Source organism: Mucilaginibacter sp. GW822-FHT03E02, assembly GCF_058801545.1.
In genome coordinates this window covers 4,208,554-4,439,239 of record NZ_JBXANJ010000001.1, presented here as the reverse complement: position 1 = coordinate 4,439,239, position 230,686 = coordinate 4,208,554, and the positions used below count along the sequence as shown (strand labels likewise).

The window sequence follows — 230,686 nt, the reverse complement described above, 5'->3', positions numbered from 1 at the left end:
ATTTTTATCGCCTGGCTGTACGTTAAATGCTTTGTAAAACGGGGCGAAATTCATTAGCGGACCGTTTACACGCCACATGGCGGGCGAGTGGGGGTTGGTGTTTACGTAGGTGCGCAGGAACTCGTCGCGGGTTTTTACACGCCAGATGCGGGCTATGGACAGGAAGAAGCGCTGGTCGGGCGTGAAGCCGTCAATTTTGGTGTTGCCTTTGCCTTGGTCTGTCATTTTAAAGGCGTCGTAGGCTATGGCTATACCGCCATTGTCGGCCGTGTTTTCGCCCAGGGTGAGCGCGCCTTTTATATGTACGGTATCTAAAACGGTGAACGAGCCATATAAATTGGCCAGTTGTTTTGTTTTGGCCCTGAATTTTTCGTAATCCTCTTTTGTCCACCAGTTTTTTACGTTGCCGTCTTTATCAAACTGCGCGCCCTGGTCGTCAAAGGCGTGCGTCATTTCGTGGCCAATTACCATGCCGATGCCGCCGTAATTGATAGCGTCGTCTGCCGCAAAATCGAAATACGGAAACTGCAGGATGCCCGCCGGGAAAACAACCTCGTTAAACGAGGGATTGTAATAAGCGGTAACCGTAGATGGCGTTGTACCCCATTCTGTTTTATCAACCGGCTTGTTCAGCTTGGCCAATTGATATTGATAGTCGTTTTGTTTCAGCCACAGGATGTTTTCAAAGTATTTGGTGCGGTTAATTTGTACCTTATCGTAATTGCGCCATTTATCGGGGTAGCCTAATTTTTTGGTGATGGCGTACAATTTTTCTTTTGCTTTTTGTTTGGTGCTGTCGCTCATCCAGTCGAGGTGATTGATCCTGTTTTCGAAGGATTTTTGCAGGTTGTTTACCAGTACCAGCACGCGTTTTTTGGCATCTTCGTTAAAATATCGTTTCACATACAACTGCCCCAAAGCCTGCCCCAAATAACTGTCGACGTTTTCGGTCATGATTTGCCTGCGGGTTTTTTGTACGGCCTGCCCGTTCAATACTTTATCAAATTCAAACGTGGCATCTACAAATGGTTTGCTCAATGTTTCGGCGTAGTTTTGGAGGGTGGCGGCTTTTAAATAAATTTTCCAGTCGGTTATGGGTACCGATTTCAACAGTCCGTTCAACTTATCGTAATAAGCGGGCTGGCCCATATCAACCGAGTCGGTTGTTGCACCCAGTTCGGCCAACAATGTTGGCCAGCCTATATTAGGTTGTGTTTTGCTGATGGCGGCAACCGCTACCTTATGGTAATTGGCGTTAACATCCCTTAATTGAATATTGGTTTTATGCGATGCCGCGTTTTGCTGCTCGATGCCGTAGGCGATAGCCGCGTTTTTTGTGGCAGCGGCAGGGCTGCTCCCGGTTAACTGGAACAGGGTGCCTAAGTATTTTTTATACGCCTGCTGAATGCCAAGCGTAGATGAATCTGTTTTAAAATAATAATCCCTCTCTGGCAAACCAATGCCGGTTTGCGATGCATGGGCAATATTGATGCTGCTGTTTTTGTTATCGGGATAAATACCAAAGTCGATTATCAGGCCGTTCCCGGTTTTTAGTTGCGCAGCTACAAATTTGATGAGTGAAGGTACATTGGCAATAGCATCAATTTGTGCCAGTACCGGTTTAATGGGCTGGTACCCGCGTTGGTTAATGGTTGCGGTATCCATACCCGAGGCGTAAAAATCGCCTACCTTTTGGTCGATACTGCCCATGGGGTTCCGGGCTTTTGAAACACTATCCAGGATGTTTTGCAGCAGCAGCTTTTGCGGAATGTTCATGAAGCTGTACGAACCCACGCCCGATTGATCGGCTGCAATTTTGGCGGTATCGTACCAGCGTCCGTTAACAAAGCGAAAGAAATTATCGCCGGGTTTTGTGAGGGAGTCGATCCCGGCAACATCAACAAAACCTTTTTTGTGATCGTCCTGGTATTTCCAGGCACCCAAAACAACTAACGCGACACACAGGTAAAATACTTTATTCATAAACAGTCAATTTAGTTAAAGGTAATAATTTAGGAATATGTCGGGGAATGGAATATAAAAAGGGTGGCGTCATTCTACGTCCACTCTCAAAAGGGAATTGCATGGGGGGCTTTTGTCTTTTTAAAACCCCTTACTTTTTGTTCCCCTCTCGAGAGGGGGCGCGATGGGAAGCGCGTTAGCAGGGGTGTGTTTTTCAGCGTTCAGTCGCGCGCATATAACACACCCCTCCGCCCCTCTCGAGAGGGGAATCGCACAGGGGCCAGTACTCAGAGCTTCAGGAGACGTTTGCACAGTTGGCGATTGCTTCGTTTCTTATAATGACATATTTATAAGTTACTGACTGTCAGTATCGGATATCCGTCATTGCGACACACGAAGCAATCCCCTACATGCTAAGTCCCACATAGTTCGGGATTGCTTCGTGCCTCGCAATGACGATAGTTTGGAACATCAGTTTAACTATAGTTGAGAGACCCTGACGGTACAGCAGGGCTTTCGTCAATCTGCGCGGTGCCATCGTTTGATTTTAAGCACCGGCCACGGCACTGGTATAACTTGCCGGGTACACCTCCCTGAACATGATATAGGTTACGGTTACGATGCTGAAGGCCACCAGGGCATCGATAGTGGCGGATGGACCGATGACGATGAGCTTGGAGAAGAAGGCAAAAATGATATCGAAAAATACGCCTGCAAATACCCACTCTTTTAACCGGAGCAGTTTGTTGGGGATTAACAGAACGGTAATGCCCGATACCTTGGCTACGCCCAGTACATAAATAAAGTAGGCCGGGTAGCCCAATTTGAGGGTGATATCCCATACTATTTTATTGGTGGTAAGTTCGCAAATGCCGCTGGTGCCAAACCATATTGAGGTTAATGCTGTACCGATCCAAAAAATTGTTTTTGCTGTTTTTGTTGTCATGATTTCTGTGTGTTTTTTGTTTGATTTGAGTCAAAAATGGGGCATCTGCCTTAAAACCCACAGTGGTTTTATAGCCAATTAGGCATTATTGATGGTGGCTTAGGCATTTTGAGGCATGGGCCGGCACGCGGGTTGGGATTATCGCTATGGGGGCGCGATGTAAAAGAGCGGTGTTGTGCTGAGTGGTAATTTTTGTGGATTATAAAGGGGGGATGACATCATAAAAGGGTTGTCATGGTGAGCTTGTCGAACCATAGTGGGCAAAGGCCTCTCCGCGCACCCCTTCGACAGGCTCAGGGTGACAAGCCTACGCACCTCGAAAAGAAAACTTGTCATGGGTAGGCACGAAGAATCTGTTCTCCACCTTGCATTGCGGCCCTGTAAAGTTCGCGAATAGATGCTTCGTTCCTCAGCATGACAGGGAAAAGTGAGGGGAATTGCGCTGGGGCCTTCACATGAATTCAGAAGTTAAAATTCCAACCCTCATCTGCACATCTGAAACGGCGAAGCCCTCAACGAAGTTAATCTGCACATCTGCACATCTACTTCAACCCCTCTATCTCCTTCAAACTCTTAGGCAAGTATTTACCCAGCAAATGGCTGCCGGTATCGGTTATCAAAAAGTTATCCTCAATCCGTATCCCGCCGAAATCGCGGTAGGTGTTCAGTACATCGTAGTTGATGAAATCGGCATATTTCTTTTCGGCCTGCCAGCGGTCGATGAGTTCGGGAATGATGTAGATGCCGGGCTCGATGGTGAGTACGTAGCCGGCTTCCAGTTCGCGGCCCAGACGCAGGGATTTGAGGCCGAAAACGGTGGTTTCCTTTTTAAGGGTATCGGTGTAGCCTACGTAGGGTTCGCCAAGGTCTTCCATATCGTGGGTATCCATACCCAGCATGTGGCCCAATCCGCATTGAAAAAACATGGTATGCGCGCCGGCGGTAACGGCTTCGGCAGGGTCGCCTTTCATGATGCCTGCCTGGCTTAGCCCTTCTACCAGTTTCTGGCAGGCGGCCAGGTGAATGTCTTTATAACGCACGCCCGGTTTCAGCATGCTGATGGCGTGGTCCATAGAGTTAAGCACCACCTCGTATAGTTCGGCCTGGCGGGTGGTAAACTTCTGGCCCACGGGAACGGTGCGGGTAAGATCGCCGCCGTAGTGCATGGCATTTTCGGCGCCGATGTCGCATAGCAGCATCTGGCCGTCCTGCAGGGTATGGCCGTAGTAATGGGTGTGCAGGGTTTCGCCGCGGGGCGTAATAATGGCCGGGTAACCAAGGCGCGAGTCGGCCGCAATGGCAACCTCGTTGGCTTTGGCAACCAGCTCGTATCCCTTAATGCCGGGGCGGGTGTTTTTGATAACGGCCAGCTGCATATCCACACTTATAGATACCGCTTTTTCCATTTCGGCAATCTCCAACGGGGTTTTAATCACCCGCTGGGCAATCACGGCTTTGATGAGTTTTACCGAAACATGATCGGCCACATCCTGCAGGCTCACATTGAGCCAGGCGGCCAGTTTAATTTTATTTTCGGGGCGGTAAGGCGGCAGTATGTGCAGCTTGCGCCCGGTGGTTTGTGCTTTGTGGATGTAGTGGATAATATCGTTGTACGGGCGGGTTTGGGTAACGCCAACCAGGGCGGCCATTTCGCTCACGGTAGGTAGTACGCCTGTCCAGATGATATCGTCGATGCTCAGCTCCTTGCCGAAGATTACTTCTTCGCCGGTGTCGGTATCAATAACCGCGGCCAGCCCGGCAACATCCAGCCCGAAGTAATACAGGAAACTGCTATCCTGGCGGTAGCTGAAATGGTTATCCTTATAGTTCATGCTGCTTTCCTCGTTGCCCAGCAGCACAATAAGGCCATCGTTGGCCATGTTTTGGGTTAACACCTGCCGCCGGTCGGCATAAACCTGCTTATCGAATAGTTGAAGATCCATGCCGCAAATATAAGCCCCCTAACCCTATGTAGTTAATTAAAGGAAAGTAAAAATAATATCGAATAATGAATTTCCAACACTGAAGTTTTCCCTTCATTATTCGACATTGGGAATTCGGTGTTCGATATTGAAAACAAGTCCGGATTTTATGACTTATGAAAGCAGACGATGTTTGAAAGCGGAGTTTTTATTGGAAATTTTTTAACAAAAGTTAAGGGTACTTTTTAAAGTTGAAAAAGTTTGAAATTTTTTATGTTTTTTTTGAAATAAACAGCGGTTTTTTTTACCTGTTTTCTGTCGTTTTTAGCTATAAAACTGAAGTTTTTTTGGCAAAAACGTGCTTTAAGAAGTTTGAGGGAAATCATTGGCAATCCAGCCGCTTACAATTTTTGCCGACAGTAAACAAAGCGGTATCCCCCCGCCCGGATGGACACTCCCCCCGCAAAAATACAGGTTTTTAATTTTGGCCGATTTATTGGCATGCCGCAAAAATGCCGCGAACCGGCTGTTGCTGCTGGTGCCATACAACGAACCCTGGTAGGATGAGGTTTTGCTCTCAATCTGCCGCGGGTCGAGGACGGTTTCGGATAGGATGAGGCTTTCGATATCGTCGCCCAAAATGCGGGTGAGTTTTTTGAGGATGTTTTCGCGGGCGGTAGCAACAAGGGTATCCCATTCCTGCCCTACGTTGGCCGGCACGTTGATCATGGTAAACCAGTTTTCGCAGCGGTCGGGGGCATCATCCTGCTTGTATTTACAGCTGATATTGAGATAGATAGTTGGATCGTGAAAGATATCTTTATCCTTCCAGATGTGGTCAAACTCGGCCTTGTAATCGGTACTGAAAAAAATGTTATGCAAATCAAGTTCAGGGAACCGCCTGCTGATACCCCAGTAAAATATCAGCGCCGAGCTGCTGCGCTCCTGGCCCAATATCTTCCTGGGGAACAATTTCGGGCTGCTGCTCAGTAACTTATGATAGGTAAACCAAACATCCATGTTGGATATGATGACATCGCCGTTGACGGTGTTATCCCCCACCTTTAGGCCGGTGGCTTTGCGGGCATCTAAAACTATCTCATCTACCTTTGAGTTGTAATGAAATATAACCCCTAAAGATTCTGCCAGTTTAACTAAACTGCCCGTGATGCTATACATACCCCCCAAGGGGAAATAAGCCCCGTAATGCTGCTCTAAATGCGGTATCACGTTCAGCGTCGCCGGGGCAGCATATGGGTTTGATCCGTTGTAGGTGGCATACCTGTCATAAAACTGCACCAGGCGGTCGTCTTTAAAATAGCCCGCGTTGGCCTTGTGCATCGTCCGGAAGGCGTCTATCCCCGGCAAACCCAAAACCGACTTAGCTGTATCCCGGCTCAAAAATGTTTTAAGCCGGTGCAGCGATTGTTCCAGGAAAACGTGATTGGTTATATTGTAGATGGTTGCGCTGTTGGCCAGGTATTTTTTTATTGATGCAACAGGTTCGCCGGTAACATTATTCACTTCGGCAGCAAATTGCTCAGTATCGGCGTAGGCGTTTAATTGGGTGCCGTCTTCATAAAAGTACCGGCAAACTTTATCCAGCTTTTGGTAGTTAAAAAAATCTTTGGGGTTTTTACCGGCAAGGGTAAACAATTCATCCACATACTGCGGCATCGTAAACAGGCTTGGCCCGGCATCAAAGCGGAAGCCGTCCTGCTCAAATTCAGATAGTTTACCGCCGGGATAGCTGTTCGCCTCAAAAACTTCAACCTGGTAGCCCTGCACCGCAAGCCTTATCGCCGTCGCGATGCCTGCTATACCGGAGCCAATGATTAAAGCTTTCATTTCACACGAATGTCAATAATTTATTTTGACACGAATTTCACCAATTGAATCGAATTTCACGAATCTTAAATAGACGCTGATTATAAGGCACTAATTTCACCAATGTGACTAATAAACACGAACCCTGTGCGCCGGGCAAATCATTTGAATTTATGAAACAGATTAGTGATAATTAGCCTTCATCCGTGAAATTCGTGTTTATAAATTCGCATTTATTGTAATCCCAGTCCGGGGTCGTTATTTAAAATATACTTACCATCGGCAAAACCGGGCATCTGGTATGGGTTGTTGCTTACCAGGAAGGGGCCGTCAAGGTCAACCCAATCGCATTGGGGGGCGAGGGCTAAACCGGCCAATGCGGCGCAGCTGGTTTCGGTCATACAGCCAATCATGATTTGCAGGCCCAGTTCGCGTGCTTTGTTTATCATTCGTTTAGCTTCATACATCCCGGCCGATTTCATGAGTTTGATATTGATGCCCGTGTATACGCCTTTGGCTTTCTCTACATCCTCAAAGCGCTGTACGGCCTCGTCGCCAATAATGGGAATAGGGCTGCGCTCTGTGAGCCAGGCATTGCTATCCGGGTCGGTTTTAAGCATGGGTTGCTCTATCAGCTGCACGCCCTGCTCCTGCAGCCAATAGGTCATATCCAGGCTTTGCTGCAAATCTGTCCAGCCCTGGTTGGCATCTACATATAATGGCACATCTGTAACCGAACGAATGGTGCTAATCAGTTCTTTATCCGCATCGCGGCCAAGCTTTACCTTAATCACTTTAAAACCTTCGGCTTCCTTTACTTTTTTGATGATCATCTCGGGTGTATCAATACCGATGGTAAAGCTGGTTACAGGCATCAGGTCGGGGTTACTACCCAAAAGCTGCCAGCAAGGCTGGCCTTTAATTTTGCCATCCAGGTCATGCAGGGCAATGTCAATAGCCGCTTTTACCGCAGGGTTACCGGGCGCTATGCTATCTAAGTGACCGATTACCGACCCAAAATTAAATGGATAACTAAACCGGCCAATATCAACTTTACTTAAAAACTCAGTAGCGCTTTGGTGGCTTTCGCCCATGTAAGGCACCATTGATGCTTCGCCGTAGCCGGTAAAGCCCTCATGTTTTACCTGCACCAGCATAACAGGCGTGGTAGTGCGCGAAAACTTAGCTATGGTAAAAGCGTGTTTAAGTTGTAATTCGAAGGGTTGATATGTCAGTTCCATGTTAAAAACCAAAGCTAAAAGTTTAGAATGAATTTCGTGCTTATCTTTGCGGCCATGCCGGCACAAATTTATTCACCGTTTCAGCGTTTTAATTTCAGTAATAGCAAATGTTTCCTTACGGGCGAGGCTTTAAATTCTGAAGAAGAAAAGATACAGGTTTTTCCGCAATGGCTCATGAGCCGTTATAACCTGGAAGACCAGCCCTTTAAATTGCTCGACGAAAGTATGGCCACGTATAAGGACCTGAGACTACCTTGCAGCGCCGCCATAAACGAACAATATTTGGAGCCGCTCGAGGCCGAAATAGCCGCCGCGTTTGAAACGGGCTATGAAGCTGTAAAAGAACTTGATGAGTTGAAGCTTTTTCAGTGGGCCGGCAAATTATTATACGGGATAATTTTTAACGAGATTCAGGCAGGCATCCGCCAGCAGCATGCGCAGGGCGAGGAGTTTAATATTTCGCAGGCTATTATTCACCGGTTTAGCAACCTGCACCTGATGCTGCAAACGCTTAACCTGCCTATCGAGCTGGATGGCTTTAAACCCTACAGCATTGCTTTATTTAAGGTTGACAACGCCGATAATGTTTTTGGCTATCGCGATGAAATCAACACGCTCACCTTCTCGTTGCGGATAAATGATTTTGGTTTGGTTATATGCCTGCAGGATAATGGCTCAAACGGCCGCTATCATAAGGAGATGCTGGATAAAATAGCCGATCAACCTTTACACCCCATCCAGTTTGAGGAAGTGAACGCACGGTTCTTTTACTCGGCCTACCTGTTTAACCGCCTGCCCGAGTACGAGGTAATGCCCGTGGGCGATACCATTTACATAGAAGCCGCCCCCTTACGCGGCACCAGCAGCAAACCCCTGTTTGATGACTGGATGAACAAAATTTACGGCCAGGTGCTGGAAAACTTTTGGAAAAACTGGGGCTTCCTGCTGTTAGAGATCATCAAAAACCCCAACGCGCCCATGAGCTTCCTGTTTAATGCCAATGGCGATTTTGTTAGTGCAGCAACGATTGAATTGCTCCGCTAATCTGGCTAAAAAAGTTTGATAGCACAGGTGGGTTAAGCAGAAAACAAATCAGCAAACCAGTTAAAGCGCCATATAAATGTGCATCGTGGTTAATGTTATCGCGGCTATATTTGGATGCGTAACTACAATAAATCAGGTATAAGATGCCGAATACGAATGCTGGTGCTAATATGGGTAAAATAAGCAATCCCATTTTGGCTAAGGGGTAATGAAGAATAAACCCGAATATTACCGCACTTATTGCACCCGACGCGCCTAAACTATAATAGCTATAATTTTCTTTGTGTTTTAAAACCGAAGGCATATCACTTATTATCAGGCTTAAAAAATAAAGCATACCAAATTGCCAATGCCCAATAGTTTGCTCCAAAACTGGAGCAAAAAAGTAAAATGACATCATGTTAAAAAGCAGGTGCATCCAATCTTTATGAATAAACCCACTGGTAATGATGGTATAAACATAATGCCCGCGCGATACATTGTACGGGTGTAGTATAAGCTTACCGTACAGGTTTTGGTTAGAGAAGGCTATTAAAGAAACAAGAATAGTTAGTGCAAATATTACCGAGGCTACGGGGGCCAGTATAAGGTTTTCCATTTATTTAAGGTCGAGTTTAGTATCGTTTAAAATGCGGCCCACCGGGTAGCGCATGTATGTTTTTTCAAAGTAAGGCGAATTTTTATATACAAAAAACAGCTGTGCCTGCGCGCTGTTGGCCAGTTGCGAATCTTTTGCTTTGGCATCATCCAGCTTTTGTTTCAGGGCGGGGTCTTTCTTTAGCAGGTCGGCGGCTTTATCTTCAAAAACATAGTCAGAAAAGTATTCCTTTTCGCCCAGCACCGAGTCAAAAAAGTTCCAGGCAAAAAAAGAATCTATACCCTGTGGTTCCAATGTTTCTACAATATACCGGTTAATGGCCTGGTTGGTATATACAACGTAATCGCCTGCATAAAATTTTACGGGCATATCAACCGGGTTTAATTGTACACTGCTATGCAGGTAGTGGCCTTCAAAGGGGCGTGTTGGTGTTTTAATATCGCCAAAATAATACATCTGCAGGTTTAACGTGGTATCGTGCGCCAGTTGCTGCATTTTTACACCGTTCAGCTTAAACAAATCTATCACTTTGCCCCATGCCTGTGGTATTACATAGGCCAGCGGCTTATCGGCAGTTGCGGTTGCTTTATAGGTGTTGTAAAATTTGATGACTTTGGTGTACGGCTTATTTCTGTCGTAATACAAGCGTTTTAGCCCGCTTACATCGCTGGTTTTGTAGCCGGCCTCGTAACCTTTAAAGGTGATGGTATCCACTGTTTTCATATCCACCTCCCATTTTAAGGGGAATATTTTTTGGCCGATAACGGCAGCATCGGCTTTTTTCTTCAGATCGCCTATAAGTTTAGCGTCGCGCTGGTTTATATCAATCAAATGCTGCATAAAATCGTATGTTGCATAAACCCGTTTATCAAAGGCTTTTAACATGTGGGTTTCGGTAATATAGCTGATGATGTTATGCTGGACAGTAAAGCCGGTTGCAAAACGGGGAGTTTCTAAAAAACTCACGATGCCCGAATCTGGTAAGCCTTCCTCCCCGGCTCCATAAGGGATCATCTCATAGCCGCTTTTTTTCATGTGGCTATAAAGGTACGGTGTCAGTGTTTTTGAGGTGTAATCGGCCAGTATCGGGTTTTGCTTGTCTTTCTGGGTTTCTATAAGCGTCATCACGTATTGATAGTCGGCGCCGTCGCTGGTATGGTTATCTAAAAACACCTCGGGTTTCCAGGTGGTTAATATCTGTGTAAAAGCAAGCGCGTTGCGGCTATCGGCCTTAATAAAGTCACGGTTCAAATCAAGGTTGCGGTAGTTGCCACGGAAGCCATAGGCTACAGGGCCGTTTTGGCTTACCCGGCTTTGGCCACGGTTAAGGTTACCATCAATATTGTACAACGCTATCAGGCAAATCACTACATCTTTCGGCAATTGGTTCTTTTTCAACAAGTCACGCACCAGCATCATGCTCGCGTCAATACCCTCCGGCTCGCCTGGGTGGATGCCGTTGTTTATAAGTAATACGCGTTTATCCTGTTTTTTTATCAGCGCGAGATCAAAAACACCATTTTTTGAAAGCACCACCAGCGTTAGCGGCTTGCCTACATCCGTAGTGCCATAGTTAATCAATTTCATTTGCCGGGGATAGAGCTTTTGAAGCTTCTGATAATAGCTGATAACCTCGGCATAGGTAGCTGTGTAATTTTTATCCTTGCTTAATTCAAAAGGGGTTAACTGAGCTTTTGCACTTATCCCAATAAAAAAAAGAAGTATGGCTGATAAAAATGATTTCATGAAATTGCTTTTGTCCAAAGATAGAATCAAGCGTGAAGATTCAAGGGGTTAAGATGTGGAATAATTCCGTTACAAACGGAGGGGGATCAAGAGTTAAAACAGCTGCAAAAAAACTTGTTTACTGCTATGTTAAATCCGAGAGTTCTGCCTGAACTTTTTTAGGCAGGCTTTTTACCACCTGGTCATAGGAATGATCAATCATTTCGCAAAGCTGCTTGCGGGTTAATGAGCCATCCATATAAACGGTATTCCATAGTTTTTTATTCATGTGATAGCCGGGAATAACCTCCGGGTATCGCTCACGCAGTTCAATGGCAAGTTCGGGGTCGCATTTTACATTAAAGCGGTTGCCTTCTGTAAGGCCAATTAACAGGAATATCTTTTCGGCAACTTTAAACACAAGCGTTTCCTCGCCAAAGGGCAGGCCTTCGGTTGTACCTGTTTTTTGCAGGCAATAATCGCGCAATTCTTCTACGTTCAATACTGGAATTTTCTGATGAGTTTAACGTATGAAGTTGTATTACCAAAGTTATATTTAAACCCAATGGTTACAAAGGTATACTGATCTGTAGCATTATTTTTATATTTTGATGTGGGGTCGTTATAACCGTCAAGACCTTCACCCGGAGCAAAATAGTGTTGAACACCAATATCTATACCATACCTGGGCTGATCATAGTCATCAAAAATTTTAAACTCATAACCAAGCCTTAAAGGAATAATAAGGTTCAAGCTGTTGTTTTTTCCCTGGAACCCTTCAGCCGAATTGGGGTCGGGATACACCACTCCGTTTTCCGGAAACCTGTTAAAACGCTCAATACGCGTCATGTTGTTGGATATAAACCCAATACCTGTGCCAATGTATAAACCTTTAATCCGGTCTAAAACCCAACTATCGCTATAATCAAGTATTTCACCTGCCTGTAAATCGCCATGAATATTAAACGATAAATATGAATTGGTAAAATACCGGCCCGAAAAATCCTGGCTTTTTAAAGCACCACCACCAGAGAAGGTACCCTTTTGCAATTCGGCAGTAATGGGCAAAAACGGGCTATAATTGTAAACAAAATTCAAGCTAACTGCCGGATGGTAATCCTGCTTTTTTAAATCTGCTTCGGCTTTGCCGTAGCTTGCGCTAAAACCTGCACCAAACTCGTAATAGTTAAACCCACTTTGCGCCTTAGCTGTTGCAATCGTAAAGCCTAAAACAAAAAACAGAATATATTTTTTCAATGTTAATTTTTATCAATATTTACAAAAGCACATGCCGGTTTACAAACGGCCCGAAAATTTCACTAATATAGCTTATGAGTTTTAATTCCCCGCTAAATTTTACAGTGACCGACCGCTTTTTAAGGTACGTTGCCATTGATACGCAATCAGACCCCACTTCGGTTACGTTTCCATCAACAGAAAAGCAAAAAAATTTAAGCTGCTTATTGGTTGATGAGTTGCTGGCCATGGGTGTACATGATGCCCACCTGGACGAATTTGGCTATGTGTACGCAACCATTCCGTCAAATACAAATAAACAGGTGCCTGTAATTTGCTTTTGCTCGCATGTAGATACCGCCCCTGATTGCAGCGGTGCCAATGTAAAACCCATTGTACATAAAAACTATCAGGGACAGGATATTATACTTCCCGATGATAACACGCAGGTTATTAAACTGGCCGATCATCCCGACCTTAAAAATCAATTGGCCCACGATGTAATAACGGCCAGCGGCACAACCCTGCTGGGCGCTGATAACAAAGCCGGTGTTGCCGAAATTATGGATGCCTGTTACCAGCTGATCAACCATCCCGAAATAACGCATGGCGATATCAGGATCTTATTTACCCCCGACGAAGAAGTTGGACATGGGGTAGAACATGTTGACATTGCCAAACTTGGCGCTTATGCGGCCTATACCATTGACGGCGAAAGCGCCGGCAACATGGAAAATGAAACCTTTAGTGCCGATGGTGCCCGGTTGATTATACAGGGTGTAAGCGCCCACCCCGGCTTTGCGAAGGGCAAAATGGAAAGCGCCATAAAAATAGCAGGTGAAATTATAGCGGCTTTGCCGGATGAATTATCGCCAGAGCACACGGAGGCAATGCAGGGTTTTGTGCACCCCGTGAGTATAGATGGCCATGTAGAAACAGCAGGCATTGATTTTATTATCCGCGATTTTGACGAAGATAATTTGAAAAGCCATGCCGATGTGATTAGGAAAACGGCCGACGAGGTTTTAAAGTGGTACCCAAATTCGTCATACACCTTAACTACCAGCCAGCAGTACCGCAATATGAAAAATGTACTGGAGCAGCACCCTGAAATTGTTGCCAACGCAATGGAAGCCATAAACCGCACTGGCTTAACCGCCAAATTGTGCAGCATAAGAGGTGGTACCGATGGCTCCAGGCTATCATTCATGGGCCTGCCCTGTCCCAACATTTTCGCCGGCGAACACGCGTTTCACAGCAAGCAGGAATGGGTATCGGTACAGGATATGCAAAAGGCGGTAGAAACCATTTTGCACCTTTGTATGATATGGGAAGAAAAAGCTTAATAAAGCTTAAGGCGTAAAGCGATTTTGAAGAATAACAGAAATATAAAAATGTATACTATAAGGACAGCAACACTTAACGATGTTGATACCATACTGCAAATAGCCGATACCACCTGGTGGGCAACCTACTCGGCTATATTGGAGCGCGAACAGATTGAATTTATGCTGGCCGAGATTTATTCGGCAGAGAAAATAGAAAAACAGGTAAGCGATAACCTGCAAACCTACTTGTTACTGGAAGAAGAAGGCACTCCCGTTGCTTTTGCTGCATACTCGCCGCGCGATGAAAACCCCGACATCTATAAACTGCATAAATTATATTGCCTGCCCCAAACGCAGGGTAAAGGCTACGGCAAAATATTGATAAACGAAGTAGCGGAAAAAACCAGGGAGGCAGGAAAAAAAATTCTCGAGCTCAACGTAAACCGGTATAACCAGGCCAAATCATTTTATGAAAAAATGGGCTTTGTTGTTGCTTACGAAGAAGATATTACCATTGGCCCTTACTGGATGAATGATTATGTGATGCGAAAGGAGTTATAATGCCCCCGATTGAGCCCCTGCCCTTTGTCTATCGGGATGGCCAGATAGACAAGACGCCGGGAAAAATAAGCAAATCACTTTGCGCCTCTGCGTCTTTGCGCGAAAAGCCCCTTAACTCAATGACATCGAAAGCGAATACTGTCGCAAATCGCCCTTAAAATGTCCATATTGCCCCGGCCGAATAATATTGCGCCTGCCGATATTTGAGTATCAATCAACAGCACTATGGAGAAGCAGACTATAAACGCACCCAGCAACAATTTACCAAAGCCCTTAACTATTTCGCTTGATTCGACTATTAATGAATTGATGCAAGTTATCGCATCATTTAAACCTGCCGATTTCAATCGTGTACCACAGCCGGGATCATGGACACCGGCGCAGCATCTGGAGCATCTGAGGCTTTCGTTGCAGGGCGCAGTTTCAACTTTAAACGGCCCGGTAAAAGTTACCTTGCGCAGTCCCGATCAATATGTTGATGCCATAAAAGGTATATTTTTAGATTTTGATGCCAAATACCCTGCGGCCCCTACATTAATACCCGATGATAAGGAATATGATAAAGCCCCGCTGGCAGATGAGCTTTCGTTGGTTTCTGAGAAGCTTAAAGAGATTGTGAGCAATCAAGATTTGACAGGCACCTGCCTTGCGCCCGAATTTACCGGAATAGGCTTACTTACACGGCTGGAATGGGCTACTGTTGCTGTTTACCATGCTTACAGGCATGTACATAAATTGATTGCCCTTGCACAGGGCTTTACCGCGTCAGCTGGAAGCTGACACCATGGTTACCATCCCGCAGGAGCGGGACTGTACGCGGATACAAAAAAAGAGCGATGAAGTATAACCCCCATCGCTCTCTATATTTAAATCCGAAATCGAAATTCCGAAATCCGAAATCAAAATTATATCAGCAATCTAACCGGTTCTTCCAATAACGATTTTAACGTTTGCAGGAATGCTGCGGCAGTAGCGCCATCAACCACGCGGTGATCTGCGCTCAGGGTTACCTTCATTACGTTACCTGGCACCACAGCACCATTTTTAACAACCGGAACTGCCTGGATACCACTTACTGCAAGTATACAAGCATTTGGTGTGTTAATAATAGCGGTAAACTCATCTACACCAAACATACCAAGGTTTGATATGGTGAAGGTTGAGCCTTCCATTTCGGCAGGTTGTAATTTTTTAGATTTTGCTTTGCCTGCAAAGTCTTTTACCTCAACCGAGATATGGCTTAACGATTTACCATCGGCAAATTTAATTACCGGTACCAGCAGGCCTTCATCAACAGCAACGGCAACACCAATGTGAATATGCTCGTTGGTACGAATTTTATCGCCCAGGAATGATGAATTAATAGCAGGATGTTGTTTTAGGGCAACAGCACAGGCTTTTAACACAAAATCATTAAACGATATTTTAACCGGGGCCACATCATTAATGCGGGTACGAGCTGCAATAGCCTGATCCATATCAATGCTCATGGTTACGTAGAAATGCGGAGCAGTAAATAAGCTTTCGCTTAAGCGGCGGCTAATAGCCTTACGCATTTGTGTAACAGCCCTTTCGGTAAATTTCTCTTCGCCGGTATAAGTTGGCAATACAATAGGGGCTTTTGCAGGAGCGGCAGGTGCAGCAGCTGGTGTTGGCTCAGCAGCCGGTTTGGCAGCAGGTGTATATTCTTCAACATCTTTTTTTATAATGCGGCCGCCTTCTGCGCTGCCTTTTACATCATTAAGGTTGATGCCTTTATCTTTTGCTATTTTACGTGCAAGTGGCGATGCCTTAACGCGGCTGTCATCTGCAGATGTTGCTGAAGCTGCAGGCGCGGCATCAGCAGTTTCGATTTTGGCTTCAGGAGCCGCTTCAGCAACAGGTGCAGGTGCATCACTGCCAGCCTGTAATAAAGGCGTAATATCGGTTCCCTCTTTACCCACAATAGCAATAATGCCATTAACAGCAACTGCTTCACCTTCTTTTACACCAATGTACAATAAAGTGCCGGCTTCATAACCCACAACTTCCATAGTAGCCTTATCGGTTGCCACATCGGCCAATGAATCATCCGCTTTTACTTTATCACCTACTTTAAAGTTCCATTTTTCAATGGTACCCTCTGTCATGGTATCGCTTAAAAGCGGCATGCGTATAACCGCAGCCGGGATGCTTGATAAATCAACCTTTGGCGCCGCGGTGGCTGTTGTTTTTTTATCGGCAATAGGCGCCAGCTCGGCGGCCTTCTCTTCTTTCTTCGCGGCAGACTCGCTACCACTATCAGCCAGCGCGGTTTTGTAATCTTCACCTTCCTTACCAATTACTGCAATAACCGCATCAACCGGAACGGCTGCACCTTCCTGAACACCTATAAATAACAAGGTGCCATCCTGGTACGATTCAAAATCCATGGTAGCTTTATCAGTTTCAACCTCGGCCAATACATCGCCAGATTTTACTTTATCGCCAACTTTTTTATGCCATTTAGCCAATACCCCTTCGGTCATGGTATCGCTCATTTTAGGCATCTTAACTACTTCGGCCATATACTTTTTATATGTGTTATAATTTTAGCAATAACTTTTTAAGTCCTAAGTCTGGAGTCTTAAGTTCTAAGTCAAAAAAACTTAAGACTTATGGCTAAAGACTTGCTATTTATTCAAAACCTTTTAAATCTTAATTCCTAAGTCAAAAAACTTAAGACTTAGAGCTTAAGACTTTCGACTTAATTAATCTCTAATGTATGGATAATCTTCCTGAACGTATACGTCGGTATATAGTTCAGATGCTTCAGGCCATGGCGATTCTTCGGCAAACTGAACCGCTTCATCAACAATAGCTTTAATTTTGGCATCAATCTCTTCAAACCATTTATCGTCGGCATATTGCTTTTCAACAATAGTCTGTTTGGTCATTTCAATCGGATCTTTTGCTTTATAGCTTTCCAATTCTTCTTTGGTGCGATATTTCTGCGGATCGGACATGGAGTGACCTTTAAAGCGATAGGTACGCATCTCTAAAAAGGTTGGGCCTTCACCTGCACGGGCACGTGATATAGCTTCGTCCATAGCAACGTGTACAGCGGCAGGGTCCATGCCATCAACTGCAGATGAAGGGATACCGTAAGGCAAGCCTAATTTATAAATATCAGTTTGAATGGTTGTACGCTCAACAGATGTACCCATGGCGTAACCATTATTTTCGCAAATAAAAATTACAGGTAGTTTCCAAAGTGCGGCCATGTTAAAGGTTTCGGTAAGTGCGCCCTGGCGTACAGCACCGTCTCCCATGTATGTGATGTTCACAAACTCAGTACCTTTATATTTCTCGGCAAACGCAGCACCCGCACCAAGCGGTACCTGGCCACCTACTATACCATGACCGCCGTAAAAGTGTTTGCTTTTATCAAACATGTGCATAGAGCCTCCTTTGCCTTTTGAGCATCCGGTTGCTTTACCATACATTTCGGCCATGATAGCTTTAGGCTCTACACCTTTAGCCAAAGCATGTGCGTGATCGCGGTAAGCGGTTATCATGCTGTCTTCCTGTTTCATTACAGACATGGCACCGGCTAATACAGCCTCCTGCCCAATGTACAGGTGACAAAAGCCCCTGATTTTTTGTTGCCCGTATAGTTGTCCTGTCTTTTCTTCGAACTTACGCATCAACAGCATTTGTTCGTACCACATCAGGTAAGTGTCCTTAGTTATTTCGATTGAACTCATGTATTTAAACAGTCAATTTCTTGGAGTAAAGCGCAAATCTAATTATATCCTTTAAATTATCGAAACCAGAGCCAAATGTTATGCAGTTTTATTTTTTATTTCTTACACCGTGCGTTTTGTAAGCAATATCGGCAGCATTTTGTTTGATTTGCCAAACTTTATAAGGCCGATTTTAATTTTCACCAAAGCATTTTTGCTAACTTTCTGTGTTTGAACCGCTAAAAAACGGCAATCGTCCTGTTTTTCAGATTCTTTTTTACTCAATTTTGAAATAAATTCTGATTCATGCACAAAAAGGGTAACCATAAATATTGATCCTTCGTAATAGGATTAGCTTTATATTAATAACATTTTTAGTAAGGCCCTTATATTTATATTTTTTGAAAAAAAAGCACGTTTTATTTGCAAATTTAAAAAATATGGATAGTTTTGTATTCAACGATAGACAAAGTGTCTAATTTAATAAACAATTTGTTGGCCCTAACAACAACTTTAACGGATTAAATGAAGAAATTTGCCCTGGCTATTGCCCTAATGTTCATTGTTTTAGCTTCGCAAGCTCAAACAAAAACCACCCCAGCTGTTACCGAGGATAAAACCGACGAACAAGAGGGTTTAGCAAAAACATACCTATCTCAAATTATGGGTGTTGCTTTATCAGCCACCTCAAACATGAAACTTTTTCACTTTGTTTATGACTGGATAGGCACCCCTTACCATTTTGGCGGAGAGTCAAGAAAAGGTATCGATTGCTCGGCATTTACCAAAGAGTTATACAGCGAGGTTTTTAACCTGGATATTAAAAGAAGTTCGCGCGATATTTTCAGCATGGTTAACCCTGTTGGTAAAGACGATTTAAAAGAGGGCGACCTTGTTTTCTTTAAAATTCACAGCCGCCGTATTTCGCATGTAGGCATTTACCTGGGCGATGGAAAGTTTGCCCATGCATCATCAAGAGGCGTGGCCATCAGCAGTCTCGACGATAATTATTACAGCCGTTACTTTTATAAAGGTGGCCGTTTGTTAGCCTCATTTAAAGACCAGCTAACCAACAGCAACGTTGCAACAAATACCGACGACGATAATAGCAACTAAAGAAATTCAATAAAATACTTAATTTAGTCCCGTCATAAATATGAAGGGACTTTTTTTTTATACCAAACCTTGTTCACTGCCTGTTATAACCTGCCTGGTTATACTTTTGCAGGCTTGCCAAACACCGCCACCAAAACTTGTTGCTGTAAAGCCACAAAAGGCTGTAGCCCCCAAACCGGCATCTCCAAAACCCCAAGCCGTTTTACCCGATTCGCTTTGTATTGCAGCCGTGGGCGATATTATGCTGGGCACGTCGTACCCTAATAATGCCACACTGCCGCCGGATAGCGCCATAAACAGTTTTAATGCGGTAAAGCCCGAGCTGAAAGGCGCAAACGTGATATTTGGTAACCTTGAAGGATCGCTATTAGATTCTGGCGATCCTGCACATTACAAATTGCATCAAAAAAGTAAGGCCTTCCTGTTCAGGATGCCTACAAAATACGCCTCGGTTTTAAAAAATGCAGGTTTTAACCTGCTTAGCCTGGCCAATAACCATATCAGTGATTTTGATATTAAAGGCCGCAACAGCACCACACAAACGTTGGATAGCCTTGGTATTAATTATGCGGGGCTGCTGATAAAGCCATCAACAGTTTTTGAAGTAAACGGCATAAAATACGGCTTTTGTTCATTTGCGCCCAATGCCAACACGGTTCCTATCCTCGATTTAAAAGGGGCGGCCAGCATCATCCGCGAATTAAAACAACAGTGTGATGTGGTCATCGTATCTTTTCATGGTGGTGGCGAAGGTGTTAATTATGAGCATGTGCCCCGTAAAATGGAAAGCTTTATTAACGAAAAACGTGGCGACGTATACGCATTTGCCCATAATGCTATTAATGCAGGCGCCGACCTTATTTTTGGCAATGGCCCGCATGTTAACCGCGCTATGGAAATGTACAAAAACAGGCTAATTGCCTATAGCCTGGGCAATTTTTGCACATACCGCTGCGTTAGCGTTGCCGGCGTTTGCGGGCTTGCGCCAATGTTAAAAGTTTACGTTAATAAAAAGGGAGAATTTTTAAGCGGGCAGATCCTATCGTTCAGGCAGGCGCATGATAAAGGCCTGGAAAGGGATACCCTAAACCGTGCCGCTACCAGAATAAGGGAACTTACTGAAACCGATTTTCCTGAAGGCATACTCAATATATCTGACGAAGGCCAGATAACCGCCAATGTGTCGGAAAACTAAACTTATTATTTCTTTAAAATAAGGTTGCCGCCGGTATACTTAAACTTTTGAGGCCGATCTGCCAAATACCTTACCTGGTATCCGGCAAAAGCAATACCGTTGATATTTATTATCAGCCTGATGGTATCGGGCAGGTTGCTGGTACTTATCCTGAATGTTTTGCCTGTTAAGGCATACAGCTTTGAAAAATCGAGGCTATCCTTTTCGGATTTTAATAACCTTATTGTACCGGTGCTATCCGTACTCATGTTATCCTGAAAATAAGATAGTTTATAGCTTTTATCGCCCATCATTACCCCCTTGTTGGTAAATGTAAATGCCGGCTTGTTGTTAAATGGAAGTATAACGAAACCCTTTACCGGAGCGCCTGTTTTGTCGGCTATCATAATAACAACCCGCGAATCATGAATAGATTTGCTAAACGAAACCCGGTACGAGACATTATCGGCTTTTTGGGGATAGGGCGTTAACCGCACGCTATCGCCGGTTACCTCCCATTTCCCTACACTTGAAGATGATTGTCCTTCGCAGGCATGCACCCAGGTAAATGTAGAATCGCTGTTGAGATAGATATTTTGTCCGCAAAATCCCTCACTGAAACCGTACTTTTTAGTGGATACCGGTTTATTATTAGCTAAAGCCGGCCTAAAAACATTTATAATTTTCTGTGGCGCATCGTCATGGCAGGATGCAAAAAGCACGGCAGTAAGCAGGCAGCCAGTTATTCCCTTCATCGGTTTATCTTAAATAAACCGCGTCTTCTTCACCCTCTTCATCCATCACTACATCTACGTGTTCTTTTATAACGGTTGATAATGCCATGCCTGCAAAATCAGTAGTTATCGGGAAGCTTTTGTGATTACGATCTATCAAAACAGCCGTGCGTAATTTTTTTAACGGCACATCCAGAAAAACGCCAAAGCCATAAGCCAGGGTTTTGCCGCTATTTAATACATCGTCAACCAGTATCACTACTTTATTACTGCAGGCATTTACGTCAAAATCTATTTTGGCCTGCAGGCTGCTGCTTTGTTTATCCAGTTCGATAGATAATAGCTTGCTGCTAAATGGAGCGATGTTATCCAAAATGGCTTTCAGGCGCCCAGCTATGTGGTTGCCACGGGGCAGTATGCCGGCTATCAGTATCTCTTCCTCGTCAAAATTATCTTCCAGTATCTGGTAAGCCATACGGTCCAGCTTTTGCTGTATCTGCTGCCGGTTTAATATCAGGAGTTTCTTTTCGGGCATGGGAAGAAAGCTTTGTAAGTTTTAACGATGAACCGTTACAAATGTTGGTTTTATGCGTGGTAAATATACAAGTCCGTTTTAACGTTTCAAGTTTAAACGCCGCACAATCTATTTTTTATAGGGCACATAAACAAAGTTTGCGCCCTCGGGCACTACTACAAACACGCACATATATTCATTAGGATTTTTGTAACTGTTGATAAAGCGCTCTTTCAATTCCGGTTTAACCACACCGCGTTCGGTAAATTCTTCAAGGGTTGATGCGTGAATGCTCCAATCTGAATTCAAATCGTGCCTGTCCAGTATCAATTCGCCTAATTTTAGCTCGTGCTGATGGGCTATAAAAATTGGATATGATGATAACCCCTCCACCATAATTTCGATGGCGACCTCGTGTATCGAATCTTTAAAAAATTTAAGATCGCGCTCCAGACTCAGCAGCGGACTATTTTTGGCCGGCTGAGGCTGGTTTTCATTATCCGGGTTTAACAGATCTTCCGGTTGCATATATTCTGACTTGCTGTTTTTATTTCGTTAATTTCAATAGTGTTTCGTTGTTCTGCCATGAACCATGATCCATCAACTATGAACTTTTTAACACCAATAATACTACATTCTCCACGTGCTGTGTATGCGGAAACATATCTACGGGTTGTATTTTTACAGTATCGTATTTTTCTTTTAATACCAGCAAGTCGCGGGCCTGGGTAGCGGCATTACAGCTTACATAAACAATTTTAGACGCCTCAATTTCCATCAGGCGGGCAACCACATCGGAGTGCATACCTGCACGCGGCGGGTCGGTGATGATCACATCCGGCTTGCCGTGCTCAGCCACGAATTCGGCAACCAATACATCTTTCATATCACCCGCGTAAAATTTAGTGTTGGTGATATCATTAATTGCTGAATTTACTTTGGCATCCTCGATGGCAGTGGGCACATACTCTACCCCTACCACTTCTTTTACGCTGCCTGCTATAAAATTTGCAATGGTGCCGGCACCGGTGTACAGGTCATATACCCGCTCGTTACCTGTAAAGCCTGCAAATTCGCGGGTTATTTCGTAAAGTCGCAGGGCCTGGATGCTATTGGTTTGGTAAAATGATTTTGGGCCGATACGAAATTTAATCCCGTTCATTTCCTCATGAATGTATTCGGGGCCTTTAAAGGCTATTACATCCTGGTCGAAAATGGTATCGTTCTTCTTTTGGTTGATGATGTATAATAATGATGTTATTTCCGGGAAACCGGCATCAATAAAGTTCATCAGCTTATCCACCTCTTCCTGTTCTACGTAAGCGAATACCACGATAACCATTATCTCGCCGGTTGACGATGTACGTACAATCAGGTTTCGCAGTGCTCCCTCGTGGTTACGCAGGTTATAAAATGAATAGCCCTGCTCCATCACAAAGTCGCGGATACTGTTACGCAGGCTATTTGATGGTTCGGCCTGCAGGTAGCAGTGCTTAACATCTAATATTTTATCAAAACGGCCGGGGATATGAAAACCCAGGGCATTCATGTTTAAGGCTTCGTCTTCCTTGTTTTCGCCATCGTACAGCCAGCGTTTATCGCTAAAAGTATATTCCAGCTTGTTACGGTAATAGCGGTCGGCAGGCGACGGGATAATATCCATAATGCCATCCACATCAATTTTGGCTATCCTGCCAAGGGCATCGGCAACAGATTTTTGTTTGAATTTAAGCTGCGCCTCATAGGTCATGTGCTGCCATTTGCAGCCACCGCAGGTACCAAAGTGCTCACAGAATGGAGTGGTACGGTACTCCGAAGCTTGTTTCAGGCTAAAAATTTTGCCTTCGCCAAAATTCTTTTTGCTTTTGTAAACTTGTACATCTACAACATCGCCGGGGATGGCTTTATCAACAAAAAGCACAAAGTCGTCGGTTTTGCCCACGCCTTTACCTTCTTCGGCAATATCAATTATCCGAACGTCTTCAAAAAACTTCTGTTTTGCAACTTTATTCATCAGGCTGCAAAGGTAACAATCAGAATCAAGAAGTTAGAATCAAGAATTAAGATGAAAAAGCAGCAACATTAAAGAAATAAACCCATTAAATAACTTACAATATCTGTTAATGGATTAAACTCAATATCGAACTGCTCATCTACCTGTTTTGAAAAATCTGTTAGTTCACGGCTCATAACATTTAAATTTGCTATGCAAACATAATAAATATTATACCATATACCAAAACGGTATATGGTATATAAATATAAGGTTTAGGTTTTTATGAAAAAAAATATTTAGCTATGTGCCGCATCAACTGTTATTGCTTCTTGCTTATCCCAATTAATCTTCCGCGAAAAATACATCAGGACGCCTACAATAATGAACAGAGCTATACTCCCTACCATCAGCGCCAGGTCTTCCAGCTGGATGATCACGAAAATAAACGTGTAAAATACCGATAGGATAAAAGCAAATAACACCGCCGCCATCCTGTTTTTTAATATCGAGGCTATGAATGTTGCCACGAGGCCGATGGTCGCAACCGATGCCACAAGGTAAGCGAAGTTAAAACCAATTTGCTCAGAGAAGGATAGCAGTAGCAGGTAGTAAATGATCATGGCCGCGGCTATCAAAACATAATTGAAAATGTGAATGCTTTTCTTGCGGATAACCTCGGTTAAAAACAGGGAGATAAAAGTAAGCAGCACAATTAAAATGGCATACTTGCTGGTACGGGTTGTTTTTTGATACTGATCAACCGGTAAGCGAAGTTTAATCCCGAAAGTAGCATCGGCTTGCTTTTTCTCGTTGTTTAGCAGACCGTTATCATCAACCCATTGCTGCGGGAAGGGCCGGTTATAATACAACATTTTCCAGTGCGATTTAAACCCTCCGCTATCTACCGTACGTTCGTCGGGCAGGTAACGGCCATCAAAACTTGGGCTGGCCCAACTGCCGCTGGCTTGCACATCGGTAGTTTTGCCCAGGTGTAAAAAGCTAAGTTCCTGGCTTCCCTTCATATCAAGACTATAATCAAAGGTAAATTCGCCATCTTTTATTCCCGATAGATTTATGGCAGCCTGCAGGCCCTCTCCTGGTAACACGGCGTTGTTAAATACAGGCTCGGCAGTCAGGGTTTCGCCGCCCGCTTTAACAACCGGGTTGTTTTTTAAACCTTTTAAATCGGTAATACTAAAAACCAGGCGCGCCTTATCCAGCATAAGCTGATCGGCTGTTAAAGAAAGACCGGCCAGGCTGGCCTTGGAAAAGTTTCCGGATACTTTAACCAGCGAGTTATAAACCGCTACATCAAAAATACCTCTATGCAGTATCTGTGTATTAAGGCCTGCTTTGATGTTCAAATTATCGGGCAGGATATAAAGGTTTTCCGTAATATCCTGCGTCGTTACCTTGTTAGCTGTATCCATTTTTTGGATATGCTTTCTGTAAGGAATAACCAATACCGGCCCTGTTACCAACTGCTCGCCCGACCATTTGTCTGATACATCATTTATCATCTCGTCCTGTCGCTGCGCGCGCTCGCTTATCAGGTTATTAATCAGCGATGAAGGAATGAGCAATACAATAATCAGCACCCCAATAAAAAGTAATTTAACGGTAACCGACTCCTTGAGCCAGTCTAATATTCCGCGTGATTTTGGTTCTTGTTGTATCATTTTATTTAATTAAGGCACTTTGTATTTCAAAGTATAAGTGTAAAAAGATAGGCCTTTTCCACGACCCCTGTTTCTGCAAGCAAATTAAATAAAAGAACTTTGTATTTCAAAGCATATTATTAAAATACTTCAATTATTTTTAAGTCCGTATCTTTAAGCGATGACCACCCAGGAACAAATATATAATTGGCTAATAACCGGTCTGCAGCAATCACCGGTAAAATTCTCAGAAGTGTTTTATTACGATAAACGCGACAAGCAATTCTTTTCGATTTTAATGACAGACTACTTTCTTTTTGACGGGAATGGTGAGTTAACCAAGGATGCGTCGTCCACCTATTCAGCAGTTACCTTACTGCTGCTTGCAGACCGGATCCGCAGGGTTAACATTGATCCTCAAATAATAGCAATACCCAGGCTTGGCAACAGCGAGGATGATTATTTACAGCAGGCAGATAGCTTTTTAAATTTAAATTCGATTAACATTGATGACTCAACCATCTGGGAAGTTGAAGAAAGCGGCCGATAAAGTTAAATTTTAAATAGTTTAACCTAAACCGTAATAGCTGCCTTTACCAAATAAGGCAATATCTCTTTTTGAAAAGAAACAAAGTTTTTGCGCACGTCCGAGTCGCTTACCGAGGTAAACGCGAAGCTGAACACAATGCTTTTGCTGCACTTGATAAGGAAGCGCAAACGCTGATGATAAGTTTCGTGTTTGCGAATGCCGGGCAGCTGAATAAATGATGCCATCAGCATTTCTTCCAGTTCGTTGCTCAGATTTTTTAAAAAGTCCTGGGAATTGGTTGATTCACGGATAAAATCCCAGCCAATAAATTCATTGCAAACGGTGTATGATAAGCGGCAGGTTTTCATGATAAGATTGTTGAGGTGGGCCTCTTCGTCCATATCGGGTGTGTTGCTCTGCACCAGGTCATCAACACTGGCTTTAATATAGTCCATCAGCAAAATGTGCAATACCGCCTCCTTACTATCAAAATACTTATAAATAGTGGCTTTTGCGATTCTTGCTTTTTTGGCTATTTCGTTAACACTGGTTTTATGGTAACCGAATTTGCGGAATAAATCTTGCGCTGCCCGCTTTATACTGTCTTTAATTTTATCGGCTTCCATGTATCAATTGGATACAAATATCTGAAAATTATAGACACTCACACTATATGCTCTTAATGATTTGGTGGCAGGCGCTTTTACAGGCGTACCATCAGCCAAAGAAAACTTGGAGCCACTGCAGGGGTCGGTTACCGAAAAGCCCGAAGCATCCAAAGTAACCGCGCATTTTTTTTCGGGTTGATAGCTGCTACACCGGTCGTAAGCTACATACTGGCCAGATCCGGTACGGTAAATAATTAGCCCGGCAACACCATAGCCACTTATAAAAACTACACCGCCGCCACTGGTAAGCGGCGCCAGGCGCGGGTCGTTTATGGGTGCCGAAAAGTTTACCGGTACACTGGGTATATTGTCTGTTGCTTTGCCACATGAAAAACAGCACAAACTAATAAGCACTATCGCCAGTAGTTTCCTCATAGCATCTCTGTAGTGAACTGTTTCAGAAAGCGCGCATCATTTTCAGAAAATAAACGCAGGTCGCGGATAACATATTTGAGGTTGGCAATTCGTTCCATACCCATACCAAACGCAAAACCGGTAAATTTCTTACTATCGATACCGCAATTTTCCAAAACGTTAGGGTCAACCATACCGCAGCCCAAAATCTCGACCCAGCCACTGTATTTACACATATTGCAGCCCGAACCTTTACAAATGGTACAAGATATATCCATCTCGGCAGATGGTTCGGTAAACGGGAAGTATGATGGCCTGAACCTTACCTGGGTACCCTCGCCATAAAGTTCCTGTACAAAGTGATACAGCGTTTGTTTTAAATCGGCAAAGGATACGTTTTCGTCAACATATAACCCCTCTACCTGGTGAAAAAAGCAATGGGCACGGGCAGATATTGCTTCGTTGCGGTAAACACGGCCCGGCATTATGGCGCGGAAAGGCGGCTTGCCGTGCTCCATCATCCTTACCTGTACCGATGAAGTATGGGTGCGTAAAGCGATATCATCTTTGCCATTGTTCTTTTTAATAAAGAAGGTGTCCTGCATATCGCGGGCCGGGTGTTCTTCCGGGAAATTTAACGCCGAAAAGTTATGCCAGTCGTCTTCAATCTCCGGCCCCTCGGCAACTACGAATCCAAGGCGTTTAAAAATATCAATGATCTCGTTTCGCACTAACGACAATGGATGACGTGACCCAACTGTAAAACCATCGCCAGGCAAAGTTAAATCGATATCTGAGTTGTGGGTTGTGAGTTGTGAGTTATGAGTTTCTTTTAATTCGTTGTATTTAGCTTCCGCCAGCTGTTTAAACTCATTAAGCACTTTACCAAAAGTACGTTTCTCTTCGGGGCCTACGGTCTTAAATTCTTCAAACAAATCTTTGATAATTCCCTTGGTGCCTAAAAATTTTATGCGGAACGCCTCCAGTTCATCGGCCTTGGCAGAAGCAAAGGCTTTGATTTCGGCGGCGTATTGGTCTATTTTATTTTGCATTATAGTGTATTTAAAAATTGTTCGGCTGTTAAAACCGGGATCAGGGAGTTCTTATAGTCTTTTATATTACGGGTGATAATTAAATCACAGTTACTCTTCTTAGCAATAAAACATTGAATCGCGTCTTCAAAATCGACAATGTTACTTGCTAAAGCAAAATCTATAGCATCTTTTTCAAATGGCAATATATCGATTGATTCGGCTAATTTCTTTATGCTTTCTTTAGTTGTAGATATGCCTATCTGCTTTCTTAATATATAATTTATGTTTGCAATTACCAACGACGATGTTTTTAAGTCGAGTTTTCTTTTTTCACTCTCAATTAACAAAATTTGAGTGTAAAAGAAAAACGACTCCCTTTTTAAAAACATATCCAATAAAACATCACTATCTAAGAATAGGCGTTTATAGATCATATTTTTCTTTAAAATATTCGTACTTCATATCCTTGTAATCCATGTCCTCGGGATATTTCCCTTTTAAAATACCCGTTAAACTTTGAATCCATTCAGGGATTTCTGTGTTTTTGTATTTTTCTATTAAAGGGTCTTCTTTTTTTTCCTGTTCCTCTATTTTATCAAAATACTCCTGCACCAACTTAGAAACACTTGTATGCTTACGTTTCGCATATTCTTTCATGCGAGGCACAGAATCGGATTTAACACTTAGGGTTAATTTTGTACTTTCCATAACAAAGCCTTTATACGTACAAATATAAAAAATCTGCACGTATTATTTAATCACTCCCAACTCCTTGCCCACCTTGGTAAATGCAGCAATAGCCTTATCTAAATGGAACACATCATGCGCGGCCGAGATTTGCACTCGGATACGAGCCTTGCCTTGCGGAACTACCGGGTAATAAAAACCAATCACATAAATGCCCTCTTCCAGCATTTTGGCGGCAAACTCCTGTGCCAGTTTAGCTTCGTAAAGCATAACAGGCACTATGGGGTGTACACCGGGTTTAATGTCAAAACCGGCTTCGGTCATTTTTTGGCGGAAGTACTGGGTATTGTTTTCCAGCTTGTCGCGCAGTTGGGTAGTTTCGCTCAACATATCCAAAACTGCTATTGAAGCGCCGGTAATAGCAGGCGCCAATGTGTTTGAAAACAGGTACGGGCGCGAGCGCTGGCGCAACATATCAATAATCTCTTTACGCCCTGATGTAAAACCGCCGGATGCACCACCCAAAGCTTTACCCAAAGTACCTGTAATAATATCAATTTTACCCATTACATGGTGATACTCATGTGTACCGCGACCGGTTTTTCCCATGAAGCCGCTGCAATGGCTCTCGTCAATCATAACCAAAGCGTCGTATTGTTCGGCCAGGGCGCAAATTTTATCAAGCTGTGCTATTGTACCATCCATGCTGAATGCACCATCGGTTACAATAATACGATGGCGGCAGCTTTCGGTGGCTTTCAGCTTTTCTTCCAGATCGGCCATGTCATCATGTTTATAACGCTGGCGCTGGGCCTTGCAAAGGCGAACGCCATCGATAATCGAAGCATGGTTCAACTCGTCGGATATTATAGCATCCTGCTCATTAAACAATGGCTCAAAAACACCGCCGTTTGCGTCAAACGCCGCGGCATATAAGATGGTATCTTCCGTGCCTAAAAATTCGGCTATCTTTTTTTCAAGTTCTTTATGAATATCCTGCGTGCCGCAAATAAAACGCACAGACGATAAACCATAACCATGCGTATCCATTGCATCCTTAGCTGCCTGGATAACTTTAGCGTTACCGGATAAACCAAGATAATTGTTGGCACAAAAGTTTATTACTTCCTGCCCGCCCTTTACGGTAATATCCGCACCCTGCGGCGATGTAATAATCCGTTCTTTTTTATATAAGCCTGCATTTTCAATAGCTTCCAGTTCCTGTTGTAAAACCGGTTGTAATGTATTGTACATAGTAGTTGATGGTTAAAGGCTGCAAAATTAAGCAATAACAGTCATTTGACGGGGCCAACATCGGTTTTAATTATTTATTAAGTGTAAAACAAAACATTTCAACGGTTAACGGTATTTGATTGTTGATAGACTATGAGAATACACTTACTATTGATTTTTACTGTTTTATGTGCCGTTACAGCGTCGGCACAGCAATATGTTTTGTCGGGAAGAATCACCAATTCCAAAAGCGAAGTAATTCCTTTTACATCGGTGTATATTCGCAACTCTACTTATGGCACCACAGCCAATGAAAACGGATTATATGAGTTTAAGCTTGCTCCCGGCATCTATAATTTAACTTATCGCTTTGTTGGATTTAACGAAAAGACGATTAGCGTAACCATAGCCAATCATGACGAAACCCTAAACGTACAATTAGACGATGAGGTTTTCGGTACCGAACGGGTAGCTGCCATATACCGCAAAAATCACGATGCTGCCGATACCATCATGAAACAGGTTATCAAAAAACGAAAATATTATTTGGAAGAAGCTACCTCATATTCCTGCGCAGTTTATATAAAAGGCGTACAAAAACTATTAAGCGCACCAAAGGCTTTATTATCAAAAGAGGTAATCCGCGCGCTCGACCTTGATTCGATGGGCCGGGGTATACTTTACCAGCAGGAATCGCTATCTGATTATAACTTTCAATCGCCTGATAAAATCAGGGAAGTTACCATCGCCAACCGCATATCGGGTATCAACACTGCTTTTAGCTACAACAAGGCATCCGATTTGCAGGTGAATTTTTATAAAAACGTATTCAGCATCAATGGCTTAAGCACCCGTGGTTTTGTATCGCCACTGGCATCAAATGCCTTAACTTTTTACAGGTATAAGTTGCTTGGTGTATCTAACGAAAATGGCAGGGTAATAGATAAGATACAGGTTATCCCACGACGCGCCCACGGCCAGTATTTCCAGGGGGACATTTATATAGTTGATGGCGAATGGCGATTGTATAGCGCCGATTTATACCTGGAAAAAGGATTAAATAGCCTTAACCTGATAGATACATTAAAAATTACCCAGCAGTACGTAGCCATAACCGATAGCGTTTGGATGCCGGCAGCGGTACAATACAATTTTAAGGGCAAAGTACTGGGTTTTACATTTGGCGGATATTACGAAGCTATTTATAATAACTACAAAATTAATCCCACCTTTCCTGAGCGTTTTTTTACTGGCGAAGTGCTAAAAGTTGATACCGTTGCAAACGCTAAAAATGCAGATTACTGGACATCGGTACGACCTGTGCCGTTAACGCCGAAAGAAGCCCGCGATTACCAGAAAAAGGATAGCATAGCCGCCTATAAACAAACCAAAGCCTACCTGGATACATTACAACACACCAAAAACCATATTAATTATCCCGGCTATTTGATATTTGGCTATTATGCAAGCAGCCGCAACAATAAAGATTCGTTATGGGTACACCCGTTTATACAAACATTTTATTACAATACCGTTGAAGGCTTCGGCATAAACGCCAAGATCAGGTACAGCAAAAAAATCGACGATTTTCAGTCCTTTAGTATAACGCCAGTCGTGCGCTATGGCTTTTCAAACAAAATTTTTAGCGCCAATATTTATTCCGACTATAAAAATGATCCTTTTCACAATGCCAAATTTTTTACGGGGTTTGGCAGCGACGTGCTGGATTTGAACAACGTAGGTACCCGATCACTGTATTTTAATACATTGAGTACTCTGCTGAGCGAGAACAACTATGTAAAATACTACCGCACCCATTATGGTTTGTTTGGATACCAGCGCGAAGTAACCAATGGCGTATTATTATCGGGTAGCTTATCATACGCAAGTCGTAGCCAGCTTTACAATACATCGTACTCGCATATCAAAGATGTTAAAAACAGGGAGTTTACATCAAATAACCCATTGGCCCCGCCAGGTACACCGGCCGATGATCATTCCTTTTTGTTTCCCGAAAATCAGGCATTAACATTTACAACATCAGCTACCTTTACCTTCGATCAGGAATATGTAACCCGGCCAACCGGCAAATTTAACCTGCCGTCAAAATATCCAACCTTAACCTTAAACTACAGGAAAGGCATTAATAGTGTGTTAGGCTCTGATGTAAATTACGATTTTACATCTGTTGATGTATCACAAAACAAAATCAGAATTGGGTTAACCGGTTTTTCATCTTTTAAATTAACTGCCGGAGGTTTCTTTAACGATAAAAATCTGTATTATATGGATTACAATCACTTTTTAGGTAACCAGGGTACTACCTTCGATCCTACCTATGTGGGTAGTTTTCACTTTTTACCTTTTTATACTTACAGTACCAATGGCGCTTTCCTCGAAGCCCATTTTCAACATAATTTTGCAGGCTCAATCTTTAACAAAATTCCGCTATTGCGTAAGGCCAAGCTTGAAGAAGTTATTGGCGCCAATTACCTTACTACCAAAGCCAACCGCGATTACACAGAGTTTTATGTTGGCGTGCAGCGCCTGATTTTCAGGGTTGACTATGGCGTATCCTACATGGGCAACCAAAAATACATCCAGGGCTTCAGGATCTTTTATGGAATCAGATAAAGTGGTGAGTGGTTGATTGGGTTGATTAGGTAAGTGGTTAAAAATTATTTATAACCCACCAATCAACTTATTCTAACTCAATCAACATATTCCAACCCAATCAACTTATTCTAACTCAATCAACCTACTCACCCAATCAACTATTCACCAAAAACCTTATCTTTGCACCTCATTTAACACTGTTTACAGCAGTATCAATGGATTATGGCAATATATAATACACTACTTTACTATTGTTATTCAACAATAGCCGATGCGGAGCAATTTGCTGCCGATCATTTAAAATTTTGCAAAAGCTTAGGGTTAACCGGCCGCATTATTGTGGCCGAAGAGGGACTTAACGGCACGGTATCGGGCACAGCCGAAGCTTGTAAAACCTATATGGATACGGTACATGCCGATGAGCGTTTTGCCGGTATCGATTTTAAGGTTGATGAAGTTACCGAGCCTTCATTTGTAAAAATGCACTGTCGTTACAAAGCCGAGATAGTTTACTCAGGCCTGCGCGATCCTAACATCATCAACCCGCAGCAACAAACAGGCAAACACCTGGAGCCAAAAGAATTTATGGCGATGAAAGACCGCGATGACGTGGTTGTTTTGGATGTACGGTCAAACTATGAACATTCATTAGGCAAATTCAAAAACGCGGTAACGCTTGATATCGAAAACTTCAGGGATTTCCCGGCCATGATTAACGAACTGGCCAAATACAAGGATAAAAAGATCCTGACTTATTGCACCGGTGGCATTAAATGCGAAAAAGCATCGGCCCTGTTGCTGCGCGAAGGTTTTCCCGAAGTATACCAGCTACATGGCGGTATCATTAAATATGGCAAAGAAGCCGGCGGCCAGGATTTTGAGGGCAAATGTTATGTATTTGACAACCGCCTGTCTGTTGATGTAAACAGTGTGAACCCGGTAGTGATATCAACCTGCCGCAATTGTGGTACCACCACCCCTAAAATGATCAACTGTGCTAATCCCGAGTGCAACGAACATTTTACCCAATGCGATGAATGTGGCACCAAAATGGAAGGCTGCTGCAGCGAAGCCTGCCAAAGTCACCCGCGCAAAAGGGTTTATGATGGCACCGGCTATTATGTAAAAGTACCCCAGCCGGTAAATACCAATAAAAGGAATAACCTGCAACTGGCAGATTGATAACAAAAAAAGCTTACCTATGGTAAGCTTTTTTTGTTATCATTTATGTAAACAGTTTATGTCTTTAACCCATTCCGGATAGATTTGACAAAATTTACAGATACCTTAATCGCACCGGCAATCTGCTCATCAGTCAGGCCTAACTCAATAATAAGATTAGTTATTACCTCAACCTGTTCTTTCTCACGACCTTTTTCAATACCTTGTTCAATGCCTTTTGCAATGCCCTGTTTTTCGGCCCTATCCAATAAAAATTCTTCAATACCCATCGTGATACTTTTTTGCGTTAACACAGCTATCTCTTGTTCAAATTTAACAAACATTTCGTGGTTTTCAAAGCGCAGGTAATAGCGTAAAAAACTCATTACCTTACGAATCTTTTCTTTAGGCATCTTTTTGCCTAACAATCGTTTAGCCAGGTCATATGCCAGGTCAAAAAGCTGCTGATCGCTAACCGAGTTTCGGGATAATGCCAATTTAGCAGATAATACAGCCATAGCAAAAGGGTTATTGCTGGCATCGAGTTGGGCATCATCCTGGTCGATGATTTTAAACGTATTGTAACCGTAAAATACGTTGGTGCCTAAAAACTTCCGTTCATAAAACCGGGGATGGAAATTTTTGCCGGTATCGGCAAAAATGGCAAAAGCCGTAATAGGTTTGTCGTACTGATCAAGTATCCGGTAATAGTACTGAAACATGCGTTTTGCAAAATCATGATCTGTATAACCCTGTACCTCCACATGAATAAGTACCCATTCCTCCACTCCGTTTTTGGTAAATACTTTAACCAGCTTATCTACATAACGTGGCGCATAATTACCGGCATCGGGAGGAAATAACTGTTCAAGTTCCTTATCAAGATATTGAAAACCTTTCTCAAAATCAAATAACTCATCGGCATCGGCATAAAAGAAGCGTAGGAAGTCATCAAAAAGGTCTTCCAATGCAGCCTTCCAAAGTATATCGTCGTTTCATTTAAATGGGTATGTAAGAAACTAAAGTAATAACTTTAAAATCATATTTCACTTTTCTTAATCTATATCCTGGCAATAAGCCCCATCCGCTTTCCGCTCATTTTTTATATCCAAACTCAAACCTTAATTTCGTAAAATTGGTTTGCTTTGCAGGCTGATGCCATTTCATAACCCATGCGTAAATCGTTACTGATTATTTTCCTGTTGTTTTATACTGTCCCCCTACTTGCGCGCGCGGTGGATATCAAAAGCGTAGGTGTACCTTATGTACAAAATTACACCAAGGCCATGTACCAATCGGGCAATCAAAACTGGAGCATTACGCGCGATGAGCATGGCATTATGTACTTTGGCAATGCTCAGGGGCTTTTAGCTTTTGATGGTAAATACTGGCAGCAGCATCACATGCCCAATGGCTTAATTGTTCGCTCGGTATCGGCCGACGGCAAAGGCAAAATTTATGTTGGTGCCTATGGCGAATTTGGTTATTGGGCCGATGATAACAAGGGAGTTTTAAAATATAATTCGCTGGTAAACCTGGTTCCCGCAAAGTATAGGCCGATTAATGAAGAGATCTGGAAGATATATATTGATGGCCCGCGTATTATCTTCCAGTCTTTCGGGTCGATATACATTTATTCCAAAGGAAAAATCAACGTCATAAAAACGCCAAGCCCTTACCTGTTTATGTTTAAAGCCGGTAATCGCTTTTTTATCGAACAGGTTTCGGTTGGGCTATTTGAGCTTAAAGATAACAAGCTGGCTTTTGTACCCGGCAGCAATATTTTAGGGCCGAGTGGCGTGTTATCTATGCTGCCATTCCAAAAAAACAAATTCATTATTGGCACAGCCCAAAATGGCTTGTTCATTTATGATGGCCAAACCATAACACCGTGGGCAAACCAGGCCAACGACTTTTTAAAAACTTACCAGCTTAATAACGGCGCGCTGATAGCCGGTAAATATGTGGCCTATGGTACCATATTAAATGGTGTGGTGGTTATTGATACCGCAGGCAACCTTATTCAGCATATTAACAAGGCAAGCGGATTGCAAAACAACACCGTTTTAAGTTTATATACCGATGCCGAGCAAAACCTTTGGGCAGGCCTTGACAACGGTATCGACCGCATCGAGGTTAACTCGCCATTATACTTTTACTTTGATAAAACAGGCAAATTTGGCACAGTTTACTCCAGTATCATTTTTGATAACAAGATTTACCTGGGTACAAACCAGGGGCTTTTTTACAGCGACTGGGTTCCCGAAAACAACAACAAGCTTTTCCAGTCATTTGATTTTAAACTTATCCCCGGCTCGCAAGGCCAGGTTTGGGAGCTCACCCTGCAGGATGGGCGCTTGCTTTGCGGCCATAACGACGGCACCTACCAGGTAAACGGCAGCACCATAACCAAAATATCCGCTATTACAGGCGGTTGGACAACCAAAAAATTTGGAACTGATAAACTTATCCAGGGAAACTACACCGGCCTGGCAATCTTTAGGAAAGATGTATTGGGCAACTGGATATTTGACCATAAAGTGCAGGGCTTTGGCGAGCCATCGCGGTATGTTGAACAGGATAGTAAAGGGCAAATTTGGGTAAGCCATGCATATAAGGGCATTTACAAACTAACCTTAAGCGCCGACCTGAAAAAGGTAACTTCAAAGGTATATTACGATAGCCGGTATGGCTTGCCCGGCAGCTACAATGTAAATGTATTTGACCTTGATAACCGGGTGGTGTTTACTTCCGATTCGGGCTTTTATGTTTACGATGATATTACCGACCGCTTTTTCAAATATACACAGCTTAATAAAAAGCTGGGCACATTTGCCACCTCAAGCAAAATTATTAAAGCCATAGGCAAAAAGTACTGGTTTATAAACCAGGGCCGCGTAGCCCTGGCCGACTTTTCGGCGCCGGGCAAGCTGAGTATTGATACCAACCGGTTCAGCATTCTTAACGGGCAAATGGTGCAGCATTACGAAACTATCAACCGCATCAATGCCGCCACTTACCTTATCAGCATTGATGATGGCTTTGTAATTCTAAATGATGAGGATGCTTTACTCCCCAACAAAATCAGCATTCCGCAGGTGCTCATCCGTCAGGTTGAGAATATTACCGATAAAGTTTATGTGATAAGCGAAGATGGTAGCGGCACTAATGATATTGAAATACCTTATGCCCAAAACAACATTCGCATCTCCTATTCGCTGCCCTATTATAAACAGGCCAAAATAAAATATCAATATTACCTGGAAGGCTACTCGCGCCAATGGAGCGATTGGACACAACAGAGCCAAAAAGAGTTTACCAACCTTGACCAGGGCACCTACCATTTTAAAGTACGCGCTAAAATAAACGATCAAAATGTATCGGCAATCACTTCATTAACCTTCATTATTCTGCCGCCCTGGTATGGCGGCAAACCTGCTATGCTGTTTTATGCCTTGTTGCTGGTATTGTTTTATTACCTGATGAGATACTATTACCGCCTGAAATTAAAACGCCACCAGTTGCACATTCACGAAAAGCTGCAACGCGAAAAGGAGGAGTTTTTAAAACAGGAAGCTATTGCTAACGAGCAGCATATCATCAGCATAAAAAATGAGCAGTTACAGGCAGACCTGGCCGGTAAAAGCCGCGAGTTGGCCAATTCGGCCATGAACCTGGTTTACAAAAATGAATTGCTGCAAAAAATCAGCGAAGAAATACTGCATCTTAAAGATAGTTCGGGCAAAAAACTGGCCGACGACCAGCTGCGTCGCATTCAAAAAGTTATAGACGAAGGCATGAATGATGAGCGCGACTGGAACATTTTTGAAAAAAGTTTTAACGAAGCGCACGAAAACTTTTTTAAAAAATTAAAATCAGACCACCCCGATCTGGTACCAAACGACCTTAAACTTTGCGCCTACCTGCGCATGAATATGAGCAGTAAGGAAATGGCTTCCCTTTTAAATATCTCGCTACGTGGCGTCGAAATAAGGCGCTATCGCCTGCGTAAAAAGCTCAACCTGGAGCATGATAAAAACCTGGTGGAGTTTCTCATCGAGCTATAATACTACATCATTACCTCTCATAAGCATTTATAAAACCGATTTACTGCACCCCTCCGTTGTAGTATATATGCCATACTGCACCCCAACTTAATAATCTGATTATCAAATAAATAAAATAATACCACACAAACTTTGTGAAAGTATGTTAAGGTTGATGTATTAATGTTGAGTTAATTTTTTTGACTAACTGGCATTATCTATACAGCTTTGTAAACTAATAAACCAATTATTTCTAATCCGTTTTTATTTATTAACCACTATGAAAAGAATTTTTACTATTTCAGGGTTGATGCTATTGTTTCTTTTTTCCATTGACGCCGCGTTTGCACAAAACGTTACAGTTAAAGGAAAAGTTACCGATGCTACCACCGGCGAAAGCCTGATAGGTGTATCGGTGCAGGTAAAGGGAACAACTTCAGGCACCCAAACCGACGTTAATGGCACTTACACTATTAGCGCGGCCTCAACTGCTGCTTTAACATTCACTTATATAGGATATGCAACAGCAGCTGTCACCATAGGCACCCAAACCACCATAGATGTCCGCTTACAGGCCAAGGCCAATGATTTACAACAGGTAGTTGTAATTGGTTATGGTACCCAGCGCAAACTGGATGTAACAGGGTCTGTTGCCACTGTTAAAGGATCAGAAATTGCCAAGCAGGCATCAACCAACGCCCTTAGCGGCCTGCAAGGTAAAGTTGCCGGTGTACAGGTTACAAACGGCGGCTCACCGGGAGCTTCGCCATCTATTACCATCCGTGGTTTAGGTACGGTGTATGGCAATGTAAGCCCGTTATTTGTTGTTGATGGAGTTTGGTACAGCGATATCAGTTTTTTAAACCCGCAGGATATTGAAAGCTTTAGCATACTCAAGGATGCATCAAGTACTTCAATTTTTGGTGTGCGTGCTGCCAACGGTGTAGTATTGATAAGTACCAAAAGAGGCGCAAAAGGTAAACCGGTTATCAATTACAATGGTTATGCAGGCTGGCAATCTGTTACCAACCAGGTAAAAATGGCCAACGCTACCGAATATGCTACTGCTATTAATGAGCTTTATACATCCAACAATATCACACCGCTCATCTTCAGCAATCCGGCAAGCTATGGAAAGGGCACCGATTGGTATGGCCAGGTATTGCGCGACGCTTTTGTAACTAACCATGAAGTTTCTTTAAGCGGCGGTACAGACAAGTATACTTACAACTACTCATTTGGCTACCTTGACCAGGATGGTATTGCTAAGACCAACAACTACCAGCGTATAACCGTGCATTTATCAAATGATTTTAAGCTTACCAAAGCCCTCAAAATAGGCTTTACCGCAAATGGCTTGGTTGGCAAATCAAAAGATGTTAACGGCGGTATTTTTCATCAGCTATTTGGGGCTGCGCCTACTTTGCCTGTTCGATACAGCGATGGTAATTATGGCGACCCTAACGATTACCATACCGGTGATGGCAATAATTATAACCCGCAAGTTACGCTTGATTACTTTAATCAGCGGTCAAAAAACCTGCGCTTTACCTACAACGCGTACGGCGAGGCTTCAATACTGAAAAATCTTAAATTCAAAACAAGCTTTGGCGGCGATATTGGCCAGGCCGAGGTAAGAGGGTACACCCCCATTTACCAGGCTACTTTTGCGCAAAAAAGTACGGTATCAAACCTTGATGTAAACCATACTGAAACCCGCAACTGGATCTGGGAAAACACATTGACTTACGATGTTAAAATAAAAGATCATAAGTTAACCGCGTTATTGGGTTATAGCGCTCAAAACAACCGCCAAAGGCAAATGGATGCACATGCTCAAAATGTGCCGTATGCAAGCAGCGGTAACCTGCATACATCATTTCCTGATACTGCAGCGGTAACTTATTTCCCTACACCAGGTTCACAGATACACAACCGCACGCTTTCGCAGTTTGCGCGTATCAATTACTCGTTTAAAGATAAGTACTTATTGAACGCATCAATTCGTCGTGACGGTGCTTCTCAGTTTTATGGCGATCATACCTATGGATATTATCCTTCTGTAGGTGCTGGCTGGGTAATCACCAACGAAGAATTCATGAAAGACCAAAAGGTATTCAGTAATTTGAAGTTGCGCGGCAGCTGGGGCCGTAACGGCAACTCAGGCGTTCCAAGCAATCCGTCTCAACTGGTTGTTTCATCCGACCCATATTTAACCGCTCTCTTTGGTAATCCACAGGTGGCATATCCTGGCGCAAGTATCAATACCCTGGTGCCGCCAACTATACGATGGGAAGTATCAGAATCAACTGATTTTGGCATAGAAGGTGGTTTCCTGGATAACAAACTATCATTTGAGGCCGACTATTATAACCGCAATACCCTGGATGCCATATTTGCCATACCAATTGCCGGTTCTTTAGGCACAAACAACAGCAGTCTTATTGGCAACCAGGCAACTATCCGCAACCGCGGTGTCGAAGTGATCCTGACCTGGAAAGATCAGGCTTCTAAAGATTTCTCCTACAGTGTAAGTGCCAACGTAGGCATCAACAACAATAATGTAACAAAAGTCCTAAGCGGCGCCAATCCAATTTATGATGGTGGCGCAGGCATTGCCAACGGCGCTTTGGCAACCCGTACAGTAGTAGGCCAGCCTATTGGCGAGTTTTACGGATACCAGGTGACTGGAATTTTCCAGACACCTGCCCAGGTAGCTTCATCAAAGCAAACCGGCGCCCAGCCAGGCGACTTTATTTACCAGGACACCAATAAAGACGGCATACTTGACACCCGCGACCGCGTAGTATTAGGAAGCCCGCTGCCTAAATACAATTACGGTATTAATACCTCATTCACCTACAAAAGTTTCGACCTGGCTTTAGATTTCCAGGGCGTGGCCGATGTAAGTGTGTACAATGCCAACATTGCATACCGTTTTGGTAACGAAAACTTCACCAAAGATTTTTATGACCATCGCTGGCATGGGCCGGGTACTTCAAATACCTATCCATCAGTAAACGTTGGTTCAACCGCCAACGCGGCACCAAACTCATTTTTTGTTGAAAGTGGCGCATATTTCAGGATGAGAAACGCACAGCTGGGCTATACTTTGCCATCCGTATTGTCAAAAAAATGGGGGCTCTCCAAAATACGGCTTTATGCCAACGCGCAAAACGCGCTCAACTTTTTTGGCTATAAAGGCTTCACGCCCGAAGTTGGTGGCGGCGTAGGCAGCATGGGTATCGACGCCAGCGTATATCCTTTATATGCGACTTATAACTTTGGTGTTAACGTTACTTTTTAATCAATATAAAGATGAAGAACAGTAAAAAAACTTTATTGCAAAAAGCCTTTATATTAGGTTTTATTGCACTTGCTATAGCATTTCAAAGCTGTAAAAAAAGCTTTCTGAATGTCGATCCTGCCCAAAATACTGCGGCAACACAATTTTTCAAAACACAGGATGATGCTACAAAGGCGGTGAGTGCCATGTATGCCAACATGCATGAATATAATAACATCGCTTTCCCATCTATTGCTATCGAGAGCATGGGCTCTGATGATGCCGAGAAAGGTAGCAGCGCTACCGATGCTACCTATATGAACACCTATCATAACTTTACCGTTACTGCCGGCGAAGGTCAGTTACAGGGATTTTATAAAGGCCAATATCAAACCATCAATCTTGCCAACCAGATACTGACCAATGTACCTGGTATCACCATGGACGATGCCTTAAAGACAAGGTACCTTGCCGAAGCAAAATTCATCAGGGCGTATTGCTATTTCAGGCTGGTAAGGGCATACGGCGACGTACCATTGCGTTTAACCCTACCAAAAAACGCTACCGAGTATAACCTGCCGCGCACGCCAAAAGCACAGGTTTGGGCAGCTATTGAAACTGATTTAACCGATGCTGCGGCGGCTTTACCGCAAACTTACGGCTCAGCAGATGTTGGCCGTATTACTAAAGGCGCGGCATTATCCTTACATGCCAAAGTAGCCATGTACCTTAAAAAATGGACCGACGTGGTAACCTATACCACACAGGTAATGGGCATGGGTTATTCTTTATATCCTGACTACGAACAAATGTTCAGGACTACGCACAAAAACAACCAGGAGTCTATCTTCGAAATTCAATGTAACCTTATCCCGAATAACCCGGATGCATCAAACTCGCAGTACTCACAGGTGCAGGGTGTACGCGGTTCAACCGGGGGCGGCTGGGGCTTTAATGTGCCAACTGCCGACCTGGCAGCAGCTTATGAAACAGGCGACCCGCGACGCGATGCAACTATCATCTTTAGGGGCGAAACAACGCCCGAAGGCGATGTGATACCTGCCGATGGCGATAACCCAAGGTACAATCAAAAATCATATGTCCCTTTTAGCCTATATGTATCTGGTTTTAACGAGGGTTGCCAGCAAAATAAAATTGTAATACGCTATGCCGATGTGTTGCTGATGAACGCCGAAGCTAATAATGAACTTGGGAATGCGGACGCTGCATTAGTTCAACTGGAGAAGGTGCGTGCCCGTGCAAGAGGCAGCAATGCTACCATATTGCCAGCGGTTACTACTAAAGTTCAGGCGGACTTACGCACCGCAATTTATAACGAACGCAGGGTTGAATTTGCCATGGAATTTGATCGTTATTTTGATGTTATCCGCCAGGGGCGTGGTGCCGCTGTATTTGGTTCGCGCGGCTGGAAAGCAGGCAAAAACGAGGTTTGGCCTATACCGCAAAACGAGATCGATATAAGCGGTGGTGCTTTAACACAAAATCCAGGTTATTAATTTATCAATTCAGCAACGATGAAAACATTTAAAAACACACTTAAAGCTGCGCTGCTAATGGGCGTAGCTGTAAGCTTAACCATAACAGCCTGCCATAAAGGCTTTGATCCAAAATCATACGCGCCATCTAAACCGCTGCCATCATTCGGTGGCTACAGCAGCAGTAAAGATATTGAACCGGCCAACCTGGTTGCCTATTTCCCGTTCACCAGCGGCCTGGCCGATAGTGTATCCGGAGCAACTGGTGTAGCAACTGGCACAAGCTTTGCCACCGGCTTAAACGGCAAAGGCCTGCAGGGCGCCGATAAATCATACGTACTGTATGATACACCTGCCGGCATTAAAGCGTTAACCAGTTTTACTACCAGCATTTGGGTAAAAATGCCTCTAAATACCTCCGCGGTAGGTTTAATGGATATCCAGAACAACCAAACAGGCGGCGCGGGTTTCTGGGGCAGCCTGGCCATATTTTTTGATAATGGTGGTTCTGCATCATCGGGTGTACTTAAAGTACACGCGTTTAATAAAGCAGGCATGTCTACAGGGGTAGATGGTTGGGAAGGCGGCTATGCCGTTGCCAACCCATGGAACACCTGGATAAACGTTACAGTTACTTTTGATGAAACAGTATCAACCATTTACGTTTATTATAACGGAACACAGGTAGGCAAAAACGCAGCTGCCGGTTTTGCACCTATGGATTGGAGCAAAGCCAGTAAAATGGTATTTGGTACACTGCAGTTTCAAACCACTCCGTCGCTTACGGCCAATACCGGCGCGCAGGATTGGGCCGGCTATGTTACAGGAACCATGGATAACATCAGGTTTTATAGTAAAGCACTTAACGCCACGCAGGTATTGGCTTTGTACAACCTTGAAAAAGCTAAAAGATAATAATTGGGTTTGATTGATTTGGGGGTTGCCTTGCCGTTTAAGGCGGGCAACCTTTTTAAAAAAGGCGGGCATGAGGAATATCAAAGATTATTGTTTGGGGCTGGGATTTGTAGTACTGCTTTTTTCATGCGGTAAAAGTTCAAATAATACGTCTACACCTGTTACCCCCACTCCTTCGTCGTTTACTTTTAGTGCGCTTAAGGTTAATGGTAAATCCGGCGGTTTTAGCTATAGCAATATTAATAGCAAACCGGCTATCGCTATTACGTTTTCAACCCCGCTTAGCCGTACCTCCATAGCAACAAGCATCAGCCTGAACAGCAAATCCGGAACCGCAGCAGCTTTTAATACCGCCTATCAAAATGGCGATAGTACTGTAGTGATTACCCCAACGGGCTTATTGCCCATTACCCAATATACGCTTAACGTTACAACCGGACTAAAATCTGCAAAGGACGGCGGTTTGCAATCGCCTTTATCCATACAACTGATCACGGCGATTGACAGTACCCAAAAGTTCAGCACCATATCTGACGACCAACTACTTGACCTTGTTGAGCGGCAAACCTTAAAATATTTTTATGATTTTGGCCACCCAACCAGCGGGCTGGCACGCGAGCGTAATACATCCGGCGACGTGGTGACCACCGGCGGCTCGGGTTTTGGCATTATGGCCATTATAGCCGGTGTTAGCCGCGGTTTCATAAGCCATGCCGATGGATTGGCCCGGATGCAAAAAATAGTGGGCTTTTTAAATACCAAAGCTCAAAAGTTCCACGGCGCTTTTCCTCATTGGATGAATGGCGCTACCGGCGCTGTTGTACCCTTCAGCGCACAGGATAACGGGGCCGATCTGGTAGAAACATCGTACCTGATGCAGGGTCTCATTACCGCCCGCCAATATTTCAATGCATCCAATACCAGCGAAATCCAATTGCGCGCCGATATCAATACCTTATGGAATGGCGTAGAATGGGACTGGTTCAGGCAGGGCGATCAAAACGTGTTGTACTGGCACTGGAGCCCCGATTTGGGCTGGGCCATCAACATGAAAATTACCGGCTGGGATGAGGCTTTGATAGTTTACGTTTTAGGCGCATCTTCAACAACGCATAGTATCCCCAAAACTGTTTATGACCAGGGCTGGGCAAAAAACGGTGCCATTAAAAATGGCAATACCTTTTACGGTGTTACCTTGCCGCTGGGTCCCGACAGGGGCGGTCCGTTATTTTTTGCGCAATACTCTTTCATGGGCATCAACCCCAAAGGCCTAAGCGATGCCTATGCCAATTACCAAACGCAAAATGAAGCGCATGCCACCATCAATTACAAATATTGCGTGGCAAACCCGTTGGGCAACAACGGCTACAGCGCCAATTGCTGGGGACTGACCGCAAGCGATATTGAAAACGGCTACACGGCAAGTTCGCCCACTAATGATGTTGGTGTTATAGCGCCCACCGCGGCCATTGCATCGCTGCCTTATACACCAACCCAATCTATGGCGGCATTACGTTTTTTTTATTATACCCTGGGCGATAAATTATGGGGCCAATATGGCTTCTACGATGCTTTTAATTTAACCCAACCGTGGTTTGCCAGCTCGTACCTGGCTATTGACCAAGGGCCTATTGTGGTAATGACCGAAAATTACCGCACCGGCCTGCTCTGGAACTTGTTTATGAGTGCGCCCGAAGTAAAAACGGGCATGAAAAACTTAGGGTTCAGCAGCCCTAACCTTTAACCCTGATTAATACCATTTTACATGAATAAATTTATATTAACCCCTTTATTGTTACTGCTAACCCTGTGCTCCTTCGCTCAAAAACAGGCTAAAAATACCGGCGAAGATGGCATTAAACCTGTAGGCATCATCAAAAATTTAAGTGATAGTGCTTTGCTTGATGTGGTGCAGCGCCAAACATTCCGTTACTTTTGGGATTTTGGCCACCCGGTAAGCGGCCTTGCCCGCGAGCGCAGCAACAAATCATTTGATTATGGCGACGAAGTGGTAACAACCGGCGGCTCGGGTTTTGGTGTTATGGCGCTTATTGTGGCAGATAGCCGCAAATGGATAAGCCATGAACAAGCTGTTGACCGGATGGTGAGAATTGTGAATTTCCTGTTTAAAGCCAACTCTTTCCACGGCGCGTTTCCGCATTGGATGAATGGCGAAACAGGCAAGGTGATCCCCTTTGGCCGCAAAGATGACGGCGGCGACATTGTGGAATCGGCTTACCTTTTCCAGGGACTGATTTGCGCCAAACAATACTTTACTGCCAATACCCCAAAAGAGCAGCGCATCCGCGATGTGATTAGCTGGATGTGGGGCGAAATGGAATGGGACTGGTATACCCGCGATGGCCGTGATGCCCTTTACTGGCACTGGAGCCCCAATAATGGCTGGGCCATGAACTTTGCCATCCACGGCTTTAATGAGTGCCTTATAACGTACGTATTGGCGGCATCGGCACAACGCTACCCTGTTGGCGCAAACGTATACACCCAGGGCTGGGCGCAAAGCGACTTTTTTAAAAACGGAAAAACTTTTTATGGTTATAAGCTACCTTTGGGTTTTGATTATGGCGGCCCGCTTTTCTTTTCGCAATACTCCTTCATGGGTTTAAATCCTAAAGGCTTAAAAGACCAATACGCCGATTATTGGGAACAAAATAAAAATCATACGCTGATAAATTATGCCTACTGCGTAGATAACCCAAAAAAATTCAAAGGCTACGGCCCAGACTGCTGGGGGCTTACCGCCAGCGACAATTTTGAAGGCTATAACGCCCACTCGCCAACAAACGATTTGGGGGTGATAACACCGACAGCTGCCTTATCGGCATTCCCGTACACACCGGAGCAATCCATGAAGGCCCTGCGCCATTTTTATTATGACCTGGGCGATAAGATCTGGGGCGAATACGGCTTTACCGATGCCTTCAGCGAACAGCATAACTGGTACGGCAAATCATACCTGGCTATTGACCAGGGCCCTATTGTGGTAATGATTGAAAACTATCGTTCCGGCCTGCTCTGGAAATTATTTATGAGCAATCCCGATGTACAGCACGGCTTAACTAAGCTTGGTTTTGAAAGCCCGGCAATAAAACACGATTGAGGGATTTTACAGGATTGACAGGATTTTTTGAAAAAAATAAAGTAAAGAAACAGGGCCACAAAATTTCTTTTGCAGCCCCGTTTCTTTCGTTTAATCTTAAAAACCTGGATAGGCTATTCTACCAACCTCTCCGGATTTCTTGATATATATAAAACGGCAAATAGTCGCTTTTGTTTTCTTTGTGTTATAAATAATTAAAAAAATTAACTTGCAGAAGATAAATTACATCGCAGTTCCATCAAATCAAACACCCGTTGTAGCCTCTTAACCAGGCAAGTCATTTCCGGTGCGAAGTCATGCTGCACTCTTTCGCCAAACTATCTGAACCGGAAATCTAATTTTTAAATTTTACCTGCACCGAACTTACTTACAAAGAATTGCCTTTATAGAGATGGGGGGCAGGTTAAAAAAGAAGCCAAAAAAAGTGCAGACGTTTTATCAACATCTGCACATCTGTAATCTGAAATTTGCACATCAAATGCGCATCTATAATTTGATCTCTTCGTCTTTTGAGGAGAAGAAGTGAAACTCGGTGATCTGGTAAGCAGGATTGCTTTTAACCTTAATCCACTGTCCGTATTTCAGGAGCCATTTCATTTGGCGGGTATAAATACCCTGTTTAATGTAAGCTTCAATATATGGGTGCACACATAGGGTAATACCCTTTTCGTTTTGCTCATCCAATATATAATTGAAGTTATTTTCAATGTCGTCCATCAGCAAAATGGTTGGCCTAATGGTACCTGTACCATTACATGTAGGGCACACTTCGCTGGTTACAATATTCATTTCGGGCCGTACGCGCTGGCGGGTAATTTGCACCAACCCAAATTTACTCGGCGGTAAAATGGTGTGCTTTGCCCTGTCAAGCAGCATTTCGGCACGCAGGTGGTCAAACAGTTCTTTGCGGTTTTGCGGCTTGTGCATATCAATAAAATCGATAACAACAATACCGCCCATATCGCGCAAACGTAACTGGCGGGCAATTTCTTTAGCCGCTTCCTTGTTCACCTGGTAGGCGTTCTCTTCCTGGTTTTCTTTACTGGCTGTGCGGTTACCGCTGTTTACGTCAATAACGTGCAACGCTTCGGTATGCTCAATTACCAGGTAAGCTCCACCGGCAAGGTTTACGGTTTTACCAAAGGCTCCTTTAATCTGTTTATCAACGCCAAAATGTTCAAATATAGGCTCCTTATGCTTATGCATACGCACTATACTTTCCATATCAGGCGAAATCTCGTGGATGTATGACCGAATTTCTTCGAACATACTGTTATCATTTACGTAGATGTGCTGAAAATCGGGGTTCAATATATCCCTCAGGATAGTTGATGTACGCCCAATTTCGCCCAAAACCTTTTTTGATGGTTCGATAGACGGCAACCTTGTAATAAATGCTTCCCACTTTGATATCAGATCAAGCAAGTCTTTCTGTAATTCCTCAACGCCTTTGCTTTCAGATACCGTACGGATGATTACGCCAAAATGTTTTGGCTTAATACTTTCAACAACCTTGCGCAAGCGGTTACGCTCTGTATTACTTTTTATTTTTTTGGAGATAGAGATGGCTTCCGAAAACGGAACCAGTACTACATATCGCCCTGCGATAGAAAGATCAGAACTTAAGCGCGGCCCTTTGGTTGATATAGGTTCTTTGGCTATTTGAACCGGAATGAGCTGGCCCTTAGTCAATATATCAGAGATTTTGCCTCCTTTATTGATATCGGCTTCCAGCTTAAAGCCGTCCAACAGCTTTGACTGATATCCCCCGCTACGTACTTGCTTGGTTAGCTTAAGCAGGCTTTGCACCTGCGGCCCCAAATCAAGATAATGCAAAAAGGCATCCTTCTCGTAGCCTACATCCACAAAAGCAGCATTTAAGCTGGGCATTATCTTTTTGATACGCCCAAGATAAATATCACCAACAGTATAATTGTTGCTGATTTGCTCTTTATGAAGCTCTACAAGTTGTTTGTCCTGTAATAATGCAATGGTAGCCCCATTGGGGGATGAATCGATAATTAATTCTTTTATCAACTGCTACTCCATTTCTTAAAACGGTAAACACCGTATGTAAATAAGAGGGTAAAAAACACTCATAATAAAAAGTACCCACCTTTAGTAAAGGCGGGTAAAATCTGCTTTGGTTATCGCAGCTTATTTCTTTTTATGTCTGTTTTTTCTCAAACGTTTTTTGCGTTTGTGGGTAGCCATTTTGTGTCTTTTACGTTTTTTACCGCTGGGCATAATAATAATTTTTAAATGTTGATTACTTCTTTAATTCGTTTATATCGTCATCAATACGCTGCACAAATGCTTGATCTGGCACCATGTTTTTGCACTTTTGGTAAGCCTCAATGGCTTCCTTTTTCATGCCCAGCTGCTTATAGCTTTCGGCCAGGTAAAACTCCGGCTCAAGCTCTGCTTTTTGGGCAAGTAATGTTTTAAACCTCGCAACTGCTTTTTCAAACTGGCCCGATTTCATGGCGAACATTCCTAAATTGAGGTTTGCGCTCCAGTTGTTCGGATCCTTTTTTACTACTTCAAGCAGCAAGGCTATTCCCTGCATAGGTGCGCCTGCGCCATTTACGTACGCTACGCCTAATCCTGTTTTGCCTGCAAGGCTTTCAGGTTGTAACTTTAAGGCATTTTGAAAAGCCTCGGCAGCGTTGCTTACAAAAGCGGGCTGCAATAAAGTATCCTGGGTAAGTTTGTATGCATCGTTAAAACGGCCACCCGCATTTAACCAATCGTCGGCTTTGTTAGTTTTCCGGGCCAGGGCCTGGTAGTAAAACGCTGCAGGTGCGGGTTGGTTATCATCGTCCCACTGTTTGGCCAGCTGCTGTTGCAGCTTTTCGGCATCAGCGCCCGATGCAGTTTTCAATTGCCCTTCAAGGTCATTTATCTTTGCTGTCAACGCCGCCCCAATTGCTGCTTTGGCAGGCTCGGATACCATATCAACCGTTACTGTTGTTGCAGCCTTGCTGCTGTTAAGTACCGTTGTTTTATCGCTTTTGGCCTCTTTAGGTTTTATTAAACCTTTAACAGGTAAATAGTACAAATAGCCCATTACAGCAACTATTGCTACACTAACGGCTATTTGTTTCTTATACATATCTTAAAATTATTTGCTGGTTTTGTTACCTGTTTTTACTTTTTCAACAAAAGTTTTTGCTGGTTTAAAGCTTGGCACAAAATGCTCGGGGATAATGATGGCAGTATTTTTTGAAATGTTACGTGCTGTCTTTTTTGCTCTTTTCTTTACTACAAAACTACCGAATCCTCTGACGTAAACATTCTCGCCACCTACCATTGAGCTTTTAACAACTTTAAAAAACGCCTCAACAGTTTCCTGCACGTCTACTTTCTCGATACCTGTCTTAGATGAGATTTCAGTTATAATTTCTGCCTTAGTCATGTCTAATTTTTCTTATTTAATTATATAAATACTTAACTGTTTTGGGGTTGCAAAAGTATCGCTTTAATATTTAAGTGCGAAATATTTAACAGTTTTTTTTTACCCAGTACCTAAAACGTACATTTTCGTTACAAAGTATAGACAATCGGGCTTATTTACTCCCTTTGGGAGTGGGGAGTACCAGAGGCATATAAGTGAATCAGCCGGCCTTTGCCGGCTGATTCAGAAAAGAGGTTTCTTGCGATCTAAAACAACGATTATTATTAAGGCTAAGCGTGTTACCGATCCTGGTAAACCATCACATCTCAGGGCCAAGCATCCTGCTACAAATAGCCGCCGACAGATGCATTATTTCCTTTTTTACAATTCTATCACAACTTTTCCAACTGCCCTGCCGCTTTCCAGCAAGGTATGCGCCTCGCCCACCTGCTCCAGCTGGAAAACTTTGGATACATGTGATTTGACGATGCCTTTTTCTAAAAGACCTGCAATGGTTTTCATATCATCTCCGCTTGGATAAACCAACACGTTGTGACCATGTACACCTAAGTCCTGTGCTTTTTGAAGCAATTCATCGTTAAAAGCGTGCAAAATACAAATTACCGCACCACCTTTATTTACAATATGGAGCGACTGTTCTGTATTTGCGCCGCCAATGGGATCAAATATAAAATCAATATCACTCACTACGTCTTCAACCTTTTGTGCTTTATAATCTATATGCTCATCTGCACCTAATGATAAAACAAAATCTTTATTGGCTGCCGATGATGTACCAATAACATAGGCTCCCAGATGTTTGGCCATTTGTACCACATAGTGGCCAACGCCGCCCGCTGCAGCATGAACCAGTACCCTATCCCCCTTTTTAACATTTACCTTGGTGGTTAAAACCTGCCATGCTGTAAGCGCGGCAAGCGTGGCTGCAGCGGCCTCATTATGGGTTATGTTTGCAGGTTTTATAGCCAGCTCAGATGGCCTGGCAACAACATATTCCGCATAGGTTTTACCTAATACCGGAAAATTGATCATCGCAAACACTTCGTCGCCGGGTTTAAAACCGCTAACCTCACTGCCGGCTTCGGTTATTACGCCCGATATATCCCAGCCTAAAATTATAGGCAACTCCATTTTGGTTCGGCCGGCAGCACCTTTGCCCTGGCGTGTTTTGGCATCAACCGGGTTTATGCTGATGGATTTTAACTTTATTAATACTTCATCAGCATTGATGGGCGGTACTGGTATGTTAACGGCTTCAAAATTTTCTATACCGCCAAATTCTTTTAAAATTATTGCTTTCATTTTTTTACTTTTTTAACAGGGCAAATATCTACCAATAAAAATAATTAAATTGGTATATATTTACTATAATTTGGTATTTTTGCTTTATGGTAAAGGAAAATCTGTACGAACCGTTTTCAATTGCTTATCTAACATTAGATAAATGCCCAAAGTTTGAGCATCAGCATAGCTTTTTTGAATTAATTTATGTGATATCGGGCACAGGCAGGCAATGCATCAACAAAAACCATTTCGATTACCGGGCCAGTCATATGTTTTTGATAACGCCCGAGGACTGCCATTCGCTGCATATTGACAGTACTACCGAATTTTTCTTTTTACGCTTTAACGATATCTACCTCAAAAATAGCGGCTTGCTACATGAAAACATCCAGCGGTTGGAATACATATTGCACAACGCCAACCACCAACCAGGCTGCATTCTTAAAAACCTGCCTGATAAACGCCTGGTTGGGCCAATAGTAGAAGCCATCATCCGTGAATATGAGAATAAGGACATTTATAATAAAGAGCTTATTCAGCAACTGGTAAATACGCTGATCATCGTAGTAGCCCGAAATATTGCCCGCTACCTGCCAGAGCAGTTAAACATGGGCACCGAAGAAAAAGCGATGGATATTTTACAATACGTGCAAAGTAATATCTATTACCCCGAAAAACTAAAAGCCGATGTAATCAGCAATACCTTCAGCATCTCTGAAGCTTATATGGGCCGTTATTTTAAAAAGCACGCCAGCGAAACTTTGCAGCAATACATTATCAATTATAAAACCAAGCTGATTGAGCACCGCCTGCAGTTTAGCGATAAGCGCCTGAATGAAATTGCCAATGAGTTTGGCTTTACCGATGAAAGCCATTTTAACAAGTTTTTCAGAAAGCAAAAGGGCAATAGCCCTAAAGAATACCGGAAAATGATACAATTGCCACGTGCATCGTAACCAGGTGTAACACTTTGGATTCATGGGCGTCTTACTGCTGAATTCTGATTACATTAGCTGATATGACCCTTAAAACCCGGTGCCTGCTTGTCCTGCTTTTTTTATCATCAATCGCCTTTGCACAATCTTCCGGGGCCGCGAAGCCTGATTTTACCCTTGTTATACTAACTGAAACAGGGCAACCCGCCGAAGGCGCTACCATAAAATTAATAAAAGATAATAAGCTCATAAAATCGGCCATTGCAGATGCACGGGGAGCGGCCCGGTTTGATGTTATCCCTGCAGGCTCTTATCTATTTTCCGCTACTTATACAGGCTACAAACCGCAACTCAGCCGTGCCTATAAATTTCCGGGCCATAACTATTCGGATACCATTAAGCTACAACCCTTAAATACGGCCTTGCAAGAGGTAAACATTGTGGCCCATGCTCCCCTGGTACAGCAAAAAGATGGTAAAACCATATTAAATGTTGATGCCTCGGTTACTAATACGGGCTCTACCGTGTTAGAAGTGCTGGAGAAATCGCCGGGTGTTAGTGTTGACAGGAATGGAGGCATTTCTTTACAGGGCAAGGCGGGTGTTATGGTGATGATAGACGACAAGCAAACCTATTTATCGGGTGCCGATTTAAATAATTTATTGAGCAGCATGAGCTCAAGCCAGGTTTCGCAGATAGAACTGATTACCAACCCAACGGCTAAATATGACGCCAGCGGCAATGCCGGTATCATCAACATAAAAACCAAAAAGAATAAGCAAAAGGGATTTAACGGTACGTTTACGTCGTCGGTTGGGCAGGGTGTTTATCCTAAAAACAATAATAGCCTGGTACTTAATTTCCGTACCGGCAAAATCAACACTTTTTTTAGTTACAGCATGAACCTGGTGCAGTACCTTACCAATATTTATGCCCTAAGAAAGTATTACGATGCCAGCAACAACATAACAGCCAAGCTCGATCAGCCCTCCTATTTTTCGGGCACATCGTTCAACAACACCATCAAAACCGGGTTAGATTATTCCGTAACCGATAAAACTACCATTGGCGTAGTATTAGGCGGTACGCTGGTTAACCGCAACGGCAACAACCGCGCAGTGGCAACCTGGTTAAATACCAGCGATGTGGTTGACTCGGCGATATCAACCACCAACCACAACAAAAACCGGTTTAAAAACGGCTCGGGCAACTTAAACTTACGGCATACGCTCTCCCCGTCGCAAACGCTTGGGGCCGATTTTGATTACCTGCATTACAATATCCAAAGCAAACAAAATTTTAATAACTCGCTGCTTGCACCCGGCGGTTACCAGGAACTGTCAAGAAGTGATATTCCTACAACCATCAGTATTTTATCCGGCAAGGTTGATTATAGCATCAAAACAGATCAGCACGGTACTTTTCAATCAGGTTATAAATCATCTTACAGCAGCACCGATAACGCTGCTTTATATGAAAACCTGAATAACGGGTTATGGACCGAAGACTACAGTAAAAGCAACCAGTTTTTATATAAGGAAAACATTAACGCGGTGTATGGCACTTTCGAGAAAAAGTATACTAAGATAACCGCGCAGGCCGGCTTGCGGTACGAGTACACCAGTTACAAAGCCCACCAGTTAGGCAATGTGCTGCAACAGGACTCGGCTTTTAAAAGAAATTATGGCGGGTTTTTCCCCAGTGGTTTTATCAGCTACCAGGCCGATTCATCCCATAGTTTCACATTAACCGCCGGCCGCCGTATTGACCGCCCTATTTTTCAAAACCTGAACCCTTTTTACTTTATCATTAATAAATACACCTACCAAACCGGCAACCCCTACCTGCTGCCCCAATACAGCTGGAATTTTGAGCTAAGCCACCAATACAAAAACCTGCTTACCACTACGCTGCTATACAGCAATATAAAGAATTATTTTTCGCAGCTGTTTTTAAACGATGCCGCCAAGGGCATCCTGTTGTATTCGCAGGGAAACGTGGGCAGCACGCACAATTATGGCGTTTCATCAACGCTATCGGTATCGCCGGTTAACTGGTGGAGTCTTACCTTTCAGGCGCTTTACAACCACAAACAGCTGAAAGGCTTTAACGGCAATACCTACACCAGCCAGGCAGACCAGTTGAACATAAATACCAATAACCAGTTCACCATTGCTAAAATTTATACTGCCGAGCTATCTGGTTTTTATACCACCAGGGCCCGTACCGATATACAGGAGCAATTGTACCCAACCGGGCAGCTATCATTAGGTATATCAAGGCCAATGCTAAAAAAGAGGGCTACTCTAAAATTCAGCGCGCGTGATATTTTCTATACCAACGCCATGGAAGGGCTTACCCAATTCCCCAATGCTACCGAGTATTTTAAACTGACGCGTGATACCCGTGTATTTACGCTGGCGTTTACATATCGCTTTGGTAAATCATACAAAGTGGCCGGCCGGTCGGATGGTAGCGCTGGAGACGAGAAAGACCGGGTTGGGAATGGTTAACAGGAGCTAAAAGCGGAAGGGATAAAGCTTAAGGCAATCAGCAAATATGCAGGGAAGTATTTAAAGTTGATAAGATTTATTTTGCGCTAAGACGCAGAGGCGCAAAGTAATTTGCTTATTTTTTTTTGCGGCTTAGCAATCTTTGCGCGAAAAATCCAATAACCCGAACTTGTATAGCACAACATAGTTGATCATGAAATGTTAAATGCCATTCACTGGGGTGCTATGTGCTGGTTAGGCTGTTATTACTTTTTTACCTTCATTTCGCGCTTTTTTGGCGATATCATTTTGGTGATGGTTTTGCCCTGAACAATATCTTTAGGATTTTTGACTTTGGCCAATGAATTTTCCCAGGCCTGCTCAATTAAAGCGGTTATGTACTCCCTGGGAAAATCATCAAGTTTATTAACAAGTATATACCTGTATTGGCTGCCGTTACCTAATAAAAGCTTTTTGGGGTCGGCAATTTCTGATCCCCAGTAAAATCCGAAATGTACGTTTTGATTGGTGGTGCGGTAGGCTGCAACCGAACAAAAGGTTTGCCCCAACTTTTCTGTAGGCGACCAGCCGAAGGCCAACGCGTTGTAGTTATCATAAATAAGCTCATTAGCCTGCGGGTATAAATCCCACACAAATTCGCGCAGCCAGATTGCTTTTTCACGCACCTCGGGCGAAAACTCACATAGGAACCTGAGCAAATCGGTTACTTCATCTTTTGGCATGGCTTGCTGGTTTGGTATGTTAAATATATCAAGATAAACCTTGCAAAGCAACACGCGGGGCGGCATGGCGAAATAAAAAAAACATAAAGAAGAGCAAAATCAACCTGCGATTGGCATAAGCGTGACAGGCGAAGTAACGCAGGTTTACGGCATCTTCTTTATAGTTTTTTTGCAATAAGCAACAACCAATGGCAAGGGCAACTGGCAACAAATGACGTGCCTGCTCTACCACTGAGCTACAATAGCGGGCTTTTTAAAGCTGACGCTAAAGGCCGGGCTCGAACCGGCGACCTGGGATTTTGGAGATCGAAGTAACACTTGTTTAACGACACCTTAACCACCGGTTATTGCTATTTACATTTTTATTAAACCACCCTTGATGGCCGGGATACTAACAAAGGGCAACAGGCAATAAGTATTTCTGCATCATGCTCTAACCAAACTGAGCTACTGCGGTTGCCCGCAGGCTGGACTTAAACCAGCGACCCTGACGTCCCAAATCGAAGTATTACTTATTTACGACACCTTTATTAGTTTCCCAGCCTTAAAAAGGCTGAGTATTCATTAAAAAGCCTGTAGACCACGTATAACATCAAGAAGGGTAACTGACAACAAGTGACTTGCACCTTGCGGTGCCCCTGCTCTATCATCTGAGCTACTGCAACCTAAGCTACAGGCCGGACTTGAACCAGCGACCCGGGGGTTATCAATCGAAGTAACACTCGTTTACGACACCTTCTTTTTATTTTTAATAACATAAGAAGCAACAAACGACCAGGAAACGGGGACTCGCGTTAGGGACTCGAACCCTCATCACAGCTTGCGCCACAATGCCCTCCCCTTATTGGCGAAGTAATCCTGATCTACGGCATTCTTAAGCCCCCCAGCCCCCTAAAGGGGGAGCCGGAAGTTTTCTTATTCCCCCTTTAGGGGGTTAGGGGGCTCAGATTTCCACCTTATTGATTTCGCTTAAAGCTGAATTTCCTTTCTCAAGGGCTTCCAGCACTTCAAACACTTTATCGCTCCAGCCGGCTACCAGGTAAACATCGTTTTGCATTACCTGCAATGGCACCTTGCTGTAGCCTTTTAAATCAAACAGGTATAGTTTTGCCTTTGGCGCAACTGCTGTTTTATAACGCGACCACAATGCGTGGATATAATCGCCGCTTGCTGGTATGCTGTTGTATAGCTGGCAGTCGGTAAATAACATTACTTTATCCATTTGCACATTACGGTCAAGCAGGTCTTTGATTACCAGGTAACCGTTTGTTGAGTAACCAACTTCGCCTTCGCGTTTGTAAAATTCCTGCACATTGTTCAATATGTTGTGGCGTGGTACCATAATGGTTTTCCATGTATCGCCAAACATACCCACTTCTACATTTTTACAGCGCGATTGCAGCAACATGGCCAGCATCAGGCCCACATCGTACAGCAAAATTTTTGATTTTGCCGATACCGCTGTTTGCATCGAGCCGGATACATCGCAGGCCAGCAATACCCTGGTATCGTGATCAAAGCCTTTGATGTTTGCCGCGCTTGCCTGTACTGCTTTTTCCAACGCATCCAGTAACTCGCCGGTATAGCCTTTGTTGCCTGTTAACAACGCTTTAAGCTTTTGGCCCAAACCTTGTACAGGGGTTACGCTTCCGGCACTTAACAGTTCGCGGTATGCAGCCAGGTAACGGAATGGAAACTGCTTTGCCTTTGCCACTTTATCAGCATCGGCAAGTGTTGCGCATACCTTTTGGATATGGGCATAGCTTACACCGGCTTCCTGTATATTGCGCAGGTTACGCAGCAAGGCCATATAACCCAACTTTCCGCTATCTATCAATTCCTCCCATTTGTTGCGAAAAGCTGCCGCTTTTGCCTCCTGGCTATCGTAATTAAGCTGCCCTAATGCCGATAGCTCGGTTTCCCAGGTGTAAGGGGTTTGCAATGTGCCGCTTACTATTTTGTTAAACACCAGTTGCTGTGCATCATCCTTTGCCTTTGGGTGCACCAGGAACAACGCATCGCGCATTTTTATAGCGGTATCGCGGTTGTACTTGGCAAACTGGTACTCGTCAAAGTTATTAAATGCGGCTTGCAGGCCTTTTTGCATTTGCTTTGATAAGCGGTTCAGTTTTTTTGGGCCGGTGCGCTGGTTCAGCATTTCGTAACAGGCCAGCAATTCGGTTATTTCGTCGGCGCGGTTAACAACCCCGGCTGTAACCCGGGCAACCAAATCGTCGCCCGAGTGCAGCTTAGCCAATTCAGTAGCCAAAACCAATGGCACCGAACGCATGTACATTTTGGTACGGGCATATACTGCCAGCCTGCCCACAAATTCGGGCTTGCACTTATGTATAATGTTGCGCAGGCGCTCCATCCGATCATCGTTCTTTTCGTAAAAGGAATCGCTCAGGCTCCAGGTTACTACCATGGTATACAGTTCCATCTCTGGCGATAGTGCAAACGCTTTTGCACCCTCGTGATTAGTGAACTGATTTTTTACTTTGCTTAACAGGTTAAATTTCATTGTTACCTCCTTTTATTTGTTTTGATGATACAAAGGTTAAGAGGCACTACGCAGCCTATTTGCGCAGTGAAAATTATTTTTATTTTTTTTTGAAAAAAGATTAGAAGGAGTGGTAACTATACATAACCTTACGAAGCATTTATGAAATTCTTTCCCTACGAAAACTGTTATATTACCAGCGCCCTATCATATGAAGATGCACAACTGAAATTAGAAGAAATTTTATCACCGGGTAAGGGCTTGTTTTCACCAATACCATATTTTAAAGGCTACATGGCAAATGGCGTGTTCCAAATCTCGCCCGATATAACTTACTGGAACTCATTTCTGCCTCAAATAAAAGGGGCGATACAAGCAAATTCAAAAGGATGCAGCATACATTTGACAATGAGAATGTATACCGCAGTCGAGATATTTGCAACGTTGATCGCAATTGGGTTCGGTATTGCAGGATTAATAAATGTAATTTACGGTAGCATCGCCAGTAATCTCAAACCGGTCGACTTCAGTCTGTTTTTAGGGGCGTTATTCGTGTATATGTTAGCGACCGCGGCCTTTAAGGCAGAAAGCATCAAGGCAAGGGAGAAGTTACTCGAAATATGGGATGGTGAGTTGATTTAAAAAATAATTTAATATTTTTCTTGTTTAATAAAATATTTATGTATCATTGCATCATGAAAAATACAATATGTATACAAAACCAATACCCCCAACTGATTTATCAGAGGAGATAGCTATGTATTCATAAAAACGATATAAACTAATGCAATCCTCTTAGATAAACCTAAGGGGATTTTTTGTTTTACAGGGTAGTATATCAATGGTCAGATTACTCCGTTTGGAACGGAGAGGCTCCCGGTTCGAGTCCGGGTTACCCTACTATGGAAATGTAGCTCAATGGTCAGAGCAGCACCCTTATACGGTGTCGGTTAAAGGTTCAAGTCCTTTTATTTCCACTATAAAACAGTTGTTTATATAAATAGAGTTAAAAACTAAAACGATGCGATGAGCGGATAAAGATAATTTTATAATGCCTTGGCCGGTTGCCCGAGTGGTTTAAGGGAGTCCTCTGCAAAAGGAATGTTCACAGGTTCGAACCCTGTACCAGCCTCTGTTTATTTTCCTGTGGTGCAATTGGCAGCACAACTGATTTTGGTTCAGTTGATCGTGGTTCGAATCCATGCAGGAAAACCCATGCCTTTGTTTATTAAAATACGTATATTAAATTATAATTTATGTATTATGCGTCATTTATTGACGTATTTAACAAATTATACTGCCTGTGCTATTTTTAATATCAGGATTTTATTTTTTGCCTGTGGTTTAACCCCCACTGCACTAATGTTTCTGTAACGGGAAAAACACTTAGCCCATAATCGGTGATTGAATAATTTACGGTAACAGGCCTGGTATCCATCACCGTTCTGGAAACAAGCAGGTTCATTTCCAGGTCCTGCAATTCTTTAGACAGCATCTTGGCCGAAATTCCTTCAATTTCCCGCTGCAACTTCTTAAACGTATTTTTCTCGGCAACATGGTTATTCAGGTGCCGCATAATCCGCAGTTTCCATTTTCCGCCCAATATTTCCAGGCTGTCTTTAATGGCCGCCAATTCCTGGTCGCAGCTTGCTTCCTGTATGTTCCCGTTGATATTGATAGTGGCCATAATTATTGATAGTTAACCAAAGGTAACCGGTTACCTTTGGTTAACCCATAACAAAAATAAACTACCAGGCTTTACTTTTGGCATCATGTTAATTAAATAAAAATGAAAAAACTTAATTATTACGTGCTGGATGTATTTACCGATCAGAAATATAAAGGCAATCAGCTCTCGGTAGTTTATACCGACGATGAACTTGAGCTGAGTCAGTATCATGCCATTTCCCGGGAATTTGGCTACTCCGAAACTTCATTCGTAAATTATTCAACAACCGAAAACGCGCTGAAGGTACGCTCGTTTACCCCGGCTGAATTTGAGGTTGTAGGCGCCGGCCACAACCTGTTGGGCGCGGTGTGCCTGGCTTTGATAAAAGGGTGGGACATTTTTAAACACCAGGATGGGCCCCACTCTGTAATAATCGCGAATACAAGAATCCCGCTGCAGGTTACCCAACATGGCGGGCTTCCGTACGTGGCCATGAAACAGCAGCCGGCCAGGATAATAACAGAATTGCCTGCTGGTTTGGTTGCAAAGGTTATTGGATTGAATTTAAAAGATTTAGAATTAAATAACTGGAAAATCAACGTTGTTGAAACAGAAGTTGCCCACCTGATGGTGCCCGTAAAAGATTTGGACACATTACAACGTGCGGTGCCCGATAAGGCACTTTTAAAACAACTCTCGGCAAAATTCCAATTTGAGGGCTTTTACCTGTTTACCACAAATGGCCAGGATGATTGTTATGTTGCCGAAGCGCGTTTTTTTAATCCCGGTATCGGGATTGATGAAGACCCTGCAACAGGAACAGCAGCTGGCCCCCTGGCCGGTTACCTGGAAAAATTAGGCCATATTAAGGCCGGGCAGGATTACAGGATAATACAGGGCACTGCGGTAAAGCATCCGTCGTCAATCCATATCAAAGTTGCCGGCGATGGCATTTGGGTAAGCGGCTCTTCAGTTATCGTTATGGAGGGCACCATATACCTGTAAAAGAGGCAACAAGCTGCGTTTATTCCTTTTCATAATAGTCTACCGGCGCATCGGCCGCACTGCCTATAGCGCCGCCCAGGCTAAATTTGTTCCCGGTAAGGCCTATATATTTTGCCTCGCTGTTGTAATCGTTATCAAAAACAATACGGTTACGCTCGGTGCCGTTTACGTTTTCTTTAAACAGCTTATAAGTACCACTTTTTTTCAATACGTGTTTAAGATAGTATTTGTAACTGGTGGCCGAAAAGTTGTAAACGGTACCATTGCCCGGTTTATAGGCACTGCTGTCGGTTGGTGGTGGGCAATAACAGGTTGTACCCCGGTATTCCCAGTTACCATTAAGGCTAATGCCAGCGCTATTATCTTTTTTACAAGCAAATAAAAACAAAACGATGGCGGTTACGAGTAATATTTTTTTCATTGATACTCAGGTTTATTAAGCTTATTACGGCTACAATAACGAAAATGCTACAGTAAATTATTGGTCAATAATTAAATTTTCAGTATTATCGTGACAGGAACCTTTTACAATTAAAATGAATAATATTAAACATCTTACAAAGATAACCGTCTTTTTACTTTTCATAACCGTATTGCAAAGCTGCGGCGGCCCTAACGGTCCGGGCATCTATAAAAACGAAAAAATAAGCTCAAGTGATCAAAGCCGCTTTCACGATTTGAACAACAAACTGTTTGCCGCGCTAAAAACCGATGACGAACCTCAGCTGGAGTATATCATGTCGCAGGATTTTATAGCTGTTACCAACAGGAAAAGAGTTGTTGAGCTGGTAAGCAATCGTTTTAAGGAAGATGATTACAAAATACTTGACGAGTACTATGTGGTTAACCGCTACATTCATGGCGATACCATTAAATCGGCCTTAACTGGTGGCAAATACACCGTTTACTGCCCCGGCGGCGTAAAGGAAATGTACATAGCCTTTTTTGTACCCAAACATATTGCCAACCAGTATATGATAACGGTACTTTATTGCAAATACGATTATGGCTGGAAGCTTAGCCAGCTGGAAACCAACGCCTTTGCCAAAAACGGAAAAAGCATGACAGCGCTTTTAGAAGATGCTAAGGCCGCATACACAAAAGGCTTCCTGGTAAACGCGCTGAATGACGGGGCGTCGGCTATCAATTGTTCACGCCCAAGCAGCCTCTGGAAATATGATAATGAAGCCGAAACCGGCGAGTTTTACAGCAACGTTTTAAACCAGGTATCTGCGAAGTATCGGGTTCCGTTGCCCATTAAAGGCGCGCCAACCCACCTTGAAATTATACGCATTTTTACCCAGGAAGATAGAGAAGGCACATTCCCGATGATATACTACCTAACCAATATCAAGCTAAGCGATACTACCGCTATCAAAAAAGAGAACGAAGTGATCAGGAAAGTGATAGATAAAACCATTCCCGGCATTGATAAGGATAATAAATATGTGCTGTATTCCGCGTTTAACGAATGGCCAACGGGCGTTAAAACCGTTGAGCATTTTGATATGAAGCAAAAAATGTAATTAAGCTTAAGGCTAAAAGCCAGATTGCAAAAAGAGGAGCTATTGAATATATAGTTCCTCTTTTTATTTTCATTCGCTATCCTCGTTCTTCATCCCTTTTAGCAAAGCATAAATCGCCATAGCATGGCCGTGACCAAGCTCAAAGTCTGCCTTTAGCCAGGCTACAATATCGCCTGCATTTGCTTTTAATTCGCCGTTTTGTGTGAAACCTTTTTCTTCGGCTATCACCCTGAAATCCGCGGGCCCTTTGCCCGTTTTGGTTTTGATGGTTTTTAAATATCCCTGGAATGACATGGTTATTTAGTATTGGTTTATCGGGATAAATATAAAAAAAGCTATTGATGGGGCCGCATTAAGAAGCTTTGTTGGTAACCTCAACCAAATACGTCAATCCGGTTTCATCAACCTGTAGTTTCACTGCATGGTTTTCCAGGCCGCTATCAGCCAGCAGGCGGTAAATATCCTGTTCGGTGCGTTCAATCAGGATCCAGTCTGATAGGTATTCCATGTAAATGCGATAGGGGTTATGGTGCTTCATGTTGGTGAAAAATATCTTTCCACCTGCGGTCAGGTTTTGTTTTAAGGAAGATAAAATCCTTACTATTGCTTTATCGCTCAAGTAATCAAATACGCCACCAATAATAATCAGATCATACTCCTGCTTAAGTGTACGGGCAATTTTATAGATGTTTCCATGAATGGCGCTTACATTATACTTAATTGCTTCGAGGTTTTGCATCGAACAGACCAGCGCGTCCTTATCTGCATCAACAATAGTAACATCAATTTGTGTGCCTTTTATCAGATCGACGTTTAAGCGGATATCTTCAGACGTGCCACAACCTATAGATATAATACTTGCCAACGGATTGCCCGCTACAACTTTTTTTATCAATTCCGATTGGTATTGCACTTTGTGAATATGCTGTTTGCAGATATCGGATGTTAAAAAGAAATCTTCCAGCAGGTGGCCTGTGGTGCCCGGAACGGCTTTATTTTCACCGGAGATAAGGTGCCCGATGGCCTCAAAATCGCCCTGGTACCCCCTGCGCCATTGCTGTGCCTTATTTACAAACGGCGAAGTAGCGGCAACGTTCCGGATGTTGGGGATCAGGTTGATAATATCTTCACGCTGTGTGCTTATTTCCAGGTCGTTCACCAGCTCTTTAAAATATTGGAAAAACAATTTAAGCGATTTGCAATCAATAGTGGCCGCGGCGGCTACATTAGTATCCAGTTTTTTTAATTGCGCTACAGACATATGGGGTGTTTAATTATAGTGCAAGGTAGGCTGGGCGGGGTTAATTATGATAGTGGGTTTTACGTGATTTGGCGACCAAACATATCGTATTTGTACGGAATTTTCGCCGTCATACATCATTGACCATTGTTGCTGGTAAATACTTATTGAATTGATTAAAACCCAGGTAAAGTTTAACTTTGCTTCAGCATAACTCTACCACGCCATATGTCGAAAAATAAAAAAGGGAAAGTAGTTCCATTAAAGCCGGTTCAGCTAAGTGCCGAAAAATATATAAAAACACAGGCGCGCCTGTTACCCATTGCCGAATGCATTATAAACGAAGATTGGGAAACCGCCGGGATAGCCAATATCCTTGTTGCCAGAAAGCACAAAAACGGCAATTTAACTGTCGGGCTATTTTTGGTTGATATGTATTGCCTTGGCCCTAAGGATGTGCTATATGAGTTTAACCTGAATCCCGAAGAATATGATACCTGGAAAGGTAAATTAGTTGGCGGCGTAATGTGCGATTATGTTTTAGCGCACAATATTATTTATGGCGCCGTTGCCTATGCCGAAGACTATGGCTTTAAACCGCATAAGGACTTTGAAATTGCCCAATATATTTTAGAAGAGGACAGCGAGGATATAGAACTGGTAGAAATAAAGTTTGGTATGAATGGCATGCCCTGTTTTGTGCCCGGCCCTTATGACTCCGACCACAAGATTCAAACCATCATCAATACACTTAACCGCACCGCGGGCTACGGCAACTATACATTTTTGGGCGATGGCGATGATTGGGACAATTTTGACGACGAGGATTGGGATGATGACGACGAAGATGATGATGGTGACGACGATTTTGACGAAATACAGGCAGGCATAAATGAACTGTTGCTGGATGGTTATGAAAAAATAAGTGCGGTATACGACGAAGTTTTACGAACAGACAACGCCAGGGAAGCGCTTAAACAACCTTTTATTGGCTTAAAATATCGCCTTAGTGACGATCCCAAAGAAACAGCCTATATGAAATTTGACAGTGCAGCGGAAGAAAACGAATACTTCCGCCTGCTAAACCTGGCATCGGTTGATCATGAATATGACCGGGTAATAACGGGCGTACGAAAAGCCATTGCTAAATATTCCGGTTCGGCGCCATGGTATATGCTATGGCATTCAACGCTCCAAGCCGACAGACAGCATGATGAGAGCTATAGGATAGCCGAAGTGATGTATACTGCGTTTCCCGATTATTTGCCCGCCAAAGTGAGCTATGCCAATATGCTTATTGATACCGAAGAACCGGAAGGCGTACTTGCTGTGTTTAACGGCCAGCCAGACCTGGGATATATTTATCCCGAACGAAAGGTATTTAACCTCACCGAAGCTGCAAATTACTATGCCTGCATGTGCCGCTATTTTATAGCGGTTGATAATATCGACTCGGCCGATATGTATATGGAAGCCATCATCAAAAATGACCTGACCGATCAATTCGGTATCCAGGTGGCTATACGCGAGCTTTGCAAAGCAAAAATGGAAAAGCTTGGCATCTTAACAGATAACGAAACCGCCGACGATGAATAGGCGGCGTTAAATGATTTCAGGCCCGGTTATTTGAAGGTAAAAGCATTATATTGCCGTTACCAATTAACAACCCTAAAAATCATGATCAAACGTGTTATCCTCGCCTGCATGGTGCTTGCTTTTATTATTCCATGTGTTGCTATCGCGCAGGCAACAGCAGCTAATAAGCCGGTTTCGCCACGGATACGGGTGATAATGGATAACGATTTTAGCGGCGACCCGGATGGCTTATTTGCGCTTACGCATTTAATGTTGTCGCAATCAGTAGATATTAGGGGCATTATAGGTTCGCATCTAAAAGTCGGTGATGGTTTTGATCCGTCAAAAACCCAGGCTGACAATGCCGCCAAAAAAGCGGCAGAGCTACTAACCATCCTGAAAATGAGCGGACGGGTACCTGTGGTTGCCGGCTCAAACACCGGGATGCTGAGCGATGCCACCCCGGTTAAAAGCGCCGCGGTTGATATGATTATTAAAGAAGCTTTGCGTACCGATACGCAATTGCCGCTATATGTAGTCTGTGGCGCCGGGCTTACCGAAATAGCATCTGCGGTTTTAACCAACCCTGCAATTGCCGGCAAGCTCACCCTAATATGGATAGGCGGCCCTGAATATGCCGACCTTGCCTTACCGCCGCCAGGCTATTCCAATCCCGAATACAACTTAAATATTGATATTGCCGCAGCCCGTGCAGTTTTCAACCATTCCCAATTGAAGTTGTGGCAGGTGCCACGCAATGCATACCGTCAGGCCTTGCTGCCGTACTCGCAATTGCAGCTAAAAATTAAGCCGTATGGCGAGGCCGGTAAATATCTGGCCAACGTGATAGAAAGCCTGATGGCACGCATTCAGCAATGGCACCTGAATATTGGCGAAACATATGTTTTAGGCGATAGCCCGCTGGTGTTGCTTACCGCCTTACAATCATCGTTTGAGGCCGATCCATCAAGCAGCGAATATGTGTTGAAGAACTGCCCGGTGATAAACGCGCAGGGCGGCTATGATTACAACGCAGGCGGCCGCAACATCAGGGTGTATACCCGCCTGGATATCAACCTGATGTTTAATGATTTTTTTGCCAAACTGGAGTTGAATGCTAAATGATCTCTTTGGAATATTAAGTGCCTATAGGCTAATAAATTACAAATAAACCTTCAGCGTAAAATGCCCATTTCGTATTAATTAACACCGTGAATTGTATAGAATAATAAGCTATTTACCTTGTTTTAAGTACAGAAAACAGCAGCTGAAAGCGTTGTTTCAAGTGCTTTTAAGGTAGAAAATATAATTGGTATTTAAATTGTAAATGATTTAATACATCATTTGAAAAACAATTTTTATAAACAATTAAAAAAAACTATCATGAATTCATTACTGTATATTATTGCTGTTATCCTGATCATAGGATGGGCAATTGGAGCGTTTGTTTACTCTGTAGGTAGTTTAATCCACATCCTGTTGGTTATTGCTATTATAGCCTTAATACTCGGCTTTTTACGCAGGGACACAGCAATATAATCTGCTGTTCTAAATAAAATTCAACCCCGGCCTGTTTTGCATACCGGGGTTATTTTTTTAACTCCTTAGGTACGATGCGCCGTTAATGTCAATAATACTGCCGCTACTAAACTCCATGCCTTCAGATGCGCAAATGGCTGCCAGCCGGGCTACCTCTTCTGCTCTGGCCACGCGGCCAAAAGGGCTTTGGTTTTTTATTGCCCGGCCGGGCGGGCCGTTCAAAATTTCGGCAGTCATATCTGTTTCAGTAAACCCCGGCGCTATAACATGTATGCTTACACCCTTTGGCGCCAATGCAATAGCCAATGATTGGCTCAGCGAGTTTAACCCTGCCTTACTTGCACCATAGGCAGGGCAATCGGGCTCGCCACGGAAGGCCCCGCGCGAGGAAATGTTCACTATTTTACCGCCACCCTGCTCCGCCATCTGCCGGCCGGCAAAGTAACACAGGTTGGCAACGCCCACCAGGTTAACATCAATGGTTTGTTTCCACATGGCCAGCCAGTGGGTATAGTCGGCATCCATGATCTTGTGCTCCAGGAAAACGCCTGCGTTATTCACTAACACATCAATACCGTTATGCTTTGCTATAAAAGCCTTCATAAAGGTTTCAACCGCTGTGGCATCCTGTATTTCCAGTTGCCAGGCGCTGTGCCCGGTTCCTGGCAACTTGGCAAGTGTTTCTTCGGCCGCCTGTTGGTTGTTTAAGTAGGTAATAGTAACCTGCGCACCCGAAGCCGCGAATAACTGCGCGCATGCCCGCCCTATACCGCGCGAGCCGCCGGTGATTAAAACCCTTTTGTTTGTAAAATCAAATGTCATCATACTCCTGTTGGTGGTGGATAAAACAAATAACGGAAAGCTTGGCCATAAAATCCGTCAAAATTTCATTTTACAACGCGGTTCTGCCCAAAACACGTTATCCCTGTCAGTTTTTCACATTCCCGGTACATAATTTATTCCGGCATTCATATCTCCCAAAAAAAATTCTACTTTTAACTATCACAGCCACATTATGAAATACGTAAGCTTTAAAATACCATTGGCCCTTGGCCTGTTTGCTTGCACCGCCACCTACGCACAGCAGGAAACTATTGACACCGCAGCCTTCCGTAAAATCAGGAATGCCGAGCTTAACAGTTCGCAAATTCCGCAAATTGCCCATTACCTTACCGATGTATCCGGGCCGAGGCTCACCAATTCGCCGGGTTACAAGCGGGCTGCTACCTGGGCTGTTGAAACCATGAAAAAATGGGGCTTAACCAATGCCAAAATGGAGCCCTGGGGCGAATTTGGCAAGCAGTGGGAAGTGCAGGATTTCAGCATATCAATGCGTGCGCCTTATGTGCAATCTGTGCGGGCATATCCAGGCCCGTGGAGCGCTAATACCAAAGGACTACAGCAGGGGCAGGTTATACTGCTTACACCTGCAAACGCCATGGATACCGTTTACCTGGCCAGCCATGCGGCCGATTTTAAGGACAAATTTGTACTGGTAACCGGCGGTGCCGCAACCAGTGCCGAAAGATTTGAACCATCGGCAACACGATTGGCAGATACGGCCCTGGCCAATCTTAAAGATGCCTACATGATTGATAAACCGACGATAGCGACGTATAAAGGCTACTTCAAAATTTTTGCGAAGGTTGATGAATTGCTTAAATCATCAGGTGCGCTGGCCTATATTACTACGGGCAGCAATAACCATAACGGCACCGTGGTTGTGCAGGCCTATGGAGGCTATAAAACAACAGTGGCCGAAACCGTACCCAAAGTAACCATGTCAGCCGAAGACGGGCAAAAAATAAAAAGGCTCATCCTATCCGGTCACAAAGTAGAATTGGCCTTAAATATCAGCGGCAACCTCACAACCGACGACACCAAAGGCTACAATGTGGTTGCCGAAATTCCCGGCACCGACGCCAAACTGAAACCGCAGCTGGTAATGCTTGGCGGCCATCTTGATTCATGGCAGGCGGCCACCGGAGCTACTGATAATGCCGCCGGCTGCATCGTGATGATGGAAGCCGTACGCTTGCTGGATTCATTGGGCCTAAAGCCTAAACGTACCATCCGTATAGCGCTTTGGAGCGGCGAAGAGCAGGGCCTGTTAGGGTCTTTCAATTATGTAAAAAAACATTTTATAGATGGGACAACATTCGCCCTAAAACCCGAACAGGCAAAAGTATCAGCCTATTTTAACCTCGATAACGGCACCGGTAAAATAAGGGGCATCTACGCCCAAAACAACCAGGCTGTAAAACCCATATTTGCCGAATGGTTTAAACCCTTTGCAGACCTGGGCGCCCAAACCGTAACCATGAGTAATACCGGCTCAACAGACCACCTCAGTTTCGATTGGGCAGGCATCCCCGGCTTTCAGTTTGTGCAGGACCCCATTGATTACGAAACCCGCACCCACCACAGCAACCTGGACGATTACGACCACCTGATAATTGACGACCTTAAACAGGCCGCCATTATTGTAGCCTCGTTTGTATACCAAACTGCCACCCGCCCCGATATGCTGCCCCGCAAACCGCTGGTAAAGGAAAAGTTTGTGTTTGATGGTTTTTAGGAATGACAAAACCATCGCAGCGCGATGATTTCTCATAGGAGTTTTCGAATATTGAGCGCTGTGCAGCAAACCCCTTATACAACAACACAGCCTTTAATCAATCAAAGGCTGTGTTGTGTTGGTAAATATCCTGTAACGCTTATCAATTATAGGAAACAGAATAGCTGTTACAGGTAAAGTTTAAACCGCCCCCGTTGGTTCCGTAAGATGAGGTGATCTCGAAACCAAACTGCACGTTGCCCAGTGTAATATTGCCAAACCAACCCTTGTTTTTTATCCATGTTTGAATAGCCTTAACATCAACAGTTGCAGACGAAATGTTGCTTGTACGTAAAAACGAGTAAACGTTGTTTGATCCATTGTTTCCCCTGAATACATTCCAGGTATGGCCACCTACGCTAACGTTGGTATATACGGGTACTGCCGCGCCGCTGGCATTGTAATTATACGATATAGGTTTAACATTGCCGCTGCCATTGGGGCTACCGGTGTAGTTTAACCAAAGCATGGTTTCGTTTTGGTTGCTGCTATCCCATATATCATAGGTGGCTTCCCAGGCGCCGCTTGATGGAACAGTAAAGTTGGCACTGCTTGTACATGAGTTTAAACTGCTTAAAGCTATACCCACATATTTTGTGGAGTTGGGGTATGATTTTATTCCACCAGTATTAGGGTGGTTGGCCCAAACGCCCCAATTGCTATAGGAGTTTGCCCAAATATTTTGCGCGCCCGCCCCCGAACCCCAAACATCGTTATACACGGTGTAGCCCCCGTTTGACCATGACCCATAGGCTGCACTTGACGACCAGTTTGCTTTTACCTGTGCATCAGTAGTAGCAGGCAAATTAGCATTGTCTTTTTTACAGCCCAGGGCCATACCCGAAACAGCCAGTAACAGCATTACTTGTTTTTTGGTTTTCATAATTTTTGGTTTTTGTGGTTTATATTGATTTTGTTGATACGCGTAATAGCAAGGAGCTTTTTAATAGGCCCCGGCAAAAAAATCGCTAAAGCCCGGCAGGTTATCGCTTAGCAGTTGTTTAACAATTGGTTAAGCCAAAACTATAAAACAAAGCAATTGCCGTTGTGGATACTTAGGGGTATAAATGTCAACCATAGCTATTTTCGCTACAGTTAAAAAATATTTGTTATACTTTTATTGCTGTTCTGCAGATTAAAACATCGGCAGCGCTATCAGAAAACCAGAAAAATCAGGAAATAAAATGGCAAAGCGTGTTTTTTATAGTTGGCAGTTTTTATTCGGGTACCTGCTTTTTGCCGGTGTTGCAGCCTGTAAAAAGGAAAACGCGATAATAGTAGGGCGCGTGGAATTATCGATGCTCGATTCTGTAAATAAATTACGTGCTACCGGCTGTACCTGCGGCACCGATTTTATGCCCCCGGCAAAAAAACTAACGTGGAATAACATCCTGGCTACCGCCGCGCAAGGCCATGCGCTTGATATGAATAACAATAACTACTTCGATCATATTTCGCCCTCAGGTACCTCGCCCATACAACGGGCAATAGCTGCGGGATACACAGGCCAGTACGTTGGCGAAAACATTGCCAAAGGATACACTACCATTGGCCAGGTAATGCAGGCCTGGAAAAAGAGCGACGACCACTGCAAAGCCATAATGGATACGCTTTATGTAGAAATGGGAGCTTACAGTTATAACGGCTACTGGGTACAGGAATTTGGCCGGTGATTATCAATAACCTCAGGCCGAAATATGGTTATCCCTCACCATTTTTTCCAGCGCCGAAATCCACGTTGGCGAATCGTTCAGGCTTTCAACAAGCTGTACCCGTTCGCCGCCAAGGGCTTTAAATTCGTCGCCATACTCGGTGGTTACTTCGTAAACGGTTTCCAGGCAGTCGGCCACAAAGGCAGGGCAAAATACCAGCAGGCTTTTTTTGCCGGCTTTGGCCATGTTGGCTACAATTTCGCTGGTGTAAGGCTGTACCCACGGATCGTTACCCAAGCGGGATTGAAAGCAAACTGTATACTTCTCTTTGGGAATGTTCAATTTATCAGCAATCAGCTTAGCTGTATTATAGGATTGTGCCGAATAACAAAATTTGTTGGCATCGGTAATGGTTTCGCAGCATTTATCAACCTTTAAACAGTGCTTGTGGGTATGGTCGGCTTTAATCAATTGCCTTTGCGGCAGGCCATGAAAACTGAAAAGCACATGATCAAATTTTTCGGGATCGTATTTGGCACCGTTTTCGGCAAATGTAGCAATCATCAGTTCGTTATCATGAAACGAGTTCACAAACGATATGGTTGGTTTGGTGGGCCATTGCATCAGCAACTCCATCACCTTATCATAAACGGAGCCGGTACTGGCCGATGCATATTGCGGAAAAAGGGCTATCACCTGTATATCATCAACCAACGCATCCTTCAACCTGTTCAAAGCCGATTCGATAGTCGGGTTTTGGTAGCGCATGGCCAGTTCAACAATATACTCATCGCCCAGACGCTGTTTTAAAGCCTCCTGTTGTAAAATGCTATAGTGCATTAGTGGCGACCCGGTAGTGTCGCTCCAGATAGCACGGTATAGTTTGGCAGATTTTGGTGCACGGAACGGAACAATTAACCCGCGCACCAATAAGGTACGCAGCACAGGGTTAATATCAATAACCCGCGGATCCATCAAAAACTCATTGAGGTAGGTACGCACATCGGCTGTCGACGCGCTGTTTGGGGTACCTAAATTGATTAATAAAACACCTTTTTTGCCCATAATTTTCAGTGTGCGAAATTAATAATTTTTGGCCCCCTAACCCCCTAAAGGGGGAACTTTTTGATGTGCAGATGACAAATTTCAGATGTGCAGATTACTGATTGATAAAGTATTGATTAACAATATTTTATTCATCTGCATATTTACACATCTAAAATCTGCACATCTGCGCTCCCCCTTCAGGGGGCCGGGGGGCTTCGCCACATCATCCACCACGGTGTTCCCGGCGAATGGTGGTGCTCATAATGATATCCAAAAAAGTAGCAGCTAAAAAATGCCAGTACGTGGTTTTTCTTTTGGCTTCGGGCAAAGTATATATTATCATGCTCGCCTTTGTGGGGTTGGTAAGTGCCGAAATAAAACAACTGTAAAGTACTAAGCAGCGATGGCGCTACCCAAAACAACAGCAGGTTTTGCTGGAGGACCCAGATTTTTAATACGTTGAATAAAGCCGCCATTATTACAATTTGCCATATAGAAAGGTAATTGCGGATAAACCTTACATACCAGCTCCAGAAACCGCCGTTGTGGTAATCAGGGTCGTGAGCGGTATGAACATGGCTGTGGTGTAAATGATGTTTGGTGTATAACTGCGGATACCAGAATGACGCATATAAAAAAGTGCACAGGTATCCAACGAAGTTATTGACACTACGGTTGGGCGATATGGTGCCGTGCATAGCATCATGTGCGGTGATAAACAAGCCGGTATATAAATGCATTTGTACCAGAACCAGGAGATAAACCAGCGGATTGGCAAAACTAAAATGCCATTGCATTAATAAAATAATGGAAGTTACCCAGCAACCTATTACCACCAGGGCAACCAGAAAACCAATATTGGAGGGGCTTTTTTGCATGTGGGTTATACAACAGCAAAAAGCGTGCAGTTAAATACTTTCAATGGCTTCCTTTACCTGCTGCATCAGCCACATGGGGGTTGATGTGGCGCCGGCAATGCCCACGGTATCATTTGGCGAAAACATAGATGGCTCCAATTCGGCCGTCGACGAAATGAAATAGGTATTAGCGTTATGCTTGCGGCAAACCTCAAACAGCACCTTGCCGTTTGATGATTTTCTTCCGGATACAAACACAATTTTATCAAAACGGGTAGCAAATTTAGGCAAATCCTTATCCCGGTTTGATACCTGGCGGCAAATGGTATCATTGGCTTTCAGGTTATACCCGCGGGCTATCAACTCATCCTTTACGTTGTAAAACTTCTCCATGCTTTTGGTGGTCTGGCTGTACAGCGTAATGTTTTGCGGCAGCTCCATATTGTCCAGTTCGGCAATATCCTGGAAAACCAGGGCTTCGTTATTAGTTTGCCCCTGCAGGCCAACAACCTCGGCATGCCCATGCTTGCCAAATATCAGGATCTTCTCGTTTGAATCGTACGATGTTTTAATCCGGTTTTGCAGCTTTAGCACTACCGGGCATGAGGCATCTATCAGGGTTATGTTATTCTCTAACGCGGTGCGGTAGGTGTCGGGCGCTTCACCATGGGCCCGGATAAGTACTTTCTCGTTATGCAGGTTTTTCAGTTCGGCGTGCTCAATAATGCGCAGGCCTTGTGCTTTCAGGCGTTCAACTTCCTCGTCGTTGTGCACAATGTCGCCCAGGCAGTACAGGTAGCCATCTTCGGCCAGTATCTCTTCGGCCATATCAATGGCATAAACCACCCCAAAGCAAAAGCCCGAATCCTGATCAATAGTAACCTTTAAATTGTACGCTCCCATGGTGTTGCAAATATACCTATGATTTTGTTGATTATTTAACAGGATTGTAAAGATTAGGTTTGATGGTGTTATGACGAATTTTATGGTTAACCGTTTTTACCTATTTTATTGGTATGGTTTAGATTTACCCCTCAACCATAAGGAGGGTTCGGAGCCGAACCCAGCAGTTTAAAAAGGGAAGATTCCCGATTTTTCAAATTGCTTTTTCCGAGTTTTTTGTGAAAAAAATATTCTTTTGGCTTTTGTGTTAATAAATGTACTTTTTGTTACAATAAATAGCGTATTTATTGCTGAAAAATTTAAGTTAATTACATTATTTTTACCCTATTTATGCATAAATAAAGGGTGGTTTTTTAATATAAAAGGAAGCGTGTAAATTTGTACTGCTTACCTCAAATAAAAATGGTTTCTACGTTGTTTTTGAAAGCATCGCATTTGTAAAATCCGCGTTAATTTGTGTGAATTATTATCTGTCCATTTCGACGCCCCACACTACACATCATAGGTCCGGTTTGATTGACAGGATTGCGTTTCAAATTAAATTGCATAATACACGTTCGGATAAAACTGTAGCTAATAATAAAATTAGCTGCACATTTAAAATTTGAAATTCGTACATCAATAAATTATTTCCCCGTTCCGTGCAACGTTGTAAAATAGCTTGCGTCTATTAATCTGAAGCTTAATGCAATTGGAAGCAATATTTATAGATAAACATTATAGCCTGGTGCTGGAGTGCAAACAGGGGAGCAAAAAAGCTTCTTATGAGCTATACCGCCTGTATGCCAAAGCGATGTTGAACGTTGCCTTTAGGATAGTGGGCAATATTGGCGAGGCCGAGGATGTTTTGCAGGAAGCGTTCCTTGATGCTTTTAACAAGCTGAAGGATTTTAGACAGGAAACCACCTTTGGGCTTTGGCTCAAACAAATAGTGGTAAACCGGTCTATAAATTTGCTCCGTAAACGAAAGCTGGAGCTTATTGAAATAGAAGGTGATCATCTGGAAAACATTCCGGATGAGGAACCTGAAGATGAGGACGACGTGCAATACCAGGTAGCCTTGGTTAAAGAGACTATGAAACAATTACCGGATGGTTACCGGCTTGTATTATCCCTTTACCTGCTGGAAGGTTATGACCACGAAGAAATTGGACAAATATTGAATATATCAGAAAACACCTCAAGAACGCAGTTTTTGAGAGCTAAAAGAAAACTAATGGAAATTTTAAAAGGAAGAGGAAAAGTGTAATGAGCAAGCGATTTGAAGATTTCATGAAAAATAATCACGACGAATTTGACGAGATTGAGCCATCGGCAGATCTGTGGAGTAAAATAGAGGCGCGTTTAGATACGCTGGATGCGCCAAAAAAGCGCGAAGCCAAAACCTTTTCGCTCACATTCGTGCTAAAAATGGCCGCATCCATCATCGTGGTGATGGGTATCGGTTTCGGGGCATATATCCAAAGCCAGAAAGGCGCAAAAGGCGTTGATCTTGCTGCCATTAACCCCGAGTATGCCAAACAACAGGTGCATTATGCATCATTGGTAAAAACACAGCTTAACCAGCTTAAAACAGCATCAAAAGGCGACCCGCAGTTGTTTAAAGAGTTTACTGCCGAGATTGCCAAAATGGATTCGACCTATAAAAAACTAAATAGCGACTTGGCCACAAGCCCTAACCAGGAACGTGTTTTACGTGCAATGATCCGGAACTTGCAAATACAAACCGATGTGCTTAGTCAGCAATTAAATGTAATAGAGCAGTATAACGAGACTAATAAAGATCAAAAAGATGAAATCAAAAATATTTAAACCTTTCCTGTTTACGCTGATGGTTTTATTAACCATAGGCAACATTGGCTTTGCACAACAAAAGCTCGCAAAACCGGCTAAGCCTGCAAAACCGGCCGTGGTGCCCAAGGCAGCCCAAACGGCTGATGATGACGATGACGATTCGGACATGGATTCGAAGGATTACCAGCAAAAAATGAAAGATCTGCAGGCCAAAATGCATGATCTGCAGGTAAAAATGAACTCGCTTAGCAGGCAAAAGTTCAACAAAACCATGAAGCAGAATATGAAGCATTTTAGCAAAAGCTTTAAGGGGTATGATAAAACTTTCAAGTTTGATAGCTTAAAAGGTTTTGCCTATAAGTTTAACGACAGCATGTTAAACTTCGCTTATAAATTTGATACCCATATAGCCCCGATGATCGCATTTGGCTTTAAAGATTTTGATAAAAACTTCAACTTTAACTACAGTGTAGATGGCGATGATGATACCAAAGTACAAACCGGAGATGAAGTTGTAAAAACCAAAAGCTACAGTAAAAGCTACAGTGTAGATGGCAACGACGTAATTAACATTGATAACAAATTTGGCAAGGTGACGGTAAACACCTGGGCTAAAAACGAGGTAAAGGTAGATGTGCAGATAAAGGTAACCACCAACGATGCCGATAAAGCGCAAAAAATGCTGGATAACGTAAACATCCAGGATAGTAAGGATGGAAACGGGGTTTATTTTAAAACCTCGATAAACTCCAATAACGACAACAATGGCTCATGGGGCGGCTTATTCAGGAGTGGTAACTCGGTACGGTCAATGGAAATAAACTATACGGTTTACATGCCTGCCAAAAACCCCCTCACCATCAGCAATAAGTACGGTGCTACCGATCTGCCCGATCTTGGCGGCAAACTCATCATCAGTAACTCATACGGCAGTCTGGTAGCTAAAGCACTAAGCAACAATGGCAACCAGATAAGGGTAAAATACGGCAACGCCACCATTGGAAACTTAACCGGCAGCGATCTTGATGTAGCTTACGGCAGCTTAAGCCTGGGCGATTGCGATAAGCTGAATGCCAACCTAAGCTACAGTTCGGCAAAAATTGGCCGTATTAAAACATCGGGTACCATCAATGTTAAGTTTGGCGGCGGTATCAGTATTGAAGATGTAGACAAAAACCTGAAAGACCTTTCGGTACGTTCGTCATATTCCAGTATAAAACTGGGCCTGGGCGATAACCAAAGCGCCGATTTTGATGTAACGGTGCGTTACGGCAGCTTTAATTATGGCAACCACGATGTAAGCCTTACCAGCAAAAGCCCCGCCGATGGCGAGCGCGGCTTTAACCCTACCAAAAACTATAAAGGTCATTTTGGCAAAGGGGGGACCGATAAAACCATCACCATCAATTCAACCTTCGGAAGTGTAAACTTTGATTAAGCGATAAATTCATTCTTTTACGCAAGCCCTTGCCCTAAAAAGCAGGGGTTTTGTTATTTTTGGGCTTAACCACATCGCGCACCAATGGATTTATCAATATTTGCCCAGGCCGAAACCTGGATCTCCCTGTTTACACTTACCGTTTTAGAGATTGTTTTGGGTATAGATAACATCGTGTTCATCTCGATATTATCAGATAAACTGCCCGCAAAACAACAAAGCAAAGGCCGCCGGGTTGGTTTAGGTATGGCCATGATTACGAGGATATTGTTGTTACTATCCATTAGCTGGGTGATGACGCTTACCGCACCCTTGTTTAACCTGAGCCATTTGTTTAACGTTACCGATCCTGATTGGGCCGAAAAACTTGCTATATCCGGCCGCGATCTGATCCTGATCATCGGCGGCCTGTTCCTGATCTATAAAAGTACCGCCGAAATTCACCATAAAATTGAAGGCGAAGAAGAAAACAGCGAGAAAGTAAAGCCGCAGGGTTTTATAGCCACCATTATCCAGATCATGCTGCTGGACATTGTGTTCTCATTAGATTCGGTGATTACTGCCGTAGGTATGGCCAGCCATGTCGAAATCATGATACTTGCTGTTATCATAGCCGTTGGCATCATGATGTGGGCATCAAACAGTGTATCGGGCTTTGTAAACAACCACCCTACGGTTAAAATGCTGGCGCTATCTTTTTTACTGCTGATAGGCGTATCGCTGTTAGCCGAGGCTTTTGAACAGCATATCCCCAAAGGTTACATTTACTTCGCGATGGCGTTCTCAGTTTTGGTGGAGTTATTGAATTTAAAAATGAAGGGGAACAGGACAAAAGACAAAAAGACAAAAGAGTAAGGACGGATTTGACAAAGACTGCGCATATGTTTCCTTCTTTGACTTCCTGTGATCCAGAATGGCGGACTTTATATCGAGCTTTTAAGTTCTTCCGAAGGAGACGCAGAAGCATATACAAACCAGCATTGCAATAAAACTGGTTCTTGTCCTTTTCACTCCCCTTTTTGATCCATCGCCTCAATAAAACGAGATGTTAATTGATAACTATATTTGTAAATTTATAATCGTCGGGCAGGTCTTTAAAATTGTTTTTCTTTAATAGCAAAGGCTTTTTCTTGTCGATGATGGTAACCGTAAAAATACTAAAAATAGATTTGTATCTTAAAGTACCATCAAAGGCAGCACCTTTTGTTTCGCTGGTTTTACTACTGCTTTCAATTTTGGCATTGTCAATATCTTCGGTCACCATATCAACTTCTTTTTCATCGCTGTTAGCCTTGGTTTCCATTTTTATTGAATTCTCAGAATGGCTGACATACATCAGGGCCGGAATCCGTTGATCAATCAGAATATAACATGACGAATCATCTTTGGGTACTTTTCTAATCCATAACCCTTTGTTCACGGCAGGCAACGAGTCCACAATATCAAACTTAATTTTGTCGGTTATCAATTCCTTCCCGTTCAAATTAAACTTAAGCGGGCCGATTTCATTACTCCCTTTTTTTGTGGCCTCGATATTGGCAAATAAATGCTGGTGCCCCTGATAAACGGGGTCATTATACGAAGTAATATTCAACTTGGATGATATCGGCTTAAAAACTGTAGCGCTCAGAGAGTCGGCATCCATAGAAATTGTAAAACTCTCGCCAACGCGCGGTTGCGGCGTTGAAATTTGAAGCTTAATATTTTGCGAAAAACAAAAGGCAGGTAATAAAAAGGCCATTATAGCTAAAGTAGTTTTCAGCTGTTTTCTTCCGTTAGGTTGGTGCCTTGTTAAGTGAGGGTTAGGTTGATTATTTATCATACCCAAATATAAGAGGAATAAATAAATATTGCCGATATATACAATGCCCGATCCATCGCTAATACCCTGCTATTTGATATTGAAAACGTCTTAAATCCTGGCTCTCAATTCTTGCTTCTTCTTTAAAAAACCCTGCACAACAGCCCCTTCAAATACTCCCCCTCAGGGAATGAAGCCCTTACCGGGTGGTCTTCCGGCTGATGAAACTGGTATATGAATTGCACCTGTTTGCCGGCATCTAAAGCAGCCCAGGCTATTACCTGCTTAAAGGTTTCCATATCCATAGCGCCCGAGCAGGAGTAAGTGGCCAACAGGCCGCCTTCGTTCAGCAACAGCATACCCAACCGGTTCAGGTCTTTGTAAGCACGTGAAGCCCTTGTTAAAGCTGAGCGCGATGGTGCGTATTTAGGCGGATCGAGCACAATAACATCAAACTTTTCGCCATCGTCCCTGAATTTACGGAGCTGGGTATTTACATCGGATTTGATGGCGGTATGTTTATCAGCATCCAATTTATTAAGCAGGATGTTTTCCTTTAACGTTTCAATGGCCAGGGCCGAGCTATCTACACTGGTTACGGATGAAGCGCCGTTTTTAAGGCTGTTTAGGGTAAAGCCGCCGGTATAGCAAAAGCAATCCAGTACTTTTTTGTTTTTGGCATAAGTGGCAACCACGTGGCGGTTATCACGCTGATCGCAATAAAAACCGGATTTTTGGCCTTCGGTGATATTGATGCCGTAAACCACATTATTTTCCAGCACCTCTACTATTTCGGGTGGCGGGTTGCCGGCTAATACTTTATTCTCGGTTTCGCCCATGCCCTCATGCGCCCGGGATGCTGCATCGCTTTTATCCGAGATACTTTCGGGGTTCAGCAGCTTTTGCAATTCGTCAATAATTACCGGCATCATCCGTTCCATACCCGATGTAAGTACCTGCACCGCCAAATGCCCGGCGTACTTATCAACTATAAGCCCCGGCAGGTAATCCGATTCGCTAAAAACCAGGCGGCAGGTATTGGTACCGTTTTCCAGTACATTGGCGCGGCTTTTAACTGCCGTTGCCAATTTGCTGCGAAACCAGTCGTCGTTAATTTCAGCGGCCTCATCCCATTCCAACAAACGTAAAGCAACCCTCGATTGATCGTTATAAAAACCATAGGCCATAAATTCGCCTTTGGCATTAAGCAGGCGTACCACATCGCCATTGGCGGGCTTACCCTTTACTTTATCAATAGCCCCCGAAAATACCCAGGGATGCCTTTGTACAACAGCTTTCTCTTTGCCTTTACTTAAAACAACGTCAATCATGGGTGCAAAGGTAATAAATTAGTGAGTTGTTGATTGAGTTTGATTAGGTTGGATTAAGTTGAGTAAGAGCAGTAGTTGCCTGGTCTATCGGTTCTCCAAAAATAAACCTCCTGCCTATCTATCCAACCCAATCAATTCAAGCTAACCTAATCAACTCAATCCAACCCATCCAACCCAATCAACTTAATCCAACCTAATCAACCACTCATCCCATTAAACCATTCCCTTTTTTATTACTCCAATACAATATTTTCCAATTAAAAACATTTGGTATCTTAGTATCCGAAACATAAACATGAGAAAAATTTACCTATTGGTAGCTACCGTGCTATTGGCATGTTGTAGCTATAAAAGCTATGCCCAGGTGCCCCGCATTCCTGAGGCCAGTTCTACGCAAACCATTATCCAGGATTTTGGCCTGGGTAAAGTAACGGTTACTTACTCGCGCCCAAATGTTAAAGACCGTAAAATTTTTGGCGGCATCATTCCCTGGGGCGAAGTTTGGCGCACTGGTGCCAATGCAGCCACTGTAATTACCTTTTCTGAAAAAGTTTTAATTGAAGGCAATAGTGTACCCGCAGGCAGTTATTCGCTTTTCAGCATCCCCGAAAAAAATGAGTGGACTATTATATTAAACAAAGTAGTTAAACAATGGGGCGCCTACAGCTATAAACAATCAGAAGATTTTTTACGCTTTACCGTGAAACCTATGCGCGTAAGCGAAAAACGCGAAACCTTTACTATGGCTTTTGCCAACTCAACCACCAAGTTTTCTGACCTGTACCTGGTTTGGGACCATACTTCGGTTATGATTCATTTACAAACAGACGATGATGCCAAAATAACTGCCAATATTGATGAGCTGATGAAAGGCGACCGGAAGCCGTACTATTTCAACGCTATCCAATATTACTACGAAAACAACAAAGATGTTGATAAAGCTTTAGGCTGGGTTTACGAGGCCGAAAAAATTGAGCCTAAAGGCCCCTGGTATAAACTATGGGAATCGCGTTTGCTATTACGCAAAGGCGATAAAGCAGGCGCGATTGCTGCCGCCGAAGCGGGTATAGCGCTATCTAAAGCCAGTAAAGACGATGAATACGAACGTTTAAATAAAGAAGCGCTGGATCACGCGAAGGATTAAGAGCCTCACCCAACCCTCTCCAAAGGAGAGGGCTTTAAATAGCACGTTAAAGGCCTGGTTTTATAACCGGGCTTTTTTGTGACACCAACCTGTTCAACACCAGCCCCAAAATCATTACCAGGAAACAACCTATCGGGTTAAGCCACAGGTAGGCTACCGTTTTAGTTAAGCCTAAATATATAATGGTAGCTTCGCTTATAATAGCGGCAATAAATACAGCATTGCCGTTTATGCGTTTCATATAAAAGGCTACCACAAATACGCCCAGCACGGTACCATATATGTATGAACCCAACTGGTTTACCGCCTCGAGCAGGTTGCCCAGCTTGCTGGCATATAAGGCCATAATTACACACACTACACCCCAAAATACCGTTGCCAGGCGCGAAGCATTCAGGTAATTTTGGTCGGATGCATCCTTGTTTATGGTGCGTTTATAAATATCAACCACCGTTGTAGATGCCAGCGAATTTAACGCACTGGCTGTTGAACCCATGGACGCCAGGAATATGATGGCTATCAATAGCCCCACCAATCCGCGCGGCAGGTATTGCTTTACAAAGGTGAGAAACACATAGTTGGTATCGTTATCATCGGCGCCTGCGTTGCTTTTCTTCATCACATCAATGGCTTGCTTCCTGATGTCTTTGGCTTGCTTATCGGCATTTTTAAGAGCGGCCTGGGCTTGGCTTACCTGGCTGGCATCTTTACTGTCAAAAGCCTTAATCAGATCGTTGGTTTTGGCTTTTCGCTGTTCAAAGGCCAGGGTATATTGCTGGTCAAGCTGGTTGTATGCCGCGGCGTAGCTGCCTTTACGCACATTATCCACCTCGTAATTATTAAAAAACATGGGCGGCCGGTTAAACTGGTAAAAGGCAAATACCAACACGCCAATCAGCAGGATCAAAAACTGCATCGGGATTTTGATCAGCCCGTTCATAATCAACCCCAGGCGGCTTTGCCCAATAGAGCTACCAGTTAAGTAGCGGCCAACCTGGCTTTGGTCGGTACCAAAGTACGATAGTTGTAAAAAGAAGCCCCCTATAAGCCCGCTCCATACATTGTAGCGGTTGTCCCAGTCAAACTTCCAGTCAATAACGTTCATGCGGCCAAGTTTGCCCGCCATTTTTAGGGCATGCGTAAAACCAACACCTTTGGGCAGCAGGCTAACTACTAAAACCCCGGCCAAAAACATCCCCGCGAAAATGATGCTCATTTGCAGCAGCTGCGTGTATGATACTGCTTTACTGCCACCATAAACGGTATAAAATATCACCAGGCCGCCAATAAAAAGGGTGGTATAAACTGTATTGATGTTTAATATGGTTGATAATATAATAGCTGGCGCATAAATAGCCACCCCGGTTGATAAACTCCTCAATACCAGGAACAAGAATGATGTAAGCGCCCTTGTCTTCAAATCAAAACGCTGTTCCAGGAATTCGTATGCTGTATAAACCTTCAGCCGGCTAAACATGGGTACAAACGTAACGCACAGCACAATCATGGCCAGCGGAAGCCCAAAGTAGAACTGCACAAAACGCATCCCATCAGCATAGGCCTGGCCCGGTGCCGATAGAAAGGTAATTGCGCTGGCCTGCGTAGCCATAACCGAAAAACCAACATGATACCAGGGCAACGAGCGGTTGCCCATTAAAAACTGGTCGATATTTTTATTGGTGCCGCTTTTCCAGATGCCGTAGGCAACTATACCAAAAAGGGTGAGGGCTAAAACAATCCAGTCGGGTAAGCTCATTCAAAATATTTTGTAATGAGCCAAAATACAAAAACTAAAAAAACCAGCCATGCGGCTACTATGCCGTAAAACTGGTTCCAATTACTTATAAATGATGGTAAATCCGGATCAGATTTTTTCGCCACGACCCCTAACCAAAACATTCAGGAAGAAAGCGGCAGTTAATAAGCCCAATACACCACCAACAACAATCCAGGTTAAACCTTTATCAATTATTGCACCTACAAATGCACCCGATACAAGCGCTACCAGGTAGTATATATAATCTAAATTTTCTTTTACTTCTTCTTGGTGTTTCATATTTGTTGTTTTGTAACCCCGCAAAAATAGGTGATTAATTGAATTTTAGCAACAGTTTATTTTGATAGACATTAACATATCAAAGCAAAATAAAAAAAGTTGAAGAACCTACCAATATTTGCCTCTATTCCGTATTCAAAAAGTCTTACTACCTGATACTTATTACTTACTACTAAAGTGGGCGTTGCCTGCGGCCCGGGTCATCCGCTCATACTGCACAGGCCTTAAGCTCTTGGCCGGTATCCGCTACTCCCCCTAACGCAAATCGTGGAAAGTTATTTGATAACAGTGTCCCTTCAGGCATTTCCGGCTTCTATCTGCAACACACACATCGTATTCGAAAAGGCGATCTGTGAAGACACAGATCACGGAAAAAAACTGTTGCGTTGCGCAACAGGTGAAACAGTAAAAAACACCATATACCTAACAATCAGCAAATTACAAATTGTCATAAAATATAAACCGCAACAAAACCGAAACAGCAGGCAAAAAGATGCATGCCGGCTTCTATCTACCCTGCTAATCAAAAGCTCCCCCTTCAGGGGGCTGGGGGGCTTACCAGATCTTCACCCTCTTAGCCGGATCTAACCACATCTTATCCCCCTTTTTAATATGAAACGCCTCATAAAACTCGGGCACATCACTAAAGGGACCATTTACCCGCAAAAAGCCGGGAGCGTGCACATCCGTTAGTATCTGGTTGGCTAATGCTTCGTCGCGTTCCTGGCCAAGCCAGCCAAGGGCGTAGCCTAAAAAGAAACGCTGCATGGGTGTAAGGCCGTTTATCAGTTTACCCTCTTTATATTGTTTGGTCTTTTTAAAAGCATCAATACCTAATACTATCCCGCCCAAATCGGCAATATTTTCGCCTAAACTGGCTTTGCCGTTTACGTGCAAACTATCAAGCACCATATAACTGCTAAACTGGTCGGCCAGCATATTGGCCCGCTTGGCAAACCTTACCGAGTCGGTTGGTGTCCACCAGGTTTTCAGATTGCCTTTGGCATCAAACTGGCGGCCTTCATCGTCAAACCCATGGGTAATTTCATGGCCAATAGTTGATGCGGCAACGTAGCCATACGCTACAGCATCGTCAACCTCGCTGTCTTTTACACCGGGAATGGTAAACTGCGCGGCGGGCAGTGTTATCTCGTTGTTCGACGGACTGTAGCTGGCATTGTAGGTTTGCGGTGTCATGCCCCATTCTGTGTGGTCAACCGGTTTACCCAGCTTGTTAATATTAACCAGGTAAGCCCAATGCCTGGCACGCATTACGTTGCCCGCGTATGATTCCCTATCCATTACCAGGGTCGAGAAATCCTTCCACTTATCGGGATAACCCACTTTGGGGTGAATGGCGTTCAATTTTACCAGCGCCTTTTGCTTGGTCTCGGGTGTCATCCAATCCAGTTTGGCAATATGCTCACGATAAGCCTGCCGGATAGCCTCAACCATATCTGTATAACGCTGCTTGGCTGTAACCGGGAAGTATTCCTTTACAAACAAAAAGCCCAGGGCTTCGCCCATTAAACCATTTTCGGTATCCAATACCCGCTTCCAGCGGGGCAGCTGTTCTTTACGGCCCGATATTACCTTGCCGCCAAAACGGAAACTTTCATCGTCGGCCGCCTTATTAAGATACGGCGAGTAGGATGAAATTAGTTTCCAACGCAGGTAAGCTTTCCAATCCCCAGCCGGAAATGTTTTCAACGCCGTATTCAACGCCTTGTAATACTCCGGCTGCCCAACAATTACCGAATCTACAGGCTTCAGTTCCATGGTTTTAAAAACCGTGTTCCAGTTAATATCCGGTGTAAGCGCGTTCAACTGTGCCAGCGTCATTTTGTGGTAATTGGCATAGGGGTCGCGCAGTTTCTCCAGCTTGCGGCTGCTATCGGCCAAAAACTTTTCTATCTTAAAAATACTTTCGGCACCGGCTTTAGCCTGCTGCTCATCATAGCCGGTAAGCCTGAGCATAGTTGGCAGGTGGTTAGTTGTATAGTCGGTGCGGATTTTAACCGTGCGGGCGTCTGTTTTTAAATAATAATCGCGGTTGGGTAGGCCTAAACCTGCCTGCCCCAGCTGCAACATCATTTTAGCGCTGTTTTTGGCATCCTGCCCAACCCGCGCACCAAATACGTTGCGGGTGCCTGTAGTACTTAATACAGCCGCGGCATTTAAAATGGAAGGCACATCATTGGCCCGGTCTATCAAGGCTAATTGTGCTTTTAAAGGTTCGATGCCTCGTTTTTCAATATTTACGGTATCTAAACCGGTAAAATAAAAATCGCCTATTTTTTGGATGGTGGTTCCTTTAGGAGCGTTGGCGGCCAAAGCATCCTCATTAATTTTTTTCAGCCTGTCGCGCAATTCTTCTGATACCACGTTGCCAATACCCCAGCTGGAGTAGGCTGCCGGGATAGGGTTGCGCTTAAGCCAGCCGCCATTGGCGTATTTAAAAAAATCAGTACCGGGACTAACCGACTGATCCAGGTTATCAAAAACAGGGTCGTTTGGTTTTACTATATATGCGCTTAGTGCCATTGTAGTTAACACAGCACCGCCTAAAATAATTTTCTTGTAAGTTTTTGTCATGCAGAAAACGTTTGCATCAAATTTATCAAAAAAACAAACGCCTTATTAAAAGGCGTTTGTAACAGTGTTGTGTAAAAGATGATGTACCTATGTCATTGCGAGCGCAGCGCGGCAACCTCGTAGCAAGTGCATATTCGCCTTGCGTGTTGGTTATGGGTTGGCTACGAGGTTGCTTCGTACCTTATAATGGCTTGCTTGTAAGTCATTGATTATCAATATTAAACTACCGTCATTGCGAGACACGAAGCAATCCCCTACATGCTAAGTCCCACATAGTTTGGGATTGCTTCGTGCCTCGCAATGACGGTAGTTTTGGACATTGGTTTAACTATATTTCCTTGCACGTCATCCCCATTTTTTTCAGGATCATCCTGATGGATACTCGCAATGACATAAAATTGGCCCTACCAAATCTTCACCCTCTTATCCGGATCCAACCACATTTTATCTCCCTTTTTTATACCAAACGCCTCATAAAACTCGGGCACATCGGTAAAGGGGCCGTTTACGCGCATAAAGCCGGGGGCATGTTCGTTGGTTAATATCTGGCTTTGCAAGGCTTCCTGCCTGTCTTGCCCCAACCATCCCAGGGCGTAGCCTAAAAAGTAGCGTTGCAGCGGGGTAAACCCGTTGATGGTTTTACCTTCTTTATACTGGTCGGTTTTTTTGAAGGCATCAAGGCCTATTACTATACCACCCAAATCGGCAATATTCTCGCCTTGCGTAGCCTTGCCGTTTATGTGCAGGCCATAAATAGTATAGCCGTTAAACTGGTTGATGAGCATTTGAGCCCGTTGAGTAAACTTAACCGAGTCCTGGGGCAGCCACCAGGCTTTCAGGTTTCCTTTAGCATCAAACTGGCGACCCTGGTCGTCAAAGCCATGCGTCATTTCGTGACCAATGGTAGATGCAGCGGCGTAGCCGTAAATGATGGCATCGTCAATATTCTCGTCTTTAAAGCCAGGTATCGCAAAAATACCGGCAGGCAGTACAATTTCATTATTGGATGGATTGTAGTAGGCGTTATAAGTTTGCGGCGTCATCCCCCATTCGGTACGGTCAACCGGTTTACCCAATTTTGATGCGTTAAACTTGTGCTGCCAGTTGTTGGCACGCATCATGTTTAGCGCAAGCGGGCCGCGGTCAATCTCCAGTGTCGAGAAATCTTTCCATTTATCAGGGTAACCAACCTTTGGCATTACTTTGCTCAGTTTATAGTATGCTTTTTCTTTGGTTTGCGGGCTCATCCAGTCAAGCTTTTCAATATGCTCCTTAAAGGTTTCGCGCATGGCTTCAACCAGCTTTACATAGCGGTCTTTTGTTTTTTCGGGAAAGTACTCTTTTACAAATATTTGTCCCAGTACTTCGCCCATTACACCATTTTCCAGATCAAGTATCCTTTTCCAGCGTGGCAATTGTTCCTTGCTGCCGTAAAGCACCATCTCATAAAAACGGAACAATTCCTGGTCAAATGGCTTGCTCAGGTACGATCCGAAAGAGGTAACCAGGTTTTTACGCAGGTAGTTTTTCCAATCTGCAATGCTGTAATCATGCAATGCCTTATTTAGGGCGCGGTAATATTCGGGCTGGCCAACAATCACAGTATCCACATCCTTATAATCCATTTTTTTGAACGTGGCTTTCCAGTCGATATCGGGCGCCAGTTTGCTTAAACCGGCCAATGTCATTTTGTTATAGTTACGGTAAGGGTCGCGCAGGTCTTCCAGTTTGCGGCTGCTATCGGCAAGCGCTGTTTCCAGGGCATAGGTTTGTTTGGCGGCAGCACCGGCGGCGTCAATTGGCAAACCACTTAACCTGAATATCGTTGGCAAATGCGTTAACTTATAATCGGTGCGGATGGCAACACTATGCGCGTCGGTATTAAAGTAATAATCGCGATTTGGCAAACCGATACCCGACTGGCCTAACTGCAGCATTATTTTATCGCTGTTTTTACTATCCTGCCCGGCATAGGTGCCCAAAGGCGTAGTAACACCTATACCATCCAGGTGGGCAAATTCCTCAATAAGGCCTTTAACATCTTTAATATCCTCAATCTTTTTCAGTTCATCATTAAGCGGCGTAATGCCCCGCTTTTCAATATCAACGGTATCCATACCGCTGTAATAAAAATCGCCTATTTTTTGGGTATTACTGCCTTTGGGAGCATTGGCCTTAAGCGCGTCTTCATTAATTTTTCTCATCCGGTCGCGCAGTTCCTCCTGTACCACGTTGCCTATCCCCCAGGCCGCGTATGCTCCGGGAATGGGGTTCTTTTTTAACCAGGTGCCATTGGCGTATTTAAAAAAGTCGTCGCCGGGTTTCACACTGGTATCCATGTTTTTAATCACCGGGTCGTTATCAGCATAAACTTTTGTCTTGTCTTTACAAGCCGGAAGCAGCGCAATTGTTATGAGCCCGGTTAACAACAGGCCTGGCGTAGTCTTTTTGATCATAAATTTGTTTGGGTGTATGTAAAAAAATACAGCGATTGTATTGAATAATAGAATTTAGGACAGCGATTTTATTAAAACAGACAGCTTTTAATATATGCCTTGAAAAAAACCGGCCAATGAAACATCAAAATAATAACAAACTTTTCGGAGGGTATCCAGCCTAATATCGATTTTTCCAGACTCCAGCCGGGCAATATTAATATTGGTTTCGGTAAAAAACTTCTCCTGGGTAACCTGGTTTTGTCGCCTCAGGTTCTTAATCTGGAGTGCTATTTTCTTTTTAAAAGCTTCATCGGAATTGCTAAGGTATTCAAAATCAGTAAGTAACATAAAATAAGATTAATTTAAAAATTGATCTTTGGCAGGGGGGCTCAAAAAATAATTTAGCGTTTGATTCTTAAAGTTCGTAAAAAATATCGGATTAAATAATTGTACCACAACTATTATTTATAACCAATAATTATAAAAATAATAAATACTGGCAATATATTTGTTTAAAACAACTCGCCCTGCATATGATCTGTGAAAAAAAATTAAATCACCTACCTGTGAAAAACTTTTTTTGAATTCTCAGACGCCCAAGTATGAGATTTTTTGTTCTTTGTTTTGGGTTTAATCAATAGTTTAAATTAATTAGGGGAAAGGGAGCTTCCAAAAAGGCTCTCTTTTTTTTATTTATATTTTTTACTATGCATGCATAGTAAATTGCTATATTTAGCTTTTTATCGTACCATGCAATTTAAATTTACAGAAGAGCAGCTGATGATTAAGCAGGCTGCCCGTGATTTTGCCCAAACCGAATTAAAACCCGGCGTTATTGAGCGCGATGAACATCAGCAATTCCCAGCTGAGCAAATTAAAAAGCTGGGCGAGCTTGGTTTTTTAGGTATGATGGTTACCCCCCAGTATGGCGGCAGCGGTATGGATGCCATATCGTACGTGCTGGCTATGGAAGAGATCTCAAAAGTTGATGCTTCTACGGCAGTAATCCTTTCGGTAAACAACTCATTGGTTTGCAATGGGCTCGAAAAATTTGGCAACGAATTTCAAAAAGGAAAATATTTGATCCCCCTGGCCAAAGGCGAAAAGATAGGCGCGTTTTGCCTGTCGGAACCGGAGGCAGGCTCCGATGCAACCTCGCAGCAAACCACTGCTGTTGATATGGGCGATCATTACCTGCTTAATGGCACCAAAAACTGGATCACCAATGGAGGCACTGCATCTACTTACATTGTAATAGCCCAAACCGATGCTGAAAAAATGCATAACGGAATTAACGCCCTGATTGTTGAACGCGGTACGGAAGGGATTTCTATCGGCCCCAAAGAAAATAAGATGGGTGTGCGCGGCTCAGACACGCATTCTGTTATGTTTACAGATGTTAAAGTACCTAAGGAAAACCGTATAAACGAGGAAGGCTTTGGGTTTAAATTCGCGATGAAACTGCTTGATGGCGGGCGCATAGGTATTGCCGCCCAGGCACTGGGAATAGCCTCTGGCGCTTACGAACTGGCTTTACAATATTCAAAAGAGCGCAAGGCATTTGGTAAGCCCCTGGCCGATTTGCAGGCCATTCAATTTAAACTTGCCGATATGGCTACCGAAATTGAAGCAGCGCGCCTGCTTTGCCTTAGGGCTGCCTGGTTAAAAGACCATAACCAGCCGTATGCGCAGGCCAGTTCAATGGCCAAACTTTTTGCATCAGATGTGGCCATGCGTACCACCGTTGAGGCCGTTCAAATTCATGGCGGATATGGCTTTGTAAAAGAGTACCATGTGGAGCGCATGATGCGCGATGCCAAAATAACCCAGATTTACGAAGGCACATCAGAAATTCAGCGGATTGTAATTTCGCGCGAGATATTGAAATAATTGCCTAAATTTCATACTTTTGATAGTCTATTAATTTGGTAGACATTTTTATTGCGATATGAAATTAAAACCCATCATAGCAACGTTATCATGCGCACTGTTTATACAGGCGACATCGGCACAAACCAAACTTAAAACGGGTGTATGGCGCGGAGCGCTTACTACCAAATCGGGAAACGAAATTCCGTTTAACTTTGATGTTAAGGATACCGCGGGTAAACAGCAATTGGCTATTATTAACGGTGCCGAAAGGTTTAAGGTTACCGATGTTGCTACAGTGGGCGATTCTGTATTTATACACATGCCGCTCTTTAACTCGGAATTTAAACTAAAGCTGGATGGCGATAAGTTAACGGGCAACTGGATAAAGCACCTGGCAAGCCAGGATGTTTTAACCCCATTTGCAGCTACGCCTAATACTACCTGGCGTTTTTTGAAAGCACCCGAAAAACCGGCCTATAACATAGGCGGGCGGTGGTCGGCCATTATTGGCGAGGGCGACGGTGCCGATACTACGGTGGGTGAGTTTAAACAGGTTGGCGCCAAACTAACCGGCACGTTTTTAACCACCACCGGCGATTACCGATACCTGGAAGGTATTGTGGCCGGTGATAAGCTGTTCCTGTCCTGTTTTGATGGTGGGCATGCCTACACCTTTACAGCTACCATTAAGGATGATAAAACGCTTACCAGCGGTAAGTTTTACGCAGGCTACTCGGGTGTGCAAAGCTGGGCCGCTGTAAAAGATGCTAATGCAAAATTACCCGACGCCTACTCATTAACCGCGCTTAAACCCGGCTTTAAAAAAATAGATTTTACTTTTAAAGACCTTGAAGGCAAAACAGTTTCCCTGCAGGATAGCCGGTACAAAAACAAGGTAGTTATTGTGCAAATATTAGGTTCATGGTGCCCCAATTGTATGGATGAAACAGCATACATGGTTAACTACTACAAAAAATACCGGCGCAAGGGGGTTGAGGTGGTAGGTTTGGCGTATGAACGCAGCAACGATTTTGCCAAATCGCAAAAGGCATTACAACAGGTAAAAACCCGCTTTAATGTACCTTATGAGTTATTGATAACCGGCTACACCAGCGATAAAGCCGAAACATCTAAAAGCCTGCCCATGCTATCAAAAGTAGTTGGCTTCCCTACTACCATCATCATTGATAAAAGCGGTGATGTTCGCAAAATACACACCGGCTTCAGCGGGCCTGGTACAGGCGAATACTACAAAGAGTTTATCAATGAATTTGAGAAGCTAACCGATGATTTACTGTCCGAGACCCCGCAAGCTACTAAAGGGGGAGCTTTTTGATTTGCAGCTTCGCCACATATTATTGATGATCTGTATATATAGAATGCCCGGCTAAAAAACCGGGCATTTCTATTAATTGTGAGTTTTTCAAGTATTCCCCTGCAGTGCAAACAGCATCTTTTAAGCTGAAGTTTTGAAGGCACTACTTTGACTAAAACCTGAATTGTGAATAAGCTTTTGCATAATTATTTATGGACCGGTTTTTTATTTGATACCCCCAGGTAATCGCTTTTAAGATTTCGGTGGCGGTTTCTATGTCACAATTGCATTGAGTGATATCGGATTTGATTAAGTCGGTCATTTTTTTAGCGCAAAGACGCCAGGGAGCTAAGAAAAATAAGCAAATCTCTTTGCGCCTTTTCTTCTTACCACCTTTGCGTGAAATAAGCCATCCATTTTACGCCCATTTTTTATTTGCAGTTTTTAAAAGCGATTGCCGCTTGATACCTCTTAAATATTCAACTTATCTCTTACCTTACTTAAGTCACGAAAAATCGTTCTGAAATAAAAAGAGGCTGCCCTTTTAAAGCAGCCTCTTGGGTGTTATTATAAGATCAGTCAGTTTCTAATTAATTCAGGTTTAATGCCGATGCAACGTCATTGTAATTTTTAAAGTTAAGGCCCGGGTGGGTAACCTGTAAAGTGGTTACACTACCGCCAGGGATTACTACAACTTTAAAATCGTAGCCCGGTGAGTTGAAATTGGCTATAATGTTTACAAATCCCAGGCCCACATCTGATTGGTATATGGCATTGGTAATTCTGATGAAAGGCAAGGAGTAAAAGCTTGAGGTTCCTGTTACCCTTAAATATACCAATACCAACCCGCTGTTAACAATTGATTGTGTAATTGCCGGTACATTAAGTTTAGTTGCTGCAGCCGAGCTCACACTCTGGTTGGTAATTATATAACTTTTTATGCTAACAGACCCATCGGCTCCTGCCGGGCCTTGCGGTCCTGCCGGGCCTTGCGCACCCGTAGCACCAGTTGCCCCTGTGGCACCTGTCGCTCCTGTGGCACCATTGGTTCCATTACTGCCATTAGCACCAGCAGCACCTGTTGCGCCTGTCGGTCCGGCCGGGCCTCTGGGGCCAACCGCACCTGTTGCGCCGGTGGCTCCTGTAGCACCAGTGGCTCCTGTGGCACCAGTAGCTCCTGTTTGACCTGCCGGGCCTTGCGGACCAATTGGGCCGGTTGCTCCCGTTGCACCAGTAGCGCCGGTGGCTCCAGCCGGGCCGGTTGGGCCTTGCGGTCCTATAGCCCCTGTTGCACCCGTTGCACCAGTAGCGCCGGTGGCTCCTGTTGGGCCCGCCGGGCCAATAGGGCCTGTTGCTCCCGTTGCACCTGTTGCTCCTGTTGCGCCGGTGGCTCCTGTTGGGCCTGGTATGCCCGTTGTTGCTCCTTGTGGTCCTTGTGCTCCTGTTGCACCTGTATCTCCTTTTGGCCCCTGTGCCCCATCAGCACCTGTTGCCCCGGTTGGGCCGGGTGTTTTATCCTTTTTGCATGAGTTTACACTGATCATGCAAAGCAATAAAACGGGTAATAAAAGTCGTAGTCTTCCCATAAAATATTTTTTTAGTAGTATATAGTAGCTTTAGTACGGATATGTGGATAATTAGTTTCAAAAAATAGCGACACAAAGCACTCTTTTTATTATTAATTAATTTTTTAGCCAAAAAGATTGTCAACGCGTTTATTAAACAATTGTCGAAAAGACAGTGCAACAAAAACCTTAACGATTTCGTTATACTTAAAAAACATTTAACCTATGAACAAACTCAGCAATAATTTACACGCACGGGTCCATAATTGGATGGATGCGATTGGCTTTAGGCTCAATGCCTCGCAAACCAATGGTAAAAATAATGTTACAATCAATCATTATTTTTTTGAAACTTTCAACTTTTTTGAAAAAGCCACCAGAAATCATCCTGAAAGTACCAAATTTCTTTGCTTTGATGCCTATGGCGAAAAAATAAATGTAAAATCGCTGCTTGATATACAGGTTGCATTTTTTGAAAACATAAGTCAGCTTAAGTAAAGCTGCTTTATTGCCGCTATTTGTTCAATAGTAAAATACATTTCGATTAGCATCAACGTATGCCAAAATCATAAAAAAAGCCTGCTTAACTAAAATATTAAGCAGGCTTTTTTGTACGACTATTTTTATTGGGAAGATAAATTAGTTATCCACATTTGTTCTTGGCCAGCAATTAAGGTATCCTTTACCTGTATTTTCTTTCGGTATTTCTTCACCATTAATGCCGCGTATAACGCCGCCGCCAGGCAGGTTAACTATTGGCCTTGTTGGGTTCAATGCCTCTTTTATGCGTAGCTTTAAATCAGCATAATGTGCAGCTGTTAATGCGTCGCCTCCTTTTGGTAAGCCGGCGTCAATTTTCTTTAACTCGGCACGTACCATCGGCCTTATATCTGATAATGCCATATTAATTGGTGTCAATCCAAATGAAGCCAATACCTGGGGTGGGAAGCCCGGGAAACCCCTGAAATCATCGGTCAATAAACTCCTTAGGTTTTCCACATAGCCACGCTGCAGGTTACGTTTAAACGCATCTGGCTTGCCGGCTGCAAAAATAGCCGGGCGCAGGTCATTCAGTAAGTCGGCTACGGTATAAGCGGCAGTACCATTTTTGGCTTCGTTATCATACATGCGGGCCAGCCTTGATTGGCTGAGTACATTGCCAAGCACCGCTACCTGCACTCCTTTAATGCGGTTATACATTACACCATTATCAAACTTACCCAGCTCGGCTTTATCAATGAGCCAGTAAGGTGTGGTAAATATTTGTTTATTTAAAAATTCCACGGCATCATGTTGCAGGCCTTTACCAACAAAATCATATACCGGGCCTTTTTGATCATACGTTTTAAAGTTTTCGTTCATGCCGCCAATGTTGGTGGTTACGTGGCCCATATAACGGTAATACTGACCCAAAACCTCGTTGTAAAGTTCGCTTACATCACCATAGTCTTCATTTTTTTGATAGGTCCATTTTTCAAGATTTGGCAAAATGCGTTTCAGGTTGGCAATGCCATAAGTACTTGCCTTCATCGCGTTATCGCCCAAATCTTCATTTTGCAGGCGCGGATCAATTGATGTGCCCTGGCGGCCAAAATAGTACAGGGGGTTACCTGCTTTTTTGTTTGTCCAGTCGGCCAGTATATCTTTCTCCTCATCGGCAGTTTTATTGCCGGGGAACCAGCTATAACCCCATTTTACAGCCCAAAGGTCGTACTCGCCAATTTGCGGATAAAGGTGCGTTACGTTATCGCCGGGTTGGGCGATATAGTTAAAACGGGCATAATCCATAATTGATGGCGCGGTACCGTGCTTATCCGTAAACGATTTTGAACGTAACGAATCCACAGCATAAGCATAGCTTGAACCAAAATTGTGGGGCAAACCAAGCGTATGGCCAATTTCATGCGATGATACAAAACGAATCAGCTCGCCCATTTGCTCGTCGGTAAACTGGGCTTTGCGTGCGGCCGGGTTAACAGCTGCAGTTTGTATCAGGTACCAATCGCGCAGCAGGTTCATTACATTATGGTACCAGCCAACATGGCTTTCTAATATTTCGCCGCTTCGTGGGTCGGATACGTGCGGACCGTAAGCATTTTCAACATCTGACGCAAAGTAGCGGATAACGCTGTAGCGGGCATCTTCGGTACTAAATTCAGGATCCTGCTTTTTTGTAGGCGCTTCTTTACCGATAATGGCATTTTTAAAACCCGCGGCTTCAAATGCCTTATTCCAGTCGTTTATACCGGCAATTAAATATGGAACCCATTTTTTGGGTGTGGCAGGGTCAATGTAATAAACAATTTGTTTTTTAGGTTCAACCAGTTGTCCTTTGGCATAAGCTGCCGGGTCTTTTGGTTCCAGTTTCCAGCGGTGAATATAGGCTGTAACCTCCGATTTTTGCTTATCGGTACCATAATCAGTTTGGCGCTGGCCAAAAAAACCAACCCTTGCATCGCTGATGCGTGGTTTCATCGGTGTTTTTGGCAGTAATACCATTGATGTATTCAACTCGAACGTTACCGCGCCGTTTGAATTATCGGTTGGCGATTCGCCGGAACGGTAAGTTTTTAACGTGCGTGCTTCCAGGTTAATCGGGAAGCTTTTGATGGTATCTATGTAAGACCGCGCGCCATCAACCCCCGAAATTTTATAGGCCTTTTTCACATCGTCAGATAAGCCTATCGCGGCAATATCCCCGTTGTAAAAATCTGTTACATCAACTAAAACCCCGGTAGTATCTTTATTAAAAGCCTTGATATCAAAAGAAGCCAAAACTGCATCAAGGTTTGAGTTTTTAACCGATTGATACATATCAGATGTACTATCGGCCCTTACGCTATAGCTGGGTACACGAATAAAAACCTGCTTATCATGGCGCTCCCATTTCCAAACCTGTTCGTTAAGCTGTTCGCCGCCGTATTGCTGACCAAATGTTCTTAAACCGGCCGGAGTTTTTACATAGCGGGTTACAACAAGCATTTCGCGGCTTAGTAACGAATCCGGAATTTCATAGTAATACTTGCCATCAACCTTATAGGTATTAAACAATCCGCTATCAGCTTTTATCTTACCCGTAATCAGGTCGCTGAATTTCTTGATGCCCTCTTTTTTAGGGGCGCCAACGGTAGCGGTAGCTGTTGTACCACCGGGGCCTGCTGTTGTTTTAAGGGTTAAAGTTTGATTTGCCGTTTGTTTTTTTGTGGCGCAGGAGGCAGCCAAAACGGATAAAATTAACGCAGTGCCGCGCATAAACTGGCCTGCCACAGGGTTTTTCTTCATTAATTAGTCTACTTAAACCGTAAACTTATGCAAAGTTTACGGTTTTTTTATAAAATCGGGGCCTAATTAAATAAAAACGAGACCATCAAATCCTGCGTTTTAAAGTAAGCACTACTTTATCCAGTTTTTTATCATGAAAAACATCCAGCAAAAGGCTTCTGTCGTTCCTTGAGCGGAATAATGCATCAATTTCTTCCAGGCTCATTTTAGACACCGGCTTAAAGTTAATGGCCACTATCTCGTCATCCCGCTCCAGTCCTATTTCATCACCAGCCGACCCAGGCTCCACGCGGTTAATAATTATCCTATCCAGATTAACTCCCGCAGCATAGTATTCAATGCCGCTCATATCGTGCTCAAAAGGTTCTTTAAAATTCATATTAGGTTTCAAATACATTGAATTGCCCGTATAATCAAATATAACCGAAAACCGCTTAAGCACACCAATGCCCAGGTTACCATCCCTGGGTATTGATAGCCTGGTTTGGTTATTTCCATCGTCGGGAAAGGATGATATGATACCTTTTATTTTAAATTTACCTATTTCCAGTGATTCCAGGCGGGCGATAAAGCCGTTAATGGGCCCGTTTAACCCAATACCGAGATTAGCCGACGCGATAAATTTTTGCGGCAGCCCATAAATGGGTATAATTTTTTCGAGCGATACCGGGTGCCCGGCCCCCAGATCAATAATCAGTTTGCTTTTTACAGCCCTGCCGCCCTGCAGTATCACATTGCTTACAACATAGGGCTTTCTGTCTTCAATGGTTATGGGTATCTGCGTGCCTTTCCTGAAAACTTTAAGGTCTTTGGGGCGGCTAACAGTTACCGTGCTGTCCTGAAAATCTATTTTAACAGCCAGGTTATTAAAAAACTCGTAACCAATAAGCCCGTGAATAGGCATGCCTGCATAACCCGACAAGCTAAAAAGATCTTTTTTTAATATTGCCGCTGCCACATCATAACTTACCAGCCCCGGAATATCTATATTTAAGGCCGAGGTTACATAAGCTTCGGCATCGGCGCCTTCGCCAAGCCCCGGTATTTTTAACGTGCGCTTATTGGGGATGTTTATAGAATCGGCTAACTTGGGGTCGGTGATAATCATGAGGCCAACGCCGGTATCTAAAATAAAATTAAATGGCCCCCTGTTATTGATGCTTAATTTAATAACCATAAGGTTACGCACCAGCTTAAAAGGTATGGTTACTTTTTTTTTGCGGGCATCTAAATCAAAGTACTGCGCATGGACTGTTGTGAAACAGAATGCCAGCAGGCACAAGAGCCACAACGACCGGAAATGCTTTAGTTTATGAAATAGCTTAAGTAACAATTTGGTATAATTGGTAATATTAAATTTACAACATTAATTGGTTAAATAAATAAATATTTATGCGGGGCACAACATTTACGTTTCTGATAACCATTTGCGGTTTATTATTGGGGAGTTGCAGTATTCAAAGCCATTCCATCAATAAACGGAATATTAAAAAGCAGTTTGAACAATCGCAGGTTTCCAATGATCATTTTACCGGTTTTGCTTTATACGATATGGATCAAAAAAAGATGGTATTTGAGTTGAATTCTGATAAATATTTTACCCCGGCATCAAACACCAAACTATTTACTTTTTATACCTGCCTTAAAATGCTGGGCGATTCGATCCCGGCATTAAAGTACGAAGTGCACCATGATTCATTGTTGTTTTGGGGCACCGGCGATCCATCCTTTTTACACAGCGATCTGAAGGGAATTAATGGTTTAACTTTTTTAAAAAACAGTAGCAAAAACCTGTATTGGTCGGCCACTGGTTATACCGGTAAAATTTTTGGACCGGGCTGGGGATGGGATGATTATAATGACGATTACCAGCAGGAATTAAGTGCTTTCCCGATAGAAGATAACGAAGTGTTTTTATATGGCGATGCCGATGGCAACCTACAGGTAAAACCGCAATACTTTAAAAGATTTTTAACCCGCGACCCTGAATTTAAACCTACCGGGTTTAGAGTACAGCGCGACCTGTTAACTAACCGGTTTGCTTATCCGCAAACAGACATTCCTAAAAAATTCAACCAACTGGTACCATGGAAAACAAGCGACATGCTTACAAAGGCACTGCTGGAGGATACCTTAAAAAAAACTGTTTACCTAACATACTTACCCATCAGCGACTCGGCTAAAACCATTTATAATACCAACGCCGATTCCGTTTACCGACGGATGCTGCAGCCCAGCGATAATTTTATAGCCGAACAATTGCTGCTGGTTTGCTCGTCGGTAAAGTTTAATACGCTAAACACCGATTCGGTGATCAATTATTCGAAGAAAAACTTTTTAAATGATTTGCCCGATGAGCCGCAATGGGTGGATGGATCGGGCCTTTCGCGCTACAATCTGTTTACTCCGCGCAGCGTGGTAAAATTACTATGCAAAATTGCCGACGAAGTTAAAAATGATACCCTGCTACACAGCCTGATGCCTGCGGGAGGGCTAAGCGGCACGCTTAAAAACGCTTATAAAACAGATAACGGGAAGGCCTTTGTTTGGGCCAAAACCGGGTCGTTATCCAATAATCACAATCAAAGCGGTTACCTGGTAACCCGCAAAGGCAGGCGCCTGGCTTTCGCTTTCATGAACAACAATTTTACCCGGCCAAGTAAAGATATCAGAGGCGAAATGGTGAGGGTGATGACATGGATACATGAAACGTATTAAAGCAAGAACGATATAAAATATCAGTCCATAATATGTTTCTAAAATAGTGCTAAGGTGGGTTAGCACTATTTTTAAACTCTCCTTTTGTTTCGGTTTTGTTGCGTTTTGTAAAATATGACAATTAGTAACACATTGATTATTAAACAGATAATACTTTTTACTGTTTCACCTGTTGCGCAACGCAACAAAAAAGTCTTAATTCTTGATTCTTGTCTCTTGATTCTATTTTACCTTTGTCCCCATGGAAACCATCACCTGGCATAATTTTGAGCAAGTAGAACTGCGGGTAGGTACTATATTAGAAGCTATCGATTTCCCCGAGGCACGTAAACCGGCTTTTAAAGTAAGGGTTGATTTTGGCGAATTTGGCATCAAATGGTCAAGTGCGCAAATTACCAAACACTATACAAAGGAAAACCTTGCAGGCAGGCAAATTTTGGGGGTAATAAATTTCCCTAAAAAACAGATAGGCAAATTCATGTCGGAATTCCTGGTAACCGGCCTTGCCGACGAAAATGGCGACATTATACTGGCAGCAGTTGATAAACCTGTGCCCAACGGCAGTAAACTAATTTAAATGAGGTATATAAATTTCGAAGACGAGCCCGCCATATCCCCCGACGATTTTTTTATGGGCGAAGCCTTAAAAGAGGCCCGGTATGCCCTGGAGGAAGATGAAATTCCCATCGGGGCTATAGTAACCTACGGGGGCAAAATCATTGGCCGTGGCCATAACCTTACCGAACGCCTTAACGATGTATCGGCCCATGCAGAAATGCAGGCACTTACAGCGGCGGCAAACTCCATGGGCGGTAAATACCTGCAGGGCTGTACTTTATACGTAACTATGGAGCCATGCGTGATGTGTGCCGGTGCATCCTACTGGTTCCAGGTAGCGCGGATAGTTTTTGGCGCTTATGATGTAAAGCTGGGCTTTGGCAGGCTTAACCAAAAAATAACCCACCCCAAAACCGTTATTACCGGCGGTATTCGTGAAAATGAATGCTCTGAACTGGTTAAGAACTTTTTCAGGAGCAAGAGGAAGTGACTTTGTTCATGGTTCATAGTTAATGGCAGCTTTTCTATCTACAAATTGCTACAGGCCATGAACTATGATCGATGAACCATGAACTTTCTGGTGACTTTATTCACGGATGATGGTTCATAGTTAATGGCAGCTTTTCTATCTACAAATTGCCACAGGCCATGAACTATGATCGATGAACCATGGACTTCTTGCCTGTGAACTTTCTTACGACACAACCTTGACAATATTTTTAGAACAAAAAGTAAAATCTACTCTTATATTTGTTACATAACAATCATTAAACTTTAAAATTGTAATTATGGCATTTACACTACCGGCGTTATCCTACGCTACCGATGCATTGGAACCGCACATTGATAAACTAACCATGGAAATTCACCATGGCAAGCACCACCAGGCTTACGTTACTAACTTAAATAAAGCCCTTGAAGGTAAGCCAGAAGCTGATAGCAGCATTGAGGACATCATCAAAAATATTTCAAAATTCGCGCCTGCTGTACGTAATAATGGTGGTGGCCATTACAACCACTCCCTGTTCTGGACTTTGCTTTCACCAAATGGTGGCGGCGAACCTACAGGCGCTTTGGCTGCTGCAATTACCAGCACTTTTGGTTCAATTGCCGATTTAAAAACCAAAGTTAACGAAGCCGGTGCAACCCGTTTTGGATCAGGTTGGGCTTGGTTGGTTGTTACTGCCGATAAAAAACTGGTAGTATCATCTACACCAAACCAGGATAACCCATTGATGGACATTGCCGAAGTAAAAGGCACCCCAATTTTAGGTATCGATGTTTGGGAACATGCATATTACCTTAAATATCAAAACCGCCGCCCTGATTACTTAACAGGCATCTGGAGCGTGATTAACTGGGCACATGTTGCCGAACTTTATGCAAAAGCGATAGCTTAATTTAAGCTACCCATTAAAATATAAACGGCCCCGTACTATGTAACGGGGCCGTTTTTGTACCGTATGACCACTGATATACTGAAGCTTAAAGTTGAACAAATAAAATGGGAAGCCCCAGATACGGCTACCTTTTACCTGTCCAATACATCGGGCAAGCCTGTGCCGTACAAAGCCGGGCAGTTTTTGACATTGATATTTAATCACCGTAACGAGGAAATCCGCCGGTCATACTCTTTGAGTTCGTCGCCAGACGAACCTTTGCTTGCCATCACCATAAAGCGTATCAGCAACGGCGAAATCTCGCGCTTTATGCTTACCAAAATAAAGGCCGGCGATGTGCTCAATGCCCTGGCACCGGCAGGCAGGTTTACCGTAAATAGCTATGAACAAGATAAATCCATACTCTTTTTTGCAGGCGGTAGCGGTATTACCCCCATATTCTCGCAGCTAAAATATATCCTGAACCGGCCGGGCAAAAGCAGGTTAACGCTTATTTACAGTAACCAGGATGGCGGCTCCATACTATTTAGAAGCGAACTTGACCAGCTGGCAGCCCTTCACCCCGATAGATTTAACATCATCCACCTCCTGAGCAGTGAAGCCAACCGCCTGAATCCCGATAGAGTGGAAAGCTTAACCCGGCAATTAGTGCCCTCAGACCTCGAAAAGGCCGAATTTTACCTCTGCGGGCCATTTCCATACATGCGGATGATCCGCTTTGCGCTGGTATATATGGGGATTGACCCTAACCAGATCCGCAGGGAAAACTTTGTTTTAGAGACTGTTGCAGTATCTGCTACAGCCACCAATTTTGCCCCCCGTAACATCAGGATCAAATTTAACGGCGAAGTTCATGACCTGCCCGTGGGCGAAAACCAGTCCATATTGCAGGCCGCCCTCCAAAACAATCTGCCCCTACCCTACAGTTGCCGCAATGGGGTATGCTCCACCTGTACGGCCAGGTGCATTACCGGAAAAGTAGAGATGGTAAAAAACGACGTGCTCACCGATGCCGACCAGGCCGCCCACCTCATCCTTACCTGCACCGGCCACCCGGTTACTGATGATGTGGAAATATCATTTGATGAGTAGGTGTTCGCTTTAGCGTGGGAATACAAGTGTTCGGGGAGCAATAAACCACAACTATCTGAATATCAATTAAATAATCGTTCGGTACTTACGCGCCCTTATTTTAATTAGCATTGATAATCAACCAGTTAAGTGTTCGGAGTATTCGGGTGCCGGGGAGGGCCGAACACCACCTGCGGATACCTTTGTATACCCTCCGCGTACCTTTTTATGCACCTCCCGGTACGCTCTCGGCATCCTTTCATCTACCTGCTAATTCCTGACAAAATTTATCACTAATCGTTAAAATAGTGGGCACTATTAACAACATTTTCGTCAAAAAAATTCCACTTTTTTCAAATTTTATCACACAAACTTTATTCCCAAAATCTCTTGCCTGTAGCGTTTGCAAAAAAACATCCGTAATGGTTTTTATATAGACTTACTAACCATTACTATGAAGCAAATTTTTACACAAAGGGCAGGCATGATCGGGATGATATGTTTGCTTGCGGTTTCTTTAACCTCTTGTCTTAAAGACGACGATAACCACCAATACATAGCGCCTAAAATAGCTTTGGTTTCGGCAATCAATGCCTCGCCCGACGCGCAGCCGGTCGATTTTTTCCTTGACCAGAACCGGGCCAATAATTTTTTCATCCCAAGCGGCGAAAGTTTGGATTACATTAATGCCTATACCGGCAAACGTACCATCACATTTTACGTAGGCGCCAGCAACCAAAAAATCATCAGCGATACGGCTACTTTTGCCGCCAATAGGCTTTACTCGGTATTTTTGGCCAACGTGGTAAGCACACCCAGCATGCTCATTATCCCCGATTCGGTAGGCGTACCTGCCGAAGGCAAGGCCGGCATCCGCTTTGTGAACCTGAGCTCCGATAACCAGGCGCTCGACCTGGTTGTTAAAGGCGGCGCTACCCTGGCATCGGCAAAAACCTACAAACAATACACCCCGTTTGTAACCGTTACCGGCGGCAGCACCTACACCTTCGAAATTCATAAGGCCGGCACAGCTACCGTATTGTATACCCTTACCGATGTGCGCATCAAAAACAAAACCCTAAACACCATCTGGGTGCAGGGCCTCTCGGCAGCTACCGATTCAAAAAAGCTGACCGCTCATGCGCAGGAGAATGTGTATTATTATTAGTGAGTGGTTGATTAGGTGAGTGGTTGATTGGGTTAAAAAGACGTTCATAACCGGTTGATTGAGTGAATGGTTGACTGGGTTAACAGGCGTTAAAGAATAAGCCTCGCTTTTCAACTTAATCAACCAGTCAACCTAATCAACCACTCACCAAATACTGCCTTTCAACTTAGTCAACCCAGTCAACCACTTACCAAACAAGGGCGTTGCCCCATTGGTAGAAATGGGGCCGGGCTAACCGCTCATACGCGCACATGGCCTTAGGCTCGGGCCGGTATCCGCTAATATCCCTAACGCGAACTGCGGGTAGTGAAAATAAAAATCGTTTTAGCATAACATTTACCTGTCAGCGGGGGTATCGTGAGGCCTTCGTTACATTTTGCTAATCCGTTTTAGCATAGCGTCTACCTATCAGCGGGTTACACGCGACACGCGTGCACCAGCGGAGGAGAATTTTGCTACTATAGTTCATTTAGTGCAAATTTATACATGAAATTTGCGCTAGTATAACAGGCATACCGTTGATATTCGTCATTCTTTGCCGTGTCTGCAAAGTCGCTAATTGATTTGATTGATAGTGGAATAGGCTTTGGATTGGCGCAATTATTGGCAGCATAAAAGACCCCATATGTTTCCATTTCCAAACCTAGTAATTTCCGATCATGCGCTTTCAACTGTTTGATTATTGCACCGTTCTCTATAACTCCGGCGACAGACGCGGTCGGACCTATATGCAACTCCAATACAGCTTTCTGTCTTGGCAGGAATTTTTCACGAATTTCATTGAATAAGGCAGTTTTTTCCTGATAAGCTCGTATCATTTCTTTGATATCCGTGTCCAGAGTTAGATGTTTCGCGCCTGCCTGAAAAACATTATGACCATTTTCGTCTTCGGTCATTTTTCCGGCACCTCCATCCCAACACTCGTCTGACACAATGATATCACCGAAACCAAATTCGCCAGCGGCCTTATCTTTTATCGAGGCCATGATGCCGGTCATGATGATGTACTTGGGCTTAAAGTTTTGGATTAGTTTCATTGCAAGCACGGCAGCGGCATTCATGCCCATTTGTGGGCAAGAGGCGGCAACCACACGGAGGCATTTCTTTTCGTTTTGAAAGGTAGTTTCGATGTAGTTCGTTTTATCATGTTCGATGCCTTCTACCTTTTTCCAACTAACTGGTAATTGTTTTATTGCTTCAAGTTCTTTGTCGAGCGCGGTGATCAACGCGATATCGTAGCCGTGTTCCAAACCGCTAGGTTTTTTTTTCGATATCTCCTCCAAATGTCGCCAGATGAAGTTTCTCATTTGATCTTTCCAGTTGAACGATTCCTCTTGATAATCTATCAAATGGTTTTTATGCTTGTGAAACTTCTCCTCAAATTGCGGTTTTAGCTCCTTGACCGCTGTTAAACCGATCACATGGGATGGTTCATTGATAAGCGGATTATCATAAATGTCATCCAAGAACCCAAGGCCATTAGAGGCCTTAGGCAAATTATCTTCTTCGTCTTCAGGAAGCACAAGATCTAGAATGACCACATCGTAAGCGTTATCATACATCATCCCCTTAGCGTCCTTGATATTGCGCGCTATGGTCAATCGGCAAGAGCCCTGTTTGGTATTCTCTTGGATTACTTGACTTACTTTGTCGGACTTTGTGGAATTGTCCTCAACAATTAGGATCTCAATCATTCAATGTGAAATTTGTAGTAATCAATTTCTTTATATCTTCTTTCCATTTGCCGTCGGTTGCGTTGAAGAAAACACAACCCAAATAATTGTCGGGGAAATCGGCGTAAAGCCGGCTATTAAGATCGTTCAGGTTATAGTTTTCATGCCCAAAATTTGCATACATTGTCACAACAATCACTTTGTTTTGGATGTCTTTGAAATACATGTGGTCGAGAATATGTAACCCCACTTCGTTGATAGGGTCGCCACCTGATTCGTCTTTCGAGGTGTCATAGTTCTGCATACTCATGTCGAGCAGGATGAGGTCATAATCCTCGTGATTATCCACGATCTCTTCCAGCCCGCTTTGGTAAGACTTTCTGACCGTTAATTTGACATCTCGTATAAGTGACGCCAGGTAATTACTCAATTCCTCGATCTTGACTTCAAGATCTTCTACTATTAGGATGTTCATGATACTACGAGATCTTCAATGTTTATGTAACAGTCGACAACATACTTGTCATCGTTACGATCGGAAAATTCTAAATGATTATCGTCATAATTGTCGCCCAAATAAGACTTGAGTATCCTTTTGACCTTGGGGAAACCCGATTTTCCTTCTGTTTGGGATCGACCTTCATCCACTTTTGCGTAGTGCATGGTCGCACATTCGTTCCCTGTCTCGCTGATCTCGTTACTTATAGATATTTTGAGTATGGGCCATTGCTCAGTGATGGTTAGTTCCGCCGGTATCAGTCCATTGATGGCGTCATTGTGTTCCAAAATATTGACAAAGAATACGCGGATCAAATCGATAAAATAAGGATAAAATTCGCCTTTGAACCACCGATCACAGCCGTTGTGGCGGGTCAGTGAGATTTCTTTTTTTGCATAGCCACGGTTGGTATGGCGGAGGCTCATTTCGATAATCTTGTCGATCACAAAGTCTCTTGTTACACTACCGCTCCTGTTGAACCAAGTCGCTACTTTATTCAGGTCATTCTGAACAATGGCCTTGATGTCGTTGATCTTGGTCAACAATTCATGGATGTGGCTTTCGTTGACTAGTTCCCGCAAAGATATCTCAAATTCGGAAATAACTGTCTCGAATTTTTCGCTATACTCACCCGTGATTTTCTGCCGAATATCCGCTAGGTTAGCGTCCGTCTTGACATACAGAAACGCGAAACATTTATCTACGAACTGATCGAATGGTATTTTTTGTTGAATGGATGCATAAATAACAGCAAGTTCGAAGTCAGGATACTCATAATCGAACCATCCATCGATATTTTTCTTTTCTACCTTTATCTGAAGATATTTTTTCAAAGCGTCATCCTCAATCAAGTCGTCTATTTTCTTAGAAAAAGCTGTTTGGAGTGTAAGTATAATACCCAGCATGTTTGGGGGTAAGTGGTCGAGCTTGGCTTTCCAGTATTCGCTTTGTTTGTAAACGCCGGTGTTTGCATCACGTTCTGTGATCAACTCTAATTTTTCGAATTTAGGACGTATCTCACTTTTAAATACACCATGACGGATGCGGCCGCTGAGGAATTCCATTAGGCCGTACTGGCTGAATAGAAATTTGTCCCGCAGTTCGAGGAACATTTGTTTGAACTGGTCATACAACGGATCCTCCGAAAACACGGCGCTATCCAAGGGGCGTTTTCTATCTGCATCGATATCGAATAGGGCGGTATTGATCAAGACTTTGATACGCGGGTATTGCTTAAAAAGGCTGCCGTATTTTCGATAACGATTATAATCTGCCTCCAGTTCTTTGAGCAGGTTTTCTTTGATCATTTTGTCATTGATGAATATCTTACTTTCATCGTATTCTTGAAGCCCCTCCTGTATTAGCAACTCGCGTTCGATGTCGTCAATCTCATCGATATATGCGTCGGCATCTACCATCTCGTTATTCAACAAATAAATACAGACATTTAACCGCTCTTGCAACTTGTTTTTCGAGCCCTTAATCTTGACCATGTGCGTGAATAACGACATAGTGCAAACGTTCTGCAAGAAATAAAAAACCTTAATCGTGTCTGTTTCCGTCACCGTACCCTCGTTCAGCCCTTCCGTATACTGGCTAGGCGTTACGACACCACATTTCTTAAAGTATAGTTCAACCGCGTTGCTGAGAACGGTCTTCTTAGAATTGGCTATGGCGAAAAACAGCGGCAGGTTGATTGTCTTTTCAACCGAACGCATCTTTGACTTCCGAAGTTCTTCTTCCAAAGCTTCGGTCCGCAATCGAATGATGCAATAAGGATTGGTAAAAAATGCATCGACATAGATTATCAGCGCGTCTTCAAAATGTTTCGTCTTTAAGTAGCAGAAGAAAAGATGTTCAACAGTTGCTTTGAAAATATGTGATATTTCCGAATAACAATTTTTCAGGTGCGTCCATACCGCTATCGCATCTTCAAATTGTTCTTGACTCTCATAAACCAACGCTTCGTAGAACAACTTCCTGTAATCCGGGACAGCTAATGCCTTGATTTTATTGAGGTCTTTTTCTGCAACGGCTTGTAAAAAATTGATCGTCAAATCGTTTTGGTTGCCGAGCAGGAATTTATAGTGGTCAAAATATTTTATTGCAAAGGTCTTCTCATTGGTGTATCGCCCCATCGAAGGTAGAAACAACGGAGAGCGCAGCATACTTTGCTTGAAATATTGTCCATCGTTGTCCGTTTCCAAATATAGAAAATTCATGATTTGGTCGCCTATGCTGAAGGATGATAGCTGTAAAGCTATTTTATTCAATACACGGACATATAGTTCTGGGTCATCTTCATTTTTTATCAGTCCATATACATTCCTTAATATCTCGTTAATAAAAGTCTCATTTCCGGGCAGAGGCGAAAAAATCTTTCCTGAATTGACAAGAGCTTTGCAATAGACGTGGTATACGTCAAAGTTCTGCCAATGGTCTTTAAGAAAGTCTTGGCATTCTTCGATAACCCGGTCATAGTTGCCAGCGGTATAATAATTGATAATTTGGTGAGCCCATTTTTCATCAGCTGACAGGGTTTCTGGGAAAAAGTCGATGAGAACTGACTGCAGTTTGATTAGCTGCGGGTCTCTTAATTTCCTAAATAAATAATAAATACGCCCAGACAGTTCGCGTTTATTGCTTTCCGAAAGGGTATCGTTTGCAATGTGTTGGCGTAAGCAAGTCAACAATGTTAAGTATCTATCAATCAATGCTACTTTTTGTTCAACAGCGAGGATGGTCGGGCGATAATTATAATTGACCAAACCATAGATATTGGCTTTAAAAAAATAGTATTCAGTGTTTTTTGCACCAAAGGTAGATCGGCTCATTAAATTTTTGAATTCAATAGCATAACGATTGGTAGATCGTTCTTTTTCCACCTTTTTACTCATAAGATCCGCTATGCTTGAAACGAAGTGTCCGCCTTTTACCTCAGTGATCTCACTCAAATAAAGCTTATTTTCAGCCAATCCTTTATCGATCTCCTTTAAGAGCAATCGAACCTCTATCAGCCACATCGATTGACCGTAGCGATACTCGATCTTGTCGAGAATGATGTCTGCATCACGATAGTAAGCTTTCATAAAAGCAGTCTCGAAATCCGCTTTCAGCTGTATAAAGTCAATAAATTCGTGACAATGTTTTCTGATTGTCAACAGCGCCCAGTTCATCTCTTTAATTAGGTCGTCTGATCCGAATGTAGAATACCCGTCTCCGAGTTCACTGAAGTTTTTTGGAAATGGAATTCCATAAACCATATTTTGAAGTCTTTCGGGTAGCCTATCGACCACATAACATTTTTCTGGGTAACTGAAATCTGATTTTAAGCGTGACAGTGAATTAAGGTGATTGACAGATCCGTTGGGTGTACGAAAGAAACTAATAAGGGCGGCTTGCTGAAAAGAAATGTCTGACATGGATAAGTTTAGGGATTATTTCTAACATAATCTGTCTAAAATACAATAATATTAAATAAATCTATGCTAGCAATCGAAATTTCTACCACCCCCCCTTTGGCGCAGTGTTGTGCGGCTGCAGGCGGGAGGATCACTTGTGACTTTTGTAAGCCATTCACATCGCAAGCACAGGTCAGCTACCGCACCTGCCCCGACACAAGACCTGCGCTAAAGATATACTTGTGACTTGAAAATTATTTGCTCTTTAACGGATTTGATTGTTGCTTTTATAACGAGCACCATCTATTTTTAAAGCATGAGCACCAAATATAAATTCGCTAATCCCGAGGGGATTTACTTTGTAACTTTTGCCGTTGTAGAGTGGGTAGATGTTTTTACACGCCAGGTTTATCGGGATATTTTAATAGAAAGTTTTCGACATTGTATCAGAGAAAAGGGATTAGTCATTCATGGCTACGTGATTATGAGTAACCACGTGCATTTAATTATAAGCAGTAAAGGAAAACAAGGCTTATCAGCAATTATGCGGGATATGAAAAAGTTTTCTTCGGTAAAAATTATTCAGGAAATAATCGGTAATCGGTCAGAAAGCAGGCGAAATTGGATGCTTCGCATATTTGGAGATGCCGGTAAGGCAAATGGTAACAACACTCATTATCAATTTTGGGAACAGGAAAATCATCCAATTGAGTTGCATCCGAATTCTAATCTTTTTTCACAAAAATTAGAATACATTCATCAAAACCCTGTTAAAGCAGGTCTGGTTGCTGAAGCTGCCGACTATCTTTACAGCAGTGCCGGTAATTACGAGGAAAAAGGTGGTATTTTAATGGAAGTTGAGTGCTGTTACTAAATACAGGAATTTAGTAAGAAAATCACAAGTCCCCCTGCCCGCATTTCCAGCCCGCAAGACTTGCGCCAAGGGGGGTTGTGCGGCGGCACTTGGGAGAATCACTTCTGAGATGGCAAACTAATCATGTTGTAATAACCAAGTCATCCTCGCCTATAGTAAAAAGCTCGGCTCGTTTTGATATTGCTACCAACAACTGGCTAATCATTATCGAAAAACAACATTTGTATAGCTGCACGTTTTGACGAGGATACCGGCCAAAACTGAAAAGGATTATTGTTCGAAAATAGATTAAAAGGGTTGAAACTTTATTTCTTACCGTAAATCCTTGCAAATCGTTCTATGTCCTCAGTTTCTTGATTATAAATCTTGTCGACTGCTTGAATGATTTTGTTTACTTCTGTAATTTTTTCCGTAGTTGCATTTCTTTTTCCAACAACACTTGCGCGGTGGCCATCTAAGACTGCATAAACTTTGTGAGTTGGAACTGCAAATGTCGATCCTGATGCATTCATCAGTATCCTTTTTACTTTGTAAACACTTTTTTTATTCATGGTTCCCAATTTTACCCAACCTTATTCGAACAATTTTACTGGACTATCGTTTTCGAGATCAGTTATCTTTGCCGGTCTTTCTTCCGTTGAAAGCTCGCCAAAACTCGAAAATAACCCTTTTTCTTTAGATTTCAAAATATAATATGTAAGAATAGGGTCATTCCCGTATCCGTCAAAGATCAGCCCGAGAGGGACATATCTTTTTGTTTTTCGGTATCGTTCCGCTGCCCTGAGTGTTGCTAATTCTCTTTTTAAGTTAACAAGTACTAAATGGGTTTCATATCCCAAATCTTTAAGCACTTTAACGAGAACTTTTATACTGCTTACTTTTTGTCCGATCTTTGGAATGACCAGATTACTTTGGTCTGCCTTAACCTTATCAAATAAACATTTAAAATCATCAGGCTTATCCTCGAATCCGAAAATTATTTGGTCTGATTCATCGTGAACCAATGAGGCACCCCATTCGTAATTGTTGAATTCGGGAAGCTTTCTTTTGGCGAAGTCAGAATCTAAAATATAGGCCCCATATTCTTCAGCAATTTTACTTGCAATGGAGGATTTTCCCGAAGCCGGAAGGCCTATTATTATTATCGCCTGACCGGTTTTCTTTATTCCATTGGCTGGAACCGCGCCACCATTACCCAGAATTATTTTATCGTCGTCATCCTCTCTTTGTAAACAGAAAAGTTCTTCAACTATCCGGCTCCTAATACTCCATCGAGGTTCATCATCCCTGCATTCACTGACACGGAATTTTCTACTGGTGGATGTAGGAAAATCTACATAACCCGGCAACGCAATTTCACCTTTAACGATCATAGGAATGATGTCTTTAGGCTGCCTGTAATTTAACTGCTTATACAAGAAATGCTCAACAGCTTCATCGTCATTGAGAGGACGTGAGTAAGATTGTTTCATTGCGATATTATCATGTAATGGTTAGGGTCTATATTAATATTTAGTGAATATATAATTTATTTGTCAAGTGAATGCATACACTTAAAACTTGCGTTAGAAGTTTAGCAATATATTCCCCCCTTGTCGCAAGTGCTGTGCGGCTGCCTGCGGGCGGCTCACTTGTGACTTTTGTAAGCCATTCAAATCGCAAGCACAGGTCAGCTACCGCACCTGCCCCAGCACAAGACCTGCGCTAAAAAGGGCCCCTATTCAGAAAAGTTGGAGCTGGTCAGTATGCTGTGCACGGGATGGTATGATGCTTATCGCAGGGTCTGGGATGGCACATATCTGATCTGACCCCAAGCTGGCGCACGCATAATTTTCCGCTGGCGAAACTCCCCTCTTTTTGGAGCAAGTGTTGTGCGGCAGCCTGCGGGCATCTCATTTCTGCCTCTTGTAAAGCATCTAACCATGTCGTAATCCTCGGCCACAATTTTCGATTTTAGAAAAGGCACAAATCTCCATGCCGCATTTCCTACGCTCAAGACCTTGCGCCAAGGGGGGGGGGTAACACCAAGAACAAAGCATTCTTATTTTTGTCCTGCTAACTTAAATCCCTGTGGGAGTTCAATAATTTTAGGATCTATTGCTTTCCCGATGAATTTAGCCGGCGCGTTAGTAGTTTGTTTAATCCAATATCCCTTGCTGTTGTGATATAGATACCAGTTGATAATATACATACCCTCGTCGCCACCATAACGGGGGCCTGCAAAAATGGCGAGCAACTCAATACGATTGCTTTTAATGACAGGCGTGCTGCCAAAATACACATTGTATTTATCATACGTAAGGTACGGAGCAGTTTTAAAAGTGGCAAAGTCGGCACCGGGCAATGGAACAAGCTTGGTTTGATTAAAAAAGAAAACTTTATTTTTATAGCTGTAGTAATTGTTGCCGATGTACGATAAAAAACGGGCATCGAAGTTTGTAATGGCGGTATCCCTGTAAAAAAGATGGCGGTCTTTAGCAATCAGGTCGTTGTTCAAAAACCTTACCTTGTCGTATAATATATCCAGAAGCGGGCCACTCCAATAATATCGGGACGGCATCGATTTTAACTTTTCTATTTCGTTATTTGTTAACCCTGTTACAAACTGGCGTTTGTTGCGATCATAAACTTGTTTGGCATAGATGAGAAACAGGGAGTTTTCACTCAGGAAAGTATTATCGGGTGTTACTGGCACGGTGTAATTAAAGGGAAATTTAATGGCAATTACTTTTTTTGCTTTGTCATCCCACCCCCGGTAATAAACACCATTTTTATCATAAAACAAGTCGCTATACCTAAACATGTGAAAAGTTGCTGGGTCAAGTCCGCTCTCGAAAGGCGTATCATGCAGATAAAACCGATGGCCATCTGTTAAAATTACGGTATTTACCTGCTCCCATGTTTTTACCAGCTCCTGGTGGTATTCCGCTCCTTCAACAACCGTTGTATCGCAGTAAACGTGATAACGGTCTGCACTGTAACTGGATGATATCCCTTTCAACGATTGCAGATCTATACTTTTTACAATCGTCATTTTAGGCAGATAGACAACCTCATCATCGGTTTTAGCAAGTGATTGATTAATCGAATGCAGCTTTTTACCATGATAGGTCAAAACCGTATCAGCGCTGTAAGTCCAGGCTTTATCATACAATCCGTTGAAGCTTTTGACATCGGCCATTGGAATTCTTTTATTTAAATAATAAACTGAATTCTTATCTTTAAAATAAGTAGCGTTGCCATTTAAGGCAATAAAAGTCGACGCGTCAGCATCTTTTATTTCGGATTGATTATCATACACCACCCGTTTGGTCTTCCATATATAATGACTTTTCTCGTAGTTCCCCCTTATGAGCTCAAATCCGGCGGTATCTGTTTTAATTAACTTACCTTCAAAATATACCCCGTTTTTATCAATGGCAAATCTGGCGGCTTCCCGCCATTCCATAGTTTTAAAAGATACCATATCGGGATGTAGTATTGTCCTGGTGTTACAATCCTGGTAAACTACATATCCTGGATTAATAATGTAAATCGCGTCTCCTGCATAAATACACCTGGAGTAGCTTAATGGATATGCTGCCATTTTACTTTGAGCGTTCAGGATTTTAGTGGCAGATAGCACCAGCGTAATAATAAGTATCGATATTAATCGCTTTTGAAAAAACATAAATTTATTACTTCATCTAAGTTACATTTTATTGAGGAGATAACTTATCAATTATGCCAATCGTGCGCCCCCCGCTGCCGCAAGGGTCTCTCCAATGCTATTCAGTCAAGGAAAATATTAAAATTTCAGTTTCGCGCAAAGACGCCAAGACGCTAAGAAAAAATAAGCAAACCACTTTGCGGCTCTGCGTCTTTGCGCGAAAAAACGCTTAACTTAATAGCATTGAGGGTCTCCCTTGTGGCCTGCATGCAAATCGCAACGCTCATTTGTAGCATACATCAAAAATCTCCCCCACAGCCCGCGTTAGTGATGGAAGTAGATACCGGCCAATGCGGCTAAGGCCTGCGCAGTATGAACGTACAGCACGGGCCGAAGGCAACGCCCCCTTGGTTCATTAGCTCATTGGTTGGATAATCATTAGTCATTGGTGGGATGGTGGGTTAGCACGAAGTTCTTTTTAGCTTCTGGTCGGCGTTATCACCGCACCAACCAAGGTTTGTAGTTCACATATGCTTTAGTTGCAAACCCAATATAACACAGGGGCTCCCGTGAGCCAACCGAAAGTGGTGCGGTGATAAACACCGACCACAGGCTAAATACAGAAGCGGTATTGAATAAAATCAGGGCGCTTCTATAGCGCTGGTTTTAAACGCTGGCGACGACTCACCCCGGCTACGCTACGCTGGCCGACCCTCCTCCGGCTTACGCCGCAAAGAGGGTGAAACACATTTTTTTATCTTTTTGCCCCTCTATGCGACGCAGGTGAGTGTTGCACAACTAACGCTCAAAAAAAAGTGCATGTTTTATGGCATTTTGACGCCCTGAGATTTGAATATCGACTAACTTGCTTTTGGCAATAGCTGGATATTAAAATCTCAGGAGGTTGATCGACAAGATTTGAACCTCCGTGCCTTATACGCTTAGTTGTGCAACACTCACCGCAGTCGGAGAGAGGGGAAGACGCCCCGATATTTTATCGGGGTCGTCGGGGTGAGTCGTCGCCGCCATTCGATAAACGCCATTCCTGATCATACATTCCTGAAACCAACAGCACAGCCACCAAAAAACAATGCCCTGCAACAGCTTTTCGCTATCGCAGGGCATTGCCATTCTGAACTTATATAGTTTACTTAAAACCCATATCGTAACCCTACCTGGAACTGGTATGGGTTACCGCTTAAGCCGGATACACCTGCATTGGTGTTTACGGTATAGGCGTATTGTTTATTTACAGCGTCGAAGCTTTTGATGGTGTAAATTGACGTAGTACCAAGATTATGATTTACGCCCCAGTTTTTGTCGATTAAATTGCTCACGTTAAACAGATCTACTGATATCTCCAGGTATTGTTTTTTTAGGATTTGTACCCGTTTAATCAGCCTCAGGTCTATTACACCGTAAAACGGGTTTACGCCACCATTACGCTCGGCTATTTTGCCAAAGCTTTTCTCGATGTAATCTTTCATCCCTTTTTCAACCTTGGGGTTGTTCAATATCGCATTGATACCATCTTTTAAATATTGCGGCGTAGATGCGGAGTTAGGATTATAGATGTAAGCAAGGTCATTACTGGCCACAAAATCGCCGTTTACGTTGCCGTTTACCGTTAAAGAATACCTGGTGCCGCTTATGCCCGAGAACCGTAAACCAGCGCTAAAGCCATGAAATGTTGGCGAGCTGCCATAAAACACCACCTTATTGCGAAACTGGTTATCCGAATAGTTCATGCTGCTTAGGTTACGCGGATCGTCTTTTACATATTGTACCAGGGTTGCGGTGTTTGCCACGTTTCCGTTGTACGAGGTATTGTCTTTAGTTTGGTTCCAGGTGTAAGAGAAAGACACTTCGCCCTGTTTATAGTACCTGTAGTCGGCATCGATAACAAATGCCACCTGGTTTACTTTTCCCAGGCTTTCCAGTTCCAGCACCCGGCCAACTTCGGTTGTTTTGCGGCCTTGTGTCCAATCGGCCGATCCGTTTGCGGCGTTAATTGTACCTGCCGGAACGTATACGCCCCGGTTATCTTCGGCCGCTATGCGGAAATATGGTTCATCTACCATGTTTTTATCCACATAGGTGTAGTTATTACGGCCCAGGCTTAGGTAAGCGCTGGCGGTAACACGAAAGTTTTGCGCAAAAAAGTGCGAATACGAGGCGTTGGCCTTGTAAACCGTAGGTACTTTGGCATCTTTCCCGTTCATGTTAATGGTTGCCATCTTTGGTATGGTGGGGTTATTGAGCAGGTCCTGGCCAGGCGCTGTCGCCGGATCTTTACGATAAGCCGGAAAATTTGGCGTTGGCACCAGGCTACCGGTTACATCAACGCTTTGAATATGCGAGCCATCAAACAACATATTGTTAATCATGGAATACGGGTTAAGCGCAGATCCTAATATGCCGCCTCCAAACCTCACGATATCTTTCCCGTTCTGCCCCAAATCCCAGGTTGCCTGTAAACGGGGCTGAATTTGCAGGGTAGCCAGCTTGTTAGATGTGTTTAAGCCCAATGTACGGTAAACTACATCATTAAAATTCGCCTTATCAAGGTAATCGGTATAATCGGCACGGATACCGGCGGTTAAATCAAACCCGGGAAATAACGTGGTTTGGGCCTGCACATACAAGTTAGGTGCAAGAATATTAAATTTGATATTATGATCTGCCGAAACATAAATATCCCTGGCAAAACGGTAAGGTGTAAGGTTATTGAAATTGGTTAGCCCGGTAAAATAAAAACGCCCGTTGGTTTCGCTGCCATAAATGGAATTCTGGTTGGTAAATGACAAGCCGCCTCCTAAAGTGAAGTTAAATTTTCCTTTCGTCCAGTATACGTTATCGGTAAGCTGTGCTACGTTGTTGTTAAAATAATCGCCGCCGTAACGTTGCCCGCCCAATTGTATGGCCGTTGAATAGGTTGATCCGTTTGCCGCTACTGAAGAGATATTCTGTACTATAGCGCGCGGAATATTGTCGGCAGGCAGCTGGCTGTTGGCAAACATTTTATTGTATTCCCAATAGTGCTGTACTTTCAGTTCGTTGGTTAAGGTAGGGCTCAGGATACTGCGCAACGAGGCCATTACACTATTGTTCAAACTTTTACGGGTGCTATACACCTCGTAAATGTTAATGGCGGTGTTATCGCCATCCGATTGATTATCCAGGTCGTAAATAAAGTTATCGCGAATGGTGAATAAGTTTTTGGCGTTGATCTGCCAGTCAATCCGGGCGAAACCCGCATGGGTATTTTTAAATTTATCAAACTGCCCCACCTGCGGCGAATTTGCAACACCGTATTTGGTGCGTGCTATTGATAAAAAGTTATCCAATGTGGCCTGGGTTACGTTGTAACGTTTTTCATCATCGGCAGATTGAATATTAGCTATATACAATGGCCGCGAATCTGCCTGGTGGTCCCAGGCGATAAAAAACTGCGCCTTATCTTTAACGATGGGGCCGCCCAAAGAAAACCCGTATTGATAGGTAGAGAACGCCTGGTTACGTTTTAACCCATTTAACCCATAGGGGCTTGAAAGCCAGTTGGCACGCGCATAAGTAAAAGCGCTTCCCGAAAGTACGTTGGTACCCGATTTGGTTACCGTACTGATGGTACCCCCGCCGGCATTACCGTAAGTAACATCATAGGCATTGGTAACCACCTGGAATTCGCGCACGGCTTCCAGCGATATAGAGTAGGCGCCGGTTGGCTGCCCGCCGGAAATGGTTCCGCGTGCCGCCATGCCATCAATAGTATAATTGGTTGCCGATGCCAGCTGGCCATTTAAACTACCGCCCGAACTAAGTGGCGATAAATCTGCCAGGGTGGTAAAATTACGACCGTTTACAGGCAGCTTCGCGATGTCTTTAGCAGTAACGGCTGTAGACGAGCCTATGTTTTCTATTCTGTTGCGCGTGGTGGCCGATTTAATTTCGACCACGTTAAGCTCGTGAACTTTGTCTTCCATCACAAACGCAACCTGTAGCAGGTCGCCCTGGTTAAGGGCAAAGTCGGTTTGTTTTTGCGGCGCCATACCCATAGCTTCAACAGTAATGCTATAGGGCGAACCGAGGGGAAGCTCCTTTAAAAGGAAAGCTCCTTTTGAATTGGTTGTAGTTTTAATCATGAACCCGGTCGACTCATTTTTTACCGTAACGGTTGCGTTGGATAAAAGTGCGCCGCCAGGTCCGGATACTTTGCCGGAAATACCGGCCAGGTTAGTTTGCGCCTGGCCCGTTGTAACCAACAGGAAGCAGGCTATGCCCAACAGGCATATTTTTTGCAGGATAGTTTTGTATAAAGTCAACATTTCTTAAGTATTAGTTAGCCGCAAAGGTGTACTTGCCGTATTAACCAAAGATTCTCTAACTATTAACCTTAAGTAGTGATTGTTTAATCTAAATGTTAATTTTTAGCTTCTGGACGGTATTATCGCCGCACCGGCCAAAGCTTTTAGTTTACATATGCTTTAGTTTCAAACCCAATATAAAATATAATACAGGGGTGTCCGTGAGCCGACCGAAAGTGGTGCGGTGATAAACACCGACCACAGGCTAAATACAGTAGTTACAAACTACATGCATAGCTGTTAGAAGGAACTTCTAACAGCGGTTTTTTACCCCGCCTATGCACATCCCGGATTTGCATACAAATAATAAGTTTTATGCCGATAATCCAACAACATGCATCTGCTTACCCGCTTTTTCATAAGCATAGCTCAAACGCACAATGCCCGACGAAAATACCTGCGTGTTGGTTAACCGCATTTGTAAATTATGGTTAAGGGTTGGGAACAAACGTTTCCCGGTAGAAATTACTACCGGGTGCACCCAAAGCTCGTACCTATCCACCAGGTTTAGCTTCATAAGGGATGATACCAACTGTCCGCTCCCCAAAACTATGATATCCCGGCCCGGCTGGGCTTTTAATTGGTCTATCTCTTTTTTTAACTTTCCTTTTAGCAGGATGGTATTGCGCCAGGGGGTAAGGTGGATTGATTTGGATACTACTGCTTTGGTATGTTGGTTCATCAGTTGGGCCATTACAATATCTTCTTTGGCCATCAGCAGGTCGTTGGCTTTTGCGGGCCAGTAGTTGGCAAAGGCTTCATAAGTGCGTGCGCCTAATAAAATGGTATCTGCCCGGGCCAGTTGCCGGCAAAGGCTTTCGCACAATTCGCCATCCCAGTATTTAAAATGCCAGTCAAGGCTGCCATCGGGCCCGGCCATAAAGCCATCTAAAGTTACATTTACCGATGCCACCAACTCCCTCATTTTTTATTATAATTATTATTTACAGGCTATATGTTATTAGGGAAACCGCTTTTGAGTTTTTCGCGCAAAGACGCTAAGCCGCAAAGGAATTCCTTATTTTTCTTTGCGTCTTTGCGCGAATTATTTTAAAGCCGGTTTCCCCGATTTACCACTTACTGCCAAAGTTGAGCAGGCTTTTTACTTTTCCATCGCGCAGGTAAAGGCTTAGCCATACCAGTATGCCAAAAACTATAGGGAAATAGGCCGGCTGGTTGGCTCTCATCATGATAGCTACAGCGCCACCCAGGTAACCGGTAATTAAGATAGCGCCTAAAATAGCTGTGCGCGGAATGATGTAGATGATGGTGCAAACCAGGAGTATGGCCCCTATTACCTGTACCATATTTTCGCCGTAGCCCAAAAAAATGGTGCCTTTTACCGAGTGGCTTTCTCTCATGATTTTGGCGATAGCATCAAACAGCAGGAATAAAATGCAGATAACGCTGATGATACGCCCGGCTAACAATGATGATTTTGAAGGCGCGGCCGCCGTGGTTGGTGATACTGTGGTTTCCATAATGATATTTTTTGTTGGTGATTTTGTTAATTCAAAGGTAGCGTGGCGTAAGCAAATAAGTACTGCACGTATTTGACATCTGCAGGGTGTAAATGCGACTTTTTATTTTTTGATTGCTTAGATTTGATCAACATGAAACACATTTCGATACTGGTGCCCTATGAGGCCGTCCCGTCTGCAATCGTCGATCCGCGGTATATGTTCACCGCCATTAATCAATTTTTGGTTAGCGCCGGTAAACAGCCTGCGTTTGAGGTTCAATTGGTGGGCTTAACCGCCCAGGTACCGCTCAACAACGGTGCTTTCACGGTTAATACGGATGTGCTGATAAGCGATCTTAAAAAAACCGACCTGGTGGTTATCCCTGCGCTATCGGGCGATATGAAGGCCATGGTTGAGCTGAACAAGGATTTTGTGCCCTGGATAATCAATCAGTATAAAAATGGCGCCGAGGTGGCTTCTCTTTGTCTTGGTGCTTTCCTCCTGGCATCTACGGGGTTGCTTAACGGAAAATCATGCTCTACCCATTGGATGTCGGGCAACGAGTTCAGGGCCATGTTCCCGGAAGTGGCCATGACGGATGGTACCATCATTACCGAGATTGACGGCCTTTACTCAAGCGGCGGCGCCAGCTCCTACTGGAACCTGTTGCTGCACATTATTGAAAAATATACCGGCAGGGAACTGGCTATTTTGGCCGCTAAATTTTTTGCTATCGAGCTTGACCGGAAAAGCCAGTCGCCATTTGTCATGTTTAACGGGCAAAAAAAGCATGAGGACGAACCCATTAAGCTGGCACAGGAATTTATTGAACATAATTACACCGGGAAACTTTCTGTAGATGACCTGGCCGACCAGTTTGCCATCGGCCGCCGCCATTTTGAACGCCGTTTTAAAAAAGCCACCAACAACACCCCGACCGAATACATTCAGCGGGTGAAGGTAGAAGCCGCTAAAAAGCAGCTGGAAAACTCATCAAAAAATGTAAACGAGGTAATGTACCAGGTAGGTTATAATGATGTTAAGGCTTTCAGGGCGGTGTTTAAAAAGTTTACAGGTTTGTCGCCCGCCGATTATAAGCACAAATACAACAGGCAAGCGGCGGCGTAAAAAACACACCCGTATTTTGCAGGTATTGTTGAATTAAGCCGTGGTAATTTTACGAGCAGTTGTGATCTAAACGCAACTTCACCTTTCAGCTTCTGGCCGGTGGTTATCACCGCACCAGCCAAAGTTTGTAGTTTACATAGTTGCAAACCCAATATAATACATGGGCTTCCGTGAGCCAACCGAAAGTGGTGCGGCGATAACGCCCACCACGGGCTAAATGCCACTACCGTGTTTTATTGAGTTAGATGATAAAGATATGCTCTTTTGTCAAAATTTTGGTAAAAGTAATAATCCGTATTCATTTTTGATTTAAGTTCCGGATTTAGCGAAATTCGTCTATCTAACTCTTTCAAAGCAGCTTCTTTTCCTTCTGTTAAAGCTATCACCAGGATAAAACCGCCTATAAAATTTGTATCATTGGGGTGAATTGCCAGGCTGTCGGTAAAACTTTGCCACGCTAATTGGTATACCCTCTTTGAAGAATCTAACATGCTCATTTTCTCAAACACCTCTGCTTTTTGTGTAATGATTGACGGATGATTGTTGGAGAGAATCAACGCTTTATTATAGATAGCGAGTTCTTTTTTATAGTCTTGATTCCGGTCATAGGCGTTGGCCAAATTTAAATGAGCAAGTAAATATGTAGGATCACAATTTATTGCCTGGTTAAAAAGGTCAATGGCCTTTAACAATCCGTTTTTCCCATCCATAGAATAATTCATCATATACCCGGTTCCTTTATTATTTAGTTCCATGCACGCCGATGGAGGCATTTTCATCTGCTGGCCATTACAGGAGGAAAACGAAATTGTTAGATATATCAAACAAAGGACAAATGAGATTTTCATAATATATATGCAAATTATTATTTTGTTGTAATTAGGATTGTAAAATTTAAATAGCCAATCCCTCCTGGCTTGTTCGCCTGCACGCTAAGTATACGCAATGCCTTTAGGACAATCAACAATATTTGTTGTTAACCTTAATGTCTTTGTGTTACTCTTTTGTTGCATTTAAAAATACAAAATCCCGGATGAAACGAACGTCCGGGATTTGCATATTTATTACTTAGCATGGCGTTTACCTATCAGCGGGGGCACACGCGACACACGTGCACCAGTGGAGACGGCATACCTTTGGCACACAGGGACAAATACCTTCATTTTTTAAAGCGATTTTCCCACGCAGTTTTTCAAAACACGAACTGAATAGAGTCGAAATTGTATATTTGATGCCGACATGAACCTTGTTGAATGGTGAAAACTTTTACTTGTACTCTTTTCGCGCTATTTTATTTATGGTCGGGTTTTGGCGCAATGAGCAAATGCCACCTGTTAAAAAATGCGTGTAACACCATTAATATTAAACATAGTACAGCTATAGGCGGCGGCAAGCTAACCTTGCAGCCCGAAATTACTGTTAGCCCTATTGATCATGGCTTTTCTGTCTGCGAGGGGTTCGTGACTGCTGCAGAAAACACACAGCAGTTTTCGGTATCGGGCGCTGCCCTTACCGGCAATATAACTGTATCTGCACCTTCGGGATTTGAAATTTCATTTGCACCTGTGTCTGGCTATTCAAATACTTTACTTATTGAACAAATCAGCGGAATTGTAGATAATACGGTTATCTACATACGGGCGTTAAAAAAATCGCCTGGTCATTTTACCGGCAGCGTTAACCTAAGTTCGCCTGGGGCTGCAAATCGTGGGGTAGCTGTAGATTGGGTAATTGATCCTTTACCTACTGTAAATAAAGTGGCCGATCAAACGGTGTTGAATGGTGATATTACCACATCTGTTAACTTTACCGGTACGGGAAATACCTTTAGTTGGACAAATAACGCGCCCGGCATCGGTTTACCGGCAAGCGGAACAGGAGATATTGCGCCATTTAAAACAATAAATAACACTAATGCGACTATTACCGCCAGCATAACGGTTACCCCGCAATCACTTGGGTATGCTTACATTTGTAATAACGCAGATGCTACGGTATCTATCATTAACCTGGGCACTAACACTGTTGTAAAAACCATCCCCGTAGTACGCCAACCAACAGGTACCGCGATAAGTCCCGACCAAACCCGTGTGTATGTAACCGGCGACAGTGCCGATGGCGGTGTCTCGGTAATCAGTACCTCAACCAACGAGGTAATAGCCACTATACCCGTAGATGCCTACGCGGCGGGAGTGGTTATTACGCCCGACGGCAAATATGCCTATGTAACAAGTACGCTCCCGAGTACGGTTTCGGTTATAAATACCGCTACCAATAGCGTTGAAGCAGTTATTAAAGGCGTGTCGGGCCCATTTTACTCAGCTATTGACCCCTACGGTGATAAAGCATACGTATGTAACGTGTACAACCCTTCTATATCGGTTATTGATATTAAAACCAACAAAATAATATCAACCTTGCCTATGAGTTCAGCATATGCCGCTGCAATTAGCAACGATAATAAAAAACTATACATCACTAACTATAACAATGCAACCGTTACTATAATTAACATCGCTGATTATGCAATTGACGCTGTGATACCGGTTGGCGCCGCACCCGGCGGAATTGCGATAAGCGCCGACAGCAAAAAGTTATATGTATCAAATTTCAATGATGCAAGCGTATCTGTTATTGATGCGGAAAGCAACACAGTAAGTGCAACCATCCCGGTGGGATATCAGCCAACAGGTGTAGCTGTAAGTAAAAATGGCAACCTGGTTTACATATCCAATTCCGGCGCAAATAACGTATCAGTTATCGACGCTTTAACCAATAAGGTTATAAGGGTAATTGATGTAGGTACAACCCCGATATCGTACAATAATTTTGTTACAAACGGTACCGGGTGCAGCGGCCCTTCTACTACATTTAAAATTACAGTAAAACCTACTCCACCGCCGGCCATTACCATATTGGGGACACTTTCTGCGCTTAATACTACCTATGGCACTGTTTCGCCAACTACCATTTTTACCGTAAACGCGGTAAATATGAATGATGCAATACTGATAACGGCGCCGGCCGGGTTTGAGCTAAGTACCGATAATAAAACATTTACTAATACACTCATTATTGGTGGCCCGGGCACCATAGCAACCGAAACAATTTATGTGCGGTTAAAACAAACAGATGCGGCAGGAGCTTATACCGGCAACGTTACCCTTACCAGCCCCGGGGCTGCAGCGGCGATAGTTGCAACAGCCTTAAGTACGGTACAGCCCGCACCCTTAAACATTAATATTAATAATGTGACTAAAGTGTACGGTACGGCATTATCAAATGGCTTAACAACCGGTTTTATAAGTAAAGGCCTGCAAAACAACGAAACCATAGGCAGTTTAATAACAGACTATGGCGACGGCGCTTTGGCAACCGCAAATGCAGCAACCTACCCTGCCGCAACGGGCAGCAAGGGGTATAGCGGCGGTACCTTTAACCCTGCCAATTACAAAATAACTACTATAAATGGCGATATCATTGTAACCCCTGCAGCCCTCATCATAACTGCCGACAACAAAACCAAACTGGCGGGAACGGCTAATCCGCCTTTTACTTTTACTTACACAGGCTTTGTTAACCAGGACGGAATCCAAAACCTTACAAAACAGCCACAGGCTGCTACAACTGCTACTTCGGTATCACCAGCCGGCAGCTATCCCATAACCGCAAGCGGCGCCAACGCGGTAAATTATACTATTACTTATTTAACCGGCACCCTTACTGTAACAGAGCTGCCCACTAACGAAATAAAAATACCCAACATATTCACTCCTAATGCCGACGGCGTTAATGATACCTGGAACATTCCTGCTTTAAAAAATTATCCACAATGCAACTTATCTGTTTTTAACCGGTATGGGGTTATGTTATATCATTCGTTAGGTTATTTTACTGCCTGGGATGGTACCTATAATGGCAAGCCCCTGCCGACAGGCACTTATTATTACATTGTTATGCCCAACAAAACCGCGGCCAAACTGAGCGGCGCGGTAACTATACTAAAGTAAAATCCGGGATAGTATTTACATTTCAGCTTCTGGTCGGTGTTATCACCGCACCAGCCAAAACTTGTAGTTTACATAGGCTTTAGTTGCAAACCTAATATAATACAGGGGTTTCCGTGAGCCACCGAATATTATTGATAACAAATTGGGTAGTCAAATTTTCGAATTACATTTTTTCGAATTACATCTATTTCAAAACTACCACCTTCTTTAAATATAGTATCCCCTTGAACAACATAATTCCACACATCCTCTTTTGCGGGGGGCAGTTACATATATGCGATAAAGTATCTACTACTCTTTTGTCTTTGATAATAATAGTACCAAAACAAGGTTTGTTCTTATACTTGCCAAGTACTATACCTTTAAACTCTTTTGATTTTACATCAGATAAATCTGGTTTACAACTATAATACAAAACAGCAGTAATTATTGCGATAAAATATTTTACGTACTCCATATTATTGCCGAAGATCATCAACTTTCTTTTTATCTTTTCAATGGTTTTATTTATTCCATCGAGTATAACGGAAACCATTTAAATTAAAGAAACAGAGTCATTTTTTGGTTTCATTAATTGACTAGCCCCTAAGCTACCGCCCTCTTGCTTGTGTGGCAACATGCTTAGTATATTCCATAAGTTCAATTCGGCCCGCAGAGATTCTTCTTAAGCGCTAATCTCAAGCTTATATCCTTTGCCGCGTATCACAACGATGTTGATATTGGGGTCGGGCTCCAATTTTTTTCTGAGTTTTGATATAAACATATCCAGGCTGCGCCCCACAATAACACCTTCATCTTCCCATATCTCTTTTTGCAGCCGGCTTCGCGCTATGGTCTGGTTAGGCGACGATGCAAAAATGAGCAGCAGGCGCGTTTCAGTTCCGGTCAGGTCTATGGTATTTTCATTTATTGTCAGCTTACGATTCTTCGCATCAAACGACACCGCGCCTAAAGTTAACATGTCTGTGCACTGATCATCAGGCAAGGTTTTTTTCGGCTTAACCGATCTAAATAAAACAAAACCAACAAATGCTAAAAATGGCAGGCTGCCCAGCAGGTATCCATTCTTTGCTGTATTTATTCCCGTAGGTTTGAATTTGACGTTGATCATGTAACATGCGCTGGGTTGCTTTCTTCCTCTGCAGGGTACAATGTCATCTTTTTTATTTTGGGATATAGCGTATCCATAGGCTACACTGGAGTTGCCACAGGTCAGCACGTTAACAACATAATCACTTGCGAGCGGATCTTTGGCCAACAAACGCTGGGTAGTATTCACCAGGGAATCCGGTAAAAAAGTAAGATTTTTTTCAAACCTGATCTGGTACTCATTTTCTGTGATCTTTTTTACCGGGAGCACCCTTGATGTACTATCGCCCGATTGTAACAATAGTTCATGTCCAATCCTGCGGAGCAAAACTTCCCTCCTGGCGATATCAAAGTCGTTGTTACCGGTCATGCTGAAAGCCGCGCAGATCACAGAGATAAACGAGAGCAAAATCAATGCGCACAGGTACTTGCGTTTCCCGGCGAGGAGATTTCGACTAAGATGCATATTGTCAGGTTTTTATTTACAAAGTTTACATTTTTATTTAAAATCCAGATTTCCCGGTCTGAAAGGTATCAAAGTAATTTCGCTGAAGAAAAATACGAAGAACATTTTGTTGTACCTGAGCTCTTAGCTATAGCGAAGCTTTAATGGTAAAAAAACAGCTCAACCATCTTTAGGCTTTGGCAACGTAATCGTCGGGAGTTTTTCACCTCTTGTTTTTGCCAATTGGTAGTGCGACCATTTTTCAATTTCCTGCTCCCCGTAAATTATCATTCGTACAGCAATATCTTTTGTGTCCATATCACCAACAAATCTTTTCTGGTGGTTGGGCACCTGCTCATAAGCTATCCTCAGTTTGTCCTTGTTGCTTTTGGTAGGTTCTTCTAAGTAATCCTGGTACGCGTTTTTACAAACGTCTAATGTGGTAGGTTCGCCTTTCAACTGTCTTTGTATATCCTTTATCTCCAATAGTTTGTCATGAATAGATGAGGCGAATAATTTTTTTTGAACAGTAAAATGGCCAAGTCCATAAATATAAACTGTTGACCCTGCAGGGATATCTGTTAATAAAACCCCCTCGGTTATGTGTTTTTCAAGTTCCTCCATCTTTAAGCTAAGGGGAGTTTCTAATCGTGCAAGTTCAAGGCTGTCATCGGCAAAAACTTTTACCTGTACCAGGTAAAAGGCATCATCTAACTTGTAAAACAGGTCTGTGCTTGTCCCATCAATCTTTGCTTTAAAAAAATCATATTTCGCCGTTTGCTGCGCTTTATATATGGTTCCCTTGCCTCTTTCACCGACTACAACGCCATTTATTTTTTTCTCAACGTGTTTGTAAATATTCTCCAGTTTAGGGTTAAGTTGCTTAATTACCTCCCGGATATACTCAATAAAAGTATCCTTAGTAAATAGCCAATTTCCTTTTTCTATTGTCCAGCTACCAAGACCATGAATGGAAATGTCTTTATTATCCGGAATGCTAACCGCTACCCAGCCTCGCTGCACATCATTCTTAAAATGGTCAAAGTCCTCAAAGTTCCAACATTCAACCCTGCCATCTTCATAAACGCTTAAATCAACAAAAAAATAATGGTCATTGTGGATGATTGCCGGGATTGAAAACCCTTCGATCATTTGTTTTCGGTAGACCCTGGTAGAAGGTTTAATTACCTGGTTTGAATTTTGTTTAAACACGTTAAAACTCATGATGTTGTTTATTGATAATTACAAGGCCGCCTTTTCACCTACCGGGGTAATATCATGTGGTTGGTGCCCTAATTTAAAGATAATATTTTCTTTGTTCTCCGAATGAGCTATTTGTGTTTCCCAAGACGAGATTTAGGCTATCAGACGCACTATTGACTACTTATTTACAAAGTTTACATTTTTATTTACAATCCAAATTCCCCGCGCCGAAATATATCAAAGTAATTTTGCTGCATCAATTCTGATAGGATCATAAAACAGATTATGAAACATATGTTTTACTTAAAATTTAAAAAAATGAAAAGATTATTTGTGTTTGTTCCGGCTATCTTCCTGGTATTATTTCTACTAAATTCTTTTGTGCTAAAAGAAAAGGAAGCAAAAAAGAAACCAATAAAAGAAGGCAAATCATCGGCGATTGTCAACATCATTTTTAAATCTGTTGATGGCGGACAAACATGGCAGGACATTAGCCAAGGACTACCTGAAAATTTACAGAGAGAAGGTGTGTGGAGAGATGGTTTATTTGCAAATGACCGTGGACTATATTTACGTGCCGGAAATGGGGTTTATCACAGTGAACCAAATTCCACAACTCCTTTTTGGACAAAAGAAATTTTCCCTGGTACACAACGTAACATTGTCCCTGGCAAGAATGGGATACTCGCATATGATTTCAGGGGTCAATTTTTACAAAAAATAAACGGAACCAATAATTGGTCGCCCATGTACACCAATTTTCAAGAGCAAGCCGTACGCATAGACAGAACGATAGATTGGATGTACAAGAATTATAAAGAGAGAGAAGTACGCACCGTTTTTGAAACTGCCGGAGGCACCGTTTTCATTGGCTCCAACAACTGCCTTTTTAGATCTACTAACAGTGGAAAAACCTGGAAACAAGTGCATGTTGGAGACGGTAGAATGAAATTGGCAGAGTCAAACGGTGTACTTCTGTCTACCAGCAAAGATGGAATATTAAGATCGACCGATGATGGTCAAAACTGGAATAGTGCGATTAGTGAAGGGGGTGTTGGCATCGCTGCGGAACGTATAGACGGAGGATTTGCTGCTATAGTATACAACACAATAACCCAAACAAACAGCTTACACATTTCACTGGATAGTGGAAAAACCTGGAATGCCATAGGTGAGGAACTTCAACCTTCCTGGAGTAATTTATTAATGAAACAAATAGGCTTACTTAAATCTTCACCGGATATTTTATCAATTAAACAAATGGGTAAATATTTAATATGCGGCCGCTCAGATGGTATGTTCCGGTCATCTGACATGGGCAAAACGTGGAAAAAAATGCTACTTCCTGCTGTAGAAAATTATGGCTTCAATTTATCTGTTTCGGGCAACGTGATTTATGCCGTACCAAATAAAGGATGTTAAAAAATCCAAACTCAGAAATGGTGTGTATCGCTGATTTTAAATCATTGGATATTATTATTAGTCAATACTATTTCTAAACTACAAACAACAAGCTATTAGTCAGTCACTTAGCTATAATTATTACTCCTTTATCCCTGATGCTTTTTTTTGCACTTCAGTAAGATGATACCCGAACAAAGATTCAAGCCTTAGTGCTATCAGCCCCGCACGTTCGCGGGGCTTTTTTTATGCTTTTTAACTTTAGAGATTGCGAATTAGTGGCGCGGTGAAAACACCGGTCACGGGCTAAAAAATATCGTAATCATAGAAATAAAATGGAAGTAGGATTATTGCCAAATTTTAAGGATTTTTCACTAATGAATAATTTGAAAACATATTGGCATAAACTAAAGGAAAACCTGGTATATAGGTGGCTAATGTTATACAAGCATCATATTCAATTAAAGCACCATAGTCATATCGATAAAGATAAAATGCAGATAGAATTGTCTCTGAGTTTTAAGGAGTTTTCGCTGGATGGGAAATTTCATATCGGAATGATAAATAAATACTTACACTATAGGCCCGAAAGGTTTGCCTGTAAACAAAATGTGACAGACTGGGACGAAAAAAAACACAAAAAAGTAATTGAAGGCCTCAGTTCAAGTGAAACGTTTTTTTTTATTTCATTTGATGAAAATTCATTTATGACAACCCATGTACAAGCCGTCAAAAAGCCGTACCAACATTTCTCTATTGTTCAGCAACGGGAGGTTTTTAACCCTCCTGATGAAGAGATCGAAAATATAATTGCGAGAAAAGGTTTTTCATGCGCTTACCTTTATGATCATAAATACGAAACACAACAATCCGAAATATTTGAAACTCATTATTTAGTAAACAGGATACCGCTATCTCTTTCAAAAGGCCTGCCTTATAAAAAAGACTATTTTGGCAAAAAAATATTTGATACATCGGGTAACCCCGGCAGAAGCGACATGATAAGCAGTACCGAATTGTTGGCGTGCTGGAAAATGTGGTTTGGGGAAGAGTTTTATCATTTTGTGCCAAAAGAAAGATTGTTAAGTTTCAAAGGCGCCTTTATAATAAAAGAATTGGCCAACGATGTGATTTTTGTACAGTTGTTTGAGAACGTGGAAGACAGCGCTACCAAAAAAGCGCAACAAATACAATGGGCCTGGCGTAAATGGCTCAACTTCCATGAACTGGTAATGAAACATCCATAAAGGGTAGCGTATCCAGCGCGTAGGTGATTAAGTTTCTGGTTGGCGTTGTTACCGCACCAGCCAAGGTTTGTAGTTTACATATGCTTTGGTTGCAAACCTAATATAATACAGAGGCTTCGGTGAGCCAACCGAATTTAATGTGATTGGGGATAGGGCTTGTGGGATATTTGCTATAGATTTGTTTACCACGCTCCGATGAGCCCTTATAAAAATGGAAGCAGTAATATTTTGCGGTATTCAGGCAACAGGAAAAAGTACCTTTTTTAAAGAGCGGTTTTTTAATACGCATATGCGTATCTCTTTAGATCAGCTAAACACAAGAAATAAAGAACTCCGGTTTATCGAAACTTGTATACTCACATTTCAGCCTTTTGTGATAGACAACACCAATCCTTCTCCGGAAGAAAGGGCAAAATATATTGCCATAGCAAAAGCAAATAAGTTTAAAGTGATCGGATACTATTTTCAATCTAAAGTGGCTGTTGCTTTAGCGCGTAATAACCAACGGACTGGTAAAGAGAAGATTCCTGAAGTTGGTATAAAAGGAACTTATAAACGGCTGAACCTGCCACAGATGGATGAAGGATTCGACGAACTATATTATGTAACAGCCGAGAATAATATGTTCACGGTAAATGAATGGTCAGATGAAATTTGATGAGCTGGATGTTAAAATGAGGGTTTATGAAACCTCTCAGGACCGCTGCGTTTTACCCGGCATGTACATGGTGGCCCGGATTGACGGACGAGGCTTTACCCGGCTGACTAAGGAAGTGCACCGTTTCGAGGCGCCTTTTGACGAAAAATTTCGCGACTTAATGGTCGAAACGGTAAAACACCTGATGAATTGCGGTTTTAATGTAATTTACGGTTATACAGAAAGTGATGAAATATCATTGCTCTTTCATCCTAATGAAAGCCTTTTTGGGCGAAAGACCAGAAAATACATTTCCATACTGGCGGGCGAAGCGAGTGCTAAATTTTCCGCTCTCCTGGGAAACGTAGGCGCCTTTGACTGTCGTCTATCAGAACTTCCCAACATACACTTAGTAGGAGATTATTTCAGATGGCGTAATGAAGATGCACACAGAAATGCATTAAATGCGCATTGTTACTGGCGTTTAAGGCAGGATAACTTTAATGCGCGGGAAGCTACTTCTAAAATCGAAGGGATGAGTATTGCCGCCAAGAACGAATTACTGTTTCAGTACGGCATTAATTTCAATAACGTTCCTGCATGGCAAAAAAGAGGAATAGGTGTTTATTGGAAAGATTTAAAAAAGGAAGGATTTAACCCAAAGAACAACAAGCATGTATTGGTTGACAGACGAGCCCTGCATACCGACTTTATGCTACCCATGCGGGATGAATATGACCTATTTATACATGATCTGGTAAAAAAGTACGAAGACCAAGGCTGACCTCGATCTTGCCAACGGGTCAAAATTTAAAGCTTGACGTAAAATGAATAGCTTGCTCCTATTGGTCTTACCCGACGCATTTTTCTATTTTATGTTTGGAAGCATTAATAATATTATTTAGGTTAAGTATTCATTATTCGGTTACATGAAACATATCTTATCAATACTTTCAACTATATTACTATTCGGCTGCAACAACTTAATTTCCGACGAAAAATTTAAAGGGGAATGGGATATAAATAAGGTTTATTACCTTAAGGAGGCTAATATTTCTGAACGTTTAGTTTTACCAGCATTGTTATTAAATAAGGATCATTCCTGTTTTTTACCCGTTTCGCTACCAATGCTCGAAGATTCCATATACAACAAAGGGACTTGGTCTGTGTATGTAAAGGACAATTCAATCTACATAAAGATTAAATCAAAAAATCACATTTTTAACAAAAGCTTTCAAATCATCAGCTACGAAAATGCTCAGGAAGCCTCCTATGGCCGCCAAAGTAAAATGACTTTGTTATCTGATAGCCTTAGAATAGTGTTTACTAAGACAACTTATTAAGGCATTTCGGTTTCTTAAATAGGCGCCCCCCTTGCTTAGCTTCTGGTCGATAGATCACCATACTAGCCGCCTTTTAAGCAAGTGTTATACAACTCTATAAGTGTCCGGAAGAAATAAAAAAGCGAAGGAGCGCGCGACTCTTCCCCGATGAAGGAATCGCACAGCGCCCCACTTTTTTTCTCCCAAACCCACTACCTCATTCTGCCAATTCCCAAATTCTGAAAATTCTGATTCTGACGGCCTACTTCGCCGCCTGCAAAGTGGTTACCATTTTATCAATAGTATCTTTATTTATTTTGCCAACTACCTGCTTTTGGGCTTTCAGGGCGTAGGGCAGAGCTTTTTTGTTATCGCCTACGGCCATGTACCCGCGGGCCATGCCGGTGTTGGTTAAAAACTCGTCGGGGTGTTTTTGGTAATCCAGCTTAAATACCTCAAGTGCTTCCTGGCCTTTGTTTTCGGCAATAAGGCTTTTGCCGTAAAAATATAGGTCGTTAACATCGGCAAATGGCAGGGCAGTTTTCATGGTGGCCGTTGCTTCGGCGTTGCGGCCCAAATTGCTCAATATTGCCGCTTTGGTTTTCCAGGTCTGAAATACCTGGTTGCCACCAAAATTTACGCTGGTTGCGGTATCGGCCCATAGCAGGCCCTCTTCCAGGTTGGTTTTGTTTTGGGCGCAAAAGGCAGCGGCCTGTTCCCAGCTTTCCCAGTTAAAGCCTTTGTTGGTACGCAGTTCTTTCCTGAATACGGCAAGCTGTGTGGCGGGCAAATCAACATCAACCTTAAACGGAATTACCAGTTTTTCCCATTGTAACTGAATTACGGCGCTGGTTGGGGTTTGGTCGGCAAACTCGTATTTAAGCCATTCCACACTCGTCGCTGCCGGTACTGGTTTCACTTTTACACGCAACACATCCTCGGCCTGGTTATAAAAGAAACTGCCCCATGAAGTGGCGTTTTTTGAAAATATCAGCGTACTCTCATCAGCGCCGTAGGCAATAAAAAAACCATACTTACCGGCGGCTAAGGGCTGGCCTTCCACCTTTACATCGGTTGAAAATTCGATGGTGGTGTTTTCATTGGCGCCGGCCCGCCATGGTGCTGCTTTTGAGGTGCCAAAACCCAGGTCGGCATAGCCGTTGTAAACAAGCTCGCCCCAAATATGGCCGTCGCGCTTGTTCACATGGGGGCGGCTGTAGTTAATGGTTACATCGGTAATGCCTATCATTTCGGTAACGGATGCTTTTTTATTGCCCCCGCTTGGTGTTGATGTAAGCAGTTGCGCGTGGGCCAGGTCGGTAAAGGAAAACTGGATAACAACCGCCACAAAGGCGGCAATCAGTAATTTTTTCATTGTATAAGCTTTAAAGGTGTGGTTGAAAAATTGAATAATTAAAGCTTGGTTTTATTAACAACAAGGGCAAATGATTTCAACCCTTGCCCCGTTATTTTTAATGCTTGCCCTTAATATCTCAACCGCCGCAGTATGGGCACACAAGTAATTGGTTGAATATTGGGGCCTTTTGGTTGAAAATCATCTGCCCAAAACAAAAAGCTTTGTACATTTAAAAATGAATTTCATTAAAAACATGCCCACGCTTACACGCCTGCAATGGGTAATATGGATAGCGGTGTTTTTTATCATCTTTTTTTCGATACTGCCGGTTGATGGGTTTAACCATGCCAGCATTTTTACGGTTATCAGCGTGGCTTTTTACCTGCTGGTTATTTATGGCAACATTAAATTTTTGTATCCCCGTTTTTATGAAAAAGGGCGCCGGGTACAGTATGTAATTTATGTGGTGCTGTTACTGGTTATTGGCGGTGTGGCACGTGGTTTTTTAATCATGTACTCGTACAACACTTTTTTTGCCAGCCACCCCGAAAAGATGACTTTTAGCATGATGCTCAATTTTGTGGTGGCCGGTTTCATGACCTATCTGCTCAGCTTTATTTTCAGGATAGCGCTGGCTTACTTCGAAATTAAACAACAATCAGAAAAAATACTGGTGCAAAAAAGCCAGGCCGAGTTAAACCTGCTTAAATCGCAGGTGCAGCCGCATTTCTTGTTCAATACCCTCAATAATATTTATTACGAGGCTTATGTCGATTCGCCCCGCACCGCCAAACTGGTAGAGCAGCTATCCAACATTATGCGCTATTTTGTGGATGAAAGCCCTAAAGACGAGGTATCCGTTAATACCGAGATCCAGTTTTTGGAAAACTATATCGCGCTTGAAAAAATCCGGATCAGGCATGAAATAGACATCAACTTTATACAGGATTGCAGCCCGCACCTGCAGATACCGCCCATGCTACTCATGACCTTTGTTGAAAATATTTTTAAGCACGGCATTGATAAAGCCAGCATCGACAATAAAATTGAACTGGCGCTGGTGCAACAGGGCCGTTACCTTACATTTGAAGCCAAAAACCGTATTTTTAATCAAAAAACGGATGCCGCCGGCGGTTTCGGGATCCAGAATTTGCGCAAACGGCTTGAGCTGTTATACGGCAATAAATTTGAACTCACCATCAGCAATAGCGAAGAAATGTTTACGGCCTTTTTAAAAATCCCATTAGCATGAATTTAAGCTGCATAATTATCGACGACGAACCAAACGCGGTTAAGCTGCTGGAAATGATGGTTGGCCAGTATACCAAATGGGCGCTGCTGGCCAAATGCTACGATGCATTGGAAGCTATGGCTTTTTTAAAGGAACAAAAGGCCGATTTTATTTTCCTGGATATCAACATGCCGCAGCTTACCGGTATGGAACTGGCCGGCCTGCTATCAAAAGACACCAAAATTGTTTTCACCACCGCCTACTCGCAGTACGCTGCCGAAAGTTATACCTTCCAAACCATCGATTATTTATTGAAGCCCATAACGCTTGAGCGTTTTTTGGCCGCCCAGTTAAAAATTGAGGCCTATTTTACAAAAAACCAAGGCAACGAAAAAGCACCACCCGCCGTTGGCAACGAATACTTTTTTGTAAAATCGGGCAAGGAGCTGCGCAAAATTCTGCTGGATGATATCCAGTATTTTGAAGGGCAAAAGGAGTACGTACGCCTGGTAACCAGTACCGAACAGCTGCTTATATACCGCCGCATAAAAGATATTGACGAACAGCTATCGCCGCCATTTGTACGCGTTCACAACTCCTACATTGTAAACACCCGCCAGCTTAACAAAATAATGGACAACCACATTTATATAGCCGGCAAGCAAATCCCCATCAGCGAGAAATTTAAAGATGCTTTTATGGGAGTGATACAGCAGCGGATATTTTAAAGCGGATTTCTGACAACTATTATCTATAGCTTTGCCGATATTTATCGACAGAAAAACTTGTAACTTAATGGAAAACAACGCCGGATATTGGATTAACAAACTAAACCTGATGCCACACCCCGAGGGTGGTTTTTACAAAGAAGTTTTCCGGTCGGAGATTGAAGTTGGGGTGGCTTATAGCGACAAGCTAAAACAGGCCATTACGTCTATTTATTACCTATTGGAGGGAAATGATTATTCGGGTTTCCACAGGCTAAAGTCCGACGAGATCTGGTATTTTCACAAAGGGTCGCCATTGCATATCCATGTACTGGGCAACGCGGGATTGCTCCAAAGCATCGAACTTTCTGACCTGGAAACCGGAAGCCTATCCGTAGTGATACCGGCGGATTTATGGTTCGCGGCCGAAATACCATCCAAACAAGGTTTTTGCCTGGCCAGCTGCGCCGTTGCGCCTGGTTTTGATTTTAGCGAATTTGAAATGGCCGAAAAGGATGCGCTATGCGGGGGTTATCCGCAGTATTCGGACTTGATAGCCCGGCTTTGCCGTTAGGGGTTATGGGTTAGACCCTAAGCGGTAAGTCCGCGGGCTCTGAAGGAGGCATGAGCGTATAAAACCATGTCATTGCGAGTATCCATCAGGTAAAACTTGAAAAAAATCGTTATAACGTGCAATGGATATAGTTAAACGAATGTTCTAAACTACCGTCATTGCGAGGTACGAAGCAATCTCGTAGCTATGCAGAGCAGATATGCAGGTTCGGTTTGCATGGCGACGAGATTGCCACGCTATCGCTCGCAATGACATCGTTTTATACTCTTCCTGCGCAAATCAATTTAATTTACGCGTTAAAGTGGTATACAAAAACTATCTCGCCGGTAAAGGCTGGTTTCTTTTGATCTTTAATTTCCAGGGTGGTTATCATGGTGGCTTTAATTGGTCCGCGCAAGTTTACCAGGCCGCCAAGTTTTACTTTTAAGCGCACTTCCGAATCAACCAGTACAGCCTGCCCAAAACGGAAGTTTTCAATGCCGTAGTTAATCTCCATCTTCAGGTTTTCAACTTTTACAATCTCTTTCCATAAATAAGGCACAAGCGATAGGGTAAGGTAGCCATGGGCTATAGTTGCACCAAACTGGCTTTCGGTTTTGGCCCTTTCCGGATCGGTGTGTATCCATTGGTGGTCTAATGTAGCATCGGCAAATTTGTTGATCTGTTCCTGGGTAATTTTGTACCATGACGAAACGCCAAGCTCGTTCCCTATTTGCGCTTCAAATTCAGCGAAGTTATTGATGGTTAACATTGGTGGTCAGTTTATTGATTAAAAGTTGGCGAAGTTACAAAAATTTAACAATCCTGATTTTACGGTAATTGGCAATCAAACGCGTTAAACAAGAAACTTTAGTTTGCACAAGGGCGCGAGGTTGAATACCGGTCCGGCGTACGGCCCATACTACTCCACCGTCCAGGCAGCGATACCATATGCCGGGAGACTTACCGGCATCTTTCCTTCATTAACTCTTGGAACGTCTTTCCCTATAAATTGGCCTATCTTTTTACCCTGGGCGTAAGGCACATCTACTGTTGCCGCCTGATCTTTATCAGACAAATTGACTACCACAATTGCCGCCTTATCGCCATCCTGCCTGATAAATGAAAATACCTGGTCGTTATTGTTTATTAATGTTTTATAGCTGCCCCTGGTAATTGCCCTGTTTGATTTACGCAAGCGGATCATTGCTTTGTAGTAGTTGAACAATGAGTTGGGATCTTTCCGTTCTTCTTCCAGCGATATGCCATCGTTAGGTTTATCATCGTTAAACTCATCTTTATAAGGGCCGGTTTGTTTGTACCAATAGGCCATCCCTTTACCCTGGCCGGATGCATACCATTCAAAGGCCTGCCGCTCGGGAATTTCGTTGGCATCGGTGGCGCCAAATTTGGCGCTGGTGCCGGTCATGCCCAACTCCTGCCCGTAATAAATGGCCGGTACGCCGCCTATCAGCAGGTTAAGGGCGCAGCCCACTTTTAGCTTGGCCAGGTTGCCTTTTACTTCGGATGCAAAGCGCGGCACATCGTGGTTCTCTACAAAAACTACCTGTTCTTTGCCCGGTGGCAGCATGGCCAGTGTCGAATCGGCGTTGGCCATCAGTAAATCTTTCCTGAACAGGCGGATGGCAAAAGCCAGCCGTAAGCCAAACACGCGGTCAACCCCTCCTTTTTGCAGGTAATCCAATCCTAAGCCGAACCAGTTGGCCTGCTCGGCCACAATTTTTATTTGGGGGTTAATAGCCCGCAGTTTGGTTAACAGCGGGTTCCAAAAAGTATCGAACAAGTGGGGCAAGGTTCCTTTGTTATCCAGGTTATCCATCATATGATCTAACCGGAAACCATCAACACCATCATCAAACTTGCCATCCTTATCCGGATCAAGCCAGTAGCTAAACAGCTGGTAATTATACTCCTTTGATTTTGGGCTGTTTAAATTGGCCGTGGTAATTTTATGGGTTACGCCATCATAGCCCTTTAGTTCGGTAAGGTTGTACACTATGGTTGATGGTTTTTTATTTTCCTTATCATCCCACAAAATATAATCAGAAAACGGCGATTTGGGGTTGCCAAAAGCGCCTTTCCACCACTCAGAATCTTCGGCAACATACTGGGTTTCCATATCCATGTAAAACTTCATACCCCGTTTGTGCAACTCCCTTATCAGGGCCAGGTAATCCTGTAGTGTGCCGTACCGGGGATCGATCTTTTTAAAATCGATAGCGAAGTAATTGTGATAATAAATGGATTCATAAAGCGGCGTGCATAAAATGGATGTTACACCCAACTCCTGCAAATAATCCAGTTTTTGACGGATGCCATTCAGGTCGCCATGATTATCGCCATTGCTGTCGAAAAAGCTGCGCTCAAAAATGTGATAAATGATCTCGTCGTCGCTTTTTTGCTTAGGAGAAAACGCAAATGAGGATAAGACAAAACATAGCAAGCCCGCGAAAGCGATAGATATTTTTATTTTCATGGTGTTATAACTGGCATGCAAAACAACAGAAACAAGTACCAATATACAATGAATAAATAGCATTTAAAATGGTACATCTTATCTGTAAAAATTGCTCTTATAGTTTTTATAGTTCCCCTCTACATTATTTAAGGATAATATACACCATTTATCGGCCTGTTTACGGGGATTTGTTCTTCTTGCTGCTCAAAATTCCCGGCTCGTAGCTATAATCGTCCGCAAAATCGGCTTTAATAATTAAAGCAAAACATAAACAGTTGATAATTAATTTATTGTAAATTAAATTACCGAGAATTATCATTTTTATGTCAATTAGGCTGCCACATGCATACGATTTTCAATAATTTAAACGTTAATCTACTTTGCGGGCGTTCTTGCCTGCAAATAGTGATAAGGTTTAGGTTTAAAGTCCCCAAGCAGCGAGTGCAAGGGGACTTTTATTGTTAAGGGGAAATCTGCTGACGATTTTCTTCAATAGCAACAATTTGTGGTTAAAAGTCTGATTAACGGCATTCTGTGCTTATTAATTATCTCAAAACTGTATCTTTATACCCAAATACGCCTTCTACGTTTTTATATTAAAGTTGACCTAAATCGACATCATGAAAAAAACCTTACTCCTTTGCCTGTTTTTACTATTTACGGCAATATTATTTGCGCAATCTCCAATTGTTAATACGATAAGCCCGGCATCTGGCCAGGTTGGCACAACAATAACCCTAAGCGGGCGTTTTTTTAACCCAACTGCCGCCAATAATATAGTATTTTTTGGTGGGGTAAAAGCAAGTATTACGGCGGCAAGCAGCACATCCATAACCGTAAAAGTACCTGTGGGCGCCACCTATAAACCAGTATCTGTGTTAAATACCACTAATGGTTTAACCGGCTATTCTACAACTCCCTTCCTGGTTACATCCGATAATAAAAGCGCGCTTAGTGCAGCCGATATTGACCCCAAGATAGATTTGCCAACGGGTTACCTGCCTAAAACTGTGTGTATGGGGGATATTGATGGCGACGGGAAACTGGACATGGCCGTGTTAAATACCTCCGATTTTAGTTACAACATATCGCTGTTTCGGAATACTGCTACCAGCGGAACCATAATCACCTCGTCATTTGCAACCAAAATTGATATACCTGCCGGAACCGCCCCTATAGCCCTTGCACTGCAGGATATGGATGGAGACGGTAAGCCGGATTTGATTGTTACCAGCAAGACCGGCAATAACGTATCGGTTTATCATAATAAAAGCACAAGCGGAACCATTACCGCCACATCCTTCAACCCGAAAGTCGATTTTGCAACGGGTGCCAATCCGCTGAGTATGGCTATTGGCGATGTTGACGGCGACGGCCGGCCAGATATTGTTACCACAAATGGCACTGCCATATCCGTACTGCGAAATATTACCGCAAAGGGTACTATCACCAGCAACTCATTTGCAGCCAGGTTTGATATTACGGCAGCTTTAACCGGCGTTATACTTGCCGATTTTGATGTAGATGGAAAACTGGATATGGCGGGCATCAAATACTCGGGCGAGATTTCTGTTTTGCATAACCAAATTCAAACAACAGGCATCATAGATAATAATTCATTTGCGGCAGGTGTAGACTTCCTGCCCGGTTGGGGCACCGTAGCGATTGCTGCTGCCGACCTGAATAACGACACTAAGCCCGACCTGGTGACCGTTGACAGCTACGACAATGGCATATCTGTACTAACCAATGCAACTAATGGCAGCGGCATCAACAGTACCGCGTTTTTACCCAAAGTTAGTTTTAAAACAGGTAAACAGCCCACCGATGTAACCTTTGATGACCTTGACGGCGATGGCCGTTTAGATATGGTGGTACCGGTAGCCGGCGACAACGGTATTACTGTACTTAAAAGCACTGTTGACAATGGAAGTATTAACGCTGGTTCATTTACTTCTAAATTGGATATTCCCATCGGTCAGCTTATAGGTAATGTGGCGCTGGGTGATATTGACGGTGATGGCCGGCCGGATATTGTGGTTACCAATAACGCTAACATGGTGTCGGTTTTGCGCAACAACCCCACCAACCCGCCGACTATAACTTCTATATCCCCGCTGAGCGGGCCTGTAGGCACCACCGTTACCATAACAGGAACTAATTTTAATAAAAAGGCTATTGCCAATAACGTAGTATATTTTGGTGCCGCAAAAGCTATCGTAAAATCGGCTACAGAAACCCAGATTATCACTACCGTGCCGCCGGGATCAACCTATAAACCAATCACAGTATTAAATAAGGAAACAGCGCGGTCTGCCAATTCATTTAAACCGTTTATGGTTACTTATACCGGTAACCCCGGTATAAAAGCGGTAGATTTTGAAATGGCTTCTGCTTCATATGGCGGCAACCTGTATATGACTGTCGACCTGGCTGATATGGACGGCGATGGCGCGCCCGACCTGGTATACGCCTCATTCCAGCGCAACGTGTTGTCTATTGCACGCAGTAAAGGCCTTTTGCAGGGCCATACCAGCGATCAATATAATTTCCCGCTGGAGCTGGACCTGGGTAGTATAATCAATAAATTTCAAATCGGCGACGTGGATGGCGATGGTAAACCGGATATAGTAGCCATATGTGCAGCGGCCGGAAAGATATTTATCTTCCGGAATATTTCAAAAACCGGAAATATAGCTTTTGAGCCGGCTATTACTTTGACCATCGAGCAATATAATTACCAGGGGGGAATAATCCTGGGGGACATTGATGCAGATGGCAAACCGGATATAGTATTAGACACTTTCCTGGGCAGCGGCATTACGTTTTACCGTAATACATCAACCGCCGAACATCCATCATTTACAAACACTAACCTGTATTTTGAAGATCATGGAGGGCGCGATTTAAACATTGGCGATATAGACGGAGACGGCAAGCCCGATCTGGTATATACTAACTCCGACAACAGCAATTACTATACCGGCATCTATATTGCAAGGAACATCTCTGCTGGTGGCAAAGCGGCTTTTAGCGAAGGGGTAAAGGTTTCCAATTTTTATTCGGGGCTGATTAAACTGGCCGATTTTAACGGCGATAACAAATTGGATATTGTGATGTCGGGAGCATGGGTATTTCAAAACCTGTCGGTTAAAGGCGTCATCGACGATAAATCCATAGCATATCCGCGCATTTTAAGTAACAGCCCGTATATTAATGCCTACAGTGCCTTTAACATAGCTGATATGGATGGCGATGGCAAGCCAGAGGTTGTGGTTTCAAATCCGCTGAATAACAACCACACCATCATAGCCATTTATCACAACAGAAGTACGCTTCCCGATATCGCGTTCGATCCGGCTATTGATGTTGATATTGCTGCCGAACCCGGTAACCTGGCCATAGCCGATATTAATGGCGATGGCTACCCTGATATCCTGCCCGCGCTTACAGCGGGGGTACAGCCCATATATTATTACCCGCAGATACCGGTTACGCCACCTCGTATAACCGGGGTTAGTTCGCTAAAGGGTGCTGCCGGTTCGCAGGTTACGCTCACGGGCAGCGGTTTTAACACACAGGCCTCGGGCAATACAGTTGTAATGGGGCAGGTAAGTAAGATAGTAACCACGGCATCGGCTACAAGCTTAACCGTAACAGTACCTGTAAGCAGCGTTTACGACAAAATAACTGTTACCAACAACGCCAACAGCCGGGTTAGTAATTCATGGGAGCCATTTATTACCACATTCACTTCTAAAAACAGCATCGCAGCAACAGATTTTAATGACCCTGCCTATATCCGTACTAAAGCCAACGATGATAATATTATGTTGGCCGATATTGATGGCGACGGCAAGCTGGACCTGGTAAGCCTTATCGATTCTAATTACCATCATGGTACAATGTCTGTTTACCGCAATATTGCAGCAAAAGGCGCCACGCTCAGCGCTGCATCCTTTGCTGCAAAAGTAAATTTCCACCCCGAGGATGTTATAGCTGTAACGGATATTAACGGAGATGGCAAACCAGATATTTTAAGTCGCGGCGGAGGTTATTATCCCTATGGAGGCAGTTTTGGCATTTACCCCAATACTTCCACCCCGGGCAATTTATCATTTGGCGATGCTACCTATAACGGCACGGGGAGCACTACTCTGGCAACAGCCGCGGCCGATATTGATGGCGACGGGCTGGTTGATATTGTATCCACCAGCAGCGACTCACCATATGCTGTTAAAGTATCTCCCAATATCTCCAGGAAGCAGCCCTTTAAGTTTGATACCGAAATAGGCTACAAGCTCAGCGCTAAGGCATCGGACCTATCTGTAAATGATTTGGACGGAGATGGTAAGCCCGATATTATAACTGCAAATGATAATGGCACTGTATCGATTTTAAGAAACAAGGCCGTTGCCGGCCAAATCAGCAACGTCTCTTTTGATGAGGAGATATATACTGACGTTAATAAGGACAAAAGTTTGTTGCCTACACTAAAGGTTGGCGATATTGATGGCGATGGCAAGCCAGATATTGTATTTTGCAGTCATATAGGTTCCTTTTATATACTGCGTAACACCTCAGTTGCGGGCAAAATTAGCTTTGCACCCAAGGTTGAATTTCATACCACACAGCTATTCCGGCTAATATTAGCCGACATGGATGGCGACGGTAAACCCGATATCATTACATCGCAGGCAAATAACTATACAAAACCTACCGGATTTGGCATTTTTCGCAACATAAGCACACCCGGCAGCTTTAGCAGCAGCTCGCTTGCACCCGTGATAGAGGTAACCACCGGTTCTATCTTACATATAGCAGCCGGCGATCTTGACGGCGATAGCAAGCCCGACCTGGTGATCAATGCCCAAGGCGGCGTTTTAGCGCTATTTCAAAACAATCCGCACATACCCACCAAACCGGTAATCAGTACTTTTGGGCCTTTGCAGGCTGCGAAGGGTACCGTAGTAACTATTAAAGGCACAGATTTTACGGGCGCAACGGGCGTAAGCTTCGGCGGCACACAGGCGGCATCCTTTACTGTGGCATCGCCAGGTGTAATTACCGCTGTAGTGGCGGGCGGTAACAGCGGCGCGGTATCGGTTACTACACCATTGGGTACAGGTCAGTTAGTCGGTTTTGCATATGGCGCACCAAGCGCCACAGGTGCGGTTATAACCCCATTGGCCGATGTGGTTAACCTGAGCCTGGATAACAACGGGACCAAAAACATCGTATTAGCCGATATTGCCACTGTTACATCGGCAAACGCCAATGCTAAAATTACCCTAACGCCGGCAAGCTTTACCTGTGCCACGGTTGGTAACCAAACGGTAACGGTAAAAGTGGCTGATGCCGGCGCTGCGTTTAACCCGGCTGCTGTAAAATTTGATAGGCCCACTTCTATCGCATTTGACGCCCAGGGCAACATGTACGTTACCGATTATAACAACTACAGGCTACGGAAGATAAGCGCCGGCGGCGTAGTTAGCACCATAGCAGGTAACGGCGTTAACCAGGATAAAGATGGTAAGGGTACAGCTGCCGGTATTGCCTTTCCTATGGCAGTAGCCGTAGATGCTTTTAACAATTTATATGTAGGGGGCACCGGTATCCGTAAAATAGATGCGCAAGCTAATGTAACCACCCTGGCCGGCGGCAGGCCAAGCAGTGGTCAAACTAACCCTGGTTCGGATGCGAGTGCTGCCTTTGGCGTGTCGGGCATGGCTATCTCGCCGGATGGTACCCTGTACGCAGCAAACGGCGGCGATGGAACAATTATTAAGGTTACCCAAACAGGCGTAACCACTTTACTGGCAGGCGTTTATGGTTCAAGCTACCAGGACGGCCCGGGCTACCTGGCATCATTTAGCAACCCAACGGATATAGCTATAGATGGCAATGGCATGCTGTATGTTGCAGATGTTAATAATTATGCTATCCGCAAAATTACCCCTGCAGGCGTGGTATCTACCCTAACATTAAAGGGACCTGTGTTCCATATCATACCCTTAGCTATCGCTGCCGGCCCTTCAAATACCTTATATATTATCAATGGCAATTCGGTAGCTGTTATTGCCGCCGACGGTACGGTTAAAACTGTAGCAGGCGTTATGGATGCTGCCGGGGCTTATGTTGACGGGCCGGGAAATGTTGCGCGGTTTAACAACCCTGCAGATATAGCATTGGATACCAAAGGCAATATTTATGTGGCCGATGGCAACAACTGCATCCGCAAAATAGATGCTGACGGGAACGTAACCACATTTGCAGGTGGTATTAAAGGCTATCTTGACGGCAGCATCGGCTCAGCGCCATCAACAACAACCGCGCAGGTAGCAGTTAAAGTAATGGGCACCATTGCCATAACCAATACTTTTACAGACAAGCTTTTGCCTTTGGGAACCGATGGCAAGGCGTCGCTGCCCGATTATACCTCCAATGTTACAGTTTCGGGCAGTTGCAGTACTGCTCATATTAAAATTTCGCAGCTGCCTGCCGCGGGCACAAAAATTAACGCCACTGATAAAGTAACGGTTACTATTACCGCTGCCGACACCACAGGTAACAGCATTTCAAAGTCATTTACCGCCACTGCCGACGCCAATAAGGCGATTGTATTTAACCCCATACCCCAGCTGCTTTACGGGGCTGTTGATTTTGCACCTGATGTGGTACCCCCCACAGGCAGCACTATCGCACTTACCAGCAGTAACCAGTCTGTAGCCATTATTGTTAACAACAAAATTCATATAACGGGGGCAGGGACTGTTGTTATTACAGCAACCTCATCTGGCTTATATCCGGGCCAGGTTACACGGCAACTACAAGTGAAACCGGCGCCACTAAGCATTACAGCCGATGACAAAACCCGTTTCATCGGGCAAGCAAACCCGGCTTTTACTTTTACCTATGCCGGTTTTGTAAATGGCGACGGCCTGGCCAGTATAACTGTACAACCAACAGGAGCCACTACCGCCACTGCAGCTTCTGCGGCAGGTACTTACCCAATTAGCTTAAGCGGCGCAGTAGCTGCCAATTACAGCATTAGCTACTTACCCGGCACATTAACAATTAGCAACAACCTTCCGCCCACTAACTTTACCATAGCTGTCACCGGCGCTACTTGCAAGGGTTCAAAAAACGGAAATATCAGCATCACAGCCGCTGAAAGCCTGAACTATACCGCTACGCTTACCGGCGGGGTAGCCCTCAGCCAGTCCTTTACATCCACCGGGGTATTGAATAACCTGGCGGCCGGCACTTATAACCTCTGTATCACCGTTGCCGGGCAAAGCGGCTACAGTCAATGTTACACCGTGGTAGTCACCGAGCCAAAAGATCTTTCCCTGTATACCACTGTTAGTCCGGATAAAAAAACAATGCTGTTGTCTATGAGCGGGGCGGGCGAATATCATATCCGCTTAAACGGAGTTTTGTACTCCACCAGGGACAGTTCGATCAATTTACCACTGATGACCGGCAAAAACAGCCTCAGCCTCACCAGCGATAAGTTTTGTCAGGGTGTTATTGAAAGGGTTATTAATATATCCGATATCATTTTACTATATCCCAATCCTTTTGAAAGTTCGCTGTATATCAACATGGGTAATCAAAATCCCGGCGCTGTACGTGCCGAAATTTATTCGGCCACGGGGGTGCTGGTATACAGCGGAAAATTCAACAGCCCATCCAGCCCGTTCAGGCTTGATCTTTCCGGTATCAACATGGCTGGTATTTATACACTGAGATTAACAGCGGATGGCATACAGAATACCTTTAAAATAATAAAAAAATGAAGATAAGCGCCTTTTTATTGTTCGCCGTGATTGCTTGTTTGGGATGTGGAAAAAGTCATAATAATAGCGACCCGGTTCCTGCTCCAGAAAAACCGTTATTGCTGTTCCCGGCCGAAAACTCGGCATGCACCCCAAGCACCATTCTATCATCCAGCCAAAGCTCGGTTGTTTTAAGCTGGGCTGCGGTAAAAAACGCAGACAACTACGATGTAAACCTGAAGAATTTAACAACAGGAGAAGTGACCGTGCAAAATGTTGCCCTGCCGCAATGGCTTGTTCAGTTGTCCCGCGGTACGCCGTATGCATGGTCGGTAATTGCAAAATCGACAAAAACCACTGCGGTAACACAAAGTGATACCTGGAAATTTTATAACCCGGGGCCAGGCACAGTTTATTATTTACCCTTCCCCGCAGATGCAGTTACGCCTGCAAACGGGCAAAGTGTAACCGCCGTTAGCAGCAAGATAGATTTAAAATGGAAAGGAAGTGACCCGGACAACGACATTGCAGGATATGATGTTTACCTGGGCACCAGTGCAACTTCCACTACCCTGATAAAAAGTGGCGTTACGGATATGTTTTTGAACGGTAATACCGTAACATCCGGTACAACTTATTATTGGAAAGTGGTCACTAAAGACATTCGGGGTAACGTATCAGATTCAGGCATGTTTAATTTCAGAGTAAATTAACGGCAATATGACTATTGCGGATAAGAGTTAACAGACCGGAGAAATCGTTATGCTGGATTGCCGGCGGGCGCATTTATCCAAATTCAGACAAACATCAATTTAAAAACTAAGCTTTTTGGAGAAGATTAAGTACAGACAGAGGAAAAACCACAGCTAATTTTCACCTTTGATCTTAATACCTTCATCATCCTGCAAAAACCAGGACCTACTATTGTTTCTTTATTTCGTAACGTAGCTCCACCATGCCGCTTTTATAGGCGGTAACACCTTTTAGGTGTAATGCACGTTCTTGCCCTATCTGATCAAAAAACGGAGTTCCATCGCCCAGGATAATGGGCAGAATTGACTGTCTTATTTCGTCGGCTAAGTTTAAACGAATAAAATCTTTTGCAAGTTTAGCGCCACCTACAAGCCAAACATTCCTGTAGTTGGGTTTTAGCCGCTCATTCACCAATTTATCCAGATCGCCCGAGTAAGTTTCAATGTTCTGCCGGTCAACAGGCAGTTTTCTGTGGGTTAATACAATGGTAGGTACATCTCCGTAAGCCCACCCGTATGATTTTGAAAGTTCCAAAGCGTGTTCATACGTACGGGAACCCATGATGTAGCAGTCTATCGTTTTAAGAAATTCAGCTGCATCCTGCTCGGTAACATTTACCCCATTCTCATAGCTGTCAGCTGTATCAAACCACGAAACGCTATTGTCTTTTTTGGCGATATAACCATCCAGACTTGAAACCATATGTATGGTTATTTTACATGTACCGCCCGTCATCTACGTGTTATTTGTGATTAAAATGGCCAGGCTGTTATTAACTTGTTAATCGGCAGCCCAAACCTGCTACGTTTACCAAACCAACGCCCTCAGCCCAACAAAAGTTTCGCTCTTTACTTTTCAAACTGCGCCCAAAAAAAGGGCTGTCCTTTTTGAGGCAGCCCTTTTGTTATCACCTTCATCAGGCTTTTAATGTTTATTATTTGCTTGCGCTCCAGCCATCGCTCCAGCCTGTGCCACCCGCAGCTTTTGAACTTTTCACCAGCTCATCATATTTCAATTTTTGAGCAGGGGTTAAAACAGCCTTAATTTTTTTTATTGTTGCTGTACGCAAAGGCTCAATAGCAACCAGCATTTTGGTGTTATCGCCTTTGGTTTCAGTTTTAATTTTGTCAAACTTGGCCGATGATTCAGTATAAATTGCTGCAACTTTTTTGCATTGCGGATCAGTAAGTTTTAACTTTTTTTGCAATTCCATCGCTTTTTCTTCCGGTTTGCTGCCGGCAGCCATCTGGGCAAAGCTTGCTGTTGTTAATCCAATAAACAGGCAGCATAATAAAAGTAATTTTTTCATCTTTTAGGTTTGATTAAAATTGTTCGTTATTTTATTTAAATGTAGCTGGTTTTATTTAAAAAACAGATAAGCCACCAACACATTTATAAACAAACTTACAACTTAATTTGTTTTTGCCGCCATAGGCATACACATTGTCATATCCTGTTTATCAATAAAAGTCAATTTAGCCAATTGTGTTACTTTATATTGATCTACGCCTTCTGTTATCCTCAAAAACTGATTTGGCGATACATTTGTAAAATGCTGAACCGTACCGCTGCCGGCCCATTTTATTTCGATATCGTCAATTACTTTAGCCTGCCCTATGCCAATTTCCTGTCGTAACGGCGATGACCCAAAGCTTCCGCCGGAGTTTACATCTTTATAAACACTTCTTTTTACCCCGTTTTCGGTAAATGTCAGTTTAATGTGGCTCCCTATTGCGGCCTTATTGGCTTTTACGCCATCAAGTTTTAAGCTTATCCAGTTGTTATTGTTATTGCGCGGGTTAAGGTATAACGAGCTGGTGTACGAATCACCAATGTAGGCGCCGCCCATTTCGGCAAATATATCCTGGTTGCCGGTATTCCTTAAATCGGCAAAGGCAATACCATGCCCCTTTTGCAGGTTGCCCAGGCGAGACGACGTAGTGATGTCAATAAATTTTTTCCCGCCATCATTTCTGAACATTTTATTGGGTACCAGTGAGCGAAAATCGGGATTACCTGTTCCAAAATACATATCCAGGTAGCCATCATTATCAATATCACCAAAGTTGCCCCCCATGCTGTACACCACCTTATCTAAACCAACCTCGCGGGTTACATTTGTAAAAGTGCCGTTGTGGTTGTTGTGGTATAAAAACACGTTCCCTGCATCCGGAACGGCTTTACCTAAAGCTGCCGCCGCGCTGTAATAGGCCAGCGGGCGGTTAAAGTTATAATCGCTCACCAGCACATCCTGCCAGCCATCATTGTCATAATCATAAAACCAGGTAGTAAAGGTTCGTTCTTTATTTTGAGCAAAGCCCGCTTTTTGGGTTACGTCTTCAAAATCAACCTTGCCCCCTTTAATACCTTTGTTCCTGAGCAGATATTTGCTACCGGTCATGGTCGAAATAAAGATATCCGGGTAGCCATCATTATCATAATCGGCAGATGTAACGCCTTTTACAAATGACATAACATCACAGTGTGCTTCTTTGGTAACATTGGTGAATGTACCATCGTGGTTATTAATGTACAGCATACATGTTGATGAATTACCATCCAAATCCTGAGTTGATGTCTCGGTACCAACAAAAACATCCAGCCAGCCATCGTTATTAAAATCGGCCCAGGTAGCTGTTTGCGTTGGATGGTAATATAACAGGCCGCTTGGTATGGTTACATCGGTAAAAGTACCATCGCCATTGTTACGCAGCAATGAGCTGGGCTGGTTACCATAGCCTTTGGTAAGCCACGCGCCTCTTAAAACAAAAAGGTCGATATTGCCGTCGTTATTATAATCGGTTTGCTGAATGTTAAGGCCGCCGGTTATCCCTTTAAGCCCGCTGTATTCGGTACGATCGGTAAATGTGCCATCCTTGTTGTTTTCAAAATAGTGCATCGGGTCGCTCAAATCCCAGGCCGATGTAATGATATCCAGGTAACCGTCGTTGTTAAAATCGTCAACAGCAACCCCGCCTGCCCGGCCATTAACATTAAGGCCAAGGCTTTTGGCAATATCTTTAAATGGCTTTTGCCCGGCTACACTATCGGCATTCAAACCAGGGATCAAAACATCCTTTGGCACCTTTTTAGGGTATTCGCCCAGTGTCATATAGGCTATGTTAAGCAGCCATCTTGATTCCATATCATCGGGATGTACCTTTAAAATGGTTTTATAAACTTGAATAGCTTTCCTTGACCCGGTTTGAAGTTTATGTACACCATCGTCTTTAATCGGAAAAATACATGACGAACCGCTGTGGTTAAGCATGCAATTGCTGCGTTCACCAAGGCGCATATACGCAATGCCTACTTCAGACAAGAGGCGGTCTGATGGCATAAATTCCAGTCTGTTTATTATTTTTTCATAAATACTTACGGATTTTTCTTCCTGTCCTGCCATAAGTAACAGCGATGCCTGCGACGACAACAGGTAGGAGTCCTGGTCATTAGGCGGTATTTTAACCAACGAATCGCAATAGGCAATCTTTACTTCGGGGTTAAACGGGTTTGCCATGTCGGTGTTTTTTTTATTCAATTGCTGTAGCAAGTCAATCATTTCCTGGTGAGATGATTTTGGACTGGATGCTATTATGGTAAAGCCTATTGCTACAATGAGCGTTAGGGCTGCGGCTATTTTTATTTTCATTTTTGGGCTAATATGATATTATCTTAAAAGCGGTATTATTTCAACACACCTGCTTTTTAATAAATTAAGTATTGATACGTGCTGGTAAAATTGGGCGGGCAACGCCACGGCCAAACAGGATGCCCATCCGGTTGGGATGCTATCAACTACATTGTTTGGGTGTATGTAAAAACCCGAAATGTTACACATGACATATCCAATTTTCCTGTCATCCTGAGGAACGAAGGATCTATCAGCTGTGCATGACCGACAGAAAAGTTCGCGAATAGATCCTTCGTTCCTCAGGATGACAGTCTATTATTTTTGAGTGTCATTTCCCCTGCATAGTTTCACTAAATTCTACAACTCAACAACGGCGTAAATACACGTGAAACATTACAATAGTAGTTGATGGTATCCTTAATAGATTAGGCAATAAGAAATTAGCAGGTAACCTTAGGTGGTTGCTCGGGAATATCCTGGTGATAATGCACCAGTGGCTGTACGGGCTGTACAATGTTTTTTTTGATATTTTTTATAGGGCAGCAAAACTCAATGTGCGCAAAGGCTACACTAACGTTATCCTGCATAATGATTTTGCCATATGGCACATGGTCTTTTTGTGGCACCGGAATATCTTTAACACCTTTTGCATTCAGTACATTTTTATCAACCGGACGCGTTGTTTCATAATTAGGAATGCACATGAGGTGTATGGCAGTCCTGGTTACCTTCATTTTTACGTAGTTGTAATTGGTATTACCAAATTGTATTTGCCCGGCTATGTTTTCAAACCGCTTCCAATCGTGAATATTAGGCAAATCAACAGGTATTGCTATTTCGGTAAGATCTTTAACATCATACAAACCTTTGCCCACCTGTTGGTTGTAAAACTTATTGGTTTTATAAACCAGGTATTGGTGCAATGCCAGTTGCCCGCCAATATTTAGCAGGTGAATACTTAGCAATAAAAAGGCAACAATCTTTTTCAAGCTGATTTATAGGTATAAAGATGTTTAAAGATGCGATTTATAAATATGTTTTCAAAATTTATTTATAACTATAAGTAAATTTTAATATCTATTGATTGAAAAACAGACCGCCATTGCGAGTATCCACCAGCCTATGCTTGAAAAAACAGTAATGACATAATTGCAAACGGCGCTTTTGTAGAGACGCAACATTTTGCGTCTCCCGCATGCAAATCACACATGCAAATTGAGCCTGTAAATTTTGAATGTCCTGGGGGAGACGCAAAGTATTGCGTCTCTACATTAAAAAACAACCCTGATAATCAACAGCTTACAATCATGTCATTATAAGGTACGAAGCAATCCCCTACATGCTAAGTCCCACATAGTTCGGGACTGCTTCGTACCTCGCTATGACGGCAGTTTAAGGCATTGATTTAACCTCACTTAGTTCCGCCAATCGCAAAACCGCTTTATCAGCGTAATTAAATAAAACAATAATAAGCGCAGGTATGATAGCCAGTATCAGCCGCTGGTATTCAGAATAACCACCCATAATTGCAACGGCCAGCTGGCCCGTAATAATTAACCACAAAAAAACCCTGAGCCAGGGCGCTCGTTTCTGTTTTATCCATGAGGCAATAAGCAGTATTAAATCGGCAATTATCACTAAGTACAGCACGGTAAAAGGGACACTAAAAACCAGGTATTCTATTTTCTCAATCCTGAATGCCAGGGTGCTAAGCTGATGGCTGGCGTAGTTAGTAAATATATTGGCATTGTGTAATGCGAGTAGCTTGCCGCCAATATGCTGTAAATAAGCGCCGGGCTGGTTTTTAATGCAGTTAACAATAAACTGATGCACCCTTTCAGGGTTAAATCTGGCCATAATATTTATGCCCGGAATATGCCGCCCCGGATATTTTTTTTCCAGGTCGATATTGTATCGCAGCGCTGCCGATATTTCGGGGTCATCGCCGCTGCGGTAAATACTGGCACTTACTATTACCGCCATTTCATTATTGTTACTAACAAGCGAAATACCGTTAAAGCCGGCATTCTTTTTATTTAAAGCCGAGTAACCCGATAACAAAAGCACTACTATTGCCGAGGCCGCCAATCCGGATAAAGAAATTTTGCGCTCTTGTTTACAAATTATCAGCCTTAAACACCAAAACACAATAAGCAGGGGCAGCAGATAAATAAAAGATGGGCGTAGCATAATGGCTAAAAAAACAAACAGAGTAATAATCCAGGCTTTTAAATGCGTAGGCTTTTGCAAATAGCTAACCATTAAACAAATAAAACCCAGGCTTAAGCCAACAGACAGCGACTCTGTAATAACCACTTTATCAAAATTAATTACCGGCAGCATTAGCCCATATAATAATGATGCAGCAAATACGATGGATTGGTTTTTAAAAACCGACCGGGCTATTTTATAAAAAACAACGATGCTAAAAAACGATAACAGAATTTGTGCGGATACCACATGGCCAATTAAATTCTGGCGCCCCAACAAGCCTACCAGTTTTATAAAGTACGGATATACAGGTGTACGGCGGCCTTCGGTTTCACCTTTTAATATATTGGCGCTATAGTTTAGGTAGCTGGCAGTATCAACAGCTATGGTATTTTGTAAAACCGAGTAATAAACAGCACGCACAATACCACTTAAAAGCAAAATCCATAGCAGCGGGGCCGATATTAACTGCACCACGGCTTTGTTCCATATTCCTTTTTGGGCAAAGCGGCTTAGTGTTAATTGTATATAATTTTTAACGCGCATTGTTGAAATACTGGCTGTTGCCATAGGATATTCGTAAACAACAGAAAAAAGGTTGCGCACCCCTACCATTTTATATTTTATTAACCAACCTCTGTGTTGCGCAAAAATGTCGATGCTTACAAAACAGTATTTACCTTTCCCTGCGCAGTTTATCGCGGTGCATGGTGCCCCACTCGGCCAGGGCAAGCAATATATCACTCAATGTATCGGCATACTCGGTTACCCGGTACTCAACAACTACCGGCGTTTGGGGATGCACCGTTCTTGATATAAAGCCATTTAGTTCCAATTCCTTTAACTCGGCAGATAATACACGGGCCGAAATGCCATCAACAGTACGTTGTATTTCATTAAAACGCTTACCCCCATCCCTTAACGCGGCAATTACCCGCAATTTCCATTTACCGCCAATTACATACAGGGCATCGCCAATGGGCGTAAGCACTGCGTTACACTCTGGCGAAAGGCCTACTTTATTATCCATAATGATTTGATTTTCAATACAGTATACAAAAGGATAGCACTAACCTTTTGTATACTACTAATATTTTATAACCAAATGTAAATAGATTTGGCGGTATTAAAACAAAAAGAACATGAAAAAGATATTGCATATTATTTCGAGCCCGAGGGGTGCCGCGTCCTTAAGCATTCAGTTAGGCAAAGCCATTATTGAACAGTTAATTGCCAAATACCCGGGCAGTACCGTTCATGAAAATAACCTGGTAAACGAGCAATTTCCACATCTCGAAGAAGCGCAAATAGCTTCGTTTTTTACTCCGGCGCAAAGCCGTACACCGGAAAACATCCTGGCCGCCAAACACTCGGACGATGCGATTGATGAGATTCGCGAAGCGGATATTATTGTAATTGGCGCTCCGGTTTATAATTTTGGGATTCCCTCGGCTTTAAAAGCCTGGATAGATCATATCGTAAGATCGGGCGTTACCTTCAAATACGATCAAAATGGCGCTGCAGGGTTAATTAACGGAAAGAAAATTTTCATCGCCATGGCGTCGGGAGGTATTTATTCTGACGGCCCCATGAAACCGCTTGATTTTGCAGAGCCTTATCTTAAACATATTTTCAGCTTTATAGGTATCTCAGATATTACTGTATTCCGGGTAGAAGGTTCTGCAATACCGGGCGTACAGGATAGCGCACTTGAAAAAGGGATCAGCAGTATCCATTTAAATTAATACACACTAATTGATACAGATTATTTCGAATTGCACCAATCAGAAGACCCAGTTCTGGAAATAATTACTGCAATTCGAAAAAATCCGTGTCTAATTTATACTTATATCGTTGATTTGCCTCGTTTTATAACCACCAGCGCAGCAACCGAGCACAGGCCGGCCAAAAATGAAAATGCAGCCGCAAATGGGAAGAAATAAATATACTCGATAACCCCCATCACCAGCAGAAATACTGCCAGCACCGGCAACAGGCTTTTGGTTAAAGGATTAGTACTTTGACTGCTAAACAACCATAAAAAAATAGTAACCAGCAGCAATACGCCTATCATGGTAAAACCATACCCCTCAAAAAATCCGCCCAAGGTTACCGACCTGCCCATGAAATCAAAGTGTTGGCTTTGCATGCCGCTAACAACCTGGCCAACTGCAGGATTTGGCGCTTCTTTCCAGGTAAGTGCGCCGATGGTATGGCCCATGGTATGCAGCAACATCAATATTGCTGCAATACGTAATAATAGTTTGGCTGTCATTGTTCGGCAATTTGTTTGTACAAATCCATAATATAGCCCCAACCCTGATCCATGCTTTCAACTGCTTTAGCACCCACCAGTCTATCCAGGTTTTTATGCTCAAATTTAATTATGGTTGATTTAGGACCATCGGCAATAAAATGCACCTCTACCTCGGTAACAAGGGCAGGATCAAATTTAAAATCGCCGTTGATCTGCCATATCAACACCAGTAAATCGTTGGGTTGCCAGGTGTGTACATATCCAACTTCGGCTTCGGCACCATCTTCGTGCCTGGAGTACCAGCGCCCGTTTAAGTTGGGTTCCAGCACCATTTCGGTCATGGGGGTGCTGCCAATATGGTGTGTTCTGGGCCACCACAGATCCATTTTTTGGGTAAAAACTTTAAAAGCTGTGGCCTGCGAAGCCTCAACCGTTAGCTCTTTTTTGATGGATGTTAAGTTTAGGATATTCATGCTATTGTTCTTGTTGTTCTGCAATCAATTTAAACGCTGCCAGCGCATCGTCCCAAAATCTGTCAAGATAATTGCGCATGGCCAAAACACCTTCCCTGTTTATGTGGTAAATGTTTTTGGCACCCTGCTGGTGGATGGTTATCAGTTTGGCTTCTTTTAAAACCTTCAGGTGTTGTGATACCGCCGGGCGACTAACAGGCAAGCCATCAGCAATGTCAACAACTGCCAGTGGCCGGCCGCGCAGTTTTTCGAAGATTAATCTCCGGGTCGGGTCTCCTAATGCATTAAAGGCTTTTTCGCAGGCGCTCATAATTATAAATAGTAAGCCATTGCTTACCGTAAGTACAAACTTACTATTAAATTTTATTTACGCAAATAAAAAGTAAAAAATATTTCGCCTTACACATTGATTTACTACCTGTTAGGTTCTATACAACACTATCCGTTGCCATTAAGACCGGGAGGCTTATTTGCAGAGAACTGCGGGATGTATATTGCGGAGTGTACCGCAGCGCAAGTTTGACAGAAATTAAAGACGATTTCAATAGAGAAGCCTCGATTGCAGGAATAGCCGTGCTGTTATAACCTGCGTTATACCTTTTTCTTCGTGAAGCTTTCAACCAATGGGTTTGGGTAATTATCGCTTTGGTCTTCGGCTACATTATCCAGACATTTAAAATCTTTTTCAACAAGCAGGTACATTTCACTGCTGTTGTTTTCATAGCCAACACGGTCGGTGCTGGTCCATTCAAGTGCCAAAGCAGCGGGCATATACATAATAATGGTGTTGCCAGTAAAATCTGCCGTTAAAGATTCGGCTAAGGTACGTTGCAGGGCGTATTTAAATGTACGGGTACCAAATTTGGTACTTTCTTCCAGGTAGCCATCCCTGTCAAATGTTTCTACATCGGTTTTGGTGAGGCGATAGCGCAACGAGTTTCCTTTTATCCTGATTTTCATACTTGCTTAATTGTTAACGTTAACCACATCGCCTATAATAATAATAGCCGGATAGGTAAGCTGGTTTTCGGCTGCGATAGCTACCAGGTCTTTAACCTGCCCCCGCGCCGATTTTTGTTTAGGTAGCGATGCGTGCTGAATAATAGCGGCAGGTGTATGGCCTTTACCCGATGTAACGTAGGCAAGGGCAATTTCGGCCAGCTTTTTCATACCCATATATATAACTACCGTAGCGTTGCTTTGCATAGCGCAGGCCAGGTCGGCCGATAGGCTGCCGTCTTTTTTGGTTCCGGTAACCATCCAAACGCTTTCACTCACCTGCCTGTGGGTTAAAGGAATATCCTGCAGGCCGGAAGCCTGCATGCTGGTAACGCCGGGTATATATTGTGTAGCTATACCATGTTGCCTGGCGTAAATAATTTCTTCAAAGCCGCGGCCAAATATAAACGGATCGCCACCCTTTAACCTCACTACATTGCCTTTGGTAAAAGCATAGTGCTTTATCAGTTCATGAATGGTCTCCTGTGGCGTATAATCGCCATAGGGTTGTTTGCCTACATATACCTTTTCGCAATCATCGCGGCAAATATCCAGCAACTCTTTATTGGCCAGGTTGTCATATAATACCACATTTGCCTGTTGTAATACCTTATATCCCTTCATTGTTATCAATTCCGGGTCTCCGGGACCTGCTCCAAGTACAAAAAGAACCGGATTTTCAATTATTTTTTGCATATTTTGAAATTTTGCATCAAAAAACAGGTTTTTAAGCTATTTTATTTTGATGATTTTGTTAAAATGTTAAAATCATTATTTACAATCAGCATAAATAATGACATAAATTATATCATTAGCACTAAATTAACAATTAAAACATCAATAAACATGATTTATTTAATAAAAAACTTGAAAAAAATTTTTATTTGCCATTTTTTTGAGTTATAATTGTGATGTAAATGAAATCAGGGTCGTATTTGATTCATTTAAGTTTGAAAATTGCTTTAACATTTAAAAAATTCCAACATGTCAAAACCAACCATTATTGTTGTTGGCAACGGTATGGTAGGTTATAAGTTTTGCGAAAAACTTTTAGCCAGATCAACCCAGTTCCAAATAATTGTTTTTGGCGAAGAGCCCCGCCACGCTTATGACCGGGTGCATCTTAGCGAGTATTTTAATGGCAAAACCGCCGATGACCTGTCGCTTTCCACTTTATCATGGTATACCGATAACGGCATCGCGCTGCATTTAGACGATCCAATACAGGAGATTAACCGTACAGCAAAAACCATCCACTCTTTAAAAGGTGTCACCCTTACATACGACTACCTGGTTTTAGCAACCGGCTCATCTGCTTTTGTACCCGATATTCCGGGAATAGAAAAAGAAGGCGTATTTGTATACCGCACCATCGAAGATCTGGAATTGATAAAAACTTTTGCCACCAATGCCAAATCGGGCGCTGTAATGGGCGGCGGCTTGCTCGGCCTGGAAGCAGCCAAGGCTTTGATTGATCTGGGCATTACCGAAACACATGTTATTGAATTTGCGCCAAGGCTAATGCCAAGGCAAATAGATTCGGCAGGGAGCAACATGCTGCAGATGAAGCTAAGCCAGCTGGGCCTGCACATTCATTTAAATAAAAGCACAGCCGCTATTGCCGGCGATAAAAAAATCCAATCGCTAAAGTTTAATGACGACAGCCAGCTTGCTGTAGATATGCTGGTAATATCGGCAGGTATCCGCCCGCGCGATGAACTTGCAAAACTGGCCGGCCTGCACGTAGGCACCCGCGGCGGCATTGTAGTGAACGAAAAAATGCAAACCAGCGATGAGCACATTTACGCCATTGGCGAATGTGCTTTATACGAGGGCATGATATATGGTTTGATTGCGCCCGGTTATGAGATGGCTGATATTGCGGCCGCTCATTTAACCGCGGCCGATAAATCTTTTTACGGTTACGACATGAGCACCAAACTTAAACTAATTGGTGTTGATGTTGCCAGCTTTGGCGATGCCTTTATTACCGAACCCGATTGCCGCACCATTTTGTTTGAAGATACCCACAAGGGAATTTACAAACGCATTAACATTACTAATGATGGTAAAAACTTATTAGGCGGTATTTTAATTGGCGATGCAGAAGCGTACAACATGCTGCTGCAAACCGTTAATAATAAAATAATACTCCCGCCCGATCCTGAAGATTTAATATTGGGTTCAAGAGGTGGCGCTGCAAGCGAAGGCGCCGGGGTAATGAACCTGCCCGACGATGCGCTCATTTGCTCATGCGAGGCGGTAACCAAGGGCACTATCTGCTCGGCGGTAGCTGATGATGGCGTTACCAGTATTGATGGCATGAAAAAATGCACCAAAGCCGGTACAGGTTGCGGCGGCTGCGTGCCAATGGTGAAAGATTTAATTGCCGGCACCCTTAAAGCAAACGGACAGTATGTTAAAAACTCCATCTGTGAGCATTTCGATTACTCGCGCCAGGAATTATTTGACCTGGTAAAAATTAATAAGCTTAAAAATTACGACCTGGTACTTGACCATTACGGCAAAGGCGACGGCTGCGAAACTTGTAAACCCGTTGTTGCCAGTATCTTATCGAGCCTTTGGAACGATGTAATTGTAAAACAGGAAGTAATACAGGATAGCAACGACAGGTTTTTGGCCAACATCCAAAAAGGCGGCACCTATTCTGTAGTGCCACGCATACCCGGCGGCGAAATTACACCGGATAAGCTGATAGTAATTGGACAGGTGGCCAAACGATACGGCTTATATACCAAAATAACCGGTGGCCAGCGCATTGATATGTTTGGCGCGCACTTAAGCGATTTGCCATTGATTTGGGAAGAGTTGATAGACGCCGGCTTTGAAAGCGGCCATGCGTATGGCAAAGCTTTGCGTACAGTAAAAAGCTGCGTGGGCAGTACCTGGTGCCGGTTTGGTTTGCATGATAGTGTAACCTTTGCTATCGAGATTGAAGACAGGTACAAAGGTATTCGTGCGCCGCACAAACTTAAAGGTGGCGTAAGCGGCTGCGTACGCGAATGCGCCGAAGCACAATCAAAAGATTTTGGAATTATAGCCACCGAAAAAGGCTGGAACCTTTACATATGCGGCAACGGCGGCTCCAAGCCTCAGCATGCTCAATTGCTGGCTACCGATATTGATAAAGAAACGCTGGTAAAATACCTGGACAGGTTCCTGATGTTTTACATTAAAACCGCCGATCCACTAACCCGTACTGCAACCTGGCTTAATAAGCTGGATGGCGGAATGAGCTATCTTAAAAATGTAATTGTAAACGATAGCCTTGGGCTGGCCGAACAACTGGAAGAAGAAATGCAGGCCTTGGTAGATACCTATCATTGCGAATGGAAAGAGGTGGTTGAAAGCCCGGCCTTGCGCAAACGTTTTGCGCATTTTATAAATGCACCTGAAGAGAAAGATCCTACGGCGCAGTTTGAACCAATGCGCGAGCAGGTGAAAGCCAAGGGGTGGTAGGTCTTAAATTCAAAAGTTAAAACAGCGAAGCTCTCTTGAACACCATAAAGAGAATAAACAACTGGTGAAAAATTCAAAATTCAAAAAAAAGCAGCGGGCATGTTCGATAGGAACGTGTTGGGCTCATAAAAATATAATATCATGGAAGCAACAACAGCAACACAATGGATACTGGCCTGTTATGTAGATGATGTGCCTGAAAACGGCGGATCGTGCGTAAAGCACGGCGATGAGCAGATTGCTATTTTTAATTTTAGCCGTCGGGGCGAGTGGTATGCAACCCAAAATCTTTGTCCGCATAAACAGCAAATGGCTATTTCGCGGGGCATGATTGGCAGTACCGGCGAAAGCTGCGAACCAAAGGTAGCATGCCCCTTTCATAAAAAAGCATTTTCATTACTTACGGGCGAGTGCATCGGCGAAGAAGAATTAACTATTAAAACCTACCCCGTAAAGGTTACCGATGGGAAGGTGTTTGTAGGCATTGCCTAAGCACCGGTGAATATTGAAGTAAAAAAGGCGTAACCTTAGTAGGGTTAGCGCCTTTTTTATGTAGCTAAAATTTTGTTTGCGGGGACTGTTAACTTTAAGCTTTGGGCATTCTGCTTTTTGCTTTTATATAATATCGGATAGTGAATAAGGAGCAGGCTTGCAGATCATTCGCTATCCGATATTAAATATATTATTGATTGGTGTCCTGTGTTAAAGCAAATAATTTTTCTGCGTTAGCAATGCTGATCTTTTTGCCGTTGGTGCTGATGATACTTTCCTGGGTCAGTTCATTCACTACCCTGAAAACGGTTTCATAAGTTGCCCCGGTATAGGAGGCCAGGTCCTGGCGGGTAAGTTCAATATCAATATGGCCATCCGTATTAATGCCAAACTGATCTTTTAATGCTATCAAAGCATGGGCAACCCTGCCTTTAACCGGCATATGCGCCAGGTTTCGCATCTTTTTTTCTGCTTCCTGCAGCTCGTCGGCAAAAAATAACATTAATTGATAGGTATATTGAGGGTTTACTTTTAAAGTTGCTTCAAAAAATTCCATATCAACGTAACATATAATACCATCTTCAAGCGCGGTGGCCGAAATGGGGTAATGGGTTGCATGTTTTCCTAAAACCCTGTGTCCAAAAATAGCCCCATTATTGGCAAAACGAATGATAAGCTCCTTGTCGGAGCCCCATTTTTTGTGAACTTTCACATTTCCTTCGTATACAAAATAGATTCCGGTAACCGGATCGCCTTCGCTAAAAATGACCTGTCCTTTCTTAACTTTGAAGTTTTTTCTGTTGGCGGCAATGGCTGGCAACCATTCTTTTATACAACTTTTGCATAAAGTACACGTTTGGTTGTCGCATTGAATGTTCTTTTTCATTTAGTATCTTATTTCCGTTGTTTTTTATTAAAAATAGTCATAAAAATTGAACTATTTGTCAAAATTTTCACCTTTTAGAGGCGTTAGGTTGATAGTTATTGATTTTAATTCGTTTTAATTGCGAATTATTCAATTTTAAAGCAGTTAAAAATTATCAAAAACATATTTTGGCAAATTTTAAGCCCATGAAATTTAAAATTTTGATAAAAAATCAATAATTACATGATTTTAATCATAAAAATTTACTTTTCGATGCAAATATTTGCATTTATTCATTAAATACGATATATTTATTAAATCAAATCCGGATTTATTAAAAAAAAGATGTCGCCTATGGTGAAAAAATAAAAAAAAATAAAAAAAAGCCCTGTCGGGAGGTCGCATTCCCAGGCAGGGCCAGTATAGTTTTCAATCGCTTTAACAAATAAAAAACCAATTCAAATGTATAAAAATGTACGTTATAAATTCATAATATTCGCCGTATTTTTAATTTCAGGCACCCTACAAATTAACATTGCAAAGGCTCAATTTAGCCTGGCAGGGCAATTACGCATACGGGGAGAAGCCCGCGACGGCTATGGTAACCTTGTACCAAAAGGCGCAAAAAGTGCCGACTTTATTTCACAACGCACCCGTTTAAATTTCGGCTACAAATGGGATCTTTTAACATTTGGCGTTAGTGTTCAGGATATTAGGGTATGGGGAGCTGATGCTTCGACCATATCTGCAGCCGATGGTAACCGTTTAATGTTGCACGAAGGCTGGGCCGAGCTAACACTGGCCAATAAGGCCGACACCAACGTAAGGTTTAAGCTATTGGATTTGCTTACCTTTAAAATAGGCCGCCAGGAATTAATTTACGATGATTCGCGCCTTATCGGCAACCTCGATTGGCTGCAACAGGCGCGCCAGCATGATATGGCCTTATTAAAAGCAATGCACCACGGCTGGCAGGTTGATCTGGGTTTTGCTTACAATCAAAATACCGACGGCAACGGCGTAACCAATACCGGTTATTTACCAGGTAATTTACCTGCATATATTAAAAATAGCTTAGGTACGCTGGTACCGCTTCCGGCCGGTATTGTTCCTTTAACTGCAGCAGGAAGTGCAGCAAACAACAGTTCAAAAACCGGTACTCCTTTATTTACCAATCCAGCCGGTACCAATGGTGCAACACAAAACTACAAATCGTTCACCAGTTTGTACATCAGCAAAAAGTTTGATCAAACCAAGATGTCTATTTTGGTATTTAACGATAACTTTGGTAAATACCGCCTCGATTCTGTAGGCAGCGCAACAGCCGGGTATGTTTACGGCAGGCGTTTCGTGCCAAATGGCGCAACCGATACCTATAATTACGGTGTAAATAAACGCTACACTTATGGATTAATGCTTAGCCCAACTTTTGGCAATGCCTCTGGCTTTGGAAAAATAGCTATACAAGCCGCTTATTACCGTCAATCGGGTAACGACAGGGATGGCAAAACCATGAGCGCATATCATTATACTGTTGCTGCAACTTACCAAAAAGATCTTTTCAGCATAACACCAGGTTATGATGTATTATCCGGTACAACAGTTGCAGATCAGGCAGCAGGAAAAAACAACTCCTTTGATCCGCTATACGGCACACCGCATAAGTTTTGGGGCTATATGGATTATTTTTATGCAGGCACCGGATCGCCTAAAGGTGGTTTAAGTAACCCTTACATTAAATTTAAGTATACCGCCAACACCTTTGCCTTAGGCCTCGATCTGCATTCATTCTCCTTAAATCAGGATATGAAAAAGGCTGATGGCACCGTCATCAGTAAAAACCTGGGTAAAGAAGCCGATTTACAATTTAGCTATAACATGAACAAGTTTACCAATATTGAATTGGCTTACTCGCTGATGAAAGCTACAGACAGTATGCCGTTTGCCAAAGCACAAGCCGTAAACGATGCTACAGCCGCAACCTTTAATAAAACAGGTACCTGGGCTTATGTAATGTTAAAATTTACCCCCGACTTTTTTTACAGCAAACCAGTAGCTATTAAACAATAACTAAATCATTAAAACTTAAAATGCCTGCAATGAATATACACATACAAAAATATTACAAGCCCATATTACTATGGTGTTTGTGCGCTTTACTTGTGGTAAGCGGCGCTGCTGCCAAACCACCCAAAAAAGTAGTTAAGCTGGGTTTTATCCCGTTAACAGACTGTGCCCCGCTGGTAATTGCAAAAGAAATGGGCTTTTTTGCCAAATATGGTGTTGATGTGCAATTGTCAAAAGAAGCATCATGGGCGGTTATCCGCGATAAAATATTAAATGGCGAACTGGATGCTGCGCACTGCTTGTTTGCGATGCCGTTTTCGGTGTACACAGGTATTGGTGGCAAAGCAGGGTCGGAAATGAAAATTGCCATGACCCTTAATAACAACGGCCAGGCCATAACCTTGTCTAAAGATTTTTGCGGGCTGGTTGGTTTCCGCGACCTGAAAAAGGTGGCCGCCGCAATTAAAGAGGTTAAAGCCCGTAAGGAAGTAACCTTTGCCATGACTTTCCCCGGCGGTACGCATGATATATGGTTGCGCAACTGGCTGGCCGCATGCGGTGTAAACGCTAAAACGGTTGGTATTATCACCATACCGCCGCCGCAAATGGTAGCCAACATGAAAGTTGATAACATGGAAGGCTTTAGCGTAGGCGAACCCTGGAACGGTGTAGCTGCAACCCAGGGAATTGGGTTTACCCAAATATCCAGCCAGGACATCTGGAAAAACCACCCCGAAAAAGCGCTGGTAGCCAACAAAGCATTTGCCGAAAATGATAAAGAGGACCTTAAAAATGTAATGAAAGCCATCATTGAAGCCTGCAAATGGCTTGATGTAATGAGCAACCGCAAAAAAGCAGCGCTGTTACTCAGCAAGCCAAATTATGTGAATGCACCTGTGCAGGTTATTGAGGCCCGGTTAATGGGATCGACAGAAATTGGTTGCGACCTGGGTGTTCAAAAATACAAGGACGACTATATGTTGTTTTACAACAATGGCGCGGTAAATACGCCAAAATTATCATACGGTATTTGGTTTATGGCCCAGTACATGCGTTTTGGGATGATAAGCACTGCTCCTGATTATTCGGCAGTAGCGCAAAAATTAATCCTGGATGATTTATACGCCGAGGTTGCCAAAAGCATGGGTGTACCTGTGCAGGAGGATATGAAACCTTTTAAAACCAACCTGGAAACCATTGTTTTTGACCCGAAGAACCCGGCGCCATATATAGCCGGTTCAAAAAAATAGCTATTAAACAGTAAAGGTTTGCCGGTTTGTTTCGGGCTGGCAAACCTTTAAAAAATTGAATAATTATGAAGCAGTTATTTTCAATAAAATCGGCCACATCTGTAATGTATTTCATTGCGGGTATGGTTATCATGGGCGGTATCTGGGCTTTAATAGCCAAGCTTACCAAAGGCGAGATCCCTGCCCCACTGGCTACCTGGTCTGTTTTTAAAGAGGTAATACAGCACCCATTTCAAAACGATGCCGACCAGAAAGGCATAGGCACCAAACTGTTAAGCTCGCTTGGCAGGGTAAGCATTGGTTTTGGCCTGGGCAGTTTATTTGCCATACCCATTGGCTTAGTTATGGGAAGCAGTAAAATAGCCATGCGGATTATTAACCCGATGGTGCAAATTTTGAAGCCGGTTTCGCCATTAGCGTGGTTTCCGTTGGGCCTGGCCATTTTCCAGGATTCGCCAAAGGCCAGCATATTTATGATTTTTATATGCTGCTTGTGGCCAACACTTATCAATGCAGCGTTTGGTGCATCAAATATCCCGCAGGATCATAAAAATGTGAGTAAGGCATTCGGCTTTTCAAAGTGGAAATATCTTACCAAAATATTATTGCCGTTTAGTTTGCCCCATATTATTACCGGACTAAGGCTATCAATAGGTATTGCCTGGATGGTAATTGTTGCAGGCGAAATGCTTTCGGGCGGTATTGGCCTGGGCAACTTTGTTTGGGAAGAGGGATTTAACGGGGGTAGCGTAGCAAAAATTTTAGTAGCTATTATAATAATAGGAGTAGTAGGCTCATTGCTCGACAGGTGTTTTACCTGGTTGCAGCAAAAATTCTCGTACGCGGTTTAAAAATTAATTATCATTTATTAAAAGCTTAATTTTATGAGTAACACGTCAATAATTGCACCACCAGAGGATGACATTACTGCAACTGCTGAAATTACTTTGGAGCAAGCCGCCAATGCGCCGGTAAGCATCCAGATAAATAATGTGACAGTTAGTTTTAAAACGCCCAAAGGAATATATACCGCTGTTAAGGAAATTGACCTGACAGTAAAAAAAGGCGAAATAGTGGCGCTGATAGGCCACTCGGGTTGTGGTAAATCAACCCTGATGAGCACGATAAGCGGCATGGTTAAACCAACAAGCGGCGAAGTGTATGCCAATGGCAAAAAAGTAAACTCGCCGGGGCCGGATAGAGGAATTGTTTTTCAAAATTATTCCCTGCTTCCCTGGCTTACAGTTTATAAAAATATTGAAGTAGCAGTTAGCGCAGCCTTAAAAGAGGTGCCTGCCGCAGAGCGGGTTAAATTGGTAGAAACTAATTTAAGGATGGTAAACCTATGGGAGCATAAGGATAAATTGCCCGGCCAGCTTTCGGGCGGCATGAAACAACGGGTGGCTATAGCCCGCGCTTTTGCTATCAATCCAAAAATATTATTACTTGATGAGCCTTTTGGTGCGCTTGATGCATTAACCAAAAGTGCCATGCACGTTGAATTGTTAAAATTATGGAACCTTGATCATCGCGAAAAAACCATTGTAATGGTTACGCATGATATTGAAGAGGCTATTTTTTTGGCAGATAGGGTAGTTGTTATGAATAACGGCCCTGCCGCAACTATTAAAGAAATTGTGGATGTACCATTAGCAAGGCCGCGTAATAAAAAATTCATAGTACACGACCCCATGTATATGGAAATTCACGATCGCTTATTGAATTTACTCATTGATAAGTTTTCAATAGACGACGAACATTAATAATATACCAACCCCAAAAAAAACGATAGCATGAATACTACAACAATGAAGCAACTTACCAAACTGAATATATTCTCCTTAAAAGGTGTGCAGATGCGCACCTTCCATACCACCTGGCTCATGTTTTTTGTGTGCTTTTTTGGCTGGTTTGGCCTGGCACCGCTGATGCCAACCATCCGCGCCGAACTGCACTTAAGTAAAGGGCAGGTAGGTAATACCATTATAGCATCGGTAGCTGCCACCATTATAGCACGCCTTATTATTGGTAAGCTATGTGATACCTGGGGGCCGCGTAAAACAGCAGTAAGGTTATTGCTTATAGGTTCATTACCCGTTTTTTTAGTGGGTTTGGCGCATGATTATACTTCGTTCCTGTTGTTTCGCCTTGCTATTGGCGTAATAGGTTCGTCGTTTGTGATTACGCAGTTTCATACATCCATGATGTTTGCACCTAATATAAAGGGTACTGCCAATGCCGTAACAGGTGGCTGGGGTAACCTGGGTGGTGGTGTAACTAATATGGTAATGCCGTTAATATTTGCCGCCATAGTTGGTGCCGGTTATACCAAAGCCGAAGCATGGCGTTACGCCATGATAGTACCGGGTGTATTGATGCTGATTATGGCATTTATATATAGTAAATATACCAAGGATACGCCCAATGGTAACTATGACGAAATAGGATACACCAAAGCCAGTTCTTCAAAAACGGACTGGTCTATTTTAGCCGACTGGCGCGTTTGGGCCTTAACTTTATCATACGCCATGTGCTTTGGTATGGAAATCACGTTTGATAACGTAGCCTCATTGCACTTTGTTGATACGTTTCATTTGTCGCAAAGCTCAGCAGGTTTTTGGGCGGGTATTTTTGGCTTCATGAACATTTTTGCCCGCGCGTTGGGTGGTATCGTATCTGATAAGGTTGGCGGTAAATTCGGCATGCGCGGCAAAGGTTTGCTGCTTGCCGGCGTATTACTGTTGGAAGGTGCCGGGCTTGTACTGTTTGCCAGCTCCGGCAACCTTACTGCTGCTATTATTTCTATGCTTTCATTCGCACTGTTCCTTAAAATGTCAAATGGTGCTACTTATGGTATTGTACCGTTCATCAACAGTAAAAATGTTGGTATGGTAAGCGGTATAGTTGGCGCGGGTGGTAACCTGGGTGGTATGCTGTTCGGCTTTTTATTCAAATCGTCTACCATCACTTACGTGCAGGCGTTTACCTACATCGGCATTGGTGTTATGGTAGTATCTGTAATTGTATTGATCACCCGTTTTCAAAAACAAACAGTAACAAAAGAAGTAGAAGAGCCGCTGGTTGCGGTAGCATAGTAAGCCTCACCCTGCCCTCTCCAAAGGAGGGTTCTGAAAACCGAGGTAGCTATTGAAAAGAATTTTAAACATACAATTCTAAGTCCTCTCCTTTGGAGAGGATTTAGGTGAGGCTCTAAAGATGTCTATAAAAAAACGCTCTGTTAATACATTAAAAAGTACCTGCTGTTACTGCGGGGTGGGTTGCGGCGTTGTTATTAACAAAGAGAAAAATGGCAGCATCACTTTAGAGGGAGATAAAGATTATCCTGTAAATAAAGGGATGTTATGTAGTAAAGGGCTTAACCTGCACTACACCGCCAATGATAAAACAGACAGGCTTTTGTACCCGCAAATGCGTTATAACAAAAGCATGCCCATGCAAAGGGTAAGCTGGGATGATGCATTGGAGCGTACAGCGGCTGTTTTTAAAACTTTCATCAACAAATACGGGCCCGATTCGGTGGCGTTTTATGCCTCGGGCCAATGCCTTACCGAGGAGTACTACGTGGTAAACAAGCTGATGAAGGGCTTTATAGGCAGTAATAATATTGATACCAATTCGCGCCTGTGCATGAGTAGCGCCGTCGTGGGCTATAAAGTGGCGCTGGGCGAAGACAGTGTGCCGCTTTGCTATGACGATATTGAACTGGCCGATTGCTTTTATGTTACCGGCGCCAACCCCGCCTGGTGCCATCCTATTTTATGGCGAAGGGTTGAGGCACACAAAGCCGCAAACCCTGTTGTTAAAATTATAGTGGTTGATCCGCGGGCTACTGATACCTGCAGCATTGCCGATTTGCACCTGCAGCTAAATCCCGGTACGGATATTACGCTTAATCACGCCATTGGCAGGGTACTGATAGAAAACGGCGACATTGACGTTGATTTTGTAACCAAACATGCGGATGGGTTTGAACAATACAGCAAAATAGTATTTGAGCGCACACTGGCCGAATCGGCCCGGATATGTGGAGTAAGTGAAAGTAACATTCGCCTGGCCGCCAAATACATCGGCGAAGCCAAAGGATTTATTTCGATGTGGACCATGGGCTTAAACCAAAGCGCTATCGGCGTAAACAAAAATTTAAGCCTGATAAACCTCAATTTAATAACGGGTCATATTGGTAAACCGGGTTCGGGCCCGTTGTCGTTAACCGGGCAGCCAAACGCTATGGGCGGCCGCGAAGTAGGTGGCCTGGCCAACCTGTTGCCCGCGCATCGTAACCTGGCCAATCCTTTGCACCGGGAAGAGGTTCAAAAATTTTGGGGCGGTACACAAATAGCCGCCAAACCCGGCCTTACCGCCACCGAAATGTTTGAAGCCCTGAACGATGGCCGCTTAAAAGCCATCTGGATTATGTGCACCAACCCGCTAACCAGCTTACCTAATGTACGCCTGGCAGAGGAAGCGCTTAAAAAAGCGAAATTTGTAGTGGTACAGGAGATAAGCAACAAGCCCGAAACTTTGGCATATGCCGATGTGATACTCCCCGCCGCCGCCTGGGCCGAAAAGGAAGGCACCATGACCAATTCCGAAAGGCGCATCAGCTATTTGAGTAAAGCGATTGATCCGCCAGGAGAAGCCATTCCGGATAGCGAGATCATTTGCCGCTTTGCCAAAAAAATGGGTTATAAAGGGTTTGATTTTAAAAACGCCGCCGAAATTTATACCGAGCACGCCAAACTAACAGCTAAAACCAATATCGATATCAGTGGGCTAACCTACGAGATCATCAAACAGCAAGGATCGGTACAATGGCCTTATAAAAAACGAAATGTAACTATAGGTACGCCGCGCTTATTTACCGATAAAAAATTCTATACCGAAAACGGAAACGCCCAAATAAGCGCTGTTCCGGACACCCTCACCAGCGAAATGCCTGATGAGGATTTTCCATTTATACTCACCACCGGCCGCATCCGCGATCAGTGGCATACCATGAGCAAAACGGGTAAGGTAAACAAGCTTAACCAGCACATTAAGCAATCGTTTATGGAGATAAACCCGCTTGATGCGATTGAGTTAAACATACAGGACGGCGATGTTACCATTATTAAATCGCGCAGGGGTGAGGTAAATGTAAAAGCAAAAATATCGCCGGAGATAAAACAAGGGGTTGTTTTTGTGCCGATGCATTGGGGTAAAATACTCAATAACGATTTGCACCGCATCAATAACGTTACCAATGATGCGGTTGATCCGATATCGAAAGAGCCGGATTTTAAATATTGCGCGGTAAGCGTTCAAAAATATAAAAAGCCTTTTCAGCGCATTGTGGTGGTAGGCGCAGGTGCTGGCGCGCACGGCTTTGTACGATCATACCGGGAGTTGAATAAGGATGATGAAATTACCATTTTCAGTAAAGAAGAATATCCTTTTTACAACCGCGTAATGCTGCCCGATTACATTAGCGGCGAACAAAGCTGGGAACAGCTTATAAAAATGACCGATGAGGAGGAGCCCGAATTTAAGATAAGATTGTTACGCGGCGTAAGCATCGAAAAAATAGACCGTGCTAATAAATATGTGCTGGATAGCCGTGGGGTAAAAACCTATTACGATGTGTTGTTGCTGGCTACCGGCAGCCGGGCGGCCATCCCTAAAAACGTACCGGCATTGCAGGGTATTTTTAGCATGCGCAGCCGTAACGATGCCGATAACTTTAAAAAGCATGTACCCAAAAACGGGCATGTGGTTATTGTGGGCGGTGGTTTGCTGGGTTTAGAGATGGCTGCTTCCCTGCGCGAAATGGGGATCACGATCACCATTATTCAGCGTACATCAAGATTTTTGAACCGCCAGCTGGATGAGTTAGGCAGCCGTTTGTTGCATGAGGAAATGGCCGACCAGGGCTGCGATATTTTTTATGATGACGAGGTACAGCTGTTTTATGGCCGCAGTAAACTAACTGGTATCGGCCTTAAAAGCGGGCGCAAAATTGATTGCGACGCCATGATATTGGCTATTGGCACAACTCCCAACCTGGAAATTGCCAAAGATTGCGGCCTTGATATTAAACGCGGAGTTATTGTAAACGAGCGCTTGCTCACCAGCGACCCTAATATATATGCCATTGGCGAAATTGCCGAATTTAACGGCACGCTGTATGGCATTACTGCTGCTGCCGAGCAACAGGCCGCTGTAGTTGCCGGCTATATGAACGGCGATATTGGCAGCTACTATAAAGGCAGCCTGTTCATGAACATCATTAAAATTCATGGCTTTGATTTGTGCAGTATTGGCTTATCTGAATGCCCGGATGATAAGGATTACGAGGAAATAGTATTTATTGATAAAGCCAAACGCTACTATAAAAAGTGCATTATTCACCAGGATAAACTGGTAGGCACCATTTTAATTGGCGATAAAGGCGAGTTCCAGGAATTTAAGGAACTGATAGCCAACAAAACCGAATTGAGCGACAAGCGCCTCAAACTGCTCCGCAGCGGCAAAACCGCCGAACCTGTTTTGGGTAAACTGGTATGCAGCTGCAATAATGTGGGGGCCGATAACATTCGAAATAAAGTGGCCTCAGGCTGTACCCAACTGGCCGATGTGTGCAGCCAAACCGGGGCGGGAACAGGCTGCGGATCATGCAGGCCGGAGGTAAAACGCCTGTTAGAAGAGGTTTTGCAACAGCAATTAATAAAGGTATAAGCAGATGGAAAAAAAGCAACTGATTAAAATAAACCTGCCGGGTGGCGTAGCTTCTGCCGGTGATTTTTACGAAATGCTTATCATTGCGCAAAATGCAGGTGCCGGGCAAATTCGCTTTGGTAACAGGCAACAACTTTACTTTGAGGTAGCTGCCGAAAAGATGGAAGACCTGGAGTTTGATATGCTGGGCGCCGGGATTGACCATGAAATTAATACCGACCAGTTCCCTAATATCACCAGCTCCTATATTGCCGATGGGATTTTTAATCATGAAAACTGGCTGAAGGAAGGGGTCTATAAAGATATTTTCGACTTATTTGATTATCAGCCCGAGCTAAAAATCAACCTGGTTGATAGCAACCAAACCTTCGCGCCCTTTTTTACCGGGAATTTTAATTTTATCTCGTCGCCGGTAAGTAATTACTGGTATTTGTATATCAGGTTTCCTAAAACCAATATCCTGTATTGCTGGCCTGTGCTGGTTTATTCGGATGATATTCCGGCCATGTGCAAGGCCGTACAACAGGTAATATTTGCCAATAAGCCGCTGTTTTATGATCAGGCCGAAGTTAACGCCGATTTGTTGTATCAACTGGTGGTCGCCAATAACCAGTTTGTTATCCAGCAAATAGATCAGCCACTAAATATTCCCGAATTTCAATTGCCCTATTATGAAGGCTTTAATAAACAAGGCAATAAAAACTGGCTGGGTATTTACAGGCGCAATGAGTTATTTGATATTGAGTTTTTAAAAGAGATTTGTAACCTGTGTATGCAAACCAGGGTTGGGCAGCTGTATATCAGCCCATGGAAATCATTGCTTGTTAAAAACATCGAGGCCAAACACAGGCCGCTATGGGGCAACCTGCTCAATAAATACCGGGTAAACGTACGGCATGCCTCTAACGAGTTGAATTGGCAGGTTGAGGATTTGTGCAGCCAATGCCTTGACCTGAAACAACTTTTGGTACGCGAATTTGAAGAAGCCGACTTGCGTACCTATCGCCTCAGCTTCGCCATTAAGCGGTCGCCAAAATCGGGAATCTATGGCTCTATCATGATCCGCGAGCGTAATCCCGACGAGTTTGAAATTGTGCATACCCGCGATTTTAACCACAATACCCGCGAATTTGTGGTGTATAAACAAGGTGTGGCAAAAACCGATCTGGGCCGCCATTTGATTGCACTTTGCGATTTGTTTTATGAGCAGCAGAACAGCATTGTTCAATCGGCTACAGTTGTGGGCAGGGAAGACATTAACAAGCCAGTTAATCAAAAAGTAGTGCACCAGTGTAAAAACTGCTTTACTATTTACGACGAAGCATATGGCGACGAACTAAACGGACTTGCGCCTGGCGTACCCTTCACCGGGTTAAAAAGTTTTGAATGCCCTACCTGCGGCGCCTGTAAAGAGGATTACAAGGAGCTGGTTTGCGTGGCGTAAATTGCGCAGAATATCATTTTAATGTCAACCTAACAAATATATAAAGCACTGATTGTTAATAAGTTATAAAATATATTCTTAAAATATGTTAAGTTATGTTAACCCGGTTTAGATGCGTTAACCTGATATTTAACTACCAATCAGGTAGATTATCTAAAAAAATGTGCATATTTGGGGTTCAAAATTTATTATCTAACAAATTAACACGCAATGAAGCACCCGAAAGGGGTTTCATTACAATTAAAAACAATTAAACAATGAAAGTCGCAGTAGTAGGTGCTACTGGCTTAGTAGGCACCAAAATGTTGCAGGTTCTGGCAGAACGCAACTTCCCCGTTACAGAATTAATTCCCGTAGCTTCCGCAAAAAGTATTGGTAAAGAAATCACTTTTAAGGGTAAGCAGTTTAAGGTAGTTTCTGTTGAGGATGCGATTAAGATGAAGCCGGACGTTGCAATTTTCAGCGCCGGCGGCAGTACTTCATTGGAGCAGGCGCCACTTTTTGCGGCTGCAGGCACTACAGTTATTGATAATTCATCGGCCTGGCGTATGGATCCAACCAAAAAACTGGTTGTGCCCGAAGTAAATGCCGATGTATTAACCGCCGATGACAAGATTATTGCCAACCCAAATTGCTCAACCATACAAATGGTAGTGGCGTTAAAACCGCTGCACGATAAATATAAAATTAAAAGAGTGGTTGTATCAACCTATCAATCGGTAACCGGCACCGGCGTAAAAGCTGTTGACCAGTTATTTAACGAGCGCAAAGGGATTGATGGGCCAAAGGTTTATCCTTACACTATCGATCTGAACGTGATACCTCAGATTGACGTGTTTACCGACAACGGTTACACCAAAGAGGAAATGAAAATGATCCTGGAAACCAAGAAGATCATGGGCGATGACAGCATTAAAGTTACAGCAACTACTGTGCGCATCCCGGTTATGGGTGGTCACTCAGAATCAGTAAACATCGAGTTTTTACATGATTTTGATTTGGGCGAAGTACGTGAACTATTAGCTAATTCGCCAGGTATTGTAGTGGTTGATGACACCGCCAATCTGAAATACCCAATGCCGCTTGACGCGCACGATAAAGACGATGTTTTTGTAGGCCGCTTACGCCGTGACGAAAGCCAGGACAATACCCTAAATTGCTGGATAGTATCTGATAACCTGCGCAAAGGCGCTGCTACCAACGCGGTGCAGATTGCAGAATACTTAGCGGCCAAGCATTTGATTGGTCAGCCGGTTGAAAGCCTCACCTAAATCCTCTCCAAAGGAGAGGACTTTAAGAAGATAGTTTGATAGGGATAGTCGGTTGATTATCCCTATTTTTATGTAAAAGCCGCCCACTAATACAGCCAACCCTGCCCGTTAAGTAATCGCTGCCTCATAGTTAAGTAAAAAGATGTTTATTAACATAATTTAACGGTGCGTCTACGTTAACTTATTACGTTTAATAGCGTCATTTGTATTTCAATTACATTATTTTATTTCACAATGAAAACTAAGATAATTATAGCAGCCGTTGCCGTTTTGGGTGGTTTATACAGCGGCGCGGTTAGGGCGCAGCAAACTGCTTTACTTGCCGATCAAAATCCGCGATATAAAGAAAGCCAGGCTAAATATGCCCGCGGGGCAGATAGCCTTACCAGTTTAGAAGGCACAACCATACAGGATACCTACAAAGCTTATGACTGGTACGAGGCTAAGCTGGAGCGCCGCCGCCAAAACCGCGAATGGAGGCACCAGGAACGCATGAATGGCTATTTTGATTATACGCCGTCGTGGGGCTTTTACGATAACTACTATTCGCCATCAATTGGCTTTGGCTTTGGCGGCCGCTGGGGGCGCGGCGGATACCACGGAGGCCGTTCCGGTATCGGGATTGGTTTTGGCTGGTACTAAATAGCGCCACGCATCACTTACTATCATCATTTAACAACCTACTATCAATGAAATTTAATAACATTTTAACCATTGCTGCACTTGCAGTTTCAACAATTTTTGCTGCCTCATGCTCACGGCAGGTAACGCGCGTTAGCACCGATCAAACTATAGATGTAAGCGGTAACTGGAATAACAGCGACTCCCGGATGGCTGCCGAAGAACTAACCGGCAAAATTTTAGGCGCAAACTGGATAGAGACTCATCAAGCCGATCATCAGGGCAAAAAACCGGTGGTAATTGTGGGTTTTGTGCAAAACAAAAGCCATGAACATATTGATGCCGAAACTTTTTTAAAGGATATTGAAAGCTCATTTATCCAGACACAAAAAGTACGCCTTGTACAAGGCGGCAAAAAACGCGAAGAACTGCGCGCCGAAAAAGCCGACCAGCAAACCAATGCAACCGTATCAAGCATGAAACAATTTGGGTTGGAGAACGGCGCCGATTATATTCTGCAAGGCTCTATCAATTCCATTGTCGATTCGCACAAACGCAAAAAGGTTGTTTACTACCAGGTAAACCTTGAACTTACCAATATTCAAACAAACGAAGTAGTTTGGATTGGTGAGAAAAAAATAGCCAAATACGTAACAAATTAAAGTAAGTAAGCCCTGTGCCGGCAAGCCATGTTCAGGGTTCCTTACAGCTTAAAATGATAAACATACGTACGCGTTTTTTCCGCGCATCACCTGTTATAGGGGTGATGCTTTTTTTATTTGGTTGTACCACTTACAACCAAAGCCTTACTTCTTATTACAAAAATGTTTATGCGGGCAATTACCCCCAGGCCGAAAAAGACCTGGATAATAATGGCCTTATCCAAAAGCCGCGCAATAAACTCCTGTACCTGATGGAGAAAGGGCGGGTAGCCCATCTTAGAGGAGAGTATGAATCAAGCAATAAGTACTTTAACAATGCCGATCAATTACTGGATAGTGGTTTAAACGGTGTGGGCGATGCAGCCGTTGGCCTACTGGTTAACTCCATGTCGCAAACTTATAAAGGCGAGGATTTTGAAAAATTCATGATCCACTATTACAAGGCGCTGAATTACCTTTATCTGAACAATATTGAAGATGCCATCGTCGAGGCCCGCCGCATCACCCTGCAGGCGCAGGACCAGGGCGATAAATTCAACAATAAAGACAACCGTTACTCAAACGATGCCTTTGCCCTGATGTTCCAGGGCATGCTTTACGAACGTAATAACGATGTAAACAATGCCTTCATATCATACCGCAACGCTGCCGAGATCTATCTGAAAAACCCCGATCAAACCTATTATGGCACGCCAATGCCCATGGGGTTAAAGGAGGATGTGATCAGGACCGCCTTGTTGAACGGCTTTACAACCGAGGTCGATCAGTTTAAAACTACGTTTGGTATTCCATATCAGCCGGATAAACCGGCTGAGGGCGGAGAACTGATCCTGCTTTGGGAAAATGGCCTTGCACCTGTTAAAACACAGGTTGATTTGTTTTTTAGTTTGGTGCGGCATAGTGATGGCGATTTATTTTTTGTTGATGGAACAGGTTTAGAGATTCCCTTTAACTATAGCGGCGACAGAAACCGGGTGAACCTGAAATCTGTTGAAAGTATGCGCGTGGCTTTTCCAAAGTACATTGCCCAAACGCCTTATTATTTAAGTGCCGGCATCAATGCTAATGATCAACAAATACCTTTAGAAAAAGCCGAAGATATTAATGAGCTGGCTTTTAAAACACTTCAGCAGCGTACTTTAAAAGAACTGGGCAAAGTGCTTGCAAGGCTTGCTGTAAAAAAAATGGCCGAATATGGCCTGCGTGCCGCGGCCACAAGCGACGGTAAAACCAACGGCGTTTTAGAAGGGCTGGGCTATGGCGTACAACTTTACAGCCTGTTGTCTGAAAAGGCCGACACCCGCAACTGGCAGTCCCTGCCTTCATCTATTTCTTATGCCCGTGTACCGCTGCAAAAGGGACCTAACAAGGTAAATATCGCACTAAAAAATGCCCAGGGCGTTGCCGAAACCAAAACAATTGAGATACAGGGCAACGGAACGATGCAGTTTTATAATTATGCAACGTTAAGGTAGGGCATACGTTGATTGCCATCTTAATTAAGATAAATGAATAGGGATGATTTGATGATTATTCCTATTTTTATCTACAAATGATTACTTATGAAAATCTCTGGTTTTTCTGTTTTGTTTCTTCTCATATCAGCGTTTATAAACGTATTTGGTCAAAATCCAAAAGATATTGAGGCCGACCTGCTCCGCTCCTTTAAAAAGATTGAATATTGGAACCAAAAGCAAGCTGCCGGGCAAGCCAATGCGTCCGATTCCTTAGGCGGAGCCAATGAGCACTTTGGCAAAGAATTAAAAACTTATGCCGAAAAATACCCGGCCACTATTGATGCCCCATTCACCTCTTTAAAAAAAGAGCACCTTGATATTTTTACGTCAACCGATAATTTATTCAGGATCTACTGTTGGGATACCTGGGAAGGCGGCACCATGCATGATTTTGCAAACATTATGCAATATAAAACCGGCCAACAAACAAAATCAATGTTACTCAGAAGCGCCGACGGCACTAGCATTCCCTTTTATTCAAACCTTTATACTTTTAACGCCGGTACTAAAACTTACTACTTAGGTATCTACGGCGGCATTTACTCTACAAAAGATGCTGAAACGGGCGTCAGGGTTTTTGCTATAGAAAACGGCAGGTTAAATGATGACGTCAAGATCATCAAAACACAATCGGGCATGCGCAGTAGTATTCATTACGGGTATGATTTCTTTTCGGTAGTGGATATCGCTTTTGACAAAAGGCCGACTATTACCTTCAACCCAACATCGCAAACTATAAGTATCCCCTTAGTTGCCGCTGATGGCAAGGTTACCAATAAGTTTATCATCTACAGGTTTAACGGTCAATACTTCGAAAAGGTAAAAACCAAGTAATAGTTATAAATTTCAACTATTATTTATAATTGCAAGCTATTTTTACTAACTTGTTACCAATGAAAGCCCTTAAGCTCGTCGTTGTTTTATGTTGCTGTTTTTTTACAGCCAATTTATCTGCCCAGACTATCAGCAGTCCGCAGGCCATTGAGGCCGACCTGTTACGGATTTTCAAGCGCGTTAATTACTATGGCACGCATAAAAAGGAATGGAAAGCTGTTGATTCCCTGAAAAAGATGAATAGTATTTTTGCTTTCAAACTTAAATATTACACATCCAAATACCCTTTTACTATCGATTTAAAATTCACATCGCTGGTAAAAGAGCGTATGGTTATCGCAACTTCGGCAGATGGCATGTTCCGCACCTATTCCTGGGATACCCGGCTGGGCAATGGCGGGTACGATTTTGATAACATACTGCAATACAAGGTTAACGGCCAAACGCTGTCGCTATTAAAAATGGACCCGCCGGGCAAGGAAGCTTACTGGTTCCCTAAGATTTATACTTTTACGGCCAATAATAAAACCATGTACCTGGCTGTCTACAACTCGGTAATGTCGGCCAATAAAGCCGGGCAGGGCATCCGGGCTTATGCCATTGAAAAGGGTGTGCTGAACGGACGTGTACCTATGGTAAAAACCCCCACTGCAGTATTAAGCCGACTGTATTATGAATACAACCTGCAATCGGTAGCCGATTGGGATACTTTCCCGAGCATCACATTTGACCATACCACCAAAACAATACATACCCCCCTGGTTGATTTCAGCGGCAAAATGACCCGCAAGGTTATCACCTATAAATTTACCGGAAGGTTTTTCGAGAAAGTAAAGAGTTAGCGCCGGGGCCTTTTACTATCTTTGAGATGTAAATTATGATCTCATTCGCCCACCGTGTTTTTATGGAAGTTGCTGCCAACTTGAGTTTCTCAAAGGCTGCGCAGGTGCTGTTTGTAACGCAACCTGCCATAAGCAAGCATATTAAGGCTCTGGAAGATCAGTATAAAGTACCCTTGTTTGAGCGCAAGGGCAACAGCATCCTGCTTACCGAAGCGGGCAATAAGCTGAATGAATACCTGCAGCAAGCCACCGAAATTGAACGCAAAATCGAATACGACCTCTCGGTACTCAGCAACCTGTCGCAGGCAGCAGGCCATTTGCGCTTAGGGGCCAGTACTACCATTGCGCTATATATTTTACCCTCAATACTATCCGGCTTTCAGCGCGAGTACGCCAATGTGGATGTACAGCTGGTAAACCGCAACTCCGAGTACATCCTGAATGCCTTACTGAATCACGAGGTTGATATCGGCATTATAGAAGTTGATAATAAACTCACAACAGTATCCTACAAACCTTTCATGAGCGATGAGGTGATCCCGGTATGCTCGGCAAAAAGCCCGTTGGCGGGTAAATCGCTAACGTTAAAGCAGTTTGTTAAAACGCCCCTGGCCGTGCGCGAACGGGGTTCCGGCACGCTGAACGCGGTTTTAAAATCGCTATCGGCACTGCACATTAAACCTGCCGACCTATCGGTAAAAATTCGCCTTGGAGGTACCGAAGCGCTTAAAAACTTTCTGCTGGCCGATCAGTGCCTTGGCTTTATGCCCCGCCCCTCTATCATCCGCCAGCTGGCCGAAGGCGATCTGGTTGAAGTACCCATCGAAGGCCTGAAAATTACCCGCGATTTCTTTTTCATCCGCCGCAAAGGAACTGAAGATTATGGGTTGACGAGTAATTTTATCAATTATGCGTTGGGGCATATAGCTGATAAATAACACCTTAAAAATTTCCGTTTCATTATTTAAAAATACTTGAAACCATCTGACCGCTGGCCTGTAGTTATAGTTGTACTTAATTTATTTTATTAATAATTAAAAATGCAATTATGGCAAGTTTAAATGATCGTAAGGTAGCTATCCTTACCGAAGAAGGATTTGAGCAGGTTGAATTAACAAGCCCAAAAGCAGCCCTGGAAGCAGCCGGGGCAACTGTGCATGTGATATCGCCTAAAGCCGGCAAAATAAAAGCCTGGGACAAAACCAACTGGGGTATCGAAATTAATGTTGATAAACAACTCAGCGAAGTGAGCCCGGATAACTACGATGCCTTGATTTTGCCCGGTGGCGTGTTAAATCCGGATAAGTTAAGGCAAAATAAAGATGCGGTGGCATTTGTATCAGCATTTTTAGATGAAGGCAAACCGGTAGCAGCTATTTGCCACGGCCCGCAGATGCTTATTGAAACAGGGTTGATCAATGGCCGCCGTCTTACCTCATACCCATCTTTAAAAACCGACCTAATAAATGCAGGAGCTAATTGGGTTGACCAACAAGTTGTTGTTGACAATGGCCTGGTAACAAGCCGCACCCCTGCCGATCTGGATGCCTTTAACCGTAAGGTTATTGAAGAGATTGCCGAAGGCGTGCATCACGGGGCTTAAGCTATTTTGCGATAGCGATAATAATTTACAGCATTTGAAACATATAAGGACGGGAAACTGCCCGTCCTTATATGTTTATCCAAAAACCGGCCGGCAAAATCAATGCTTGTTGCCAAAGCCAAATTCGCGATAGGTATCAGGCATGCTGCCGTTGTTGGTAAAAGCAAAAGTGTAGGTAGCGCCCCAGCTTTCAAAATCGGCATTTTTATCTTTCGATGCTTCAATATGTACCGAGCTTAGCATGTATATTCCTTCGCGGCTTAGTTTAAAAAATATAAGGCCATTTGCATCAGCGCTCAATTTCTGGGGATAAACATTGCCGTTGATAGTTTTTACATACACAATAACTACGGCATCTTTTAAGGGCTTACCATGAAAAAGAACTTCGGCAGTAACATCATCGCCGTAATCGGATTTGTATGGGTTTTGTTTAATAACAATTTCGTACTCCTCGTTCAGGGGCTTATCAAAATCCCGGTCGGTTGGTTTATCAACGGTTACCAGTGTTTTTAAGTAGCGGGTTGTTTTTTCTACAAAGTATTGCTGGTTGTTGGCTTTTGCTTCTTCGGCAATTTGGTCAAGCCCTTCGCTGCTCAGGTATTTCAAGAATTTGTTTCGCTCCGATTCAACATTCTCACTTTTGATGACTTCGATGGTAGCCAAACCAGGGCTCTCCAGTTTGTAGTTTAATATGTTTGATGCCGTATCTTTTGGCGATTTACCCAGGTCGGTCTGCTTTTTTCCTTCGTACAATACAAATTTCGAGATCTTGGCGCCGTCGTATTTGTACTCCCCCTCCTTTGCAAATTTATTACCGCTTAATAAGTGCAGGTTAATATTATCGCCTTTTTTCATGTAGAAGCTGCCTGGCAGTAAAAAGAAATCTTGCGCGTAGGCCGTAAAACCAATGATTAACAACACCGCCAATAATAAATATACAAATCGTTTCATCGTTTTCAGTTAGGAATTACCAAACATACAAAGTTTAACCCGAAAAAATTATTTTTTGACCCCGTTAGGGGCCTTGCCATTTAAAAACTTCAGTAGTTTTACCTTATGATTTTTGATCGTAAAAACCTTGATACCGACACTTTACTGTCTTTTTACAGAAAACTGTTGCTGCCGCGCATGGTCGAGGAGAAAATGCTCATCCTGTTAAGGCAGGGCCGCATTGGCAAATGGTTTTCGGGCATAGGGCAGGAAGCCATTGCCGTAGGCAGTACCCTGGCTATGGCCGATGATGAATATATTTTGCCCATGCACCGCAATCTGGGTGTTTTTACAACGCGTAATATCCCACTTTCGCGCTTAATGGCGCAGTGGCAAGGCAAGCCCTCGGGCTTTACCAAAGGGCGCGACAGATCGTTCCATTTTGGTACACAGGAATATAAAATCATAGGGATGATATCGCACCTGGGGCCGCAGCTGGCCTTAGCCGATGGTATAGCGCTGGCCGATGTATTATCTAACCGGCATAAAACCACCCTGGTTTATACCGGCGAAGGCGCCACCAGCGAAGGCGATTTTCATGAGGCCTTAAACATTGCCGCAGTTTGGAATTTGCCTGTTATTTTCCTTATCGAAAACAATGGGTACGGCTTATCAACCCCAACCAATGAGCAATACAACTGCAACCAGCTGGTTGATAAAGCCATAGGCTACGGTATGGAGGGCCGCCGTATTGATGGCAACAATATTTTAGAGGTTTACCACACCATAACAGATATTAAAAACAGCATCCGCGAAAATCCGCGCCCGGTTTTGCTGGAGTGTATGACCTTCCGGATGCGCGGGCATGAGGAGGCTTCGGGGACCAAATACGTGCCGCATAACTTATTTGAGTGGTGGGGCGCAAAAGATCCGCTGGCCAATTTCGAGAAATATTTACTAAATGAGCGCGTGCTGCTGCCCGAGTGGATCCCGGTGATCAGGAAGGAGTTTACAGCGCTTATCGAATCGGAATTTGAAAAGGTTTACAGCGAGGCTGATATTGTGCCCGATATTGACACCGAAGTGGCCGATATGTACCGGCCTTACCAATTCCCGGCAAGCCAGCCTTCAGCAAGCCCGGCAACTAACAAACGATATATTGATGCCATAAGCGACGGCATGCGGCAGGGCATGCGCAAATATCCCAACCTGGTAGTTATGGGGCAGGATATTGCCGAATATGGCGGCGCATTTAAAATAACCCAGGGCTTTGTAGAAGAATTTGGCAAAGGCCGGGTGCGCAACACGCCCATCTGCGAATCGGGCATTGTAGGTGCAGGTATGGGCTTGGCGCTCAACGGCTACAAAGCTATTGTTGAAATGCAATTTGCCGATTTTGTTACCTGCGGATTTAACCAGATTATTAATAACCTGGCCAAAACCCATTACCGCTGGGCGCAGGCCGTTGATATGGTTGTACGTATGCCCACCGGCGCAGGCACCGGTGCGGGTCCTTTCCACTCGCAAAGTAACGAGGCCTGGTTTACAAAAACGCCGGGGCTTAAAGTGGTTTACCCGGCTTTCCCGGCCGATGCCAAGGGCTTGTTGCTGGCAGCAATTGACGACCCCAACCCGGTTATTTACTTTGAGCACAAATACCTGTACCGCAGCATTAACGGCCCTGTGCCCGATAATGATGTACTGATAGAAATTGGTAAAGCCAACATTGTACAACAAGGCGAAAAAGCTACCGTCGTCACCTTTGGTTTGGGCGTACACTGGGCGCTGGAGTATGCGGCCAAACATTCTGAATTTTCCTTAGAGATCATCGACCTGCGCAGCCTGCTGCCCTGGGATAAGGAAGCTGTAGAAAAAAGCGTGCAAAAAACAGGCCGTGCATTGGTATTACACGAGGATACGCTCACCAGCGGCTTCGGTGCCGAAATAGCAGCCCACATTGCCGAACATTGTTTTAAATACCTGGACGCCCCGGTAATGCGCTGTGGCAGCCTGGATACGGCCATCCCCATGAATAAAGCGCTGGAAGACCAGTTTTTGGCCAAAGCAAGACTTGCGGAAACGATGGAGAAATTGCTGGGGTATTGATTGCTGGGGTGTTAAGTCAACAGCGTTAAGTCCAAAGTCGTTTTTTTTCTTTTCGACTTAGAACTTAAGACTTTGGGCTAAAGCCGATCCGTACTTTTAATGCGCTGCTACAACACATGTTTTAAGATAAAACTAAACCCTTGGTATTGATTGTTTTTTTTGGGAGATTTGTAAAAGGTTAATTAATTAATAATATATAATTAATCTTCTGCAAGATACGCATGACCAATTTTACTAAGTTTGATGAGGAGCAATTGATTAGTCTGATGCAACAAGATTCTCTTGGGGCATTTAAGGAGATTTATCAACGTTACTGGAAAGCATTATATGCAGAAGCATACAAACGTTTAAAGGATAAAGATGCCTCGGAAGAAATTGTGCAGGAATTGTTTACGGCTTTTTGGCATAAACGGCATTCGTTAAACATTCATCAAACCATAGGTGGATACCTTTATAAAAGCGTTGGCTACCGCGTAATTGATCATTTTCGGAAAGAACTTACACGGCAAACACACCAGGAATCTTTCAAGCTTGGTTACACCGAGGCCGACCATTCTACTGAACAAGCCATCATGCTTAAAGATCTGCAACTGAATATAACCCATGTGGTAAACCAGTTGCCGGATAAATGCAGGTCTGTTTACGAGTTGAGCAGGATTAGCCATAAAACCAACAAAGAAATTGCCACTGAACTTGGCATATCAGAAAAAACCGTCGAAAATCACCTGACAAAAGCACTTAACAAACTTCGCCTTAGTCTTAACAACTACCTCCTTTTGCTGATATTTCTCCTGATAAAATAATTTTTTTATCAACGCGTAGGGGATGCGCTCTTTTCAAACGTCAAGTATTTATAAACCGCTAATATTTTAGTTTTCATGAAACCACTTATACCCGTAGAATTACTGGAAAAGTATTTGAATGGTAATTGCACAGAAGAAGAAATAGCATTGATTAAACAATGGTATCATTCTTTTGATGATGACTATGATTATATCTCGGGCGTAAGCGAAGCCGATGGAAAGGAAATAGAAGAGCGGATATATAACCGGATTACTGAAAATATTGAAGTTGATAATATCCCGGCCCAAACAGGTGGCGTGCGATATCTGCGTATAATAAAATGGTCAGCCGCCGCGGCCGTTGCTGCGTTTTTACTGGGTGCTTTTTATTTCGTTAATAACACAAAAAGCCCATCCTCACAGGTAGCACAAGTTGCCCCCCAACAAGTAGAGCAGGTTGATATCACCAACAATTCAAATCAAATTTACAAAGCAGTATTGCCCGATAGCAGCACCATTTGGCTAAGTCCGGGAGGCAACATAAGATATCCTAAAACATTTGCAAAAAATGCCAGGATCATATCAATGTATGGCGAAGGCTTTTTTGAGATTACTAAAAACCCCAGGCGGCCTTTTATCATCAACGGGCGGTCGATAATCACTAAGGTTTGGGGCACCAGTTTTTTAATACGTGATAACTATCGCAGTAACACCGCCGATGTATCGGTTGTAACCGGCAAAGTATCGGTAAGTATTAAAAATAACGATCAGGATAACAACGTGAACACCAATTTAGAAAAACACGAGCTGATGCTTTATCCCAATCAAAAAGCAGTTTACCTGATAGATAAACATTTATTGAAACCCGCAGGCATAGTAAATCAGCCGGCATTAAAAATATGGAGCCAGGTTAATCTTTCATTTGATAACAAACCCCTTCGCGAAATTATCCCGGTGCTTAATGCAACTTATGGAGTACATATAAAGGTAGCTAATGAAAGATTGAACCATTATATGCTTAATGCCGATTTTGCGGGCTTTAACCTGCCAGATGTGTTGGCGGCCCTTAAAAAATCTATCAATGTAAATTACCAGATAAAGGACAACAACACTATTGAACTTAATTAAACCAATTAATTACTAACCCAAATTAACCTGATAAGCCTATGCGAAGTAAGATACCCACTTAAAAAAACACCTCAGTTCCTGAGGTTGCAAATTCACCCGTAAAATAAAAAAACTTAGAAGTGTTGCGACCACTCCTAAGCTTGAAAAGCCCAATACTGATGCACCATAAAATGGCGTAGCGGGCATTTAATTGTCTCATTTTTAACAAAGAAACATTACAAATATATGAAATTTCGTTTGCGAAAGCCTATTCCCTGGTCTAAAATCATGAAGATTACATTTAGTCAAATATTGATAGCAGTTTTACTAAGCACCATAGCTTACTCAAGCCCGTTAAGGGCGCAAAGCGTACTTGATAAAACGGTTAGCCTGTCGTTTAAACAGGTTACCGTACAGGAGGTTTTAAACTACCTGCAAAAAGACAATGACATCAAATTTATCTACAGTAAAAACTCGATAAACCTGTCGCAAAAAGTTACTTTGAATTTCGAGAACAAAAGTTTAAAAAGTGTTCTTGACCAGCTGCTAAAAAACAATGGGATTGACTACGAGGTTTTAAAAGGCAGAATAGTACTGGGAAAACCTGCTGATATCAAAGCAGCCGAAGGTACTGCTACCTCCGTAGATAAATCCGGAGAGCTTAACCAGGCAATAGCAGGTATCGTGATATCTGGTAAAGTGGTTGATGAAAAAGGTTTGCCGTTGCCTGGTGCAAGCGTACGTGAAAAAGGAACGCAAAACGGTGTACAAACAGATGTAAATGGCAACTTTAAGTTGAACGTTAGCAGCGAGAACGCGGTTTTAGCTGTCGATTTTATCAGCTACCGCTCTACAGAAGTTAATGTTGGTAAACAAACCTTTATCACCATAACCCTTATTGAAGATATAAAAGGATTAAACGAAGTAGTGGTTGTTGGTTATGGCACACAAAAAAAGAGTGTAACCACCGGTGCAATATCCGGCGTTACCGCCAAAGAATTTGAAGACCTGCCGGTTACACGCGTAGAGCAAATATTACAGGGCCGCACTTCTGGTTTAACCATTGCCGCGAACAATGGCCAGCCGGGCGAGGGCGCTACCGTACGTGTAAGGGGTATCACGTCATTTAACAATAACGACCCGCTTTGGGTGGTTGACGGTGTTGTGGTTGATAATGGCGGCATTGGCTACCTTAACCAATCAGATATCGAGTCAATTGAAGTGTTAAAAGATGCTGCATCCCAAGCAATTTACGGTACGCGTGCAGCTGCCGGCGTAATTTTGGTAACCACCAAAAAAGGCCGCGAAGGTAAGCCACAGATAAATTATTCAGGTTATTATGGCACATCTAAACCGGCGCGCACAATTGATTTACTAAATGCCCAGCAATATGCAACTTTACGCAACGAAGCAAGCGTTGCCGGCGGGGGCGCCATTGTGTATGCTAATCCGGCCTCATTAGGTGTTGGAACCGACTGGCAATCCGTTATTTTCAATAACAGCGCCAAACGCCAAAATCATGAGCTAAGTGTTAGCGGCGGTAACGATAAATCTACCTACTACACCTCCTTTGGTTATTTACAGCAAGATGGTATTGTTGCCACAGATATATCAAAATACAAACGCATCAATTTTAGGGTTAATCAAACCTACAAGCCTGCAAAATGGATAAACTTTGGCGAAAACCTTGGCTATACTTATAACAAATCAATAGGCCTGGGCAATACCAACAGCGAGTTTGGCGGCCCTATCAGCTCGGCTTTAAACCTCGACCCTATTACCGTTCCGGTTGTAACCGACCAGACTGCTGCTTCGGCCCCTGTATATGCCAATAACCCTGTGCGCAGAAATGCTTTAGGTTATCCTTACGGTATCTCGAATATAGTAGGCCAGGAAATTACCAACCCGCTTGCATATATATCAACCAGGTTAGGTAACTATAGCTGGGCGCATAACATTGTAGGCAATATATACGGCGAATTAGAACCCATAAAAGGTTTAAAGCTACGTTCGACAGTAGGCACCAAGATAGCTTTTTATGGCGGCGAATCGTTTAACCCGGTAGCATACCTCAACTCATCTACCGTAACATCGCAAAACAGCTACAACCGCGAAAGCAACAGGTTATTTAACTGGAATATTGAGAACACAGCATCATACAACCGCACCTTAGGTAAACATAGTGCAACAGTATTGATTGGCCAGGGAGCTTATTCAGAAAACAACCGTTATACAAACGGTGTAACCTATTACAACCTGCCGGTTGATAACTTCAAGGATGCATCTTTAAATTACAGCATACCAGCCGCTAACAGAATTGGTTACGGCAGCGAAGGGCAGGCACACACTATCAGTTCGTTATTTGCGCGTGCTAACTACAATTATGACGAGCGCTATATCATAGAAGGCGTTATCCGCCGCGATGGTTCATCAAGGTTTGGCGCAAACTATAAATATGGTACTTTTCCTTCATTTTCTTTGGGTTGGGTACCTTCAAAAGAAGCTTTTTGGCCTAAAAACGAAACTGTTAACTTCTTGAAATTCCGTGGCGGCTACGGTGTTGTGGGTAGCGATGCCATTGCCGATAATGCCTTTCTTTCAACAATAGGCGGTGGCCGTAACTATAGCTTTGGCACCGGCGATACCTACATAAGCGGTTACAGCCCTAATGCGCCATCAAACCCTAACCTTCGCTGGGAAGAAACAGCGCAAACCAACGTGGGTTTTGATGCGGTGTTATTTAACGACTTTAACCTGACCTTTGAATGGTTTAAAAAGAAAACCAGTGGTATTTTACAATACCCCCCAATCCCGTTATATGTGGGCGCCATCTCAAACCCTGCAGCTAACATCGGCGATATGGAGAACAAAGGCCTTGAGTTAGAATTGGGTTACCGCAAAAAAATAGGCGAATTTAACTTAAATGTTAATGCCAACGTAACACACATCACCAACAAAGTCACCTATTTAGGTAACGGTCAAAAATTCCTTGATGGCGCAGGTTTCCAGGGAGTTGAAGGCGGTATTACACGTACCACCGTTGGCCAGGCTTACAATTCCTTTTACGGATACCAAAACATGGGTATTTTTCAAACACAGGCAGAGATTGACAGCTATGTATCGGCCAGCGGCCATAAAATACAGCCAAATGCCAAACCCGGCGATTTTAAATGGGCCGACCTTGATGGCAACGGAACTATTAATGACCAGGACCGTACCTACATTGGCAACCCTACACCATCGTGGATATATGGTTTAACCTTTAATGCATCGTACAAAAACTTCGACATCGTTGTGTTTGGACAAGGCCAGGCAGGCAACATGATTTTCCAGGGCTTGCACCGTTTAGATATCGGTAACTCAAACTTCACCACTAAACGTTTAGAAAGATGGGTTGGCCCGGGCACATCAAATACCGAGCCCCGTGTAGTTGATGGCGATCCTAACCACAACACTACCTATAACTCTAAATATTACCTTGAAAAAGGCGATTACTTCCGTATCAAAAACCTGCAGTTAGGATATAGCCTTCCTAAAAATCTGATTAGCAAAATTGGTATGCGCAGGGCAAGGATATATGTAACCGGCGAGAACCTGTTCACCTTTACCAAATACTCTGGTTACGATCCGGAGATTGGCGGCGGCAGCTACAGTATCGATCGTGGTTTTTATATGCAGGCAAAATCGTATATGCTGGGTGTAAGTGTTGGATTTTAATAATTAATGAAATGAAGAAGAGTATAAAATATTTATCATTTTTTCTGGCGGCATCATTTGCAGTAACCGCCTGTAAAAAAAGCTTTCTGGATGTAAAGCCTAAAGGCACCAATCTGGAATCGAGCTATTACCGTAACCAAACCGAGGCATATAATGGGCTTACAGCCGTTTACGATGTTGTTGGATGGCAAGGCGGCGGTTTTGTAACCAAAGAAGGCGCCATGGATGCCGGATCCGACGATCATTATGCAGGGGGTGGTAACGCTACCGATATTAACGATTTACAGGTATTTTCAAACTACACACTATCCCCATCGGTGGGCCCGTCATACGAGTTATGGAAAGCCGGCTTTTCGGGAGTATTCCGTGCAAACGTGCTGATCCAGAAATTGCCAAACGTTCCGATGGACGAGGGCTTGAAAAGCAGGTACAAATCTGAAGCTACCGCATTGCGCGCTTATTTCTATTTCGACCTGGTAAGGCTGTTTAAATATGTGCCTTTATTAACCGAGTCGATACCGGCCGACCAGATTTACAATGTAGAGCAAGCTACCCCTGCCGCAGTGTATAAGCAAATTGAAACCGATTTAAAAGCAGCAATAGCCGATGGAAATATCCCCGACAAAATAGACATAACCACAGATGGCGGCCGCCTTACCAAAGGTGCTATGCATGCCTTATTAGGTAAGGTTTACCTTTATGAGCAAAAATGGACAGAAGCAGCAGCAGAGTTTGCCGAAGTAAATGGCACAACACCCGGCCAGGCAAACACAAAATATGGTTACAAATTGCTTACAAATTTTGCCGACCTGTGGAAAACACAAAATAAATTTAACAGCGAGTCGATACTTGAGGTTGGTCACTCATCAAAATCAGGAGGCGATTGGTCATGTATTGCCTGTACCGAGGGTAACGTTTTAAATATTATTGTTGGCCCGAGAGACTATAAGGCCCTTAAACCCGGAGCGCCGGATTATATTTCAGGTTACAGCTTTTTGCCTATTACCAAAAATTTATTCGATGCCATACATTTCGATCCGCGTAACAAAGCAACGGTTGCAAATTTAGACAGTTTAAAAGCAAACGGCATTGCCGACTATACCCCGGGATATATGAACACCGGCTATTTCCTGGGCAAATTTGCCGGGCATGTTGCCGATAAAACTACCGGCGGCGGTGCTCCTGAACTAAATTATCCGCAAAATTTATACGAAATACGTTTAGCCGATACCTACCTGATGGAAGCCGAGGCGCTTATTCGTGGCGCAGGTAACACGGCACGCGCAACGGCATTAATGACCGCCGTACACACCCGGGCTTATAACGACGGTGTAACGCACGGCCTGGCTGCCACCTTCGAAAATTTAAAAAGAGAACGCCGCCTTGAACTTGCCGGTGAAGGGCACCGCTGGTTTGACCTGGTACGCTGGGGCGATGCTGCAACAGTGTTGGGTTCAAGAGGCTTTACTGCCGGTAAAAATGAAATTTTACCTATCCCGCTTAATGATTTAAACAACACCAAGCTTAAGCAAGGTAAAGAGTGGGGTGGTACGTTATAATTAACTTATTGAAATAATTATGAAATTAAACATGATTAAAGCCTGTGCCCTGGGGGTACTTGCTATTGGAATATATGAAGGCTGCAGACCAGAAAAATATGATGGTAATGGCTTAACCTCTACCGACCTTAAAGCTACATTCACCGTAACGCCGGTAAGCGGCAAGGCAAACTATTACGTATTAAATGCCGATACCAAAGGCGTATTAGCTGTAAAATGGGATTTGGGCGATGGCGCTGCAATAAGCAAACCTACCGACACTGTTTTCTTCCCCGATGCGGGCAAATACACAGTTACCCTTACTGCAATTGGTAAAGGCGGCGAAACAAAAACCGCTTCCCAGGATATTAACGTAGCCACGTCTGATCCATCTGCCGGTAACCTGGTGCTGGGATCGAATATGGCTGCAAGTGATGATGCTTTCTGGAACCATATAACCATATCAAACGGCGTTACCTTCGCTATAGATAATGGCAAAATGGTTGCAAAGGGCGGTGGTTATGGCCATGCCGGTATTTGGCAGGCCATAAACGTTGTTGCCGGGCGTAAATATCAAATAGATATGAACGTTGATGGCAGCGGCGCATCCGACACCTGGTTTGAAGTTTACTTTGGCACAAAGCAACCTGTTAACGGTTCAGATTACAGCGATGGTGGCGCACGCCTTGCTATAAACACCTGGACGGGTTGTGGTAAAACACCATTTAACGGAAAACTGTCTGCCATACAATGCGCCGGGAGCGGTAATGTTGTTACGGCTGCCGCAACTGGTAAAATGTATTTACTTATCAAAAGCGGGGGTAATAACCTCGGCTTAACCGGTATCGAGTTTACCAAAGTGACTCTTCGCGGAGTTCAATAATTTATAACAGAACAAGGCTGCCTTGACTAAGCAGCCTTGTTCTTACTCTTATCAAAATATGAAAAAGCTAATATTTGCTATATATCCGTTAATCGTTTTAGCTGTGCCATCTTGCTCAAAAAAGAGCGGGACCACTATGGAGCCTTTTAAACAAATAGAGCAGCCCGCTAAAACATACGGCTTTGAAAGTACCGTTGCGTGGTCTGATGAGTTTGATACCAACGGCGCACCCGACCCTGCAAAATGGACCTACGATGTTGGCGGAAGCGGCTGGGGTAATAACGAACTGGAGTATTATACAAACACCACCAACAATGCGGTTATTAAAGATGGCGTACTTACAATTACCGCCAAAAAAGAAAGCCTGAACGGAATGAATTATACCTCATCCAGGATGGTTTCAAAAAATGGCAGCGATGTGCTTTACGGCCGCATAGAGGTAAAAGCCAAGCTGCCTGCCGGCAGGGGAACCTGGCCTGCAATTTGGATGTTGCCAAACGATTATGCTTACGGCGCCTGGCCAAACTCCGGCGAAATAGATATTATGGAACATGTGGGCTACGATCCGAACAAAGTTCATTTTAGTGTACACAACCAGCTATATAACGGCGGTAATGCAAAAACAAGCACCTTAGACATCCCTACTGCCTTTACTGATTATCATTTGTACCGTGCCGATTGGACACCCACATCTATAAAAGGTTATTACGATGATCAGCTGATATTTACTTATACCAATGATGGTAAGGGATCTGCAGGCTGGCCTTTTGATAAACCTTTCCACGTATTACTAAACCTTGCCATTGGCGGTAACTGGGGCGGTGTACAAGGGGTCGACGATAGTATTTTCCCCGTTTCAATGCAGGTAGATTACGTGCGTTTTTACAAAATGACTACAACAAACTAATGTCGTGTCAACGATAAATTGACGGATCGTCTTAAGTCTTGAGTCGAAACAAAAAAATTAAACTTTGGGCTTAAGACTCAAGACTTTGGACTTAAGACTTAACAGTATTCTAAAAATATGAAAAGATATTCGCGATACCTGCTTGGTATATTAGCAATTGGTTTGGCCGTAACTCAATATAGCTGCAGCAAATCGTCAACCGGCGGCAATGATACATCAACCACACCAACCAAGCCGGTTGAGCCCGTAACCCCTGTTACTACAGATGTAAACATGTGGCTTACCACTGCAGATCAGGCGGTTTTGTTTAAGCAGCAAAATATCTCGCTGGTGTTTAATACCAACACCAGTACCAACCCCACCATTAACGTGGATGATACAAAAGTGTACCAGCCTATTGATGGATTTGGTTTTGCGCTTACCGGGGGCAGTGCTTCGCTTATCAACTCGTTAAGCGAGGCCAATAAAACAGCGCTGTTAAATGAACTGTTTAAAACCGATGGAACCAATATAGGTATAAGCTATTTGCGTATAACCCTTGGCGCATCTGACCTGAGCGCGGCGCCTTTTAGCTATGATGATGTAAGCGGAGACGTAGCCCTTACAAATTTTAGCCTCGACAAAGAAAAGGTGGATCTTTTGCCGATCCTTAAAAGGATATTAGCTATAAACCCGGATATAAAAATACTTTCGTGCCCCTGGAGCGCCCCCGCATGGATGAAAGATAACAACAGCTTTTATGGCGGCAGCTTAAAATCCGAATATTTTGATACTTATGCCAAATACTTTGTAAAATACATTCAGGCTATGAAGGCCGAGGGGATAACCATTGATGCTATTACCCCGCAAAACGAACCACTTAACGCCTATAATAACCCGAGCATGTTAATGGTATCGGCAGATGAGGGTAAGTTTGTAAAAAACAATTTAGGACCTGCATTTAAAGCTTCCGGAATTGCAACCAAAATAATAGTTTATGACCACAATGCCGATCACCCGGAGTATGCTACCGATATTTTTGCAGATAAAGCAGCAGCCGATTTTGTTGATGGCGCGGCATTTCACCTTTACGGCGGATTCATCAATGCACTTGGAACCGTGCATGACCAATACCCTGCAAAAAACATCTACTTTACAGAACAGGCAACCTTTGCCGGCGGCAACTTTGGCAGCGATTTAGCTTACCATGTAAGCAACCTGATCATTGGTGCTACCCGTAACTGGAGCCGTAATGTTATCGAGTGGAACCTGGCCTCAGACCCTAACCAAAACCCACATACCGTAGGCGGCTGTACTTCATGTTTAGGCGCAATTACCGTTGGCACCAGCGTATCCCGTAACGTATCCTACTATATTATTGCGCACGCCTCAAAATTTGTAAGGCCAGGCGCAGTAAGGATAGCCTCTGATTTAGTAAGCAATGTACTAACCGTGGCGTTCAAAAACACCGATGGCACCAAAGTACTTGTTGCTTTAAACGCCGGCACTGTTGACCAGCCTTTTAATATCAGTTACAAGTCAAAAATGATTAACACATCGTTAAAGGCCGGAGCGGTGGCCACGTATATTTGGCAGTAATCTGTTCGTGGCTGCCTTTTTACCGGCGATTGTTTGCAGCGTTTTAATCATTTGTTCATACATTGGAATAAATAGGGGACATTAAAAAACCATCAAACGGAGTAAGTATCAACGCCCTTTTTACTCAGCATCTTTCGCTGATTTTCTTTTTCTTGTCCATATCCTAAACCACCATAATCCTATAAGTACTATAACTAAAACCGGCCACAATGTTACAATGGTAAAAAACAAACCTTCTATAATATCCCAGCTTTGGGTTATTGCCTGCTTAAACCGGTAGCTAAAACCATTTTCGTTATTTGTTCTTTCGCCTTGTTTATTGTAAAACGTGATGTCAAGCGAGCTGAAAGCAACCTGGCGGGTCATATAATTTAGCTGCCCTTGTGTCGATTCAATATCGGTACGAATTTCGGCTATCTTGTCTTCTATCTCTAACAGGTCGCTCGTTTTTGTTGCTCTTCTCAGCAAGTCCAGATACCTGCTTTCTAATACCTGTTTGTTTTTTAACCGGGTTGCAATGTCGATAAAATCCGAAGTAACGTCTTTCCTGCGGATGTTTTTAGTGTCGATGCTATCGCCGCTTGCTTGCAGTGCATCCAGGAACCTGTCGAAATTTTTTGAGGGTACTCGAACCTTTAAATCAAATTCTTTTTGGCCGTTGTCGCTGCCATTGGTTTCTGTTTCTTCGGCTACATAACCGCCAAGGCTTTGTAATGAATTTACTATTTTTTGTTTTGTAGCAGTGAGGTTGCCTGTATGAAAACGAATCTCGCCTTCCTTAATGATCTTTTTTGAAGTATCTATCGTCTCTTTTTGCGGCGATGCAGGTTTATCTGCGGCTGATTTAGCTAAAGAATTTGCATTGCCTATACTTTTTTCTTCTGCCATTGGCGGGGCGGCCAGCACCACATCTGCCGCGTGCATTTTTAAATTCTCGCTTTTCTTTTCGCAGGCGCAAAGTGTGACCAATAAGGTAAATGAAATGATATAAGCTTTCATAATAAGGCAATTTAGTTTTCATAGTAACGAAATACACCTTATTAAATTATATAAAATCAACCATTGTCAAAATTAAATTTTACAAACTAACTTAATTCGATATATAATTTTAATAATGACTATTTCAGCTTCTCATTATTCCTATGCCGGTCGGCGTCACGGATGCTTTTCTTCTCCATATTCTTTTCCAGCGCATCCGTGAGGTCGATACCGGTTTGGTTAGCCAGGCATATCAGCACAAAAAGCACATCCGCCATTTCATCTGCCAGGTTAACCTCTGTATCCGATTTTTTGAATGATTGTTCGCCATACTGCCTCGCCATAATGCGGGCTACTTCGCCCACCTCCTCCATCAAAATGGCAGTATTGGTTAATTCATTAAAATACCTTATACCCGTGGTATTTATCCACTTATCTACCAGATGCTGCGCTTCTTTGATTTCCATAACACTAATTTAAATAAACACGAATTTCACGAATTAAATCGAATTGTGCCGAAGGTTATGAAACACGAATTTCACGAATGTGGCGAATTACCCCGAATGCTTTTGGGCTAATTTTTTCGAACAGGAATAATTATATGATTACTCTTTGATATTCTACCGAGGGGGCGCCGAAATTTATTACAATACCTAATCTCAGGCCCGAGGCTTTTAAATAGTTAAGTGTTTGCTTGATGTAGGGATCACCGATATAGTTTCCTGCTTTTATTTCAAGAATGATTGTGTTGTATAATACAAAATCTGCAACAAAAAAGTGTTTGAGTTTTTGCTCTTTGTAGAAAATGGAATATGGTTTCTCTTTCTCGAATGGAAGACCTAATCGTTTAAACTCAAACTCCAGGGCATCTTTATAAACAACCTCCTTAAAGCCATGCCCCAATATCTTATGAACTTCAAAACAAGCGCCAATTATTTTGTAGGATTCCTCTTTGAATAAAATATCAGTCATAAAAATGAAATGGACACGAATTTACTATTATACACGATTTTCACTAATTAAATCTAATTTTCACTAACCCGGCGACAAATAAATTCGTGAAATTCGCCTAAATCTGTGAAAATTCGTGTTTATTCCATTCGTGAAATTAGAAAAATTGGTGTGCAATTAGTGTGTATCCTTATCCCTGGTGTCCATCACAATGGTTACCGGGCCATCGTTCAATAAACTAATCTTCATATCGGCTCCAAAAATGCCGGTAGCTATTTTTTTACCGGTGATGTTTTCAAGCGTTTTTATCATTTGCTCATACATCGGAACCGCCTTATCGGGTTTTGCCGCCCGGATAAATGATGGCCGGTTTCCTTTTTTTGTTTGGGCAAATAAGGTGAATTGCGATATCAGCAGTATGCCGCCATTAATATCGGCAAGGGCTTTATTCATCAGGCCGTTCTCATCGCCAAAAACACGCATGCCTGCAATTTTATTGGCCAGCCAGTTTAGGTCCTCGTCAGTATCGGCATCTTCAATACCCAGCAATACCAGGAAGCCGGCGCCAATTTGCCCGGTTATTTCACCATCAACTTTGCAACTTGCTTCGGTAACCCGTTGTAATACTGCTCTCATAATTGAGCACTAATTTCACCAATTAAAGCGAATTAAATGCACACGAATTCCACCAATTAAATCGAATTGTCGCAAATAATAGCGAATGCAAGTTGACCCTTATTTAAGATTCGTGTCAATTCGCCCCATTCGTGAAATTCGTGCCTCATCAAATTCGTGTCAATTCGATCCAATTCGTGAAATTCGTGTGCATAAAAATCGTTAAGTTCGCAACCGCTATTATTTTTTTACTGATAGGTTCACAATGACTACTAAAAGAGGCTTTACAACTACCCTATTACATGCCGACCGCCTGGGCAAGCCAGAGCATGGATCTTTGCATAAACCAATCCACACTTCGGTTACTTACGGGCACGAGGATGTGCAGGATTTGGTTGATATTTTTCAGAACAAAAAGAAAGGTTACGCATATTCGCGCCAGGGAAACCCTACGGTTACCGCATTGGAGTATAAAGTAACCCAAATGGAAAAGGGTTTATCTTCTATCGCGTTCTCTACCGGGATGGCGGCTATTTCGGCTACCATTATGGCATTGATAAAACATACAGATCATATAGTAGCCAGTTCGTTTTTATTTGGCAACAGCCGCAGTATTTTTCAAACGTATATCGACTTAGGTTTGGATATTACCTTTGTTGATGCTACAGACGCTGAAAACGTACGTGCCGAAATAAAAGAAAATACCAAACTGGTTTTTGTTGAAACCATTGCCAACCCGGCCACCCAAATTGCAGATTTGGAGGGCATTGGCGCACTTTGCAGCGAAAAAGGAATTTTATACGTGGTAGATAACACCATGACATCGCCATATCTTTTTAACCCAATTGATGTAAAGGCCAGCCTGGTCATCAACTCATTAACCAAATACATTGGCGGCCATGGCAATGCTTTAGGCGGCAGCGTTACCGATACCGGCTTGTTTGACTGGAGTATATATCCCAATATTTCGCCTGTTTTTAAAGCCCAGGTGAAACCCGAAACATTGGGGCTGACACAAATCCGCAAAAGAGGGCTGCGCGACGCAGGTGGCACCTTATCGCCCGAGGCGGCACATTCCATATCTGTAGGTTCGGAAACATTAGCTCTTCGATTAGAACGTGCCTGCAACAATGCATTTGCCCTGGCTACTTATTTTGAAAGCCATCCAAAAATTAAAAAGGTGTTTTATCCGGGACTGGAAAATCATCCGCAACATGAGCGTGCCGGTAAGTTGTTTGCCAAATTTGGCGGCCTGATGAGCATCGAACTCGACGACAGTATTGATTGCCTTGCATTTTTAAACAAATTACAACTGGTAGTAAAATCGAGCAACCTGGGCGATACCCGCACCCTGGCTATCCCGGTAGCCCAAACTATCTTTTTTGAGCTTGGTGCCGAGCGCCGTGCGGAAATGGGCATCCCCGAAAGCATGATCCGTTTATCCGTAGGGATTGAGGATTTGGATGATTTGGTGGAGGATTTTAAGACGGCTTTGGAGGGATAAAGTCCAGAAAAAAGTGCGGATAAGATTCTTAATGACTTAATAAAATTTCATTCCTTTTCATTGATTGTTGCTTTTAAGGCGGGGCATATTATGATCAGAAAAATTGTTACCAATAGTTTAATTATCTGTGTTACACTCGGGGTAACCCTTAATAAAGTCAATGCCCAATTTAAAGCCGATTCGCTTACTTACAACTTAAAAGCTGCTTTTTTAAAAGACAGCCTGCCAGGTCTAAGCGTTGCTTTGGTTAATGCGGATAAAGTTATCTATCAAAAAAACTTTGGCTACGCCGATGTGGGCAGCAAAGTTCCTTATACTACAAGCACCGTTCAAAATATAGGGTCGGTTAGTAAAACGGTGATAGCAGTTGCCTTGATGAAGGCTATCGAACTAAAATATTTTACGCTCGAAACTGATATCAATGAAATTTTACCTTTTAAAGTGGTTAATCCCAATCAGCCGGATAGTAAAATAACCATAAGGGAATTAGCCAACCATACATCGGGGATTATTGATAACCCCGAAATTTACTCCAACTCCTACAAATTCTATCCTAAGCTACGTTCGTACGATAGCACAGCTTTCGGCCTGCTGCAGCAATTAGGTTTTGGAGGCAAGGTGAAGGATGCCACCATGAAAAGCTTTTTTTATAACTACCTGGCGCAGGATGGTAAGTATTATAGCAAGGCAAACTTTGGCCAGGGGCTGGCTGGTGGCGCCTCGGCTTACAGTAACATTGGGTCGGCATTGGTAGCTTACCTCATCGAAATTAAGTCGGGATTATCTTATGCCGATTTTACCAGTAAATATATTTTAGCGCCGCTAAAAATGTCGCATTCGGGATGGTCGGTAAGTTCAGTAAATTTAAAAGACCTTGCCCGGCTTTATTACGATCAAAGCCGGTGTTTTCCCTTGTATGATCTGCTTACCTATCCCGATGGCGGACTAAAAACATCAGCCGCCGATTTAAGCAAATACCTGATGGCGATGATCAACGGATACCACGGCGACAAAACTTTATTGGATCCTGTCTCTTTTAAAACTATGTTCACGCCCCAATTCTCCAAAGAACATCCACCCAAAAACATCAATTTAACCTACAGAAATAAAGGCATCTTTTGGAATTTGTATACCAACGGAACTATTGGCCATGATGGTGACGATCCGGGCGTTGGCACATTTCTGTTCTTTAATCCAGGCACGGGTATAGGCGGCTTGTTTTTAACCAATAAATATTTACCTAATAAACAATTGATAGTTGATATCCTTGTTAAAGCAGCGAGCACTACGCCGTAAATATTTTTTCTTGACTCTTGATTCTAATCTCTTGACTCTTCTTTAAGCCCTTGTATCATTACCATGATAAATGCTCAAATAGCTTTCATAGCGGGATAATTCAATCTCGCCCTCTTCCAAGGCTTCCAGCACGGCGCAGCCGGGTTCGTTAATATGACGGCAATTGTTAAAACGGCATTGGTTCATGCGGGAACGCATCTCCGGGAAAAAGTGACTTAGTTCGTTTTTTTCTATGTCGATGACACCCAATTCACGGATGCCGGGGGTGTCAATAATAAAGCCTCCCTGTGGCAGTTCAAACATTTCGGCAAAGGTTGTGGTGTGCATGCCTTTGTCGCTCCACTCAGATACCATGTGGGTACGCAGGTCAAGGTTTGGCAAAAGGGCATTGATGAGGCTTGATTTACCTACGCCGGAGTGGCCCGAAAACAGGGTTACCTTATCTTTTAAAAGTTCCTGTACTTTATCAATATTGGTGCCCTCCAATGCCGATACTTCAAAGCAGGGGTAGCCAATTTTTTCGTAAACGGCTTTCAGGTCGGCCAGTATTTCCAGGCCTTCGTCGCTAAATAGGTCTACTTTGTTAAATATCAATCGTGCGGGGATATCATAAGCCTCGGCGGTAACCAAAAAGCGGTCGATAAACCCTAAGGACGTGCGTGGCGAAGCTAAAGTTACTACCAACAGCGCCTGGTCAAGGTTGGCAGCAATAATCTGGGCCTGCTTGCTCAGGTTAATGGCCTTACGGATAATATAGTTTTTGCGCTGGTGCAGTTTGGTTATTACCCCGCTTTCCTGCTCGGGTTCCATTTCAAACTCCACTACATCGCCCACGGCCACGGGGTTGGTGGTGGTGATGCCTTGCATCCTGAATTTTCCTTTTATCCGGCAATCAATCCGTTGGCCATCGGGTGTTTGCACCTGGTACCAGCTTCCGGTTGATTTTATGAGTAGTCCCTGCATAGTAATTAAGTGTCAAAAGTAGCAAATACTATGCATACCATTGTTAAACCGGCAAAATCGCTTTTAAGATTCTATAAGCCTTCAACACAACAACGTGTTTAAAACCTGGAATGTTCCAAAGGTCAAAGGAGTAGGGATGTGCAATTGCTCCCTTGAAATGAGGAGAAAGTGGTTAATCAGGCGTTCAGACGGGTTTGAAGCCAAAAATTCCGGCTCTCGAATCCCTGCTTTTTTTCGCCTGCTGTTGCGTTTTTTATTTTATGACAATTCGTAAGCTATTGATTTTTAATAACATGCGATTTTTGGCTGTTTCACCTGTTGCGCAACGCAACAGTTCTGGATCATATTTTCAATTAAAAGGTGCTATAGGCTTTCAAACACTCAGGGTTTAATGCATCGCTATTGCCAATAACCTAAGTCATTTTAAAAAAGTAAAATAAAGCTTGCTTATTATAAAAATATCTATTTACTTTGTCGACATTATAAGTATGACAATTAACAACACCATTATTACAACAATTATTACCACCGGCATAAAACACGGAGGAAGATAATCGTATGGTGTAAAACATAAACAAAAGAAACCAAATGAAGCCTTCCTCCAAAAACGAGGAAGGCTTTTTTATTATTTATATTGCTAAAACCACACAATGAAAGTTTTAAAATTCGGCGGCACATCCGTAGGTTCCGCCGCAAGTATCCAAACGCTTTTAAACATATTAAAAGGCGAAGTAAAAAATGAAGTGAAGCCGGTTGTTGTATTATCGGCGATGGGCGGAGTAACCAACCTGCTGGCCTCGATGGCCGAAGATGCCGCCAATGGTAAAGAGTTTACCGCTCAACTGGCCGAACTGGAAAGGCGCCATTTTGAAGTAGTGAAAACACTGCTCGACGTACAAAACCAAAACCCGGCCTTCACCCGTTTAAAAATTCACTTTAACCAGTTGGAGGAATTACTGCAGGGTGTATTAACGCTGCGCGAGCTTACCCCCAAAACCCGCGACCAGGTATTAAGCTTTGGCGAACGCTGCTCGACCATTATGGTGAGCAAAATTGCCGCCCAGCATTTTAAAGATGTATTGTATGTTGATGCTGCCGACGTAATTAAAACCGACAGCGCTTTTGGCAATGCCAAGGTAAATACAGAGTTGACCGAATTGCTGATTAAAACGTTACACCAGCAAAATAAAGATAAAATATTGTTTGTTACCGGTTTTATTGCAGGCAACGATGCCGGCCAAACAACCACATTGGGCCGCGGCGGCTCTGATTACACAGCTGCTATTTTCGGCGCGGCGCTTAACGCCAAAGAGATCCAGATATGGACTGATGTAAACGGCATGATGACCGCCGACCCTCGCATGGTTAAAAAAGCATTCTCCTTAACCGAGCTTACTTATACCGAAGCCATGGAACTTTCCTACTTCGGCGCCAAAGTGATCTATCCGCCAACCATGATCCCGGCTTTCCTGAAAAAGATCCCTATTGTTATCAAAAACACTTTTGAGCCGGAATTTGAAGGTACGGTGATCCGTCATGATTGTAAGGCGTCAAGTCTGCCTATCAAGGGCATTTCGTCTATCAACAATATCAGCATCCTTAATTTAGAGGGCAGCGGCATGGTAGGGAAATCAGGTTTTAGCGGTCGTTTATTCTCGCTATTGGCCAGGGAGCAAATCAATATCATCTTAATCACTCAGTCGTCATCAGAGCACAGCATTACCTTTGCTGTACAACCGCAGGATACCGAAAAGGCCAAACAGCTGATAGAGCAGGAATTTGAACTGGAGCTGCTGGCTAAAAAGCTGGAGCACCTGGTTATTGAAAAAAACCTGGCCATATTGGCCGTGGTTGGTGAAAACATGAAGCAGACGCCGGGTATGTCGGGCAAGTTGTTCCATGCGTTGGGCCGCAACGGGGTTAACGTGAGGGCTATAGCCCAGGGCTCGTCGGAGTATAACATCTCGGTTATCATTTCGGCCCAGGATCTTTCAAAGGCTCTCAATGCAGTACATGATGCTTTCTTTGTACAGCTAACCAAAACGCTTCACGCTTTCTGTTTAGGTACCGGCAACATCGGTAAAACCTTATTTGCCCAGCTAAATGCCCACACCGATTACCTGAAAGATAATAACGGCATCCAGGTAAAAGTTGCCGGCATCAGCAATACCCGTAAAATGACTTTCAACAGCGATGGTGTTTCTTTAGATACCTGGCAAAATGATATCGAGGCATCACCTTATAGCGCCGATTTGAAAGAGTTTATTGCCAGGATGAAGGCCATGAACCTACCCAACTGTGTGTTTATTGATAATACCGCCAGCCCTAAGCCAATTGAGTTTTATGAAGATGTTTTTAAGGCAAATATCTCGGTAATCACCTGTAATAAAATAGGTAACTCGGGCAGTTATGCGCAATACCGCACGTTTAAAGATACTGCCCGCCGCCATGGGGTCGATTTCTTTTACGAAACCAACGTAGGTGCAGGCCTGCCTATCATCAACACCCTAAAAAACCTGATGAACAGCGGCGATAGGGTACAACGTATAGAAGCTATTTTGTCGGGCACTATATCGTTCATCTTTAATAATTTTAAAGGCGATGCCAATTTCCATGATGTGGTGAAAGAGGCACAGGAAAAAGGCTATACTGAACCCGATCCGCGCGACGATTTGAGCGGTAAAGATTTTATGCGCAAAATGCTCATCCTTGCCCGCGATGCGGGTTACGCGATGGAAGAAGCCGACGTTGATATTGAAAGCGTATTGCCGAAAGCCAGCCTTGAAGCAAAATCGGTAGATGATTTTTATGCCACCCTTAAAACAGAAGACGCCCACTTTGCAAAACTTAAAGACCAGGCCGAAAAAGATGGCAAGGTGTTACGCTACATAGGCAAACTGGAAGATGGTAAAGTAACCATCACCCTGCAAATGGTTGATGAAAATCATCCTTTTTATATGCTATCGGGCAGCGATAACATTATATCATTTACTACCGATAGGTACAAAGAACGTCCGCTGGTAGTAAAAGGTCCCGGCGCAGGCGCAGAAGTAACTGCTGCAGGTGTATTTGCTGATTTGATAAATTTGGGAGCGAATTAAAGCACAGTCCCTTAAGCCCCCTACCCCCCTGAAGGGGGAACTATAGTTTGATAAATTTATATGGAAGATAATAAGACATTCGAAACAACTAAACCCTCTTTGGCACCCCCTTCAGGGGGCGGGCGGGGCGTACACGTTTTTGCCCCGGCAACGGTTGCCAACGTAGTTTGCGGCTTTGATGTGCTGGGCTTTGCCGTTAACGAGCCGGGCGACGAGGTGATTATGCGGATGACCAATAAACCAGGCATCACTATAAGCAAAATTACAGGCGATGACGGGCGTTTGCCAATGGATCCCGCTAAAAATACGGTGAGCGTGAGCGTTCAGCATTACTTACAAAGTGTTGGCCGTACCGATATTGGATTGGATATTGAACTGCATAAAAAAATGCCGATAGGTAGCGGGTTGGGTTCAAGTTCGGCCAGTACCGTTGCCGGTTTGTTTGCTATTAAAACCTTGTTAGGCGATGATAGCGATCCTGCAAAATTGCTGCCCTTTGCAATGAAGGGCGAAGAGATGGCTTGCGGTCATGGCCATGCAGATAATGTTGCCCCGGCATTATTGGGCGGTTTTGTACTTATCCGCAGTTATGAACCTTTGGATGTAGTGCGTTTGCCGCATCCGGCCGGCTTGTGGTGTGCTATCGTATTTCCTGATGTGGATGTACCAACAAGGGAAGCGCGCCAGATAATCCGTAAAAACATCCAGATGAAAGATGCAGTAACCCAATGGGGTAATATTGCAGGCCTGGTAAGCGGCTTGTTTATGAATGATATTGACCTGATGGGCCGCAGTATGAAGGATGTGTTGGTTGAACCGGTACGTTCCATGCTGATTCCTGATTTTTACAAAATGCGCGAAATGGCGATGGAATTAGGCGCGGTGAGCTTTGGTATCTCCGGCTCTGGCCCTTCTGTTTTTGCCTTCACAAAAGATGAGGATACAGCGCACCGCATAACCCAAAAACTACAAAAACATTTAACCGGTTTAAAAATAGGCTCTAATGGCTACGTATCAACGATAAATGATGCCGGGCCGAGGGTTCTTTAAGTCAAAAGTAAAAATTCAAAAGTCAAAAACTCACCCGTCATTGCGAGGTACGAAGCAATCCCCGAGATGTCGGGCGAATAAGCTTGGTATACAGCCAGTCCTAAAGAGATTGCTTCGTACCTCGCAATGACGGGAGAAAAAAACAAATCCGAAATCGAACATCCGAATTCCCAAATCAAAATGAAACTCTACAGTACCAATAATATTCAATCAGAAGTATCTTTTAAAGACGCGGTTTTTAACAGTATGCCACAGGATAAGGGTTTATATATGCCTATCAGCATCCCGCGTTTGAGTGACGATTTTATCAATAACCTGGACAAGTACACCCTGCCCGAAATTGCCTTTGAAGTAGCTAAAAATCTTTTAGGCGATGCGATGCCGGCTGATGATTTGAAAGCTTTGATAGATGACGCCATCAACTTTGATGCGCCGGTTGTAAAGCTGGATGATAACGTGCACGTGCTGGAACTTTTCCACGGCCCGTCTTTAGCGTTTAAAGATTTTGGCGCCCGGTTCATGAGCCGTGTAATGAGCTACTTTTTAGAAGAAGGCGAAAAACAGCTGGATGTACTGGTTGCTACCAGCGGCGATACCGGCGGCGCCGTAGCCTTAGGCTTTTTAGGTGTACCCAATACAAGGGTTACTATATTATACCCTAAAGGCAAAGTAAGCGGTGTGCAGGAACAGCAATTAACCACAAACGGGCAAAATATTCGCGCCCTTGAGGTTGATGGCACGTTTGATGATTGCCAGGCTTTGGTTAAACAAGCTTTTACCGATCCCGAACTGAACGCAAAATTCCGCCTGACATCGGCCAATTCTATTAATATTGCGCGTTTGGTGCCGCAAACCTTTTATTACTTTAATGCTTACGCGCAGTTGCTAAGGCAGGGTGTTAAAAAGGTAATCTTCTCGGTACCAAGCGGGAACTTTGGCAATATCGGTGCCGGTTTATTGGCCTGGAAAATGGGCTTACCTGTCGAAAAGTTTATAGCAGCTACAAATGCAAATGATACCGTGCCCGAGTTTTTAAAAACAGGTATTTATCAGCCAAAACCATCGGTGGCAACCTTGTCAAACGCCATGGACGTGGGCAACCCGAGCAATTGGGTACGCATTGCCGATCTGTTTAAAACAGATATGGATGAGCTGAAGAAATTAGTGACAGGCTTTACTTATAACGATGATGAAACAGTAAAAGCCATCAATTGGGTATTTGATACTTATAATTACGTGGTTTGCCCGCATACCGCTATTGCCTGGCAGGCATTGACAGATTATCAGCATGATCACGCCAGTGCAGATACCGCAGGCGTGTTTTTATCAACCGCTCACCCTTGTAAATTCCCCGATGTATTTAGCGCCGAAATAACCGCTAAAATTAATGTGCCCGCGCAGGTGAAAGAACTGGAATCAAAAACAAAATTGGCGATATCTATCAGCAAGGACTTTGAAGATTTTAAAGGCTATTTGTTGAACGCTAAGTAATAGGCGCTTAGACTTCCGAAGTTTAACTCGATAATATTGTTTTTGGCCTCGTTGAGGGCTTCGCCGTTTTAAAACTTTGGAAGTCTTGTTATTCATTCGTCAATTTTACTATTCGTAGTTATATTTGATCTGTGAAAATTACTTCAATGCGCAACAAAAAACTCATCATTCTTTTTTGTTTCATTACGCTGTCGTTTGCGGCCTGTAAAAGTCATTCTAAATTTAACCGGGACGATTGGAACGATGGCGATGGCTTAACATTTAGCTATCGCGATGGCATGGTTGACGATTTACTGCAAAACCAAAAACTCAAAGGGTTAAAATACCAGGAGGTGATTCACTTACTACACCGTCCGCAGCAAAGCAGCAAGAGTGAGATGCTTTACGAAATTTTAGAGATAAGGAAACCTGGAAAACCACTATACGTTAAACAGCTAATCCTATCCCTTAAAGATTCTGTAGTAACCGACGCAAAAATTTACGAGCATACTGATAAGAAATGATCAATACCATCATATTCGACCTTGGCGCAGTTTTGATAGACTGGAACCCGCACTACGTTTACAAAACAATATTTGACGACGAGCAGGAAATGCACGATTTCCTCGCCAATGTTTGCACTTCGGACTGGAACGAAGAACAGGATGCCGGCCGGTCGTTACAAGAGGGCACCGATTTGCTGGTAGCTCAGTTCCCGGAGCACGAGGCCAATATCAGGGCGTTTTATGGCCGGTGGATAGAAATGTTAGGCGAACCTTTTCATGGCACCGTCGAGATTTTTAAACAGTTAAAGGCGAGTAATAAATATAAAATCTACGCGCTCACCAATTGGTCGGCAGAGACATTTCCTTTTGCACAGGCCCGTTTTGATTTTTTAAACTGGTTTGATGGCGTAGTAGTATCCGGTACCGAAAAAATGCGTAAGCCGGCGCCTGAGTTTTTCCAGATCCTGCTCGATAGATATAACGTTAACCCTGCCGAAGCCTTATTTATTGACGACAATTACCGCAATGTTTTGGCATCAGAAAAGATGGGCATCAAAACCATTCATTTTAAATCGGCCGACGAATTAGCGGATGAACTGAAGACATTGGGTGTTTTGTAAGCGATTTTAAAAATCAATCATATCCATATCAAATTGCGGCTTAAAAGTGTAGCGCAACTGCACCAGGCCGCTCGAAAAGGTTTCGCAACCCAGGAACATCAGGTCGGTACGGCCTTTAACATCAAACAACTGTTTGCCTGCGCCCAATATCACCGGGTGTACAGATAGTAAAAACTCGTTAATTTGCTTTTTAGCCACAAACGCGGCCACCAATTCGGCGCCGCCAAACAGCCAGATGCTTCCTCCCGGCTGATGCCTTATCTCATCAACACGAAGGTCAAAATCTGCAGAGCGAATGATTTCTGCGTTGCCAGCAACAGAGGTTAGCGTATCGGTAAACACGTACATTTTAAGCGCCGCGAACAACCCGGGATCAGTATCAATGAACATTTCGTAACTTTTACGGCCCAGGAATATGGCGTCAGCTTGGTTCAAAAATTCCGTCATCCCATAATCCTGATCGGCAAAACACCAGTCGTACTCTCCGTTTGGGCCCTCAATGTAGCCATCAAGGCTCATGGCCAGATTTAAAATTACTTTTCGCATGGTGGATGGATTTACGATTATTCTTCGCCCTGGTGTTTTTCCTGCCATTGCCTGGTGAACGATTTTTCGGCAACTTCGGGCATTTCCCTTAAATGTCCCCAGGTATTTTTAAAGAAAAAACGAAGGAAAAAGTTTTTCATTTTGCCGCCAAAAAAATCTGTCAGACTGCGTTTCAGCATTCCTTTTTTCCAAACGGCCCAGCCCCAGCGCTCTTTGGTGGTTACCAGGCCCTCATTAACGGCGTCGCGGCGGTTAAGCAACAGCATTTTGTGAATATCTATCTTAACCGGGCAAACCTCGGTGCAACGGCCGCAAAGGCTTGATGCGTAGCTTAGGTGTTTAAATTCCTCCATACCATCGGTATGCGGCGTTATAATAGCGCCAATAGGGCCGCTATAAGTAGTGTTGTACGTGTGACCACCCACATTCTGGTAAACCGGGCATACATTGAGGCAGGCCCCGCAACGAATGCAATATAAGCCCTGGCGTTGCTCTTTTTGAGCCAGCAAGTTGGTGCGGCCGTTATCAAGCAACACCACGTACATTTCTTCGGGGCCATCGGTTTCATTAGGCTGGCGCGGGCCGTTTAATATGGTATTGTAAACGGTAAGGTTTTGCCCTGTACCGTGGGTTGACAGCATTGGCCAAAATAAATCAAGATCGGTTATAGAGGGAATAACTTTTTCTATACCCACCACCGCAATATGAATCTTCGGGAAGGTGGTGCACAAGCGGGCGTTTCCCTCATTTTCGCTGATGGCTACGCTACCCGTATCGGCCAGCAGGAAATTAGCGCCGGTTATGCCAACATCGGCCTGCAGGTATTTGTCCCGTAGTAATTCCCGTGCTTTGAGGGTTAGCTCCTCGGCTGTGGCATCTAAAGGAGTGCCGAAATGCTGATTGAATAGTTTGGCAATATCCTCCTTGCTCAGGTGCATTGCCGGGGTAACAATATGGTAAGGTGCTTGCCCTAATAGTTGTACAATGTATTCGCCAAGATCGGTTTCTAATGATTCGATGTGGTTTTCTTTCAAAAATTCATTCAGATGAATTTCTTCAGTTACCATCGATTTGGATTTTACAACCGTTTTGGCTTTTGCCTTTTGAATAATGTTCAAGATTTCGCGGTTGGCCTCTTCGGCATCATTGGCCCAGATCACTTTGCCGCCCCTGCGCTGGAAATTGGCTTCAAACTCGGGCAAAAACTTGTCCAGGTTTTCCATCACCTTCCACTTGATCACATGGCCTTTTTTCTTGGCATTATCCAGATTTGCTATGCGCGATATGCCGCTTGCTGCAGCCGCGTTGTACTTATCAATACTGTTATTGATAATACGGCGGTGGTCTGCATCAAATACCTTCTCCTCTGATGCAACCAAAAATTCCTCGGCAGTGCTTCCCATATATGCGAATTTAGGGATTTTAGTGGGAAGTGGTGAGTTTTGAGTAATGAGTTTTGAGTTAAAACGCAGAAATATTAATTCCGTCGATTATTTTTAACTCAAAACTCACTACTTATTACTCAAAACTATTTCGCTCCATCAACAACCGGTTTTTTATCACGATTGGCTAACTCCCAACCCGTGTAAAATACCAATTGCGCACGTTTTGCCAGTAACGGGAAGTTAATTTTGCTTACTTCATCGCCTGGCTGATGATAATCGGCATGTACGCCGTTGAAGTAGAAAATAATGGGTACGCCATGTTTTGCAAAGTTGTAATGATCGCTGCGGTAATAAAAACGGTTGGGATCATTAGGATCATCATATTTATAATCCAGTTTTAGGTGGGTATAAGTATTGTTAGCGTTTTCGCCAATATCATGCAAATCTTTGCTTAGCATAGCCGAGCCGATAGGGTATACATAGTTAGCAGAATCGGGCTTGCCGATGTATTCTTCGCCTACGCGGCCAATCATGTCGATATTTAGATCGGTAATGGTATTAGCCAATGGATAAATAGGATGATCAGTATAGTATTCAGAGCCTAAGAGACCTTTTTCTTCGCCAACGTTGCCTAAAAATAAAACACTGCGGCGTGGGCCGTGGCCGTCTTTTTTAGCTTTCGAAAACGCACGGGCAATTTCAAGAATACCCGTAGTGCCCGATCCGTCGTCATCAGCACCGTTATTTACTTTGTCTTTAGCTTTAGGGTCAGCCTCTAACCCGATATGGTCATAATGGGCCGAAAACACCAGCACTTCGTCTTTTAAATCGGTGCCTGGCATAAAGCCTACAACGTCAACAGCTTTAACGTCGGTACGGTCATTTGAAAAATTGGCTGTAAAATCGGCTTTTGTGGTTACAATAGGTGTAGTTGCAGCGGCGGATTTTAAATCGCTATAAGTTTTTCCTGTTGATTTTACCAGTTCATCAGCTATCGCTGTAGTTACATGAAAAACAGGCACGCCTGCATTGGCTTTAGCTGCATCTTCTTTGATAGTTAAACGCGGGCTTGCAATACTCCTGCCGAAACGTTTAAGTAAAGCAGTTAAATCGCCGTTGGCGGCCAAAATAATAGCGGGTTTTTTACTTTGCAGGTTGGCAAATACTTTTAAACGCGCAGTGGTCATGCGTACAGCCACATTTGGTGTTTTTCCTTCTTCGGGTTTATCCTCGTTTATCCACAACACTACTTTGCCCGCAAGATCAGTTGATCCTATTTCGCTTTCGGTGCCGAAGCCCACAAATACAACTTCGCTGCCACTTACATTTTTATCGGGCACAGTACCGTTAGGTATAAAATCCTGCCCTAAAACAAATGGTTTGCCATTAACAGTAAAGGCCGATACTTTTAATGCGCTTTGTACCAGGGGAACGTTAAAGAAGTACGATCCGTTTACCGGGGCCTGCAGCCCTAATTTTTTAAATTCGCCGGCTATGTAGTTTGCGGCTTTTTCGGCCCCGGGCTTACCGGTTTCCCGGCCTTCAAATTCGTCAGAGGCCAGGATGCTCAAATGTTTTTTGGCATCCTCGGCCGTAATCAGCTTCCCGTACTTCATGGCAGTAGGGTTTTGCTGCGCACAGGCATTAACCGCTATTGCAGCAGAAAACGCCAGTAATGTTACTTTTTTCATGTATGGTAATTAATTAAGTCAGTTTCTTTTTTAGTATCAAGTAGCGAGTATCAAGACTGCTGCTTTTTTAGTATCAAGTAGCGAGTATCAAGTATCAAGACCGCTGCACAGGAATGAAAGGAATGAGTTGTAGCCCAGGTCGTTTTCTGCCTTTCGCCTTTTACCTTTACCCTTTCACCTAAAATCAGCAGGAAATTTTTCCTACCCTGGTGGCATGGCGGCCCCCTTCAAATTCGGTGGTGAAAAATGCCTGTACTATTTTTTTAGCTTCGTCGATACTGATGAAGCGGGCGGGGATACATACAATATTGGCGTTGTTATGGCTGCGGGCCAGTACGGCCAGTTCTTCGTTCCAGCAAATGGCAGCGCGGATGCCCTGGTGTTTATTGGCGGTAATGGCTACGCCGTTGGCGCTGCCGCAAACCAGGATGCCTAAATCGCACTCACCACTTTCAACTGCTGACGCTACCGGATGTGCAAAATCGGGGTAGTCAACAGAGGTATTGGAATAGGTACCGAAATCTTTTAACTGATCGGCCGGGATATCGGCCGATAAAGCTTGTTTATAATCGAAGCCGGCATGATCGGCGCCAATGGCAATTTTAAGCCCTTCTTTCATTGATATTGAATATTAGTAGTTTTTGCAAAGGTGCAATAAATGTTCAAATTTCAAATGTGCGGATATGCAGATTATTGGAGGGATGTGAGATTGTTACAAAGTTGCGTTAAATGTGCAGATATGCAGATTTCAGGTGTGCAGATTAACTTTATTGAGGGCTGAGCCGTTTTGGATGTGCAGATTTCTAAAAGATCGGTATACCTACCCAGTTGCTATTAAGTTAAGAGAAGCAGAAGTGAAAAATAATATCGAACACTGAATTTCGAATATCCAACACCGAAGTTTTTCCTTCATTATTCGAAATTGGATATTCAGTGTTCGATATTAAATCGACCTTAATTACTTAACTTAATAGCATTGGCGAGGGTTGTGTGAGGCTCTTTACACCACCTTATCTTTGCTGCGTTCTACCACTTCAATGTAGTAATTTTCATAAAGCGGGAGTATGGTGGCCAGGTCGAATAGTTTGGCGCGGGCAAGGGCATTGTTTTTAAAGGTTTCCAGGCGGGCTTCATCTTCCAGGATGTATATGGCCCGTTCGGCCATACCGTCTACGTCGCCAACATTGTTCAAAAAGCCGGTTTCGCCGTCGACGTTCAGCTCGGGTAAACCGCCGGCGTTACTGCTGATCACCGGCACCTTGCATGCCATGGCCTCCAGCGCTGCCAAACCAAAGCTCTCGGATTGTGATGGCATCAGGAATAAATCTGCTACCGATAGGATCTCCTCAATGGCATCCTGCTTGCCCAAAAAGCGTACATTATCGGTAACGCCAAGATCGCGGCATAACTGCTCGCAGCCCGAGCGTTCGGGGCCATCGCCCACCATTAATAATTTTGAGGGGATGGATTTAATCACCTGGGCAAATATCTTCACCACATCTTCGGTACGTTTTACCTTACGGAAGTTGGAGGTGTGCACCAGTATCTTTTCGCCAAATGGCGCTATCGCTTTTTTAAAGTGGTCTTTTGCTTTAAGGCTGAAACGGGTTAAGTCAATAAAGTTGGGGATCACTTTAATATCGTTTTCGATATCAAAAAATTTATACGTGTCTGATCGCAGGTTTTCGGATACGGCGGTTACGCCATCCGATTTATTGATAGAAAAGGTAACTACCGGTTTAAATGTACGGTCTTTACCAACCAGTGTAATATCGGTACCATGCAGGGTGGTAACTACGGGGATATAGATGCCATAAGTGGCCAGTATTTGTTTAGCCATAAATGCTGCCGAAGCATGTGGTATAGCATAATGCACATGCAATACATCTAATTGCTCATGGCGTACTACATCAACCAAACGGCTGGCCAGGGCCAGTTCATAAGGCGGGAAATCAAACAGCGGGTAATTGCTTACCGAAACCTCGTGGTAAAAAAGGTTTTCAGAAAAAAGGTCTAACCGTGCAGGCTGGTTATAGGTAACAAAATGTACCTGGTGACCGCGGTTTGCAAGTGCTTTACCAAGTTCGGTAGCAACAACCCCGCTTCCGCCAAAGGTTGGGTAACATACGATTCCAATTTTCATCTATGATTGATTTCGATGCAAGTTTAACAGCAATTTATGGCAAATGTGTTAACACTGTGTAAAATGATTTAACTTCGTTAAGCAACTTTTACCTATACTAAAACAATAAAACAGCTACCTGTTATGAGCAACGCTATCAATTTTAAAATCAACGCTATCCAGCACATTGGCGTGCCGGTAACCAACCTGGAGGCATCGCAGTTTTTTTACAGTCGCCTTGGCTTCGGCAACGTAATGGAAGCGCCGTTTACCGATAACGGCGGTACAGGCACCTGTGTAATGATGCAAAGCGGTAATATCATCATGGAGCTGTACCAGCTGCCCGATGCGGGCCTGCCTGCAATCCGTTCAAGAAGCAACGGACACATAGATCATGTGGCGTTTGATGTAAGCGATATCGACGAGGCCTTTAAGGTGATAACCGAGGCGGGTTTTAACGTGATTGAACCTGAACCTGTGTTCCTGCAGTTCTGGAAAAACGGCTGTAGATATTTCAACATCACCGGGCCCGATGGGGAAAGGCTGGAGTTTAACCAGGTGCTGTGAGATGTGATGGGCGAGAAGCCTGGCGGCGAAGACTCACCCTGGCATTGCTTCGCTCGCCATCCCTCTCTCCTGCTGCGCAGGAAAGAGGGGCTTGAATGTGGGTTAGGTGTATAGTAAGGCCCGAAGCAGCACCAGGTTTTCAAAGCCCACATTCCAACGAAGCTGAAGAGCGGTTAGGTCATAGCCTGCATTCAAATTCAGTCCATATATTTTTCAAATACATTTTCGCCTTTATGGTATACGTTATAATGGCTTTTATCACCAAGGATAGAAATTCCTACTGCTCCATTAAGTTCCCAGACATTTAAAACTATGCTTTCCGTGCAGGCGTTGGTTTCAATAGTGATATTTTCATTTACCGGAAGCTGAAATTCGAAGCATTCGGGCTCATGAACTATGGTTATTTCGGATGATGTATTATTTGATAACTCAAATGTTGTTCTCATTGTTATGTTGTTTTCACTAATATAACAACAATCCATCACCTGATATAAATTTCGCCTGGTTTACCTGGATTGCTGTGGGGCGCTTCGCCTTTTCGGGAGCCGGGAGGTATGGTCCAAACGTTAATTACATCATTGAGCAGCTTATTTTGCTGGTCTTTTTTTATCACGTTAATCTCGTTGATATCTGCAGTAGCTACCCGTAAGTTTTTATTCTCGACAAAAAAACCATCAACCGCAAAATCAGCCTCGCCCTTCATATTTAGCCAAAGCTTAATATCGTTTAACGACTTAGCTTCTACCTTCACACTATCCTTAAGTATAAATATAATAACCCCATATTTATCCAGGTTTTTATACCGGGCCAAATCGGGCACATTGCCTTTTAAAACGTTTATCGCTTTAATGTTGCTAACATTAATAGAGCCGCCGCCACCAATAATATCCGAGTTGATGATGTACAACGGCACTTTTTGCCGCGCATCTGGCAACTGCTTGTATACGCTATCGGTTTGAGCCATAGCAACGCAAGTAATTGAGCATAGCAATATAGCTGCAAGTGCTTTTTTTAAACGGAAATGAGGAAACTGGATCATGTTATAAATTTAATTTTTATTAATGATGCGGTGGCTTAATAATTTCCATAAATAATACTTACCTTTTAGGTTAAATAGACTTATCGCTCCCTGCATCCGGCCGGTACCGTTTATTTGTTATACCAAAACCCAAAACACAATGATAAAAAAAGTATCAGGATGCTTTTTATTGCTCATATTTTGCTGCTCGGCGTCAATTGCACAGATAGTTACGCTAAATGGTAAAGTTGCCGATGCCAAAACCGGGCGGGGCATACCTGGGGCTACTATTAAAATGGGCAATTACGGCACATCCACCAATGCCGATGGCGAGTTTGTACTGGTTGTAAAAAAAGAGGTGGCCGTACAGTTTGGTATTCATGTTACCTGCATTGGTTACCAGCAACAGCAGCAGTCCTTTAAGCTGGATGTCCCCTATAACATTCAATTAATACCTGCCACGCGCCAGCTGGTCGAGGTGGTAATTGCAAACAGCGAAAGCATTGTACACCGGGCTATCCGTAAAATTCCGCAAAACTACCCGGATAAAAGTATCATTATCAACGGCGACATACAGATGGTACACGAAGCCCGCGACAGCGCGACCTATCAGTACTTTTACCATAATAATGCCCAGGTTAAAATGTACTATCCGCCTTATACCGATAACAGCCGACCCAATGTAATGCTGGTGCACAAGAAAGATACAATAGCAGCAAATCCAAACTCTGACCTGAATGTGCATTGGCTGGCCGGCTATACCGATGCCGTAACCCGCGATTATGTACACAGCCGTATGGATGTACTCGATATCAAATCCAAAGATTATCAATACACCCTGAATGGCAAAGATTGGATAAATGGCCACCGCGTGTTTGTGGTTAATTTTTATGGCACCAAAAATAAGGGCAATGGTGGTACTTTATACATTGATACCGCTACCTATGCCTTTGTGCGCATAGCCATTACCAAATACCACGTTACCCACACTATATTCATCCCTATTGATAAAAATACCGGAATCACCGATTACCGGCAGCTGGGGCATAAGTGGTACCTGGATGGGGTAAAAGAAATCAGTATTACCCATCACGGTAAGTTCGACCTAAATACGGTGATCGACTACCAATCAACAAGTATTGATACCGGCGGGGTAAAGCGCCTGCCCTACCCCAGCATCATCCCCGAATTTTCGGAAGATATAAAAGTCAGCAATCCTGCAAAGCCTTCAGCTGATGCCCCCGGGCAAATGATCATTACCAAAGCAGATACGGGTTTTACCAGTATAGCCCCACCATTGGTTGATACCGCAGGGACTAAGCAAAAGCGTAAAAATGTACTGACGGTAATTGTTAACTATATGATTGATGATAACGTCCGTTATATCCTCGGCATCAACAAGCTTCCGCTTAACCTGTCGGGTTATCAGCCGGCATTATCAAAAAGTGTCAGCGGCATCAGTATTTATGGGTTCAACATTAATACGCAGTTCCGGCTGTACCACGAACTGTTTTTCTTGTTCGACGGGCAGTTTAATTACGGTATCGGCGGCATAAAAAACTATGAGTCGGACTTTGACTTTACCTACAATTTTATTTTCAATAAAGCAGGCCATCCCATAATGCTATCACCCATGTTTGGCTTTTCGACAATAAAACTAAGCAAACACAAAACCGACTACTATACCCAACAAAGCTGGCTGTACGGCCTTAACCTCACCTTTGAACTAAGCCCACGCATAGGCTATTTCATCAATGCCAAACACTACGATGCGTTTTACACGCACAACACAGGGCTGCTGCTAAACAACCAGCAACTGGGTTTAGCAACCGGGTTTATATTTAAGCTGAAGTTGTAGAGTTGTTGGTTAGACGGTGCTTGTTGGTTTAGGGGTACCGGTATTTAATACTTCCCTTGAAAATCTTTCTGAACCGGAATCCGTTGGATTTATGCCACTGTTGGATTGCAGGAAAAAAGTAAAGAAACAATTAGAAAACATTATTGCTATTTTTAACCATGGCGTAGTCCTCAAATTATCAAATCACTGGAAACAGCAAAATATATCATCAAAACCATTGGCATTTACCTGTTGCTTAGCATGGCCACATTTTTAATGCTGATAGGGATTGTGCGCTATATCCCCATGCAGGATAATATAGGTTTCCTGCAATTCAAACAAGCATACTTGCATATCCTTCCATGGAAAATTGCGTTTTATTGCCATGTGTTCACCATCATATTCACGTTATTGGCCGGATTTACACAATTTTCGGATACCATATTAAAAGAGCATAAAGAACTCCACCGGCTGGTAGGTAAGATATATGCCTATGATATTTTCTTCAATTTCCCGGTTGCATTCATCATGGCTATTTATGCCAATGGACAACTGCCCGGGAAAACCGCGTTTGTTATTTTGGATTGTTTGTGGTTTTGGTTTACCCTCAAGGCTGTTATTGAAATAAAAAGGGGCAATGTAACAGCGCATAAAAAATTCATGATCAGGAGCTATGCGCTCACGCTGTCGGCAGTCACTCTGCGTTTGTGGAAAACAATCATTTCGGGTTTTGTGTATGTAGATCCGGTACATTTATATATGATTGATGCCTGGATGGGTTTTGTACCCAACCTGTTATTTGCCGAATGGCTGATCAGGAAAAAACGTAATAACCTACCGCTCTATCCGGAAGTTGTAGGTAATGAGAAGGAATATAGCAGCGAAAATAAATAGAAAGCTAATGACCACGGTTATAATACCAATGGGCTTAACGTATTTATTGCCTGCCGAGCGTAATTTTTTGCGCACAAGAAACCCAATCCAATAAGAGCCAAGCGAAGCTATGATAAAGGGGACCACTAAAAAAAACACTGCCAGGATTTCCATTCTTTTGGTTTAAGGTTAGTTATTGCCGAAGTTTCAGTTCAAAATTGAAACCAAGATAATGATTTATCCCGGCTTTGGTTCCGGCGGAAGATAAAGTCAGGAAAAATTGTTTTGATGACTGATGTTAAATCGGTAGAACCCTACCTGGGGCCAAGCCTGTTCTGATTGCTGCTTATCTGTTGGTTTACTCCAGGCGACAGGAATAGCGGGCTGTGAGGACACAGCCCGCGGAAAAGAATTCGTTACTTTATTTAGATCGCGTTAATTCTGTAGCCTATATCACATTGTTCACCCACCATGTATTCCCAAACGGATCTTTAACCCCCGCGCTGCGCCCGTAAGGCTGATCTGCCGGGGGGATGATGCTCTCGGCTCCGTTATCAAGGGCTTTATGGTAGATTTCGTCGCAGTTATCTACATAAATAAACATGCCTGCATTTTGCTGGGTATAGGTATCGGTGCAGCCGGCAAACATAATGGTGCTGCCTTTAATGTTGAGCTCGGCATGCATTATGGTGTTTTCATCGCGCATGGCTTTGTATTGTTCGGTAGCGCCAAATACGGTTTTCATAAACTCAATAAATTTATCGCCATCGGGCACAACAAGATAAGGCATAATGCGCTGATAGTTTTCGGGGATGCTTTTTTCAGGTTCCATTTGGGTTGGTTTTTAAACAAATGTAGGCTAACCGCTTTAATCGAAATTGTAAAAACCAGACATAGTTTTAAATTTCAACGTTGCTCTGTTTCCTGTTGACTAATGGCATTTTGACTTCTGAATTTCAACCAATGCTGATAAAGCCCTCGGCCTTACCCGAAAAGTAAAAGCCGGGATGGTAGCCGGTAAACGCTTTTACATCATGTATAAAATGCGATTGGTCGTAATAGCCGCAATCCAGCGCAATTTGTGTGAGGGTTTTGCTGCTGTCGTATTGTTGAATGGCATTATGCAGGCGTACCACGCGCAGGTAGGTTTTGGGACTAAAGCCCGCGTACTCTTTAAACCGCCTGTCAAACTGCCTTACCGATAGGTTATAAGTATCGGCCAGTTGGGCAACCGTTTGGTTTTGATTGGCATGGATAACCTGCCTTATGGAAGTGATAATTCTGTCGTCCCGGAGCGCACTACCCCGGAGTAGCTTTATTAAATAGGCTGATAAGATATTGGCCCGTTGCTGGTTATTTGGGGCAAGCATAATCTGCTCTTCCAGCAACCGGCCTGAATTTCCTAAAAAGGTATCATAATCTAAAGCCAGGTTACTGGTTTGGCTGCTTGGAGTATTAAATAACATGGGTACCGCGAAAGGATAAAGATACGCGCCGAAAATGCCAAAGCTTTGTGTGGTTATAAACCGCCGGTACCGTGTACTTTGAAACTGTATGCCTGATGGCCCGCCGTTTTCGACCCCTTTATTGGTTAGTTCATCAAATGTCGACTGGTAATGAAAAACCATTTCGGTGCAGCTATCAGCAATGGAACGGTAAACATACTCCGATTCGCCCGCTGATAACTCATGCTCCAGCACCCAGTAAAACCTCACATAAGGTTTCAACATTTCGGGTGGAGCGATGGTGTAGTACTTCATTTCGGAACCGGCTATTTCGAATAGTAGTTTATTGAATTAAAATTAGGGATTATTTCCGAATTTGCAGCGCTTAACATCAGGGAGCTCAACCAGGGCAAACGCATATAAACATGGTTAACATAACTTAACATATTTCAGAAATTTAATTTTTAAATACCTGATAAACAATGTGTTGATTTTTTCATGGTTAACACTAAATTGAGGTTTTGCACAATTCAGGCACATCGAATGTTTGTGCTTATGGTCAAAACAGGCGCTGAACAATATGCCCTAAACGCGCATTAACAGTAAGGGGCCCGTTTGCCCGCAGGCCCCTGAAAAGAAATGTCATTTGCAAACATCTGAAGGCTATAACCTGCACATCAATAGCCCGGCTCAATGACTAATATGCAGCCCATTATAAGTATGCACCCCCGATTGATTGCCGTAGCTAAAGTTGCTTACAGTGAATCGTTTGTATTTTTCTTTGTACTTATTAAAAACCGCTTCGGGTTGTTTTTTGCCATTAACCGTCATCTCATCGGCATTCAGTGTTAAATCATGAACACTATTTTCATTGGCTACAATATTATCGCTCACCAAATCGGTTATTAATTGCTTTACCAGTTGCTGGTCTGCTTTGGCCTGTGCCTGGTCTTTTTTAGCCTGTATCTGGTCAAGCCGGGCTTGTTGCTGGTCTTTCATGGCCTGCTCCTGATCTTTTTTTGCCTGCTCCTGGTCTCGGGCGGCGTTTTCCTGGTCGTGCCGGGCTTGCACTTGTTCATTTGCGGCATTTTCCTGGTCGCGCTTAGCTTGCTCCTGATCACGTTTGGCCTGTTCCTGGTCTCGCACGGCCTGCTGTTGGTCGCGTTTGGCTTGCTCCTGGTCTTTCAGGGCTTGTTGCTGATCTTTTTTAGCCTGCACCTGGTCACGGGCGGCCTGTGCCTGGTCCTTTTTAGCCTGAATTTTATCCAGCCTAATCTGCTCCCTTATTTTGCTGATTATTGTGCTGTATTCGCCCCATTTGGCTGCAGGTATTTTTTCGCCATCTACATAAAGTTCTGTCAGTTTCCCGGCTATCAGCTCTGCCTTATAAACGGTGCCATTCCAATTGGTTTTAAATTCTTCTACCTGTTTGCCGTTGCGGTTTACTACCTGGTCGTAATTACTGTATTTGTAATCTTCGTCGCTTAGCTTTCCTTTTTTTTGTGCGTAAGCTGTCGTAGTAAAGGCAATGGCGGCTATAAGTATGCCATGTTTTAAATAGTTTGTTTTCATTTTATTTTTGACGATTTGTGGGTTAAAAAAAAGGCAATACAATTCCGGCCCGCCTTGCGGCAAGTTTTAAAAATGCATAACCTGTTGGGTTTAAAAAATGCTAAGCCTGCAGCAAGGGGCGCGCTTTCCCTTTGCTAACTGCCATTAGCGGGTATATTTATAACTGTACACTTACATTTGGTTTCTTTACGGCTTGCTGATCTTTAAACGCTTGCTCCTGGTCTTTACGGGCCTGTTCCTGGTCTTTTTTGGCCTGCTCCTGGTCTTTTTGGGCTTGTTGCTGATCTATCAAAGCCTGCTGCTGATCGCGTTTGGCCTGCTCCTGGTCGCGAGCGGCCTGTTGCTGGTCTTTACGGGCCTGTTCCTGATCGTGTTTGACTTGATCAGCCGTTTCTGCTTGCCGCGGTTTAAGCGGGGTATCATGGCTGTTTAGTAATTCGCGGTCGGCAATCACTTTTTCTGCATCAGCAGCCATCCGCGCAGCATCTTTTTTTAGCTTCTCCCGCATTTCGGCCGCCGGCGGAGGTTGTGGCTGGTCAACCGGTTTCATTTCGGCAGGTGCTTTTGGCATAGGCAGGCTTGCCGGTTCGGCAAAAGACTGTTGATGTTTTGCCCAGGTGGCATCTGTTTTTGCCTGATGGCTTAGCGCTGTGCCATCGTTTAACTTAACAGATGCTGTAACTTTATGGTTAAAAGAATTGCTGTGTACAACTTCCGTTTTGGCCATATGCCGGGTTATTTCCCTTACCTGGCTAATGGCCGCCGTTGCCACCATTGACGATAGTATGATAATGCCGGCCAGGAAGAAAATTTTTTCGGATGCGCCGATGCCCTTATTTTGATTTTGAAGTATCCGGCTGATGCGTTGCAGCAATTGATTTTTTTTGCCGGGAAAGGCCACCTGATATGCCGTGCCATACAAAGAATACTCTTTAAAGCTGATGAGCGCCTGCACAAACTCGCGTTTGTTTTGTGTTTGGGCCAGGGCTATATCATCGCAACAGTTTTCGCGCTCATCGCGCAGCAGGGAAGAGATCCACAGGAGGCCGGGATTGAAAAAGAAAACGGTTTCTACCAGCACCTGTATAAAATTAACAACGTAATCATTACGCCTGATGTGGGCCAGCTCATGCAGCAGCACAGCTTCAACCTGGCCGGCTGGTAAACCGGCAAGCAAACCTACAGGTATTAATATGATGGGTTTTAAATGCCCTACTACCAAAGGCACTTTTACATAGCCCGACTCAAAAAGCTGTACAGCTTTTGTTAATTGCAGCTTTTGGCAAAGCGCAGTTACCTTTTGTTGCCAGTATTGGGCAGGCGCCGATATATACCTGCGCCTGGCCTGGTGGATGTAAAGTACCGACCGCATCATTTTTATAGCCCTAAACACAAACAACGTAAACCAAAGCAACACCACCACCGGAGCATTGGCCGTAAAGTAGTTGGCACAGGTTTGTGTAAATACTTTTATACCTGCCGCATTTAAATTAAAAAACTGTGCGGCATTATAGCCTACAGCACCTGCAAGCGGCTTTACAGCGGGTTGCAACGCATTGCTGTTCCATATCCATATAAACGTAAGCGCGCATGAACCGGCAAACAATAAAAATTGTAAAAGCACCAGGTTATACCTTACCGCCGCGCTTGCTTTGCGGGCCAGCATTAAGCTGATAACGGTCAGCGCAGCAATTAACAAGCCCTGCCATAATGAGTGGATAAGCATCCAACTAAAGGCCTGTATCAGGCGGCCGGCAGTATCGGGGGTTGTGGTAAGCAGCGGCATATTTTGGGTATTTAATTATTTAGCTTTATCAAAATTGTTCAGTAGCTCTTTTATTTTTTGCAATTCTTTATCAGATGTTTTATCGCTGCCCAATAAAGCAACCATCAGGTTACTTGCAGATCCATCGTACATCGAATCAACAAAGCGGCCAAGCATGTTTACCTTAACTTTGCCCTCTTCAAGCGTGGCGCGGTATATATGCTTCATATTGGTTTCGTCGCGGTCAAGCATACCTTTTTCTTTCATTACCTGCATCAGCTTCAGGGTTGAAGTATAAATTACAGCGTCTTTTTGCTCGTTAAGCTTATCATGCACAAAACGCACGGTTGATGGTCCGTGTTTCCAAAGTACCTGTAGTACATCCATTTCGGTTTTGGTGGGTATCGTTTGGTTGGTTGTATCTTTCATGTCAAATCAAAGGTATGTATTTAAAACGTACGTTGCAATGATTAGGATGAAATTATTTTTTTTTCTAAATTGGGTTTTTAAAGGCACCTACAAACCAATGATTTAAACAAACAAAGCGCCGGTTTTGAATGTTTAGATCATCAATCACTTACATCTATGAAAAAATTCGACATAAAATATGCCGTGAAGGGCAAGCAGTTTGATCTGAATATCCGCGCCAAATCCGACCCGGTGATCAAAGGGGTTTATTATTCGCTTTATATGCATGGGGTTTGGATAGCCAATATTTACAAAACAGGCATGGAGCAATACAAAGCATTATCATACACCAGTGCCTTTCACCAGCATGAACTGGAAGCGATAGGGCAGCAAATTGACCTGCTTAACTAAAGCAGGAGCGCTGCTTACATCTTATAAAAAACAAAAGCGGGTAATGTATAAACACTACCCGCCCTCATTGTAATATTAAACTTTATTATTATTCAATAACGCTTACCTTAAGCATATTGGTTTTGCCTTGTTTAATAATTGGCACGGCTGCTGTGTTAATTACCACATCGCCGGCTTTAATAAGCTCTGCACTTTTAAGTATGTTGTTTACATCGCTGATGGTATCATCTGTACTTTCCAGTTTATCGTAATAAAAAGAACGCACACCCCAAACCAGGCTAAGCGCGTTAAGCAACTGCTTGTTTGATGTAAATATATAAGTACTTGCTTTAGGCCTGTGGCTTGATATTTCAAAAGCGGTGTAACCAGAAGTGGTCATAGATACAATGCCTACTGCATCGGTATGCTGTGCCAGGTGAACCGCCGATTCGCAAAGCGCGTTGCTTAAAGAATTTGAAGAAGAGGTATCGGCTTTCTCCTGTTTTGATGAGTTAAACGGATAGCCCAGTTCTTCTACGTTGCGTACAATTTTGGCCATGGTTTCAATTACAATAACCGGGAACTCGCCAACAGAGGTTTCGCCGCTCAGCATAACCGCATCGGCGCCATCCAGTACGGAGTTGGCAACGTCATTAACCTCGGCACGGGTTGGGCGCGGGGTGGTTATCATTGATTCCAACATCTGAGTAGCAACAATTACCGGTTTTGAAGCCGCGCGGCATTTGCGGGCAATCATTTTTTGCAGCAATGGTACTTCTTCTAAAGGCATTTCAACACCCAAATCGCCACGGGCAACCATTACGCCATCGGTAGCGGCAATAATTTCGTCTATATTATCAATAGCTTCAGGTTTTTCTACTTTAGCAATAACCTTGGCAGCCTTACCGCTTTTGGCAATAATTTCTTTAAGTTCGATAATATCCTGGCCGGTGCGTACAAATGATAAACCAATCCACTCTACATCATATTTTAACGCGAATTGAAGGTTAATTAAATCCTCTTCGGTTAAGCTTGGGATAGATACTTTGGTGTTGGGCAGGTTAACACCTTTACGCGATGTTAATATACCGCCGTGTACTACCTCGCACATTACGGTATCAACCCTGTTTGTTTCAATTACCCTTAACTGTAGTTTACCATCGTCCAATAAAATAATTTCATCGGCCTGTACGTCTTGTGGGAAGGTATCGTAAGTGATATAAATCTGTTCGTCGTTACCAATACATTCCTGGGTAGTAATTTTTATTTGGGTACCGTTTACTAAGTGGATACCGCCATCTTTTACTAAACCAATACGAATTTTAGGGCCTTGCAAATCGGCAAGGATGCCAACATTGGTTTTGTATTCTGCATTAATTTCCCTGATAGTATCAATAACTCCTTTATGATCTTCGGGGCGTCCATGCGAAAAGTTAAGGCGGCAAACGTTTACACCAGCCTTTATCATCGCTAATAAAACTTCTTTTTTAGCTGATGCCGGGCCCATGGTGGCAACAATCTTAGTACGGTTATAGTATAATTTCATATTAATCGGGTTAAACTGGCTTTGTATTCACATTAGGTGTGATACCAACACTTTTAAAATTTTGCGCTAAAATAACAGATTTTCCCGTGATTTTATTTTTTTCGGATCAATCTTTACTGCGGCAACAATTTCGGGTATTTTATTTAGGGTAGATATCAGGTTATCAAGGTCGGCATCATCAATATAGTTACGTACCATTAAAAAATAATCGGCGCTCTTCATTTCGGGCACTAAATAGCCCTCAGAGCCTTTATTGCCAATAAAATAAAAATCAGTTTCGGTGGTTTCCCAGTTATAATGGTATTTGGAGAACAAAACGGGTTCGCTTCCGGGGTGAATATCAACAGACAGATCTTCAGTTTTAATAAAATTAAAATTTAAAAATTTGTTGATAAGATAACATACACGGTAATCTTTTAACGAAGAAGTTACCGCAATAAGCACAAAATCAAAATCGATCTCAAACTTTAAAAATTTCCTGTTCAAAATCATTACTTTTACCGCATCAAAAATACAAATCCAAACCGCTTCAATAAAATTTTGTTATCGAATTATATTGTAAAAGTTTTAGATTTGATTATTGACAGAATTTATTTTTCTTTGCACTGAATTTTTATTAATCATTAAACTATAAAGACTATGTCTGATATCGCTTCAAGAGTAAAAGCTATTATCGTAGAAAAACTGGGTGTTGACGAAAGTGAAGTTACACCAGAAGCGAGTTTCACCAACGACCTTGGTGCCGACTCGTTAGACACCGTGGAATTGATCATGGAGTTTGAAAAAGAATTTAACGTGGCTATTCCTGACGATCAGGCTGAAACTATCGGTACTGTAGGTCAGGCTGTTGCTTACCTTGAAAAAAACGTTAAATAAGACTCCCTAACTGGATTAAATGGAGTTCAAAAGAGTTGTAGTAACCGGGCTTGGAGCACTTACTCCAATTGGTAATACCGTTTCTGAATATTGGAATGGCTTAATCAATGGGGTAAGTGGCGCTGCCTTTATTAAAAGTTTTGATACCACACATTTCAAAACTAAGTTCGCATGTGAAGTAAAGGGCTTTGATGCGGATGGTTTTTTGGGTCGTAAAGATGCCCGTAAATTAGATCCGTTTGTTCAATACGCGCTTTTCTCCACAGAAGAGGCAGTGAAAGACGCGGGTTTAGATTTCTCGAAACTGGATACCAGCCGTATAGGTGTTATCTGGGGATCGGGCATTGGCGGTTTAAAAACGTTTTTGGATGAAGTTGTAAACTTTGCCAAAGGCGATGGCACCCCACGTTTTAACCCATTTTTTATTCCTAAGATGATAGCGGATATAGCCCCTGGCCATATCTCGATCAAATATGGTTTGCGCGGTCCAAACTTTTCAACAGTTTCTGCCTGTGCTTCATCAAACAATTCGCTTATTGATTCTTTTAACTATATCCGTTTGGGTAAAGCTAATATGTTTATCAGCGGCGGTTCTGAAGCAATCATTAACGAAGCTGGTATCGGTGGTTTTAACGCCATGCACGCATTATCAACCCGTAACGATGATCCGTCAACGGCATCGCGTCCGTTTGATTTGGACAGGGATGGTTTTGTTGCAGGTGAAGGCGCGGGTACCATAATTTTAGAAGAGCTGGAGCATGCAAAGGCCCGTGGCGCTAAAATTTATGCCGAAATGATGGGTGGCGGAATGAGCGCTGATGCTTACCACATGACAGCACCACACCCGGATGGGCTTGGCGCGGCACTGGTAATGCGATCTGCATTGGAAGACGCAAACTTAACCCCTGCAGATATCGACTATGTGAATGTTCACGGAACATCCACTCCAATAGGCGATCCGCAGGAAATTAAAGCGATACAGGATGTTTTTGGCGATGATATTTACCGTATAAATATCAGCTCAACCAAATCAATGACAGGCCATCTGTTGGGTGCTGCCGGCGCGGTTGAAGCTATTGCCTCTATATTGGCTTTAAAGAATGGTATAATACCCCCTACTATTAACCATTTTACCGATGATCCATCGTTTGACCCTAAAATTAATTTCACCTTTAATGCTGCGCAAAAAAGGGATATTAATATAGTGCAAAGCAATGGATTTGGTTTCGGCGGCCATAATGCTTCTGTGATATTCAAGAAATACGTAGATTAATTGTGGTTTAATGCCTATCAGCCGGTTATACAAGCTTTATATATCGCCCAATAGAAAATACGTTAAGGTTTTAAATAATTTGCTCGGTTTCGTGCCGGGCAATTTGTCTTTATACCGTTTGGCATTCAGGCATAAGTCTGTTGCCCAAAACGTAAAAAAAGGGGTAAAAAACAGTAACGAGCGATTGGAGTTCCTGGGCGATGCCGTTTTGGGCAGCGTAGTGGCCGAAGTGCTTTTTAAACTGTACCCTTATGAGGATGAAGGGTTTTTAACCGAGCTGCGATCAAAAATTGTGAGCCGTAACAACCTGAATGCCCTTGGCCGCAAGCTTGGTTTTGATAAACTGATTGAATATGACAACCGCATGCTAAACTCCAGCAGGCAGGGCTCATTGCTTGGCGATGCCTTTGAAGCACTTATTGGCGCCGTCTATTTGGATAAGGGATACGATTTTACCAAAAGCTTTTTGATAAACCACATCATCAAATCGCATATAGATATTCATAAGCTGGAGCAAACCGAAACCAACTTTAAGAGTAAATTAATTGAGTGGTGCCAGCGCCATGGCCGCGATATTACTTTTGAGCTGGTAACCAATCAGGAAGGCGAAAATACCAAGCTATTTACTGTACAAGCCCTGGTTGATGGCGAAATAACAGGTTCGGGCAAAGAATTTAGTAAAAAGAATGCCGAGAAGCTTGCTGCCGAAAAAGCCTGCGAAACGCTGGGCATTTAACAATACATCTTTCTTTAGTGTTGCCCCGGCTTTGATAGCTTGGTAGAATCTGATTTGATAAACGTTGGCGAATTCAACAACTCAAGCTTCTCTTTTTCCCCGCTGTTTTTATAATAATCGTACGATTTTTGGATGTGGCTTATCAGGTCGTAATCATTCCAGCCTTTCAACTCGTCGAAGGTTGGCGTATAATAATTCATGAAGCGTTGCGCCTCGGTATCTGATTGCACTTTGGTAACCTGTTTTACAAAATTGATATTATACCGCCGGTTTACTTCGGCCTGCTCAATCTCGCCTTTTGAAAATTGAGCAAAGCGTTTGGCCCTGTTTGGCGTTTGGCCAAAAAGCTCATAAATTCCTGTTAACGGGTTGGTTATAAACGACGTTACAGGTGGCTTGCCAGCGTAAAAAGTACCCTGCTTGCGGTAATCGCCCATAATTTCATTAACCTCCTGGCGCTTGGTTTGGCCGGTAATTTTCACTTCGGCCAGTACAATCTGGGGCTGCAGGTAAACGGGCATATCGCTGTTATTTAATACCTCTATCTTTTGCGGTGTAAATTTTTCTTTCGAAAACAGCAATGTGTCGCCAACCGAAACTTTAACTGTAAACCAACCAAGGTCGTCGCTCATAAGCGTAACATTGGTTTTTAAGTTTTTGATCATTACCTGACCAACACGTTCGGGCGTGCTTTTTTTTGATATCACCCCTTTTAGGGTAAATTCCTGTGCTGATGCATTTAAAACAAAGCAAAAGCAAACGAGTAACTGCAGGGTAAAACGAATGCGCATTAGTACAAATAAGAACGTAAATATATACAGAGTATTTTACACCAAGTGTGAAAAAGTGTTAAAGGCTGATGAAATTCACAGTCTTAAGCCGTAAGTTCAAAGTCATTAACAGATAGTTAACCCCGGGTTTTTACTAACCTCAAGACTTAGAACTCATGACTTTAGACTTTCCCGCTAAAACCCTATCTTTGCACATGATAAAATCCATGACAGGGTATGGAATTGCCAGTTTTGATTCGGGTAATACTAAATACACCGTTGAAATTAAATCCCTGAACAGTAAATTTCTTGAACTTTCGCTTCGTTTGCCTAAAATTTTCTCTGAAAAGGAGTTTCAGCTGCGTAACGATTGCAGTAAACTGATTGAACGCGGTAAGGTAAACTTGTCTATCAATGTAGAGCAGGTTAACGCCTATGTAAGAGCGGCCGGTATTGATAAAGTGTTGCTTAAGCACTATTATCAGCAACTTAAGGATGTAAGCGATGAGCTTAACGAGCCCGCCGCCAACCTGATGCAGCTTGCCTTAGGCTTGCCCGAAGTTGTTAAATACGACGATGAAACGGTATCTGAAGATGAGTGGAAACAGGTTGAAAAAACCTTTCAGCAGGCCATGGCCGCTTTTCAGCAATTCAGGGCCGATGAAGGCAATGTGCTGGAGAATGATGTAAAATACCGCATTGGTATCATCCTTAAAAACCTTGAACTGGTTGAACTGGAAGACCCTAAACGGGTACCGCTGATTCGCGAAAGGCTGAATACTTTCCTGGCCGAAGCCACCAATCGTGAAGCCATCGACCAAAATCGTTTTGAGCAGGAGCTTATTTATTACATAGATAAGCTGGATATTACCGAAGAAAAGATCCGCCTTAAAACGCACTGCGAGTATTTTATTGAAACCCTTAAAAATGCTGATGCCAATGGCAAAAAGCTGGGCTTTATTTCGCAGGAGATAGGCAGGGAAATAAATACCCTTGGCTCAAAAGCCAACGATGCCAATATCCAAAAACTTGTGGTAGGTATGAAGGAAGAATTGGAAAAAATTAAAGAACAACTTTTAAATGTATTGTAGTTCATAGTTGATGGTTCATAGTTCATGGTAACAGGGGTATCATAACTATAACCAACCTTGCTATGAACCATGAACCATGAACTATGAGCCAAAACGGTAAACTCATCATATTTTCGGCACCATCGGGTGCTGGTAAAACTACAATAGTACACCACCTGTTGAGTATAATTCCCGAGCTGGAGTTTTCCATTTCTGCAACTACCCGCCAGGCCCGCGGCGATGAGCAGGACGGCAAAGATTATTACTTTATTAGCCTGGCCGAGTTTACACACCGTATTGCCAAAAAGCAATTTGTTGAATTTGAAGAAGTTTATACCGGCACATTTTACGGCACCTTGCGCGCCGAAATTGAACGCATCTGGGCAAAAGGAAAAACAGTAATTTTTGATATCGATGTAGAAGGCGGCCTTCACCTGAAACGTAAATACGATGGGCAGGCCTTGGCTATCTTTGTTCAGCCACCATCATTAGAGGTTTTAATTGAGCGTTTAACCGGCCGGGGCACCGATAGTGAAGAAAAATTGAAAGAACGCTTTGCCAAAGCCGAAAAAGAACTAAAATACGCGCCCCAGTTTGATATTATCCTTAAAAATTACGATCTTGAAACGGCTTGCAAAGAAGCGCAGGAATTGGTGAGGAACTTTATTAGCCCCCCGGCCCCCTAAAGGGGGAGTGCTAAATTCAATTTGGCCAGGGCTTACAGATTAATAACAAAACTTTAATTTATTCCCCCTTTAGGGGGTTAGGGGGCACCACTGAAATGAAAATAGGCTTACTGTTTGGTTCATTTAATCCCATACATATAGGGCACCTTATTATTGCCAACTACATGGCCAACCATACCTCCTTGGATAAGGTTTGGCTGGTGGTATCGCCCCAAAATCCGCTCAAAAAATACGGCGACCTGATTAATACTTACGACAGGCTGGAAATGGCCCGCCTGGCTACTGATAACGCCACCAACATTGCGGTAAGCGACGTGGAGTTGAGGCTGCCTCAGCCCTCCTATACGATAGACACCCTTGCTCATTTAAAAGAAAAATACCCCGAGCATGAGTTTGCCCTTATCATGGGCTCAGATAACCTGGGAACCCTGCATAAGTGGAAGAATTATAAACTCATCCTGCGCGATTACCGCATTTACGTATACCCCCGCCCCGGCTACGAGAACGCCGAGCTGGCCGACCATCCATCCGTAACCATTACCATGACACCACAGATGGAGTTATCGGCAACCTTCATCCGCAAATCCATCGCCGAAAAAAAGAACGTACAATATTTTGTACCCGATCCTGTTTTGAAATTTATTGAGAGCAAGAGTTTGTATAAATAAATTTGTATATTTATAAAAAGGAGAGCCGTATGCTTACGAAAGATAAAGTGAAGGAGCTTATTGATCACATGCCGGAGACGTTTTCTGTTGACGACTTGGTTGACGAGATTATCCTATTGCAAAAAATTGAGATTGCACGAAAGGAAGTGCAGAATGGCGAGTATTTAACGGAAGAGGAATTAGATGCCGAAATTAAGAAGTGGAACTAAAAATAGTTTTCTCTAAAACGGCAATCCGTGATTTGAAGGAAATATTTGAGTACATCAAAATAGATTCTTTAAAATATGCCCATCGGGAAGTTCAACTTATTCGCGCCGTGGTCAAAAAGCTGAATTCAAATTCATTTTTAGGGCGAAAATTTGAAAAGGCAGACGACGAATTAACGCGGGAACTGATTTTTAAAAATTACCGGATCATTTATGATATAGTTCCTGGAATCCAAATTTATATTCTTTCCATCCATCATCATTCCCGATTAATAGCTAACAATCCAGCATTCGGACCAGAAGAATAACCTTTAACCTTTCGCCTACTTCCACTATATTTGTCCTCGTGAGCGAGAAAACCATACTTAAATTACAGTTACCTACCGATCCGCTTTGGGTTAAAAATGTGGTGGAAAGCAATATTGAAGAATTGCTGACCGATCACGCTTTTTGCGAACAGAAGGCCGCCAGTAATGCGATTACCCTCATTGTACAAAATCCCAACTTATCTGACCTGGTGCAGGAAATGGCCCTGTTGGTGCAGGAAGAAATGGACCACTTTAAACGGGTACATGACATTATTGTAGCACGTGGTTTTTTATTGGGCCGCGAGCGTAAAGACAATTATGTAAACGAACTGCGCAAGTTTATTATCATAGGCGGCGGCCGCGAAGCGCAGCTGATAGACAGGTTATTGTTTTCGGCGATGATAGAGGCACGCAGCTGCGAGCGCTTTAAGGTGCTATCTGAAAACATTAACGACACCGAGCTTTCCGGGTTTTACCATGAACTGATGATAAGCGAGGCTACACATTATTCGATGTTTATACGGCTGGCCAAAAAATATGCCGTGGAGATTGATGTGGAAATGCGCTGGAAGGAATTTTTGACTTACGAAGCCAAAGTGATCCAGAACTACGGCAAAAGCGAGACAATACACGGTTAATCCATTTTTATAAATTAAAACTATGCTGCTTAAATGTATCGCAATTGACGACGAACCCCTGGCATTAAAACTCATAGCCGGTTATGTTGCACGTTTCCCGTTTTTGCAGTTGGTGAATACTTTTGAGGATGCCATTTCGGGCGCGGAATTTTTGAAAAATACACCAATCGACCTGCTTTTTATCG

195 protein-coding genes and 4 tRNA genes (2 of these 199 running past the window's edge) are annotated in these 230,686 nt (G+C 43.4%); 103 read left to right on the top strand and 96 right to left on the bottom strand.

Annotation, left to right across the window (positions count from 1 at the left end; all coding sequences use genetic code 11):
* The 5 genes from AC1RM2_RS18495 to AC1RM2_RS18475 form a co-directional block, all read right to left on the bottom strand.
* A protein-coding gene (locus AC1RM2_RS18495; protein WP_492986652.1) for a M13 family metallopeptidase crosses the window boundary here: on the bottom strand, positions 1 to 1,983 show its 5' portion. 36 nt of this gene lie to the left of the window's left edge; 1,983 of the gene's 2,019 nt are visible here — the first part of the coding sequence; its start codon is at positions 1,981 to 1,983; the stop codon falls past the left edge of the window.
* Positions 1,984 to 2,509: 526 nt separating this feature from the next.
* On the bottom strand, positions 2,510 to 2,908 hold the full coding sequence (locus tag AC1RM2_RS18490) for a DoxX family protein (protein ID WP_492986651.1): 399 nt from the start codon (positions 2,906 to 2,908) through the stop codon (positions 2,510 to 2,512).
* 542 nt (positions 2,909 to 3,450) lie between these two features.
* Positions 3,451 to 4,851: an aminopeptidase P family protein gene (locus AC1RM2_RS18485; protein ID WP_492986650.1), complete on the bottom strand. Its 1,401-nt coding sequence runs from the start codon at positions 4,849 to 4,851 to the stop codon at positions 3,451 to 3,453.
* Positions 4,852 to 5,193: 342 nt separating this feature from the next.
* Positions 5,194 to 6,678, bottom strand: coding sequence for a 1-hydroxycarotenoid 3,4-desaturase CrtD (gene crtD, locus AC1RM2_RS18480; protein ID WP_492986649.1), 1,485 nt, complete (start codon positions 6,676 to 6,678; stop codon positions 5,194 to 5,196).
* A 212-nt stretch (positions 6,679 to 6,890) separates the two neighbouring features.
* The gene (locus tag AC1RM2_RS18475) at positions 6,891 to 7,898 is read right to left on the bottom strand and encodes a dipeptide epimerase (RefSeq protein WP_492986648.1); all 1,008 of its coding nucleotides are present in this window, start codon (positions 7,896 to 7,898) and stop codon (positions 6,891 to 6,893) included.
* Between the two features lie 54 nt (positions 7,899 to 7,952).
* On the opposite strand from AC1RM2_RS18475, the gene AC1RM2_RS18470 reads away from it, so the two are divergent.
* Positions 7,953 to 8,942, top strand: coding sequence for a hypothetical protein (locus AC1RM2_RS18470; protein ID WP_492986647.1), 990 nt, complete (start codon positions 7,953 to 7,955; stop codon positions 8,940 to 8,942).
* Here the strand turns inward: AC1RM2_RS18470 and AC1RM2_RS18465 are convergent.
* From AC1RM2_RS18465 to AC1RM2_RS18450, 4 genes are all read right to left on the bottom strand, one after another.
* Positions 8,911 to 9,540 carry a rhomboid family intramembrane serine protease gene (locus AC1RM2_RS18465; RefSeq protein WP_492986646.1) on the bottom strand — a complete coding sequence of 210 codons (630 nt, stop codon included), beginning with the start codon at positions 9,538 to 9,540 and terminating at the stop codon, positions 8,911 to 8,913. The genes AC1RM2_RS18470 and AC1RM2_RS18465 overlap by 32 nt on opposite strands.
* The gene (locus AC1RM2_RS18460; protein WP_492986645.1) at positions 9,541 to 11,286 is read right to left on the bottom strand and encodes a M14 family zinc carboxypeptidase; all 1,746 of its coding nucleotides are present in this window, start codon (positions 11,284 to 11,286) and stop codon (positions 9,541 to 9,543) included.
* Between the two features lie 124 nt (positions 11,287 to 11,410).
* Positions 11,411 to 11,767 carry an MmcQ/YjbR family DNA-binding protein gene (locus AC1RM2_RS18455; protein WP_492986644.1) on the bottom strand — a complete coding sequence of 119 codons (357 nt, stop codon included), beginning with the start codon at positions 11,765 to 11,767 and terminating at the stop codon, positions 11,411 to 11,413.
* Entirely contained in the window at positions 11,764 to 12,522 is a 759-nt protein-coding gene (locus AC1RM2_RS18450; protein ID WP_492986643.1) for a hypothetical protein, read from the bottom strand. The genes AC1RM2_RS18455 and AC1RM2_RS18450 overlap by 4 nt, the downstream gene beginning before the upstream one ends.
* A gap of 74 nt (positions 12,523 to 12,596) precedes the next feature.
* Here AC1RM2_RS18450 and pepT point away from each other — a divergent pair, with 74 nt between their 5' ends.
* The 3 genes from pepT (at position 12,597) to AC1RM2_RS18435 (ending at position 15,170) form a co-directional block, all read left to right on the top strand.
* Positions 12,597 to 13,847 carry a peptidase T gene (gene pepT, locus AC1RM2_RS18445; protein WP_492986642.1) on the top strand — a complete coding sequence of 417 codons (1,251 nt, stop codon included), beginning with the start codon at positions 12,597 to 12,599 and terminating at the stop codon, positions 13,845 to 13,847.
* Between the two features lie 48 nt (positions 13,848 to 13,895).
* Positions 13,896 to 14,390 carry a GNAT family N-acetyltransferase gene (locus tag AC1RM2_RS18440; protein WP_492986641.1) on the top strand — a complete coding sequence of 165 codons (495 nt, stop codon included), beginning with the start codon at positions 13,896 to 13,898 and terminating at the stop codon, positions 14,388 to 14,390.
* A gap of 225 nt (positions 14,391 to 14,615) precedes the next feature.
* Positions 14,616 to 15,170, top strand: coding sequence for a DinB family protein (locus AC1RM2_RS18435; RefSeq protein WP_492986640.1), 555 nt, complete (start codon positions 14,616 to 14,618; stop codon positions 15,168 to 15,170).
* A 125-nt stretch (positions 15,171 to 15,295) separates the two neighbouring features.
* Here the strand turns inward: AC1RM2_RS18435 and AC1RM2_RS18430 are convergent, their stop codons facing one another.
* Both AC1RM2_RS18430 and pdhA read right to left on the bottom strand, forming a co-directional pair.
* Positions 15,296 to 16,936 (bottom strand): dihydrolipoyl dehydrogenase family protein, encoded by a 1,641-nt coding sequence (locus AC1RM2_RS18430; protein ID WP_492986639.1) that lies wholly within the window; start codon positions 16,934 to 16,936, stop codon positions 15,296 to 15,298.
* A gap of 183 nt (positions 16,937 to 17,119) precedes the next feature.
* On the bottom strand, positions 17,120 to 18,115 hold the full coding sequence (pdhA, locus tag AC1RM2_RS18425; protein ID WP_477356464.1) for a pyruvate dehydrogenase (acetyl-transferring) E1 component subunit alpha: 996 nt from the start codon (positions 18,113 to 18,115) through the stop codon (positions 17,120 to 17,122).
* A 504-nt stretch (positions 18,116 to 18,619) separates the two neighbouring features.
* Between pdhA and AC1RM2_RS18420 the strand changes: the two genes are divergently transcribed.
* Both AC1RM2_RS18420 and AC1RM2_RS18415 read left to right on the top strand, forming a co-directional pair.
* Complete coding sequence (locus AC1RM2_RS18420) at positions 18,620 to 19,210, top strand: C40 family peptidase (RefSeq protein WP_492986638.1); 591 nt, start codon at positions 18,620 to 18,622, stop codon at positions 19,208 to 19,210.
* Between the two features lie 40 nt (positions 19,211 to 19,250).
* Positions 19,251 to 20,405, top strand: a complete 1,155-nt coding sequence (locus tag AC1RM2_RS18415) for a CapA family protein (protein ID WP_492986637.1) — start codon at positions 19,251 to 19,253, stop codon at positions 20,403 to 20,405.
* A 5-nt stretch (positions 20,406 to 20,410) separates the two neighbouring features.
* Here the strand turns inward: AC1RM2_RS18415 and AC1RM2_RS18410 are convergent, their stop codons facing one another.
* The 5 genes from AC1RM2_RS18410 to creD form a co-directional block, all read right to left on the bottom strand.
* Entirely contained in the window at positions 20,411 to 21,139 is a 729-nt protein-coding gene (locus tag AC1RM2_RS18410) for a hypothetical protein (protein WP_492986636.1), read from the bottom strand.
* A gap of 4 nt (positions 21,140 to 21,143) precedes the next feature.
* The gene (locus tag AC1RM2_RS18405; protein ID WP_492986635.1) at positions 21,144 to 21,653 is read right to left on the bottom strand and encodes a phosphoribosyltransferase family protein; all 510 of its coding nucleotides are present in this window, start codon (positions 21,651 to 21,653) and stop codon (positions 21,144 to 21,146) included.
* Positions 21,654 to 21,761: 108 nt separating this feature from the next.
* Entirely contained in the window at positions 21,762 to 22,160 is a 399-nt protein-coding gene (locus AC1RM2_RS18400; protein WP_492986634.1) for a hypothetical protein, read from the bottom strand.
* A gap of 76 nt (positions 22,161 to 22,236) precedes the next feature.
* A complete protein-coding gene (rlmD, locus tag AC1RM2_RS18395; protein WP_492986633.1) occupies positions 22,237 to 23,646 on the bottom strand; it encodes a 23S rRNA (uracil(1939)-C(5))-methyltransferase RlmD in 1,410 nt (469 codons plus the stop codon).
* 278 nt (positions 23,647 to 23,924) lie between these two features.
* Positions 23,925 to 25,307 (bottom strand): cell envelope integrity protein CreD, encoded by a 1,383-nt coding sequence (gene creD, locus AC1RM2_RS18390; RefSeq protein ID WP_492986632.1) that lies wholly within the window; start codon positions 25,305 to 25,307, stop codon positions 23,925 to 23,927.
* Positions 25,308 to 25,467: 160 nt separating this feature from the next.
* On the opposite strand from creD, the gene AC1RM2_RS18385 reads away from it, so the two are divergent.
* On the top strand, positions 25,468 to 25,836 hold the full coding sequence (locus tag AC1RM2_RS18385; protein WP_492986631.1) for a hypothetical protein: 369 nt from the start codon (positions 25,468 to 25,470) through the stop codon (positions 25,834 to 25,836).
* A gap of 23 nt (positions 25,837 to 25,859) precedes the next feature.
* Here the strand turns inward: AC1RM2_RS18385 and AC1RM2_RS18380 are convergent, their stop codons facing one another.
* The 6 genes from AC1RM2_RS18380 to kbl are packed head-to-tail and all read right to left on the bottom strand — an operon-like array spanning position 25,860 to position 29,812.
* Positions 25,860 to 26,441 (bottom strand): TetR/AcrR family transcriptional regulator, encoded by a 582-nt coding sequence (locus AC1RM2_RS18380; RefSeq protein WP_090652075.1) that lies wholly within the window; start codon positions 26,439 to 26,441, stop codon positions 25,860 to 25,862.
* Between the two features lie 3 nt (positions 26,442 to 26,444).
* Positions 26,445 to 26,858 (bottom strand): Rieske (2Fe-2S) protein, encoded by a 414-nt coding sequence (locus tag AC1RM2_RS18375; protein ID WP_492986630.1) that lies wholly within the window; start codon positions 26,856 to 26,858, stop codon positions 26,445 to 26,447.
* On the bottom strand, positions 26,855 to 27,889 hold the full coding sequence (gene pheS / locus AC1RM2_RS18370; protein WP_492986629.1) for a phenylalanine--tRNA ligase subunit alpha: 1,035 nt from the start codon (positions 27,887 to 27,889) through the stop codon (positions 26,855 to 26,857). Before pheS ends, AC1RM2_RS18375 begins: the two co-directional genes overlap by 4 nt.
* Positions 27,889 to 28,305: a type II toxin-antitoxin system VapC family toxin gene (locus AC1RM2_RS18365; RefSeq protein ID WP_492986628.1), complete on the bottom strand. Its 417-nt coding sequence runs from the start codon at positions 28,303 to 28,305 to the stop codon at positions 27,889 to 27,891. Before AC1RM2_RS18365 ends, pheS begins: the two co-directional genes overlap by 1 nt.
* Positions 28,295 to 28,579, bottom strand: coding sequence for a DUF6364 family protein (locus AC1RM2_RS18360; RefSeq protein WP_492986627.1), 285 nt, complete (start codon positions 28,577 to 28,579; stop codon positions 28,295 to 28,297). Before AC1RM2_RS18360 ends, AC1RM2_RS18365 begins: the two co-directional genes overlap by 11 nt.
* A gap of 42 nt (positions 28,580 to 28,621) precedes the next feature.
* A complete protein-coding gene (gene kbl / locus AC1RM2_RS18355; RefSeq protein ID WP_492986626.1) occupies positions 28,622 to 29,812 on the bottom strand; it encodes a glycine C-acetyltransferase in 1,191 nt (396 codons plus the stop codon).
* A gap of 132 nt (positions 29,813 to 29,944) precedes the next feature.
* Here kbl and AC1RM2_RS18350 point away from each other — a divergent pair, with 132 nt between their 5' ends.
* Together AC1RM2_RS18350 and trhO are read left to right on the top strand one after the other, a co-directional pair.
* Complete coding sequence (locus tag AC1RM2_RS18350; protein ID WP_492986625.1) at positions 29,945 to 32,425, top strand: DUF5686 family protein; 2,481 nt, start codon at positions 29,945 to 29,947, stop codon at positions 32,423 to 32,425.
* A 204-nt stretch (positions 32,426 to 32,629) separates the two neighbouring features.
* Positions 32,630 to 33,589, top strand: a complete 960-nt coding sequence (gene trhO / locus AC1RM2_RS18345) for an oxygen-dependent tRNA uridine(34) hydroxylase TrhO (RefSeq protein WP_492986624.1) — start codon at positions 32,630 to 32,632, stop codon at positions 33,587 to 33,589.
* Positions 33,590 to 33,645: 56 nt separating this feature from the next.
* Here trhO and AC1RM2_RS18340 read toward each other — a convergent pair whose 3' ends face one another.
* Complete coding sequence (locus tag AC1RM2_RS18340) at positions 33,646 to 34,536, bottom strand: RpnC/YadD family protein (protein ID WP_492986623.1); 891 nt, start codon at positions 34,534 to 34,536, stop codon at positions 33,646 to 33,648.
* A 204-nt stretch (positions 34,537 to 34,740) separates the two neighbouring features.
* On the opposite strand from AC1RM2_RS18340, the gene AC1RM2_RS18335 reads away from it, so the two are divergent.
* From AC1RM2_RS18335 to AC1RM2_RS18310, 6 genes are all read left to right on the top strand, one after another.
* A complete protein-coding gene (locus AC1RM2_RS18335; RefSeq protein ID WP_492986622.1) occupies positions 34,741 to 37,635 on the top strand; it encodes a ligand-binding sensor domain-containing protein in 2,895 nt (964 codons plus the stop codon).
* A 259-nt stretch (positions 37,636 to 37,894) separates the two neighbouring features.
* A complete protein-coding gene (locus AC1RM2_RS18330; RefSeq protein ID WP_492986621.1) occupies positions 37,895 to 40,921 on the top strand; it encodes a SusC/RagA family TonB-linked outer membrane protein in 3,027 nt (1,008 codons plus the stop codon).
* 11 nt (positions 40,922 to 40,932) lie between these two features.
* Positions 40,933 to 42,417, top strand: coding sequence for a RagB/SusD family nutrient uptake outer membrane protein (locus AC1RM2_RS18325; RefSeq protein ID WP_492986620.1), 1,485 nt, complete (start codon positions 40,933 to 40,935; stop codon positions 42,415 to 42,417).
* A gap of 18 nt (positions 42,418 to 42,435) precedes the next feature.
* Positions 42,436 to 43,311 carry a LamG-like jellyroll fold domain-containing protein gene (locus AC1RM2_RS18320; protein ID WP_492986619.1) on the top strand — a complete coding sequence of 292 codons (876 nt, stop codon included), beginning with the start codon at positions 42,436 to 42,438 and terminating at the stop codon, positions 43,309 to 43,311.
* A gap of 70 nt (positions 43,312 to 43,381) precedes the next feature.
* Positions 43,382 to 45,055: a glucoamylase family protein gene (locus tag AC1RM2_RS18315; RefSeq protein ID WP_492986618.1), complete on the top strand. Its 1,674-nt coding sequence runs from the start codon at positions 43,382 to 43,384 to the stop codon at positions 45,053 to 45,055.
* Between the two features lie 21 nt (positions 45,056 to 45,076).
* A complete protein-coding gene (locus tag AC1RM2_RS18310; protein WP_492986617.1) occupies positions 45,077 to 46,432 on the top strand; it encodes a glucoamylase family protein in 1,356 nt (451 codons plus the stop codon).
* A gap of 486 nt (positions 46,433 to 46,918) precedes the next feature.
* Here the strand turns inward: AC1RM2_RS18310 and AC1RM2_RS18305 are convergent, their stop codons facing one another.
* From AC1RM2_RS18305 to AC1RM2_RS18290, 4 genes are all read right to left on the bottom strand, one after another.
* On the bottom strand, positions 46,919 to 48,469 hold the full coding sequence (locus AC1RM2_RS18305) for an Rne/Rng family ribonuclease (protein ID WP_492986616.1): 1,551 nt from the start codon (positions 48,467 to 48,469) through the stop codon (positions 46,919 to 46,921).
* A gap of 232 nt (positions 48,470 to 48,701) precedes the next feature.
* Positions 48,702 to 49,547 carry a tetratricopeptide repeat protein gene (locus tag AC1RM2_RS18300; RefSeq protein ID WP_492986615.1) on the bottom strand — a complete coding sequence of 282 codons (846 nt, stop codon included), beginning with the start codon at positions 49,545 to 49,547 and terminating at the stop codon, positions 48,702 to 48,704.
* Between the two features lie 9 nt (positions 49,548 to 49,556).
* Positions 49,557 to 49,850 (bottom strand): HU family DNA-binding protein, encoded by a 294-nt coding sequence (locus AC1RM2_RS18295; RefSeq protein ID WP_076378439.1) that lies wholly within the window; start codon positions 49,848 to 49,850, stop codon positions 49,557 to 49,559.
* A gap of 360 nt (positions 49,851 to 50,210) precedes the next feature.
* Positions 50,211 to 51,152: an NADP-dependent oxidoreductase gene (locus AC1RM2_RS18290; RefSeq protein ID WP_492986614.1), complete on the bottom strand. Its 942-nt coding sequence runs from the start codon at positions 51,150 to 51,152 to the stop codon at positions 50,211 to 50,213.
* A gap of 86 nt (positions 51,153 to 51,238) precedes the next feature.
* Between AC1RM2_RS18290 and AC1RM2_RS18285 the strand changes: the two genes are divergently transcribed.
* Positions 51,239 to 52,090, top strand: a complete 852-nt coding sequence (locus tag AC1RM2_RS18285; protein ID WP_492986613.1) for a helix-turn-helix domain-containing protein — start codon at positions 51,239 to 51,241, stop codon at positions 52,088 to 52,090.
* A 62-nt stretch (positions 52,091 to 52,152) separates the two neighbouring features.
* Positions 52,153 to 54,582: a TonB-dependent receptor domain-containing protein gene (locus tag AC1RM2_RS18280; RefSeq protein WP_492986612.1), complete on the top strand. Its 2,430-nt coding sequence runs from the start codon at positions 52,153 to 52,155 to the stop codon at positions 54,580 to 54,582.
* A gap of 245 nt (positions 54,583 to 54,827) precedes the next feature.
* Here the strand turns inward: AC1RM2_RS18280 and AC1RM2_RS18275 are convergent, their stop codons facing one another.
* Both AC1RM2_RS18275 and AC1RM2_RS18270 read right to left on the bottom strand, forming a co-directional pair.
* Positions 54,828 to 55,304: a hypothetical protein gene (locus tag AC1RM2_RS18275; protein ID WP_492986611.1), complete on the bottom strand. Its 477-nt coding sequence runs from the start codon at positions 55,302 to 55,304 to the stop codon at positions 54,828 to 54,830.
* Positions 55,305 to 56,247: 943 nt separating this feature from the next.
* On the bottom strand, positions 56,248 to 57,828 hold the full coding sequence (locus tag AC1RM2_RS18270) for a TROVE domain-containing protein (protein WP_492986610.1): 1,581 nt from the start codon (positions 57,826 to 57,828) through the stop codon (positions 56,248 to 56,250).
* Positions 57,829 to 57,969: 141 nt separating this feature from the next.
* Between AC1RM2_RS18270 and AC1RM2_RS18265 the strand changes: the two genes are divergently transcribed.
* From AC1RM2_RS18265 to AC1RM2_RS18245, 5 genes are all read left to right on the top strand, one after another.
* Positions 57,970 to 58,449, top strand: coding sequence for a hypothetical protein (locus AC1RM2_RS18265; RefSeq protein ID WP_492986609.1), 480 nt, complete (start codon positions 57,970 to 57,972; stop codon positions 58,447 to 58,449).
* Between the two features lie 185 nt (positions 58,450 to 58,634).
* Positions 58,635 to 58,707: transfer RNA gene (locus tag AC1RM2_RS18260), tRNA-Pro, on the top strand.
* Positions 58,708 to 58,711: 4 nt separating this feature from the next.
* Positions 58,712 to 58,784 (top strand) — tRNA-Ile (locus AC1RM2_RS18255).
* A gap of 81 nt (positions 58,785 to 58,865) precedes the next feature.
* Positions 58,866 to 58,939, top strand: a tRNA-Cys gene (locus tag AC1RM2_RS18250).
* An 8-nt stretch (positions 58,940 to 58,947) separates the two neighbouring features.
* A tRNA-Gln gene (locus AC1RM2_RS18245) sits at positions 58,948 to 59,019 on the top strand.
* A gap of 106 nt (positions 59,020 to 59,125) precedes the next feature.
* On the opposite strand, the gene AC1RM2_RS18240 is transcribed toward AC1RM2_RS18245, so the two are convergent.
* On the bottom strand, positions 59,126 to 59,494 hold the full coding sequence (locus AC1RM2_RS18240) for a winged helix-turn-helix transcriptional regulator (protein WP_492986608.1): 369 nt from the start codon (positions 59,492 to 59,494) through the stop codon (positions 59,126 to 59,128).
* 102 nt (positions 59,495 to 59,596) lie between these two features.
* Between AC1RM2_RS18240 and AC1RM2_RS18235 the strand changes: the two genes are divergently transcribed.
* Positions 59,597 to 60,481 carry a PhzF family phenazine biosynthesis protein gene (locus tag AC1RM2_RS18235; protein WP_492986607.1) on the top strand — a complete coding sequence of 295 codons (885 nt, stop codon included), beginning with the start codon at positions 59,597 to 59,599 and terminating at the stop codon, positions 60,479 to 60,481.
* A gap of 19 nt (positions 60,482 to 60,500) precedes the next feature.
* Here the strand turns inward: AC1RM2_RS18235 and AC1RM2_RS18230 are convergent, their stop codons facing one another.
* On the bottom strand, positions 60,501 to 60,902 hold the full coding sequence (locus AC1RM2_RS18230; protein ID WP_492986606.1) for a hypothetical protein: 402 nt from the start codon (positions 60,900 to 60,902) through the stop codon (positions 60,501 to 60,503).
* Between the two features lie 115 nt (positions 60,903 to 61,017).
* Between AC1RM2_RS18230 and AC1RM2_RS18225 the strand changes: the two genes are divergently transcribed.
* Complete coding sequence (locus AC1RM2_RS18225) at positions 61,018 to 62,007, top strand: hypothetical protein (protein ID WP_492986605.1); 990 nt, start codon at positions 61,018 to 61,020, stop codon at positions 62,005 to 62,007.
* Positions 62,008 to 62,076: 69 nt separating this feature from the next.
* On the opposite strand, the gene AC1RM2_RS18220 is transcribed toward AC1RM2_RS18225, so the two are convergent.
* Both AC1RM2_RS18220 and AC1RM2_RS18215 read right to left on the bottom strand, forming a co-directional pair.
* Complete coding sequence (locus AC1RM2_RS18220) at positions 62,077 to 62,301, bottom strand: DUF4287 domain-containing protein (protein ID WP_492986604.1); 225 nt, start codon at positions 62,299 to 62,301, stop codon at positions 62,077 to 62,079.
* A 58-nt stretch (positions 62,302 to 62,359) separates the two neighbouring features.
* On the bottom strand, positions 62,360 to 63,268 hold the full coding sequence (locus tag AC1RM2_RS18215; protein ID WP_492986603.1) for a class I SAM-dependent methyltransferase: 909 nt from the start codon (positions 63,266 to 63,268) through the stop codon (positions 62,360 to 62,362).
* 207 nt (positions 63,269 to 63,475) lie between these two features.
* On the opposite strand from AC1RM2_RS18215, the gene AC1RM2_RS18210 reads away from it, so the two are divergent.
* The 3 genes from AC1RM2_RS18210 to AC1RM2_RS18200 all read left to right on the top strand — a co-directional run bounded on the left by AC1RM2_RS18210 (position 63,476) and on the right by AC1RM2_RS18200 (position 66,361).
* Positions 63,476 to 64,843 carry a hypothetical protein gene (locus AC1RM2_RS18210; RefSeq protein WP_492986602.1) on the top strand — a complete coding sequence of 456 codons (1,368 nt, stop codon included), beginning with the start codon at positions 63,476 to 63,478 and terminating at the stop codon, positions 64,841 to 64,843.
* A gap of 81 nt (positions 64,844 to 64,924) precedes the next feature.
* Positions 64,925 to 65,947 carry a nucleoside hydrolase gene (locus tag AC1RM2_RS18205; RefSeq protein ID WP_492986601.1) on the top strand — a complete coding sequence of 341 codons (1,023 nt, stop codon included), beginning with the start codon at positions 64,925 to 64,927 and terminating at the stop codon, positions 65,945 to 65,947.
* 258 nt (positions 65,948 to 66,205) lie between these two features.
* On the top strand, positions 66,206 to 66,361 hold the full coding sequence (locus AC1RM2_RS18200; protein WP_143065492.1) for a lmo0937 family membrane protein: 156 nt from the start codon (positions 66,206 to 66,208) through the stop codon (positions 66,359 to 66,361).
* A gap of 57 nt (positions 66,362 to 66,418) precedes the next feature.
* On the opposite strand, the gene AC1RM2_RS18195 is transcribed toward AC1RM2_RS18200, so the two are convergent.
* Positions 66,419 to 67,186 carry an SDR family NAD(P)-dependent oxidoreductase gene (locus AC1RM2_RS18195; RefSeq protein ID WP_492986600.1) on the bottom strand — a complete coding sequence of 256 codons (768 nt, stop codon included), beginning with the start codon at positions 67,184 to 67,186 and terminating at the stop codon, positions 66,419 to 66,421.
* A gap of 190 nt (positions 67,187 to 67,376) precedes the next feature.
* On the opposite strand from AC1RM2_RS18195, the gene AC1RM2_RS18190 reads away from it, so the two are divergent.
* The gene (locus AC1RM2_RS18190) at positions 67,377 to 68,939 is read left to right on the top strand and encodes a M20/M25/M40 family metallo-hydrolase (protein ID WP_492986599.1); all 1,563 of its coding nucleotides are present in this window, start codon (positions 67,377 to 67,379) and stop codon (positions 68,937 to 68,939) included.
* Between the two features lie 142 nt (positions 68,940 to 69,081).
* On the opposite strand, the gene AC1RM2_RS18185 is transcribed toward AC1RM2_RS18190, so the two are convergent.
* Positions 69,082 to 69,861, bottom strand: coding sequence for a GH12 family glycosyl hydrolase domain-containing protein (locus AC1RM2_RS18185; protein WP_492986598.1), 780 nt, complete (start codon positions 69,859 to 69,861; stop codon positions 69,082 to 69,084).
* Between the two features lie 301 nt (positions 69,862 to 70,162).
* Here AC1RM2_RS18185 and AC1RM2_RS18180 point away from each other — a divergent pair, with 301 nt between their 5' ends.
* Positions 70,163 to 70,651 (top strand): CAP domain-containing protein, encoded by a 489-nt coding sequence (locus AC1RM2_RS18180; protein ID WP_492986597.1) that lies wholly within the window; start codon positions 70,163 to 70,165, stop codon positions 70,649 to 70,651.
* A 12-nt stretch (positions 70,652 to 70,663) separates the two neighbouring features.
* On the opposite strand, the gene hemH is transcribed toward AC1RM2_RS18180, so the two are convergent.
* From hemH to AC1RM2_RS18165, 3 genes are all read right to left on the bottom strand, one after another.
* A complete protein-coding gene (hemH, locus tag AC1RM2_RS18175; protein ID WP_492986596.1) occupies positions 70,664 to 71,695 on the bottom strand; it encodes a ferrochelatase in 1,032 nt (343 codons plus the stop codon).
* A gap of 179 nt (positions 71,696 to 71,874) precedes the next feature.
* Complete coding sequence (locus AC1RM2_RS18170; RefSeq protein WP_492986595.1) at positions 71,875 to 72,555, bottom strand: fatty acid desaturase; 681 nt, start codon at positions 72,553 to 72,555, stop codon at positions 71,875 to 71,877.
* Between the two features lie 30 nt (positions 72,556 to 72,585).
* Positions 72,586 to 73,437 carry a 4-hydroxy-3-methylbut-2-enyl diphosphate reductase gene (locus AC1RM2_RS18165; RefSeq protein WP_492986594.1) on the bottom strand — a complete coding sequence of 284 codons (852 nt, stop codon included), beginning with the start codon at positions 73,435 to 73,437 and terminating at the stop codon, positions 72,586 to 72,588.
* Positions 73,438 to 74,128: 691 nt separating this feature from the next.
* Here AC1RM2_RS18165 and AC1RM2_RS18160 point away from each other — a divergent pair.
* The 4 genes from AC1RM2_RS18160 to AC1RM2_RS18145 all read left to right on the top strand — a co-directional run bounded on the left by AC1RM2_RS18160 (position 74,129) and on the right by AC1RM2_RS18145 (position 77,524).
* Positions 74,129 to 74,686 carry an RNA polymerase sigma factor gene (locus tag AC1RM2_RS18160; RefSeq protein WP_492988259.1) on the top strand — a complete coding sequence of 186 codons (558 nt, stop codon included), beginning with the start codon at positions 74,129 to 74,131 and terminating at the stop codon, positions 74,684 to 74,686.
* Positions 74,687 to 74,709: 23 nt separating this feature from the next.
* The gene (locus tag AC1RM2_RS18155; protein ID WP_492986593.1) at positions 74,710 to 75,249 is read left to right on the top strand and encodes a hypothetical protein; all 540 of its coding nucleotides are present in this window, start codon (positions 74,710 to 74,712) and stop codon (positions 75,247 to 75,249) included.
* Positions 75,230 to 76,669 carry a DUF4097 family beta strand repeat-containing protein gene (locus tag AC1RM2_RS18150; protein WP_492986592.1) on the top strand — a complete coding sequence of 480 codons (1,440 nt, stop codon included), beginning with the start codon at positions 75,230 to 75,232 and terminating at the stop codon, positions 76,667 to 76,669. The genes AC1RM2_RS18155 and AC1RM2_RS18150 overlap by 20 nt, the downstream gene beginning before the upstream one ends.
* An 84-nt stretch (positions 76,670 to 76,753) precedes the next feature.
* On the top strand, positions 76,754 to 77,524 hold the full coding sequence (locus AC1RM2_RS18145; protein ID WP_492986591.1) for a TerC family protein: 771 nt from the start codon (positions 76,754 to 76,756) through the stop codon (positions 77,522 to 77,524).
* A 193-nt stretch (positions 77,525 to 77,717) separates the two neighbouring features.
* Here the strand turns inward: AC1RM2_RS18145 and AC1RM2_RS18140 are convergent, their stop codons facing one another.
* Positions 77,718 to 78,314 carry a hypothetical protein gene (locus tag AC1RM2_RS18140; protein WP_492986590.1) on the bottom strand — a complete coding sequence of 199 codons (597 nt, stop codon included), beginning with the start codon at positions 78,312 to 78,314 and terminating at the stop codon, positions 77,718 to 77,720.
* 299 nt (positions 78,315 to 78,613) lie between these two features.
* Entirely contained in the window at positions 78,614 to 79,801 is a 1,188-nt protein-coding gene (locus AC1RM2_RS18135; protein ID WP_492986589.1) for a class I SAM-dependent rRNA methyltransferase, read from the bottom strand.
* A 295-nt stretch (positions 79,802 to 80,096) separates the two neighbouring features.
* On the opposite strand from AC1RM2_RS18135, the gene AC1RM2_RS18130 reads away from it, so the two are divergent.
* Entirely contained in the window at positions 80,097 to 80,945 is an 849-nt protein-coding gene (locus tag AC1RM2_RS18130) for a DUF2911 domain-containing protein (RefSeq protein ID WP_477358615.1), read from the top strand.
* Positions 80,946 to 80,991: 46 nt separating this feature from the next.
* Here the strand turns inward: AC1RM2_RS18130 and AC1RM2_RS18125 are convergent, their stop codons facing one another.
* From AC1RM2_RS18125 to AC1RM2_RS18105, 5 genes are all read right to left on the bottom strand, one after another.
* On the bottom strand, positions 80,992 to 82,701 hold the full coding sequence (locus AC1RM2_RS18125) for a sodium:solute symporter family protein (RefSeq protein ID WP_492986588.1): 1,710 nt from the start codon (positions 82,699 to 82,701) through the stop codon (positions 80,992 to 80,994).
* A 108-nt stretch (positions 82,702 to 82,809) separates the two neighbouring features.
* On the bottom strand, positions 82,810 to 83,001 hold the full coding sequence (locus AC1RM2_RS18120; RefSeq protein ID WP_147055220.1) for a hypothetical protein: 192 nt from the start codon (positions 82,999 to 83,001) through the stop codon (positions 82,810 to 82,812).
* Positions 83,002 to 83,556: 555 nt separating this feature from the next.
* A complete protein-coding gene (locus AC1RM2_RS18115) occupies positions 83,557 to 85,596 on the bottom strand; it encodes a M13 family metallopeptidase (RefSeq protein WP_492986587.1) in 2,040 nt (679 codons plus the stop codon).
* 404 nt (positions 85,597 to 86,000) lie between these two features.
* The gene (locus tag AC1RM2_RS18110) at positions 86,001 to 88,052 is read right to left on the bottom strand and encodes a M13 family metallopeptidase (protein WP_492986586.1); all 2,052 of its coding nucleotides are present in this window, start codon (positions 88,050 to 88,052) and stop codon (positions 86,001 to 86,003) included.
* 87 nt (positions 88,053 to 88,139) lie between these two features.
* Entirely contained in the window at positions 88,140 to 88,382 is a 243-nt protein-coding gene (locus AC1RM2_RS18105; RefSeq protein ID WP_147055214.1) for a helix-turn-helix domain-containing protein, read from the bottom strand.
* A 402-nt stretch (positions 88,383 to 88,784) separates the two neighbouring features.
* On the opposite strand from AC1RM2_RS18105, the gene AC1RM2_RS18100 reads away from it, so the two are divergent.
* Both AC1RM2_RS18100 and AC1RM2_RS18095 read left to right on the top strand, forming a co-directional pair.
* Positions 88,785 to 89,924 carry an acyl-CoA dehydrogenase gene (locus AC1RM2_RS18100; RefSeq protein WP_492986585.1) on the top strand — a complete coding sequence of 380 codons (1,140 nt, stop codon included), beginning with the start codon at positions 88,785 to 88,787 and terminating at the stop codon, positions 89,922 to 89,924.
* A 58-nt stretch (positions 89,925 to 89,982) separates the two neighbouring features.
* Positions 89,983 to 91,242, top strand: coding sequence for a peroxiredoxin family protein (locus AC1RM2_RS18095; protein WP_492986584.1), 1,260 nt, complete (start codon positions 89,983 to 89,985; stop codon positions 91,240 to 91,242).
* 569 nt (positions 91,243 to 91,811) lie between these two features.
* On the opposite strand, the gene AC1RM2_RS18090 is transcribed toward AC1RM2_RS18095, so the two are convergent.
* A complete protein-coding gene (locus tag AC1RM2_RS18090) occupies positions 91,812 to 92,807 on the bottom strand; it encodes a hypothetical protein (RefSeq protein WP_492986583.1) in 996 nt (331 codons plus the stop codon).
* Positions 92,808 to 93,011: 204 nt separating this feature from the next.
* On the opposite strand from AC1RM2_RS18090, the gene AC1RM2_RS18085 reads away from it, so the two are divergent.
* Entirely contained in the window at positions 93,012 to 93,284 is a 273-nt protein-coding gene (locus AC1RM2_RS18085) for a hypothetical protein (RefSeq protein ID WP_492986582.1), read from the top strand.
* Between the two features lie 141 nt (positions 93,285 to 93,425).
* On the opposite strand, the gene AC1RM2_RS18080 is transcribed toward AC1RM2_RS18085, so the two are convergent.
* Positions 93,426 to 96,068 (bottom strand): zinc-dependent metalloprotease, encoded by a 2,643-nt coding sequence (locus AC1RM2_RS18080; RefSeq protein WP_492986581.1) that lies wholly within the window; start codon positions 96,066 to 96,068, stop codon positions 93,426 to 93,428.
* Positions 96,069 to 96,153: 85 nt separating this feature from the next.
* Positions 96,154 to 97,401: an aspartyl protease family protein gene (locus AC1RM2_RS18075; RefSeq protein ID WP_492986580.1), complete on the bottom strand. Its 1,248-nt coding sequence runs from the start codon at positions 97,399 to 97,401 to the stop codon at positions 96,154 to 96,156.
* 59 nt (positions 97,402 to 97,460) lie between these two features.
* Here AC1RM2_RS18075 and AC1RM2_RS18070 point away from each other — a divergent pair, with 59 nt between their 5' ends.
* The 6 genes from AC1RM2_RS18070 to AC1RM2_RS18045 all read left to right on the top strand — a co-directional run bounded on the left by AC1RM2_RS18070 (position 97,461) and on the right by AC1RM2_RS18045 (position 102,983).
* Positions 97,461 to 98,786 carry a D-alanyl-D-alanine carboxypeptidase/D-alanyl-D-alanine-endopeptidase gene (locus AC1RM2_RS18070; RefSeq protein ID WP_492986579.1) on the top strand — a complete coding sequence of 442 codons (1,326 nt, stop codon included), beginning with the start codon at positions 97,461 to 97,463 and terminating at the stop codon, positions 98,784 to 98,786.
* Between the two features lie 241 nt (positions 98,787 to 99,027).
* Positions 99,028 to 99,363 (top strand): tRNA-binding protein, encoded by a 336-nt coding sequence (locus AC1RM2_RS18065; protein WP_492986578.1) that lies wholly within the window; start codon positions 99,028 to 99,030, stop codon positions 99,361 to 99,363.
* Positions 99,364 to 99,834 (top strand): nucleoside deaminase, encoded by a 471-nt coding sequence (locus tag AC1RM2_RS18060; protein WP_492986577.1) that lies wholly within the window; start codon positions 99,364 to 99,366, stop codon positions 99,832 to 99,834.
* A 298-nt stretch (positions 99,835 to 100,132) separates the two neighbouring features.
* On the top strand, positions 100,133 to 100,744 hold the full coding sequence (locus tag AC1RM2_RS18055) for a superoxide dismutase (protein ID WP_492986576.1): 612 nt from the start codon (positions 100,133 to 100,135) through the stop codon (positions 100,742 to 100,744).
* 63 nt (positions 100,745 to 100,807) lie between these two features.
* Positions 100,808 to 101,836 (top strand): 2Fe-2S iron-sulfur cluster-binding protein, encoded by a 1,029-nt coding sequence (locus AC1RM2_RS18050; protein ID WP_492986575.1) that lies wholly within the window; start codon positions 100,808 to 100,810, stop codon positions 101,834 to 101,836.
* Between the two features lie 433 nt (positions 101,837 to 102,269).
* Entirely contained in the window at positions 102,270 to 102,983 is a 714-nt protein-coding gene (locus AC1RM2_RS18045; RefSeq protein WP_492986574.1) for a DUF4397 domain-containing protein, read from the top strand.
* A gap of 458 nt (positions 102,984 to 103,441) precedes the next feature.
* Here AC1RM2_RS18045 and AC1RM2_RS18040 read toward each other — a convergent pair whose 3' ends face one another.
* The 3 genes from AC1RM2_RS18040 to AC1RM2_RS18030 are packed head-to-tail and all read right to left on the bottom strand — an operon-like array spanning position 103,442 to position 108,577.
* Positions 103,442 to 104,677, bottom strand: a complete 1,236-nt coding sequence (locus AC1RM2_RS18040; protein ID WP_492986573.1) for a phosphorylase family protein — start codon at positions 104,675 to 104,677, stop codon at positions 103,442 to 103,444.
* Positions 104,670 to 105,131 (bottom strand): hypothetical protein, encoded by a 462-nt coding sequence (locus AC1RM2_RS18035; RefSeq protein ID WP_492986572.1) that lies wholly within the window; start codon positions 105,129 to 105,131, stop codon positions 104,670 to 104,672. Before AC1RM2_RS18035 ends, AC1RM2_RS18040 begins: the two co-directional genes overlap by 8 nt.
* Complete coding sequence (locus AC1RM2_RS18030) at positions 105,128 to 108,577, bottom strand: hypothetical protein (RefSeq protein ID WP_492986571.1); 3,450 nt, start codon at positions 108,575 to 108,577, stop codon at positions 105,128 to 105,130. Before AC1RM2_RS18030 ends, AC1RM2_RS18035 begins: the two co-directional genes overlap by 4 nt.
* A 295-nt stretch (positions 108,578 to 108,872) precedes the next feature.
* Between AC1RM2_RS18030 and AC1RM2_RS18025 the strand changes: the two genes are divergently transcribed.
* Positions 108,873 to 109,430 (top strand): REP-associated tyrosine transposase, encoded by a 558-nt coding sequence (locus AC1RM2_RS18025; protein WP_492986570.1) that lies wholly within the window; start codon positions 108,873 to 108,875, stop codon positions 109,428 to 109,430.
* Between the two features lie 305 nt (positions 109,431 to 109,735).
* Here AC1RM2_RS18025 and AC1RM2_RS18020 read toward each other — a convergent pair whose 3' ends face one another.
* From AC1RM2_RS18020 to AC1RM2_RS17995, 6 genes are all read right to left on the bottom strand, one after another.
* On the bottom strand, positions 109,736 to 109,981 hold the full coding sequence (locus AC1RM2_RS18020) for a hypothetical protein (RefSeq protein ID WP_492986569.1): 246 nt from the start codon (positions 109,979 to 109,981) through the stop codon (positions 109,736 to 109,738).
* 21 nt (positions 109,982 to 110,002) lie between these two features.
* Entirely contained in the window at positions 110,003 to 110,902 is a 900-nt protein-coding gene (locus tag AC1RM2_RS18015; RefSeq protein ID WP_492986568.1) for a zeta toxin family protein, read from the bottom strand.
* 569 nt (positions 110,903 to 111,471) lie between these two features.
* The gene (locus tag AC1RM2_RS18010) at positions 111,472 to 113,100 is read right to left on the bottom strand and encodes a DKNYY domain-containing protein (RefSeq protein ID WP_492986567.1); all 1,629 of its coding nucleotides are present in this window, start codon (positions 113,098 to 113,100) and stop codon (positions 111,472 to 111,474) included.
* 1,130 nt (positions 113,101 to 114,230) lie between these two features.
* Positions 114,231 to 117,404 (bottom strand): TonB-dependent receptor, encoded by a 3,174-nt coding sequence (locus AC1RM2_RS18005; protein ID WP_492986566.1) that lies wholly within the window; start codon positions 117,402 to 117,404, stop codon positions 114,231 to 114,233.
* A 352-nt stretch (positions 117,405 to 117,756) separates the two neighbouring features.
* Positions 117,757 to 118,368 (bottom strand): dihydrofolate reductase family protein, encoded by a 612-nt coding sequence (locus tag AC1RM2_RS18000; protein ID WP_492986565.1) that lies wholly within the window; start codon positions 118,366 to 118,368, stop codon positions 117,757 to 117,759.
* Between the two features lie 145 nt (positions 118,369 to 118,513).
* Positions 118,514 to 118,924, bottom strand: a complete 411-nt coding sequence (locus tag AC1RM2_RS17995) for a DoxX family protein (protein ID WP_492986564.1) — start codon at positions 118,922 to 118,924, stop codon at positions 118,514 to 118,516.
* Positions 118,925 to 119,056: 132 nt separating this feature from the next.
* Between AC1RM2_RS17995 and AC1RM2_RS17990 the strand changes: the two genes are divergently transcribed.
* A complete protein-coding gene (locus AC1RM2_RS17990; RefSeq protein ID WP_492986563.1) occupies positions 119,057 to 120,034 on the top strand; it encodes a GlxA family transcriptional regulator in 978 nt (325 codons plus the stop codon).
* A gap of 233 nt (positions 120,035 to 120,267) precedes the next feature.
* On the opposite strand, the gene AC1RM2_RS17985 is transcribed toward AC1RM2_RS17990, so the two are convergent.
* Positions 120,268 to 120,789: a tetratricopeptide repeat protein gene (locus AC1RM2_RS17985; RefSeq protein ID WP_492986562.1), complete on the bottom strand. Its 522-nt coding sequence runs from the start codon at positions 120,787 to 120,789 to the stop codon at positions 120,268 to 120,270.
* Positions 120,790 to 121,287: 498 nt separating this feature from the next.
* On the opposite strand from AC1RM2_RS17985, the gene AC1RM2_RS17980 reads away from it, so the two are divergent.
* Positions 121,288 to 124,044 (top strand): T9SS type B sorting domain-containing protein, encoded by a 2,757-nt coding sequence (locus AC1RM2_RS17980; RefSeq protein WP_492986561.1) that lies wholly within the window; start codon positions 121,288 to 121,290, stop codon positions 124,042 to 124,044.
* A 664-nt stretch (positions 124,045 to 124,708) separates the two neighbouring features.
* Here AC1RM2_RS17980 and AC1RM2_RS17975 read toward each other — a convergent pair.
* Positions 124,709 to 125,599, bottom strand: coding sequence for a winged helix-turn-helix domain-containing protein (locus AC1RM2_RS17975; RefSeq protein ID WP_492986560.1), 891 nt, complete (start codon positions 125,597 to 125,599; stop codon positions 124,709 to 124,711).
* Between the two features lie 159 nt (positions 125,600 to 125,758).
* Positions 125,759 to 126,802 (bottom strand): DUF7638 domain-containing protein, encoded by a 1,044-nt coding sequence (locus tag AC1RM2_RS17970; protein ID WP_492986559.1) that lies wholly within the window; start codon positions 126,800 to 126,802, stop codon positions 125,759 to 125,761.
* A gap of 297 nt (positions 126,803 to 127,099) precedes the next feature.
* Between AC1RM2_RS17970 and AC1RM2_RS17965 the strand changes: the two genes are divergently transcribed.
* The 5 genes from AC1RM2_RS17965 to AC1RM2_RS17945 all read left to right on the top strand — a co-directional run bounded on the left by AC1RM2_RS17965 (position 127,100) and on the right by AC1RM2_RS17945 (position 131,409).
* Positions 127,100 to 128,203, top strand: coding sequence for a WD40/YVTN/BNR-like repeat-containing protein (locus AC1RM2_RS17965; RefSeq protein ID WP_492986558.1), 1,104 nt, complete (start codon positions 127,100 to 127,102; stop codon positions 128,201 to 128,203).
* A gap of 314 nt (positions 128,204 to 128,517) precedes the next feature.
* Positions 128,518 to 129,429 (top strand): hypothetical protein, encoded by a 912-nt coding sequence (locus AC1RM2_RS17960; protein ID WP_492986557.1) that lies wholly within the window; start codon positions 128,518 to 128,520, stop codon positions 129,427 to 129,429.
* A 211-nt stretch (positions 129,430 to 129,640) separates the two neighbouring features.
* On the top strand, positions 129,641 to 130,087 hold the full coding sequence (locus AC1RM2_RS17955; protein WP_492986556.1) for an AAA family ATPase: 447 nt from the start codon (positions 129,641 to 129,643) through the stop codon (positions 130,085 to 130,087).
* Positions 130,077 to 130,850 (top strand): tRNA(His) guanylyltransferase Thg1 family protein, encoded by a 774-nt coding sequence (locus AC1RM2_RS17950; RefSeq protein ID WP_492986555.1) that lies wholly within the window; start codon positions 130,077 to 130,079, stop codon positions 130,848 to 130,850. Before AC1RM2_RS17955 ends, AC1RM2_RS17950 begins: the two co-directional genes overlap by 11 nt.
* A 145-nt stretch (positions 130,851 to 130,995) precedes the next feature.
* Positions 130,996 to 131,409: a hypothetical protein gene (locus tag AC1RM2_RS17945; protein ID WP_492986554.1), complete on the top strand. Its 414-nt coding sequence runs from the start codon at positions 130,996 to 130,998 to the stop codon at positions 131,407 to 131,409.
* A 241-nt stretch (positions 131,410 to 131,650) separates the two neighbouring features.
* Here the strand turns inward: AC1RM2_RS17945 and AC1RM2_RS17940 are convergent, their stop codons facing one another.
* Positions 131,651 to 132,763, bottom strand: coding sequence for a DUF2911 domain-containing protein (locus AC1RM2_RS17940; protein ID WP_492986553.1), 1,113 nt, complete (start codon positions 132,761 to 132,763; stop codon positions 131,651 to 131,653).
* A 217-nt stretch (positions 132,764 to 132,980) separates the two neighbouring features.
* On the opposite strand from AC1RM2_RS17940, the gene AC1RM2_RS17935 reads away from it, so the two are divergent.
* The 3 genes from AC1RM2_RS17935 to AC1RM2_RS17925 all read left to right on the top strand — a co-directional run bounded on the left by AC1RM2_RS17935 (position 132,981) and on the right by AC1RM2_RS17925 (position 135,257).
* Positions 132,981 to 133,997 carry a sensor histidine kinase gene (locus AC1RM2_RS17935; protein WP_492986552.1) on the top strand — a complete coding sequence of 339 codons (1,017 nt, stop codon included), beginning with the start codon at positions 132,981 to 132,983 and terminating at the stop codon, positions 133,995 to 133,997.
* Entirely contained in the window at positions 133,994 to 134,704 is a 711-nt protein-coding gene (locus tag AC1RM2_RS17930) for a LytR/AlgR family response regulator transcription factor (protein ID WP_492986551.1), read from the top strand. The genes AC1RM2_RS17935 and AC1RM2_RS17930 overlap by 4 nt, the downstream gene beginning before the upstream one ends.
* A 67-nt stretch (positions 134,705 to 134,771) precedes the next feature.
* On the top strand, positions 134,772 to 135,257 hold the full coding sequence (locus AC1RM2_RS17925; protein WP_492986550.1) for a cupin domain-containing protein: 486 nt from the start codon (positions 134,772 to 134,774) through the stop codon (positions 135,255 to 135,257).
* 289 nt (positions 135,258 to 135,546) lie between these two features.
* Here the strand turns inward: AC1RM2_RS17925 and AC1RM2_RS17920 are convergent, their stop codons facing one another.
* Both AC1RM2_RS17920 and AC1RM2_RS17915 read right to left on the bottom strand, forming a co-directional pair.
* On the bottom strand, positions 135,547 to 136,008 hold the full coding sequence (locus AC1RM2_RS17920; RefSeq protein WP_147055302.1) for a MaoC family dehydratase: 462 nt from the start codon (positions 136,006 to 136,008) through the stop codon (positions 135,547 to 135,549).
* A 150-nt stretch (positions 136,009 to 136,158) separates the two neighbouring features.
* Positions 136,159 to 137,733 carry an alpha-amylase family glycosyl hydrolase gene (locus AC1RM2_RS17915; protein ID WP_492986549.1) on the bottom strand — a complete coding sequence of 525 codons (1,575 nt, stop codon included), beginning with the start codon at positions 137,731 to 137,733 and terminating at the stop codon, positions 136,159 to 136,161.
* A gap of 602 nt (positions 137,734 to 138,335) precedes the next feature.
* Here AC1RM2_RS17915 and AC1RM2_RS17910 point away from each other — a divergent pair.
* Positions 138,336 to 145,517, top strand: a complete 7,182-nt coding sequence (locus tag AC1RM2_RS17910) for an FG-GAP-like repeat-containing protein (protein WP_492986548.1) — start codon at positions 138,336 to 138,338, stop codon at positions 145,515 to 145,517.
* Positions 145,514 to 146,209: a hypothetical protein gene (locus AC1RM2_RS17905; protein ID WP_492986547.1), complete on the top strand. Its 696-nt coding sequence runs from the start codon at positions 145,514 to 145,516 to the stop codon at positions 146,207 to 146,209. The genes AC1RM2_RS17910 and AC1RM2_RS17905 overlap by 4 nt, the downstream gene beginning before the upstream one ends.
* A gap of 208 nt (positions 146,210 to 146,417) precedes the next feature.
* Here the strand turns inward: AC1RM2_RS17905 and AC1RM2_RS17900 are convergent, their stop codons facing one another.
* The 6 genes from AC1RM2_RS17900 to AC1RM2_RS17875 all read right to left on the bottom strand — a co-directional run bounded on the left by AC1RM2_RS17900 (position 146,418) and on the right by AC1RM2_RS17875 (position 153,121).
* On the bottom strand, positions 146,418 to 146,984 hold the full coding sequence (locus AC1RM2_RS17900; RefSeq protein ID WP_492986546.1) for a dihydrofolate reductase family protein: 567 nt from the start codon (positions 146,982 to 146,984) through the stop codon (positions 146,418 to 146,420).
* A gap of 199 nt (positions 146,985 to 147,183) precedes the next feature.
* A complete protein-coding gene (locus AC1RM2_RS17895; RefSeq protein ID WP_492986545.1) occupies positions 147,184 to 147,558 on the bottom strand; it encodes a hypothetical protein in 375 nt (124 codons plus the stop codon).
* Between the two features lie 102 nt (positions 147,559 to 147,660).
* Positions 147,661 to 149,898, bottom strand: coding sequence for a CRTAC1 family protein (locus AC1RM2_RS17890; RefSeq protein WP_492986544.1), 2,238 nt, complete (start codon positions 149,896 to 149,898; stop codon positions 147,661 to 147,663).
* A 422-nt stretch (positions 149,899 to 150,320) separates the two neighbouring features.
* Positions 150,321 to 150,869, bottom strand: a complete 549-nt coding sequence (locus AC1RM2_RS17885) for a hypothetical protein (RefSeq protein ID WP_492986543.1) — start codon at positions 150,867 to 150,869, stop codon at positions 150,321 to 150,323.
* Positions 150,870 to 151,272: 403 nt separating this feature from the next.
* Positions 151,273 to 152,661 carry a glycosyltransferase family protein gene (locus AC1RM2_RS17880; protein WP_492986542.1) on the bottom strand — a complete coding sequence of 463 codons (1,389 nt, stop codon included), beginning with the start codon at positions 152,659 to 152,661 and terminating at the stop codon, positions 151,273 to 151,275.
* 106 nt (positions 152,662 to 152,767) lie between these two features.
* On the bottom strand, positions 152,768 to 153,121 hold the full coding sequence (locus AC1RM2_RS17875) for a winged helix-turn-helix transcriptional regulator (protein WP_492986541.1): 354 nt from the start codon (positions 153,119 to 153,121) through the stop codon (positions 152,768 to 152,770).
* Between the two features lie 112 nt (positions 153,122 to 153,233).
* On the opposite strand from AC1RM2_RS17875, the gene AC1RM2_RS17870 reads away from it, so the two are divergent.
* Positions 153,234 to 153,836, top strand: a complete 603-nt coding sequence (locus tag AC1RM2_RS17870) for an FMN-dependent NADH-azoreductase (protein WP_492986540.1) — start codon at positions 153,234 to 153,236, stop codon at positions 153,834 to 153,836.
* A 101-nt stretch (positions 153,837 to 153,937) separates the two neighbouring features.
* On the opposite strand, the gene AC1RM2_RS17865 is transcribed toward AC1RM2_RS17870, so the two are convergent.
* The 5 genes from AC1RM2_RS17865 to cobA form a co-directional block, all read right to left on the bottom strand.
* Complete coding sequence (locus tag AC1RM2_RS17865; protein WP_492986539.1) at positions 153,938 to 154,366, bottom strand: LIC_13387 family protein; 429 nt, start codon at positions 154,364 to 154,366, stop codon at positions 153,938 to 153,940.
* Positions 154,363 to 154,821: an SRPBCC family protein gene (locus AC1RM2_RS17860; RefSeq protein ID WP_492986538.1), complete on the bottom strand. Its 459-nt coding sequence runs from the start codon at positions 154,819 to 154,821 to the stop codon at positions 154,363 to 154,365. The genes AC1RM2_RS17865 and AC1RM2_RS17860 overlap by 4 nt, the downstream gene beginning before the upstream one ends.
* 1 nt (position 154,822) lies before the next feature.
* The gene (locus AC1RM2_RS17855) at positions 154,823 to 155,131 is read right to left on the bottom strand and encodes an ArsR/SmtB family transcription factor (RefSeq protein WP_492986537.1); all 309 of its coding nucleotides are present in this window, start codon (positions 155,129 to 155,131) and stop codon (positions 154,823 to 154,825) included.
* Positions 155,132 to 155,412: 281 nt separating this feature from the next.
* On the bottom strand, positions 155,413 to 155,781 hold the full coding sequence (locus AC1RM2_RS17850; protein WP_492986536.1) for a DUF7009 family protein: 369 nt from the start codon (positions 155,779 to 155,781) through the stop codon (positions 155,413 to 155,415).
* A 6-nt stretch (positions 155,782 to 155,787) separates the two neighbouring features.
* A complete protein-coding gene (gene cobA / locus AC1RM2_RS17845; RefSeq protein WP_492986535.1) occupies positions 155,788 to 156,516 on the bottom strand; it encodes a uroporphyrinogen-III C-methyltransferase in 729 nt (242 codons plus the stop codon).
* 288 nt (positions 156,517 to 156,804) lie between these two features.
* On the opposite strand from cobA, the gene nirB reads away from it, so the two are divergent.
* The gene (gene nirB / locus AC1RM2_RS17840; RefSeq protein WP_492986534.1) at positions 156,805 to 159,300 is read left to right on the top strand and encodes a nitrite reductase large subunit NirB; all 2,496 of its coding nucleotides are present in this window, start codon (positions 156,805 to 156,807) and stop codon (positions 159,298 to 159,300) included.
* Between the two features lie 141 nt (positions 159,301 to 159,441).
* Positions 159,442 to 159,792 carry a nitrite reductase small subunit NirD gene (gene nirD / locus AC1RM2_RS17835; protein WP_492986533.1) on the top strand — a complete coding sequence of 117 codons (351 nt, stop codon included), beginning with the start codon at positions 159,442 to 159,444 and terminating at the stop codon, positions 159,790 to 159,792.
* Positions 159,793 to 159,982: 190 nt separating this feature from the next.
* Here the strand turns inward: nirD and AC1RM2_RS17830 are convergent, their stop codons facing one another.
* On the bottom strand, positions 159,983 to 160,678 hold the full coding sequence (locus AC1RM2_RS17830) for a Crp/Fnr family transcriptional regulator (protein WP_492986532.1): 696 nt from the start codon (positions 160,676 to 160,678) through the stop codon (positions 159,983 to 159,985).
* A gap of 441 nt (positions 160,679 to 161,119) precedes the next feature.
* On the opposite strand from AC1RM2_RS17830, the gene AC1RM2_RS17825 reads away from it, so the two are divergent.
* The 15 genes from AC1RM2_RS17825 to AC1RM2_RS17755 all read left to right on the top strand — a co-directional run bounded on the left by AC1RM2_RS17825 (position 161,120) and on the right by AC1RM2_RS17755 (position 179,503).
* On the top strand, positions 161,120 to 162,727 hold the full coding sequence (locus AC1RM2_RS17825; RefSeq protein ID WP_492986531.1) for an alginate export family protein: 1,608 nt from the start codon (positions 161,120 to 161,122) through the stop codon (positions 162,725 to 162,727).
* 29 nt (positions 162,728 to 162,756) lie between these two features.
* Positions 162,757 to 163,974, top strand: a complete 1,218-nt coding sequence (locus AC1RM2_RS17820; RefSeq protein ID WP_492986530.1) for a CmpA/NrtA family ABC transporter substrate-binding protein — start codon at positions 162,757 to 162,759, stop codon at positions 163,972 to 163,974.
* A 65-nt stretch (positions 163,975 to 164,039) separates the two neighbouring features.
* Positions 164,040 to 164,825 (top strand): ABC transporter permease, encoded by a 786-nt coding sequence (locus AC1RM2_RS17815; RefSeq protein WP_492986529.1) that lies wholly within the window; start codon positions 164,040 to 164,042, stop codon positions 164,823 to 164,825.
* Positions 164,826 to 164,858: 33 nt separating this feature from the next.
* Positions 164,859 to 165,737, top strand: a complete 879-nt coding sequence (locus tag AC1RM2_RS17810) for an ABC transporter ATP-binding protein (protein ID WP_492986528.1) — start codon at positions 164,859 to 164,861, stop codon at positions 165,735 to 165,737.
* A 30-nt stretch (positions 165,738 to 165,767) separates the two neighbouring features.
* Entirely contained in the window at positions 165,768 to 167,069 is a 1,302-nt protein-coding gene (locus AC1RM2_RS17805; protein WP_492986527.1) for an MFS transporter, read from the top strand.
* 121 nt (positions 167,070 to 167,190) lie between these two features.
* Entirely contained in the window at positions 167,191 to 170,709 is a 3,519-nt protein-coding gene (locus tag AC1RM2_RS17800) for a molybdopterin-dependent oxidoreductase (RefSeq protein WP_492986526.1), read from the top strand.
* Positions 170,710 to 170,713: 4 nt separating this feature from the next.
* Positions 170,714 to 172,153 (top strand): rubredoxin, encoded by a 1,440-nt coding sequence (locus AC1RM2_RS17795; RefSeq protein WP_492986525.1) that lies wholly within the window; start codon positions 170,714 to 170,716, stop codon positions 172,151 to 172,153.
* Between the two features lie 257 nt (positions 172,154 to 172,410).
* Positions 172,411 to 173,424, top strand: a complete 1,014-nt coding sequence (locus AC1RM2_RS17790) for an aspartate-semialdehyde dehydrogenase (protein WP_492986524.1) — start codon at positions 172,411 to 172,413, stop codon at positions 173,422 to 173,424.
* Between the two features lie 234 nt (positions 173,425 to 173,658).
* Positions 173,659 to 174,066 (top strand): hypothetical protein, encoded by a 408-nt coding sequence (locus tag AC1RM2_RS17785; RefSeq protein ID WP_492986523.1) that lies wholly within the window; start codon positions 173,659 to 173,661, stop codon positions 174,064 to 174,066.
* A 47-nt stretch (positions 174,067 to 174,113) separates the two neighbouring features.
* Positions 174,114 to 174,707, top strand: coding sequence for a penicillin-binding protein activator LpoB (locus tag AC1RM2_RS17780; protein WP_492986522.1), 594 nt, complete (start codon positions 174,114 to 174,116; stop codon positions 174,705 to 174,707).
* A gap of 53 nt (positions 174,708 to 174,760) precedes the next feature.
* Complete coding sequence (locus AC1RM2_RS17775; protein WP_492986521.1) at positions 174,761 to 176,182, top strand: COG3014 family protein; 1,422 nt, start codon at positions 174,761 to 174,763, stop codon at positions 176,180 to 176,182.
* 87 nt (positions 176,183 to 176,269) lie between these two features.
* Positions 176,270 to 177,058 (top strand): hypothetical protein, encoded by a 789-nt coding sequence (locus AC1RM2_RS17770; RefSeq protein WP_492986520.1) that lies wholly within the window; start codon positions 176,270 to 176,272, stop codon positions 177,056 to 177,058.
* Between the two features lie 59 nt (positions 177,059 to 177,117).
* Positions 177,118 to 177,900, top strand: coding sequence for a hypothetical protein (locus tag AC1RM2_RS17765; RefSeq protein ID WP_492986519.1), 783 nt, complete (start codon positions 177,118 to 177,120; stop codon positions 177,898 to 177,900).
* A 35-nt stretch (positions 177,901 to 177,935) separates the two neighbouring features.
* On the top strand, positions 177,936 to 178,838 hold the full coding sequence (locus AC1RM2_RS17760; protein ID WP_477450311.1) for a LysR substrate-binding domain-containing protein: 903 nt from the start codon (positions 177,936 to 177,938) through the stop codon (positions 178,836 to 178,838).
* A 110-nt stretch (positions 178,839 to 178,948) separates the two neighbouring features.
* The gene (locus AC1RM2_RS17755; RefSeq protein ID WP_492986518.1) at positions 178,949 to 179,503 is read left to right on the top strand and encodes a type 1 glutamine amidotransferase domain-containing protein; all 555 of its coding nucleotides are present in this window, start codon (positions 178,949 to 178,951) and stop codon (positions 179,501 to 179,503) included.
* Positions 179,504 to 179,602: 99 nt separating this feature from the next.
* On the opposite strand, the gene AC1RM2_RS17750 is transcribed toward AC1RM2_RS17755, so the two are convergent.
* Complete coding sequence (locus AC1RM2_RS17750) at positions 179,603 to 180,454, bottom strand: DUF4198 domain-containing protein (protein WP_492986517.1); 852 nt, start codon at positions 180,452 to 180,454, stop codon at positions 179,603 to 179,605.
* Between the two features lie 105 nt (positions 180,455 to 180,559).
* Between AC1RM2_RS17750 and AC1RM2_RS17745 the strand changes: the two genes are divergently transcribed.
* From AC1RM2_RS17745 to AC1RM2_RS17710, 8 genes are all read left to right on the top strand, one after another.
* Positions 180,560 to 182,539, top strand: a complete 1,980-nt coding sequence (locus AC1RM2_RS17745; RefSeq protein WP_492986516.1) for an alpha-ketoacid dehydrogenase subunit alpha/beta — start codon at positions 180,560 to 180,562, stop codon at positions 182,537 to 182,539.
* Between the two features lie 221 nt (positions 182,540 to 182,760).
* Entirely contained in the window at positions 182,761 to 183,342 is a 582-nt protein-coding gene (locus AC1RM2_RS17740) for an RNA polymerase sigma-70 factor (protein ID WP_492986515.1), read from the top strand.
* Positions 183,343 to 183,417: 75 nt separating this feature from the next.
* Positions 183,418 to 184,449 carry a FecR family protein gene (locus tag AC1RM2_RS17735; RefSeq protein ID WP_492986514.1) on the top strand — a complete coding sequence of 344 codons (1,032 nt, stop codon included), beginning with the start codon at positions 183,418 to 183,420 and terminating at the stop codon, positions 184,447 to 184,449.
* A 267-nt stretch (positions 184,450 to 184,716) separates the two neighbouring features.
* Complete coding sequence (locus AC1RM2_RS17730) at positions 184,717 to 188,145, top strand: TonB-dependent receptor (RefSeq protein WP_492986513.1); 3,429 nt, start codon at positions 184,717 to 184,719, stop codon at positions 188,143 to 188,145.
* Between the two features lie 11 nt (positions 188,146 to 188,156).
* Positions 188,157 to 189,704, top strand: a complete 1,548-nt coding sequence (locus AC1RM2_RS17725; protein ID WP_492986512.1) for a RagB/SusD family nutrient uptake outer membrane protein — start codon at positions 188,157 to 188,159, stop codon at positions 189,702 to 189,704.
* Positions 189,705 to 189,723: 19 nt separating this feature from the next.
* On the top strand, positions 189,724 to 190,566 hold the full coding sequence (locus AC1RM2_RS17720) for a PKD domain-containing protein (protein WP_492986511.1): 843 nt from the start codon (positions 189,724 to 189,726) through the stop codon (positions 190,564 to 190,566).
* A gap of 58 nt (positions 190,567 to 190,624) precedes the next feature.
* Positions 190,625 to 191,473, top strand: a complete 849-nt coding sequence (locus AC1RM2_RS17715) for a glycoside hydrolase family 16 protein (protein WP_492986510.1) — start codon at positions 190,625 to 190,627, stop codon at positions 191,471 to 191,473.
* A gap of 117 nt (positions 191,474 to 191,590) precedes the next feature.
* Complete coding sequence (locus AC1RM2_RS17710) at positions 191,591 to 193,051, top strand: glycoside hydrolase family 30 protein (protein WP_492986509.1); 1,461 nt, start codon at positions 191,591 to 191,593, stop codon at positions 193,049 to 193,051.
* A 120-nt stretch (positions 193,052 to 193,171) separates the two neighbouring features.
* On the opposite strand, the gene AC1RM2_RS17705 is transcribed toward AC1RM2_RS17710, so the two are convergent.
* From AC1RM2_RS17705 to dtd, 4 genes are all read right to left on the bottom strand, one after another.
* On the bottom strand, positions 193,172 to 194,050 hold the full coding sequence (locus AC1RM2_RS17705; protein WP_492986508.1) for a DUF4349 domain-containing protein: 879 nt from the start codon (positions 194,048 to 194,050) through the stop codon (positions 193,172 to 193,174).
* A 119-nt stretch (positions 194,051 to 194,169) separates the two neighbouring features.
* Positions 194,170 to 194,496: a nucleotide pyrophosphohydrolase gene (locus tag AC1RM2_RS17700; RefSeq protein WP_259093654.1), complete on the bottom strand. Its 327-nt coding sequence runs from the start codon at positions 194,494 to 194,496 to the stop codon at positions 194,170 to 194,172.
* Between the two features lie 130 nt (positions 194,497 to 194,626).
* Positions 194,627 to 195,001 (bottom strand): GxxExxY protein, encoded by a 375-nt coding sequence (locus AC1RM2_RS17695; RefSeq protein WP_492986507.1) that lies wholly within the window; start codon positions 194,999 to 195,001, stop codon positions 194,627 to 194,629.
* A gap of 156 nt (positions 195,002 to 195,157) precedes the next feature.
* Entirely contained in the window at positions 195,158 to 195,616 is a 459-nt protein-coding gene (gene dtd / locus AC1RM2_RS17690) for a D-aminoacyl-tRNA deacylase (protein WP_492986506.1), read from the bottom strand.
* Between the two features lie 244 nt (positions 195,617 to 195,860).
* On the opposite strand from dtd, the gene AC1RM2_RS17685 reads away from it, so the two are divergent.
* Together AC1RM2_RS17685 and AC1RM2_RS17680 are read left to right on the top strand one after the other, a co-directional pair.
* Positions 195,861 to 197,099: a cystathionine gamma-synthase family protein gene (locus AC1RM2_RS17685; RefSeq protein ID WP_492986505.1), complete on the top strand. Its 1,239-nt coding sequence runs from the start codon at positions 195,861 to 195,863 to the stop codon at positions 197,097 to 197,099.
* A gap of 90 nt (positions 197,100 to 197,189) precedes the next feature.
* Positions 197,190 to 198,395, top strand: coding sequence for a serine hydrolase domain-containing protein (locus tag AC1RM2_RS17680; RefSeq protein ID WP_492986504.1), 1,206 nt, complete (start codon positions 197,190 to 197,192; stop codon positions 198,393 to 198,395).
* Between the two features lie 42 nt (positions 198,396 to 198,437).
* On the opposite strand, the gene rsgA is transcribed toward AC1RM2_RS17680, so the two are convergent.
* Positions 198,438 to 199,358: a ribosome small subunit-dependent GTPase A gene (rsgA, locus tag AC1RM2_RS17675; protein WP_492986503.1), complete on the bottom strand. Its 921-nt coding sequence runs from the start codon at positions 199,356 to 199,358 to the stop codon at positions 198,438 to 198,440.
* Between the two features lie 650 nt (positions 199,359 to 200,008).
* Between rsgA and thrA the strand changes: the two genes are divergently transcribed.
* The 5 genes from thrA (at position 200,009) to AC1RM2_RS17650 (ending at position 206,105) form a co-directional block, all read left to right on the top strand.
* On the top strand, positions 200,009 to 202,459 hold the full coding sequence (thrA, locus tag AC1RM2_RS17670; protein WP_492986502.1) for a bifunctional aspartate kinase/homoserine dehydrogenase I: 2,451 nt from the start codon (positions 200,009 to 200,011) through the stop codon (positions 202,457 to 202,459).
* 60 nt (positions 202,460 to 202,519) lie between these two features.
* Positions 202,520 to 203,509 (top strand): homoserine kinase, encoded by a 990-nt coding sequence (locus tag AC1RM2_RS17665; protein WP_492986501.1) that lies wholly within the window; start codon positions 202,520 to 202,522, stop codon positions 203,507 to 203,509.
* Between the two features lie 180 nt (positions 203,510 to 203,689).
* Positions 203,690 to 205,000 (top strand): threonine synthase, encoded by a 1,311-nt coding sequence (gene thrC, locus AC1RM2_RS17660; protein WP_492986500.1) that lies wholly within the window; start codon positions 203,690 to 203,692, stop codon positions 204,998 to 205,000.
* A 131-nt stretch (positions 205,001 to 205,131) separates the two neighbouring features.
* A complete protein-coding gene (locus AC1RM2_RS17655; RefSeq protein WP_492986499.1) occupies positions 205,132 to 205,503 on the top strand; it encodes a hypothetical protein in 372 nt (123 codons plus the stop codon).
* The gene (locus AC1RM2_RS17650; RefSeq protein ID WP_492986498.1) at positions 205,500 to 206,105 is read left to right on the top strand and encodes an HAD family hydrolase; all 606 of its coding nucleotides are present in this window, start codon (positions 205,500 to 205,502) and stop codon (positions 206,103 to 206,105) included. The genes AC1RM2_RS17655 and AC1RM2_RS17650 overlap by 4 nt, the downstream gene beginning before the upstream one ends.
* Before the next feature lie 6 nt (positions 206,106 to 206,111).
* On the opposite strand, the gene AC1RM2_RS17645 is transcribed toward AC1RM2_RS17650, so the two are convergent.
* The 5 genes from AC1RM2_RS17645 to bshA form a co-directional block, all read right to left on the bottom strand.
* Positions 206,112 to 206,651, bottom strand: coding sequence for a dihydrofolate reductase family protein (locus AC1RM2_RS17645; protein WP_492986497.1), 540 nt, complete (start codon positions 206,649 to 206,651; stop codon positions 206,112 to 206,114).
* A 17-nt stretch (positions 206,652 to 206,668) separates the two neighbouring features.
* Positions 206,669 to 208,054, bottom strand: coding sequence for a LutB/LldF family L-lactate oxidation iron-sulfur protein (locus tag AC1RM2_RS17640; RefSeq protein ID WP_492986496.1), 1,386 nt, complete (start codon positions 208,052 to 208,054; stop codon positions 206,669 to 206,671).
* A gap of 125 nt (positions 208,055 to 208,179) precedes the next feature.
* The gene (locus AC1RM2_RS17635; protein WP_492986495.1) at positions 208,180 to 209,727 is read right to left on the bottom strand and encodes a M28 family peptidase; all 1,548 of its coding nucleotides are present in this window, start codon (positions 209,725 to 209,727) and stop codon (positions 208,180 to 208,182) included.
* A gap of 184 nt (positions 209,728 to 209,911) precedes the next feature.
* Positions 209,912 to 210,346 carry a ribose 5-phosphate isomerase B gene (gene rpiB, locus AC1RM2_RS17630; RefSeq protein ID WP_492986494.1) on the bottom strand — a complete coding sequence of 145 codons (435 nt, stop codon included), beginning with the start codon at positions 210,344 to 210,346 and terminating at the stop codon, positions 209,912 to 209,914.
* A gap of 381 nt (positions 210,347 to 210,727) precedes the next feature.
* Entirely contained in the window at positions 210,728 to 211,870 is a 1,143-nt protein-coding gene (bshA, locus tag AC1RM2_RS17625) for an N-acetyl-alpha-D-glucosaminyl L-malate synthase BshA (RefSeq protein ID WP_492986493.1), read from the bottom strand.
* A 123-nt stretch (positions 211,871 to 211,993) separates the two neighbouring features.
* Here bshA and AC1RM2_RS17620 point away from each other — a divergent pair, with 123 nt between their 5' ends.
* Positions 211,994 to 212,416, top strand: coding sequence for a VOC family protein (locus AC1RM2_RS17620; RefSeq protein WP_492986492.1), 423 nt, complete (start codon positions 211,994 to 211,996; stop codon positions 212,414 to 212,416).
* A 197-nt stretch (positions 212,417 to 212,613) separates the two neighbouring features.
* Here the strand turns inward: AC1RM2_RS17620 and AC1RM2_RS17615 are convergent, their stop codons facing one another.
* Positions 212,614 to 212,862, bottom strand: a complete 249-nt coding sequence (locus tag AC1RM2_RS17615) for a hypothetical protein (RefSeq protein WP_492986491.1) — start codon at positions 212,860 to 212,862, stop codon at positions 212,614 to 212,616.
* Between the two features lie 35 nt (positions 212,863 to 212,897).
* A complete protein-coding gene (locus AC1RM2_RS17610; protein ID WP_492986490.1) occupies positions 212,898 to 213,455 on the bottom strand; it encodes a hypothetical protein in 558 nt (185 codons plus the stop codon).
* A gap of 139 nt (positions 213,456 to 213,594) precedes the next feature.
* On the opposite strand from AC1RM2_RS17610, the gene AC1RM2_RS17605 reads away from it, so the two are divergent.
* Together AC1RM2_RS17605 and AC1RM2_RS17600 are read left to right on the top strand one after the other, a co-directional pair.
* Positions 213,595 to 215,292, top strand: coding sequence for a carboxypeptidase-like regulatory domain-containing protein (locus AC1RM2_RS17605; protein ID WP_492986489.1), 1,698 nt, complete (start codon positions 213,595 to 213,597; stop codon positions 215,290 to 215,292).
* A 240-nt stretch (positions 215,293 to 215,532) separates the two neighbouring features.
* Positions 215,533 to 216,165 carry a DUF2306 domain-containing protein gene (locus AC1RM2_RS17600; RefSeq protein ID WP_492986488.1) on the top strand — a complete coding sequence of 211 codons (633 nt, stop codon included), beginning with the start codon at positions 215,533 to 215,535 and terminating at the stop codon, positions 216,163 to 216,165.
* Between the two features lie 427 nt (positions 216,166 to 216,592).
* Here AC1RM2_RS17600 and AC1RM2_RS17595 read toward each other — a convergent pair whose 3' ends face one another.
* The 5 genes from AC1RM2_RS17595 to AC1RM2_RS17575 all read right to left on the bottom strand — a co-directional run bounded on the left by AC1RM2_RS17595 (position 216,593) and on the right by AC1RM2_RS17575 (position 221,355).
* Positions 216,593 to 216,976, bottom strand: coding sequence for a VOC family protein (locus tag AC1RM2_RS17595; RefSeq protein ID WP_492986487.1), 384 nt, complete (start codon positions 216,974 to 216,976; stop codon positions 216,593 to 216,595).
* A gap of 124 nt (positions 216,977 to 217,100) precedes the next feature.
* Positions 217,101 to 217,904, bottom strand: a complete 804-nt coding sequence (locus AC1RM2_RS17590) for a helix-turn-helix domain-containing protein (protein ID WP_492986486.1) — start codon at positions 217,902 to 217,904, stop codon at positions 217,101 to 217,103.
* A 375-nt stretch (positions 217,905 to 218,279) separates the two neighbouring features.
* Complete coding sequence (locus AC1RM2_RS17585; RefSeq protein ID WP_492986485.1) at positions 218,280 to 219,161, bottom strand: hypothetical protein; 882 nt, start codon at positions 219,159 to 219,161, stop codon at positions 218,280 to 218,282.
* A 157-nt stretch (positions 219,162 to 219,318) separates the two neighbouring features.
* The gene (locus tag AC1RM2_RS17580; RefSeq protein ID WP_492986484.1) at positions 219,319 to 220,947 is read right to left on the bottom strand and encodes a M56 family metallopeptidase; all 1,629 of its coding nucleotides are present in this window, start codon (positions 220,945 to 220,947) and stop codon (positions 219,319 to 219,321) included.
* Between the two features lie 15 nt (positions 220,948 to 220,962).
* Positions 220,963 to 221,355: a BlaI/MecI/CopY family transcriptional regulator gene (locus tag AC1RM2_RS17575; RefSeq protein WP_492986483.1), complete on the bottom strand. Its 393-nt coding sequence runs from the start codon at positions 221,353 to 221,355 to the stop codon at positions 220,963 to 220,965.
* 156 nt (positions 221,356 to 221,511) lie between these two features.
* On the opposite strand from AC1RM2_RS17575, the gene AC1RM2_RS17570 reads away from it, so the two are divergent.
* On the top strand, positions 221,512 to 221,745 hold the full coding sequence (locus tag AC1RM2_RS17570; RefSeq protein ID WP_492986482.1) for a hypothetical protein: 234 nt from the start codon (positions 221,512 to 221,514) through the stop codon (positions 221,743 to 221,745).
* 88 nt (positions 221,746 to 221,833) lie between these two features.
* On the opposite strand, the gene pyk is transcribed toward AC1RM2_RS17570, so the two are convergent.
* Together pyk and AC1RM2_RS17560 are read right to left on the bottom strand one after the other, a co-directional pair.
* Entirely contained in the window at positions 221,834 to 223,270 is a 1,437-nt protein-coding gene (gene pyk / locus AC1RM2_RS17565) for a pyruvate kinase (protein ID WP_492986481.1), read from the bottom strand.
* 66 nt (positions 223,271 to 223,336) lie between these two features.
* Positions 223,337 to 223,762 carry an IPExxxVDY family protein gene (locus AC1RM2_RS17560; RefSeq protein ID WP_492986480.1) on the bottom strand — a complete coding sequence of 142 codons (426 nt, stop codon included), beginning with the start codon at positions 223,760 to 223,762 and terminating at the stop codon, positions 223,337 to 223,339.
* A gap of 147 nt (positions 223,763 to 223,909) precedes the next feature.
* Between AC1RM2_RS17560 and AC1RM2_RS17555 the strand changes: the two genes are divergently transcribed.
* Genes AC1RM2_RS17555 through rnc form a run of 3 tightly spaced genes read left to right on the top strand, consistent with a single transcriptional unit; the run spans position 223,910 to position 226,155 of the window.
* Positions 223,910 to 224,146, top strand: a complete 237-nt coding sequence (locus tag AC1RM2_RS17555; RefSeq protein WP_031266521.1) for an acyl carrier protein — start codon at positions 223,910 to 223,912, stop codon at positions 224,144 to 224,146.
* A gap of 19 nt (positions 224,147 to 224,165) precedes the next feature.
* On the top strand, positions 224,166 to 225,419 hold the full coding sequence (fabF, locus tag AC1RM2_RS17550; RefSeq protein WP_492986479.1) for a beta-ketoacyl-ACP synthase II: 1,254 nt from the start codon (positions 224,166 to 224,168) through the stop codon (positions 225,417 to 225,419).
* A 10-nt stretch (positions 225,420 to 225,429) separates the two neighbouring features.
* Positions 225,430 to 226,155, top strand: a complete 726-nt coding sequence (gene rnc, locus AC1RM2_RS17545) for a ribonuclease III (RefSeq protein ID WP_492986478.1) — start codon at positions 225,430 to 225,432, stop codon at positions 226,153 to 226,155.
* Between the two features lie 14 nt (positions 226,156 to 226,169).
* On the opposite strand, the gene AC1RM2_RS17540 is transcribed toward rnc, so the two are convergent.
* Entirely contained in the window at positions 226,170 to 226,946 is a 777-nt protein-coding gene (locus AC1RM2_RS17540; protein WP_477354787.1) for a hypothetical protein, read from the bottom strand.
* A gap of 194 nt (positions 226,947 to 227,140) precedes the next feature.
* On the opposite strand from AC1RM2_RS17540, the gene AC1RM2_RS17535 reads away from it, so the two are divergent.
* From AC1RM2_RS17535 to AC1RM2_RS17505, 7 genes are all read left to right on the top strand, one after another.
* Positions 227,141 to 228,016, top strand: a complete 876-nt coding sequence (locus AC1RM2_RS17535) for a YicC/YloC family endoribonuclease (RefSeq protein WP_492986477.1) — start codon at positions 227,141 to 227,143, stop codon at positions 228,014 to 228,016.
* A gap of 83 nt (positions 228,017 to 228,099) precedes the next feature.
* Positions 228,100 to 228,681, top strand: a complete 582-nt coding sequence (gene gmk, locus AC1RM2_RS17530) for a guanylate kinase (protein ID WP_492986476.1) — start codon at positions 228,100 to 228,102, stop codon at positions 228,679 to 228,681.
* A gap of 95 nt (positions 228,682 to 228,776) precedes the next feature.
* On the top strand, positions 228,777 to 229,349 hold the full coding sequence (nadD, locus tag AC1RM2_RS17525; protein ID WP_492986475.1) for a nicotinate (nicotinamide) nucleotide adenylyltransferase: 573 nt from the start codon (positions 228,777 to 228,779) through the stop codon (positions 229,347 to 229,349).
* A 29-nt stretch (positions 229,350 to 229,378) separates the two neighbouring features.
* On the top strand, positions 229,379 to 229,558 hold the full coding sequence (locus AC1RM2_RS17520) for a hypothetical protein (protein ID WP_492986474.1): 180 nt from the start codon (positions 229,379 to 229,381) through the stop codon (positions 229,556 to 229,558).
* Positions 229,549 to 229,863, top strand: coding sequence for a type II toxin-antitoxin system RelE/ParE family toxin (locus AC1RM2_RS17515; RefSeq protein ID WP_492986473.1), 315 nt, complete (start codon positions 229,549 to 229,551; stop codon positions 229,861 to 229,863). Before AC1RM2_RS17520 ends, AC1RM2_RS17515 begins: the two co-directional genes overlap by 10 nt.
* 38 nt (positions 229,864 to 229,901) lie before the next feature.
* Complete coding sequence (locus tag AC1RM2_RS17510) at positions 229,902 to 230,501, top strand: MiaE family protein (RefSeq protein WP_492986472.1); 600 nt, start codon at positions 229,902 to 229,904, stop codon at positions 230,499 to 230,501.
* A 22-nt stretch (positions 230,502 to 230,523) separates the two neighbouring features.
* A protein-coding gene (locus tag AC1RM2_RS17505) for a LytR/AlgR family response regulator transcription factor (protein WP_492986471.1) crosses the window boundary here: on the top strand, positions 230,524 to 230,686 show its start. 539 nt of this gene lie beyond the right edge of the window; the window shows 163 of its 702 coding nt (coding positions 1-163); its start codon is at positions 230,524 to 230,526; the stop codon falls past the right edge of the window.

Bases quoted from the DNA above. Each gene is read 5' to 3' on its own strand.
- AC1RM2_RS18490 (WP_492986651.1), bottom strand. From the start codon at position 2,908: ATGACAACAAAAACAGCAAAAACAATTTTTTGGATCGGTACAGCATTA.
- AC1RM2_RS18485 (WP_492986650.1), bottom strand. From the start codon at position 4,851: ATGGATCTTCAACTATTCGATAAGCAGGTTTATGCCGACCGGCGGCAG.
- crtD (WP_492986649.1), bottom strand. From the start codon at position 6,678: ATGAAAGCTTTAATCATTGGCTCCGGTATAGCAGGCATCGCGACGGCG.
- AC1RM2_RS18475 (WP_492986648.1), bottom strand. From the start codon at position 7,898: ATGGAACTGACATATCAACCCTTCGAATTACAACTTAAACACGCTTTT.
- AC1RM2_RS18470 (WP_492986647.1), top strand. From the start codon at position 7,953: ATGCCGGCACAAATTTATTCACCGTTTCAGCGTTTTAATTTCAGTAAT.
- AC1RM2_RS18465 (WP_492986646.1), bottom strand. From the start codon at position 9,540: ATGGAAAACCTTATACTGGCCCCCGTAGCCTCGGTAATATTTGCACTA.
- AC1RM2_RS18460 (WP_492986645.1), bottom strand. From the start codon at position 11,286: ATGAAATCATTTTTATCAGCCATACTTCTTTTTTTTATTGGGATAAGT.
- pepT (WP_492986642.1), top strand. From the start codon at position 12,597: ATGAGTTTTAATTCCCCGCTAAATTTTACAGTGACCGACCGCTTTTTA.
- AC1RM2_RS18440 (WP_492986641.1), top strand. From the start codon at position 13,896: ATGTATACTATAAGGACAGCAACACTTAACGATGTTGATACCATACTG.
- AC1RM2_RS18435 (WP_492986640.1), top strand. From the start codon at position 14,616: ATGGAGAAGCAGACTATAAACGCACCCAGCAACAATTTACCAAAGCCC.
- AC1RM2_RS18430 (WP_492986639.1), bottom strand. From the start codon at position 16,936: ATGGCCGAAGTAGTTAAGATGCCTAAAATGAGCGATACCATGACCGAA.
- pdhA (WP_477356464.1), bottom strand. From the start codon at position 18,115: ATGAGTTCAATCGAAATAACTAAGGACACTTACCTGATGTGGTACGAA.
- AC1RM2_RS18420 (WP_492986638.1), top strand. From the start codon at position 18,620: ATGAAGAAATTTGCCCTGGCTATTGCCCTAATGTTCATTGTTTTAGCT.
- AC1RM2_RS18415 (WP_492986637.1), top strand. From the start codon at position 19,251: ATGAAGGGACTTTTTTTTTATACCAAACCTTGTTCACTGCCTGTTATA.
- AC1RM2_RS18410 (WP_492986636.1), bottom strand. From the start codon at position 21,139: ATGAAGGGAATAACTGGCTGCCTGCTTACTGCCGTGCTTTTTGCATCC.
- AC1RM2_RS18405 (WP_492986635.1), bottom strand. From the start codon at position 21,653: ATGCCCGAAAAGAAACTCCTGATATTAAACCGGCAGCAGATACAGCAA.
- AC1RM2_RS18400 (WP_492986634.1), bottom strand. From the start codon at position 22,160: ATGCAACCGGAAGATCTGTTAAACCCGGATAATGAAAACCAGCCTCAG.
- rlmD (WP_492986633.1), bottom strand. From the start codon at position 23,646: ATGAATAAAGTTGCAAAACAGAAGTTTTTTGAAGACGTTCGGATAATT.
- creD (WP_492986632.1), bottom strand. From the start codon at position 25,307: ATGATACAACAAGAACCAAAATCACGCGGAATATTAGACTGGCTCAAG.
- AC1RM2_RS18385 (WP_492986631.1), top strand. From the start codon at position 25,468: ATGACCACCCAGGAACAAATATATAATTGGCTAATAACCGGTCTGCAG.
- AC1RM2_RS18380 (WP_090652075.1), bottom strand. From the start codon at position 26,441: ATGGAAGCCGATAAAATTAAAGACAGTATAAAGCGGGCAGCGCAAGAT.
- AC1RM2_RS18375 (WP_492986630.1), bottom strand. From the start codon at position 26,858: ATGAGGAAACTACTGGCGATAGTGCTTATTAGTTTGTGCTGTTTTTCA.
- pheS (WP_492986629.1), bottom strand. From the start codon at position 27,889: ATGCAAAATAAAATAGACCAATACGCCGCCGAAATCAAAGCCTTTGCT.
- AC1RM2_RS18365 (WP_492986628.1), bottom strand. From the start codon at position 28,305: ATGATCTATAAACGCCTATTCTTAGATAGTGATGTTTTATTGGATATG.
- AC1RM2_RS18360 (WP_492986627.1), bottom strand. From the start codon at position 28,579: ATGGAAAGTACAAAATTAACCCTAAGTGTTAAATCCGATTCTGTGCCT.
- kbl (WP_492986626.1), bottom strand. From the start codon at position 29,812: ATGTACAATACATTACAACCGGTTTTACAACAGGAACTGGAAGCTATT.
- AC1RM2_RS18350 (WP_492986625.1), top strand. From the start codon at position 29,945: ATGAGAATACACTTACTATTGATTTTTACTGTTTTATGTGCCGTTACA.
- trhO (WP_492986624.1), top strand. From the start codon at position 32,630: ATGGCAATATATAATACACTACTTTACTATTGTTATTCAACAATAGCC.
- AC1RM2_RS18335 (WP_492986622.1), top strand. From the start codon at position 34,741: ATGCGTAAATCGTTACTGATTATTTTCCTGTTGTTTTATACTGTCCCC.
- AC1RM2_RS18330 (WP_492986621.1), top strand. From the start codon at position 37,895: ATGAAAAGAATTTTTACTATTTCAGGGTTGATGCTATTGTTTCTTTTT.
- AC1RM2_RS18325 (WP_492986620.1), top strand. From the start codon at position 40,933: ATGAAGAACAGTAAAAAAACTTTATTGCAAAAAGCCTTTATATTAGGT.
- AC1RM2_RS18320 (WP_492986619.1), top strand. From the start codon at position 42,436: ATGAAAACATTTAAAAACACACTTAAAGCTGCGCTGCTAATGGGCGTA.
- AC1RM2_RS18315 (WP_492986618.1), top strand. From the start codon at position 43,382: ATGAGGAATATCAAAGATTATTGTTTGGGGCTGGGATTTGTAGTACTG.
- AC1RM2_RS18310 (WP_492986617.1), top strand. From the start codon at position 45,077: ATGAATAAATTTATATTAACCCCTTTATTGTTACTGCTAACCCTGTGC.
- AC1RM2_RS18300 (WP_492986615.1), bottom strand. From the start codon at position 49,547: ATGTATAAGAAACAAATAGCCGTTAGTGTAGCAATAGTTGCTGTAATG.
- AC1RM2_RS18295 (WP_076378439.1), bottom strand. From the start codon at position 49,850: ATGACTAAGGCAGAAATTATAACTGAAATCTCATCTAAGACAGGTATC.
- AC1RM2_RS18290 (WP_492986614.1), bottom strand. From the start codon at position 51,152: ATGAAAGCAATAATTTTAAAAGAATTTGGCGGTATAGAAAATTTTGAA.
- AC1RM2_RS18285 (WP_492986613.1), top strand. From the start codon at position 51,239: ATGGTAAAGGAAAATCTGTACGAACCGTTTTCAATTGCTTATCTAACA.
- AC1RM2_RS18280 (WP_492986612.1), top strand. From the start codon at position 52,153: ATGACCCTTAAAACCCGGTGCCTGCTTGTCCTGCTTTTTTTATCATCA.
- AC1RM2_RS18275 (WP_492986611.1), bottom strand. From the start codon at position 55,304: ATGCCAAAAGATGAAGTAACCGATTTGCTCAGGTTCCTATGTGAGTTT.
- AC1RM2_RS18270 (WP_492986610.1), bottom strand. From the start codon at position 57,828: ATGAAATTTAACCTGTTAAGCAAAGTAAAAAATCAGTTCACTAATCAC.
- AC1RM2_RS18265 (WP_492986609.1), top strand. From the start codon at position 57,970: ATGAAATTCTTTCCCTACGAAAACTGTTATATTACCAGCGCCCTATCA.
- AC1RM2_RS18240 (WP_492986608.1), bottom strand. From the start codon at position 59,494: ATGGCCACTATCAATATCAACGGGAACATACAGGAAGCAAGCTGCGAC.
- AC1RM2_RS18235 (WP_492986607.1), top strand. From the start codon at position 59,597: ATGAAAAAACTTAATTATTACGTGCTGGATGTATTTACCGATCAGAAA.
- AC1RM2_RS18230 (WP_492986606.1), bottom strand. From the start codon at position 60,902: ATGAAAAAAATATTACTCGTAACCGCCATCGTTTTGTTTTTATTTGCT.
- AC1RM2_RS18225 (WP_492986605.1), top strand. From the start codon at position 61,018: ATGAATAATATTAAACATCTTACAAAGATAACCGTCTTTTTACTTTTC.
- AC1RM2_RS18220 (WP_492986604.1), bottom strand. From the start codon at position 62,301: ATGTCATTCCAGGGATATTTAAAAACCATCAAAACCAAAACGGGCAAA.
- AC1RM2_RS18215 (WP_492986603.1), bottom strand. From the start codon at position 63,268: ATGTCTGTAGCGCAATTAAAAAAACTGGATACTAATGTAGCCGCCGCG.
- AC1RM2_RS18210 (WP_492986602.1), top strand. From the start codon at position 63,476: ATGTCGAAAAATAAAAAAGGGAAAGTAGTTCCATTAAAGCCGGTTCAG.
- AC1RM2_RS18205 (WP_492986601.1), top strand. From the start codon at position 64,925: ATGATCAAACGTGTTATCCTCGCCTGCATGGTGCTTGCTTTTATTATT.
- AC1RM2_RS18200 (WP_143065492.1), top strand. From the start codon at position 66,206: ATGAATTCATTACTGTATATTATTGCTGTTATCCTGATCATAGGATGG.
- AC1RM2_RS18195 (WP_492986600.1), bottom strand. From the start codon at position 67,186: ATGATGACATTTGATTTTACAAACAAAAGGGTTTTAATCACCGGCGGC.
- AC1RM2_RS18190 (WP_492986599.1), top strand. From the start codon at position 67,377: ATGAAATACGTAAGCTTTAAAATACCATTGGCCCTTGGCCTGTTTGCT.
- AC1RM2_RS18185 (WP_492986598.1), bottom strand. From the start codon at position 69,861: ATGAAAACCAAAAAACAAGTAATGCTGTTACTGGCTGTTTCGGGTATG.
- AC1RM2_RS18180 (WP_492986597.1), top strand. From the start codon at position 70,163: ATGGCAAAGCGTGTTTTTTATAGTTGGCAGTTTTTATTCGGGTACCTG.
- hemH (WP_492986596.1), bottom strand. From the start codon at position 71,695: ATGGGCAAAAAAGGTGTTTTATTAATCAATTTAGGTACCCCAAACAGC.
- AC1RM2_RS18170 (WP_492986595.1), bottom strand. From the start codon at position 72,555: ATGCAAAAAAGCCCCTCCAATATTGGTTTTCTGGTTGCCCTGGTGGTA.
- AC1RM2_RS18165 (WP_492986594.1), bottom strand. From the start codon at position 73,437: ATGGGAGCGTACAATTTAAAGGTTACTATTGATCAGGATTCGGGCTTT.
- AC1RM2_RS18155 (WP_492986593.1), top strand. From the start codon at position 74,710: ATGAAAAATAATCACGACGAATTTGACGAGATTGAGCCATCGGCAGAT.
- AC1RM2_RS18150 (WP_492986592.1), top strand. From the start codon at position 75,230: ATGAAATCAAAAATATTTAAACCTTTCCTGTTTACGCTGATGGTTTTA.
- AC1RM2_RS18145 (WP_492986591.1), top strand. From the start codon at position 76,754: ATGGATTTATCAATATTTGCCCAGGCCGAAACCTGGATCTCCCTGTTT.
- AC1RM2_RS18140 (WP_492986590.1), bottom strand. From the start codon at position 78,314: ATGGATGCCGACTCTCTGAGCGCTACAGTTTTTAAGCCGATATCATCC.
- AC1RM2_RS18135 (WP_492986589.1), bottom strand. From the start codon at position 79,801: ATGATTGACGTTGTTTTAAGTAAAGGCAAAGAGAAAGCTGTTGTACAA.
- AC1RM2_RS18130 (WP_477358615.1), top strand. From the start codon at position 80,097: ATGAGAAAAATTTACCTATTGGTAGCTACCGTGCTATTGGCATGTTGT.
- AC1RM2_RS18125 (WP_492986588.1), bottom strand. From the start codon at position 82,701: ATGAGCTTACCCGACTGGATTGTTTTAGCCCTCACCCTTTTTGGTATA.
- AC1RM2_RS18120 (WP_147055220.1), bottom strand. From the start codon at position 83,001: ATGAAACACCAAGAAGAAGTAAAAGAAAATTTAGATTATATATACTAC.
- AC1RM2_RS18115 (WP_492986587.1), bottom strand. From the start codon at position 85,596: ATGACAAAAACTTACAAGAAAATTATTTTAGGCGGTGCTGTGTTAACT.
- AC1RM2_RS18110 (WP_492986586.1), bottom strand. From the start codon at position 88,052: ATGATCAAAAAGACTACGCCAGGCCTGTTGTTAACCGGGCTCATAACA.
- AC1RM2_RS18105 (WP_147055214.1), bottom strand. From the start codon at position 88,382: ATGTTACTTACTGATTTTGAATACCTTAGCAATTCCGATGAAGCTTTT.
- AC1RM2_RS18100 (WP_492986585.1), top strand. From the start codon at position 88,785: ATGCAATTTAAATTTACAGAAGAGCAGCTGATGATTAAGCAGGCTGCC.
- AC1RM2_RS18095 (WP_492986584.1), top strand. From the start codon at position 89,983: ATGAAATTAAAACCCATCATAGCAACGTTATCATGCGCACTGTTTATA.
- AC1RM2_RS18090 (WP_492986583.1), bottom strand. From the start codon at position 92,807: ATGGGAAGACTACGACTTTTATTACCCGTTTTATTGCTTTGCATGATC.
- AC1RM2_RS18085 (WP_492986582.1), top strand. From the start codon at position 93,012: ATGAACAAACTCAGCAATAATTTACACGCACGGGTCCATAATTGGATG.
- AC1RM2_RS18080 (WP_492986581.1), bottom strand. From the start codon at position 96,068: ATGAAGAAAAACCCTGTGGCAGGCCAGTTTATGCGCGGCACTGCGTTA.
- AC1RM2_RS18070 (WP_492986579.1), top strand. From the start codon at position 97,461: ATGCGGGGCACAACATTTACGTTTCTGATAACCATTTGCGGTTTATTA.
- AC1RM2_RS18065 (WP_492986578.1), top strand. From the start codon at position 99,028: ATGGAAACCATCACCTGGCATAATTTTGAGCAAGTAGAACTGCGGGTA.
- AC1RM2_RS18060 (WP_492986577.1), top strand. From the start codon at position 99,364: ATGAGGTATATAAATTTCGAAGACGAGCCCGCCATATCCCCCGACGAT.
- AC1RM2_RS18055 (WP_492986576.1), top strand. From the start codon at position 100,133: ATGGCATTTACACTACCGGCGTTATCCTACGCTACCGATGCATTGGAA.
- AC1RM2_RS18050 (WP_492986575.1), top strand. From the start codon at position 100,808: ATGACCACTGATATACTGAAGCTTAAAGTTGAACAAATAAAATGGGAA.
- AC1RM2_RS18045 (WP_492986574.1), top strand. From the start codon at position 102,270: ATGAAGCAAATTTTTACACAAAGGGCAGGCATGATCGGGATGATATGT.
- AC1RM2_RS18040 (WP_492986573.1), bottom strand. From the start codon at position 104,677: ATGATTGAGATCCTAATTGTTGAGGACAATTCCACAAAGTCCGACAAA.
- AC1RM2_RS18035 (WP_492986572.1), bottom strand. From the start codon at position 105,131: ATGAACATCCTAATAGTAGAAGATCTTGAAGTCAAGATCGAGGAATTG.
- AC1RM2_RS18030 (WP_492986571.1), bottom strand. From the start codon at position 108,577: ATGTCAGACATTTCTTTTCAGCAAGCCGCCCTTATTAGTTTCTTTCGT.
- AC1RM2_RS18025 (WP_492986570.1), top strand. From the start codon at position 108,873: ATGAGCACCAAATATAAATTCGCTAATCCCGAGGGGATTTACTTTGTA.
- AC1RM2_RS18020 (WP_492986569.1), bottom strand. From the start codon at position 109,981: ATGAATAAAAAAAGTGTTTACAAAGTAAAAAGGATACTGATGAATGCA.
- AC1RM2_RS18015 (WP_492986568.1), bottom strand. From the start codon at position 110,902: ATGAAACAATCTTACTCACGTCCTCTCAATGACGATGAAGCTGTTGAG.
- AC1RM2_RS18010 (WP_492986567.1), bottom strand. From the start codon at position 113,100: ATGTTTTTTCAAAAGCGATTAATATCGATACTTATTATTACGCTGGTG.
- AC1RM2_RS18005 (WP_492986566.1), bottom strand. From the start codon at position 117,404: ATGTTGACTTTATACAAAACTATCCTGCAAAAAATATGCCTGTTGGGC.
- AC1RM2_RS18000 (WP_492986565.1), bottom strand. From the start codon at position 118,368: ATGAGGGAGTTGGTGGCATCGGTAAATGTAACTTTAGATGGCTTTATG.
- AC1RM2_RS17995 (WP_492986564.1), bottom strand. From the start codon at position 118,924: ATGGAAACCACAGTATCACCAACCACGGCGGCCGCGCCTTCAAAATCA.
- AC1RM2_RS17990 (WP_492986563.1), top strand. From the start codon at position 119,057: ATGAAACACATTTCGATACTGGTGCCCTATGAGGCCGTCCCGTCTGCA.
- AC1RM2_RS17985 (WP_492986562.1), bottom strand. From the start codon at position 120,789: ATGGAACTAAATAATAAAGGAACCGGGTATATGATGAATTATTCTATG.
- AC1RM2_RS17980 (WP_492986561.1), top strand. From the start codon at position 121,288: ATGGTGAAAACTTTTACTTGTACTCTTTTCGCGCTATTTTATTTATGG.
- AC1RM2_RS17975 (WP_492986560.1), bottom strand. From the start codon at position 125,599: ATGCATCTTAGTCGAAATCTCCTCGCCGGGAAACGCAAGTACCTGTGC.
- AC1RM2_RS17970 (WP_492986559.1), bottom strand. From the start codon at position 126,802: ATGAGTTTTAACGTGTTTAAACAAAATTCAAACCAGGTAATTAAACCT.
- AC1RM2_RS17965 (WP_492986558.1), top strand. From the start codon at position 127,100: ATGAAAAGATTATTTGTGTTTGTTCCGGCTATCTTCCTGGTATTATTT.
- AC1RM2_RS17960 (WP_492986557.1), top strand. From the start codon at position 128,518: ATGGAAGTAGGATTATTGCCAAATTTTAAGGATTTTTCACTAATGAAT.
- AC1RM2_RS17955 (WP_492986556.1), top strand. From the start codon at position 129,641: ATGGAAGCAGTAATATTTTGCGGTATTCAGGCAACAGGAAAAAGTACC.
- AC1RM2_RS17950 (WP_492986555.1), top strand. From the start codon at position 130,077: ATGAAATTTGATGAGCTGGATGTTAAAATGAGGGTTTATGAAACCTCT.
- AC1RM2_RS17945 (WP_492986554.1), top strand. From the start codon at position 130,996: ATGAAACATATCTTATCAATACTTTCAACTATATTACTATTCGGCTGC.
- AC1RM2_RS17940 (WP_492986553.1), bottom strand. From the start codon at position 132,763: ATGAAAAAATTACTGATTGCCGCCTTTGTGGCGGTTGTTATCCAGTTT.
- AC1RM2_RS17935 (WP_492986552.1), top strand. From the start codon at position 132,981: ATGAATTTCATTAAAAACATGCCCACGCTTACACGCCTGCAATGGGTA.
- AC1RM2_RS17930 (WP_492986551.1), top strand. From the start codon at position 133,994: ATGAATTTAAGCTGCATAATTATCGACGACGAACCAAACGCGGTTAAG.
- AC1RM2_RS17925 (WP_492986550.1), top strand. From the start codon at position 134,772: ATGGAAAACAACGCCGGATATTGGATTAACAAACTAAACCTGATGCCA.
- AC1RM2_RS17920 (WP_147055302.1), bottom strand. From the start codon at position 136,008: ATGTTAACCATCAATAACTTCGCTGAATTTGAAGCGCAAATAGGGAAC.
- AC1RM2_RS17915 (WP_492986549.1), bottom strand. From the start codon at position 137,733: ATGAAAATAAAAATATCTATCGCTTTCGCGGGCTTGCTATGTTTTGTC.
- AC1RM2_RS17910 (WP_492986548.1), top strand. From the start codon at position 138,336: ATGAAAAAAACCTTACTCCTTTGCCTGTTTTTACTATTTACGGCAATA.
- AC1RM2_RS17905 (WP_492986547.1), top strand. From the start codon at position 145,514: ATGAAGATAAGCGCCTTTTTATTGTTCGCCGTGATTGCTTGTTTGGGA.
- AC1RM2_RS17900 (WP_492986546.1), bottom strand. From the start codon at position 146,984: ATGACGGGCGGTACATGTAAAATAACCATACATATGGTTTCAAGTCTG.
- AC1RM2_RS17895 (WP_492986545.1), bottom strand. From the start codon at position 147,558: ATGAAAAAATTACTTTTATTATGCTGCCTGTTTATTGGATTAACAACA.
- AC1RM2_RS17890 (WP_492986544.1), bottom strand. From the start codon at position 149,898: ATGAAAATAAAAATAGCCGCAGCCCTAACGCTCATTGTAGCAATAGGC.
- AC1RM2_RS17880 (WP_492986542.1), bottom strand. From the start codon at position 152,661: ATGGCAACAGCCAGTATTTCAACAATGCGCGTTAAAAATTATATACAA.
- AC1RM2_RS17875 (WP_492986541.1), bottom strand. From the start codon at position 153,121: ATGGATAATAAAGTAGGCCTTTCGCCAGAGTGTAACGCAGTGCTTACG.
- AC1RM2_RS17870 (WP_492986540.1), top strand. From the start codon at position 153,234: ATGAAAAAGATATTGCATATTATTTCGAGCCCGAGGGGTGCCGCGTCC.
- AC1RM2_RS17865 (WP_492986539.1), bottom strand. From the start codon at position 154,366: ATGACAGCCAAACTATTATTACGTATTGCAGCAATATTGATGTTGCTG.
- AC1RM2_RS17860 (WP_492986538.1), bottom strand. From the start codon at position 154,821: ATGAATATCCTAAACTTAACATCCATCAAAAAAGAGCTAACGGTTGAG.
- AC1RM2_RS17855 (WP_492986537.1), bottom strand. From the start codon at position 155,131: ATGAGCGCCTGCGAAAAAGCCTTTAATGCATTAGGAGACCCGACCCGG.
- AC1RM2_RS17850 (WP_492986536.1), bottom strand. From the start codon at position 155,781: ATGAAAATCAGGATAAAAGGAAACTCGTTGCGCTATCGCCTCACCAAA.
- cobA (WP_492986535.1), bottom strand. From the start codon at position 156,516: ATGCAAAAAATAATTGAAAATCCGGTTCTTTTTGTACTTGGAGCAGGT.
- nirB (WP_492986534.1), top strand. From the start codon at position 156,805: ATGTCAAAACCAACCATTATTGTTGTTGGCAACGGTATGGTAGGTTAT.
- nirD (WP_492986533.1), top strand. From the start codon at position 159,442: ATGGAAGCAACAACAGCAACACAATGGATACTGGCCTGTTATGTAGAT.
- AC1RM2_RS17830 (WP_492986532.1), bottom strand. From the start codon at position 160,678: ATGAAAAAGAACATTCAATGCGACAACCAAACGTGTACTTTATGCAAA.
- AC1RM2_RS17825 (WP_492986531.1), top strand. From the start codon at position 161,120: ATGTATAAAAATGTACGTTATAAATTCATAATATTCGCCGTATTTTTA.
- AC1RM2_RS17820 (WP_492986530.1), top strand. From the start codon at position 162,757: ATGAATATACACATACAAAAATATTACAAGCCCATATTACTATGGTGT.
- AC1RM2_RS17815 (WP_492986529.1), top strand. From the start codon at position 164,040: ATGAAGCAGTTATTTTCAATAAAATCGGCCACATCTGTAATGTATTTC.
- AC1RM2_RS17810 (WP_492986528.1), top strand. From the start codon at position 164,859: ATGAGTAACACGTCAATAATTGCACCACCAGAGGATGACATTACTGCA.
- AC1RM2_RS17805 (WP_492986527.1), top strand. From the start codon at position 165,768: ATGAATACTACAACAATGAAGCAACTTACCAAACTGAATATATTCTCC.
- AC1RM2_RS17800 (WP_492986526.1), top strand. From the start codon at position 167,191: ATGTCTATAAAAAAACGCTCTGTTAATACATTAAAAAGTACCTGCTGT.
- AC1RM2_RS17795 (WP_492986525.1), top strand. From the start codon at position 170,714: ATGGAAAAAAAGCAACTGATTAAAATAAACCTGCCGGGTGGCGTAGCT.
- AC1RM2_RS17790 (WP_492986524.1), top strand. From the start codon at position 172,411: ATGAAAGTCGCAGTAGTAGGTGCTACTGGCTTAGTAGGCACCAAAATG.
- AC1RM2_RS17785 (WP_492986523.1), top strand. From the start codon at position 173,659: ATGAAAACTAAGATAATTATAGCAGCCGTTGCCGTTTTGGGTGGTTTA.
- AC1RM2_RS17780 (WP_492986522.1), top strand. From the start codon at position 174,114: ATGAAATTTAATAACATTTTAACCATTGCTGCACTTGCAGTTTCAACA.
- AC1RM2_RS17775 (WP_492986521.1), top strand. From the start codon at position 174,761: ATGATAAACATACGTACGCGTTTTTTCCGCGCATCACCTGTTATAGGG.
- AC1RM2_RS17770 (WP_492986520.1), top strand. From the start codon at position 176,270: ATGAAAATCTCTGGTTTTTCTGTTTTGTTTCTTCTCATATCAGCGTTT.
- AC1RM2_RS17765 (WP_492986519.1), top strand. From the start codon at position 177,118: ATGAAAGCCCTTAAGCTCGTCGTTGTTTTATGTTGCTGTTTTTTTACA.
- AC1RM2_RS17760 (WP_477450311.1), top strand. From the start codon at position 177,936: ATGATCTCATTCGCCCACCGTGTTTTTATGGAAGTTGCTGCCAACTTG.
- AC1RM2_RS17755 (WP_492986518.1), top strand. From the start codon at position 178,949: ATGGCAAGTTTAAATGATCGTAAGGTAGCTATCCTTACCGAAGAAGGA.
- AC1RM2_RS17750 (WP_492986517.1), bottom strand. From the start codon at position 180,454: ATGAAACGATTTGTATATTTATTATTGGCGGTGTTGTTAATCATTGGT.
- AC1RM2_RS17745 (WP_492986516.1), top strand. From the start codon at position 180,560: ATGATTTTTGATCGTAAAAACCTTGATACCGACACTTTACTGTCTTTT.
- AC1RM2_RS17740 (WP_492986515.1), top strand. From the start codon at position 182,761: ATGACCAATTTTACTAAGTTTGATGAGGAGCAATTGATTAGTCTGATG.
- AC1RM2_RS17735 (WP_492986514.1), top strand. From the start codon at position 183,418: ATGAAACCACTTATACCCGTAGAATTACTGGAAAAGTATTTGAATGGT.
- AC1RM2_RS17730 (WP_492986513.1), top strand. From the start codon at position 184,717: ATGAAGATTACATTTAGTCAAATATTGATAGCAGTTTTACTAAGCACC.
- AC1RM2_RS17725 (WP_492986512.1), top strand. From the start codon at position 188,157: ATGAAGAAGAGTATAAAATATTTATCATTTTTTCTGGCGGCATCATTT.
- AC1RM2_RS17720 (WP_492986511.1), top strand. From the start codon at position 189,724: ATGAAATTAAACATGATTAAAGCCTGTGCCCTGGGGGTACTTGCTATT.
- AC1RM2_RS17715 (WP_492986510.1), top strand. From the start codon at position 190,625: ATGAAAAAGCTAATATTTGCTATATATCCGTTAATCGTTTTAGCTGTG.
- AC1RM2_RS17710 (WP_492986509.1), top strand. From the start codon at position 191,591: ATGAAAAGATATTCGCGATACCTGCTTGGTATATTAGCAATTGGTTTG.
- AC1RM2_RS17705 (WP_492986508.1), bottom strand. From the start codon at position 194,050: ATGAAAGCTTATATCATTTCATTTACCTTATTGGTCACACTTTGCGCC.
- AC1RM2_RS17700 (WP_259093654.1), bottom strand. From the start codon at position 194,496: ATGGAAATCAAAGAAGCGCAGCATCTGGTAGATAAGTGGATAAATACC.
- AC1RM2_RS17695 (WP_492986507.1), bottom strand. From the start codon at position 195,001: ATGACTGATATTTTATTCAAAGAGGAATCCTACAAAATAATTGGCGCT.
- dtd (WP_492986506.1), bottom strand. From the start codon at position 195,616: ATGAGAGCAGTATTACAACGGGTTACCGAAGCAAGTTGCAAAGTTGAT.
- AC1RM2_RS17685 (WP_492986505.1), top strand. From the start codon at position 195,861: ATGACTACTAAAAGAGGCTTTACAACTACCCTATTACATGCCGACCGC.
- AC1RM2_RS17680 (WP_492986504.1), top strand. From the start codon at position 197,190: ATGATCAGAAAAATTGTTACCAATAGTTTAATTATCTGTGTTACACTC.
- rsgA (WP_492986503.1), bottom strand. From the start codon at position 199,358: ATGCAGGGACTACTCATAAAATCAACCGGAAGCTGGTACCAGGTGCAA.
- thrA (WP_492986502.1), top strand. From the start codon at position 200,009: ATGAAAGTTTTAAAATTCGGCGGCACATCCGTAGGTTCCGCCGCAAGT.
- AC1RM2_RS17665 (WP_492986501.1), top strand. From the start codon at position 202,520: ATGGAAGATAATAAGACATTCGAAACAACTAAACCCTCTTTGGCACCC.
- thrC (WP_492986500.1), top strand. From the start codon at position 203,690: ATGAAACTCTACAGTACCAATAATATTCAATCAGAAGTATCTTTTAAA.
- AC1RM2_RS17650 (WP_492986498.1), top strand. From the start codon at position 205,500: ATGATCAATACCATCATATTCGACCTTGGCGCAGTTTTGATAGACTGG.
- AC1RM2_RS17645 (WP_492986497.1), bottom strand. From the start codon at position 206,651: ATGCGAAAAGTAATTTTAAATCTGGCCATGAGCCTTGATGGCTACATT.
- AC1RM2_RS17640 (WP_492986496.1), bottom strand. From the start codon at position 208,054: ATGGGAAGCACTGCCGAGGAATTTTTGGTTGCATCAGAGGAGAAGGTA.
- AC1RM2_RS17635 (WP_492986495.1), bottom strand. From the start codon at position 209,727: ATGAAAAAAGTAACATTACTGGCGTTTTCTGCTGCAATAGCGGTTAAT.
- rpiB (WP_492986494.1), bottom strand. From the start codon at position 210,346: ATGAAAGAAGGGCTTAAAATTGCCATTGGCGCCGATCATGCCGGCTTC.
- bshA (WP_492986493.1), bottom strand. From the start codon at position 211,870: ATGAAAATTGGAATCGTATGTTACCCAACCTTTGGCGGAAGCGGGGTT.
- AC1RM2_RS17620 (WP_492986492.1), top strand. From the start codon at position 211,994: ATGAGCAACGCTATCAATTTTAAAATCAACGCTATCCAGCACATTGGC.
- AC1RM2_RS17615 (WP_492986491.1), bottom strand. From the start codon at position 212,862: ATGAGAACAACATTTGAGTTATCAAATAATACATCATCCGAAATAACC.
- AC1RM2_RS17610 (WP_492986490.1), bottom strand. From the start codon at position 213,455: ATGATCCAGTTTCCTCATTTCCGTTTAAAAAAAGCACTTGCAGCTATA.
- AC1RM2_RS17605 (WP_492986489.1), top strand. From the start codon at position 213,595: ATGATAAAAAAAGTATCAGGATGCTTTTTATTGCTCATATTTTGCTGC.
- AC1RM2_RS17600 (WP_492986488.1), top strand. From the start codon at position 215,533: ATGGCCACATTTTTAATGCTGATAGGGATTGTGCGCTATATCCCCATG.
- AC1RM2_RS17595 (WP_492986487.1), bottom strand. From the start codon at position 216,976: ATGGAACCTGAAAAAAGCATCCCCGAAAACTATCAGCGCATTATGCCT.
- AC1RM2_RS17590 (WP_492986486.1), bottom strand. From the start codon at position 217,904: ATGAAGTACTACACCATCGCTCCACCCGAAATGTTGAAACCTTATGTG.
- AC1RM2_RS17585 (WP_492986485.1), bottom strand. From the start codon at position 219,161: ATGAAAACAAACTATTTAAAACATGGCATACTTATAGCCGCCATTGCC.
- AC1RM2_RS17580 (WP_492986484.1), bottom strand. From the start codon at position 220,947: ATGCCGCTGCTTACCACAACCCCCGATACTGCCGGCCGCCTGATACAG.
- AC1RM2_RS17575 (WP_492986483.1), bottom strand. From the start codon at position 221,355: ATGAAAGATACAACCAACCAAACGATACCCACCAAAACCGAAATGGAT.
- AC1RM2_RS17570 (WP_492986482.1), top strand. From the start codon at position 221,512: ATGAAAAAATTCGACATAAAATATGCCGTGAAGGGCAAGCAGTTTGAT.
- pyk (WP_492986481.1), bottom strand. From the start codon at position 223,270: ATGAAATTATACTATAACCGTACTAAGATTGTTGCCACCATGGGCCCG.
- AC1RM2_RS17560 (WP_492986480.1), bottom strand. From the start codon at position 223,762: ATGATTTTGAACAGGAAATTTTTAAAGTTTGAGATCGATTTTGATTTT.
- AC1RM2_RS17555 (WP_031266521.1), top strand. From the start codon at position 223,910: ATGTCTGATATCGCTTCAAGAGTAAAAGCTATTATCGTAGAAAAACTG.
- fabF (WP_492986479.1), top strand. From the start codon at position 224,166: ATGGAGTTCAAAAGAGTTGTAGTAACCGGGCTTGGAGCACTTACTCCA.
- rnc (WP_492986478.1), top strand. From the start codon at position 225,430: ATGCCTATCAGCCGGTTATACAAGCTTTATATATCGCCCAATAGAAAA.
- AC1RM2_RS17540 (WP_477354787.1), bottom strand. From the start codon at position 226,946: ATGCGCATTCGTTTTACCCTGCAGTTACTCGTTTGCTTTTGCTTTGTT.
- AC1RM2_RS17535 (WP_492986477.1), top strand. From the start codon at position 227,141: ATGATAAAATCCATGACAGGGTATGGAATTGCCAGTTTTGATTCGGGT.
- gmk (WP_492986476.1), top strand. From the start codon at position 228,100: ATGAGCCAAAACGGTAAACTCATCATATTTTCGGCACCATCGGGTGCT.
- nadD (WP_492986475.1), top strand. From the start codon at position 228,777: ATGAAAATAGGCTTACTGTTTGGTTCATTTAATCCCATACATATAGGG.
- AC1RM2_RS17520 (WP_492986474.1), top strand. From the start codon at position 229,379: ATGCTTACGAAAGATAAAGTGAAGGAGCTTATTGATCACATGCCGGAG.